187 protein-coding genes (2 of these 187 cut by a window edge) are annotated in these 230,686 nt (G+C 32.1%); 118 read left to right on the forward strand and 69 right to left on the reverse strand.

All coding sequences use genetic code 11. The features are described from left to right. A protein-coding gene (locus OIU80_RS05405; protein ID WP_264286030.1) for an Ig-like domain-containing protein crosses the window boundary here: on the reverse strand, window positions 1–5,417 show its 5' portion. It extends 5,092 nt beyond the left edge of the window; only the first 5,417 of its 10,509 coding nucleotides appear in the window; the start codon lies at window positions 5,415–5,417; its stop codon lies beyond the left edge, outside the window. Between the two features lie 1,405 nt (window positions 5,418–6,822). On the opposite strand from OIU80_RS05405, the gene OIU80_RS05410 reads away from it, so the two are divergent. Then, window positions 6,823–7,461, forward strand: a complete 639-nt coding sequence (locus tag OIU80_RS05410; protein ID WP_264286031.1) for a LexA family transcriptional regulator — start codon at window positions 6,823–6,825, stop codon at window positions 7,459–7,461. Between the two features lie 36 nt (window positions 7,462–7,497). Here the strand turns inward: OIU80_RS05410 and OIU80_RS05415 are convergent, their stop codons facing one another. The 4 genes from OIU80_RS05415 to rpsF all read right to left on the reverse strand — a co-directional run bounded on the left by OIU80_RS05415 (window position 7,498) and on the right by rpsF (window position 9,263). Then, window positions 7,498–7,971 (reverse strand): DUF6495 family protein, encoded by a 474-nt coding sequence (locus OIU80_RS05415; protein ID WP_195738076.1) that lies wholly within the window; start codon window positions 7,969–7,971, stop codon window positions 7,498–7,500. A gap of 143 nt (window positions 7,972–8,114) precedes the next feature. After that, window positions 8,115–8,555 carry a 50S ribosomal protein L9 gene (gene rplI, locus OIU80_RS05420; protein ID WP_035628732.1) on the reverse strand — a complete coding sequence of 147 codons (441 nt, stop codon included), beginning with the start codon at window positions 8,553–8,555 and terminating at the stop codon, window positions 8,115–8,117. Window positions 8,556–8,619: 64 nt separating this feature from the next. After that, on the reverse strand, window positions 8,620–8,916 hold the full coding sequence (gene rpsR, locus OIU80_RS05425) for a 30S ribosomal protein S18 (RefSeq protein WP_002987043.1): 297 nt from the start codon (window positions 8,914–8,916) through the stop codon (window positions 8,620–8,622). A gap of 5 nt (window positions 8,917–8,921) precedes the next feature. After that, window positions 8,922–9,263 (reverse strand): 30S ribosomal protein S6, encoded by a 342-nt coding sequence (rpsF, locus tag OIU80_RS05430; protein ID WP_035628733.1) that lies wholly within the window; start codon window positions 9,261–9,263, stop codon window positions 8,922–8,924. A gap of 167 nt (window positions 9,264–9,430) precedes the next feature. Between rpsF and OIU80_RS05435 the strand changes: the two genes are divergently transcribed. Then, window positions 9,431–10,129 carry a LytR/AlgR family response regulator transcription factor gene (locus OIU80_RS05435; protein ID WP_035628734.1) on the forward strand — a complete coding sequence of 233 codons (699 nt, stop codon included), beginning with the start codon at window positions 9,431–9,433 and terminating at the stop codon, window positions 10,127–10,129. 3 nt (window positions 10,130–10,132) lie between these two features. On the opposite strand, the gene priA is transcribed toward OIU80_RS05435, so the two are convergent. From priA to nadC, 5 genes are all read right to left on the reverse strand, one after another. Then, window positions 10,133–12,583, reverse strand: a complete 2,451-nt coding sequence (priA, locus tag OIU80_RS05440; RefSeq protein ID WP_264286032.1) for a replication restart helicase PriA — start codon at window positions 12,581–12,583, stop codon at window positions 10,133–10,135. A gap of 88 nt (window positions 12,584–12,671) precedes the next feature. Further along, window positions 12,672–13,427: a subclass B1 metallo-beta-lactamase gene (bla-B1-FLAV, locus tag OIU80_RS05445; protein ID WP_264286033.1), complete on the reverse strand. Its 756-nt coding sequence runs from the start codon at window positions 13,425–13,427 to the stop codon at window positions 12,672–12,674. 18 nt (window positions 13,428–13,445) lie between these two features. Beyond that, entirely contained in the window at window positions 13,446–13,871 is a 426-nt protein-coding gene (locus tag OIU80_RS05450) for a DUF2147 domain-containing protein (RefSeq protein ID WP_264286034.1), read from the reverse strand. A gap of 92 nt (window positions 13,872–13,963) precedes the next feature. Further along, window positions 13,964–14,893, reverse strand: coding sequence for a YihY/virulence factor BrkB family protein (locus OIU80_RS05455; protein ID WP_264286035.1), 930 nt, complete (start codon window positions 14,891–14,893; stop codon window positions 13,964–13,966). A 29-nt stretch (window positions 14,894–14,922) separates the two neighbouring features. Then, window positions 14,923–15,780 carry a carboxylating nicotinate-nucleotide diphosphorylase gene (gene nadC / locus OIU80_RS05460; protein WP_264286036.1) on the reverse strand — a complete coding sequence of 286 codons (858 nt, stop codon included), beginning with the start codon at window positions 15,778–15,780 and terminating at the stop codon, window positions 14,923–14,925. A gap of 282 nt (window positions 15,781–16,062) precedes the next feature. Here nadC and OIU80_RS05465 point away from each other — a divergent pair, with 282 nt between their 5' ends. The 5 genes from OIU80_RS05465 (at window position 16,063) to OIU80_RS05480 (ending at window position 25,573) form a co-directional block, all read left to right on the forward strand. After that, window positions 16,063–17,160 carry a DNA alkylation repair protein gene (locus OIU80_RS05465; protein WP_264286037.1) on the forward strand — a complete coding sequence of 366 codons (1,098 nt, stop codon included), beginning with the start codon at window positions 16,063–16,065 and terminating at the stop codon, window positions 17,158–17,160. A 426-nt stretch (window positions 17,161–17,586) separates the two neighbouring features. Further along, window positions 17,587–17,913 carry a DUF6660 family protein gene (locus OIU80_RS20855; RefSeq protein WP_319004956.1) on the forward strand — a complete coding sequence of 109 codons (327 nt, stop codon included), beginning with the start codon at window positions 17,587–17,589 and terminating at the stop codon, window positions 17,911–17,913. A 94-nt stretch (window positions 17,914–18,007) separates the two neighbouring features. Continuing rightward, on the forward strand, window positions 18,008–22,324 hold the full coding sequence (locus OIU80_RS05470; protein WP_264286038.1) for a CusA/CzcA family heavy metal efflux RND transporter: 4,317 nt from the start codon (window positions 18,008–18,010) through the stop codon (window positions 22,322–22,324). A 10-nt stretch (window positions 22,325–22,334) separates the two neighbouring features. Then, the gene (locus tag OIU80_RS05475) at window positions 22,335–23,564 is read left to right on the forward strand and encodes an efflux RND transporter periplasmic adaptor subunit (RefSeq protein WP_264286039.1); all 1,230 of its coding nucleotides are present in this window, start codon (window positions 22,335–22,337) and stop codon (window positions 23,562–23,564) included. 8 nt (window positions 23,565–23,572) lie between these two features. Continuing rightward, the gene (locus OIU80_RS05480; protein WP_264286040.1) at window positions 23,573–25,573 is read left to right on the forward strand and encodes a heavy metal translocating P-type ATPase; all 2,001 of its coding nucleotides are present in this window, start codon (window positions 23,573–23,575) and stop codon (window positions 25,571–25,573) included. Between the two features lie 308 nt (window positions 25,574–25,881). Here the strand turns inward: OIU80_RS05480 and OIU80_RS05485 are convergent, their stop codons facing one another. After that, window positions 25,882–26,676 carry a LexA family transcriptional regulator gene (locus tag OIU80_RS05485; RefSeq protein ID WP_264286041.1) on the reverse strand — a complete coding sequence of 265 codons (795 nt, stop codon included), beginning with the start codon at window positions 26,674–26,676 and terminating at the stop codon, window positions 25,882–25,884. 115 nt (window positions 26,677–26,791) lie between these two features. On the opposite strand from OIU80_RS05485, the gene OIU80_RS05490 reads away from it, so the two are divergent. The 36 genes from OIU80_RS05490 (at window position 26,792) to rlmH (ending at window position 74,953) form a co-directional block, all read left to right on the forward strand. Further along, window positions 26,792–26,986, forward strand: coding sequence for a hypothetical protein (locus OIU80_RS05490; RefSeq protein WP_264286042.1), 195 nt, complete (start codon window positions 26,792–26,794; stop codon window positions 26,984–26,986). A 198-nt stretch (window positions 26,987–27,184) separates the two neighbouring features. Beyond that, complete coding sequence (locus OIU80_RS05495; protein ID WP_264286043.1) at window positions 27,185–28,030, forward strand: ATP-binding protein; 846 nt, start codon at window positions 27,185–27,187, stop codon at window positions 28,028–28,030. A gap of 33 nt (window positions 28,031–28,063) precedes the next feature. Then, on the forward strand, window positions 28,064–28,438 hold the full coding sequence (locus OIU80_RS05500; RefSeq protein WP_264286044.1) for a hypothetical protein: 375 nt from the start codon (window positions 28,064–28,066) through the stop codon (window positions 28,436–28,438). 2 nt (window positions 28,439–28,440) lie between these two features. Further along, window positions 28,441–28,581, forward strand: a complete 141-nt coding sequence (locus OIU80_RS05505) for a hypothetical protein (RefSeq protein ID WP_264286045.1) — start codon at window positions 28,441–28,443, stop codon at window positions 28,579–28,581. Continuing rightward, a complete protein-coding gene (locus tag OIU80_RS05510) occupies window positions 28,574–28,852 on the forward strand; it encodes a hypothetical protein (protein ID WP_264286046.1) in 279 nt (92 codons plus the stop codon). Before OIU80_RS05505 ends, OIU80_RS05510 begins: the two co-directional genes overlap by 8 nt. Before the next feature lie 2 nt (window positions 28,853–28,854). Beyond that, complete coding sequence (locus tag OIU80_RS05515; RefSeq protein WP_264286047.1) at window positions 28,855–29,553, forward strand: DUF3164 family protein; 699 nt, start codon at window positions 28,855–28,857, stop codon at window positions 29,551–29,553. Window positions 29,554–29,690: 137 nt separating this feature from the next. Continuing rightward, on the forward strand, window positions 29,691–29,891 hold the full coding sequence (locus OIU80_RS05520; protein ID WP_195738051.1) for a hypothetical protein: 201 nt from the start codon (window positions 29,691–29,693) through the stop codon (window positions 29,889–29,891). 407 nt (window positions 29,892–30,298) lie between these two features. After that, window positions 30,299–30,544 (forward strand): hypothetical protein, encoded by a 246-nt coding sequence (locus OIU80_RS05525; RefSeq protein ID WP_264286048.1) that lies wholly within the window; start codon window positions 30,299–30,301, stop codon window positions 30,542–30,544. Window positions 30,545–30,816: 272 nt separating this feature from the next. After that, window positions 30,817–31,104 carry a hypothetical protein gene (locus tag OIU80_RS05530; RefSeq protein WP_264286049.1) on the forward strand — a complete coding sequence of 96 codons (288 nt, stop codon included), beginning with the start codon at window positions 30,817–30,819 and terminating at the stop codon, window positions 31,102–31,104. Further along, entirely contained in the window at window positions 31,101–31,553 is a 453-nt protein-coding gene (locus tag OIU80_RS05535; RefSeq protein WP_264286050.1) for a CHAP domain-containing protein, read from the forward strand. The genes OIU80_RS05530 and OIU80_RS05535 overlap by 4 nt, the downstream gene beginning before the upstream one ends. Window positions 31,554–31,568: 15 nt before the next feature. Continuing rightward, window positions 31,569–32,060 (forward strand): hypothetical protein, encoded by a 492-nt coding sequence (locus tag OIU80_RS05540; protein WP_264286051.1) that lies wholly within the window; start codon window positions 31,569–31,571, stop codon window positions 32,058–32,060. 158 nt (window positions 32,061–32,218) lie between these two features. Next, complete coding sequence (locus tag OIU80_RS05545) at window positions 32,219–33,415, forward strand: hypothetical protein (RefSeq protein WP_264286052.1); 1,197 nt, start codon at window positions 32,219–32,221, stop codon at window positions 33,413–33,415. Between the two features lie 26 nt (window positions 33,416–33,441). Continuing rightward, a complete protein-coding gene (locus OIU80_RS05550) occupies window positions 33,442–36,537 on the forward strand; it encodes a S8 family serine peptidase (RefSeq protein WP_264286053.1) in 3,096 nt (1,031 codons plus the stop codon). 2 nt (window positions 36,538–36,539) lie between these two features. After that, a complete protein-coding gene (locus OIU80_RS05555; RefSeq protein ID WP_264286054.1) occupies window positions 36,540–40,343 on the forward strand; it encodes a hypothetical protein in 3,804 nt (1,267 codons plus the stop codon). A gap of 10 nt (window positions 40,344–40,353) precedes the next feature. After that, on the forward strand, window positions 40,354–41,028 hold the full coding sequence (locus OIU80_RS05560) for a toxin-antitoxin system YwqK family antitoxin (RefSeq protein ID WP_264286055.1): 675 nt from the start codon (window positions 40,354–40,356) through the stop codon (window positions 41,026–41,028). A 962-nt stretch (window positions 41,029–41,990) separates the two neighbouring features. Continuing rightward, window positions 41,991–49,349: a hypothetical protein gene (locus tag OIU80_RS05565; protein ID WP_264286056.1), complete on the forward strand. Its 7,359-nt coding sequence runs from the start codon at window positions 41,991–41,993 to the stop codon at window positions 49,347–49,349. 28 nt (window positions 49,350–49,377) lie between these two features. Then, on the forward strand, window positions 49,378–55,215 hold the full coding sequence (locus tag OIU80_RS05570) for a VWA domain-containing protein (protein ID WP_264286057.1): 5,838 nt from the start codon (window positions 49,378–49,380) through the stop codon (window positions 55,213–55,215). Between the two features lie 91 nt (window positions 55,216–55,306). Beyond that, window positions 55,307–58,033: a hypothetical protein gene (locus tag OIU80_RS05575; RefSeq protein WP_264286058.1), complete on the forward strand. Its 2,727-nt coding sequence runs from the start codon at window positions 55,307–55,309 to the stop codon at window positions 58,031–58,033. A gap of 2 nt (window positions 58,034–58,035) precedes the next feature. After that, on the forward strand, window positions 58,036–59,664 hold the full coding sequence (locus OIU80_RS05580) for a BspA family leucine-rich repeat surface protein (RefSeq protein ID WP_264286059.1): 1,629 nt from the start codon (window positions 58,036–58,038) through the stop codon (window positions 59,662–59,664). A gap of 84 nt (window positions 59,665–59,748) precedes the next feature. Beyond that, window positions 59,749–60,021, forward strand: a complete 273-nt coding sequence (locus OIU80_RS05585) for a hypothetical protein (RefSeq protein ID WP_264286060.1) — start codon at window positions 59,749–59,751, stop codon at window positions 60,019–60,021. A 4-nt stretch (window positions 60,022–60,025) separates the two neighbouring features. Further along, entirely contained in the window at window positions 60,026–60,367 is a 342-nt protein-coding gene (locus OIU80_RS05590; protein ID WP_264286061.1) for a hypothetical protein, read from the forward strand. Between the two features lie 142 nt (window positions 60,368–60,509). Next, window positions 60,510–61,307, forward strand: a complete 798-nt coding sequence (locus tag OIU80_RS05595) for a DUF5977 domain-containing protein (protein ID WP_264286062.1) — start codon at window positions 60,510–60,512, stop codon at window positions 61,305–61,307. A gap of 11 nt (window positions 61,308–61,318) precedes the next feature. After that, window positions 61,319–62,176 carry a Hint domain-containing protein gene (locus tag OIU80_RS05600; protein WP_264286063.1) on the forward strand — a complete coding sequence of 286 codons (858 nt, stop codon included), beginning with the start codon at window positions 61,319–61,321 and terminating at the stop codon, window positions 62,174–62,176. Window positions 62,177–62,433: 257 nt separating this feature from the next. Further along, window positions 62,434–65,145 carry a tail fiber domain-containing protein gene (locus OIU80_RS05605; RefSeq protein WP_264286064.1) on the forward strand — a complete coding sequence of 904 codons (2,712 nt, stop codon included), beginning with the start codon at window positions 62,434–62,436 and terminating at the stop codon, window positions 65,143–65,145. Further along, a complete protein-coding gene (locus OIU80_RS05610) occupies window positions 65,145–66,131 on the forward strand; it encodes a Hint domain-containing protein (RefSeq protein WP_264286065.1) in 987 nt (328 codons plus the stop codon). The genes OIU80_RS05605 and OIU80_RS05610 overlap by 1 nt, the downstream gene beginning before the upstream one ends. Next, a complete protein-coding gene (locus OIU80_RS05615) occupies window positions 66,121–66,459 on the forward strand; it encodes an SET domain-containing protein-lysine N-methyltransferase (RefSeq protein WP_264286066.1) in 339 nt (112 codons plus the stop codon). Before OIU80_RS05610 ends, OIU80_RS05615 begins: the two co-directional genes overlap by 11 nt. Before the next feature lie 12 nt (window positions 66,460–66,471). Beyond that, window positions 66,472–68,439, forward strand: a complete 1,968-nt coding sequence (locus OIU80_RS05620; RefSeq protein ID WP_264286067.1) for a tail fiber domain-containing protein — start codon at window positions 66,472–66,474, stop codon at window positions 68,437–68,439. Between the two features lie 2 nt (window positions 68,440–68,441). Then, window positions 68,442–69,152, forward strand: a complete 711-nt coding sequence (locus tag OIU80_RS05625) for a hypothetical protein (RefSeq protein ID WP_264286068.1) — start codon at window positions 68,442–68,444, stop codon at window positions 69,150–69,152. 41 nt (window positions 69,153–69,193) lie between these two features. Continuing rightward, window positions 69,194–69,565, forward strand: coding sequence for a hypothetical protein (locus tag OIU80_RS05630; RefSeq protein ID WP_264286069.1), 372 nt, complete (start codon window positions 69,194–69,196; stop codon window positions 69,563–69,565). Window positions 69,566–70,040: 475 nt separating this feature from the next. Continuing rightward, entirely contained in the window at window positions 70,041–70,919 is an 879-nt protein-coding gene (locus OIU80_RS05635; RefSeq protein WP_264286070.1) for a pirin family protein, read from the forward strand. Between the two features lie 16 nt (window positions 70,920–70,935). Further along, window positions 70,936–71,817 carry a pirin family protein gene (locus OIU80_RS05640; RefSeq protein WP_264286071.1) on the forward strand — a complete coding sequence of 294 codons (882 nt, stop codon included), beginning with the start codon at window positions 70,936–70,938 and terminating at the stop codon, window positions 71,815–71,817. A gap of 4 nt (window positions 71,818–71,821) precedes the next feature. Continuing rightward, window positions 71,822–72,217 (forward strand): OsmC family protein, encoded by a 396-nt coding sequence (locus tag OIU80_RS05645; RefSeq protein WP_264286072.1) that lies wholly within the window; start codon window positions 71,822–71,824, stop codon window positions 72,215–72,217. A 5-nt stretch (window positions 72,218–72,222) separates the two neighbouring features. Next, window positions 72,223–72,507, forward strand: a complete 285-nt coding sequence (locus tag OIU80_RS05650) for a GNAT family N-acetyltransferase (protein WP_264286073.1) — start codon at window positions 72,223–72,225, stop codon at window positions 72,505–72,507. 239 nt (window positions 72,508–72,746) lie between these two features. Beyond that, window positions 72,747–74,165 (forward strand): amidohydrolase family protein, encoded by a 1,419-nt coding sequence (locus tag OIU80_RS05655; RefSeq protein ID WP_264286074.1) that lies wholly within the window; start codon window positions 72,747–72,749, stop codon window positions 74,163–74,165. A 3-nt stretch (window positions 74,166–74,168) separates the two neighbouring features. Next, window positions 74,169–74,471 carry an antibiotic biosynthesis monooxygenase family protein gene (locus OIU80_RS05660; RefSeq protein WP_264286075.1) on the forward strand — a complete coding sequence of 101 codons (303 nt, stop codon included), beginning with the start codon at window positions 74,169–74,171 and terminating at the stop codon, window positions 74,469–74,471. An 8-nt stretch (window positions 74,472–74,479) separates the two neighbouring features. Next, window positions 74,480–74,953, forward strand: a complete 474-nt coding sequence (gene rlmH, locus OIU80_RS05665; RefSeq protein WP_264286076.1) for a 23S rRNA (pseudouridine(1915)-N(3))-methyltransferase RlmH — start codon at window positions 74,480–74,482, stop codon at window positions 74,951–74,953. A gap of 48 nt (window positions 74,954–75,001) precedes the next feature. On the opposite strand, the gene OIU80_RS05670 is transcribed toward rlmH, so the two are convergent. Together OIU80_RS05670 and folP are read right to left on the reverse strand one after the other, a co-directional pair. Next, window positions 75,002–75,652 (reverse strand): hypothetical protein, encoded by a 651-nt coding sequence (locus OIU80_RS05670; RefSeq protein ID WP_264286077.1) that lies wholly within the window; start codon window positions 75,650–75,652, stop codon window positions 75,002–75,004. Between the two features lie 36 nt (window positions 75,653–75,688). Next, a complete protein-coding gene (gene folP, locus OIU80_RS05675) occupies window positions 75,689–76,513 on the reverse strand; it encodes a dihydropteroate synthase (protein WP_264286078.1) in 825 nt (274 codons plus the stop codon). Between the two features lie 149 nt (window positions 76,514–76,662). On the opposite strand from folP, the gene OIU80_RS05680 reads away from it, so the two are divergent. The 9 genes from OIU80_RS05680 (at window position 76,663) to OIU80_RS05720 (ending at window position 86,454) form a co-directional block, all read left to right on the forward strand. Continuing rightward, window positions 76,663–77,211 (forward strand): DUF1599 domain-containing protein, encoded by a 549-nt coding sequence (locus OIU80_RS05680; protein ID WP_264286079.1) that lies wholly within the window; start codon window positions 76,663–76,665, stop codon window positions 77,209–77,211. A gap of 45 nt (window positions 77,212–77,256) precedes the next feature. Next, window positions 77,257–78,357, forward strand: coding sequence for a BT_3928 family protein (locus OIU80_RS05685; RefSeq protein WP_264286080.1), 1,101 nt, complete (start codon window positions 77,257–77,259; stop codon window positions 78,355–78,357). A 166-nt stretch (window positions 78,358–78,523) separates the two neighbouring features. Continuing rightward, window positions 78,524–79,189, forward strand: coding sequence for a dienelactone hydrolase family protein (locus OIU80_RS05690; protein WP_404827356.1), 666 nt, complete (start codon window positions 78,524–78,526; stop codon window positions 79,187–79,189). A gap of 306 nt (window positions 79,190–79,495) precedes the next feature. Further along, the gene (locus tag OIU80_RS05695) at window positions 79,496–79,990 is read left to right on the forward strand and encodes a TlpA family protein disulfide reductase (RefSeq protein WP_264286081.1); all 495 of its coding nucleotides are present in this window, start codon (window positions 79,496–79,498) and stop codon (window positions 79,988–79,990) included. 41 nt (window positions 79,991–80,031) lie between these two features. Continuing rightward, a complete protein-coding gene (tpiA, locus tag OIU80_RS05700; RefSeq protein ID WP_264286082.1) occupies window positions 80,032–80,784 on the forward strand; it encodes a triose-phosphate isomerase in 753 nt (250 codons plus the stop codon). A gap of 212 nt (window positions 80,785–80,996) precedes the next feature. Beyond that, a complete protein-coding gene (locus OIU80_RS05705) occupies window positions 80,997–84,032 on the forward strand; it encodes a choice-of-anchor I family protein (RefSeq protein ID WP_264286083.1) in 3,036 nt (1,011 codons plus the stop codon). A gap of 350 nt (window positions 84,033–84,382) precedes the next feature. Further along, the gene (gene mddA / locus OIU80_RS05710; RefSeq protein WP_264286084.1) at window positions 84,383–85,126 is read left to right on the forward strand and encodes a methanethiol S-methyltransferase; all 744 of its coding nucleotides are present in this window, start codon (window positions 84,383–84,385) and stop codon (window positions 85,124–85,126) included. Between the two features lie 98 nt (window positions 85,127–85,224). Continuing rightward, entirely contained in the window at window positions 85,225–85,641 is a 417-nt protein-coding gene (locus OIU80_RS05715; protein ID WP_264286085.1) for an OsmC family protein, read from the forward strand. A gap of 273 nt (window positions 85,642–85,914) precedes the next feature. Then, window positions 85,915–86,454 (forward strand): ExbD/TolR family protein, encoded by a 540-nt coding sequence (locus tag OIU80_RS05720; RefSeq protein WP_264286086.1) that lies wholly within the window; start codon window positions 85,915–85,917, stop codon window positions 86,452–86,454. A gap of 358 nt (window positions 86,455–86,812) precedes the next feature. Here OIU80_RS05720 and rpsA read toward each other — a convergent pair whose 3' ends face one another. Further along, complete coding sequence (rpsA, locus tag OIU80_RS05725; protein WP_129537932.1) at window positions 86,813–88,591, reverse strand: 30S ribosomal protein S1; 1,779 nt, start codon at window positions 88,589–88,591, stop codon at window positions 86,813–86,815. A gap of 471 nt (window positions 88,592–89,062) precedes the next feature. On the opposite strand from rpsA, the gene OIU80_RS05730 reads away from it, so the two are divergent. Next, on the forward strand, window positions 89,063–89,578 hold the full coding sequence (locus tag OIU80_RS05730) for a hypothetical protein (protein ID WP_264286087.1): 516 nt from the start codon (window positions 89,063–89,065) through the stop codon (window positions 89,576–89,578). Between the two features lie 17 nt (window positions 89,579–89,595). Here OIU80_RS05730 and OIU80_RS05735 read toward each other — a convergent pair whose 3' ends face one another. The 6 genes from OIU80_RS05735 to lon form a co-directional block, all read right to left on the reverse strand. Beyond that, window positions 89,596–90,102, reverse strand: coding sequence for a hypothetical protein (locus OIU80_RS05735; RefSeq protein WP_264286088.1), 507 nt, complete (start codon window positions 90,100–90,102; stop codon window positions 89,596–89,598). Window positions 90,103–90,255: 153 nt separating this feature from the next. After that, window positions 90,256–91,632: a nucleoside permease gene (locus OIU80_RS05740; protein WP_264286089.1), complete on the reverse strand. Its 1,377-nt coding sequence runs from the start codon at window positions 91,630–91,632 to the stop codon at window positions 90,256–90,258. Between the two features lie 67 nt (window positions 91,633–91,699). Then, window positions 91,700–92,392 carry a (d)CMP kinase gene (cmk, locus tag OIU80_RS05745; RefSeq protein WP_264286090.1) on the reverse strand — a complete coding sequence of 231 codons (693 nt, stop codon included), beginning with the start codon at window positions 92,390–92,392 and terminating at the stop codon, window positions 91,700–91,702. 37 nt (window positions 92,393–92,429) lie between these two features. Beyond that, a complete protein-coding gene (locus OIU80_RS05750; RefSeq protein ID WP_264286091.1) occupies window positions 92,430–93,029 on the reverse strand; it encodes a murein L,D-transpeptidase catalytic domain family protein in 600 nt (199 codons plus the stop codon). Window positions 93,030–93,033: 4 nt separating this feature from the next. Next, entirely contained in the window at window positions 93,034–94,056 is a 1,023-nt protein-coding gene (gene porQ, locus OIU80_RS05755) for a type IX secretion system protein PorQ (protein WP_264286092.1), read from the reverse strand. A 188-nt stretch (window positions 94,057–94,244) separates the two neighbouring features. Continuing rightward, window positions 94,245–96,698 carry an endopeptidase La gene (gene lon, locus OIU80_RS05760; RefSeq protein WP_264286093.1) on the reverse strand — a complete coding sequence of 818 codons (2,454 nt, stop codon included), beginning with the start codon at window positions 96,696–96,698 and terminating at the stop codon, window positions 94,245–94,247. Between the two features lie 305 nt (window positions 96,699–97,003). Between lon and OIU80_RS05765 the strand changes: the two genes are divergently transcribed. From OIU80_RS05765 to OIU80_RS05790, 6 genes are all read left to right on the forward strand, one after another. Then, window positions 97,004–97,585 carry an RNA polymerase sigma factor gene (locus OIU80_RS05765; RefSeq protein WP_264286094.1) on the forward strand — a complete coding sequence of 194 codons (582 nt, stop codon included), beginning with the start codon at window positions 97,004–97,006 and terminating at the stop codon, window positions 97,583–97,585. 115 nt (window positions 97,586–97,700) lie between these two features. Beyond that, a complete protein-coding gene (locus tag OIU80_RS05770; RefSeq protein ID WP_264286095.1) occupies window positions 97,701–98,237 on the forward strand; it encodes an anti-sigma factor in 537 nt (178 codons plus the stop codon). Further along, entirely contained in the window at window positions 98,221–99,282 is a 1,062-nt protein-coding gene (locus tag OIU80_RS05775; protein WP_264286096.1) for a DUF4097 family beta strand repeat-containing protein, read from the forward strand. The genes OIU80_RS05770 and OIU80_RS05775 overlap by 17 nt, the downstream gene beginning before the upstream one ends. A gap of 18 nt (window positions 99,283–99,300) precedes the next feature. Next, window positions 99,301–100,032 carry a head GIN domain-containing protein gene (locus tag OIU80_RS05780; protein ID WP_264286097.1) on the forward strand — a complete coding sequence of 244 codons (732 nt, stop codon included), beginning with the start codon at window positions 99,301–99,303 and terminating at the stop codon, window positions 100,030–100,032. A gap of 48 nt (window positions 100,033–100,080) precedes the next feature. Further along, window positions 100,081–101,193 carry a serine hydrolase domain-containing protein gene (locus tag OIU80_RS05785; RefSeq protein WP_264286098.1) on the forward strand — a complete coding sequence of 371 codons (1,113 nt, stop codon included), beginning with the start codon at window positions 100,081–100,083 and terminating at the stop codon, window positions 101,191–101,193. A 240-nt stretch (window positions 101,194–101,433) separates the two neighbouring features. Beyond that, a complete protein-coding gene (locus OIU80_RS05790) occupies window positions 101,434–102,819 on the forward strand; it encodes a serine hydrolase (RefSeq protein ID WP_264286099.1) in 1,386 nt (461 codons plus the stop codon). Window positions 102,820–102,875: 56 nt separating this feature from the next. On the opposite strand, the gene OIU80_RS05795 is transcribed toward OIU80_RS05790, so the two are convergent. Both OIU80_RS05795 and OIU80_RS05800 read right to left on the reverse strand, forming a co-directional pair. Continuing rightward, on the reverse strand, window positions 102,876–104,207 hold the full coding sequence (locus OIU80_RS05795; RefSeq protein ID WP_264286100.1) for an MFS transporter: 1,332 nt from the start codon (window positions 104,205–104,207) through the stop codon (window positions 102,876–102,878). Between the two features lie 194 nt (window positions 104,208–104,401). Beyond that, window positions 104,402–105,211 (reverse strand): M48 family metallopeptidase, encoded by an 810-nt coding sequence (locus OIU80_RS05800; protein ID WP_264286101.1) that lies wholly within the window; start codon window positions 105,209–105,211, stop codon window positions 104,402–104,404. A gap of 201 nt (window positions 105,212–105,412) precedes the next feature. Between OIU80_RS05800 and OIU80_RS05805 the strand changes: the two genes are divergently transcribed. From OIU80_RS05805 to OIU80_RS05815, 3 genes are read left to right on the forward strand one after another with little or no spacing between them, the layout of a single operon-like run. After that, a complete protein-coding gene (locus OIU80_RS05805; RefSeq protein WP_264286102.1) occupies window positions 105,413–106,279 on the forward strand; it encodes an alpha/beta hydrolase in 867 nt (288 codons plus the stop codon). A gap of 42 nt (window positions 106,280–106,321) precedes the next feature. Then, window positions 106,322–106,714 carry a peptide-methionine (R)-S-oxide reductase MsrB gene (msrB, locus tag OIU80_RS05810; protein WP_264286103.1) on the forward strand — a complete coding sequence of 131 codons (393 nt, stop codon included), beginning with the start codon at window positions 106,322–106,324 and terminating at the stop codon, window positions 106,712–106,714. Between the two features lie 2 nt (window positions 106,715–106,716). Continuing rightward, on the forward strand, window positions 106,717–107,358 hold the full coding sequence (locus tag OIU80_RS05815; RefSeq protein ID WP_264286104.1) for an endonuclease III domain-containing protein: 642 nt from the start codon (window positions 106,717–106,719) through the stop codon (window positions 107,356–107,358). A gap of 115 nt (window positions 107,359–107,473) precedes the next feature. On the opposite strand, the gene OIU80_RS05820 is transcribed toward OIU80_RS05815, so the two are convergent. Both OIU80_RS05820 and gyrA read right to left on the reverse strand, forming a co-directional pair. Next, entirely contained in the window at window positions 107,474–108,742 is a 1,269-nt protein-coding gene (locus OIU80_RS05820) for a tetratricopeptide repeat protein (protein WP_264286105.1), read from the reverse strand. Window positions 108,743–108,788: 46 nt separating this feature from the next. After that, window positions 108,789–111,434 carry a DNA gyrase subunit A gene (gene gyrA, locus OIU80_RS05825; protein WP_264286106.1) on the reverse strand — a complete coding sequence of 882 codons (2,646 nt, stop codon included), beginning with the start codon at window positions 111,432–111,434 and terminating at the stop codon, window positions 108,789–108,791. A 258-nt stretch (window positions 111,435–111,692) separates the two neighbouring features. Here gyrA and OIU80_RS05830 point away from each other — a divergent pair, with 258 nt between their 5' ends. From OIU80_RS05830 to OIU80_RS05845, 4 genes are all read left to right on the forward strand, one after another. Further along, on the forward strand, window positions 111,693–114,239 hold the full coding sequence (locus OIU80_RS05830; RefSeq protein ID WP_264286107.1) for an ATP-dependent Clp protease ATP-binding subunit: 2,547 nt from the start codon (window positions 111,693–111,695) through the stop codon (window positions 114,237–114,239). A gap of 132 nt (window positions 114,240–114,371) precedes the next feature. Then, on the forward strand, window positions 114,372–115,742 hold the full coding sequence (rimK, locus tag OIU80_RS05835; protein ID WP_264286108.1) for a 30S ribosomal protein S6--L-glutamate ligase: 1,371 nt from the start codon (window positions 114,372–114,374) through the stop codon (window positions 115,740–115,742). Window positions 115,743–116,030: 288 nt separating this feature from the next. Next, window positions 116,031–116,543, forward strand: a complete 513-nt coding sequence (locus tag OIU80_RS05840) for a DUF421 domain-containing protein (RefSeq protein WP_264286109.1) — start codon at window positions 116,031–116,033, stop codon at window positions 116,541–116,543. A gap of 248 nt (window positions 116,544–116,791) precedes the next feature. Beyond that, window positions 116,792–117,214: an XRE family transcriptional regulator gene (locus OIU80_RS05845; protein WP_264286110.1), complete on the forward strand. Its 423-nt coding sequence runs from the start codon at window positions 116,792–116,794 to the stop codon at window positions 117,212–117,214. 50 nt (window positions 117,215–117,264) lie between these two features. Here the strand turns inward: OIU80_RS05845 and OIU80_RS05850 are convergent, their stop codons facing one another. Then, entirely contained in the window at window positions 117,265–117,801 is a 537-nt protein-coding gene (locus OIU80_RS05850; protein WP_264286111.1) for an alpha-ketoglutarate-dependent dioxygenase AlkB, read from the reverse strand. 51 nt (window positions 117,802–117,852) lie between these two features. On the opposite strand from OIU80_RS05850, the gene OIU80_RS05855 reads away from it, so the two are divergent. After that, the gene (locus OIU80_RS05855) at window positions 117,853–118,449 is read left to right on the forward strand and encodes a methyltransferase (protein WP_264286112.1); all 597 of its coding nucleotides are present in this window, start codon (window positions 117,853–117,855) and stop codon (window positions 118,447–118,449) included. Window positions 118,450–118,454: 5 nt separating this feature from the next. Further along, complete coding sequence (locus OIU80_RS05860; RefSeq protein WP_264286113.1) at window positions 118,455–119,408, forward strand: hypothetical protein; 954 nt, start codon at window positions 118,455–118,457, stop codon at window positions 119,406–119,408. A gap of 205 nt (window positions 119,409–119,613) precedes the next feature. Here the strand turns inward: OIU80_RS05860 and OIU80_RS05865 are convergent, their stop codons facing one another. From OIU80_RS05865 to hutH, 4 genes are all read right to left on the reverse strand, one after another. Then, window positions 119,614–120,990: an SMI1/KNR4 family protein gene (locus OIU80_RS05865; protein ID WP_264286114.1), complete on the reverse strand. Its 1,377-nt coding sequence runs from the start codon at window positions 120,988–120,990 to the stop codon at window positions 119,614–119,616. Between the two features lie 173 nt (window positions 120,991–121,163). Next, on the reverse strand, window positions 121,164–122,504 hold the full coding sequence (locus OIU80_RS05870) for an inorganic phosphate transporter (protein WP_264286115.1): 1,341 nt from the start codon (window positions 122,502–122,504) through the stop codon (window positions 121,164–121,166). A 34-nt stretch (window positions 122,505–122,538) separates the two neighbouring features. Then, complete coding sequence (locus tag OIU80_RS05875) at window positions 122,539–123,183, reverse strand: DUF47 domain-containing protein (protein WP_173966668.1); 645 nt, start codon at window positions 123,181–123,183, stop codon at window positions 122,539–122,541. 48 nt (window positions 123,184–123,231) lie between these two features. Beyond that, a complete protein-coding gene (hutH, locus tag OIU80_RS05880) occupies window positions 123,232–124,746 on the reverse strand; it encodes a histidine ammonia-lyase (protein WP_264286116.1) in 1,515 nt (504 codons plus the stop codon). 686 nt (window positions 124,747–125,432) lie between these two features. Here hutH and thrA point away from each other — a divergent pair. The 4 genes from thrA to OIU80_RS05900 all read left to right on the forward strand — a co-directional run bounded on the left by thrA (window position 125,433) and on the right by OIU80_RS05900 (window position 131,532). After that, window positions 125,433–127,880 (forward strand): bifunctional aspartate kinase/homoserine dehydrogenase I, encoded by a 2,448-nt coding sequence (gene thrA, locus OIU80_RS05885; protein ID WP_264286117.1) that lies wholly within the window; start codon window positions 125,433–125,435, stop codon window positions 127,878–127,880. 171 nt (window positions 127,881–128,051) lie between these two features. After that, entirely contained in the window at window positions 128,052–128,987 is a 936-nt protein-coding gene (locus tag OIU80_RS05890; RefSeq protein WP_264286118.1) for a homoserine kinase, read from the forward strand. Between the two features lie 295 nt (window positions 128,988–129,282). Then, a complete protein-coding gene (gene thrC / locus OIU80_RS05895) occupies window positions 129,283–130,572 on the forward strand; it encodes a threonine synthase (RefSeq protein ID WP_264286119.1) in 1,290 nt (429 codons plus the stop codon). A gap of 348 nt (window positions 130,573–130,920) precedes the next feature. Further along, window positions 130,921–131,532 (forward strand): hypothetical protein, encoded by a 612-nt coding sequence (locus tag OIU80_RS05900; RefSeq protein WP_264286120.1) that lies wholly within the window; start codon window positions 130,921–130,923, stop codon window positions 131,530–131,532. Between the two features lie 135 nt (window positions 131,533–131,667). Here the strand turns inward: OIU80_RS05900 and OIU80_RS05905 are convergent, their stop codons facing one another. From OIU80_RS05905 to OIU80_RS05920, 4 genes are all read right to left on the reverse strand, one after another. Then, complete coding sequence (locus OIU80_RS05905) at window positions 131,668–132,123, reverse strand: hypothetical protein (protein WP_264286121.1); 456 nt, start codon at window positions 132,121–132,123, stop codon at window positions 131,668–131,670. Continuing rightward, window positions 132,120–133,046: a DUF6731 family protein gene (locus OIU80_RS05910; RefSeq protein WP_264286122.1), complete on the reverse strand. Its 927-nt coding sequence runs from the start codon at window positions 133,044–133,046 to the stop codon at window positions 132,120–132,122. Before OIU80_RS05910 ends, OIU80_RS05905 begins: the two co-directional genes overlap by 4 nt. Window positions 133,047–133,093: 47 nt before the next feature. Then, window positions 133,094–133,321 carry a helix-turn-helix domain-containing protein gene (locus tag OIU80_RS05915; protein WP_264286123.1) on the reverse strand — a complete coding sequence of 76 codons (228 nt, stop codon included), beginning with the start codon at window positions 133,319–133,321 and terminating at the stop codon, window positions 133,094–133,096. 87 nt (window positions 133,322–133,408) lie between these two features. Continuing rightward, on the reverse strand, window positions 133,409–133,813 hold the full coding sequence (locus OIU80_RS05920; RefSeq protein ID WP_264286124.1) for a helix-turn-helix domain-containing protein: 405 nt from the start codon (window positions 133,811–133,813) through the stop codon (window positions 133,409–133,411). A 230-nt stretch (window positions 133,814–134,043) separates the two neighbouring features. Between OIU80_RS05920 and OIU80_RS05925 the strand changes: the two genes are divergently transcribed. The 3 genes from OIU80_RS05925 to OIU80_RS05935 all read left to right on the forward strand — a co-directional run bounded on the left by OIU80_RS05925 (window position 134,044) and on the right by OIU80_RS05935 (window position 136,421). Beyond that, a complete protein-coding gene (locus tag OIU80_RS05925) occupies window positions 134,044–135,099 on the forward strand; it encodes a serine hydrolase domain-containing protein (protein WP_264286125.1) in 1,056 nt (351 codons plus the stop codon). A gap of 52 nt (window positions 135,100–135,151) precedes the next feature. Continuing rightward, the gene (locus OIU80_RS05930) at window positions 135,152–135,658 is read left to right on the forward strand and encodes a GNAT family N-acetyltransferase (protein WP_264286126.1); all 507 of its coding nucleotides are present in this window, start codon (window positions 135,152–135,154) and stop codon (window positions 135,656–135,658) included. Window positions 135,659–135,872: 214 nt separating this feature from the next. Further along, complete coding sequence (locus OIU80_RS05935; RefSeq protein WP_264286127.1) at window positions 135,873–136,421, forward strand: HutD family protein; 549 nt, start codon at window positions 135,873–135,875, stop codon at window positions 136,419–136,421. A gap of 183 nt (window positions 136,422–136,604) precedes the next feature. Here the strand turns inward: OIU80_RS05935 and OIU80_RS05940 are convergent, their stop codons facing one another. Further along, window positions 136,605–137,174: a Crp/Fnr family transcriptional regulator gene (locus tag OIU80_RS05940; protein WP_264286128.1), complete on the reverse strand. Its 570-nt coding sequence runs from the start codon at window positions 137,172–137,174 to the stop codon at window positions 136,605–136,607. Between the two features lie 180 nt (window positions 137,175–137,354). On the opposite strand from OIU80_RS05940, the gene OIU80_RS05945 reads away from it, so the two are divergent. Beyond that, window positions 137,355–138,464: a pectate lyase family protein gene (locus tag OIU80_RS05945; protein WP_264286129.1), complete on the forward strand. Its 1,110-nt coding sequence runs from the start codon at window positions 137,355–137,357 to the stop codon at window positions 138,462–138,464. Window positions 138,465–138,730: 266 nt separating this feature from the next. Here OIU80_RS05945 and OIU80_RS05950 read toward each other — a convergent pair whose 3' ends face one another. From OIU80_RS05950 to OIU80_RS05960, 3 genes are all read right to left on the reverse strand, one after another. Then, window positions 138,731–139,114 carry a DUF3037 domain-containing protein gene (locus OIU80_RS05950; RefSeq protein WP_264286130.1) on the reverse strand — a complete coding sequence of 128 codons (384 nt, stop codon included), beginning with the start codon at window positions 139,112–139,114 and terminating at the stop codon, window positions 138,731–138,733. Beyond that, window positions 139,104–139,886: a HipA family kinase gene (locus OIU80_RS05955; protein ID WP_264286131.1), complete on the reverse strand. Its 783-nt coding sequence runs from the start codon at window positions 139,884–139,886 to the stop codon at window positions 139,104–139,106. Before OIU80_RS05955 ends, OIU80_RS05950 begins: the two co-directional genes overlap by 11 nt. 531 nt (window positions 139,887–140,417) lie before the next feature. Then, entirely contained in the window at window positions 140,418–141,263 is an 846-nt protein-coding gene (locus tag OIU80_RS05960) for an NAD(P)H-hydrate dehydratase (protein ID WP_264286132.1), read from the reverse strand. Between the two features lie 280 nt (window positions 141,264–141,543). Between OIU80_RS05960 and gcvT the strand changes: the two genes are divergently transcribed. From gcvT to OIU80_RS06060, 20 genes are all read left to right on the forward strand, one after another. Then, the gene (gcvT, locus tag OIU80_RS05965) at window positions 141,544–142,626 is read left to right on the forward strand and encodes a glycine cleavage system aminomethyltransferase GcvT (RefSeq protein ID WP_264286133.1); all 1,083 of its coding nucleotides are present in this window, start codon (window positions 141,544–141,546) and stop codon (window positions 142,624–142,626) included. A gap of 189 nt (window positions 142,627–142,815) precedes the next feature. Beyond that, entirely contained in the window at window positions 142,816–144,846 is a 2,031-nt protein-coding gene (locus tag OIU80_RS05970; RefSeq protein ID WP_264286134.1) for a S41 family peptidase, read from the forward strand. Window positions 144,847–145,117: 271 nt separating this feature from the next. Continuing rightward, window positions 145,118–145,831, forward strand: coding sequence for a YebC/PmpR family DNA-binding transcriptional regulator (locus OIU80_RS05975; protein ID WP_264286135.1), 714 nt, complete (start codon window positions 145,118–145,120; stop codon window positions 145,829–145,831). Between the two features lie 281 nt (window positions 145,832–146,112). Beyond that, on the forward strand, window positions 146,113–146,871 hold the full coding sequence (locus OIU80_RS05980; RefSeq protein ID WP_264286136.1) for a hypothetical protein: 759 nt from the start codon (window positions 146,113–146,115) through the stop codon (window positions 146,869–146,871). Between the two features lie 475 nt (window positions 146,872–147,346). Then, the gene (locus OIU80_RS05985) at window positions 147,347–149,413 is read left to right on the forward strand and encodes a fibronectin type III domain-containing protein (protein WP_264286137.1); all 2,067 of its coding nucleotides are present in this window, start codon (window positions 147,347–147,349) and stop codon (window positions 149,411–149,413) included. Between the two features lie 4 nt (window positions 149,414–149,417). Then, window positions 149,418–154,721: a T9SS type A sorting domain-containing protein gene (locus OIU80_RS05990; RefSeq protein ID WP_264286138.1), complete on the forward strand. Its 5,304-nt coding sequence runs from the start codon at window positions 149,418–149,420 to the stop codon at window positions 154,719–154,721. Between the two features lie 2 nt (window positions 154,722–154,723). Beyond that, window positions 154,724–158,443, forward strand: a complete 3,720-nt coding sequence (locus OIU80_RS05995) for an AHH domain-containing protein (RefSeq protein ID WP_264286139.1) — start codon at window positions 154,724–154,726, stop codon at window positions 158,441–158,443. A 2-nt stretch (window positions 158,444–158,445) separates the two neighbouring features. Further along, window positions 158,446–159,096 (forward strand): hypothetical protein, encoded by a 651-nt coding sequence (locus tag OIU80_RS06000; protein WP_264286140.1) that lies wholly within the window; start codon window positions 158,446–158,448, stop codon window positions 159,094–159,096. Between the two features lie 167 nt (window positions 159,097–159,263). After that, window positions 159,264–159,632: an SMI1/KNR4 family protein gene (locus tag OIU80_RS06005; RefSeq protein ID WP_404827359.1), complete on the forward strand. Its 369-nt coding sequence runs from the start codon at window positions 159,264–159,266 to the stop codon at window positions 159,630–159,632. 211 nt (window positions 159,633–159,843) lie between these two features. After that, window positions 159,844–160,176 (forward strand): hypothetical protein, encoded by a 333-nt coding sequence (locus OIU80_RS06010; RefSeq protein WP_264286141.1) that lies wholly within the window; start codon window positions 159,844–159,846, stop codon window positions 160,174–160,176. Between the two features lie 320 nt (window positions 160,177–160,496). Next, complete coding sequence (locus OIU80_RS06015) at window positions 160,497–160,934, forward strand: SMI1/KNR4 family protein (protein ID WP_264286142.1); 438 nt, start codon at window positions 160,497–160,499, stop codon at window positions 160,932–160,934. Window positions 160,935–160,998: 64 nt separating this feature from the next. After that, window positions 160,999–162,330, forward strand: coding sequence for an IPT/TIG domain-containing protein (locus OIU80_RS06020; RefSeq protein ID WP_264286143.1), 1,332 nt, complete (start codon window positions 160,999–161,001; stop codon window positions 162,328–162,330). A 78-nt stretch (window positions 162,331–162,408) separates the two neighbouring features. Beyond that, a complete protein-coding gene (locus tag OIU80_RS06025; protein WP_264286144.1) occupies window positions 162,409–163,749 on the forward strand; it encodes a PKD domain-containing protein in 1,341 nt (446 codons plus the stop codon). After that, entirely contained in the window at window positions 163,749–165,458 is a 1,710-nt protein-coding gene (locus OIU80_RS06030) for a hypothetical protein (protein ID WP_264286145.1), read from the forward strand. The genes OIU80_RS06025 and OIU80_RS06030 overlap by 1 nt, the downstream gene beginning before the upstream one ends. A gap of 2 nt (window positions 165,459–165,460) precedes the next feature. Then, the gene (locus tag OIU80_RS06035; RefSeq protein WP_264286146.1) at window positions 165,461–170,182 is read left to right on the forward strand and encodes a hypothetical protein; all 4,722 of its coding nucleotides are present in this window, start codon (window positions 165,461–165,463) and stop codon (window positions 170,180–170,182) included. 192 nt (window positions 170,183–170,374) lie between these two features. Continuing rightward, window positions 170,375–171,685, forward strand: a complete 1,311-nt coding sequence (locus tag OIU80_RS06040; RefSeq protein WP_264286147.1) for an endonuclease V — start codon at window positions 170,375–170,377, stop codon at window positions 171,683–171,685. Window position 171,686: 1 nt separating this feature from the next. Further along, window positions 171,687–172,367, forward strand: a complete 681-nt coding sequence (gene nfi, locus OIU80_RS06045; RefSeq protein ID WP_264286148.1) for a deoxyribonuclease V — start codon at window positions 171,687–171,689, stop codon at window positions 172,365–172,367. A 231-nt stretch (window positions 172,368–172,598) separates the two neighbouring features. Beyond that, window positions 172,599–172,877: a hypothetical protein gene (locus tag OIU80_RS06050; protein WP_264286149.1), complete on the forward strand. Its 279-nt coding sequence runs from the start codon at window positions 172,599–172,601 to the stop codon at window positions 172,875–172,877. A 14-nt stretch (window positions 172,878–172,891) separates the two neighbouring features. Further along, complete coding sequence (locus tag OIU80_RS06055) at window positions 172,892–173,392, forward strand: hypothetical protein (RefSeq protein ID WP_264286150.1); 501 nt, start codon at window positions 172,892–172,894, stop codon at window positions 173,390–173,392. A 2-nt stretch (window positions 173,393–173,394) separates the two neighbouring features. Further along, window positions 173,395–174,600 (forward strand): hypothetical protein, encoded by a 1,206-nt coding sequence (locus tag OIU80_RS06060; RefSeq protein ID WP_264286151.1) that lies wholly within the window; start codon window positions 173,395–173,397, stop codon window positions 174,598–174,600. Between the two features lie 376 nt (window positions 174,601–174,976). Here OIU80_RS06060 and OIU80_RS06065 read toward each other — a convergent pair whose 3' ends face one another. Beyond that, window positions 174,977–176,017, reverse strand: a complete 1,041-nt coding sequence (locus tag OIU80_RS06065) for a PLP-dependent cysteine synthase family protein (RefSeq protein ID WP_264286152.1) — start codon at window positions 176,015–176,017, stop codon at window positions 174,977–174,979. A gap of 71 nt (window positions 176,018–176,088) precedes the next feature. Beyond that, window positions 176,089–178,149: a S9 family peptidase gene (locus OIU80_RS06070; protein ID WP_264286153.1), complete on the reverse strand. Its 2,061-nt coding sequence runs from the start codon at window positions 178,147–178,149 to the stop codon at window positions 176,089–176,091. Between the two features lie 138 nt (window positions 178,150–178,287). Between OIU80_RS06070 and OIU80_RS06075 the strand changes: the two genes are divergently transcribed. Next, a complete protein-coding gene (locus OIU80_RS06075) occupies window positions 178,288–178,608 on the forward strand; it encodes a YbaB/EbfC family nucleoid-associated protein (RefSeq protein WP_195737991.1) in 321 nt (106 codons plus the stop codon). A gap of 198 nt (window positions 178,609–178,806) precedes the next feature. Here the strand turns inward: OIU80_RS06075 and OIU80_RS06080 are convergent, their stop codons facing one another. Next, on the reverse strand, window positions 178,807–179,826 hold the full coding sequence (locus OIU80_RS06080; RefSeq protein WP_264286154.1) for a threonine aldolase family protein: 1,020 nt from the start codon (window positions 179,824–179,826) through the stop codon (window positions 178,807–178,809). Window positions 179,827–179,977: 151 nt separating this feature from the next. Here OIU80_RS06080 and prfB point away from each other — a divergent pair. Beyond that, a protein-coding gene (prfB, locus tag OIU80_RS06085; RefSeq protein WP_264286155.1) for a peptide chain release factor 2 occupies window positions 179,978–181,079 on the forward strand; the annotation gives its coding sequence in 2 pieces (ribosomal slippage) (window positions 179,978–180,040 and window positions 180,042–181,079; 1,101 coding nt in all). 38 nt (window positions 181,080–181,117) lie between these two features. Here prfB and OIU80_RS06090 read toward each other — a convergent pair. Continuing rightward, window positions 181,118–182,026 carry a phospholipase A gene (locus tag OIU80_RS06090; RefSeq protein WP_264286156.1) on the reverse strand — a complete coding sequence of 303 codons (909 nt, stop codon included), beginning with the start codon at window positions 182,024–182,026 and terminating at the stop codon, window positions 181,118–181,120. Window positions 182,027–182,344: 318 nt separating this feature from the next. On the opposite strand from OIU80_RS06090, the gene lpxD reads away from it, so the two are divergent. The 6 genes from lpxD (at window position 182,345) to hemN (ending at window position 188,201) form a co-directional block, all read left to right on the forward strand. After that, entirely contained in the window at window positions 182,345–183,343 is a 999-nt protein-coding gene (lpxD, locus tag OIU80_RS06095; RefSeq protein ID WP_264286157.1) for a UDP-3-O-(3-hydroxymyristoyl)glucosamine N-acyltransferase, read from the forward strand. Between the two features lie 171 nt (window positions 183,344–183,514). After that, a complete protein-coding gene (locus OIU80_RS06100) occupies window positions 183,515–185,143 on the forward strand; it encodes an acyl-CoA carboxylase subunit beta (RefSeq protein WP_264286158.1) in 1,629 nt (542 codons plus the stop codon). Between the two features lie 106 nt (window positions 185,144–185,249). Continuing rightward, a complete protein-coding gene (locus OIU80_RS06105; RefSeq protein WP_035621274.1) occupies window positions 185,250–185,672 on the forward strand; it encodes a DoxX family protein in 423 nt (140 codons plus the stop codon). A 99-nt stretch (window positions 185,673–185,771) separates the two neighbouring features. After that, a complete protein-coding gene (locus OIU80_RS06110; protein WP_264286159.1) occupies window positions 185,772–186,125 on the forward strand; it encodes a hypothetical protein in 354 nt (117 codons plus the stop codon). A 115-nt stretch (window positions 186,126–186,240) separates the two neighbouring features. Continuing rightward, complete coding sequence (locus OIU80_RS06115; protein ID WP_264286160.1) at window positions 186,241–186,717, forward strand: hypothetical protein; 477 nt, start codon at window positions 186,241–186,243, stop codon at window positions 186,715–186,717. Window positions 186,718–186,836: 119 nt separating this feature from the next. Beyond that, a complete protein-coding gene (hemN, locus tag OIU80_RS06120; RefSeq protein ID WP_264286161.1) occupies window positions 186,837–188,201 on the forward strand; it encodes an oxygen-independent coproporphyrinogen III oxidase in 1,365 nt (454 codons plus the stop codon). Window positions 188,202–188,209: 8 nt separating this feature from the next. Here hemN and OIU80_RS06125 read toward each other — a convergent pair whose 3' ends face one another. The 8 genes from OIU80_RS06125 to OIU80_RS06160 form a co-directional block, all read right to left on the reverse strand. Then, window positions 188,210–188,911, reverse strand: a complete 702-nt coding sequence (locus OIU80_RS06125) for a sulfite exporter TauE/SafE family protein (protein WP_264286162.1) — start codon at window positions 188,909–188,911, stop codon at window positions 188,210–188,212. A 77-nt stretch (window positions 188,912–188,988) separates the two neighbouring features. Beyond that, window positions 188,989–189,438, reverse strand: coding sequence for a FixH family protein (locus OIU80_RS06130; protein WP_264286163.1), 450 nt, complete (start codon window positions 189,436–189,438; stop codon window positions 188,989–188,991). 11 nt (window positions 189,439–189,449) lie between these two features. Further along, on the reverse strand, window positions 189,450–190,868 hold the full coding sequence (gene ccoG / locus OIU80_RS06135; protein WP_264286164.1) for a cytochrome c oxidase accessory protein CcoG: 1,419 nt from the start codon (window positions 190,866–190,868) through the stop codon (window positions 189,450–189,452). Window positions 190,869–190,872: 4 nt separating this feature from the next. Beyond that, entirely contained in the window at window positions 190,873–191,814 is a 942-nt protein-coding gene (locus tag OIU80_RS06140) for a cbb3-type cytochrome c oxidase N-terminal domain-containing protein (protein WP_264286165.1), read from the reverse strand. Window positions 191,815–191,841: 27 nt separating this feature from the next. Next, window positions 191,842–192,012: a cbb3-type cytochrome c oxidase subunit 3 gene (locus OIU80_RS06145; protein ID WP_264286166.1), complete on the reverse strand. Its 171-nt coding sequence runs from the start codon at window positions 192,010–192,012 to the stop codon at window positions 191,842–191,844. 7 nt (window positions 192,013–192,019) lie between these two features. Beyond that, on the reverse strand, window positions 192,020–194,206 hold the full coding sequence (gene ccoN, locus OIU80_RS06150; protein ID WP_264286167.1) for a cytochrome-c oxidase, cbb3-type subunit I: 2,187 nt from the start codon (window positions 194,204–194,206) through the stop codon (window positions 192,020–192,022). Window positions 194,207–194,209: 3 nt separating this feature from the next. Continuing rightward, window positions 194,210–194,422, reverse strand: a complete 213-nt coding sequence (gene ccoS, locus OIU80_RS06155) for a cbb3-type cytochrome oxidase assembly protein CcoS (protein WP_195737975.1) — start codon at window positions 194,420–194,422, stop codon at window positions 194,210–194,212. A gap of 120 nt (window positions 194,423–194,542) precedes the next feature. Next, window positions 194,543–196,924, reverse strand: coding sequence for a heavy metal translocating P-type ATPase (locus OIU80_RS06160; protein WP_264286168.1), 2,382 nt, complete (start codon window positions 196,922–196,924; stop codon window positions 194,543–194,545). Window positions 196,925–197,132: 208 nt separating this feature from the next. Here OIU80_RS06160 and OIU80_RS06165 point away from each other — a divergent pair, with 208 nt between their 5' ends. After that, entirely contained in the window at window positions 197,133–197,813 is a 681-nt protein-coding gene (locus OIU80_RS06165; RefSeq protein WP_264286169.1) for a Crp/Fnr family transcriptional regulator, read from the forward strand. Here OIU80_RS06165 and mazG read toward each other — a convergent pair whose 3' ends face one another. From mazG to def, 3 genes are all read right to left on the reverse strand, one after another. Then, window positions 197,814–198,584, reverse strand: coding sequence for a nucleoside triphosphate pyrophosphohydrolase (mazG, locus tag OIU80_RS06170; protein ID WP_264286170.1), 771 nt, complete (start codon window positions 198,582–198,584; stop codon window positions 197,814–197,816). It abuts the gene before it with no gap. Between the two features lie 99 nt (window positions 198,585–198,683). After that, window positions 198,684–199,166, reverse strand: coding sequence for a DUF5606 family protein (locus OIU80_RS06175; RefSeq protein ID WP_264286171.1), 483 nt, complete (start codon window positions 199,164–199,166; stop codon window positions 198,684–198,686). Between the two features lie 65 nt (window positions 199,167–199,231). Further along, the gene (gene def / locus OIU80_RS06180) at window positions 199,232–199,822 is read right to left on the reverse strand and encodes a peptide deformylase (protein ID WP_264286172.1); all 591 of its coding nucleotides are present in this window, start codon (window positions 199,820–199,822) and stop codon (window positions 199,232–199,234) included. A 197-nt stretch (window positions 199,823–200,019) separates the two neighbouring features. Here def and OIU80_RS06185 point away from each other — a divergent pair, with 197 nt between their 5' ends. Then, complete coding sequence (locus OIU80_RS06185; RefSeq protein WP_264286173.1) at window positions 200,020–202,248, forward strand: FUSC family protein; 2,229 nt, start codon at window positions 200,020–200,022, stop codon at window positions 202,246–202,248. Between the two features lie 44 nt (window positions 202,249–202,292). On the opposite strand, the gene OIU80_RS06190 is transcribed toward OIU80_RS06185, so the two are convergent. Beyond that, entirely contained in the window at window positions 202,293–203,786 is a 1,494-nt protein-coding gene (locus tag OIU80_RS06190) for a malate:quinone oxidoreductase (RefSeq protein ID WP_264286174.1), read from the reverse strand. A gap of 115 nt (window positions 203,787–203,901) precedes the next feature. Continuing rightward, window positions 203,902–204,318 (reverse strand): Holliday junction resolvase RuvX, encoded by a 417-nt coding sequence (gene ruvX / locus OIU80_RS06195; protein WP_039115109.1) that lies wholly within the window; start codon window positions 204,316–204,318, stop codon window positions 203,902–203,904. A gap of 668 nt (window positions 204,319–204,986) precedes the next feature. On the opposite strand from ruvX, the gene OIU80_RS06200 reads away from it, so the two are divergent. Next, window positions 204,987–206,762 carry an LTA synthase family protein gene (locus OIU80_RS06200; RefSeq protein ID WP_264286175.1) on the forward strand — a complete coding sequence of 592 codons (1,776 nt, stop codon included), beginning with the start codon at window positions 204,987–204,989 and terminating at the stop codon, window positions 206,760–206,762. A gap of 215 nt (window positions 206,763–206,977) precedes the next feature. Here OIU80_RS06200 and OIU80_RS06205 read toward each other — a convergent pair whose 3' ends face one another. Next, on the reverse strand, window positions 206,978–207,613 hold the full coding sequence (locus OIU80_RS06205) for a PAS domain-containing protein (protein ID WP_264286176.1): 636 nt from the start codon (window positions 207,611–207,613) through the stop codon (window positions 206,978–206,980). A 304-nt stretch (window positions 207,614–207,917) separates the two neighbouring features. Between OIU80_RS06205 and OIU80_RS06210 the strand changes: the two genes are divergently transcribed. After that, window positions 207,918–208,733: a 2,3,4,5-tetrahydropyridine-2,6-dicarboxylate N-succinyltransferase gene (locus tag OIU80_RS06210; RefSeq protein ID WP_264286177.1), complete on the forward strand. Its 816-nt coding sequence runs from the start codon at window positions 207,918–207,920 to the stop codon at window positions 208,731–208,733. A gap of 117 nt (window positions 208,734–208,850) precedes the next feature. After that, window positions 208,851–209,915 (forward strand): glycosyltransferase family 9 protein, encoded by a 1,065-nt coding sequence (locus OIU80_RS06215; protein ID WP_264286178.1) that lies wholly within the window; start codon window positions 208,851–208,853, stop codon window positions 209,913–209,915. A 202-nt stretch (window positions 209,916–210,117) separates the two neighbouring features. Here OIU80_RS06215 and OIU80_RS06220 read toward each other — a convergent pair whose 3' ends face one another. Together OIU80_RS06220 and OIU80_RS06225 are read right to left on the reverse strand one after the other, a co-directional pair. Next, window positions 210,118–210,885: a lipopolysaccharide kinase InaA family protein gene (locus OIU80_RS06220; protein ID WP_264286179.1), complete on the reverse strand. Its 768-nt coding sequence runs from the start codon at window positions 210,883–210,885 to the stop codon at window positions 210,118–210,120. 41 nt (window positions 210,886–210,926) lie between these two features. Continuing rightward, complete coding sequence (locus OIU80_RS06225; protein ID WP_264286180.1) at window positions 210,927–212,033, reverse strand: glycosyltransferase family 4 protein; 1,107 nt, start codon at window positions 212,031–212,033, stop codon at window positions 210,927–210,929. A gap of 493 nt (window positions 212,034–212,526) precedes the next feature. Here OIU80_RS06225 and OIU80_RS06230 point away from each other — a divergent pair, with 493 nt between their 5' ends. Continuing rightward, window positions 212,527–213,561, forward strand: coding sequence for a glycosyltransferase family 2 protein (locus tag OIU80_RS06230; RefSeq protein ID WP_264286181.1), 1,035 nt, complete (start codon window positions 212,527–212,529; stop codon window positions 213,559–213,561). Here OIU80_RS06230 and OIU80_RS06235 read toward each other — a convergent pair. From OIU80_RS06235 to OIU80_RS06265, 7 genes are all read right to left on the reverse strand, one after another. After that, the gene (locus OIU80_RS06235; protein WP_264286182.1) at window positions 213,551–214,513 is read right to left on the reverse strand and encodes a glycosyltransferase; all 963 of its coding nucleotides are present in this window, start codon (window positions 214,511–214,513) and stop codon (window positions 213,551–213,553) included. The genes OIU80_RS06230 and OIU80_RS06235 overlap by 11 nt on opposite strands. Window positions 214,514–214,589: 76 nt before the next feature. Beyond that, window positions 214,590–215,225 carry an acetyltransferase gene (locus tag OIU80_RS06240; RefSeq protein WP_264286183.1) on the reverse strand — a complete coding sequence of 212 codons (636 nt, stop codon included), beginning with the start codon at window positions 215,223–215,225 and terminating at the stop codon, window positions 214,590–214,592. Next, window positions 215,225–216,235 (reverse strand): ketoacyl-ACP synthase III, encoded by a 1,011-nt coding sequence (locus OIU80_RS06245; protein ID WP_264286184.1) that lies wholly within the window; start codon window positions 216,233–216,235, stop codon window positions 215,225–215,227. Before OIU80_RS06245 ends, OIU80_RS06240 begins: the two co-directional genes overlap by 1 nt. 8 nt (window positions 216,236–216,243) lie before the next feature. Further along, window positions 216,244–216,987: an SDR family NAD(P)-dependent oxidoreductase gene (locus OIU80_RS06250; RefSeq protein ID WP_264286185.1), complete on the reverse strand. Its 744-nt coding sequence runs from the start codon at window positions 216,985–216,987 to the stop codon at window positions 216,244–216,246. Then, the gene (locus OIU80_RS06255; RefSeq protein ID WP_264286186.1) at window positions 216,987–218,075 is read right to left on the reverse strand and encodes an aromatic ring-hydroxylating oxygenase subunit alpha; all 1,089 of its coding nucleotides are present in this window, start codon (window positions 218,073–218,075) and stop codon (window positions 216,987–216,989) included. The genes OIU80_RS06250 and OIU80_RS06255 overlap by 1 nt, the downstream gene beginning before the upstream one ends. Further along, entirely contained in the window at window positions 218,072–219,127 is a 1,056-nt protein-coding gene (locus tag OIU80_RS06260; RefSeq protein WP_264286187.1) for a 3-oxoacyl-ACP synthase III family protein, read from the reverse strand. The genes OIU80_RS06255 and OIU80_RS06260 overlap by 4 nt, the downstream gene beginning before the upstream one ends. Window positions 219,128–219,133: 6 nt before the next feature. Beyond that, window positions 219,134–219,364 carry a phosphopantetheine-binding protein gene (locus OIU80_RS06265; RefSeq protein ID WP_264286188.1) on the reverse strand — a complete coding sequence of 77 codons (231 nt, stop codon included), beginning with the start codon at window positions 219,362–219,364 and terminating at the stop codon, window positions 219,134–219,136. A 256-nt stretch (window positions 219,365–219,620) separates the two neighbouring features. Between OIU80_RS06265 and OIU80_RS06270 the strand changes: the two genes are divergently transcribed. Beyond that, window positions 219,621–220,697, forward strand: a complete 1,077-nt coding sequence (locus OIU80_RS06270; RefSeq protein WP_264286189.1) for a DegT/DnrJ/EryC1/StrS family aminotransferase — start codon at window positions 219,621–219,623, stop codon at window positions 220,695–220,697. 53 nt (window positions 220,698–220,750) lie between these two features. After that, entirely contained in the window at window positions 220,751–221,323 is a 573-nt protein-coding gene (locus OIU80_RS06275; RefSeq protein WP_264286190.1) for an L-threonylcarbamoyladenylate synthase, read from the forward strand. 72 nt (window positions 221,324–221,395) lie between these two features. Here OIU80_RS06275 and OIU80_RS06280 read toward each other — a convergent pair whose 3' ends face one another. Beyond that, entirely contained in the window at window positions 221,396–222,520 is a 1,125-nt protein-coding gene (locus OIU80_RS06280; RefSeq protein ID WP_264286191.1) for a cysteine desulfurase family protein, read from the reverse strand. A gap of 86 nt (window positions 222,521–222,606) precedes the next feature. Between OIU80_RS06280 and OIU80_RS06285 the strand changes: the two genes are divergently transcribed. After that, window positions 222,607–223,596 carry a hypothetical protein gene (locus tag OIU80_RS06285; RefSeq protein WP_264286192.1) on the forward strand — a complete coding sequence of 330 codons (990 nt, stop codon included), beginning with the start codon at window positions 222,607–222,609 and terminating at the stop codon, window positions 223,594–223,596. Between the two features lie 185 nt (window positions 223,597–223,781). On the opposite strand, the gene OIU80_RS06290 is transcribed toward OIU80_RS06285, so the two are convergent. Then, window positions 223,782–224,333 carry a Smr/MutS family protein gene (locus OIU80_RS06290; RefSeq protein ID WP_264286193.1) on the reverse strand — a complete coding sequence of 184 codons (552 nt, stop codon included), beginning with the start codon at window positions 224,331–224,333 and terminating at the stop codon, window positions 223,782–223,784. Further along, window positions 224,323–224,508, reverse strand: coding sequence for a hypothetical protein (locus OIU80_RS06295; protein ID WP_129537829.1), 186 nt, complete (start codon window positions 224,506–224,508; stop codon window positions 224,323–224,325). Before OIU80_RS06295 ends, OIU80_RS06290 begins: the two co-directional genes overlap by 11 nt. A gap of 106 nt (window positions 224,509–224,614) precedes the next feature. On the opposite strand from OIU80_RS06295, the gene OIU80_RS06300 reads away from it, so the two are divergent. Continuing rightward, window positions 224,615–224,896, forward strand: a complete 282-nt coding sequence (locus OIU80_RS06300) for a DUF2752 domain-containing protein (RefSeq protein ID WP_264286194.1) — start codon at window positions 224,615–224,617, stop codon at window positions 224,894–224,896. A gap of 20 nt (window positions 224,897–224,916) precedes the next feature. On the opposite strand, the gene OIU80_RS06305 is transcribed toward OIU80_RS06300, so the two are convergent. Continuing rightward, window positions 224,917–225,618, reverse strand: coding sequence for a DUF1003 domain-containing protein (locus OIU80_RS06305; RefSeq protein ID WP_264286195.1), 702 nt, complete (start codon window positions 225,616–225,618; stop codon window positions 224,917–224,919). Between the two features lie 190 nt (window positions 225,619–225,808). Between OIU80_RS06305 and epsC the strand changes: the two genes are divergently transcribed. Then, window positions 225,809–226,600, forward strand: coding sequence for a serine O-acetyltransferase EpsC (gene epsC, locus OIU80_RS06310; protein WP_264286196.1), 792 nt, complete (start codon window positions 225,809–225,811; stop codon window positions 226,598–226,600). 1 nt (window position 226,601) lies between these two features. Next, window positions 226,602–227,489 (forward strand): cysteine synthase CysM, encoded by an 888-nt coding sequence (gene cysM / locus OIU80_RS06315; RefSeq protein WP_264286197.1) that lies wholly within the window; start codon window positions 226,602–226,604, stop codon window positions 227,487–227,489. A 65-nt stretch (window positions 227,490–227,554) separates the two neighbouring features. Here the strand turns inward: cysM and OIU80_RS06320 are convergent, their stop codons facing one another. Continuing rightward, a complete protein-coding gene (locus OIU80_RS06320; protein WP_264286198.1) occupies window positions 227,555–228,592 on the reverse strand; it encodes a sensor histidine kinase in 1,038 nt (345 codons plus the stop codon). Between the two features lie 194 nt (window positions 228,593–228,786). On the opposite strand from OIU80_RS06320, the gene rlmD reads away from it, so the two are divergent. Both rlmD and OIU80_RS06330 read left to right on the forward strand, forming a co-directional pair. After that, on the forward strand, window positions 228,787–230,199 hold the full coding sequence (rlmD, locus tag OIU80_RS06325; protein WP_264286199.1) for a 23S rRNA (uracil(1939)-C(5))-methyltransferase RlmD: 1,413 nt from the start codon (window positions 228,787–228,789) through the stop codon (window positions 230,197–230,199). 45 nt (window positions 230,200–230,244) lie between these two features. After that, a protein-coding gene (locus OIU80_RS06330; protein WP_264286200.1) for a DUF6452 family protein crosses the window boundary here: on the forward strand, window positions 230,245–230,686 show its 5' portion. It continues 98 nt past the right edge of the window; 442 of the gene's 540 nt are visible here — the first part of the coding sequence; its start codon is at window positions 230,245–230,247; the stop codon falls past the right edge of the window.

Below are 230,686 nucleotides of genomic sequence, written 5' to 3' on the forward strand. Positions count from 1 at the left end.
GAACTAACTCCTAAATAATAGGTATAAGTTCCAGCTGTTAATCCAGTTAGATTTAATACTGAAGCTGTTTCTCCTACAATTAAATTACTATTTGTTCCATCAAAACTATACCAGTGATATACCACACTAGTAAGTACTGGAGTAGCAGCTAAAACTGCCTCTAACTTAACTTTACCATCTCCGGCACAAATGATAGTTTCAGTTCCACCATTAATTTTCACATCTTCTATTATGTTTACAGGAGTTGTTGGTCTAACGATTACAGTTACTACACCTCTTGCTAGAGCTGGACAACCGTAACGAATTGGCTGAATATAATATTTATATGTACCAGCAGCCAATGTAGCTGGAATTGTATATGTTTGTCCATCGGCGAGGAAATTTCCTCCTGTTGGTGAATCATACCATTTATAGGTTGAACAATTTGCCGGAGGTACTTGTAATGTTATAGTGCTACCGGGGCAGACCGTGACGTTATTATCATCATCTCCTCCAATGACTTTGGTATTTGTTACACGATCGATATTATGAACTCTAAGTTGATCTAATACACTTACAACACCTCCAAAAGATATTGTAACTCTATCATATGGTTGAGTTTGAGGAGCTAAAATTGTCATTGCCATTGTATCTCCCGAAAGTAATTTTAAAGTCAATAAACTACTATTGTTTAGGATAGGAGCTCCAACAGCAGTATTTCCTAAATAAAGCTGGATATTAAATCCAGTAAGTAAATTAAGATTTAAGACTGTTCCTGGTTTAGAAATTATTATTCTAAGACTATCTCCAACCATAGATGGCGTTCTAAAAGTTGCTGTAAGCTGTGCTGCAGCAAGAACCCCTACTCCACTAAACATTGTAGCATAAGTTGCTACATCATTATCAGCTATGTTCCATGCATTCGAAACTCCAACAGTAGCTGTCAATGCTCCAACACCTATTTCTTTTACACCAAAGAAAACATCTTCGATATCTCCTTGTCCACAAGTTATCTGAGTAACAGTTTTATCATAATAAGCATCATACACATTAATATTTTGTGCTATACCTAAGATTGATCCCATTTGTACACGAATACCGTCATAAGCTTTAGGCCCTGAAATATCTGATGGAACAAATGTATATTCAAATGAGTTTTGACCAGATAATAAATTCAATAATGATCCAGATACCGATTGTAAAGTTCCAATATCAATTGGGTTCCCTAGACCATCACGTTTAGTTCCTATCACTGTAACGCCTTGTCCTAATGCTACCCCGCTATACTCCGCACCTAACTTAACTGTAACTGGAGTTCCTTTTGCAATAGTTGTAGGCCATTGTAAATTTTGCCATGTAGTTCCAATACCCAAAAGTCCTATGCCAGTTGTTATTGTTGAATATGTTTTAGGGTTACCATCTGCACCATTAGCTGCATTTGTAACACCTCCGGTAATAATAGTTGACCATTGTTGTGTCGTAGCATATTCTCTTTCTAATAACGGATCACAACTAGCAGGATCTATAACAGTAATTGTAATAGTCTGAGTAGCTGTACAAGTTCCGTTACTCGCAATTACTGTATAAGTAAAAACACCAACAGTATTTAGCGCGCCTGTATTATTTGATGGTATAGGATTTCCTGCTGGATCATACCAAGTTATAGTTCCATTAGACGTTGCAACTAATGCTACTGAATCTCCTTTATTAACAACTTGAGAATTTGTTGTTACTGTTAAAGTTGGTAATGGATTAATTGTAACTGTTACTTTTTCTTTCACAGATGGACAATCAACGCCAGCTGTTTGGGCTTGAATCCAGTAATCACCACCTATAGTGATATTAGTCGCCGCTTGATCTGTAATCGGCGCATTTAAAAAATCATAGAAAGTATATGTTGTATTTCCTGATGTATCAAAATTTGTGATAGCATCTTTTAAATTCACTTTGGCACAACCAGCTAGAGTTGCTGTAACTGTTAAAGCTGAACCTACAGGATAATTTACTACAACTTCTTTTAAAGTTCCGTTTACATTTTCGCAAGTACCTCCATTAAGTACTGAAATATAATATTTATAAGGAGAGTTAGAAGCAATAAGTCCGCTAATCGTTAACGCTCCCGTTGTAGCATCTTTTAAGTACGTTACTCCCGCTACTGTTCCTGACACTATTTCTAAACTTTTATTTTGATCTATATAATATTTAAATGTTGCTCCCGCTAATGTAGCTGTTGGAGTCAATACAGCAACTCCTGCACAAGAAGCAGTTAAAGGAGTTGTTATTGCAATATCAGCATCTGTAGGTAATGGCAACACTGTTACTGTAATAGCCTGACGATTAGTATTCAGACACGGTGTAACTCCACGACTGGCTTCTAAATAAAATATTTTAGTTCCTGTTAATGCTCCTGTTGCATAAGTATTCGTATTAGTTGCTAAAGCAGTACCTCCAGTTGGTACATCATACCAAGAAAATGTTTGTGTACCTGTAGCCGTAGCCGTTAATGTAGTAGATTGTCCTTCACAAATTGGAGTTGCTGCTCCATTTATTGTAGCATTTGGATATCTATAAGAAGCTTCATAAATATCTACCCCTGCTAATAAAGTCGCTAATCCTTCTAACTTAATCTGAACACTTGTAAATGCTCCAGCTGCTACGAAACTCGCTCTAAAACGATTTCCTCCTAAGATCTGAACATTTAAAAGAGAGCTAATATTAGATTGATCAGAATTAGGTAAACCTGAATTAAAACTTTGCAAACTAATATTAGAAAGAGCACTTATGTCAAGAAGCCCAACAGGAATCCCTAGTTCAACATCTATAATATCTCCAGCCTGACCTACAGTAGGAAAGCTTAATACTTGTTGCATATAATCACCTAGCAAACCAACAGGTATTGAAAGATGAGCTGCAGTTGAATTATTACCATCAACAGAATCACCATCATTTGATGAGCCACATAATAAACAATTCGTTGTTCCCCCTCTGGAAGTTACTTGTGAATTAGCCAATAAACAAGAATTAATAGAATTACTTATAATTACATTAATAACAGCTCTTGTATCACTTATACAACCTGTTGCTGTACTTTTAGCAGTTATATAAAAGCTTTTATTTACTGTTAAAGATGGTGATGGCGTGTATGAAGTTGTAGCAGACGCTAGTAGATTTCCATTCGTAGGAGCATCATACCAATCATAATCTATGCCACCCACAGGATTTGAAACCTCCAGAGTAACACTTTGACCACCTTGGATAAAAACATTAGATAATGCTACAGTTGGCACTGCTGGTCGAGGGTTAACATTAACTGTAACTTGCGTACGGGTTGCACTCAAACAACTTCCAATCGCAGCCTCTACATGATAACTAGTAGTCGCTGTTAAACTTGGTGTTGTAAATGAAGTGCCTGTAAATAACGAAGTCCCGCCAGAAGCTGTGCTGTACCACTTATAATCTGTACCCGCAACTGGAGATTGAACCGTTAATGTTGCAGTTTGTCCACTACATATATTTACAGGGCTAGCTACCACCGTTGTTGGAGCAACAGGATTATTTACTGTTACAACAACAGGAAATCTCTCGCTATTTACACAACCATTACGAGTAACTTCAATATAATAAGTAGTATTTGCTGTTAGAACTGGTGTAGTGTAAGCAGTAGTACTACTTAATAGAGTACCTCCAGTTAAAGCATCATACCATTTAATTGTTTCATCTAAAGATGCACTAGAGGTTAAGGTTGTCCCTTGTCCGTTACAAATTGTCGTATTTCCAGTTATAGTTCTTGCTTTAAATTTATACGAAGCACCATAAATGTCAAGACTAGTTAATAAAGTAGCTAAACCTCCTAGTCTAATCTCAACACGATCAAAAGCAGAACCTGCTGTAAGACTTGCTTTAAAACGATTGCCTGTTAATAATTGGATATTTAAAAGAGAACTGTTTACAGCTATTCGGTCATTATTATAAGTAGCACCGTTATAAGTCGCTAATGAAATATAACTTAAGGCGCTTATGTCTAAAAGTCCGGTTGGAATTTCTAAATCAACCGTAATAACATCTCCAGCTTGACCTGGATTATTAAATTGTAACGTTTGCTGAATCCAACCATTAATCAAACCAACAGGTACAGATAATCTGGCAGCAGTGCTACTACTACCATCAACCGAATTGTTAGGGTTACTTGAAGAACATAACAAACAAAGTCCATTTTGGTTCGTTTGTTGACTATTGGCATCCAAACAACCTCCTAATGGATTAGCTAAAACAGTAACATTTATCGCAACTCTAGTTGCACTTACACATCCTCCTGCTGCACTAACAGCCTCAACATAATAGGTTTTATTTGCAGTTAATATAGGAGTAGTATATGTAGGAGAGTTTGTGAATAACTTAGTTCCTCCCGTAGCTGCATCATACCAATCAAAAGTAACACTTGGATCCGTTGATGAGGCACTTAAAGTTGCATTTTGACCAGATAGTATCGATACACTTTGTGTTAATACTATTGGATCTGCAGGAACCGGATTCGAAGTAACACTAACAGGAGTTCTTGTAGGTGTTTTACAGGCTCCAATAGCTGCTTCTACAAAAAAGTTAGAAACTCCAATAGGTACTGTCCTAGTCAAGGTATTACCAGAAGCTATGAAAGCACCTACCGAACTATACCAAGAATAAATTGTCCCTGGTATTGGGTTTATTACCGATAAAGTAGTCGACCGCGTTGGCCCTGTAGAACAAATTACAGTGCCACTAGTATCTATAGTCGGTAATACTGGGTTTGTAATATTTATAGTTACAGGAACTCGTTCATCGCTCTCGCAACCTGCGTTTCTTGAACTACTTACATAATAAGTTTTTGCAACTGTTAAAGCAGGTGTTGTAAAAGTATTCGTATTAGAAAGTGCTGTAGTCGATGTAGGAGAATCGTACCAAGCAAGTGTAGTACCAGCCGCAGCAGTAGCAGTAAGTGATATCGATTGTCCAGAACATACTGCTTGTGTATTTCCTCCAACAATTGTAGGCTTAGCAAATTGCAAACGTACCTCGTATATTCTTAAACTTAAAAATGCATTTAAAAGTCCTCCACTCTGAATTTGTACACTATTTGCATCTCCAGGTAATGTATATTTTATAACGCCTATGTTGTTTACTGGATCTAAGATTTGGAGATTTAATATTCCGTTGCTTAACGCTACTTCTGGCCCAACATTAGCCACTCCATTTTTTGCCTGAATAGTTCCATTTGATAGTACCTCAGCGTCCAAAACTCCATTTCCAGTATTAAAATAAACGACAATTTGGTCACCCGCTTTAGCCGTTTGGTTAAAATGTAAGGTCTCCTGCGCAAAACAAGCTAAACCTAAAACATTTGATATAGAAGCAAAAGTAGACATGTTTCCATCAAATGCATCATCTGGGGTAGTTACACTCATACCTACACATAATAGCCCACCTACACTATTAGTCTGTGAGTCAGGTCTGCAAAAATTTTGTGAGAATGAGCTCGAAAAGGGAATTAATATCAAAAACAACCACAAATAATTTTGCAGAAATGCCCCCTTTTTTATTGTTAAGAAAAATGTTTTCATATTCCTGAGAGATTAATAAAGTGATAAATAAATTCCAATTATGGTAAATAAGCGATATCGTCCATAATCTCATAGCTAAAAAAAAGAGATTATTAAATATAGCTGTACTAACAAACCATCAGATAAACATTCTAATGCTCTGAAAATAAATTAATTTTAAAGTCTATAAAAATTACTCCGAATTTGTTGCAAACTCAATTCGCGAAGAAGTATAAGATTCCCTAATTCGACAAAAAACAAAAGTCAAATAGATCTTAAAAAAAGAAAGTTGCTTGCAATAGTCGTTTAAAGTAGGTTTTAATTTCATAAAAATATTTTTTAGGAGATTAATGTATTTATTTGGAATTCTACTTTCATTATTTTAGTTAGCATAAGGCAATAAAAACCTGTATGTGATGTATTTATATACATCCATAAAATAAAAACTAGAAAATTTAATTCGACGATTTTAAGTATTAAGAATAAATCCACACAAATAATTATAAGAAATAAATCCTACAGAAATGTGAAAATTAAAATCTATTATAAATTCAATCAAAAATAGATTTGATAACCAATACTTGAGCAGTCGAAATGTGCTTTAGGGGGATTAAAGACTCAATTAATAATACTATTATGTATTGTTATAGAATAAATAGCATCGATAATTATTGCTACATTGACCAAACTGATTATTTATCTTAAAAACAAGAAGAGTCAGTTGATTTATAAAATTATCAAACAGGGAAAGATCTTTCTTGCTTGTGGAAGCAAAAAATGATATAACATTAATTTTTTGATTGAACGATAATGAAACAAGAAATAAATAAGGGAAGAATCTATTTCTTCTGAAAAAAGTAATTATATATTCCATAAGCATCCATATTAAATAATAATTGACAAAAACGTACAAAAATTTTTTTATTTAAAGACCCATTTTAAAAGTCTTCATGCTACTATGTGGTATTATATTATTTTATGACAGAAAAACAAATTAGAATAATAATAAATAATCATTTTTTTTTATATATTGCTCCACATTTGATATTAGAATACCCTGATTCTATATAAAATAACCTATCTATACTTAATCAGAATTATATCTGAGTTTCGGCGTTATGTGATTTGAGCAATGAATTTAAATTTTAAGATATTAACTTAAAATTTAAAGTAATTAGCCTTTTTCAACTATTTAATTGATAGTATTAAAGATTAATTAACAATCGTTCAATGATTAATATTTCATAAATGTAAAAATCTTTTTTTGAATATGCAAGCTAAAAAATCACTAAATGCGAATTTAATCTTAAAAAGGTTAAAAAAGGCTTTACAAATAAACACCGACATAGAGCTATCTAAACTATTGGATATCAAACCAAATACTATCTCTACATGGAAAAAAAGAGATACATTAGATTATAGTGCAATAATCTCAATTTGCAATCTTTACGAAATTGACCTAAATAAAATACTTTCAGAAAAAACCTACAGCGAAAAAACAGATAATATAACCCTTAACAATACCCCTTTAATAAAAAGAGAGATTCAGTTTGAATATTGTCTTGGAAATGAAGATTTATTAAACAGTTTACCCCAATACCATTTTCCTTTTATTCAAAGCAAAATTTCCAGAGCATTTGAAATAGTTAGCAACAACATGAAGCCAACTATAAATGCAAATTCATTTGTAGTTTGTGAAATTACAGATATAAAGTCTATTGAAGAGAATGCTATTGTAGTAATAATAAGTAAAACTAAAGGACTAATTATTAATAGAGTAATTAATGATAGTCCTCTAGAAAATAATTTTACTTTAAGCAATGATAATGCTTTCTTCAGAAATACAACTATTGATTCTGAAGATATCAAAGAAATATGGACCGTAAAAAATATACTAATTAGAATATAAATCAGTCCTATTTATTCAATAAAGCAAACGAACAAATTACGACTCAATAATCGTATTTATTTGTTTAAATAATTGCCCATCGCTCAAAAATGCACCTTGTTGAATCAATTCAAAAATAGAAGTATTACGGTCATCAGTAAAAACTTTTTTACCAACTTTCATTTCAATAGTTTCAGTAAACATATTATCACTAAGCCATTGCAAACCTTCTTTTGTCAAGAAATCAGTTTCAGGAACTAATGATTTCAAAACTATCGACTGAACATGTGTATCAAAACATTGAAACAGAAAGATATGATTTTTAGAAAAGTGCTCTAGAAATTCAGCTCTGGAAAGAACACCTTCCCAAATTAAATCAGAAAACACATCTAGCTCTTGTTCAGCCACCTCAGGCTTGTTTATTTTGATCGAATCCCATTCAGCCTTGTCTATTGCTTGCGTTCCTAAAAAGCTTGCAAATTCAGCGTTTAATTCATCAAATTGTTCTTTTGTTAATCTTGCGTATTTCATTTTTTTTTTAGGCTTTATGCCTTACGCTATAAGCTTTAAGCAAGATGCTTTGTGCAAATAACTTTAAGTCTAATTAATTATTATTTCTTTTAAACAAAAAAATCCCGATTTACATCGGGATTTCATATTATAAATTAAAACTATTACTTTTCAGCAACAATTTCGTATGGTAATTCAACTACAACATCTCTGTGTAATCTAATGCTTGCAGCATATTTACCAGTACGTTTTACGATACCGCTAGTAATAAATTTTCTTTCGATAGAGTTACCAGCTTTTTCCAAAGCTTCAGCAATATCTATGTTAGTGATAGAACCAAAAAGTTTCTCTCCACCAGCTTTTGCGAAAATTTTAATTTCAAGTGCTTTCAATGCTTCAGCTATTTTCTTAGCGTCATCAACAATTTTAGCCTCTTTATGTGCTCTTTGTTTTAGGTTTTCAGCCAATACTTTTTTTGCAGAAGGAGTTGCTAAAGTAGCAAAACCTTGAGGAATTAAAAAGTTACGACCGTAACCAGCTTTTACAGATACTACGTCATCTTTAAATCCTAGATTCTGTACGTCTTGTTTTAAAATAAGTTCCATGTTGTTGTCCTTATATTTGAGAAGTTAGGTTCGTTTAACGGAAACCAACAACTTTAGTTTAATATTATTTTAATAAATCGGCCACGTATGGCATTAAAGCTAAGTGACGAGCTCTCTTAACTGCTACAGACACTTTTCTTTGGTATTTTAATGAAGTTCCAGTTAAACGACGAGGAAGAATTTTTCCTTGCTCATTAACGAATTTCAATAAGAAATCTGCATCTTTATAATCGATGTATTTGATTCCTGATTTTTTGAAACGACAATACTTTTTAGTTTTGTTAGTTTCTATGTTTAAAGGCGTTAAATATCTGATATCTCCGTCTTTTTTTCCTTTTGCTGATTGCTCTATTGTAGACATAATAATTAAGCTTTTGTAGATTTTAATTTTGTTCTTCTTCTCTCAGCCCAAGAAATAGCGTGTTTATCTAAACTTACAGTTAAGAAACGCATAACTCTCTCGTCACGTCTAAATTCAGTTTCAAAAGCAATTAGAACTTCTCCTGCTACTTTGAACTCAAATAAGTGATAAAAACCACTTTTTTTGTTTTGGATTTCGTAAGCCATTTTCTTTAGGCCCCAATCCTCTTTTGATACCATTTCAGCTCCTCTACTAGTAAGAAATTCTTCAAATTTCGTTACTGTTTCCTTCACCTGAACCTCAGATAAAACGGGATTTAAAATGAAAACAGTTTCATAATGATTCATAAATCTAATATTTATTTGTTAAAATTGGGTGCAAAAGTAACCATTTATTTTATATATACAACACTTTTTTGCTTTTATTCGACGTATGGTAAAAAATAAGCCCAAAATCTAGTTTTTAAAGAAAAATAAATTTATATTTACTATTACATTCCCTAAATTTAAATGTTATGAAACTAAATTGTGTTGTAGTAGACGATAGTTCTATCCAAAGAACTATTATCTCAAAGTTAGTCAATAATCATCCGAATTTACACTTGATTGGAGATTTTTCAAATGCAATCGAAGCTCGAAGCTGTATCTCTTTAAATAATATTGATTTGATATTTTTAGATATCGAAATGCCCGTTATAAATGGTTTTGATTTTTTAGATGGTCTAAAAACAAAACCTCAAATAATCTTCATTACCTCTAAGGCAGAATATGCTTTAAAGGCTTTTGACTATGATGCTACCGACTATCTCCAAAAACCAATAGCTATAGATCGCTTTAACGCCTCTGTTAAAAGAGCGCTAGATTTATACGCATTACGCACAGATGTAAAAGAAGATGAAGGCGAACATATTTTCATTAAAAGCAATCTTAAAAAACTTAAAATTTTCACAGCAAAAATTAAGTGGATTGAAGCTTTTGGCGACTACGTAAGAGTCGTAACCGAAGATGATAGTAATCTAGTCCTTTCGACCATGAAATCTTTTGAAAATGATTTATCAAAAGAAAAATTTATTCGCGTACATAAATCGTATATCATTAATATCGACAAAGTAGAACGCTTTAATAGCAAATTTGCAGAAATCGGAATCACAAAAATTCCATTAAGTCGAAATAAGAAGGAAGACTTAGTTCGTGCACTATCAATAACTCATTAAGCACTAATAAAAGTCTACATTTATCACCACTTTTATTGCTCTGTATTGCCCAACAGCCTCAAAACTATTCAGTATTTTCTGAATAGTTTTTTTTGTGCTCCCCAATGGTATCTCTTGCGGAATTTTAATTAAAATAGTTCGAATATATTCATTCCTGATTCGGCTAATTGCAGGTTCCTCCGGACCCAACACTGGCATATTTAAGTTCTGACTCAAAACATTATACAGCCACATCGAACCTTCTTTTAATTTATCAAAATCACGGTGTTTAAGCGTTAACTTAATTATCCTAAAATAAGGCGGATATCTATAAATCAGTCTGTCATACAATTGCTCTTTGTACATTCCTGCATAGTCATTATTAGTAACCTGCTGTATTGTGTTATGATTAGGATTATACGTCTGAATCACTACTTTACCTTGTTTCTCTGAACGTCCTGCACGCCCCGAAACCTGCATCATCATTTGAAAACTACGCTCAAAGGCGCGAAAATCTGGATGAAACAACATATTATCAGCATTCATAATCCCTACCAAACTTACATTATCAAAATCCAATCCTTTGGCAAGCATTTGTGTTCCAACCAAAATATCAATCTCACGATTTTTAAAACTATCGATAATTTTCTCAAATCCAAACTTGCCTCGTGTTGTATCTTGATCCATTCTACCTGTTTTGGCATTTGGAAAAAGCGCAAGCAACTCCTGCTCTATTTGTTCTGTACCAAATCCTTTAGTGGTTAAATCAACACTAGAGCAACTATGACAATTTGTTGGCTTAGCCATGTTATATCCGCAATAATGGCACCGTAGTTGATTTTTATGTTTATGAAAAGTAAGACTTACATCGCATTGCTGGCATTGTGGCACATGCCCACAAGTGATACACTCTATAATAGGCGAGTATCCACGTCTGTTTTGAAACAATATAACTTGTTCGCCTAATGTTATCGCTTCCGAAATTGCTTCAGTTAAAACATCACTAAAATGCCCCGTCATGCGTTTTCTAAAATACTTATCTTTTAAATCAACCAATGCAATATCTGGCATCCGAACATTATTATAGCGCTCAGTAACCGTTACCAATCCATATTTCTGTGATTGTGCATTAAAATAAGTTTCTAAACTTGGTGTTGCTGATCCCAAAAGCACCTTGGCTTTATGAAAATTTGCTAGTACAATTGCCGCGTCGCGTGCATGATAGCGTGGAGCTGGATCTACTTGTTTAAAAGTCTGTTCATGTTCCTCATCAACAATAAGTAAACCTAAATTCGTAAATGGCAAAAACAAAGCCGACCTCGCTCCTATTATTATTTGAGCATTTTCCACATTCGATAAAGTCTGTTTCCAAACCTCAACTCGTTCATTATTGCTGTATTTAGAATGAAAAACAGCTACTTTATTCCCAAAATGAACTCGTAATCTTGCAACCAATTGTGTCGTTAGTGCAATTTCAGGCAACAAATATAAAATTTGCCTTCCTGTTGCTAAATACTCTTCAATAAGTTTAATGTAAATTTCGGTCTTACCACTAGAAGTTACTCCATGAAGCAAACAAACCTCTTTTTCAATAAAACTATTTTTAATTTCTTCGAAAGCAGTTTGTTGAACCGAACTTAATTGCAGTTCTTTTTCTGTACTTTTTCCTGTAAAATTAATTCGATCATGCTGTAAAAAATATTCTTCAAAAATCTCTTTTTCTATTAACGCTTTTACAACTGCCGATGATGATTGTGAAGCTTCTACAAGTTGTTTAACTGTAATTGGTTTCTTTTCTACAGCACTTAGCTGAAAATATGCCAAAACAATTTCTTTTTGTTTAGCTGCATTTTTAAGTACCTCCAACAACTCATTTAATCCTTGATTTGAATCGTATTTGCTATGTAACTTAACATAACGAACTAACTTTGGCTTATAACTTTCTTGTATTTCCTGTTCAAGAATAACAATATCTTTATCTATTAATTTTTGAAGAATAGGGAAAACATTTTTCTTATTTAAAATTGCAACTATATCCTGAACCTTAAGCGAACTCTGATGTTGCAATGCCTCATAAACCAAATATTCTTCATCAGTTAAAATAGTTTGATCTACAAAAATACCTGTCTTATGCGAAATCACCGTTTCACTTTCTAATAATAAACCACTTGGAAATGCTCCTCGATATACATCGCCAATAGCACACATATAATAGGATGCGATCCAAAGCCAATGTTTTATTTGAATTTCGGTAGCAATTGGTCTTTCGTCAAGAATTTGATGAATCTCTTTGGCTTCATACAAAGTTGGTTCATTTTGATGCGTTTCGAGCACCAATGCTGTGTACATTTTACTTTTACCAAAAGGCACAGCAACCCGCATTCCTTTTTGGATAAAATTAAACTCAGCTTCGGAGATTCGATACGTAAACGTTTTGGCTAATGAAAGTGGTAAAATGACTTCTACAAAATGCATTTTAAATATTGGTATGTTTTAAAATAATAGTATTCAAAATAGTATTATTTTGGTTATATTTTTTTTTTAGTAAGACCTTAAAACAAGCTTACTTTTTATCTAATTTATCTGAAGTATTTTTAGCATTATACTCCTTAACTAATTTATAAGTATTATTAAGGGATCCTATATTAGTCCAATCCTCATGACCTGGTATAATATATAGTGGTTTTTTAAATTTAGCTTGTACTCTTTTAATAGATGGCTCCCATTCTTTAACGTCTGAATCCCCCATATTACCTAAATTAGTAGAAGCTGCTCCTTTTATAAAACAACCTCCATAAAGTACTTTCTCTTTATTAAACCAAACTACAATATTATCTGGCGCATGTCCTTTACCTGGATAGAAAACCTCAAAACGATGTTGACCAACTGTAAACGTAGTATCATTTGGCATTATAAACTCCGCTCTTGGTTCCTTGTTTTTATTTAAAATTTCATCCGTAAGCTTTATAGTATATGTTTTAATTCCTTTTTGCTTATAAAATTCCAAACCTCCCGATCTATCTTCATGCGAATGTGTTGCAATTTGCATAATAACATCTTTATGATGCTTTGCTTTTATACTATCAAGTAAAGGCTGAAACTGTGTCTTATCCCAAGGAGCATCAAACATTACAACACCTTTATCTGTAACCAGATACAGGGCATTAGCAGGAATCAGATTTCCTTTGTATTCATTAAACGTTTTATAAACATAAAAGTCACCTGTAAGATGACTTATTTGTAATTTATTATTTTCTGTTTGCCCAAAAGATTTTGTAAATCCTATGAACAACAACAGCAATATTAATTTATTTTTCATTTTTAAAATTCTTTAACCTTACATTCTTGTCCAATATTGTGTTCTCCCTAAAAGAGAAATCCCAATAAACCCACGTAATTTTAGTTTATTTGCAGAGTCTAATGTAATGTAGCATTTATATACTTTTCCGGTTGTTGGATCCAAAATTGTTCCCGAATTGTACTCATCTCCATCTTTCTTTAAACCATTAATAATTACCATTCCTAAGATTGGTTTGTTTTTTAATACTCCAGAGCATTTTGTGCATACATCTTTTTTATGGTCTGCACGAAGAATCTCAACTACTTTACCATAAATTTTTCCTGATTGTTCATACACTTCTACAATCGATTTTGCTTCTCCTGTTTCATCATCAACGGTTTTCCATTTTCCGATTACAGTTTGACTTTGTACATTGCCTATTACTAAAAATAATAAGCCCATTGTTAAGATCCAGTTTTTCATGATGTTGATTTTTTTTTTAGCCCTGATTATAGCGACATCCTTTATCCCGATTCTTTAAGGGATAAAGATATAGCGGAAAGCAGGAACAGCTTCTAAATGTTATTATTATTTTTTTGTCTTAACTTTCTGATTGTGGCATTCAATTCAAATCCCAAAAGCAAAATCATACAGTTTATCCAAATATAAAACATTAGTATTAATAATGTACCAATCGAACCGTAAAGTTCATTATATTTTGAAAATTTTATAACCCAAATCCCAAAAAAGTACGAAGATATCACAATTAAGATTGTTGTAAACACTGAACCAATACTTATAAATGGTACTTTATTATATTGCTTTGTACCGTAACGCAACAATATAGAAGATGTTATTAGAATCATTAGAATTACAAACAAATAACGCCCCATAATGATTAGCGGAATACTATCATTTAATACATCTTGGATCATTGTCTTCTGGATAAGCACCTCAAAAACTACAATTGTAGCAACGGTTACTAATAATAATATAGACATTGTAATTGAGATTGCCAATGCTACTAGATATTGACTAAAAAAACCTCGTTTATCTAACACATGTCGGGATGATTCGAAACCACCTAAAATTCCGTTAACACCATTTGACATTAAAAAAACTGATAAAAAGAATCCCGAAGAAAGTAATCCCGAATGACTATTATTTAATATATCGCTAATAATTTTATAAATCGCATCGTAGGTATTTGGCGGAACTCCCTGTTGAACAAACTGCAGAAAATCCTGTTGAAACCCTTCGATAGGAATAAACGGAATTAAATTAAGTATAAACAGTGCAAATGGAAACAATGCCATAAAAAAGCTAAACGCAACTGCGCTTGCATGATATGAAAACGCTCCCTCTATAATACCTATAGTATATAATTCGAGTAAGTCATACAACGAAAAGCCATCAAGCCAAGGCAGCTTTATACTTTTTAAGAAACGAACGAGATAACGTACTACTGGCACTCTATCTAGCCGGTTTTCTATTTCTATAGACATATACTTACTGGATTATTGTTTATATTTTTTTAAAGTGCTTTTAAACTTAAATCCATATTATAAACCGAATGCGTTAATGCTCCCGAAGAAATATAATCGACACCACATAAAGCATATTCTCGAATTGTTTTTTCGTTGATATTTCCTGAAGATTCTGTTTGGCATTTATCTCCAATTAACGCAACTGCTTTTTTAGTGTCTTCATAATTGAAGTTGTCTATTAAAATACGAAAAACGCCGTCACTTTGTAAAATTTCTCTAATCTCATCTAAGCTTCTAGCTTCGACTATTATTTTTAAATCTAGTTTATTTTCTTTTAAGTAAGCTTGGGTTTTGGCTATAGCCAAGGTAATTCCTCCTGCAAAATCAATATGATTATCTTTAAGCATTATCATATCATAAAGTGCAAATCGGTGGTTTTCACCTCCCCCAATTTTTACTGCCCATTTTTCGGCAACACGAAAATTAGGTGTTGTTTTTCGAGTATCTAATATCTTAGTGTTTGTACCTTCTAAGAGCTGTACATATTGATTTGTTTTAGTTGCGATTGCCGACATACGCTGCATAGAATTCAGTACCACACGCTCAGATTTTAAAATCGATTGTGAACTTCCTGAAACATGAAATACAACATCTCCATATTTTACTGGAGTTCCGTCTTCTATAAATGTTTCAATTTTTAAACTTGGATCAACATAATTAAAAATCATTTTAGCAAATGCAACCCCTCCAATTATTCCATCTTCCTTTACCAACAATTTGGCTTTTCCTTGCGCATCGGCAGGAATACAAGCTAAGGAACTATAATCTCCTGTGCCTACATCTTCGCGAATTGCATTAAAAATAAGCAATTGTAACTCGTTCTGAAATTGTACTTCGTTAATCATTTTGTATGAATTTTAATAGAATGCTAAAGTAGCACATATTTTGTGGATTTGAAAATTTAGACGATTTGAAAATCTAAAACAGTATAACTTTTATCATTAACCTCTAAAATTAAATCACGAATTTCACGAATTAACACCAATAAAAATCTTTTTAATCTTTTTATCCCGATTGCTATCGAAAAAAACAAGCCTTACTTTTAATAAAACTAATGTCTTAATGATTAAAAAAAATCCCATTTATTACAAACATTAAATACCTTTGAACTTCAATATTACTATCAAATGGGATTAATTAAAGATATTTACTCGGTTGCTTTTTACGAAAATTTCACTAATTGTGTAGCCAAAGTCATTCCTGACTTTGATAAACAGCAATTTTTGAATTTGATTTTTGACGCAGATTTCACCAATAAAGAATGGAAAGAACGTATGCAGCATACTACCGTTATCTTGCATCAATTTATGCCTGCTGATTTTGGAAAAGCAGTTTTAACCATTGAAAATATTATCGAGAATTTAAAGAAAAACAAATTTACTGATGGTAATTTGGCTTTTATATTTTTTGCCGATTATATTGAAAAATACGGTATTGATGATTTTAAAACAAGCGCAAAAGCTTTTGTAATGATTACGCAATTTATAAGTTGCGAGTTTGCAGTTCGTCCGTTTATCATTAAATACCCTCAGGATATGATTAATGAAATGATAAAATGGTCTTTGCATGAAAATCACCATGTAAGACGATTAGCAAGTGAGGGCTCACGCTCTCGATTACCTTGGGCAATGGCAATTCCCGCTTTAAAGAAAGACCCAACTCCTATTTTACCCATTTTAGAGAATTTAAAAACCGATTCATCCGAATACGTCCGTCGCAGCGTTGCCAATAACCTCAATGATATCGTAAAAGATAACCCTGAAATTGTACTGAATATTGCTAACAAATGGCAAAATATAAGTCCCGAAACCGATGCCATTATTAAACATGGTTCTCGTACTTTACTAAAACAAGGCAATCCTGATATTTTAAAACATTATGGTTTAGAAAGCACCAATATCCAATTATCGGAGTTTGAAATTATCACTCCTAAAGTAAAAATTGGAGAATACTTAGAATTTCAGTTTTCACTAAACAATACTAATCCCGAAAATAAAACCGTTCGATTGGAATATGCTATTTATTACCAAAAATCAAAAGGACATTTAGCTAAAAAAGTATTCAAAATTAGTGAACGCATGTATCAACCTAATCAGTTGGTTAAAATTAAAAGAAATCAATCCTTTAAAGTAATTACAACACGTGTATTTCATCTAGGAAAACATCAATTGTCTATAATTATCAATGGAACGGAAAGCGAATTGCTAGATTTTGAATTGATTTAATCGAGTTAACACATAAAAATAAAACAGCAGTATCTTATAAAACATAATAAGTAAAATAAGTTTTTCTTAAATGAACTTACATAACTTATATGGTTCATTTAAGTCTAAAAAACTATACTTATTAAGCGTAAATAATTTCAACACATAGAAACATAGATTTTGTATTCTATAAAAGACGTTTTACTTATTCTAAAAAACACAAAGCAAGCTATGTAAAAGAAATGTATTTCTTTTACATTCTTTTTTTAGATAGAATCTATGTTTCTATGTGTTAAATAAAATTTCATAAATCATAGTAACATCCTAAATTATTCAGGTAAGACCTAACCTATGACTCAATGTTTTATATTAAAACTATGTTATTATTCTGCTAAAAAGTATAATTATTTTTTTTAACATCAGATTTTTATCCTTAATTTTACCACCGTGAAATGGATTAACCTCATATTATCAATTTACTTAGTCGTACTATCGTGTTTGCCTTGTGCAGATACGTTGGAAAACGAAAGCATTGCACATACAAGCGAAATAGTAAGTAAGTCAGCTAATCAATCTCACAAAAAAGGATTGGATCTTTGTGCTCCATTTTGCAGTTGCAATTGTTGTGCTGCCCAAGTTCTAACTACAGCTCCGGCTATTACATGGGTTTTTAATGAAGAAACTGCTCTCATTAAAAAACCTTTATCATCTTATCATTCAATTCTTGCTTCCAATTTCTACGGAAGTATTTGGCAACCGCCCCAAATAGTATAATGTAACCCGAGTAATTTCGGGTATATGTGTTGTGGTATACCACAAAAAAACAGGCGATTTCTCGTCTTGATTTCTCATTCATTATATCCAAAAAATGTTAGATAAGATTATACAATTTAGTATAAAGAACAAATTCATTATACTATTACTTACCTTGGTTCTTATAGCCTGGGGAAGTTTTTCACTTAAAAATTTACCGCTCGATGCATTACCTGATATTACTAATAATCAGGTGCAAATTATTACTACAGCTCCTACTCTTGCCAGTCAGGAAGTAGAACAATTAATAACCTATCCACTTGAACAGTCATTAAAAACGATTCCAAAAGTAATTGAACTCCGTAGTATTTCTCGTTTTGGGTTATCTGTTGTTACAGTTGTTTTTGAAGAAAATGCTGATACCTATTGGGCGCGTGAGCAAGTCTTTCAGAGACTAAAACAAGCCGAGGAAATTATTCCTAAATATGCTGGAACCCCAGAATTAGCCCCAATTACAACAGGATTGGGTGAAATTTACCAATATGATGTATATGCCAAAAAGGGATACGAAGACAAATACGATGCAACTAGCTTAAGAACCATTCAGGATTGGATTATCGTACCGCAATTACAAGGTGTAAAAGGTGTTGCTGAAGTAAGTACGTGGGGAGGAAGCGTGAAGCAATATGAAATTGCCGTTGATCCAAACCGATTAAATAGTTCTGGTGTAACGATTACAGAAATTTTTGATGCACTAGAAAAAAACAATCAAAATACAGGTGGTGCTTATATCGAAAAAGATGAATTTGCCTATTTTATTCGTGGTGTCGGAATGGCATCTGGAATAAAAGACATTGGAAACATTGTTATTAAAAACCGAAATGCTACTCCTATCTTAGTTCGTGATGTCGCAAAAGTACAATTAGGAAATGCTATCCGTTTTGGAGCTACAACCAAAGACGGAAAAGGTGAAATCGTAGGTGGTTTAACACTAATGCTAAAAGGAGAAAATTCTAAAGCAGTTGTAGAACGTGTTAAAGAAAAAATGATTGAGGTAAACAAAATGTTACCTGAAGGGGTGGTTGCCGAAGCATTTATTGACAGAAGTAAATTAGTAGATAATGCAATTGGAACTGTTACCAAAAACTTACTTGAAGGAGCATTAATTGTAATTTTTGTACTGATATTATTCTTAGGAAATCTTCGTGCTGGATTAATTGTCGCTTCAGTAATTCCGCTAGCCATGCTCTTTGCAGTAATCTTAATGAATGCATTTGGCGTAAGCGGGAATTTAATGAGTTTAGGAGCAATCGACTTTGGAATTATAGTTGATGGTGCCGTGATTATTGTAGAAGCCACAATGCACCATTTGCAAAAACTCAAGAAGAAAAAAGAGTTAACCCAATCTGAAATGGATGAAGAAGTATATGCATCGGCTTCTAAAATCAGAAATAGTGCTGCTTTTGGAGAAATAATCATCTTAATTGTTTACCTACCAATATTAGCTTTGGTTGGAACTGAAGGTAAAATGTTTAAACCAATGGCAATGACAGTTGGTTTTGCAGTTATTGGTGCCTTTATATTATCGCTTACTTATGTCCCGATGATGAGTGCGTTATTTTTATCTAAAAATACGGAACATAAACCGAACTTTAGTGACCGCATGATGGCTTGGTTCGAAAAAATATATGCTCCGTTTTTAGCGAAAGCATTACGTTTTAAGAAGGCTGTTTTGGGTATTGCTGTGGCTTTATTTGTCTTTGCTCTTGTTATTTTTCAGAATATGGGAGGAGAATTTATTCCTACAATCGAAGAAGGAGATTTAGCCATTAATGCTACTATTATGACAGGAAGCTCTTTATCGCAAATGATAAAAACAACAACCGAATATGAAAAAATGCTTAAAGCAAAATTTCCTGAGATCAAAACCATTGTGACCAAAATTGGAAGTGGAGAAATCCCAACTGACCCAATGCCGATAGAAAGTGGTGATTTAATTATTGTTCTAAAGGACAAAAAAGACTGGACCAGCGCAGACAATTGGCAAGATTTAGCCCATTTAATGAAAGAAGAAATGGAAAAAATTCCCGGAGCCAATATCGAAGTTTCACAACCTATACAAATGCGTTTTAATGAATTAATGACTGGTAGCCGAAGTGATATTGCCATCAAAATATTTGGTGACAACCTAGATGTTCTAGAAAGAAAAGCCAACGAACTAATTCAGAAAATCAATAAAATTGAAGGTATTGGTGATCTTAAAGCCGATAAAGTAAGTGGGCTACCCCAGATTACTATTAAATACGATTATGACAAAATTGCATTATATGGTTTAAATATCGAAGATCTAAATAAGATACTCCGTTCCTCTTTTGCTGGAGAAACTGCAGGTATAATTTATGAAGAAAACAAACGATTTGATATCGTAGTTCGAATGAACAAAGACAATCGTAATGATATTAGCGATGTAAGTAATTTATTTATTCCGTTGCCAAATGGCCAGCAAGTTCCCTTATCGCAAGTTGCAACTGTCGATTACGAGCAGGGTCCTGTTCAGGTAATTCGTGAAGATGGTAAACGTAGAATCACAATAGGACTGAACGTTCGTGGTCGTGATGTAAAAAGCGTTGTAGAAGAAATTCAGCAAAAACTAGACAAAAACTTCAAACTTCCTGCTGGATATTATGTTACTTACGGAGGACAATTTGAAAACCTAATCGAAGCCAATAAGCGCCTTTCTATTGCGCTACCAATTGCATTGAGTTTAATTTTGGTTCTACTCTATTTTACTTTTAAAAGTACCAAACAGGCTGCATTAATTTTTACTGCAATTCCACTTTCAGCTATTGGAGGTGTATTTGCTTTATGGTTGCGCGGAATGCCTTTTAGTATTTCGGCTGGAATTGGTTTTATTGCTTTATTTGGAATTGCAGTTTTAAATGGGATTGTATTGATATCCTATTTTAATCAGCTTAAATCCGAAGGAATTACAGATCCTTTACAACGTGTTTTAATTGGAACTAAAACAAGATTACGTCCTGTTTTAATGACTGCCGCTGTAGCTTCTTTAGGCTTCTTACCAATGGCATTATCTACAAGTGGTGGTGCCGAAGTGCAAAAACCATTAGCAACAGTTGTAATAGGCGGATTATTCTCAGCGACATTACTAACACTTATCGTTTTACCGATACTTTACTTATTATTTGAAACGAAAATTAAAAGAAAAATAACAATGATAAAGCCTATAGTAACAATACTTTTATTACTAGTTAGCAGTTTTTCTTTTGCACAAAACAGTAAACCTATCGCGTTGGATAAAGCTCTCGAAATGGCTAAAGCCAATAGTATTAACTTGAAAATTGCTGATAAAGAAATAGAAAAGCAAACGGTTCTTAAAAAAACAGCGTTTCAGCCCGACCCATTGCAAATAGAATATCAGGGTGGGCAATCTAATAGTAACGTATACGATAATAATGTTTCGATTCAGCAATATTTTCCTATTGGAAAAATCACTAAAGCCAACCGACAATTGCAGGAAGAACTGGTAAAACTTGCCGAAAAACAAAAAGCTTTGTCTGAGTATGAAATTGAAAAAGCAGTAACATTAGCCTATTATCAGTATCTATATGGTGTTTCTGTACAAAAACTGAATACCGAATTATTTAATGTATATGCTTTGTTTTTAAAAAATGCTGAACTTCGTTTTAAAACTGGAGAAAGTGGCAACATCGAAGTAATTAGTGCAAAAGCCAAGTCTAAAGAAATTGAAACCCAAAAAGGACAATTAGAAAATGACTTGATTATTTACCAAAAGCAATTACAATTTTTTATTCAAACTAGAGAAAATATTGTACCCGATAGCAGTACGCCACTTCAATTTGCTTCTTTTAGCGAATCAAATAAATCAAAAGCAGAAGGTTTGATGAATGATTATTATCAACAACAAATTTCCGTTTTTCAAAAAGAAGTCAATACGTTTAAAGCACAGCGCACACCAAAACTAGGCTTGGGTTATTTTGCTCAAACAATTGATACTAAATCTACATTTCAGGGATTTACAGCTGGTTTACAAATTCCATTATTTGGAGGTGTAAATACAGCTAAAGCCAAAGCAGCTTCGATAAGCATTGCACAATCACAATTGGAATTAGAGAAAAATCAATTTTCACTGGAACTACAAATGCAAGAACTAAAAAATGAGTTTGAAAAACAGGAAAAAGGATTGTCTTATTATCAAACAGAAGGTTTGCTGTATGCCGAACAAATTATTACAACAGCTCAAAAAAGTTATGCCAACGGAGATATGAGTTATTGGACATACATCAGTTTTTTAAATCAAGCGATTGATATCAAAAAACAGTATGCTGAAACTTTGAACACATACAATCAAAGTGCTATCCGATTACAATTTCCTTCAATTTCCAATAACTAATATCATTACAATGAAAAATATAACGAACATAATAAGCCGTACTTCTACTCTACTTTCAATTGCTTTTTTAATGCTGATTTTGACCTCATGCAACGAGAAGAAAGCCGAAGAAGCTCACGAAGAAGAAAAACCAGAAAATGAAGTTGCATTAACTCAAGCACAATTCAAAACAGTTGGAATTCAATTCGGAAAAGTTGAAAATCGCAACCTAAAGACTATTATTAAAGCCAATGGATACACAACCGTTCCTCCTCAAAACTCAGCGAAAATTGCTACATTACTAGGTGGTACAGTCAAAGATATCTTTGTTTTAGAAGGTACTTTTGTAAATAAAGGAAAAGTTCTGGCAACTATTCAAAATCTAGAAGTTGTAGGAATGCTTGAAGATTATAAATCGGCTACAGCCAATATCGAATACTTACAATTGGAATACAATCGTCAGAAAACATTAGCTGATGAAAATGTAAATCCTCGAAAAACTTTTCAGGAAGTAAAAGCAAAACTGGCCGTAGAAAAAGCTAGAGCGCAGGCGGCAAAAAACAAATTACAAGCATTAAATGTAAGCCCATCAAGCAACAGTGCTTTAATTCCAATCATATCGCCTATAAACGGTTATGTAGGTGAAATAAACATTGCCAAAGGCGCATTTGCAGAAACTGGAATTACTTTATTTGAAGTTTTCGATAATAGCCAAATGCACTTAGATTTAAATGTATATGAAAAAGATTTAGGTGATATTTCGATTGGTCAGGAAGTAGATTTTATCCTAACCAATCAATCGAATAAATCGATAAAAGGAAAAATATTTGGTATCAATAAATCGTTCTCTAACGAAAGTAAAACAGTAGCTGTTCATGCCAAAATAAATCCAGATGACGCCAAAGATTTAATATCTGGAATGTATGTTTCTGCTAATATTAATCTTAACAATGCAACTGTTCCTGCTTTGCCTAAAGGGGCTATTGTAAAAAATGGAGACAAATTTTTTATCTACATAAAAGAGGATTCTCACCCTAAAAAAGATACAAAACACGATCATGGAGATGAATCTAAAGAAGCACATGAAGATGGACATGATGAAATACACTTTAAAGCTATAGAAGTTATTCCTGGTACTACCGATATGGGATATACCGAAATAAAATTTGTAACTTCAATCCCTGAAAATAGTCAAATTGTTACACAAGGAGCTTTTTACTTATTAGCAGCCCAAAAAGGCGGTGGAGAGCATACACATTAATCTAAATTATGGCACCTAATAACGATACAAATTGCTGTGAGAAGGAACAAAAAATTCCTATCAAAAAGAATGCACACTCAGGATGCTGTTCACATGATGAGTCAGAAACTCATGATGACCATGACGGACACGACCATTCAGGAGGAGATCAAACTACATTTCAAATGTTTGCTCCTGCTATAATTAGTTTTGTTTTATTGATTATTGCTATCGTTTTTGATAATTATTTACCGCAAAGCTGGTTTACAGGCTGGACACGTACAATTTGGTATATAATCGCTTATTTACCTGTTGGTTTCCCTGTACTTAAAGAAGCATTAGAAAGCGCCCGAAAGGGTTCTTTCTTTTCGGAGTTTTTACTCATGAGTATTGCTACAATCGGAGCTTTTGCTATTAGCGAATACCCTGAAGGAGTTGCAGTAATGTTGTTTTATGCCATTGGTGAAACTTTCCAGACATTAGCAGTTACCAGAGCAAAAGCAAATATTAAAACATTATTAGACCAACGCCCTGATGAAGTTACTATTTTAGAAAACAATCAGCCAAAAATCATCAAGGCAAAAAGCGCTCAAATCGGATCTATAATTCAGCTTAAGCCTGGAGAAAAATTAGGTTTGGATGGCGAATTACTTTCAGATACTGCTTCGTTTAATACAGCTGCTTTAACTGGCGAAAGCAAACCTGATACCAAGAGTAAAGGCGAAAGTGTTTTGGCCGGAATGATCAATCTAAATTCGGTTGCTCAAGTACGAGTTACAGCCTTATATACCGATAGTAAATTATCTAAGATTCTCGAAATGGTTCAGGATGCAACTGCAAAAAAAGCACCTACTGAACTATTCATTCGCAAATTTGCTAAAATCTATACTCCCATTGTAGTATATTCAGCTATTGCAATTTGCTTATTGCCTTACTTCATAGTAGATGATTATATCTTCCGAGATTGGTTGTACAGAGCATTGGTGTTCTTAGTTATCTCTTGTCCTTGTGCCTTGGTTATTTCAATTCCACTGGGTTATTTTGGAGGAATTGGAGCAGCCAGTAAAAACGGAATCCTATTTAAAGGTTCTAGTTTTCTAGACATCATGGCAGCTATAGAGGTTGTTGTAATGGATAAAACAGGAACATTGACTAAAGGTGTTTTTAATGTTCAAAAAGTAGTCGCAATAGGCATTCCTGAAGCTGATTTAGTAAAATACACTGCAGCACTCGAAACCAAATCAACGCATCCTGTGGGAACTGCTATTATCGACTATGCAAAAGGTTCTGAAAAAAGTGTTTCGGTTACTGATGTAGAAGAAATTGCAGGTCATGGCTTAAAAGGTAAAGTTGATGGAAACGATATCTTAGCTGGTAATGTGAAACTGATGAAAAAATTCAACATTGCTTATGATGCCGAGATTGACACTACTCCATTTACTATAATAGTTATTGCCATCAACCAGAAATATGCTGGTTACTTTTTAATCGCCGATGAAATTAAGGAAGATGCTAAACAAGCAATTCAAAGTTTGCATAGTATAAATGTGAAAACAGTTATGCTTTCGGGCGATAAAACTGCTGTTGTTAATGCTGTTGCAAAAGAACTGAATATCGATGAAGCTTACGGAGATTTATTACCAGAGAACAAAGTCGAGAAAGTAACAGCTCTAAAAGACAAAAACCTAAAAATTGCTTTTGTTGGCGATGGTGTAAATGATGCTCCAGTTGTTGCACTCGCACATGCAGGAATTGCAATGGGTGGTTTAGGAAGTGATGCAACGATAGAAACTGCTGATATTGTTATCCAAAACGATCAACCAACAAAAATTTATACTGCTATAAACATTGGTAAAAAAACCAAACAAATCGTTTGGCAAAACATCACTTTAGCATTTGTTGTAAAAGCCGTTGTATTGGTACTTGGTGCCGGAGGTTTAGCAACGATGTGGGAAGCCGTTTTTGCTGATGTTGGTGTTTCTTTACTTGCTATATTAAATGCAGTACGAATTCAGAGAATGAAATTTTAAACAGCTTATTCTATATTATTAAAAGGGCGTTTATACGATTTTGTATAAACGCCCTTTTAATTTTAAGTGTAACTGTTCCTTAGATTTGATCTAATAAACTCAATTAAAATATCTTTTTAAGAATTACATATTTTTTTAAAACAACTCTATTCTTAATCTAGATTATATAATATAGACTTAAAAATTATAATCACATAAACCCATACTTTCGTAATCGTTATAAATCCTTTTCAGGATTTATAACATACTCTATTTCTCATAGATTTACTTTAAAACCTTATAATCTATTTACTATCTGAAATGCCTCCTTATTTTTTTACTCTGCTTTCTAAAAACATAATTTTAGCTTCCAAATCATTAACTCTTTCGTATAGATCAGCAGGGTTTGGCAATTCAAAAGATAAGTGCATTTTATACTCCCAGACCTCTATAATATCTTTTGGATTGATTTGAAAACTTGGATATTCTCTTCTATTATCACTTTTACAATAAAGACTACCATATTTTTCAATACGATTTAAAACTCGTTTAACTACTATTCCGTCAGTTATAGAAACAATAACATAAACTCTATCATCTTTAATATCACGTGCCCAATTCTCTACCCATTCACCAACTACAAAAGACTTATCATGTAAGGTAGGATACATACTATGTCCTGAAATTTGAAACATCCTGTATGTACCATGACTAAGATTAGGAAAATTATAGGATGGCAATTTCTGTATAAATTTTGAATCACCATACCCCGTTAAATATCCTGCAGCTGCTTTTACAGGTACTAGAACAATATTATCGCTACCAGACTTATCAACAGTAACAACTTTTGGCATTTTACCCTGATCTTTTTGTTCAAGTGTATAATCTGAATCTATACTCTCAGAATTTTGCCTATTCTTCTGACCTTTATCTAACAAAAGCCACTCGAAGTTTATTTCGAGTTTTTCTGATAATTTGATTAAAAAATCTATTTTAGGTAATGTTCCGTTGCGATAATTTCTAATATTAGCTTCGCTAGTACCCATTGTCTTTGCGAATTTAGAATTATTATCAGAAAAATATTCTATAGCTATTTCATTGATTTTTAGTGTTATATCCCCCATACTCATTTCTGTAACATATTATTCGAAAAAAAATTCGAAATTTCCTTTTTAAAATCGAAACATTATTCGATATTTGCATCATCAAATAGAAAAAACCATTTATAAAATCAAAGATATGAAAAATATTCTCCTACACCCGAAACACAAAAGGAAAATAGCAGAGGACTTAGGAGTAAGCAAGCAAACTGTGGATATGAGTCTAAATTATGTCTTTAATTCTTTTAATGCTAAAAAAATCAGACTAAAAGCTAAAGTACTATTACTCCAAGAAGCAAGTGAAATTCATGATGAATCTTTCATAAACCTATAGATAAAACGATCTAAACTATGTTCAGATACTGTGATAATTCCTTGCATACAACCAAACACACCATTATTAAAGGAAAAACATTTCCAATATCAAAAAACAGACCAGGTTATCTTAAATACAAATACTGATACAATTTATGATTTAATGTAAATGGAATAAAAAACTAGATTACCCCCTAAAACTATAAAAAAACTATTTATGACAACAGAATTTAAAAATCAGATTAAAGAAAAATTATCAGTATACATTGCTCAAAAAGGGAGTCAGAATAAAGCAGCCAATTCATTAAATGGTATTTCTGCGACATTACTTTCTCAAATTATAAATGGCAATCATAAAACTATATCCGCTGTAATGTGGCGAAACATAGCCACCCAAATAAAATGTTTCTCTAAAAAATGGCTTTGTGTAGAAACCACCGATTTTAAAATAATTTCAAAAGTATTGGCTGATGCACAACAACATGCTCATGTTTTTGCCTTAACAGGCGATGCCGGTTCTGGAAAATCAATGTCTTTTGAAATCTATACAAAAAACAATAAAAATTCTTATCTGTTGAGTTGTGCTGAATACTGGAATCGCAAAGAATTCCTAACTCAATTACTTTCAACAATGGGAGTTGATTATAGTGGTTTTTCTGTTGTAGAAATGATGAATGAAATTGTAAAAAAATTAAAATCTCAAGAAACCCCTCTTATTATATTAGACGAAGCTGACAAATTACCTGATACTGTATTATATTTTTTTATCACATTATACAACAGATTAGAAGATCACTGTGGAATTGCACTTTGCGCCACTGATCATTTATCAAAACGCATCAATAAAGGGATCAAACTAAACCGCAAAGGATATAAAGAAATCAACTCTCGAATTGGTCGTCATTTTATAGAATTAAAAGGAGTTAGTTTCATAGATATAACACAAATATGTATTGCCAATGGTATCGATGACGTAAAATCAATAAAGTCCATATTCGCTGATTCTGAAGGTGATCTTAGAAGAGTAAAACGAAAAATTCAGGCAGTTCAAAACAAAATTTAGTGTTATACAATTTGACCTTAAAACAAGATAATCATGCCTACAACAAATCAAAAACTACAAATGAGTACTCAGGATTACGAAAACATGCTCTTAGGGTCTTATGTAAGATGGTGCGAAAGCGTAACTGTTGATGCCCGTGAATATCAAAAAGTCTTTGCTAATGCAAAAATTAATAAATGGTACATCGCAGAATATGCAAAATGTGAAACTGAATTTAACTTGTTGACTCAACGCTATGAAAAGTCGATTACAACCGACGATTTAAAAAGATGCTACAACAACTGTACGTATAAAATGTTCAATCAAAAACCATCAATATTAATACAGGAAATTACAACAACATCAACAATAGATTCCTTAAAATTTTATGGCACAAAAAACTCATCCCTAACCTTTAATCTAAATTAACAATGACAATTTCTCAAATAGAAGCAAAAATACAAGAATTAGAAACTTGGTTAATCGATAACCCACACAACCCCCAACGTAATTTGATAGAATCAGATTTAAAAAATTTAAAAACCCTTTTAGAACAAAAAAATTATGAATAATGATCAAATAACCAATCGTATCGCATTACTATATCTAGCACTACAGTTTTGCTCTGAACAAATGAAAATGTTTACCGCTGGCGAAAGAATTTGTATTAACCAAGAACGGTTTCAATGGTTACACATTCTATCGGAGCCAGAAGCTGAACCTCGTCCTGTTTCGATAGCTATTGAAGCCAAAATAAGTAATGTTATTAAACTCATTGAGACACATAAATTCAAGCCATCTTATGAAGATCCTTTTAACAACGAAATAGTAAATACTCTATAATTATGAACATAGTAACAACAGATATAAATAAATCATTTGCTCTAACAGGATACTCAGCTCAAGAATTAAAAGATGCATTAGCAATTGTAGAGGGCAAAAAAAATGCAGACAGAGAAGCTTATAAAAAACTTGTGGCTGAGACTGTTCCAAAAGCTATGTTTAAGTTATATGCTACATCAGAAATGATTAGCAATGCCAAGACTGAAACCTTCCGATTTTTTGAGACTATTTTGGATTTAAAAAATCAGGTGTATGGCCTAAAAGAGAAACAAATGTCGCACACTTTCTCTATTAATAAAGAAGAAATTACTATTGGATATCGCATAAATGATGGCTGGGATGATACGGTTAGTGCTGGAATTGAGAAAGTTCAAAATTATATTTCTTCTCTATCTACAAGTCCAGAAACCGCTGCCTTGGTTAAAATTGTTTTTAACCTCTTAAAAAAAGATGCTAAAGGAAACTTAAAAGGATCTCGTGTTTTAGAATTACAAAAATTAACTAGAGATTTTAATAATGAAGAGTTTACTGATGGTGTCGAAATTATTGCTGCCGCTTTTAAACCAGTACGTTCTAGCTGGTATATCGAAGCAAATTTAATTAAAGATGACGGCTCTAAAAAAAATGTTCCGCTATCTATGTCATCCGCAAATTTTTTAGGTGACTATTCATTCGACTTTTTTAAACAACCAATAGAATAATCAAATGCAATCGGGTAATAATATCAGTACAATAATCCTGTTGGGGATTTTATTAATAATTTCCAACCTTAAGCCAATCCTGTTGTTTCAGGAATGGCTCTATTTTAAGATAAATACAACTTTTAAACAATATAAAAATGAGCGTAAAGATAAAACCAATTACAGACCATGAAAGTTATGAAGTAAATAATCATACTGTTTTTAAAGATAGTAACGGAAACTGGAGATCTAAAAATGACTTATCCCATAAGGAACGTCAGGCTTTTATTCAATATGAAAACATTGTAATTAAAAACCCCAAGTTTAAAAAGCATACTAAAGCTTTATATAAAGGCTAATTTACAATCTTTCTGAAGCTTACAAGTTCTTACAGAATATTTTACGTAGCCCTACTCGTACTACAAAAAGTATAAAAAAAAGTTCCTGTTTTCTTTTTAAGAAAGCAGGAACCCAAAAACAGGCATTTCTGCCTAAATAAATAACACAAAACCATTCTTTTTCCTGGTCGTTCCCATGTCATAATTGTCATTGGAACAGGATTGTCATGCGGGGTTTGCTGACTTATTGCATTAAGGATTTTTTGACTGATAATTTGTTCATCACAAAAAGTCTTTAGCAGAATCACTTCAGAATGAAGTGCAACAATCTTGGCATTAAAAGAAGTAAAACCATTGTTGATTAAAAGGATCAAATGGCTTTGGTTATTAAAAAAAATTATAAATCATTCATCTTATCTTTTACTATTATGTCAATATCAAACAACAGAAGTCTCGGAATTCAAAAAAACAAACTATTACGCTATAAGCTTATCAAAGAATTATATCAAAAGCACAAAACTGAAGATATTCCTACTACAGTGGTCTGGCGTAAATATGTTTATCCTGTTTACCCTATTTCAAGAACTACTTTGTACGAAATTCTATGTACTCCTATCACTTCTGAGTTAAAAAAAATAGAAGAATTAATCAACAGTAAAAATAAATCCTCCTAGTAGTTTTCTGCTGCAAAGATGTATCATTAAAACCGAAAAAACATTGACTTGTTCAGTATCCGTACACAACTGTAAATCAACAGAACACAACCGTAAAAGCACCTTGCATTCGTTTTTTTAAGAGCTATTTTAGGCTAACCTTTGTAATCTCAAAAGGAAACAACTATAGCAATTACTTATAGAAAAATCAGGCCAAATTTCTTCAAAAAACAATACTAAAGCAGTTCCTTAAAACAAAAAACTAACCTAATCCCTCTTTTAAAAACCATTGAATGGAACAATTTTTATACCCAACTTTTACTGCATTTTTTGCTGCATTGCTTACCTGGTTCTTCTCAAAAAGAAAATCATTAGCAGAAGACAGAGCCGCCGAACTCGATAATGCTGTAAATGCAGTTAGGTATTATCGGGAATTACTAGATGACATTACAATTCGGCTAACTGCTGCTACTGAAACAATTAAGAATATGGAAATACAACATAGAGAATTGATGCTAATAAATCAACAATTGGTCGATGAATTGCAAAAATTCAAACAATTAAACGGAAAACAGATATGACACTTGCACAAAAAACACTCGAAATTGCCATTGCTCAAATTGGTGTAGAGGAAATTCCAAAAAACACTAATTCTGGTCCAGAAGTCGAAATTTATTTAAGAAGCGTAGGGCTTACCAAAGGATATTCTTGGTGCATGGCTTTTATTTATTGGTGTACTCAAAAAGCCGCTCTTCAAATAGCCACCAAAAATCCTTTAAAAAAAACAGGTGGCGTACTGGATCAATACAATTCAAGACCACTTTTAATAAAAACCCTACCTCAGCCAGGAGACGTTTTTATACTCGATTTAGGAAAAGGCTTAGGACACACCGGAATAGTCGAAAAAGTAGTAGGGAACATAATTCATACTATCGAAGGAAACACCAATGATAATGGAAGCCGCGAAGGCTACAAAGTATGCCGAAGAAAAAGAGAAATAAAAACTATTAAAGGATTTTTAAGATTATAAAATCAACTATATCATATGAGCAAAAATTTAAGCCGCATTGTTTTTTTGTTTTTTTCTGTCTTAGTACTGGTTTCGTGTAGTAGCCCGAAACCGGTTCTAAGCGAAGACAAAACGAAGACCATTACTATCAAAGAAACATTACATGACACTGTTTTTAAAATAGAAAAAGACAGTAGTTCCTTCAAGGCATTATTAGAATGTCAAAACGGAAAAGTAGTCCTTAAAAATGTTACTCGAGCCGAACCAGGGCGTACATTAAAAAGCCCAAGGGTTCGCCTTGAGAACAATAAACTTAGCGTGGATTGTGAATTAAAAGAACAAGAACTCTACGCCTTTTGGAAATCCCAACAAGTAAAAGAGGTCGAAATAAAAACAGTTCGAACAACAGAATTCACGAATGTTTTAACCTTTTGGCAAAAAGTACAAATCTGGTTAGGGCGCATCTTTCTTCTGGTGTTGTTTTATTACTGTTTTAAAATTTATAGCAAGTTTCATAGATTAATTTAACAAGAGACTAATTGTGAAAAATTAAATATATAATTACTTTTTGTTGTTAAATTAGCACTAACAAGCTTTTATTCAATTGATCCAATGCAGTAATTTGATCGTAAAATTGATATTGCTTTGTGTAAAAGCTTTTTTAACCAAAATTTAATCTACTTACTATGAAACGTCTATCAATACTTTATTTTACATTATTATCATTTTGCGACTCAGCTCAGGAAAAAGCAACTCATGCAATAAAAATATATGTAGAAGATGCTGAGACTGGAAAAAATATTAATGATACTAAAGTAACTCTTGAAGGCTTTGAAATCCCAGCAATTACAGGTCAATACGACAAGAAAGGTAAGTATTATTATTTTGATAAAATACCTGCTGGGTATAATACGATTATGGCTTACCACAAAAAATATAATGAAAAAGGGTTTCAAAATGTTGATGGGTTGCCTGAGGAGTTGAAGTTACGACTTTATGATCCTCTTTATGTTTCTTATAGATTTGAGAAACCTAAATTAACAGAATTTAAAAAGAATTATTCTGAGCAAGATAATTTTTTAAAAACAATACAAAACAAAATTTTAAAAGGGTATTCAATAGAAAATAAAAATTTTAAATATCTCTACAATGAAGATTTATTTCACATAGCAATCATTACAAAGTATAATTATAAAGACTTTTTTTCTAATGACAGTATTAAAAACTTACTAAACAAACTATCCCTCGAATACACTAAATACAAATCTGGAACTGAAGAGAGATATACCTTAAATATTTATCAATTTAATGACGCCAGACTTTCTAAATATCAATATTTAGAAAATGACATTGAGCAAAGTGAAAATCAACGATATTTTAATCCTAGTAACTATAATGTCTTTTTTTTTCATAAGAAAAACACAACCAAATTCGATAGATTTAACTGTAAAGAAATTCAAGAATTAAGAAACTTTAATTTAACCGTTGCTACTATTTCAAACAGAGTTATTGAGTATTATGCTAATTCACGATTCAATAAAGAATCGTTCGAAGAATTCTATAATCATAATATTGAAAATAATATTTATCAAAACAGCATTGACAATTATGACTTTGGTAAGCTTAAAATTCCTGAAAAAATATTCTTTAAAAATTCTAAAAAAGAATCGAAAATGTATTTCGGAAATGAAAAATACAAAAAAATAGAAACTCTTTATAGTGATTCTTCAATAGAGACATTATTTTTTGTAATTCCAAAAAATAAAAACTCTAGTACTGGTTTAGGTGCATTAGATGATGATTCTGCAAATGAGACAAATTTCAAAGACAGATTCTTTTTTTTTAATACTCTATCTGGTAATAATTTAAAAATTATAAAATAATATATAACAATATAAACAATGCGATTATGAGAGATTGGCATCATGAAATAATTAAATTAGATGAAGCATTAACAGCTTTATCTACAAATAATAACAAGGTCGTTATAGGTGTTTTTGAATCTCAAATAGAATTCGAAAATTTATCAACATCTTTAGAAGGTTTGAATTATCGAGCTAAAAATAGAGGTCTTTTTAAGATTACGGATCATGTTCAGAAATCTTCTCTTATTGGACTTGATGCCACTAATAAAAATATTACACCAAACATTCTTATTAGTGATTCAAGCTCACATACAACAAGTGTGGCAGGGATTATTTTAGGAAATGAATATGATAGTAATGGTAATATATTACCTATCAGAGGAATAATTGAAGATGCCAAATTAATAAACATACCAAATAGGGTTAACAATTTACTATTTAGCACTGTTGACAACTTTAATTATTTTATGAATAAAGGAGGTGCCATTATAAATCCAAATTTTGTTTTTTATGAAGCTCCATACGTGTATAATAACAATCCTTATATTCCGAAAAATAAGCAAGCCAAAATTATAAATGCAAGTGTTAGTTTAGCAATCAATACTCCTTCAGCAATTGCAACATTTGATGTTTTATTTAAAACATGGAAAGCATATGCTAATGATGGTAGAGGAGTTCTCTTTATAGCAGCAGCAGGTAATTCAGGAAATGATACAGCTCTTACACAAGATTTTGGAAAGTTTAAAGACCCTCTAATTATTTCTGCTGTTACAATTGATAATGACCAAATATTAGCTAATACTAAAGAATTAAAAGCATCTTATAGCTGTTATGGAGATAGAATTGATATGTGCGGACCATCGAATGGAATGAAACATGGAATATATACTACAACTAACCTTAAATGTGGAGAAATCGGTTATCATGATGAAGTAATAACTAAAAAAATTACGAATCAATCAAGTAATGGAAATTTAACACTCAATAATGTTCATCTAATATTTCCTGGAAATTGTGTAGAAATTGGAGTCCAAGATAGCTTTAATCATGAAGTTTTAATTGTAAAAGATGTTGATAGGTCATCTAATAAAATAACATTTGTTAATGATAGATATTATACAGCTAAACCTTTTCCCATTAATCCAGCGACAGTTAGAATTCCAATCTTAAAAACAAATGCAACAATTACATCTAGTAATACTTTTTCAGTTATAGACAATAAAGGATTAGGGTATAAAGGTCAAGAAATATGCATTTTTAATGGGACTGTTCACCATTATACTACAATAGATATTGTAAGAAGTCCCAATCTTTTCACATTTACATCACCATTACCTGTAAACTATGACTATACTACTACAAATATAGAAATAATTCCAGGTCAGGCTATCTGTACAGCAACTTCATATAATATTAGTGGCGAAAATACCGATTTTACATTTTCTCCTAGTGATAATAATATTTTGAGTTCATTTTTCGTAGGAGAAACCGTTGCAGTTTATGACATTACTAATAGTATTACTAATCCTGATTTTCTTTCAGTTGCAAATATTGATAAAATTAACTTAACAGGTACTAGAACAATTACCCTGGGAAAATACAATTTAAAACAAAATAATACTCCTACTACTATACAGTTAAGAAGTGTTGGTTATGGCAGCTATACTTCAAGTTTTGGTGGTACATCTGCAGCAACTCCTGTAGTTTCAGGAGTAGCAGGACTAATTGCAAAAGCAAATCCAAATCTAAATAGTATAGAAATAAAACACATTTTAAAATCTACAAGTGATAAAATTTCATTAACTGAAACAGATAGTAATGGAAGATGGAAAGATGAAAACGGAAATAATATTAGGTATTCATCTGCATCAAGCTTGTCAAGACCAACAGCTATAGGAGATACTGAAATTTTTGTTAACAATCTTTCATTATATAACAAAAATGATCTTATTAAAATTGATGGTGATTTTACTAGTGCAATAGAGGAAATAAAGAACGATCATCTAGTACTACAATTTCCAGTAAAAAAAGTCTACAATTCAAATAAGAATGTTGAAAAATGTTCTACTTTTCCTTTTCACAGTAACTTTTATGGTGTAGGTAGAGTAAATGCAAAAAGAGCTGTTCAACTCGCTTTAGACTGGAATAATACTCAAAAACCAAAACTAGAAATTGCTGATAAATTAGAGGCTGACACCTCAGGAACTTTACAAATTACACAAGTACCTAATGACGTAGATGTAATGAGTCCAGATATATGGGTAAAACCATTAAGCGATAGTTCTGGCTCCCTACCAACAGAAACCCAAATTTTCAATACAATTGATACAGCAGTTGAGCAAAAAATTCATATCAAAATACGTAATACTGGTGATAAAGATAGCTTCACGGGATGTGAATTAAGAGTTTTTGTAGCCTTTACCAATGATGCGACTCAGGCATTCCCTTTTCCTAACAGTTGGTATGATCAAGAATTTGTAAAACTTTTATCTGTTAAAGAAATTCCGATAATTACAGCTGGTGGTTATGCAACAATAGAAATAGAATGGACATCTATAGCTTCTTTTTGGGACAAATATAACCCTCTACCTTCTGTAGATGGCGTATTAACACCTGGAGGTCGTAGGAAAAATGCGTATATTCTTGCTCATATCGCTCCTTTTGATGGATTATTTGAAATTGATAATTCAGATCCGGAAGCCCCTCGTAATCTTTCATTATTAAATATTAGAAATAATAAACAATTATCCTGCAAAAAACTTATTGTAACTCACAACCTAATGAGCGATCGTTCGGCTTACATACCTGGCAAAAAATTAAACATTACAGTAGGGACAGATATTATTGAAAAATATTTTGATTTAAGTATGGAAAATACCTTGGCTTCAGGGGTAGATACATTACAAATTAAAGCTACAAGAAGGAACAGACAAGATCAAGCAACAGAAGAAGTCATATTTCAAAAAACAGGAATAGATTGGGCATTAACAAATAGTAGTACTGATTGGATTGAATTCCAAACACCGAGAGAAACAGCATCTTCAGATGAGGGGTATAAAAATGTGATCTTTCCTCATAAGTTAACAATAAATGAGGACGAAGACGAAATTAAATTAGAAATCATAAATATAAATGCCTAACTATGTCAACAGTATTCGATTTTACATATACATTAAATAGCGAAACCACTCAAAATGAAGTTTTGTATAACTCCACTACAACTGCAGCGAAAGTAGAATATGGACCAACTTCTCACTTCTTTGTTGATGAATCTAAGTTATCAAGTACAGTTGCTGCAAATTACACTACAGATGCTTTTGGTCCTGTAACAGGTAGTTTAACTACAAAGTATAGAACAACTTCTAAAATTAGAGCTACTGGTACAGATCCTGTAAAAGTTATGGCTATTTGTAATGGTCAAGTATTAATACAACCACAAACAGGAGATGCTACAAAAGTAAACTTGATTTTAAAACCATCAGATACTTACGCCCCGCTTAAAATTAAATACTTCATTTACAGAGGCGTTAATAAAGCAGATTTAATTGGTAATAATATATTAAAACCTGTAGTAAATAACGACCCTAATCAGCCTATATTTTTAAATAAATTATGGACACAATATATCGCATTTAATACATCTTTAAAAGATCCAGGTACAGGACAAAATTTCCCCCTTCCTAATGAATTCCCTTCTTTTCTAATTGGTTATGACGAGACCCAATCTGACAATACGCTTATCGAAAATTATTTTACAAAAAAAGATATTAATATTTCTTACCAAATCCCATTATGTAAAGCTGGAGAACATTTAGGGAATTTTACTGGAGAAATAGGACTTGATATTGTGCTTGATCATGGAGACTATCAATTGCAAAATCAAGAAGAATTATTTAAACTTGATTTGAAGTTTGCCCGCGAAAAAGAACATGTTTTTGATACTGCAACAATTCCTTCTTCTACTCCTGTAAAAGTAAAAAGATACAAAGAATACATTCATCAGTTTATGGATGCAGCTGCTTTTTGGGGTTCACACATGGAGTGCGGGAATATTAAAACAATTGCTACTGAAATTGCTAAAACTGCAGGGCTTACAAAAAATGACGATATTTTTAGTAAAATCGTCAATAAATATCAAACCCAAAATAAAATATATCTTTACATACAGGCTGAAAACAATAGAAGTTATAACTATTATGATACCACTCGAAAAGTATATGGTTTTTCGACAGCAGGACAGTTAAACACTTCCTCTGGTTGGCCAATTATTATTGAAGAATTAACAGTTACTGTTAGTAATCCTCCTAAATATAGAAAAGCATTAGCTTTTAATTTAGAATATAACATCCATGTTTGTGATGGAACATTTACTACTGATACTTCGGTCTCTCCAAACAAGCATATTGCTAATATTGTTATTCCAGAATATGAAAGACATGTTTCAATTGACATCATTTCTCCGAAAAATAATACTTCATTGTATCCTTACATAGAGAGACCCATCAGTCAAGAAGGATTTATTAGTGAGAAAATGCAATTTGAAATTCCTGATAACGCCACAATATCAGGGGCATTACCTTCTGGATTGAATCATCAATTAAAACCGGGATTTATATTTGGAACTCCAACCGTAGCAGGGCTATCAAGTATAAAAGTAGTAGCAAATTCTAAAGTTCAAAATATTAATTTTATTATAAATTCAACTTCAGCACCACTAATTGAATATTTAACTGGTAAAACTAAACAAATTGATATAACATTTCAGATAAATGGGACAAAATCTTGCGCATCCTTCTTGATGTTATATGGTAATTTAAAACAAGAATTTCCTTTAAAAAATTATTACAATGATCTATTCCCAGTAAATCTCACTACTAATTTTTTATTGCCTACGACAGAAACAGAAAATATGAGTTCATGGGTAACTTACGACAAGAGTAGAATGGTCAATCTTGATGATATCCTGAGTGTCGGAGCCTCTATTCAGAATAAGTTAGTTTTCGATAATGGAAAAGGAGCTGCAGTCTCTGGAGTCGCACCTAGAAAGACTCGTAGACTATATATGGCTATCTTAAAGCGAAACAGTGACCATAACACTGAATACAATAATTTAAACATTGATACCATTACATCTGGTATTGCAAAAACAACGACAACCCAAGATCAATATGCTTTAAATCTATATAACGATCTTGATTTTTCAGTTTATAAAGGAACATTCAATGATGGTAGCAACATTCTCAATTCATTAACATTGATTCATAACAATGATTTGTCCAAAAAAAATAGTTACTTTCATTTTGGCATTACAAATGAAGAATATAATAAATTAGTTCATGGTCAAACAACAATACCAGTTGTAACACCTCCAGCAATTGTTCCTCAATTTTTGCCTACTGACGCAGATAATGTATATTTCCATCTCGAAGAGATTTCTACCTTTACTACCCAGAATGTTCAAAAATTTAAAGTAGGAATGCGTTTTGAAGACAATACAGGGGCAATAGTAACACTATTTCCTTTACCAGCTAACGATGTTTTTGTTTACACTATTGATGGAAACTATTTTTTCTCTAAAGAATATGCAGAATTTCACGAATTTTTTGAAGAATATCCAAAGGCGAAAGCAGATTTCAGAGTAAAACTACCATATGCCGGTGAGTTTGGATTTGATTGGATGAGAGTTGGTGATACGATAGCTGCCGGAGATGTCGATTATAAAAATCACGTTGGAAAGCTATATAAAGATCCAGCTTATAAAATTATTGAAAATGATATAAATAAAGATACAGGAAATTTTGTTAAAATTTCCAAAATGTATAAGAAATTTGAATTGGAATATAAGCCAATTCCAATTCAATGGGAAGTAAACAACAATGTAGATAAATACTATGTTCCTATGTTAACTATCTATCCTCCTTATATTCCTTCTATTGCTCCAGCCATTGATCTAGATCGACAACCTATTTATGTAGCGCCATATAATGACGATTTAAATAGAGTAGCTAAACTTACATTAAATCTTAAAATCACTGTAGTACCCACGAAAATAGAATTGGTCTATGATCAGACCCTTCTTGAAATTACTTCTTCAACAACTCCAATTGTCATACCTACTTCTTTAGGTAATAGCACATTAGACATTTATATCAAATGTTTAAAGGAAATTGGAGTAGAGCAACAAATTAAAGTAGTAGGATATTATGGAACAAGTGGAAAGCCTCAAACACTTGGTATATTAAAAGTTAATCCAAATGTCAAATCAAAGAGATTTTCTAAAAAAGTGGCTTTAATAACGGTTAAAACAAATTTAAATGGTACTATCAAAGTTCCTGTAGCTAATGATAAAGCTCTATTTCTGAAACAGTTCTTAAGACAAATTTTAATCACTCCTGTTATAAAATCAGTTGAACTAGATATGACAGTAGGGCCTGCAAGTGCGACATTGAATTCTAACTACATGCATTTTGACAATGTATCACATCCTTTAAACCCTCAAAATGTGCTTGTAACAAGTAATGCTACAATACCAAACTTCATACCTCTTTATGACTTTTTATTATCTCAAAATGCACCTGGAACGACAATCCCTATAAGTACATTTTACAATGGTTATTATATACTTTTCTTTTTTAGTGATGATGGTGGATCTTTAAATACTAGTCATGTTTATCATGGTTTAAACGGTTTATCGCAACCTACTAAAAATACTATGTTAGTATTTGCTTCTGCAAATGATGCCACTGCAACTCATGAGTTCATACATACTGCAAACTTGCCGCATAGTTTTTCTGCTTATGAAGCCTCAAAATTTGCTAAATTTACATACGAACCTCATTTCACAGATAACATATTAGATTATTCCCATAAGGTTAGCATTAATCGAGTGTCATTATGGAATTGGCAAGGAAAAATAGCTAAGCAAGCTTCAGAAATAGAACCTTAAATCATATTATATGAAATATTTAATACATACAACTCTAGGATTATTAATTATCCTAGGATGCAATACTAATAAAAATATAAAAATGAAAAAACCAGTAATAAATAATTCAATCGAAAAATTAGAACTCTCAGATCTTCCAAATGAAATTGGAACAAGTAAAACAAATAAAAATGAGGCAATTTATATAAGTAAAACAGATAATTCATACAATGTTAGAAATAAGGATGGAAAAACCGTTGTATATTATTCTAAAGGTTCTGAGGTGGGTAGTGCATTTTCTGGATACGATTATTCAGAAAATCCAATAATAGGAGTTTATAAAGAATTTTATCCTAACAATAATATAAAGATAAAAGGAATCTATTGTTGGTTTGGATTTAAAATAGGCAAATGGTATAATTATTCAGATAACGGAGATCTAATCTCTACTGAAGATTTTGATAATGGCTTTATATATAGTATGGACCAAGTGTTTTCATACTGTCAAGAAAATGGAATTTCATTAGAAAAAAAAGAGAGCGGTTATACAACTACAATATCTAAATATAAGTCCGTTTCAGATAATAAAAATTATTGGGTTATTCGATATCCTAATTATGAAAAACAAGTTTATATAAATATTCAAATAGATGGTTTAAATGGAAATATTGTTAAAACAGTTGAGTCACCTTTCCCTGCAGATTAATAAGTATAAAAATCTCATATTATACATTTTAAAATAAAAACCAAAAAGTAAAAACAACTTTGAAAGACTAGCAGAAGAAGAATTCTAATATTGATATTAGTACAAATATAACTTTCAAAAATGATTTGATGATAATTAAAAAAGTCTTCCTATTAAAAAACTTACTAAAAAATAAATGAGGAATATTTACTATCTGTTCTCTATTGTTTTTATTATCTAAACATAGAATAAAATATAGATTTCTAAAGGATATTCTACGTCGAAGATATTAATGCAAAGAATATTCAAGAAGCCTGAATCGACCGCATAGTAATGTAAGCCGCAAGATTCTTTGATTATTTGTTGTATTCTTTCGTAACATCAATAAATATCACATGATTTACGTTGTGTTTTTCTCTTCAAATAAAGTGCTATAAATTCACTAAGGTAACAAAGTTTAGCCTGTTTTATTACAAAAATCTCAGTTATCTGCTAAAACAAACAACTCAAATCTCGTCGATTTAAACTGCAGTACTCGTGATACTTCTACTCTTTACGAAGTTGGTAAAGCAAAACCAAACCACAACCTAATTTACAATTCAAAAAATAATTCTGTGTTTATAGACTGTACACTTTTGTATAGTCTATAAACACATGAGTTAAGCAACCTTGCATTCCATTTTTTAAGAGCAAATTTCAACTAATATTTGCTTAACGAAGGTTGAAAAAACAATTAGTAAACCATCAAAACATAGATTTTAAAGCTCACATAAGCTAATTCAAAGTAGGTTTAGTTGGTATTTAATTGCCTTGTTAGTGTCTTTAATAATTAGACTCTACTAATCTCTAAAAACTACAAAATTAAATTATAAGGAAAGAATAATGGAAGATTATAGAAACCAACAACTGCTCCGTAAAGTGTTCTACTAAGCAGCCACCAAAAAAATAGAATACAAATAATAACATAAATAGTATTAAAAACTATGCCAACAACGCCAACAGATTATAAATACTATCCCGCTTTATCAGATTTGATAAAGCCAGAGGACTTACCCGATTTTTTAAGTTTTATTAAAGATGGACTTCGAGGAGTTTTTGATAAAATGTATTATAAAGATTATCAAACTTCTAAGAGTACTACTGGTAGTAGCGCTTTTTATAGTCTAGATATTGTAAGCAGAAAAAAGTTAGAATTCGAATTACCAGGAACTGGTGCTTTCTTTGTATTAAACCCTGATTACGAAGATCGTACCATATCCTCCTTTCCCATTACACTTTTCTGGGAATGGGAAGTTATGCGTTACATAAGATATTTTAATGCAAATGGCTTTTCATTTTCTGTAGAAGATTTTTATGATCTTGGTTTAACTGTTCTAAAAATATCCGAAGAGCAAATAATCCAGTTGGCTATAAACACATTTGTAGTTCAAAGTAATCCTGCACTTTCAAAATTCGGTCAGCTTGTTCAGGATATAAATACCTTATACGGTACTGCAATAGCTATCGATGAAACTTCTAGCAATAGTTTACAAGAATTAATAGTTCAAGTTAGCCTTCTAGATAAAAAAATTGCTCCTGCAATATTTTCATTGTATTTACTATCGACCGATTTATCAGAGACAAAAGCAAAAATTAAAACCTTTTTCTCATCTTTTATTCCAGATGATATTGAAGAATACATTAAAAAAATTATTACTCCAAAAGCCAGAGTAACGCTTGAATTATCTGCTGCAATTGAATTTCCAAGAAAAATTTTATTGCCTTGGAAAAACAATGGTACTGAAAGAGATGAAGACGAAACACATCTTGCCAAATTTCAATTTGCTAAGGCTATTTTATACGCCGATACGCAAGCAGGAATAGGTTACAGCTTAGAACTTGCAGGTACTTTGAGTCCAAAATTTTGTGAAATTGGAAGATCTGGTATGCTTATTCAAATAGAAAGTTTAAAACTTGATTTAAGCAAGAAAACCAATATTCTAGAAGCTGATGCAGATGGCAGACCTAATGACTTTGTTGGGGTATACGCCCGTGCCATATCGGTAACATTGCCGTCCAGATGGTTTAATGATGACAAAAAAGAAATAGGAAATACTGTGCCAACATTAAAAATTGGTGCCTCTGATCTATTAATTGGTACAGGAGGTTTATCCGGTAATATTTATCTGGAAACAGTTCCTGTCCCTACTGGTAATGGCTTGAGTTATTTTAATGACAAGTTCGACTTTCTTTATCCGATCACTATGTTCGAGACGGGTAAAGAAGATAAGGTGGTTAAGGAAAAAGAAATTGTTAATTATACTGCTTTAATCCAGCATTTAGAAGAATTAGATACTTTAAAACTACCTTGTGCCTTTAAATATCCATTGGTACTAAAGACCAATGCCGACTTACTATCTGCATTAGTAAGGCCTAATACGATTTACAGCTTTAATACCGCTAAGGAATATCAAGATTTTTTATCAAAACTTATCGAAAATACGTTATGGAAAACTATAGGTTCTCCTAGTAATGGTTTTAAAATAGGTTTTAACAAATTTGACATTTCTTTCAAACAAAATAAGGTTATTGGTTCTAATATTAAGGGACAATTAATTCTAAATAAGTTAAAAAAACCAGATGGCAGAACTCCTTTTAGCGCTGTCCTCGAGGGGCATTTATACGATGACGGTGATTTTAATCTTACCGCTTCTTTTGAAAAAGAAAGTGCTCCAACAGCCACTTTATTTAATCTTGTACAATTTGACTTCTTTAGTTTCGAATTAGGGAAGCAAGATGAAGATTTTTATGTAGGAACTTCGTGTTATGTTTCGTTTCCAAACCCAATAATGAATAAGATCATGCAGGGTCAAGGAATTGACATCGAAAAACTTCGTATTTACAGTGATGGTAATATCGAGGTTGAAGGTGGCTCTATTCCAATACCATTGAATCGAACTTTAGACCTTGGGGCAGTTAAAATGACTATTTCTAACGTTAATTTTGGATCTACTCAAATTAATGGCCGTAAATATAACTTTTGGGGATTTGATGGTGCTATTAGTATCAATCCATTAGGTGTAGATGCTCGTGGAGAAGGTGTTAAATATTACTATTGCACTGAAGAAGGTCATAAGGACGACTTTTTAAGAATTCAAACCATCGAAGTCGATTTAATAATTCCTGGATCAGCCTCTAAATCATCTGCGATGGCTATTATCAACGGAATGATTTCTCTACCTCAACCTGGTGTATCACAAGAATTTACGGGAGAAGTTTCTTTAAAATTACCAAAAGCAAAAATATCTGGTGGTGTAGGAATGCGTTTTATGCCTAAATACCCTGCCTTTTTGGTAGATGCTCATGTTGATCTTCCTACTCCTATTCCGTTAGGATTCCTTTCTATTTCTGCTTTTAGAGGTTTATTAGGCTATAGATATGTCGCAACTAAAGAAGCAGCAGGATTAACTAAAGATAAATCTTGGTACGAATATTACAAACATCCAAAACCTGGAATAAATTTAAAAAAATTCACTGGACCGCCTGATTCATTAGAGTATGACTCTCCATTTTCTATTGGAGCTGGGGCTACCTTTGGGACTGTTGCAGATGGCGGACACGTCTTGTCATTGCGTGCAATGATGTTATTGTCTCTTCCTACCTTATTTTATATTGAAGCAGGATTAAACGTTATTGCTGGACGATTAGGACTTATTGAAGATGATCCTAGCAACCCTCCGTTTTTTGCTATGGTTGCCTTTGGTGATGATTCATTAGAGTTGGCTGCTGGAGCAGACTTTAGTATTCCTAAAGATGGTGGAGAAATTTTTAAATTACATGCTTTATTAGAGGCTGGATTTTTCTTCAAAAATCAAAAACCCTGGTATGTTAATATTGGATCCAGAAAAGATCCAATTGAGGCTAGAATATTAACTTTATTCTCTGCCAAGGCCTTTATTATGCTTTCTGCTCAGGGAATTGAAGCTGGTGCCAGATTAGAGTATAAAGTAGACAAAAGTTTTGGACCTGCCAGAGTAAAAATGTGGGCTTATCTTGAATTAGGAGGGAAAATTTCGTTCAAGCGTCCACAAATGGGTGGTTACATTGCTGCTGGTGGAGGAATTCAGATTAAAATTTGGATTGTAAAAGTAGAAATTGGATTAGATACTATGTTCTCTATCGAGTCATTTAAACCATTTTTAATTTATGCTGAAATACAATTAAGTGTACGTGTAAAAATTGGTTTTATTAAGGTACGCAAAAAGTTTACAATTGAGCTTAAATGGGATATAAACAGAATAATTGACCGTACTCCTTATAGCCCACTTCCTATGGGAACGCATGGAGATGCACAGGATAACAGAACTTCTGAATCGGTTAAAGGGGTACATATGCTAACAAATCAGGCATTTCCTCTTAATTATTTTAGCACAATTCCTAATGGAAATGATATTACCGAAATAATTCCTTTAGATACTTTCATTGACATTAAAATGGCTAAAGGGTTATTGCCTAATCCAGATTTAAAGACCAAAATTGGAGGTTTTACTGGTGATGCAAAAAATTATACCGATTTGATGCCTCCAGAAAGTACCAGTCGTTCAGGTAAACCATTACGTCAGGTAAAGCATCAATATTCGATTAAATCAATTGGGTTAAAATCATGGAATAGCACTTCTAATAAATGGGAGGATTATCATCCTTTTGAAGCTGTTGTAGAACAAAAAGACAGGGAAAAAGTTGGGAAATTACCATGGGCACAATGGCAAAAAGTAATTGATCAATATGATAGTATCCGAGTTTTAGCAACCAATCCATTTTCATTTTTAAGTGCTGGAGAACCTGGTTGGTATGTTCCGGAACAATACGGAATTACTCCATCTAAATTGTTTTGTAAATCAGATGAGATAAAAAGAGAGCATATCGATTTCTTTAATAAAAGAATTGGAAAACGCTTTTATACACCTATGCAATATGAAGCAGAAAAAATCAATGGCCTCTTTTTTAAACTCATAGGAGATCTTTCGGATGTTGTAGAAAAGAATAAACTTGAGGGTGGCGATTTCATGACTATTACTGGAGAAAACAATCCTTTTGGTTATAGAAAGTCTTTATCGTTTAAAAACTACAATCAGTTAGAAATTATATTCCCAAAATCGGCTATTGAACCTACTTTGCAACTTACCACTCGAGCAAAAGATGTAAAAATAGTAGCCTACACTGCTATTATCGATGAAAAGACAAACCTCATTAAATATGAAAAAATTTCGTTGAAAAAAAGTCCTTTTGAAACAACGATTTCCGAGGAATTAACATATTCTAAAGAGGAACTCCGAATTGGTATAACTCTATATGATGCAAATAGTGATCCTATTTCAAAAACTAAAATTGATAAAATAGTAATCATTCCTTTATCTGCAAATACAGAACGCATTTTAGAAATTAGAAATGAACTTGCAGCACTATTTGATAAAACCTATACTGACGCTGAGGGAGTAATCTCTATTTCTTTTCCAAGTGATATGCCAAAATACAATTCGTTACTTGCAGAATTAACACAATTACGAATAAATGCTGGTAATAGTACTCCTATTGGTACTCCTACTACACGTTCTTTCACTCGTTTTTATGGATATAAAGGAAAAGCCGTTTATGCATTTGATAAAGTCTTTAAATTTAATAACACCTACCTTATTTCATTCCATCCACAACCAAATACAACAGTTATTGTTCAAATTGACATTAATGGAAGAGTATTAAGAGAGCGTTTGTTAAATGGTGTGGTAACTTCAATGCAAGTAGTCAATGGCAATTTGTTCCTTACCCAAGGCATGGATGCCAAACAATGTAAAGGAATTGGAGAAGCTATTATTGACTATGATTTTGTTGTAGGCTGCCAAAATCCGATTGCTTCAACAGCCATTATTGAACTTGATTCTGAATTGAATCAGAATTTCGGGATGCAATACCTAAACACCTATTCTATAGGTTTTAACAAATTATTACCTCTGGATAACGACGAACTGCTTTGGATTAACACAGTAACTGATGGAACTCAAATTAACTGGATTAACGGAAGTGATCGTACTATTATTCATCGTACAAAAATCAGTGAAATAGCAATTAAAATACTTCAGCATAGTGGTACTGAATTTAGCTTAATTACAAAAAATAAAAAAATTATTAGTATTAGCATTAACACAGCTACTAAAGCTATAACTGTAACTGATACAAAAGTTGTTTCTGATGCCTCTGTTACCGAAATTACCGATGCAATCATTGCAAATGATAAAATTCTGATGTCGGTTAAATTAACAGATGGGAAATTTGGTTTAGCTCAAATTAGCGGAACCGCTATTAAGGTAGTTAAAAACGATACAATTTTTGACTCGCCTATTTATTTATCAAATAATACCTTAACTGATAACTCAATTCTGGCTTATAATGAACATTATTTGTTTGTATTTAATTCCACATTAGAACTTACAAAATTAATCAAAAGAGATAGTACAACAGATCAAGCGTCTATAATTACTATCCAAAACGATCCAGTAGCTAATGAAATTCTAATGCTTTCTTCTAGACCGAATGAAAAAGGAATTTATTTCTCTCTATTTAATGACCTATTCGATAACTGCGCGTTATATCCAATAAAGAAAGTTGAAGTAACATCATCAAGCTTAGTCTTAACAAACGGAACTACTAGTTTAATTGAGCTTAATACAGATACAAACTTAAGCTATACAAGAGGAACTAGAACTTCAAAATTAATTACTGTAAATAGTGTAATCTGCTCGAGAGGAAGTAACACCGAAAATGAAGAATTAGAGTACACTACTTTTATACAGAGCATCGATTGGTTAACTAAAGAAAGTTACTTTCATAATACAACCATACCACCTTTTAAAGCTGTAGAAGAAGACAATATAGCTATGAAGGATGCTATTCAAAATACTGTTCAGCCTATTTGGAGAGCAAATACAACTTATTGTTTAGACTTTGAATTACTAGATACTGTAGATGACAAAAATGAAACATCGTTTAAATACTATTATGGATTTAAAACTTTAGGCCCTATAGGTCACTTTCCTGTTGCTGATCCTGTAACACCTGCTGGACAAGATCCTGCTCCAAAAAACGAATTAACCGATTTGGCAAAATCACCATTAACATCTTTAAGACAGTATATCGATTACAACCGTTCTTACCCTAATGCCGATGGAAGTTTATTACAATCTAAACCTGTTTTTTATGGAAATGAGCAATGTGAGGTTTCGTTATTTTTTACAAATCCTTATGCGTATCATATGTTCAAAGATTGGGAAAACTATGAGACTTCCAGACCAAGGATGGCAGGCGCTTTAAACCTTATTATTAAAGATCCTCTTAATGACGTGCTTATTCCATATCCGTTACAAGACGAAATAACCAAATATCCTAAAGTCGAAAAAAAGGAAAAAGGAGAGGAATGGGTAAGTGATACCGACCCTAGATTGCCTTTAGGTATAAAATTGTTAAATAATTTTATCAATTCAAAACCTGAAATGAAATGTACACTAACGCTTGGAGATCCTTTGCTGCCAAAATCATACGGTTATAGTGTAAAGCTAACAAATTTAAAACCTTCAAAATTGTATACGATTTTAGCAAATAATTATTTTGATACTAGCCAAAATCTAGACGAAAATAAAGGTAAAAATGTTCTTGTACATCAATTTGGGTTCCAAACCTCACGTTACAGAAACTTTGAAGAACAAGTACAAAGCTATGAGATTGGAGAAAAAGATAATACTGGACTTGTCGTTAAGTCACGTAAAGCATTATTTGATATAAAACTAAATTTAAGTGATGATCAAATTGCAGCTTTAAACAACGTAATTATTGGTCAAGAAGATGCGTTAAGTGATTCAATGGCATTAAAATACCAGCATTCATTTGATCGTGCTATTGAGGGAATTTTAAAATTATCTCCTCTTGATCCGGCACAAAGCACTGAAATCAATCGCATTATCGATACCAATACTGGAGATATCGTAGCGCTTTTAGTTCGTAATCCTGAACCTTTTAACATTCCTAAAATGCCATTAGAAGAAATTAAGGATACAATTATTGTAGGTGTTCCTAGCATAGAAATGATTGATAATAAAGAAGTTAAGAAATTCACCAAAAACATTGAGTTCGAAGCATTGTATTCAAAAGATTATTCTCAGGTTCTGATTATGCATAAGAATAAAAAAATTACTGACAACAGTCTAGACATCCAATTTGAATACAGAATGTGGAATAATAAGGCTAAAATTGAAAAAGGACTAATTCCATTAACACTATCAATTGATAAGCAGTCATTACACCTAGAATTATAAAATATAAATCTTTAAAAACAAGAAAAAAATGAGTTCTATAAATCTTCAATCAAGTCAGCCCTCTGGTTGCGAAACATATATAGCCATTGTCGTCGATGAATCGGGTTCGATTAACCAAAATGAAGCAAAGCAAATACGTGAAGAGTTAACTTCATTTATCAATTCTCAAGCTCAGAGTAATATTACACTGTCGTTAATTGGAATGTCGAATAACGATACTGATTCCAGATCTGGTCATGTTATTCAGAAAAGAATCTCAGGCAATCAATCAGAATTTTTAAATTGGATCAATTCATTTGGCTCAAGATCAATCAATGCCCAATCAGATTATTGGGCATCTGGTCTGGATGTTGTAAATAACTTAACCGTAATTCCGGATATCATTGTTATTGTTACTGACGGTTTACAAGTTAATGATCCCAATAAACTGAAAGCTTTATACAATGATCTAAACGAAAAATCTCACATTTTTGTTTATGGCGTAACAAGTACTGAGAGTAATGCTACTGAATTAGTAACGCCGCTTACTACCTTTTTAGGAAAAACACCTGTTGCAAAAACTAATGGACTTTCTATTCTCAACACAGATTACATCAGAGTTCCTGATTTTAGTACTTTAGGAGAGGTATTAAGACAGCTTAATAATGATTTATCTACCGAACAAATAGGCTGTCTTCCCAATGTGAGCCTCATTCAAAATAAATTGGTTTATCCTGTTTTAAGAAAAGGCCTTAGCACTCGTCAGGACGCAGGAACTTTAATTCTTAAAAATAAAAGCCGCGTTGCCCTTACTCTAGCTGCTGGAACAAAAATTCACAGTGCCAGTAATTTAAACGGATTGGTTTTTAAACTCAGAGATACTGTTACTATTCCTGGATTATCTCAAATAGGGGTTTCTATTCGTATTGAAGGAACACCAATACTACTTGGCAATAATTCTGCACTAATTGTTTTAAAGAACGTTACTAATCCTAATGCTTTCAAAATCAATTTTAATGTTACAAAAGAGGTTTATATTGTTGGAACTACTTCTGGTAAAACAGCTTTACAATCGTCTGACTTACAAATTGCAGCTTCTGGTTCAAAAGGAATTGACAGTACTAGAGGTATTCACCTTCGTTGGCTCTTCGCTGGCGAATTAGGAGATAAGCATCTTCCGAAAGGAGATTTATTTACAGGTACAAAATCTAAATTCAACAAACCAGATGATTTCGTAAAACTATACAGAGCGCCATACACTAAAGTTAGTACTAATTTAGACTTAAGTAAGGCACCAAAATCTGTAGATTCTAAAAATGCAATATGGATATATAAAACAGCTAATTCTGAAAGATCATTTTATGTTCGATTTATAGAAACAGAAAAATATTCATTAGTAAGTAAAAGTATTAATCCATTAATGAACCCTTCTGGTTTTATTCAGGCGTATGGAAATAACATTATCGAAATTGAAAATAAAAATGAATTATTCTTTGCTGCCGAATTAAACTTTGGCTCGGTAAACAACTCTAGTATTGTAAGATTAGAATCTTTATCTGTTGAAGAAAATAATATCGGAGCTGCAAAAAAAATAAGTAATCGTAAAACATATACTTCAACGCAAGTAAATACAATACGTGTAGTAGCAGAAAATGGCAGAAGCATCCGTTTTAGAGCTAATAATTGTTTATTAACTGAGATAAATTTTGAGTTTTATTCCGATTTTATTCAGCATGCAAACGATAATGGAGAGTGGGATTTAAAAGGAAAATATGCGTTAAGCAAAAATGATACAACCGTATTTGAACAATTAGAGCCAAAACTAAATTGTGTACATGGAAAATGGTTAAAGTTTAATGATGATGAATATGTAAACATCAACAACTACAAAGACAAATGGGGGAAAACAACAGTTCCAGATGATAAAAACATTAAACAAGTTGTTCAAAGTTATTTAGACCTAAGCTTAGATAGTAATAATCAAAAGGCTAACGAAACCGTATCTTTTAAAGACAAAGTTCCTACGAATGAACCTAAAGATGGTGAAGCTGCTGAATTTGCTGAAAATTCAACTGATATATCCAATCTAGATTTGTTAAACATTGCTGCAAATGATTATCATATAGCACGTATGTTGGGTCTGGGTTGCATTGACATTGATGATGTTGTTCTTTCTGGAGAGTTTATTTATTTAACAGAATATACCACATTTGGAGATCTAAAAGTGGGTAAGGTATCAGGTGAGGTACTGCATCTTTCTATGAGTATTCCAACCTCTATAGCGACTGAGCGTCTTCCGTTACCAGTGCAACTAAGCAAGATTGTACCAGGATTAAATGTTGATTCAGAAGAAAATGAACCTGTTAAAATCACAGATTCAAACGGATATAGCTTTGATGGAAAGAAAAGGTACGCAAGTTTATTCATGGACGATATCATGGATTATGATAGCTATACTGATACTAATTTCTTTCTTTCTTCATTAGAATTTGATGGAAGTACTTTTACTTTTCCTGTTTATGTGGGTATAGAACATAAAATTAAAGATGATGACCAGACTTGGGTAAAACCCGAATTAGCATCGGATACAGAGTACTATAATGTTACCAAAGAATTGGCCAAAGGATCTTATGAACCAGCTCCAATCATTATTCCAGATTCAGGAAAATCATTTTTAAATGTTCTTCAGGAAAAAACGGGTAAACACACATACATATACAAAGGATATGGAATTAATATCTTCTCAAGAGCTAGTTCTGGAAGACAAATAGAGATTACGTCTGATATAAAACCTGCCAATAGTTTAATGCCTCCTAATGGTATTAATACGCTTTTAATCACTTCTGAAAATCCTTTGATGTTTACATCAAGAGCAGAACAGGATCACTTAGATAAGATAACCGGATCTGACAAAACCTATATTAGGCTTCTTTTTGATTATTATTCTATTCAGGAATTATTAAGTTATAGTATTCCTGATAATATGACACTCGAAAATGCTTTGCTTCCTGATACAATCTATCCTGATAATGAAGAGTTATATGCCGATTATTTTAAACTTTATTACAAAGATGGACTTCCACAAGTAGAATATGCACAAATTATTGACATTAATAACAATACCGAAGACATTCTTACTTCTATTATAAAAATTAAAGACTATACTGTTCTTAGTACTGGTGAAAAAATTAATGTTACATTAAATAGCACAAATAGCAAAAGATTTATTGGAGGAATTTTAACCATTGGAGATCAAAATTATATCATCAATAAAGTTGAAGTTTCTAACGATTTACAAGGTCAATTTAGCTATGCAAATGTACATGTCCTTAAAAAAGAAGTCGCTGAAAGTTCACTTGCAGACGGAGATGCTACTTTAGATTCAGAGCAAATACAAAACATTCAGGCATCAGGAAACGGCTTATGTACATTGGTCGAAAATATGCTAACAAAAGATAACTGGCATAAATCTAAACCTCTTGATTTTAATGTTCTGTTACCACAAGTCTTAAAAAAGGTTAATAGAGAAATTATACAGTTCATAGATAGTGAAGGTGTTATTGATAGAAGAATAGAAAAAACAAGAGGAATTTGGTGTAAAGATGTAACCATTAAAGAGATTAAGGAAAAGGCATACCAAGTAGATGAAAATGGTCAATATGTATTAGATCCAAAAGGTAATGTAATTGAATTACCTGAAGAAGAAAACAAACATTTTGGTCTATATCAGCTTACTTTCAATGGGTATAAACTGGCTCAGCATCCACAATACAAAGAAAACATTGAAAATTCTGTCGAATGGTTTAATGGTAGTGTACGTTTATTTACTGATAGCTGCTTCGAAAAAGGAAATCCAATTCCTGTAAAACCTAGAAAAGAGTTTAAAGTTGTTCAGACAAAAAATATTGGAACAACAGACGACTTAATACTAATTGTAAATGATCCTAATTTTAAAATAAAAATGGATGGCAAACAAGAAGTAGATCCTGCTTATGATAAAATTATTATTGAAAAAACGGAAGTAAACTATTATCCAAGCTATAAAGTATCGCTTTTTGCTGATCCTGCATTTGGTTTAACAGCAGCTAATATTCTGCCGAGAGAAGATGAAAGCACTCATTATTCAATTTTCGGAATCAGTACTTATGGTCGTTATCATTTATTAGATTATGATTCAAAAATTAGTGTACCAAGCCCTATGTATGCCGTAAAAATTGAAGAACCGGTTAGACCAGAAGAAGTAAAAGGAGGTTTGTATGCCACCCGTCCGGACTTCTTTAATCGTTCTACCTATACATTTACTACCAAATACAGTCATAGACCATACGGAGCCCTACATTATAGAGCTAACGATGAAGGATTATTAAGTGTATTATATGAAAGAAGTACGATTGATACCATTCGTAAGAAGTTAAAAGAACTTGGTGGAAATAATGAAACTTTTTTTACAAACAGATGGGAAAATTTATTAGACTTTGATGCCCTTTTATATCAAAATAAGCTATTGAATCCTAGTGATGAATTAGAGCATGATAAGAAACCTAATCCTCTTCCTCCAAGAAAAGAATTAAACTATAACGAGTATCCGCCTGAAGGTGATCCTTTGCTTAAATTTAGATTGCCTTCACCAGATAACAAGCAATTAATAGCTGCTATAAATGATTTTATAGATTGGCATAATCAATCGCTGCCAAAATCAATACCGGCGGCACCAAAGATCACTTTATTATCTGCTCTTAATGATATTATAATTTCTACAGAACATGGAATTGAAAAGAACTTATTGGCTCTCCATTTTATCGAGCAAGCCATACACACAGCATTTGTGCCTCTTACCGAAGTGCCGGTTATCTATGATCATATTAATGATAATAAATACGTACCTATCAATAAAAAACAAACAATCAAGGATAAAAATGGGCATATTTTAAAGACTACAGATACTGATTTTGATATCGCACCAATGATGAAAGTCATAGATGCTGTTGAAAACATAACTCAGTTTACCGATTTTAATCTAGATGGGAATTCACAAAACTTTTACTTCTATGGCGTTCGTGAAATGGATATTAAAATGAATTTTAGTGAATTTGGTCCCTATCTAGGCCCAGTAAAATTAGTGCCTTCAAATCCGCCTCAAACTCCTGAAATTAAGCGTATCATGCCAATTTTAGAAAATCGAGTATTGGGAATCAAACCAGCTATTCAAATAGAATTAAATGACTATCAGCCTGAGTACAATATTAAGAAGATAAACATTTATCGTGCAGCTTCAATGCTTGATGCACAATCCATAAGAACGATGACTCCTGTTAAGGAAGTTTTAATTGGAGAAGATACTCTATCTGCTAGTTTTGATAATGTATGGACTGTATATGATGAGTTTGAAGATTTGGAGAATATTCCTTTTGGAGATGGACTTTTTTATAGAATTACTGTTTCGCGCGAAATTGAATATGCAGATCCTAGCTCAACTGAATTGAATCCTATTGTTAATATTGATTATACACCGTCTCAACCATCAAAAATTACTGCAACAGTGATTGCTGATTCCGTTTCGCCACAATCGCCAGTATTAAAAGCAACTGGAGCTCCAACTGGAGCAAATGAATCGATCTTAAAACCAGTTATTTTTAATTGGGAAAAGACCGTTCATAATGGCAAATACCATCTGTACAAGATGAATAATCAAGGAAATTGGGATAAGATTCACGAAGTTACTTCCAACTATGATACAGTATCTCAGCCTTTACTGGAAACCAAACTAGCAACTGATGAATTAATCATTAAAACTGAAGATGGTAATAGAATCTATCATCATTTCAAAATGATTTCTGAGAATTCTTCTGGTATGTTTAGCAACGAAGAAAAAATTCTAACGCTTTAAATCTAAAAAATCCCAATGAATAATTTCATTGGGATTTAAAACTGACTCATTAAATAAAATACTTATAGCACTCAAATAAAATTAAAACAACATGGTAACAAACAGATTTAACATTAGCACCAAATTTGAAAACGGTGACGTCCCGTCACAGAGCGACTTCGTAGAAATTTTCAATAGTTTCGTTCATAAAGACGAAGACAAGGCTAATATACAAATGGTCGAAGCTGGAATCGACAACGAACGTTACATAACACCTGCACTTTTGAATGCTGGTTTAAAGAATATTGGTATCATTACAGGCAATTGTTATATGCCTCATAAAGAAACTTTTGAAAGTACGTTTAGCGGTACTACATTACCTCTTGAAAAAGCCCCTATCCAGTATAGTGTTAAAGTCTTTAAAAATGGACAACTATTGCAAGAAGGACCTGATTACACAGTAAATTACAATACTGCAATAATTACATTTTCTGGTGAAGTAAAAGATAGAAATCTTGAAATAAACTATTGGTATAAAAACTTCAGTTCAGATCCTGGTAATGGTGGTGAAGCCATCGATTTTACTAATTTTTTGCATACTACTGGAAATGAAACTAAAAAAGGCATCTTAACCTTTAATAACACCACCCCTACTTCAACCAGCGGTATCGTATTAACAAATAGCGGAGTAGGCACTACTGCCACAGCTCTCGATATTTCTGTTAGTGGTACAGGAAAAGGAATTGCTCTGCAAAATTCATCAACAGGTACTGGAGTCAAAGTATCAAATACTGGAACTGGAACCGGATTACACTTAAACTCCTCTTCAGCATCAACTGGTGATCCTTTAAAAGTAACTAAGGATGATATCGTTAAAGCTAAAATTGATGTAGATGGAAATGTAACAGCTAAAAGATTTATCTCTTCTAATGGTGTTGCTACAGAATTTGTTAAAGGGGATGGATCTCTTGATCCTATAACTTATGCTGATAATACAAAAGTAATTCATAACGCAGGAAATGAAGAAAGAGATGGAGCCTTACTCTTGACTCACAAGGAATCTCCACAAGATGTTTTAACTATTACTAAAAATAATAGTGCCAATTGTTTAAAACTGGTGCAAACCTCTAATTCTAATGCAACAACTGCTACTTGGGATACAAGTACTCCCAATGTTAACAGAAAAGCAATTAGTATTCAGAAACAAACACAAGAAAATGCATTTATCACCCATGAAGGAAATGTAACTGCAACCTCTTTTACATCTTCAACTTTAAGAGCCGATATTACCGATGGATTATTAACCATCGCTAGTTCAGATTCTCCTACTCCATCGCAAGGTCAAGCAAAATTATACGCCAAAACAAATGGTACTACCGATATGTACGTAATGGGAAGTGATGGAGTTGAAAAGAAAATTGGTGCTGGTAGTGGTGGTGATTTAGATAACGTATTACATAAAACTGGATTTGCTACAGAAACTAAAACTGGAGAGTTAGTTATTGATAGTGAGACTGCAAATGTAAGTGGGTTAAAGCTCAATCGAATTCTTACTTCCCCATCAATAACAACCACCCCTTTTGCAACTGGATTAAATAATCCTTGCAGCATATGTGATGGCGGTGATGGATACTATTATGTTGTTAATAATGGAAATTCAACAATATCAAAAATTGACAAAGTAACTGGAGTACTAATTAACGCTTCTTTTGCAACTGGAATACCTAAACCTTATGGTATATGCAAAGCAAATGATGGTAATTTCTATGTGACAAGTAATACAGCTAACATTGGCACAAATGGCTCAACTGGTACAATATACAAAATAACTCTTACAGGAGTTGTTACTAGTTTTGTTACTGGTCTAGGCCATTTATTTGACTTAACCCAAGCAAATGATGGAAATCTATATGTTGCAAGCCCAGGCAATGTTTTGAAAGTAACTTTAGCAGGAACAATTACAACTCTTGCTTCAGGTTTTAATGATCCTAGAGGAATAGTACAAGGAAAAGATAATAATTTATATGTAACTGCTCAACATAGTATTTATAAAATAACGCTTTTAGGTGCTTCAACTTTATTCGCGACATATCCAGGTATAACTGATGGGATTTGCCAAAGTGCTACAGGAGATTTTTATACAATAAGTTATGGAGGGAATTACATTGTAAAAACAACTCCAGCGGGTATAGTTTCTATATTTAAATCTATAAATATACAACCTAAAGGTATTTTAGTTGGAAATGATAACTATCTATATACAACTTCAGACTATGCAGATAGTATAGAAAAAACTAATATTATTAGCAACGATAAAGTACTTAGAACAGACGCTACTGGTTTAGTTGTTAAAACAACTTATTTAGAAGATGTTCCATATCTAAAAGCTTCAGATGTTGATTTATCAAGTTATGCAAAATTAGATTCTCCTACATTTACAGGAGCACCAACGGCTCCTACTGCGACAGTAGGAACCAATACAACTCAAATTGCTACAACAGCTTTTGTAATGGCAACCATAGCAGAATCAACACAAATTACCATTACTACAACTGTAAATATTACTACCGATACCGTTGATACAAATAACAAAAAACAAATTGGTAAAAATGTTATCATTAATAATGGAGTAAGTGCAATAAGCATTACAGTAAATGGCGGGACTGATTTTTCTGCCTCATACTTAAAGCATGGCACTGGAGCAATAACTTTTGTACAAGCAGGAGGCAGAACCTTAGTAGTAGCTAATGGAACTGCTATATTAAATGGAGCAGCTGGAAGCACAGCAACAATTTCAAGTATAGGCACTACCGATTATTTAAGAATTTCAAACGTATAAATATGAATCCAATATTATTTTATGAATATGGAATAGGCGAAACTGCTGGTCTTCCATTTGTCTCGACTTGGAAGACCGATAATATTTCATCAGGTTCTAGCGCTGGTAATCAAATAAAATTGCCCTTGATTGCTTCAGGCACCTATGCTTTTAATGTAGATTGGGGGGATGGCACGTCAAGTTATATAACGTCATATTATTCTCAAGATATTACACATACCTACTCTTCTTCGGGTATCTACACTATTACAATTTCAGGAACTTGTAAAGGGTGGACTTTTACTAATAGAGGTGATAAATTGAAAATATTATTCATAACCTCTTGGGGAGGATTAAACCTTGGAACCAATCAAGGGAGTTATTTTTCTGGATGCGCAAATTTAGATCTATCTGACGTATCTGATGTATTAAATTTGGCTAAGACTACTTCATTGGCTAATTGTTTTAGTTTATGCACATCGCTAGTTACAGTGAATAAAATTAACGAATGGAATACTTCGGCCGTGTCAGATATGAGCCTTATGTTTTATAATGTACCACTATTCAACCAACCAATTGATTCTTGGAATACTTCAGCTGTGACAAATATGGGAGGCATGTTTAATGGTGCTTCGGCATTCAACCAAAACATCGGCTCTTGGAATACTTCAGCTGTGACAAATATGGGAGCCATGTTTAATGGTGCTTCGGCATTCAACCAAAACATCGGCTCTTGGAATACTTCAGCTGTGACAGATATGGGAAGCATGTTTAATGATGCTTCGGCATTCAACCAAAACATCAGCTCTTGGAATACTTCGGTTGTGTCAAATATGAGCGTTATGTTTAGTGATGCTGTAGCGTTCAACCAACCTCTAAATAACTGGAATACAAATACTGTAACATCTATGGATCATATGTTTAGTGGTGCTGTAGCATTCAATCAACCTCTAAACAACTGGAACACATCTGCTGTAACATTTATGAATAATATGTTTGCTTCAGCTACTGTATTCAACCAAAACATTGGTTCTTGGAATACTTCGGCTGTGACAAATATGCGTATGATGTTTGCTTCAGCTACTGCATTCAACCAAAACATTGGCTCTTGGAAAACTTCGGCTGTGACAAATATGGAAGCTATGTTTGCTCAAACTAAAGTATTTAATCAAAATATAGGCGCTTGGTCTATATCCAAGGTAACATATATGGAGAGTATGTTTTATTATGCTACAGCATTTAATAACGGAGGAAGTTCAACTATTAATAATTGGGTTACTTCTGCTGTAATAGATATGCCACAAATGTTTTACGGTGCTTCGGTATTCAACCAAAACATTAGCTCTTGGAATACTTCAGCTGTGAGGGATATGCGTATGATGTTTTATTCAGCTACTGCATTCAACCAAAACATTGGCTCTTGGAACATTAGTAATGTAACGAGTTTTTCAAATTTTATGTATGGAAAAACATCCACAACATTCTCAGCAGCCAATTTAGACGCTATCTATAATGGATGGAGCTCAAGACCTGTAAAAACACCTATCACAATATCATTTGGCACTGCAAAATATACTGTAGCAAGTGCTGCTGGCAGAGCAATTTTAACAGGAGCACCAAACAATTGGGTAATTGAAGATGGAGGGATCTAATGCAAAGTATACTAGCTACCAAAACCAAATAATCCCCTTTAAAAAAATAGTAAACATCATTAAAAATACATTAAAACAATAAAAATGGAAAACGTAACAATCAACAAAGAAGAAGTAAAAACAATCAGTATAGAACAATTAAAGAAATTAAAAGACTTTAATGTGTTCATGGATAAAGCAAGATTATCGCTAGGTGAATTGTCTATTCAATATGAATTTCAGAAAGCCGATATTCTAACTCAAATTGCTGTTCAACAGCAAAACTTTAATGAATTAGAAAAAGCCATTAAAGAAGAATACGGGGATATTCGAGTGAACATTGAAACAGGTGAAATTGTAAAACAAGAAGAGCAATAAATACTTGAAAACAGTTTTAGAACAGCTTTTAGGAACCACAGATGTAACAACCTATTTTGCATGGTTCCTATTAGCTTTTATCGGGGCTTTTACAGCCATAGTAATCCGAGCAAAATTTAAGTATAAATATAGTGACGATACTCCTTATCGATGGTCTTGGTCATTTTTGCTTCGCGATAATCTGATTAATCTTATAGTCAGTTTTTTTATCTCTCTTATCTTCTTCAGGTTTACAAATCAAGTATTAAAAATAGAACCTAATTTTTTACTTGCGATTTTATTCGGAGGAACTTCAAACGAATTAGCCTTACAATTCATAAAATATAACCTTGAGGCTAGAAAATAACATAATGTCCGATAGAGGAGATAAATAATTCTCCTTTAAAACGAATACATAGAATTTTACTCAATGATCTTTTACTACACTCATTGATACTAAATCATTCAAACTAGATTAGGACAAATCATAATCACTTATTAAATAACGTATGGAATATTATAATATAGAAAAGTCATTGACTGCTGCAAAAAATGACTGCGCTGCAGGAGTTATTGGAACTTCCGTCACGCTTACTGCAACCGCAAATCAATTTGTATCGACAGTAAGTGTTGCAGATGCAAATGCAAAAGCCGAAGCATGGCTAGCTGCAAATGCGCAAGCCTATGCAAATAATGCGGGAACATGTAGAGCTACAGCCTGGAGAGGAGCAAATCCTTCTTGTGTAATTGAGCCTACAACAACTCTATCTGCATTTAATTATATGGTAGTTCGGTATAAATGGGCATTAGGAGCCGGAGTAGATTTTGATACTTATACAGGAATCATAAATACAGGAACTTCACTAGATAAAAAATGGATGGGCTGGAATCACGACTTTGACAATGAAATTCCAAAAAATACCTCGGCAGAAAACTCCTATATCATGTGGGCAGGAGATAATCGAAATGCAAACGGTGTAGAAAGCTGTATGGTAAATTTTAGTAAAATAACCAACGACTACCCTACTCTAAATACAATACAAGTAAGAATGGCAGGCTCATGGTACACATCTTTGGGTACAGGAAATATAGATGTTGAGATAACGACCTATAAAGATGGGAAAATGGTTAAATCAGGATATGACATTATAAACGTCGGAGGAACTCAGGTAGATCAAAAAACATTCTCTAAAAGTGTGCGCATACAAGGTCAAAATCTCCATAAAAACATTGAATCTGTTACTAACATAGGATACATAACATACACAAAAGATTCCTCTACAGGAAAAATTGTAATACAATATTAAAAAATTAAAGTATGGGAAATACAGGATATAAATCTTTTGAGAAACTAGAATTATACTTTACAGATGATGGTAGTTACGCAGGAGTAAGAAAACCAAATGTAGTCACTGATCCTGATTACATTGCACCACTTCTAGATACCGCAACTTGTGCACCTAGCATAAGATTTTATAATTCGGAAAGGAAACAGAGTACAACAAAAAAAAATTGCTCGGCTGGTTATAGCGGAAACTATGTAACACTTACTGCTTTTCCAAATCAATTTGTCTCTACTATTGATGAAGCAGATGCTAATACTCAGGCTGAAATATGGTTAGCTGCAAATGTGCAAACATATGCAAATAATCACGGAACATGCGAACCTACCTGGACATCCCCAGGAGGTGGAGCTGGTGGCTGCTTTGTTGAAGGTACATTAATCACATTACCAGATGGTTCTAAAAAAGCAATCGAAGAATTACATCTTGATCAATTACTGCTCTCTGCTAAAATTGAAACATTGATCGATACAAATAATGTCAGTGAATTATACAAATGGTCCTCTGACTATTTATTGGAAAGTAGAATTACATCACCAATAACCAAAATAACGCAGAAAATTACCCATAAAACTATCATTATCAATGAAGGATTATTAGAAGCAACTCCAAGTCACTCCCAATTAATTCAACGCAATGGAATTTGGAAATTTATTCCTCTGGGAGATATTAGTGTTGGTGATAATTTATATACTATCGCCAAAGAAATTATACCAGTTACATCTGTATCTATTAATTCAGAAAAAAGAAAGATCTATCCATTGACATTGAATCCGTTTCATACCTATTTTGCTAATGGAATCTTAACTCATAATTTTAAGGCTCCAATATAAAATTCCTAAATTAAAAATTGGAATTTACCCAACAAGCTTATAAAGTATAAAGTAATTCACTTATTAAAAAACGGCCCGATTACTTAACCCAAATTCAGCTTTAGAATTTTTTAAAACCTAAACAAAAAATAATCTCTGTTTTAAGATAGCGCTTATTCTTTACTCTTAAGTTTAATCTAAATGCAGAATTTGGGTTTACTAATTAATTTCTAAACTAAATCACAAGGATAATAATCTAAAGAATAAAAAATAAAAAAATGAGTACAAATCATAATAGAATAAGAGTAGCCGATTTAGAAACAAATCAGCAAAACAAAATCTTAACTACAAATAGCGCTGGAGAATTAGAATTCACTGATATCAATACTATTCAAGTAGATAACTATAATGCCCTAGATTACAACTCGGAAGGTAAAGCCCTAGATGCCAGACAAGGTAAAGTATTAAAAGATCTAACTGACAATAAAGTTGATAAGGTCAATGGGAAGAGTTTACTTTCAGATGCCGAAATCACACGTCTTGGAACGCTTTCTAATTATAACCATCCAACAAACCACGCACCAAGCATAATTACTCAGGATACAAATAATAGATTTGTAACTGATGCTGAAAAAGCAACATGGAATTCAAAACAATCTTCATTGCCATTCGTTCCTGAAAATGCTACTAATAAAAATATTGCTGGCGGCTATGCAGGACTTGGTTCTGACGGAAAATTGATTTCTTCTCAACTTCCTGCTATAACTATAAACGACACTTTTGTAATTGCCTCACAAGCTGCCATGCTAGCACAAACTGCACAAACTGGAGATCTGGCCGTTAGAACTGATTTAAATAAATCTTTCATTCTAAAAGGAACAAACCCAGCTGTATTAGCAGATTGGCAGGAATTACTCTCTCCAACTAGTGCTGTAACAACTGTCTTCGGACGTAATGGAACTATCACTTCTCAAACAGGAGATTATACTGCCGATAAAATTAGTGAAACAGCTTCAAGAAAATTTCAATCTGCAAACCAACAGGCATTTAATGATGCTACAAGCTCTATTCAAACTCAATTAAACGCTAAACAATCTTCATTGACATTCGTTCCTGAAAATGTTACTAATAAAAATGTTGCTGGTGGCTATGCGGGACTTGGTTCTGACGGAAAATTGATTTCTTCTCAACTTCCTGCGATAACTATAAACGACACTTTTGTAATCGCTTCTCAGGCTGCTATGCTTGCACAAACTGCACAAACTGGAGATTTGGCTGTTAGAACTGATTTAAACAAATCTTTCATTCTAAAAGGAACAAACCCAGCTGTATTAGCAGATTGGCAGGAATTACTCTCACCAACTAGTGCCGTAACAACGGTATTTGGGCGTAATGGAGCTATCACTTCTCAAACAGGAGATTATACTGCTGATCAAATTAGTGAAACAGCTTCAAGAAAATTTCAATCTGCAAACCAACAGGCATTTAATGATGCTACAAGCTCTATTCAAACTCAATTGAATACTAAACAATCTTCATTGACATTCGTTCCTGAAAATGTTACTAATAAAAATATTGCTGGCGGCTATGCAGGACTTGGTTCTGACGGAAAATTGATTTCTTCTCAACTTCCTGCTATAACTATAAACGACACTTTTGTAATTGCCTCACAAGCTGCCATGCTAGCACAAACTGCACAAACTGGAGATCTGGCCGTTAGAACTGATTTAAATAAATCTTTCATTCTAAAAGGAACAAACCCAGCTGTATTAGCAGATTGGCAGGAATTACTCTCTCCAACTAGTGCTGTAACAACTGTCTTCGGACGTAATGGAACTATCACTTCTCAAACAGGAGATTATACTGCCGATAAAATTAGTGAAACAGCTTCAAGAAAATTTCAATCTGCAAACCAACAGGCATTTAATGATGCTACAAGCTCTATTCAAACTCAACTAAATACTAAAGCTTCGACTACTGGTTCTGGAGCATCTGGTACTTGGGGAATTAATATAACTGGGAATGCAAATACAGCTACTAACTCTTCTCAAATTGGTGGAATTTCGTCTAATCGATTATTGATGAAAAGAAGGGCAAAAATCGCCTCGGCAGAATCAACTTCCTTAAATTCTTCCATAACTCAGCCAGAAATGGGCTTTACGTATGGAGGTTCAGGTGAACCTAGAGGTCCGTATATTGCATTTGGTGGTTTAAATGGGGATATCGATTATTCCTGTCAATTAGCAGGAGCTTATATTGAGGGAAATGAATTCAAAATTAGAACTAAAAATGATGATGCAGCTATTTGGAATCCTTGGAGAACACTTATAACTGATGGTAATTATGCAACATACTCAACCTTTTCTGGAGTTGTTTCCTCGGGCAATGGATTTCAAACAGCTTCTATTCCTGGCAATGGCTATGGTTTTTGGGGAGGACATCCAAATACATATGGTATTTTGATGGCAGATGCTGGAAATAGTAGTTATGGTGGTAGGATTCCTGGTGAAACAACATCTGATTATAATATGTATTTTTCAATGGCTCAAGGAGTAAATCGCGGCTTTGTTTTTAGAAATGCTGTAAATACACCTCTACTTGCTATTCACAATAACGGTATTAGGGCATCAAATGATGTGATTGCATTTTCTTCTTCAGATGAAAGACTTAAGGATAATATCACAAAAATTCAGGATCCGATTGAGAAATTAAACAAAATTAATGGCTATATGTTTGATTGGAACACGAATCAAAATACACATACTGGTCATGATATTGGAGTTATTGCTCAAGAAATAGAATTAATTATTCCAGAAATAGTTACAACACGTAAAAATGGTTACAAGGCTGTAAAATATGACAAGCTTATCCCTTTATTAATAGAAGTTGCAAAAACTCAACAAACACAAATTGAAAAACAGCAACAAATTATTGAAGAGCAAAATGACAAAATAAAATTCATTTTAAAACATTTAAATTTACAATTATAATGGCAACATTACCACCAACAGGTTCTATATCATTGAGCCAAATATATTCTGTCTTTGGTAAAACATTGGGCCCATCTATTTCATTGACAAGTGCTTCTACTGGTGTATATGGAGCTATTACAGCAAGTTCACCGTTTAAACCCGATGGAGTACCACCACATGCAATGTCCGAATTTCGTGGGTATAATCATTCTACAGCAGACACAACCCCTCCAAGCATTCCAAATGGATTATCATGTAATTATGGGACTGGTTCACCAAGAACTTCAATAGCAATTCGATGGGATGCATCAACAGATAATCTTGCAGTAACCGGATATCAATTGCAAAGAAGTGACAGCGGAGGTACAACTTGGTCAACCGTATATAATGGTCCTAATATATCTTATCAAGATAGTGGTAGCCCTAATAGAGAATATCATTATCAGGTTCGGGCATTTGATGCTATTGGAAACTATTCAAACTACTCTGGACCTGCCTATTGGAAGACTGAAGCAGGAACATCATGCTTTGTTGAAGGTACTTTAATTACATTAGCTGATAACATACAAATACCAATTGAAACATTAGTAACTAATCAATTATTAATTTCCGCAGAAATTGATACTTTAAAAGATACCAATAATGTAAATGAATTGTATAAATGGTCTAGTAATTATCTATCAGAGAATCGAATTATATCTCCTGTAGCTAATATTGAACCAAAAGTCGCATCCAAAACAATAATCATAAATAAAGGATTATTAGAAGCCACTCCATATCACTCTCAATTAATTCAGCGTAATGGCATTTGGAAATTCATCCCATTACGAGATGTTATTGTTGGAGATAGATTATATAACATAAACAAAGAAATTATAGCCATTACTTCAGTAATTATTAATTTAGAGAAAAGGACTGTTTACCCACTTACATTAAGTCCTTCCCATACCTATTTCGCAAACGGAATATTAACACACAATATGAAAAAACCTGATGAACTATAAAATAAATGATGCAAATAAATCTAATATAAAAATAACTGCAATTCAAAATATCTCATTAGGACAATATATTGGGATATACATTACTACAGATCCTGTAGATGAAAAATGTAGGTATTTGTATCAAAAACACATGGATAAAAAATGGTGGGAAACTAGTGATTTAGGTAGATACTGCAATCATTCATTAATGCCTAATACAGATATTATTTTCACAGGCAACAGTTTGGAATTAATTAGTAATAAAGAAATTATAACAGGCGAAGAGATATTAGTAAATTATAACAAAGTAACAGAATTTACTGGTTACCTACCAGAAATAAATTTTTAAAAGACATATAAAATGAGTACAAATCATAATAGAATAAAAGTAGCCGATTTAGAAACAAATCAGCAAAACAAAATTTTAACTACAAATAGCGCTGGAGAATTAGAATTCAGTGATATCAATACTATTCAGGTAGATAGCTATAATGCCCTTGATTACACTTCTGAGGGTAAAGCTCTAGATGCCAGACAAGGTAAAGTATTAAAAGATCTAACTGATAACAAAGTGGATAAGGTCAATGGGAAGAGTTTACTTTCAAATGCTGAAATCACACGTCTTGGAACGCTTTCTAATTATAACCATCCAACCAACCACGCACCAAGCATAATTACTCAGGATACAAATAATAGATTTGTAACTGATGCTGAAAAAGCAACATGGAATGCTAAACAATCTTCATTGCCATTCGTTCCTGAAAATGTTACTAATAAAAATGTTGCCGGAGGCTATGCTGGACTTGGTTCTGACGGAAAATTGATTTCTTCTCAACTTCCTGCTATAACTATAAACGACACTTTTGTGATTGCTTCTCAGGCTGCCATGCTAGCACAAACTGCACAAACTGGAGATCTGGCCGTTAGAACTGATTTAAACAAATCTTTCATTCTAAAAGGAACAAACCCAGCTGTATTAGCAGATTGGCAGGAATTACTCTCACCAACTAGTGCCGTAACAACAGTATTTGGGCGTAATGGAGCTATCACTTCTCAAACAGGAGATTATACTGCTGATCAAATTAGTGAAACAGCTTCAAGAAAATTTCAATCTGCAAACCAACAAGCATTTAATGATGCTACAAGCTCTATTCAAACTCAATTGAATACTAAAGTTTCGACTATTGGTTCTGGAGCATCTGGTACCTGGGGAATTAATATAACTGGAAATGCAACTAATCTCTCTACAAATCGAAATAACTGGAATACCAATGGTACAAAAAGTGCAGTTGTAGGCCAGCTTAGTTGGAATAATTATGGAAATGGTCATACCATTTTTGATGCATCTTCAGCATTGTCTCCCGATAACACAGCTGTGAACAATACTAATTCTGGGATAGCTTGGTCTGCAACTTATCCTACTCTTATGGGCTGGAATGGAGTTAACACTTATGGAGTAAGAGTTGATTCTGCGAGAATTTCTGACAAATCTGCACGAGCAAATGGTAATTTTTATATTGATGATGATTATGGCTATGGAATTGTTGGAAAATATTCAGACACTAGATACCAAGGTATCTTTGCAATGGGCGATGCCTATAAATTATCGGGTGATGGTTCTACTACTAACGATTGTTATGGATTAGCTTGGACTCATACTAATATTGGAGGGCAATCAAAACCAGGATTAAGCCATCAATTGTTAGTCATGGAAGCAGGAGTCACTAAAACAGCTATAGGCACTGGTATTTGGACATCAGGAGCGATTAGCGCCTCAAGGTTCGCTGCAGGATATGATGCTGGTGTGCCAAATTCTTTCTCTTGTGATGGATGGTTTAGATCAGGTGCGGCAACTGGTTGGTTTAACTCTACATATGGAGGAGGTATCTGGATGCAAAATACTACCAATGTAGAAATTTATGGAAACAAGCAATTGTTAGTTAATAATAACATCATGGCTACAGGCGATGTAATTGCCTATTATTCTGATGAAAGATTAAAAACTAAAAAAGGCAATATAACTAATGCTTTAGATAAAGTTAAAACATTAAATGGATTTTATTATGAAAACAATGACCTAGCAAAAGAGTTTGGTTATGAATCTGATAACCTACAATTAGGTCTTTCTGCTCAGGAAGTACAAGCCATTTTACCTGAAATTGTTGCAATGGCACCATTTGATAGAGAGGTTTTAGAAGATGGAACAGAAGTATCCAAATCAGGAGAAAACTACTTGACAGTAAATTATGCAAAAATAGTACCTCTTTTAATTGAAGCGATAAAAGAACAACAAGCACAAATAGATATTTTATTAACTAAAATAATTTAATAATGGCTTTAAATTCATCTGGACAAATATCCATAAGCAACATCTGTACTGAAAAAAAAGTACCTTTAAGTGGAGCATCTTTAACGACATTATCTACTATAGATATTAATTCGACCAGTATTGCAAAACCTAATTCGGTTGCACCACATAGTATCAGTGAATTTTATAATTATAATCATACTTTTATAGCTCCCTCAATTACCATCACTAATTACAGTGCAGGAAAACTTTACTTTACATTAAAAGGTACAGGATATTCTACTTCTGCCTTAACAATAAAATCAAGTAGTACTTCCTCTTCAGGTCCCTGGGGTTCAGATACTTCAGGTTCTATTTCTCCTAGATCTGTTATCGTCCCTTCAGTAACGACTTGGTATCAAATACAAGATGCAATTACCCCATCAATACTCTCTAATGTATATCAATATGTAAAAACTGACAATACTCCTCCTCCTGCTCCCTATTTGTCTGGAACGTTTAATAATGCTCTAAGAGAACTTAGATTAACGTGGAATATTGTAACAGATCCATCAAGTCCAGTTACTTATATTGTTTACAATGGTAACTACATTCCAGATAGACCTACAACAAATAGTGCAAATTTCTTTGGAGCTTCAATTTCTCCAGGAAAGAATTCATGGACAGTAAGGTCGATGGATTCCGCAGGTAATATTTCAGACAGTAGCAATGCATATATATTTACAGCAATATAAAAAGTTGCTATTAATTAATTATAATAATAAACACATATAAAATGAGTGTAAATCATAATGAAGTAGAAGTAACAGATTTAGAAAAAAATCAGTCAAACAAAATCCTTATTACTAATACCAGTGAAAAATTAAAATTTGGTAATATTAATACCATTTTACCTTATCTGATAAATCTTCCAACTGAATCAGAGGCGCAAACATCAACCAATATTCATGAAGATCAAAAAACAGTTAACCAGCTAAAACTTTCTAATTGGTGGAAATGGATTAAATCCTTACTATTAAAATGGTATTACACAATTACTACTTTAACAAAAACGGCGACTGCTCCTGCATTAATAATTTCAGATGTAACTTCAGTACCTACATTACAAAACAATACAATCGAACGCGATAGTAATGGTATGTTATAGGGAAATATAGCGATGAAATTTTAAACTTCTATTCAAGCTAAAATTACTTATAAAATCGAATGATCTTGATTTTTTTTAAAATAGTATAAGCTAACCTGTCTTTCATATCGTAAAGTTCATCATAGCCGTCTCAATAATTTGAGACGGTTTTTTTATATTATCTTTTCTAATGTGATTTTAGAAAATCAAATTCAAGGAATAAAATTATGATTGAATTGTAAAATCATCTCCATTTTTTAATCCCTTAAAATAAAGAAAAAACCATCAAAGTATATATTCCATTTTTGATTTATGCCTGTTTTAATTTTCGATTATAAGATGAACATAAAAAAATAAAACTGTCAAAGCCAATTTAAAGCCCTCTTTTAATAATGAAAAATAATCCTTACTTTTATAGTAACTCACTTCTTAATCTACATTAAGTAACATTTTTCATAATGAGAGTAACTTTGTATAACAATTTAAACAAAACGTTATGAAAACTAAAAATATAGAAATAGTAGTAGCTCCAAGGCAACCACATTTTGTTGGCGATGGATTTAGAGTACATAATTTTATTCCAGGTGTACCACAATTAAGTATGAAACGCATGAGTCCATTTATCATGCTCGACTATAATTCAAAATTTTATTTCCCACCTACAAACACTCCAAAAGGAGTTGGTGTGCATCCGCATCGTGGTTTCGAAACCGTAACTATTGCCTACAAAGGTAAAGTAGCCCATCATGATAGTAGCGGAGGTGGCGGAGTAATTGGTGAAGGTGATGTACAATGGATGACCGCAGCTTCGGGAGTTTTGCATAAAGAATATCACGAAGAAAATTTCAGTAAAACTGGAGGTGATTTCCAAATGGTACAACTTTGGGTAAACTTACCTGCAAAAGATAAAATGTCTAAACCTAAATACCAAGGCATCACTAATGATCAAATTAACAAATATGAACTTCCAGAAAATGGCGGTCATATCGAAGTAATTGCTGGAGAATATAAAGAAGTAAAAGGAACAGCATCGACGTTTACACCTTTGCATTTGCTTAACGCAAGATTACTTAAAGGCGGAAAAGCAGCATTTAATTTTCCTGCAACTTACAACACTGCTTTATTGGTTATAGAAGGAAGTATTACAGTAAATGATGATACAAATGTACCAACAAATCATTTAGTTTTATTTAAAAATGAAGGAGAAGATTTTCATATCGAAGCACAAGAAAACAGTATTGTATTAATTTTAAGCGGTGAGCCAATTAACGAACCAATTGCTACCCACGGACCATTTGTAATGAACACGCAAGAAGAATTAGTTCAGGCTGTGAATGACTACAATAATGGTAAATTTGGAACATTAGAAGATTAATTTTTAAAAGTATAATATGTCAAACGTAAATCTAATTATTGAAGAACGCGCTGCAAGTATTGGTAACTTTATGGTCGGAAGATTATTGCCCTTTCGACAAAAAAGAGCCGTTGGACCATTTGTATTTATCGATCACATGGGACCAGCACATTTAAGCGAACATGAAAATTTAGATGTTCCGCCACATCCGCACATAGGATTATCAACGCTAACTTTTTTGTTTGAAGGGAGTATCATGCACAAAGACAGTTTGGGTACCGAAATGGAAATTAAGCCGGGAGCAGTAAACTGGATGACCGCAGGAAAAGGAATTGTACATTCTGAAAGAACACCAGAATACTTACGCAAAACAGATAAAATACTTCATGGTTTACAAATTTGGGTAGCGCTGCCAAAAGAATTAGAACAAATGGAACCCAATTTTGTACATGTTGAGGCTAATGATATCCCAGCTTGGGAAAAAGATGGCGTTACTTATAAGCTAATTGCAGGGGAAGCTTTCGGGCAACAATCGCCAGTTCCAGTATATAGCCCGCTTTATTTTATTGAAATCAAAAGTATAACGGCTCAAAAAATAAACATCGGAAAAGATTTATTTGGCGAAAGCGGATTGTATATTTTAGAAGGAAGTATAAAAAGTGGCGAACATACTTACGATTCAAAACAAATCCTGATTGCAAACGACAGTACATTATGCGAATTTGAAATTGCAGCCAATACTACCGTATATATATTTGGAGGAACTCCATTTCCAGAAGAACATTTTATTTTTTGGAATTTCGTTTCATCTGATAAAGAACTAATAGAAAAAGCAAAACAAGACTGGACAGCACAAACTTTCCCGAAAGTTCATGGCGAAACAGAATTTGTTCCTTTGCCACAACCTCAAATCCGATAAATTTATGAACACGATAACAGCAAGTATTGATACAAGAAAATATCGAACGGAAATAAAATCGGCAAGCGATAATATCCTTATTGCCGATGAACCACAAGAAGTAGGTGGGAAAAATTTAGGCTTCTCCCCTTCTGAGTTATTAGCCTCAGCATTAGCTTCTTGTACATTAATTACATTACGTATGTATATCGACCGTAAAGAATGGGATGTTGCAGAAATTAACATTTCTGTGGATTTTGAGAAAAATGCAGAAAAAACCGTTTCCATATTAAGTCGCAAGATAGAAATAAAAGGAAACGTAGATGAAGCTCAAAAAGAAAGGCTTTTAAAAATTGCTAATAGTTGCCCGATTCACAAAACACTAACAAACACGATACAAATACAAACCACTTTAGACTAAACATCATGGAAATAGAACAAATAAACGAAGACAGAAAAGGATATTATAAAGCAGCCGAAGACGGAAAAGAAGCTGGAAGAATGACCTATACTTGGGCTGGAGATTCTAAATTTATAATTGACCACACCGAAGTAAATCCTGATTTTAACGGAAAAGGTATTGGGAAAAAACTAGTTATGGCAGCAGTAACTTATGCACGCGAAAACAATCTAAAAATCATTCCGCTTTGTCCATTCGCAAAAAGTGTTTTTGATAAAACAGATGATATAAAAGACGTATTGTTTCACTAATTATCTTAAGGTGCTAAGGTTCAGAGGCGCAAAGGGACAAAGGTTTTGAGCCACAATCTTGTCAGACTGAGCCGAGTCGAAGTCCCGAAATATAAAGAACAAAGATTTATAAAGGCGCACAACAGTGCGTCTTTTTTTACATCTATACAAGAAAACAACCTGTTGTTTCACCAATTTTCATCTATATTTTCAAATGTCCTCTTAATCAATTATATTTGCATGTAATTTAAACTTACTATATGACGAGGATAATTACAGTTTTCAGTTTTTTCATAGCACAAATCTGCTTTTCACAATCACCAGCAACTTATTTAGATAAAATTAGAAATAATGAAGCGGCTCTAACTGCTTTCTTTTCTCAAATGCCAAAAGGCGGTGATTTACATCATCATTTTTCAGGCTCAATCTATGCTGAACCTTTACTAGAAAGAGCAATTACAGAAGATTTCTATTTGAATATAGAAACAATGCAAGTTTTAAAAACAAAACCTGCAAATGGAAATTGGGAAACTTTTTCTTCACTTAAAAACAAAGGAAAACTAGAATATTACAAGCAACAAATCATGCAAACTTGGTCTGTTAAAGACTATAATGGAATTTCTGTTCCTTCGGATGATTTGTTTTTTGACTCTTTCGAAAAGTTTTCTCCTACTATCGACGGACATTTTGCCGAAGGTATGCTAGAGCTTAAAAACAGAGCAATTAAAGAAAATGTTAGCTATATTGAAACACAATTAAACACAATTCCTTGTGATATGAATGTCGATGATTTAGCCGATTTTAATACAAAACTAAGACAAGCTGCTGCTCAAAAAGATGAAAAAGCACTTTTCAAATCTCTAGATGTACTTTATAAATCATTACAAGATAAAAATGCTGTAAAATACGCTGACGATTTCAATACTAATTTCATAGCCAAATTGCATAAAGACCTAAAAATCGATGATGCTAATTTTACAATGCGTTATCAAAACTTTGTGTTGCGTTTTATGGAGCCTGTAGATTTATTCAAAAATCTTATGATCGCCTTTATCTCTGCTGACAAAAGTAAACTTGTTGCAGGTGTAAATATTGTTTCTCCAGAACATGGCGAAACTTCTATGAAAGATTATTGGTTACACATGGTAATGTTTAAATACTGCCATTCACGTTTTCCAAATGTAAAATATACGCTTCACGCTGGTGAACTTACATTAGGATTGGTACAACCTGAAGAATTAACATGGCATATTACTTCAGCAATTCATACTGCTGGGGCTAACAGAATCGGTCATGGTGTAGATATCGCTTACGAAGAAAACTCGTATGACTTATTACGCTACATGGCAAAAAACAATATTCCGATTGAGATTAACTTGGTTAGTAATGAATTTATTTTGAAAGTTAAAAATGCTCGTCATCCATTTACATTATACAAAGAATTTAATGTTCCAATTGTTATCAGTACAGATGATGCAGGAATCTTAAGAACAAATATGACGGAGCAATACGTTTTATTAGCCAGCAGATACCAAGATGTTTCTTATGCAACAATTAAACAATATGTATACAATAGTATTAATTATAGTTTCATTCAAGATAATGCAGTTAAAAAACAATTGTTAAAAGACCTTGATGCAAGATTTAAAACTTTTGAAGCTAAATTTTCAGAGAAATAAAATATGATTCAAGAAGCTGCTATTTTATTTGTAAAAAAGGATCAGGAAAAGGATTTCGAGAATGATTTTGCTATAGCAAGTCAATATATTAGTTCAATTGAAGGCTATTTAGGACACAGTCTAAAAAAATGCATGGAACAAGCCAATAAGTATCTTCTATTGGTTGAATGGCGCAATCTCGAAGATCATACAATTGGTTTTCGAGAATCAGCAGCATATCTGGAATGGAAGAAACTATTGCATCATTATTACGAACCGTTTCCTATTGTAGAACATTTTGAAACTGTTTTTGAAAACAAAATATAATTCCTGAGATGAACATCAAACTTATTGCCATTGGCAAAACCGACAATAAATCGCTTCAAACTTTAATTGACGATTATACCAAACGTTTATCTTTCTACATCAAATTTGATTTGGAAATTATTCCTGACATCAAAAATGTAAAAAACTTATCGGAGAGTCAACAGAAAGAAAAAGAAGGAGAGTTGATTTTGGCAAAATTAACACCAACCGATCAATTAATCTTATTGGATGAGAATGGTAAAAACTTCTCAAGTGTAGGTTTTTCAGAAGAACTACAGAAAAAAATGAACTCGGGTATTAAAACGCTAGTATTTGTAATAGGTGGTCCTTACGGATTTTCAGATACCGTTTACAACAAAGCGCAAGGGAAAATTTCACTTTCATTAATGACATTTTCCCATCAAATGGTGCGTTTGTTTTTTATTGAACAATTATATCGTGGTTTTACAATTCTAAGAAATGAGCCTTACCATCACCAGTAAGAAGTATTCTATCCCGATAATTATCGGGATTAGTTACAGTCTTCAATACTAATAAATAATATCCTCATTTTTATTTATAAACACCAACCATGGCTCTTTAATTACTAACTTATTAATAAGCACCTTACATCTAACATACTCTTCATAAGTCATATTTTTATCATACGAAAATGTAATTTGTTCTTTTGGATTTATAACCAAACTATCCAAAAAAGGCGCTAAGTTTTCCTTAGGAAAATCATAAGTCTTATTTCCTCTATATTGTATCAATCCATTTTTCTTAAAGTACAATTGACTTATCTCCTTACTTACTTTGCCTATTTTATAATATACATCCGTAAAAGGTAAAAAGGCCATATTTTTACCAATTGTATCAGCGTAAGTATAATAATTCTCAGCTTCTTCGTTTTTATGAGCTAAATCTGCTCGCTTTTTTTCTTGAAGTTTCATTACTTCAGGAATCACTATTTTTAAAGACAAACGCTTATCTATATTAAAAAGCCAATTAGTCGAAATAATACTATTTTTTCGATTTACTTCTGCCAAAGTATCTTTCTCTTTCGTTCTAAAAAAAATATAAATTGGCGAATGGTCTTTTACATCTTTTACAACAGATACATTTGCTTTTGGCAATAAGACATCCTCTTTATTTCCACAAGAAAAAAGAAGAAAAACGAAAATTAAACTTAAGTATTTCATATTTTGAATCCTATATTTCGATTTATTAAATTATTATTATTTTGCTATTTTATTATACAAAGTAACACATTCTACTGCTTCTTTTACATCGTGAACCCGTAGAATTTTTGCTCCTTTTGTTAAGGAAATAGTATTTAACACTGTTGTCCCGTTCAAGGCTTCTTGCTGACTTGTATTTAATTCCTTGTATATCATTGACTTTCTAGAAAACCCAGCCAAAACTGGTAATTCTAATAAATTAAATAATTCCATTTTTTCTAAGACCTCATAATTTTGATCTAGCGTTTTAGAAAAACCAAAACCAGGATCTAGTATAATATCATTTATCCCGAGATTTCTGGCTTGTGCAACTTTTTCAGAAAAATAAAAAAGCATGTCTTTTACAAGATCATCATAATCGGTCAGACTTTGCATCGTTTGTGGTGTACCTCGCATATGCATCAAGATATATGGAACGTTATATTTAGCTATAACCTCAAACATTTTATCATCTAGATTTCCACCCGAAATATCATTAATAATAGCAGCCCCACTTTCGATACACCCTTTGGCAACTTCGCTTCTAAAAGTATCTATAGAAAGTAAAGCATCTGGAAAATGATTCAAAATTAACTTTACAGCAGGAACAATCCGGTTTAATTCTTCTTCTTCCGAAACAAATTCGGCACTTGGTTTACTCGAATAAGCTCCAAGATCTATAAACGTTGCTCCATCGGCAAGCATTTTTCCTACTTGAGCTACTATAGCTTCATCGCTATCGTATTTTCCGCCATCAAAAAAAGAATTTGGCGTTACATTTAAAATTCCCATCACCTTAGGAACTGACAAATCAATAAGTTGCCCTTTGCAGTTAATCAACATAGTTTCATGTTTTTTAGTTTTAAGTTTTAAGTTGCAAAATGTTTTCGGACAGATTTTAACCTGAAATAAAGAAAACTTGAAACTTGAAACAAAACTTTTAAAAATTTTATCCTTATTTTTGAAGAAATTTAGACAAATATACATCAATAATGAAGAATACTTCTCAAGAATACGATAATGTAATTGCGATTTGTCGTTCGCTTTTTATCAATAAAATGAAAGACTATGGTAGTGCGTGGCGCATATTAAGGTTGCCTTCATTAACCGACCAAATTTTCATAAAAGCACAACGAATTAGAAGTTTACAGGAAAATGATATTCGTAAAGTTGATGAAGATGAAAAAGGAGAATTCATCGGAATCATCAATTATTCTATAATGGCATTAATTCAGTTAGAACTAGGAGTTGTTGATCAGCCTGATTTAGACGTAGAAAAAGCAACTGAATTATACGATGCTAAAGTAAAACTTACCAAAGAATTAATGCTTGCCAAAAATCATGATTATGGCGAGGCTTGGCGTGATATGCGTGTGAGTTCCTTAACTGACATCATTCTTCAAAAATTACTTCGTGTTAAACAAATCGAAGATAATAAAGGCAAAACTTTGGTATCTGAAGGTATTGATGCTAATTATCAGGATATGATTAATTATGCTATTTTCGCACTGATACTAAACCCTTTGGAAACAAAAAAATAATTTCTATTTTCTAAATTTCAAAAAAAATTAAACATAAAACGTAACATGAAAAATATAATTACACAATTTTCAAGATTATTTGTTGGAGTATTATTCATTATTTCTGGATTAATAAAACTAAACGACCCAGTTGGGTTCTCTTATAAATTAGCCGAATATTTCAGTGAACCTGTTTTCAATATCCCCTTTTTAGAGCCATTAGCATTAGGTTTGGCCTTATTTTTAGTAATCCTGGAAGTAGTTTTAGGTGTAATGTTGCTTATTGGTTACAAATCTAAAATTACAATTTGGAGTTTATTGATCCTTATCATACTTTTTACTTTCCTTACTTTTTATTCGGCATACTTTGATGTGGTAAAAGATTGTGGTTGTTTTGGTGATGCTTTGCACTTAACACCATGGCAATCATTCACAAAAGACATCGTTTTACTATTCTTTATATTGATTTTATTCATTAATAAAGAATTAGTTAAACCTTTATTTAGCAATAGTGTTCAAAATATTATTACTTATGTAAGTATCATTTTATGTGTATTTATGGGAGTTTGGGTATTGAATCATTTACCAATAAAAGATTTCCGTCCTTATAAAATAGGTTCAAACATTGAGAAAGGAATGGAAATTCCAGAGGGAGCACCACAATCAGTAGTTGAAATGATTTTTATTTACAATGTAAATGGTGTAAACAAAGAATATACTGAGAAAGATTTAATGGCTATCCCAGAAGGTGCAACTTTTGTTGACCGAAAAGATAAAGTAATTACTGAAGGTTACGTACCTCCAATTCATGATTTCACTATGGAAAAAGATGGTGAAGATCATAAAGACCAATTCCTAAAGGAACCAAAACTTATGATTTTTGTTACTTATGATTTAACTCTTTCTGATCCGGCTGGAATGGAAAAATTAGAAAAATTAAATGAAGAAGCTAAAGCAAAAGGATATAAAGTAATTGCTATGACTGCTTCGGGACAAGATGAAATTGCAGCTGCTAAAAAACAATACAAACTAAATGTTGATTTTTACTTTTGTGATGCTATAACTCTTAAAACAATCGAAAGAGCAAACCCTAGTATCGTAATCCTAAATGATGGAACTATTACTCAAAAAGTACATTATAACGATATCAAGGATTTGAAATTATAAAAATTGAATTACATAGTTTTATTACATAGATATTAGATTGTAATAAAAAGGTTAACCTTATGAGTGATGTAAGTTTTATGTTGATTAGTCATGCATATATTTACATCACTCATTATGGTTTTAAACATCAAAGTCAATAACATTCTTACTTAAAAGGCAAAACATAATGAGCAAAATACATAATACTGCATTTATTTTATTTTTTATGTTTTTTAGCATTTTTAGTTTTGGTCAAGCCAAAACACAGGATACCACTCAGGCCTATATCTTTTTTTTACATAACAAGTTTCTTGAAGAAAATGATTTGAATGCCGAACATCCTGAATATGGAAGAGCCGAATACAATGAAATACTTCAATCGTTTAAAGATGATAATTTCATCGTTTTCAGTGAAAAAAGAAAGAAAAATACTGATTTTGATAAATACGTTAAAAAAATAGTAGGTCAAATTAATAGTCTGATAAAAAAAGGGGTTAAACCAAACAAAATAACAGTAATAGGAACTTCTAAAGGCGGTTATCTTGCGCAATACGTTTCTACATATTTAGCAAATCCCAATGTTAATTTTGTATTTATAGGCTGTTTTACAGAACCTGACATTCAAAATATTCCTATTATAAATTATTGCGGAAATATCTTGACAATCTATGAAAAATCAGACATCTACGGAGTTTCTGCTATAAAAAGAAAAGAAACTTCAAAATTAAAAATCAATCATTTCAAGGAAATTGAATTGAATACAGGTTTAAAACATGGCTTTTTATATAAAGCTTTAAATGATTGGATTGTGCCTTGCAAAAAATGGGCAAATGGCAATTATCAATTAAAATAAAACATAATGTTCAATATAATTCTCACTCCGAATTTATTGAACATTTTTTATAACTCACCTAGACGTTTTTTGACTTCTAAAATTCTTTCAAAAACTAAAATAATATCTCTTTTTTAGTTTAATTATAGTTCCGAAATTTTTTATTTGTTCGAAAAACTAGTTTTCACACTCAACTATTACGATTTCATTTTCCTTTTTGTAACCAAAACTTCTCAATTTGTGACAAAATAAAGACGTCTTCAAATTTTGTTAATCTCTATTTCTGTTTCGATTTGTTTGTTTAACTTTGGTAAAAAATAAACATCTATGAAACAAATAATTCTATTGCTTATTGCTTTTGCTACGTTTTCTTGTACAAATGCACAAAAAACTGCTTTTTCTAAAGAAGCACTATCAGAAAAATTATTATCAACAGATGATAGTCAAGTTGCTTTTAAAGACATATTAAAAAAATACAAAGGAAAAACTTTAGTAATCGAATTTTGGGCTTCATGGTGTGGAGATTGTATAAAAGCAATGCCTAAAGTAAAAGAATTACAAGCTAACAATCCTGATGTATCTTACTTATTCCTTTCGGCTGATAAAACAGCTGATAAATGGAAGGCTGGAATTGAGAAACACGAAATAAAAGGTGATCATTTTATGATGCTTGATGGTATGAAAGGTGTTTTTGGAAAAGCAATAGATTTAGATTGGATTCCTAGATATATTATTGTGGATAAAAAAGGTAAAATTGTTTTATATCGTGCAATCGAAAAGGATTTTGATAAAATCAATCAAACTTTACAAAGCTTAAAATAATAATACAAAATTTCAAAAAAATAAAAATAAAACGAACCGAAATGAGAAAGAAAATTGTTGCAGGAAACTGGAAAATGCATAAGAACGCAGAACAAACTGAAGATTTATTAAACGAATTAATTGCTAAATTACCAACTGTAAGTGAGGCTCAAGTAATTGTAGCTCCTACTTTTGTAAACTTAGCTTCTGCAGTTGCACATTTAGAGTTTACAACTATTGAAGTTGCTGCACAAAATGTACATCAAGCTGAAAGTGGAGCTTTTACAGGTGAAGTTTCTGCAGATATGCTAAAAAGTGTTGGTGTAAACTACGTAATTCTTGGACACTCTGAGCGTAGAGCTATTTTTAAAGAAACAGATGCTCTAATTGCTAATAAAGTAGATACGTCATTGAAACATGAGTTAACAGTTATCTTCTGTTTTGGTGAAGAATTAAAAGACCGTCAAACAGGAAATCATTTTAATGTTGTTGAGAATCAATTAACAGATGGTTTATTTCAAATAGAAAAAGAATCTTGGCCTAATGTTATCCTTGCTTACGAACCAGTTTGGGCTATCGGAACTGGAGAAACTGCTTCGCCAGAACAAGCACAAGAAATGCATGAATTTATTAGAGAAACTGTTCGTAAAGCTTTTGGAAAAGAAATTGCTGAAGAAGTTTCTATTTTATACGGAGGAAGTGTAAAACCAGAAAATGCAAAAGAAATTTTCTCTAAACCAGATGTAGACGGTGGTCTTATTGGTGGAGCTGCATTAAAAGCAGATGATTTTGTTGCTATTGTAACTGCAATTTAATATTTCCTTTATACATATAAAATGGTTTGAGAGCGTAAAAACTTTCAAACCATTTTTTTGTTTTATCATTTTATAATCACCTGAATAACAATCACAAATAATAACCTTTAGTAAACATTTGAAGCTGTCATTTAATCATTCCTTGTTTTTATATTAATCTTATTATAACAGTTTTAAGTGATGTTTGTAGTCTATATACTAAACTACAAACTATGAAAAAACTTTACACAAAAAGATTACTCTACTTTTTCTTACTCCTAACCTCTTCTTACTCTTGGAGTCAAACATTAATTAATTACTGGTCTTTTAATAATCCGGCATCAGTAGCGACTATAACAACTCCAAATATTGCTCTAATTGCTGGAACTAACATAACGGCGATTGCAGGTGGAACTAGTTTTATAGAATTTAATGGTGGAACTGGACAAAATTTTGACCTTTTAAATTTAAACTCTCGTAATAGCGACGCTTCGGGTACTCATTTGCGTTTTAGCAATCCTATAGGTGGTGCACTTATATTTGCCTTACCAACCACAGGTTATAAAGAAATAATCGTAAAATTTGCTACCCGCCGTTCTGCACAAGGAGCGGGAACTCAAAATTGGTTTTATACTCTTGACGGAAATACATATACTTCATTTATTCCTGTTACGCCAAATAATGGTGATCCGGGATTAGCAACTTTAGATTTTACAGCAATTACAGGCGCAAACAACAATCCTAATTTTAAAGTAAAGGTTGAATTTGTTCTAGGTCCTGGTGGAACTGGCGGAAACAATCGTTTTGATAATTTCACAACAGAAGGAACTCCTAATGGTGGCGGAGATACAAATGCTCCCGTAGCTACTATTTTGCCAGCAAACGCAAGTACAGCCATCAGTACTACCGTTAATCCTACCATTACTTTTAACGAAAGTATTCGATTAATCAATGATAATAGTATAGACAACACTAATGTAGCTGCTTTACTAGAATTACGCTTAAATAATGCAACTGGTGCTTTAGTTCCTTTTACTACAACAGTAAATGATAAAATCATTACAATTGTACCAGCACAAATATTAGCAAATAACCAAGCCTATTATCTGGTATTATTACCAAATACTATCGAAGATTTAAGCAACAATGCAATTACTACAATACAATCATCTACGTTTACAACAGCTAGTCCAACTGTTTCATTTGCATCAAACTTTGTTACCGTAAACGAAAATGCAGGAAACTTAAATTTTGTAATCAATTTAGGAAGTCCAATAATCGGTTCTGTAGATTTAGTTGTAAAAGGAGCACCTTTTAGCACCGCTGACGCTAATGATTTCACTCTAAGCACACAAACCTTACATTTCAGCAATTCAAGCGCTTTAACGCAAACTATTACAATTCCTATTATCGATGATAATCTAGAAGAACAACAAGCGGAATATTTTGTACTGAGTTTAGAGAATCCAGTTGGTTTTGCAATTACAGGAACTCCTACAGCTACAATTTATATTAAAGACAATGACCGCTTAGCTCCTGTTCCTAATAAAGAAATCGAACTCAATTATATCGGCAGTTTTGACCCATCTGGAAGCAATACTAGCACCTGCGAGATTGTAGTGCATGATAAAGACTCTCAACGTTTGTTTACTACAAGTGCCGTTGCAGGATTTCTAGATGTAATAAATTTTAGTGATCCTACTGCTCCAAAAGTGATAAAATCTATAGACATGAATGTATACGGTGGCGTAACTAGCGTTGCTGTAAAAAACGGAATTGTAGCTGTTGCTTCTCCAAATACAAATGAAGCGCTTAATGGCTCGGTAGTGTTTTTTGATACCGATGGTGTTTTTCAAAAACAAGTAACCGTAGGTGCTTTGCCTGATATGATTACGTTTTCACCAGACGGAAAAAAGGTTATGACTGCCAATGAAGGACAACCCAATCTTGATTATACAGTTGATCCAGAAGGCTCCGTAAGTATAATCGATATTTCTGGCGGAATTGCAGCTTTAAATCAATCGAATGTTGCCACATTATTATTTACAGCTTATAATACTCAGGAAGCCGCTTTAATTGCATCTGGCGTTCGAAAACTAAAACTAACCAGTACACTATCTCAGGATTTAGAACCAGAATATGTTACTATAAATTCTGACTCTAAAAAGGCATGGGTAACTTTGCAAGAAAACAATGCTATTGCCGAGATTGACTTAACCAATAATACCATAACCGATATTTGGGCATTAGGAACAAAAGATATCAGTATTCCTGGAAACGGATTTGATGTATCCGATAACAACGGTGAAGTTTTAATTGCCAATTGGCCTATGAAAGCTTTTTATCTTCCTGATGGTGTTGCCAATTATACTGTTGGAGCAAATACCTACTTGGTTACTGCAAATGAAGGTGACGAAAAAGAATATACTGGTTTTGTAGAAAGAACAACTGTAAGCGCAACCAATCTTGACCCTGCAATTTTCCCTAATGCAGCTGTTTTAAAACAAACCTATAATTTGGGTCGTTTTAGAACTACAAATCTAAATGGAAATTTAGATGGCGATGCCGATTTTGAAGAGATCAATTGCCTTGGAGCAAGATCCTTCTCTATTTTTAATGCAACTACCAAACAAATCGTTTTTGATAGCGGAGATGACTTCGAAATGTACACCGCAGCAAATTTACCATTACTCTTTAATGCAGATCACGAAAACAATACTGCTAAAACTAGAAGCCGTGCCAAAGGTCCAGAACCTGAAGGTATAACAACAGCAAAAATCGGAAGCGAGACTTTTGCTTTCATATCATTAGAACGTGTTGGTGGTGTTATGGTATATAATGTGACTGACCCAAATAATGCGAAATTTGTTGAATATAAAAATAGTCGTAGCACATCGGCATACGCAGGAGATCACGGACCTGAAGGCATTACCTATATTGCTCCCGAAAATAGCCCTACTGGAAAAGGTTATATTCTTGTAGCCAATGAAATAAGCGGCACAATTACCATCTTTGAAGTAAATGCAAAAAGCTTATCGGCTCCTGATTTTGTTTCGGACAACACTCCTACTTTTGTATTATTTCCAAATCCATCTCAAAAAGGAATTGTATATTTTAACAGAACAGCCGATGTACAAGTATTTGATATAAATGGTAAAAATGTTTTAACTACCAAAAATGCACAAACTATCAATACAACTCAATTCTCTACAGGGATTTATTTTGTAAAAACCTCTGAAGGAATTGTCAAAAAAATGATTGTGAAATAGTCAAAAGAGGCACTTTAGTACACCTTTACATAACAAAATAGAAAGAGCGATACGAATTAACTATCGCTCTTTTTTGTTTATTATAAGATTTAATCCAATCAAAGTACAAATTATTTTTGCTCGAATTTTTAATTCTTGTTTCTACAAATGTGAGTTTGAAACAAACTAAAAAACAATAAATACAACTAACAATCAGCAATTTAAAACAAAAATATCTAGAAAAACTTTTTTTTTATACGATATTTTCTTATAAATTAGTATGTATGTAAAAACTTACCAGTAATGCCCAAAATTGGTAATTTAAAAATGGATTGCTCTTAAATTAATGAACTATCACAAAACCTACAAGTATGACAAAATTAATCACCTTTCTTTATGGTGTAATTGCTTACCTCCTATTTCTTATCGCTTTTCTTTATGCAATAGGATTTGTTGGTAATTTTATCGTTCCGAAATCAATTGACACAGGAACTGAAACAACCTTTACACAAGCGCTTGTTATAAATGTACTTCTGTTAAGCCTATTTGCTTTACAGCACAGTATAATGGCCAGGCCTGCATTCAAAAAATGGTGGACAAGTATTATTAATCCTGTAATTGAGCGTAGTACCTATGTCTTACTCGCAAGCTCAGCATTACTATTAATATACTGGCAATGGCAGCCCATGCGATTCATAATATGGGAAATTGAGAACAAAACTGCTACTATGATTATAAATGGTATTTATTTCTTAGGATGGATTATTGTATTACTCTCTACGTTTATAATTAATCATTTTGAATTATTTGGGTTGAAACAAATCATTCAAAATATGAAAAATAAAGATCCAAAACCCGAATGCACTACATTCAAAATAATTCATTTATACAAAATTGTGAGACACCCTATTATGTTAGGATTCTTAATCGCTTTTTGGGCTACACCTGTAATGACACTTGGGCATTTAGTGTTTACATTAACTACAACCGTTTATATTTTTATTGCAGTAAAATTTTTGGAAGAAAAAGACCTTCAGGAGTTTTATGGAGAAGAATATAAAGATTATCAAAAAAAAGTACCAATGTTAGTTCCGTTTATTCGCAAGAGAAACTAATATATTTCCATTATAATAAGTTAAAAACCAGAAAAATACACAGAAAATAAATTAATTTAGTTGTTACAATTATTATTAAACCCATTAAATTCAAAAAGATGAAATTTACTAGAAAAGCACATGCCAACTGGAAAGGTACCGGAATGGAAGGAAAAGGAACTATTAGTACTCAGAGTACCACACTAGATAATGCCCAACTATCATTCAAGACTCGTTTTGAAAATGGTGTAGGAACAAATCCCGAAGAATTGATTGCTGCGGCTCATTCTGGCTGTTTTACGATGCAATTAAGCTTCTTACTATCAGAAGCAGGTTATGTTCCTGAAGATTTACATACAGAGGCTACAGTTACGTTTGAAGATGGCACGATAACCCAGATTAATTTGGATTTAAAAGGAAAAGTTCCAAATATCACTGAAGACGAGTTTTCTAAAACAGCTTTAAAAGCCAAAGAAATTTGCCCGATATCTAAGTTGTTGAAAACGAATATTACTTTAACTGTTAATTTACTTTAAGAGAAAAGGTACAAAGGTTCAGAGGTACAAAGTACAATCCTTACGTAAAACATTCATAAGGGTTGTGTTTTTCGCTTAATACCCTTGAATAAATTAAGCCTAAAAAAAGTCCTATATTCCTATAGGACTTTTTTCATATATTATTGAAATAGCAATATATAAAAAACAAACCGGCTTATTTCGCAATCATATTCAAAAATTATTATATTTATAACAACCAAACAACACAAATAATTAAACTAATTCACTTCTAACTTAATTAAAAATACAATCATGGAAATCTATAAAAAAGACAAGAAAGTAAGAAGCAAAAAACTAAAAACACGTGTAGATTTAACCGCTATGGTAAGTGTCTCTTTTTTATTGATTGGATTCTTTATGATTACAACTGAATTAGGAAAACCGAAAATCATGAGTTTAAGCTTACCTGAGAAATATTCCACTTGTGGTGGCTATGGTGGCTGTAGCAAAGATGTTGAGGAACGTGTTCTAACAGTTTTACTTGACGATAATGATAGAATAGTATTTTATAGCGGATTTCTAGAGTGGTCAATGGATACTCCTAAAGATCTAAAATATGGTAAAGATGGAATTCGTAAAGAACTAGAAAACAGAAACAAAAAAGTTCATGAATATTCAGCTGCTCTTGGCAAACCTGGAGTTGGAGTTACAGTGATTATAAAACCAAGTAATAAATCTAATTACAAGAATTTAGTAGATATTCTTGATGAAATAAAAATAATAGGTATAAAATCCTATGCAATTGTAAATGATTTTACGCCTGAGGAATCAAAATTATTGGCTGCAAGATAAAATAGAATCCATAGTATCTGCGTTCAATATCAACCACTCGTCTAGCCCTGATAGTAACGGCATCCTTTTTATTTTTTCTTTAAAAATAAAAAGATATAGTGGATAGCAGGAAATAGCTCCTGAAAAATAAAATTCCAAATTTGAAAGTTCTAAATTCCAATTGCTAAGTATTATCTCCAAAATCTCAGTACGCTCAAATTGACAGTATTAATTCCCAATAGAAACGCGCTTCGACTTCGCCTCAGCGTGACAATCTAAAACTTGAAACAAAGAAAAGCTTGAAACCTTAAACAAAAATATAAGGCAAAAAAAAAGTCCCACATTACTGTGGGACTTTCTATATAGAGGAAACTAAGAATTATTTTTTCTCTGTTTTTTCCATTTTAGCTTTCAATGCTGCTAATACATCATTACTATCTCCTAAAGTTGCAGCTGGTGCATTTGTAGAAGAGTTAGATGAAGTATTTTCAGTAGCTGTTTTCACATTTTTCTCTTCTTCTTCACGGAAGATAGCAGTGTGAGATGCAACAACTCTTTTGAATTCTTTGTTAAATTCGATTACTTTGAAATCAGCAGATTCTCCTTTTTTCAATTTCTTTCCGTCTTCTTTTTCAAGGTGACGAGTAGGAATGAAAGCAACGATATCATCTCCGAATTCTACAGTAGCTCCTTTGTCAACGATTTCAGAAATTTCACCATTGTGGATAGTTCCTACAGCGAAAGAATCTTCGTATTGATCCCAAGGATTAGCAGTAGTTTGTTTGTGACCTAAAGATAATTTACGTCCTTCAACATCTAATTCTAATACAACTACATCAAGTTTCTCACCAACATTTACAAATTCAGATGGGTGTTTGATTTTCTTAGTCCAAGATAAGTCAGAGATGTAGATTAATCCATCAATTCCTTCTTCTAATTCTACGAAAATACCAAAGTTTGTAAAGTTTCTAACGATACCTGTATGTTTAGAACCTACTGGGTATTTAGAAGTAATGTCAGTCCATGGATCTTGAGTCAATTGTTTGATACCTAATGACATTTTACGGTCATCTCTATCTAAAGTTAAGATAACAGCCTCAACAACATCTCCAACTTTTACGAAATCTTGTGCAGAACGTAAATGAGTTGACCATGACATTTCAGAAACGTGGATTAAACCTTCAACACCTTCAGCAACTTCGATAAATGCACCGTAATCAGCGATTACAACTACTTTACCTTTTACTTTATCACCAATAGTTAAATTAGCATCTAAAGCATCCCATGGGTGAGCGTTTAATTGTTTCAATCCTAATTGAATTCTTGTTTTCTCATCATCGAAATCAAGGATTACAACGTTTAATTTTTGGTCTAATTCAAGAACTTCACTTGGGTGGTTGATTCTACTCCAAGAAAGGTCAGTAATGTGAATTAATCCATCAACACCACCTAAGTCAATAAACACACCATAAGAAGTAATGTTTTTAACAACACCTTCTAATACTTGTCCTTTTTGTAATTGACCGATGATCTCTTTTTTCTGTACTTCGATATCAGCTTCGATAAGCGCTTTATGAGATACAACAACGTTTTTGAATTCGTGGTTAATTTTTACCACTTTGAATTCCATCATTTTGTTTACATATACATCATAATCTCTAATTGGCTTAACGTCAATTTGAGATCCTGGTAAGAATGCTTCAATTCCGAAAACATCAACGATCATACCACCTTTAGTTCTGCATTTTACAAAACCATTAACGATTTCTCCTGTTTCGTTTGCAGCAATAACTCTATCCCATGATTTGATAGTACGTGCTTTTCTGTGAGATAATACTAATTGACCTGTTTTGTCCTCACGGATGTCGATTAATACTTCTACTTTATCACCTACTTTTAAGTTTGGGTTGTAACGGAATTCGTTTAAAGAAATAACACCTTCCGATTTTGCGTTGATATCAACGATAACGTCTCTATCTGTAATTCTAACAACTACACCTTCTACTACTTCTTCTTGATCTGTAGCGATGAAAGTTTTTGATACTAAGTCTTCGAATTCTTGTAAGTTTTTCTCATCTACTGCATCGATACCTTCTTCGAAGTTATGCCAGTTAAAATTTGCTAAAAACTCTTCTTGTGATTTTAATTGTTCAGACATGCTGATAAAAATTTGTATTCTGTTTCTCTCGAGTTTCTTAAAGCGATAGAAAAAACAGAAGTTGTTTTACATAAATAGTTGATACCTAATGGAAACTCTTCTCCACCAAAAGGTTTGCAAAATTAATACATTTATTTGTACTAGCAAAATAAATCAAGATGATTATCAGCCAATTATTCAGGAGCAGAACTTTTAAGAGTTTTCAAGACCTAAAGTCCCGCTATTCGCTTCAATCTTTTGTACTGAACCCCAGCACAAAAGGATTTTCACTTCTATCGGGGCTAGATTAGAGGTTTTATAGTTTTAAGAAACTCTCATAAAACTCCTGCGAGGTTTACAAAATTGAGTAGGCTACAAAAACTTCCATCAAAAATCCTGTGAAGCTTTTTAAACACCTACAAGGTCAAAAAAAAGACCTTGCAGGATAACCCAAATCTTTACTAGGAATATAATTTTCCTTATTTTTACTTTATGGCTACAACACTCGAAGAAATAAAACTAAAAATTGATGCTTTCCATAAAAACGGACAAGTTATCAACGCTGTTTATTGGCTTTTAAAAAAGTACAACCTAAAGAATTCTAACCTTAAAGGTTTTGAGTTTAGAGAGAAAGCAGAACCTAGTTTTATCTTAATGACCACCGAAGGCGACTTTGGCAAACCACAAATTATCAGGATTCCAGAAAACACTTTCGAATTTCCGTTGGAATTAATGCTAACATTAATCGCTCATGAAATGGTTCATGTTAATCAAAAGACCATAAAACCATATATTTTAGACAAAAACGAACGAGAATGGCAGGCTTATTACGAAATGAATTTTAATATTTTATTTCCGAATCTTCCCGAAATATCCAACTTTCACAAAAAAATTTTCGCCAACAAAGGCCTAGAATACTACAACCGAATGGGAGAAAATTCTGAACTGCAACAAAAATATGCTGAACAGAAAAAACAAGTTGAGGATTTAATTACTTCGTTGAGGTAAACTGTAACAACTTTTTATTAATCCTTTATTTCAAGTATTTCTTTCAAATCTTCTATGTCTTGATTACATTCCTCATTATAATTTATTACACCAAATATCAAGAACAAAATCATAAATAATGCACATACTAATTCCTGAATATCTATATCAAAAAAGAGATTTTTAATTATAATAAAAATGGCTAGAAACGAAAACACGTAAAATACTATCGTAGGAAATAATTCGGATCTAATCTCAATATAAACGACTACTTTAGAATCTTCTTCTTCAATAAATCCATTAATTTCAGGCAATAAGGGATTTCTATAATTTAATACTCGTTGAACAGTAAACTGATTATCGGTAAGATCCCCTTCAAACTTTTGTTCTCTAATTTTAGAAAAAAAACCATACTTAAAAACGGAATCATCAACAGAATCAATATTCTTATCTAGATTATTAAAAACCTCTTTAAAAGTCAAATCTGGCTTTAATAAATATTCCTTATGTGAAAATAATGCCATTTTATAAAATGTAAAAGCCATTTTTAGATAGTTTTAAATATAAAAACAAATATATAAGCATTTAACTATAATAATCTAAATTAATTTAGGTTTACAAAAGTATTCTATGTAATGAATAAAAAATCCCGTTTTCTATAACTAGAAAACGGGATTTTAAATATAATTAAAGAGTTCTTAATGACTCATATTCTCAAATTCTTTTGGATCGTGCTTGTGTTTGAATAAAACCGCAAAAGCAATAGCAATTACCAAAGCATAAACTGCAAATGACAACCAGATGTTATGCCAGTCTTTCATTAATATTTCGCTACCAAAAACACCATCTGCAGAAACAGTATTTCCGTGACTTTTTACAAAATCTAACATTTTAGGATTTGTAGCATCTGTTTGCAAGAATCCAGCTAATTCAGACGAGTTTTTAAATGATTTTGTAAAATATCTATCTATAGCCCATCCTGAAGTCAAACTACCAAGTATAGCCCCTACACCATTAGTCATCATCATGAATAATCCTTGCGCAGAAGAACGTATTTTAGAATCTGTATTACTTTCTACAAATAATGACCCTGAGATATTAAAGAAATCAAATGCCATTCCGTAAACTATACATGACATAATAATCATCCATAAACCGTTTACAGGATCTCCAAAAGCGAATAATCCAAAACGCAATACCCAAGCCAGCATACTAATAAGCATAACTTGCTTGATACCAAATCGTTTTAAGAAAAATGGAATTGCCAAGATAAACAAGGTTTCTGAAACCTGAGAAATCGACATTATAATTGTTGAATACTGAATTACAAATGAATCTGCATATTTTGGAAAATGCTTGAATTCATCTAGAAAAACATCTCCATAAGCATTCGTAAGTTGCAAAGCACCTCCTAAAAACATAGAAAACACAAAGAACAACGCCATTTTATAATTCCCAAATAACTTAAAAGCCTCTAAACCTAATGTTTCTGTTAACGAAGCATTTTCTTTGGTTAAACGCTGTGGCTTACATTTTGGCAATGTAAATGAATATACACCTAATACTAAAGCTGCAAATCCAGCAATGTAAAATTGATATTCTGTTGATTTATTTCCGCTTAGATTGGTAATCCACATTGCAACAATAAAACCTATGGTTCCCCATACACGAATGGGTGGGAAATCTTTTACAATATTTTTATTATTTAATTTTAGCGAAGTATATGAGATTGAGTTACTCAACGCAATTGTTGGCATATAGCAACACATTGCAGCAAGCATAACATATATAAAAAGATCTGGAGTTGTCACTTGAGCTATTCCAAACAGAACTAAGGCATATGCTATATGTAAACCTCCATATAATTTTTCGGCATTTACCCATCTGTCAGCAATAATTCCTGTAAGAGTTGGCATAAATAAAGAAGCAATTCCCATGGTTCCAAAAACTAAACCAAATTGAGTTCCTTCCCAATTCTTAGTTCCAAACCAATAATTTCCGATTGTAATAAGCCACGCTCCCCAAACAAAAAACTGAAGAAAGCTCATTATAATCAATCTGTTTTTAATTCCCATAAGATGAATTGTCTTTAAAATAAAATTAGGCGGTAAAACTACTATTTAAAATGAAATCTGCAAAGAATTAAGCTGTTTTTACAACATCATTCACTAATTCCATTACAGCTGCAAATTGCTCTTCTTTGTTTAGGTATGAATTATCAATTTCTACAGCATCGTCTGCGATCACCAATGGCGAGTCTTCACGGTGTGTATCGATATAATCACGTTCTTCAACATTTTTTAATACTTCTTCATAAGACACATCATCTCCTTTTTGTTGCAGCTCATCAAAACGCCTTTGTGCACGGGTACTGGCACTGGCTGTCATAAATACTTTAAGCTCGGCATCAGGAAAAACTACTGTTCCTATATCTCTGCCGTCCATAACAATACCTTTATTTTTCCCCATTTCCTGTTGTTGTTCTACCAATTTAGAACGCACCTGAGAAACTTCGGCAACTTTACTTACAAAACTAGAAACTTCAATTGTTCTGATTTCTTTTTCTACATTTTCTCCATTCAAATACATCTCTCCAAAACCTAATTCGGCATTATACTGAAAAACCAATTGTATTGAAGGCAAACTAGCAACTAATTTTTCTTTATCAAAAGAATCTGTACTTATATATCCGTTTTGCATCGCATAAAGTGCTACAGCACGATACATAGCTCCTGTATCAACATACACATATTCTAGTTCTTTTGCCAATTGTTTTGCCAAAGTGCTTTTTCCAGTCGATGAAAATCCATCGATTGCTATCGTTATTTTTTTCAAAATAGTATTTTATTATTTTTAATTATTTTTATGTTTTCTAGTAGTAAATATCCATAATGATATTTGACTTAGAAGTATCGATTATTCTTTCGATCCTTTTAAAAAAGTCTTCATTAACCATTGGGCATCCATGGCTATTTGAAATATAATAATCCTGCTCTTCACATGGAACAGCTGAATAATGATGTAAAACTATGGCTCTTTTTAGTGCATTATTATTGGTTTGATCTAAACCTAATAATCTATATGCTTTCCCAAAAACTCCTTTATATGCCTTTTCGATTGAGTATCTACCTAGTGACGTAGCCTTTGAATCGGGTAGGTTACTAAATTTCAAATTTCCTCTAATTCCTGTTTCTGAGCCTGATCCATGTGCTACAAGCCCCTCGTCTAAAATTTTATTATTTACTAAGTCGTAAACAAAAAAGCGATTTTTACCTGATTTTATTTTCATATCAATAAGGAAAGCTATTTTAGTATTGTATTTAGAACTACTACTAATCATTGTCCTTAAATCTCTTACCTGCTCATTAAGTCTTGTGATATCAGTATCACTAATACTTTCTTGTTGATATGTGTTTTTTGAGGTGGTAAATAAACCCGACCAAACAAATAATATTAAATAAAACATTTTCATAAACTCAATCTTGAAAATTAATCGTCAGACCAAAAAGATTTGTATTTGCTCCCAAACTATATCTGGAGTAAGAATAATTAAACTTTAGTTTATTTAATTTTAATCCAAAACCTAGTGACATTCCAGAAAAATTACGTTGCTCTAAAATACGCAATTCCTCACCTCTTCTAAAATTATAACCTACACGAACGTTAAATGCTCTTCTAGGAAAAAGCTCCACTCCTACAATTACGTGTCGCAATGCGTTATTAAAAAAAGATACTTTTTCTTCGTTAGTAGTTCCGTCTATATTTGTCGTACCTCGCACTGGATTTGAGAAAGCGAGATTCCATTGTTGCAAATTCTCTAATGTAAGATGCCATCTAATAGGTACATTTTCTAATTCCTGCGAAACTCCTGCCATTACCTCCAAGGGCAATTTTTCATGAATCCCTGAATAAGTACTAAACTGAGTTCCTATATTTCGAATAACTAAAGCCCAGTTTATATCATTTTTCTCATCAATATAGAGCATTCCTAAATCTACTGCCCCTCCGAAAGAGTGATAACTCTCTAAAGTCGAAGAAATTAATTTAGCATTTGCTCCAATATGTATATCTGTATATGGAATATTATAAGCATAACCAAAAGAGAGAGCCGCTTCACTTCCTGTAAAGTCCGAAGTTGCCTGACCGTTTTCGTCATACCCTTCAAAATTCCCATAATTTACATAAGTAACACCCGCCTGAAAAGTTTGCAAATGCTGATCATACGTATAAGCATAAGAACCGCTTCCATAGGTTACTTCTCCATAATAACTCCCGTAATTTAAAGCAAGATGATTACTCATATCCTGATTTAAAGTTGCAGGATTAAACAAAACCTGATTCACATCATCATCATAAATGGTGATTGTCTTACCTCCTAAGGCTGCTTGCCTTGGCGAAGGCATTAAATTTAAAAACTGATAGGTATACTTACCTCCTATTTGCCCGTAGGAAACAGCGCAAAAAGTAAATAAATAAAAGAATCCCAGTTTTTTCAGCATACTTATATATTGCTTTTCCTTTTACTAAAACGTAGCTGCGAAGATAAAATTATAATATGACAAATAACAAATTGTCGTTTTCAAATTAAAATAAAAAAATCCAAATCCTAAAACCATATACAATCAGGTCAAGGACTTGGATTTTCTCAATTATTATCAGTTACTATCGCAAACTAAAATAGAATCCATTATTTCAATTCTTTAGCATTTTTAACTTTTTGATCTGTTAGGGCCAATGCCAAAACTTCTCCCATCTCTTTTACGTAATGAAAAACCAAACCATCTAAATATTCTGGTTTTATTTCGTCAATATCACTTTTGTTTTCATGACATAAAATAATCTCTTTAATATTAGCTCTTTTGGCTGCTAATATTTTCTCTTTGATTCCACCAACTGGCAATACTTTTCCACGCAAAGTAATTTCACCAGTCATTGCAATATTTTTCTTCACTTTTGTTTGTGTCAATAAAGACACTAATGAAGTTAACATAGCAATACCTGCACTCGGACCATCTTTAGGAGTTGCTCCTTCTGGTACGTGAATATGAATATTATATTTCTGGAACAATTCTGGATTCAATCCTAATTTCTTAGCATTTGCTTTGATATATTCCAATGCAATTGTAGCCGATTCTTTCATTACAGTTCCTAAATTTCCTGTAATAGTCAAAGCACCTTTTCCTTCTGATATCAATGATTCTATAAAAAGAATGTCTCCACCAACACTTGTCCAAGCAAGTCCTGTAACTACACCAGCAACATCATTAGTTTCGTATTTATCTCGTTCTAACCTTGGCACACCTAATATCTTAACAATATCTTCGTCGGTAACTTTTTTATTATATTCTTCTTCCATTGCTACCGATTTAGCAGCATTACGAATTACCTGTGCAATTTTATTTTCAAGATTACGAACACCTGATTCTCTGGTATATCCTTCAACAATTTTTTCTAATTGTTTTTTTCCAATAGCCAAATCTTTAGTAGTTAAACCGTGAGCCAAAAGTTGTTTTGGAAACAAATGCTTACGTGCAATTTCTACTTTTTCTTCTATCGTATATCCTGACATTTTAATCACTTCCATTCTATCTTTTAATGCTGGCTGAATAGCCGACATATTATTAGACGTAGCGATGAACATTACTTTTGATAAGTCATACCCCATTTCCAGGAAGTTATCATAAAAAGCACTGTTTTGTTCTGGATCCAAAACTTCTAATAAAGCAGATGATGGATCACCACTATTACTATTTGATAGTTTATCGATTTCATCTAAAACGAATACCGGATTAGAAGTTCCTGCTTTTTTCAAGCTTTGGATAATTCTACCTGGCATTGCCCCAATATATGTCTTTCTGTGCCCACGAATCTCAGCTTCGTCACGTAAACCACCAAGTGAAATACGCACATACTCTCTTCCTAAAGCTTCAGCAACAGATCTTCCTATTGAAGTTTTTCCAACTCCTGGAGGTCCTGTTAAGCATAAAATTGGCGACTTCATATCATTTCGCAATTTTAAAACTGCCAAATGTTCTATCATTCTTTTCTTTACTTCTTCTAAACCAAAATGATCTCTATCTAATACTTTTTGAGCTTGTTTTAAATCAAAATTATCTTTAGAGAATGTTCCCCAAGGTAATTCTAAAAATAACTCCAAATAGTTTCTTTGAATACCAAAATCTGGTGATTGCGGATTCATTCTTCGCATTTTCGACAATTCCTTCTCGAAATGTTTTTGCGTTTTCTCATCCCAAACTTTTCCTTTGGCTTTCTCGCTCATTTCGTCCATTTCTTCCTCTTGCGAAACCCCACCCAATTCCTCTTGAATGGTTTTCATTTGTTGATGCAAGAAGTATTCGCGTTGTTGCTGATCTAAATCAAAACGAACTTTCGATTGAATATCGTTTTTCAATTCTAATTTTTGCAACTCAACGTTCATGTAACGCAATGTTTCAAGCGCTCGTTCTTTTAAGCCATTTATCGATAATAAATCTTGTTTTTCTTTTACCGATAAGTTCATATTCGATGAAACAAAATTGATTAAAAACGATTGGCTTTCAATATTTTTAATTGCAAATGTGGCTTCTGAAGGTATGCTTGGACTTTCTTTAATGATTTGAATTGCCAATTCTTTTATCGAATCAACAATAGCATTAAATTCAGTATCATTTTTCTCTGGGCGAGCTTCCTCTACATCTTTTACATTTGCAGTGATATATGGTTCTTCTGAAATTACTTCAGCAATTTCGAAACGCTTTTTTCCTTGCAAAATAACGGTAATATTACCGTCAGGCATTTTTAGTACACGAAGGATTCTCGCAACTGTTCCTACCTTATTGATATCATCTTTAGATGGATCTTCGTCTTCTTCATTTATCTGAGAAACTACTCCAATGATTTTATCACCAGCATTTGCATCGTTTATAAGTTTTATAGATTTATCTCTCCCTGCTGAAATCGGAATAACAACTCCTGGAAATAAAACAGTGTTACGCAAAGGCAAAATTGGTAACGAAAAAGGTAACTCTTCGTTATTCATTTCTTCCTCATCTTCGGGAGTCAATAATGGTATTAATTCGGCTTCAGAATCAAATTCCTGAAGTGACATATTGTCAATAGTAAGTATTTTATGATTTGACATAGTATAATATAAGTCGTTTTGTCATTAAAAAATAAATTCATATTGCAAATTACGGGATAAGCCAGCTACGTTCTATATAAAACCGCTACAAGCCCCCTATTTATTTGCACAGCAATAAAAATAGACAATCATTATGCCAAAACAGATTTAAATAATAATTTTCATTTTTATGAAATGCAATATAGAAAGTTTCACTTTAACTTATGGGCTCAAAAAATAAATTATAAAAAAAATACATTTAATTTTATCAAAACTGTAACAAACCAAAAAAAGCAAAGTCATTATTAAAAACCATTAGACGCTACTTGAATATAACCAACCAAAATATCGAAGAATTAATAACATTGTGCAAACAAAAGAATCAAAAAGCACAATTTGAAGTATACAACAGATACTGTAAGGCTATGTATAATGTTGCGTATCGTATTGTAAAAGACGAACACTATGCTCAAGATGTTATGCAAGAAGCTTTTCTTAAAGCATTCACCAAAATTGATGACTATAAGCAAGAAGTTGCTTTTGGTGCCTGGCTCAAGAAAATCGTAATTAATTACAGTATTGATTTTTACAAAAAAAACAATAAGTTTCAAATAGAAGATCTTAGTAAGACTTTATACAAAATAGAAGAAAACGATAGTTTCTTTTTAGAAAATCTAGATCTAGATTCTCTGAAAGTAAAGCAAGTCATGGAAGCTATTTTAAGTTTAAAGGATAACTATCGAATGGTTTTGACCTTATTTTATATTGAAGGGTACGATCAAGAAGAAATAAGTGAAATACTAGCTATTAGCTATGCCAACTGTCGAACGACATTGAATAGAGCCAAAAATAGTTTACGAAAAGCTTTAGAAGGAAATGAAATCGCTACTAAAAAAAATATTATGTAAACAATAGTAAATCATCAAACACAAAATATATATTTTTTTTAAAAAGTTGTGGGATTAACACCGATAAATAAAAAGCAGATACACAATATCTGCTGTAAAGAATAAATTTAGATACATGAAAAAGGAAAATGACGAATTAGACCAATTATTTAAAAAATTTGAGAATCAATGGGATCTTCAGGAAATAAATCCCCAACATGAAGCTGATTTTTTAAATAAATTAAAGAAAACAAAACCCAAAAAAAATTACACAATCACATATGCTATTGCAGCTTCAATAGTACTTATGCTAGGAATTTCTGTATTTTATAATTTGAATGAGAAACCCAGAGAATTAAAATTTGCATCGCAGGAAACAAAAAGAACCGACTCCATTTTTGGGGCATTAATTGCCAATGAATTAGAAAAACTTCATGACAAGAAATCTCCCGAAAACGAACAAATAATTAGCGATGCACTTAAACAGATGAAAGCAATGGATAATGATTATGCAAAAATCATTACCGAATTACAAAAAAATGGCGAAAACAAACAAATCATTTACGCCATGATTAGCAATTTACAAACACGGATTTCATTCTTGCAAAATGTACTGACTCGTATTGATGAAAATGAAAAATTTAAAAATAGCACTCATGAAAAAACATTATAACTTACTTGTTCTATTATTTATAATCCCTTTTCTCGGATTTGCAAACGACGATAGCTATATATCAAAGCAAAAAATTGTCAAAAAAACCTATATCGTTAATTCTGATGCGGGAATAGACATAGACAGTAAATACGGAAACATCTCTGTATCAACATGGGATGAAGACAAAATTGATCTTGAAGTTATCATCAAAGTATCCGGGAATAATGAAAACTGGGTAAACGAAAAATTAAACAGTATTAACATCGACATTACAGCATTAAAATCGATGGTTACTGCTAGTACTAATATTGGAAAATCAACATACAAAAGCAAAGGAAGCAGCAATAGTTTTGAAATTAATTATATCATCAAAATACCTAAAAACGGAACTGCAAAACTAATTAATAAATACGGAAACATTACCACTGGAGATTTAGCTTCGACTGCAAACATCCTTTGTAAATATGGTAAAGTTAACCTTGGGAGACTAAACGGAAATACTAATACAGTTCATATAGAATATTGCCCAAATTCAAGTATTCAATACATTAAAAGCGGAAATATCGAAGCTCGTTATTCTGGTTTAAAAATTAACGATGCTGGTAAGATTAATCTAGATACCAATTATACTGATATTGTTATGGGTGACTCTCAAAATGTAAAATACGATTGTAATTACGGAACTTTCAAATTTCAAAAAACCGGCACAGTTGCAGGAGCAGGAAATTATTTGAATGTTACTATTGGTGAAATCTTAAATAATTTAAGTGTTGATCTTAACTATGGTAATTTAGTAGTAGGAATTATAAATGAGAATGCAAATAATGTAACTGTCAGCTCTGGCTATTCAGATGTATCCCTAAAATATGATAGCAACTATGCATTTGATTTTGACATATCAACAAGGTATTCTGGTATAAAAACAGATTCTTCGATGCAGATTTCTAATAATGAAGAAAAAAGCAACTCTAAAAAAGTTAGTGGCTTTTACAAGAAAAAAAATCAGAATAAAGTAGTTCTCACCTCAAACTATGGAAATATCACATTAATTAAAAAACAATAATCTAAAATCAATCAAAAAATGAAAAAATCAATTCAATTATTAGTTTGCAGTGTATTCTTTTTAAGTACAGTTGCTAATGCACAATGGTCTAAAGAACGTATCAAAGGAAATGGAAAAGTCGTAACTGACAGCCGATCGACTGCCTCTTATGATGATATTAAAGTAATGGGATCATTTGATGTCGATTTAGTTGCAGGAAAAGAAGGTGCTATTACAGTAAAAGCTGAAGAAAACTTACAACCTTACATTAAAGTTGAAGTTGAGGGTAATGTACTTAAAATTTACACCGAAAAAAATAAAAACATCAGTTCTAGTATTGGTAAAAATATTCAGGTTACTATTCCATTCGAAAAGATATCTAGTGTTACACTTTCTGGCTCAGGAGATGTAAAATCTAAGAGTGTAATTAAGTCCGATACTTTTACGGCAGCGCTATCAGGTTCTGGAAATTTAAACCTAGATATCAATACAACAACGTTTGACCTTAAGGTAAGCGGCTCTGGAGATGTTGTTCTAAAAGGAAATACTGAAACTTTCACAACCAAATTGTCTGGTTCTGGCGATATTGATTCAGATACATTAAAAGCTAAAAATGTAGATATAACTATTTCTGGATCTGGTGACAGTAAAGTTTTTTGTAGCGGAAATCTAAAAGCTAGAGTGTCTGGTTCTGGAGATATTCAATATAAAGGAGATCCTAAAACAAAAGATACCAAAGTAAGTGGCTCAGGAAGCATCTCGAAAGCTTAAAAATAACGCCAGTAAAAAAGCAATAATTTTAACCTAAATCTCTTAACGATGAAAAATATAATTATTGCTTTTTTATTAAGCATTAGTTTTTCATGCTCAAGTCAGCAAAAAACAAATACACTTACCGAAAAAGAAATTTTCGCGTCTATAGATAAAAATGCCAATACCTTACTAAAAGACTCAAAGGCTTACTCAGTTTCTATTGGAGTAGTAAAAGATGGCAAAGTTTACACTAGACACTATGGTGAAATAGATAAAGGAAAAGGCAATAAAGCCAACAATGAAACGCTGTTTGAAATCGCATCTACTACAAAAGTCTTTACCGGAACTCTTGTTGCAAATGCAGTCTTAGAGGGAAAATTAAAATTAGATGATGATATTCGAAAGTATCTCAATGAAGGATTTCCTAATTTAGAATTTAAAGGAACTCCAATAAAAATAAAAAATCTAATTACCCACAGAACCGGAATTCTAACTCCTTTTCCTGACACTAAAGAAATAAGACAAAAATTTAGCCCTGATAGCTTTCTTGTTCATAAAAACAGGTTAGATAAATCGTATACCAAAACCGATTTCTTTAATGCTTTAAGAAAAGTAAAAGTCGATTCTCTACCTGGAACAACATTTAAATACGGAGCTTTAGGCCCCGAATTGTGCGCACATATTCTAGAAAATATTTACAAGAAAAATTACGAAGATCTATTACATCAAGTGATTTTTGATAAAGCTGGAATGAAAAACACCAAGGTGAAATTAGCCCCTAATGACATACTTGCCAATGGTTATAATGCAAGCGGGTTGTTAATGACTAATTTATCGAGTAATCTTTGGGGAGCATCAAAAATGTTAAAATCAACAATGAGTGATTTAATCAAATTTATACAATTTGAATTAGATGCAACCAATAAGGTCGTTCTCGAATCACATCGAAAAATTTATGTTAATGGAGATATGGGCTATTTTTGGGAAATTCAAGAAGATAGTAATAAAAACACTTCTTATGCCAAAGATGGAGGCTCAAATGGTACGCAAAATATGCTAAAAATATATCCTGAATATAATTTAGGATTCATAATTATTATGAATCAAAGTGATAACGATTCAGGCACTCATCTGGAAGCTGCGTCTTTAGGTTTACTGACAGACTTAAAACCCTTTTAGCAAAAGTCCAAGGATATAAAATCAAAGGATATAATCAAAAAATATCTCCTTAAAAATTGATACTAAAATGAGACGGATAATTTATATTCTCCTTCTGATGCTCTCTTGTGCCTTAACTTTTGGCTAAAAAAGCAAAATACAGAACAATCAACAAATAAAATCATCGCACTCTATAGTCTTGAACAACTAAGTGATCAATTAGTATCACAAAGCATTTATTAATTTTAAAACACTAAAATTATGAAACCAAAAATATTTTTTCTGATTGCTTTTTTAAATTGCTTTATAAGTATTGGACAACCAAATAATCAAAAGGAATTATGCTATTTAATGAGAGCCGCAAACGAAACCGGAATATTTAATGGAAATATAATCATTTCAAAAAAAAGTGAGATAATTTACCTGTCACAATTGGGATATACCGATTATACAAAAAGTAAAAAACTTAATTATGAATCTTCTATGCCCATTGGATCAATCAGTAAGGAGTTCAATGGTGTTGCTATCCTGTTTTTAAAAGAAAAAGGAAAACTAAAACTTGAGGATAGGATTTCAGATTACTTAACGTATTTACCAGAATGGGCAAATGAAATTCAGATAAAACATCTTTTACAATACACGAGCGGTTTACCCAGAATATCAAAAAACACCAATGATGAATATCTTTCTGAATTAAAGAAAATTAAAAAACTTGAATTTACTCCCGGAAACAGATATCTCTATAGCAATGCTAATATTTTTCTTCAACAAGAAATTATAAAAAAGATATCCTCACTTTCATATCCTGATTTCTTAAAAGAAAATCTCTTTAAACCGTTGGGAATAGAAGGCGGTGAAATTCCAAAAGGGGCTATTTTATCCCTAAACATGGCAGGTTCATTTGATAATGATTATAAAGAAACAAGCTTTATTCATGATGGAGGTGAAATGTATTTTACTAATAGCGATTTATACTATTGGGTTAAAGGTTTACATGAAGGCAAATTAATTAATCAAAATTCTTTAAATATACTTGCGCAAAGTTTCGATCTGAACTCTGAATCTAGCTTAGGAAATGTGGTTCTTAAAAAAGGTAAAATCCTCGAACATTCCCATCAGGGATCTGGAAACAATTATGAGTCGTATATTTTTTATAGCAAAAAGGATGATATAATTATAACGATGATAACCAATAATCAAAATTTTAAACTTCCAGCAATTGCAGAATCAATTATCAATATTCTAAACGATAAAGCTTATACTGTACCAAAAAAATCTATTTATCTGGCCATTAGGGGCAAATTACTTGATAATTACGATTCGGGTATTACATTTTACAATCATATTAAATCAAATGAAAAAGATCAATATGATTTCTCAAATGAAACCTTGGATTTAGTCAATACTGGTAAATATCTCATGAGAAGAGATAAATATGATGATGCAATCAAAATATTAAAGATAAGTGCTACTACTATTGATCTTTCAAATCTGAATAAAAATTCAGATATCTATACCTTAATTGGTGAATGTTATTTGAAAAATAAAAATACGGAGATGGCAACCGTTTTCTATAAAAAAGCCTTAGAATTAGACACTACGAATAAATTAGCGGTAAAAATGCTAAAAGAAATTTTAAACAAATAATAGTACTTCGCCACAAACAAAACGTAGCGAAGTAATTATTAAATATAAGTAATGATTTATTGATCTAAAATTGTTTTTTTTGGTATCCTTCTCAATAAAAAGATAGCCACTACAAAAAATACTCCTAAAATTACAATAGCTGAACGCGGACTCCCTGTTATTTGATCGATAATTCCGTAAACACACATTCCGATTACAATTCCGATTTTTTCAGCAACGTCATAAAAACTAAAAAATGAGGCAGTATCTTCTGTTTCTGGTAATAACTTTGAATAAGTAGAACGTGACAAAGCCTGAATTCCTCCCATTACAAGTCCAGCCACAGTTGCCATTACATAAAAATGTATTGGTAAAGTAACAAAATAAGCTCCAACACTACAAAGTACTGCCCAAACCATATTAATGACAATTAAAGTTGGGATATTCCCCCATTTAGCTGAGGCTCTTGAAGTTAAAACTGCTCCTAAAACCGCGACTAACTGTATTAATAAAATACAAATAATTAAACCAATTGTACCTTCCTCTTTTGATGCCCATTTAACTTCCTGCGCCCCAAAATAAGTAGCTACAAGCATAACGGTTTGTACAGCCATACTCGAAACAAAAAAACCTCCTAAATAACGTTTCAATGGAATGTTTTGTTTTAATAAAGCCCAAACTTTCTTTAACTCTTTAAAACCATTAAATACGATATGTTTAGATAACTTCTGACCCGTTTTTTTACTTCCTTTTGGTAAATAATAATAGGTATATTGACTAAATAATATCCACCAAACTCCAACCATTAAGAACGAATATCGCATGGCTTTCATTGCTGCTTCACCATCAGTTCCTGTGATTCCAAAAAGTTTTGGTTTCATTATCATTGCCAAATTGATTATTAATAAAATCACACTTCCAATATATCCTAAAGAATATCCTTTGGCACTAATTTTATCTTGTTGCTCTACAAAAGCAATATCTGGTAAATAGGAATTATAAAAAACCAAACTTCCCCAATATCCTAGTAAACCAAAAAAGTAGAATGCCAATCCAACATATATATTTTCCAGATTAAACCAATATAACCCCATACAAGACAAGGCTCCTAAATAACAAAAGAATTTCATGAAAGATTTCTTATTCCCTACATAATCAGCAATACCAGACAATAATGGCGAAATAAAAGAAACAACCAAAAAAGCCATTGCCGTTACAAAACTAATTAGAGCCGAATTTTTAAGATTCATTCCGAAAACATGAATATAATGATCACCCTCAGAAAATAAAGCTTCATAAAATATTGGAAATACAGCCGATGCAATAGTAAGGGTATAAACTGAATTTGCCCAGTCATAAAATGCCCATGCATTTAGCAATTTCTTATCTCCTTTTTGTAAGTTTCTCATAGAAATATTTTTGTTAATAGGCTACGAATTTATCTAAATTTTATTATAATCGAATCGTTTTTTAATAAATCATATATTAATAAATCATCAATAAGCATAATCAACTGAACAATAACTACATAAAAACAAAGCTATCTTAAAAAGATAGCTTTGTTAAAAATTAATGATTTTAGAAATAGAATATGTAATCCTATTTATTTGATTATACCTACTTTAAGTGCTGTTGCCTTTGCTTGAGGAATTAACATACTTAAATTAGCAATTCTGGTTGCATCAGATGGGTGTGTACTAAGAAATTCTGGTGTTTGTCCTGATGATTGAGCCGACATTCTTTTCCAAAAAGCAATAGATTCATCTGGATTATATCCTGCAATCGCCATAAGCGTTAGCCCTATTTTATCAGCCTCACTTTCGTTATTTCTACTAAATGGGAGCATTACTCCTACTTGTGACCCTATTCCATAATATTTTTGCCACATTTCTTGCTTGTCGGCACTTTGGCTACCTGTCACCGCAGCTACTCCTACTGCTCCTAGTTGTTGCAATTGAGCAGCACTCATACGTTGCGCACCATGATTAGCTAATGCATGTGAAACCTCATGTCCTAAAACGGTGGCTAAACCTGAATCATCTTTGGTAACTGGCAAAATCCCCGAATAAACAACAATTTTACCTCCTGGCATACACCAAGCATTTACTTCTTTATTATCAACAAGTTTATATTCCCAACGATAATCTTTGAGATATTGTGATTGTCCTAAATAGGTCAAATATTTTTCAGCAGCTGCTTTTATTTTCATCCCAACATGTTCAACTCTTTTGGCATCGGCAGTACCTGTAATAACTTTATTTTCTTTGATAAAAGTATTGTACTGCTGAAACGAAGACGGAAACAGCTCACTATTAGAAACAAAATTAAGACTCTTTTTTCCCGTAACAGGATTTACCGCACATGAATACACCGTTGCTATAGTAAAAATTCCCAATAATAATTTATTTCTCATGACTTTTAGATTTAATAACACACAAAAATACGATTATTCTAAATTCATTTTTTATACAATTCATTTAAAAAATATCATAATTAAATTATTCTCCATACTAAGTGTCTTAATAAATTCTAACATATCAATACATTTTATTAATTGTCTTACTTTTATATTTTTAAATCTATCTAAAATAAAAGCTCTATAAAACGTATTATAATGTCTAAAAAAACATCTAGTCCCACAGAATCATTAAAAGTTCCTCGATTTATTATAGTAACAGGTAAACTTCTTTCTTTTATTTCGCCTAAACTGGCTACTTCATATGCAACAAAACTTTTTACTACTCCAATAAAACATAAGGTTCCTAAAAGAGAACTAGAAATGGACCGCAAAAGCATACAAACTACTATAAAAATACCTGCAATTAACAGCGAAGTTGTTGTTTATAAATTCGGGAAAAGCGATAAAAAAGTGCTCTTAGTTCATGGTTGGTCTGGTCGTGGTACACAATTATTTAAGATTGCCGACGAACTTTTAAAACATGGCTATGAAACCATTAGTTTTGATGCTCCTGCACACGGAAAATCTCCTGGTAAGACTACACACATGGTCGATTTTATTGCTTCAATTTTAGAAATTGAAAAACAATACGGACCTTTTGAAGCAGCTATCGGACATTCATTAGGAGGTATGTCTGTGTTAAATGCTATTAAACAAGGTTTAAATATTAATCGCGCAGTTATTATTGGCAGCGGTGATGTTGTTCAGGACATTATTGATGATTTTGTTTCTAAACTAGAATTAAAACCAGATATTAGTATTCGTTTGCGTGCTTATTTTGAAAACAAGCACAACGTAAAAATGAATGATTTTTCGGCCTATGTGGCCGCTGCAGATGTAAATATTCCCGTTTTAGTTATTCATGATAAAGACGACCCTGAAGTTGCCGTAAAAGCTGGAATTCACATTAACGAGCATTTAAAGAATGGTACATTAGTATTAACTGAAGGATTAGGGCATCGTAAAATTTTGGGCAATACAAATGTTATTAATAAAACAGTGCAATTTATTGAACATAAGTAATTAATTTTGTTAGCCTTACTTTTGACATAAAAATAAAAAACAATGAAATATCCAATCGAAAAAACAGAACAGGAATGGAGAGAGCAACTTGGTAATGAACGTTATCAAGTACTTCGCCAAAAAGGAACCGAACGCCCCCATACCGGAGAATATAATCTTCATTATGAAAAAGGAGTTTATTGTTGTGGAGCTTGTAATGAACCATTATTTGAGAGTAATTCAAAATTTGATGCTCATTGTGGCTGGCCTTCATTTGATGAATCGATTCCCGGAAAAGTCGAATATATCTCGGATGTAAGCCATGGCATGAAACGAACAGAAATTTTATGTGCCAATTGTGGGAGCCACTTAGGTCATGTATTTGATGATGGACCAACTAAAACTGGACAACGTTATTGCGTAAACTCTTTATCGATAGATTTTAAAGACAAATAGTCATGGATTTATTTGGTGAATCTCTAGATTGGAAAGCAATTTTAGAACCACTTCTAACAAAATACAAAGGCAGAAAACATCCTTTAGATTATCAAAATACGTATCAATTACTTGTAATGGTAGTGTTATCAGCTCAAGATTCTGATGCAAATATCAATTCGATAGCCCCTACTTTCTTTGCAAAATACCCAAACATGGAAAGTCTTGCTGCAACTAATACAGAAGAACTGTTTACCTATATTAGTGGAGTTAGAAACTACAGAACTAAAGCGGAATGGTTAATCGAAATTGCAAACACAATTAAAAAGGATGAAAATATCCCGATGACTATGAAAGATTTGGTTGCATTAAAAGGTATTGGTCGAAAATCTGCGAATGTAATCTTAAAGGAATCAAATAAACCTGCTGAAGGTATTATTGCAGATTTACATGTTATACGTGTTGCTCCCAGAATTGGGCTAACAAAAGAGTCTAAAGATGGTAATAAAGTAGAAAAAGAATTGATGCAGGTGCTGCCAAAAGACATTTGGGGAGAAATAGGAATGGCTATTTCTTTTTTAGGAAGAGAAACATGTCGCCCAAAACCAAAATGCAATGAATGTTTGATTAATGCACATTGCAATTATTTCCTTAGCTTAGAATAATTACTTTTTAAAATAACAAAGAAGACACACTGTGGTGCGTCTCTACAATACGTCACTACAAAGCATAAAAAAACCGAGATATAAATCTCGGTTTTTTTATGCGTACAAAATAATTTTACATTTTTGCTTTCAATGCTTTGTATTCAGCAGTCATTTCAAGTGCGCTGTAAACGTTTAAAAGAGTCTTAGAAATATCCTCGTTTTTAGGATCTAACTCAGAAGCTTTTTTAAGATAAGGAATTGTGCTTTTGAAAAGGTTATTTCTTTTAGCTTTCAATTCATCGTAACGTTTCATGTCTTTTGCAGATGTTCCAAGCTTATTCATTTCATCAATTATAGGTTTTTCGTCCTCTAATTTTAATGCAGCCAGGTTAATATAAGCATTAGTATAATCAGGTTTAATTTCGATTACTTTAGTATAATATTTCTCAGCATCAGCAGTGTTTTTAGCATTTCCGCTAATTACTCCTAAATTAAAAAGCAAATCAGCGTCGTTTGGATTGTTTTTCAAAACCTCACCGATTAGTTTTTTATAAGTCTCATAATCTTTCGTTTCCAAATATAAATTTGCTTCTGTTAAAATCAAAGAAGTATCCTCTGGATTTGCAGCTCTAGCTTCTGTTATAGCTTTTTTAGCTTCTTCTGTTTTACCATTTTGAACTAAGATAAGAGAGATATTTTTATAAATCTCACCTCTTTTAGAAGGAGAAACTTCTACTCTTGGTTTTTCATGAGTTCCAATCTTAACAGCTAAATCTCTTTCATTTGCAGTAGCAAAAGCATTATCTTCTCCTGAAAGTTTATTTGTAGCTAAGTACGTAGTTCCTTTTCCTGAATAGTTAAGTCTTTTTAACTCTTCATAAAGTGGCAAAGCTGCAGTAAAATCTCCAGCATTTACATAAGTTGAAGCTGCATAATACAAGTTAATAGTATCTTTTTTATCTAGCTGGTAAGCATCATAGATCTTTTTTGCACCATCAGCATGTTTGTTTGCTTTTGAATCAGCGATAGCTCCATTAATCAATCTTCCTTTGATATCAGTAATTGAAGCAGCAGCCTGAGTTGAAAATTTAGTTTTTCCAGATGCTTTTTCAGTTTCAATTAACTTCTTATATGCTTCTGCAGCAAGTAAAAGGTTTTTACCTTCTTCTACTCCTTTTTTTGCGATATCTAAATAAGCATTTCCTTTTACAAAATAATATTGAGCTTGCTCAGTATCTTTTGCATTTGTAATCAGATAATCTGCCGCATCAAGAATAGAAATAGCCGATTTAGCATCCCCATTTTTCAATGCTTTTTCAGCGTCTTTAATTTGATCTTTTTGAGCAAAAGTAGCTACCGATATCAATAATGCTGACGCTAGTATTACATATTTACTTTTCATAATATTTTATTTATTTGTTTAGATTGTTTGTTTGATTTCCTATTAATTATTCTTCAGACTCTTCTTCTTCTTCCGAATCATCATCTTCTTCTTCGTCCTCAACATCATCGTCTTCGTCCTCGTCTTCAATAACACCATCATCTTCTAGAACTTCTAAGTCTGGTTTTACTCTTTCGATAACACTTTCGATAACATTTCCGTCCTCATCAACAACAACTTCTGCAACATCATCTTTCATTACTTTAGTAACAGCTGCAATAGAATCTTTACCTTTTAGATTAATTAATCTAACTCCCTGAGTTGCACGACCCATTACACGTAAATCTTCGATAGCCATTCTAATTGTCAATCCAGACTTATTGATAATCATCAAATCATCAGCATCTGTTACTGCATTAATCGAAATAAGTTTTCCGGTTTTTTCAGTAATATTAAGAGTTTTTACTCCTTTTCCTCCACGATTAGTAATTCTATAAACGTCTTCTCCGTCGTCATCAACTAATTTGGTACGTTTTCCGTATCCATTTTCAGTTACAACTAAAATTTGCGAATCGTTAACATTATCTTTATCAACCGTAACCATACCAATTACTTCATCAGTATCATCTTTTAAAGTAATTCCACGAACTCCTGAAGCTGTTCTTCCCATCGGACGGGTTTTAGTTTCTTCAAAACGAACTAATTTACCAGATTTAACAGCCAAAATAATCTGACTTTCTCCATTGGTTAATTTAGCTTCTAATAATTCGTCACCATCTTTAATAGTAATTGCAGCAACACCATTTACTCTTGGTTTAGAATATTTCTCTAAAGAAGTTTTCTTAACCTGTCCTTTTTTGGTTACCATAACTAAATTATGGCTATTGATGTAATCCTTATCTTTTAAATCCTGAGTACAGATAAACGCTTTAACTTTATCGTCGCTTTCTATATTTACCAAGTTTTGGATAGCTCTACCTTTTGCAGTTTTACTTCCTTCTGGAATTTCGTACACACGCATCCAGAAACATTTACCTTTTTGGGTAAAGAACATCATATATTGGTGATTGGTTGCAACGAACATATGCTCAAGGAAATCCTGATCTCTTGTTCCTGCACTTTTTTGTCCAACTCCACCTCTATTTTGTGTTTTGTACTCGGTAAGATTTGTACGCTTGATATAACCTGCATGCGAAATTGTAATTACTACATTCTCATCTGCAATTAAATCTTCGATACTTACATCTCCACCTGAATATTCTATTCTAGAACGACGCTCATCACCGTATTTCTCACGGATCTCGATAAGTTCTTCTTTAATTAAATTAGTTCTTAAATCTACATCTGCTAATAACGCTTTCAAATGCTCGATTAATTTCATCAATTCTTCGTATTCAGCTCTTAACTTGTCTTGTTCCAGACCTGTTAATTGACGTAAACGCATCTCTACAATAGCACGTGCTTGAATATCTGATAATTTAAATCTTTCGATTAATTTTTCACGAGCTTCCTCCGTATTTTTCGAACCTCTTATTAAAGCAATTACTTCATCAATATTATCTGATGCGATAATTAAACCTTCTAAAATATGTGCTCTTTCTTCGGCTTTACGTAATTCAAATCTAGTTCTACGAACTACAACATCATGACGGTGCTCAATAAAATAGTGAATCATATCTTTTAGATTCAACATTTGTGGGCGGCCTTTTACTAATGCAATATTATTTACACTAAAAGAAGATTGTAGTGACGTATATTTATATAAGGTATTTAAAACTACGTTTGGAGTTGCATCACGCTTAAGGATATAAACGATACGCATACCATTTCTATCAGACTCATCACGGATGTTTGCAATTCCATCAATTTTTTTATCATTTACCAAATCAGCAGTACGCTTAATCATTTCTGCCTTATTGACCTGATATGGAATTTCGGTTACAATGATACATTCTCTACCATCTACTTCTTCAAAACCAACTTTTGCACGCATTACAATACGTCCTCTTCCCGTTTTAAATGCTTCACGAACACCTTCGTAACCATATATTATACCTCCTGTTGGAAAATCGGGAGCTTTAATATGTGTTATTAATTCGTCTATTTCAATATCGTTATTATCAAGATAAGCTAGCGTACCATTGATAACTTCTGTAAGGTTGTGAGGTGGCATATTCGTTGCCATACCTACTGCAATACCAGTTGCTCCATTAATTAATAAAGTAGGAACTCTTGTTGGCATTACTTTAGGCTCATATAAGGTATCATCAAAGTTCAATTGAAAATCAACTGTTTCTTTTTCGATATCAGCCATTATTTCTTCTGAAATCTTACGCATTCTAGCCTCAGTATAACGCATTGCTGCCGGGCTATCTCCATCTACAGAACCAAAGTTACCTTGGCCATCCACTAATAAATAACGTAAACTCCATTCTTGAGCCATACGTACCATGGCATCGTAAACTGAAGTATCTCCGTGTGGGTGATACTTACCTAAAACTTCCCCGACAATTCTGGCGGATTTTTTATGGGCAGATTTTGAAGTTACACCTAAATCATACATTCCGTAAAGAACTCTTCGATGCACTGGTTTCAAGCCATCTCTAACATCAGGAAGCGCTCTCGATACAATTACTGACATCGAATAATCGATGTAAGCTGATTTCATTTCATCCTCTATGTTAATAGGAATTAACTTTTCTCCTTCAGACATAAGTTGTTATATTAAAAAATTATATTAGTTTCAAAACGTGCCAATATACGTCTTTTTGAAATTTTTGAAGGTATTTTACGCTACTTATTTCAATGATTTATTAACAACTTTATTTTACATTTTAGTTAATAATTTAAATCTTATTTAACTCATTTATTATTATTTTTTTCGTCCCTTAGCTGACATGACATTTCTAATGGGTATGGTTTTTGTTTTTAACACACTAATTCACTAAATTTACAATACTAATTACATATTATGGATGATAATTTTTCACCAAGAGTAAAAGATGTTATTACCTACAGTAAAGAAGAAGCCTTAAGACTGGGGCACGACTTTATTGGTACTGAACATTTGATGCTAGGCATTTTAAGGGATGGAAACGGAAAAGCCATTCATATATTAAATAACCTAGCAGTCGATTTAGAACATTTACGTAGGAAGGTCGAAATACTGAGCCCTGCCAATCCAAGTGCCGAAATCAATGTAGAAAAAAAGAATCTGCACCTCACGCGTCAAGCAGAGAGGGCATTAAAAACTACATTCCTAGAAGCCAAAGTATTCCAGAGTTCATCTATTAGCACTGCACACTTGCTTTTATGTATCTTACGAAACGAAAACGATCCAACAACCAAGCTATTGAATAAGCTAAAAATAGATTATGATATAGCTAAAGAACAATACTTAAATATGACTCCAAACGAAGAAGAATTTTTAGAAAACTTGCCAAGAAACGAATCATATAATGATGATTCAGGACAAGATGACAGTCTTAAAGAAGGAAGTTTTAATAATCCAGCCAATAAGTCCAATAAAAAATCTAAAACACCTGTTTTGGATAATTTTGGGAGAGATTTAACAGAAATGGCTGAAGAAGGAAAACTAGATCCTGTTGTAGGACGTGAGAAAGAAATTGAACGCGTTTCACAAATTTTAAGCCGTAGAAAAAAGAACAACCCTTTATTAATTGGTGAACCTGGAGTAGGAAAATCTGCTATTGCCGAAGGACTAGCCTTACGTATTGTTCAGAAAAAAGTATCTCGTATCTTATTTCACAAACGTGTGGTAACCCTAGATTTAGCAAGCCTTGTAGCAGGAACTAAATATCGTGGTCAGTTTGAGGAACGAATGAAAGCAGTAATGAATGAATTAGAAAAAAATGATGATATCATCCTTTTTATCGATGAAATTCATACCATTGTTGGTGCTGGAGGTGCAACCGGATCTCTAGATGCTTCTAACATGTTTAAACCTGCCTTATCAAGAGGAGAAATCCAATGTATTGGAGCAACTACACTTGATGAGTACAGACAATATATAGAAAAAGATGGTGCGTTAGAAAGACGTTTCCAGAAAGTAATTGTAGAACCAACTTCGGTTGAAGAAACAATTGCGATCCTAAATAACATTAAAGATAAATACGAAGATCACCACAATGTAACCTATACTCCAGAAGCTATTGAAGCTTGTGTAAAATTAACAAACCGATATATGTCGGAGCGTTTCTTACCAGACAAAGCTATTGATGCTCTTGATGAGGCTGGATCTCGTGTACACATTACCAATATTGATGTTCCAAAACAAATTTTGGATTTAGAACGTCAACTAGAAGAAGTACGCGAAAACAAAAATGTGGTTGTCAAAAAGCAAAAATATGAAGAAGCAGCTAAACTTCGCGATGACGAAAAACGCATTGAAAAAGAACTTGCTGTAGCTCAGGAACAATGGGAAGAAGATTCAAAAAGCAATAGAATCCTTGTAACCGAAGACAATGTTGCCGACGTAGTATCTATGATGACAGGAATTCCTGTAAATAGAATTGCACAAACAGAAAGCAACAAATTGGCTAAATTACCTGAACTGATTCAGAATAAAGTAATAGGTCAAAATGAAGCAGTTTTAAAAATTGCCCGTTCTATACAACGTAACAGAGCAGGTCTTAAAGACCCGAACAGACCTATTGGATCATTTATTTTCTTAGGACAAACTGGTGTTGGTAAAACACAACTAGCAAAAGTTCTGGCAAAAGAATTATTCGATTCTGAAGATGCTTTGGTTCGTATTGACATGAGTGAATACATGGAGAAATTTGCTATTTCTCGTTTAGTAGGAGCGCCTCCGGGATATGTTGGTTACGAAGAAGGTGGACAATTAACTGAAAAAGTTCGTAGAAAACCATATTGCGTAGTACTTTTAGATGAAATCGAAAAAGCGCATCCAGATGTATTCAATATGATGCTTCAGGTACTTGATGATGGGTATTTAACAGATAGTTTAGGTCGAAAAATTGACTTTAAAAACACTATAATTATCATGACTTCAAATGTTGGAGCAAGACAATTAAAAGATTTTGGTCAAGGAGTTGGATTTGGAACTGCTGCTAAAATTGCACAAGCCGATGATAATTCGAAAAGCATTATCGAAAACGCATTGAAGAAAACATTTGCGCCAGAATTCTTAAACAGAATTGATGATGTTATTGTATTCAATAGCTTAGAGAAAAGCGATATTGACTTGATTATTGAGATTGAACTTAAGAAACTATACTTACGTGTAGAAGAATTAGGATACAAACTAAATCTTACTGATAAAGCAAAAGCATTTATTGCTGATAAAGGTTTCGATAAGCAATTTGGAGCAAGACCATTAAAAAGAGCCATTCAAAAATACGTTGAAGATATATTAGCAGAAGAAATAATTACTTCTAAAATTACTTCAGGTGATGAAATTTTGATTGATTTAAATGAAGAATCACAAGAACTTACTGTTGATGTACATAAAGCCGAAGAGCCAACAAATCAATAAAGTAATTTAATTTTTATAACAAAAATACAAACCCGTTACGTTTTTTATAACATAACGGGTTTATTCTTTATATCAAATCGGTAAATTATTAAAAACAAATATTTACTTTTGATAAGTCAAACAAATCAAATTATGCTTCAAAATAAAGTCATCTTAGGTAGCGAAGAATGGTGTTCTTTTCCCGAATTAGGAATCCCTACAATTAAAGCACGTGTCGATTCGGGTGCAAAAACCTCGGCGATGCATGCCATAAACATAGCTCCTTTTATAAAAAATGATGCCAGTTGGGTTAAATTTGATATTAATCCGATACAAAACAATACCAAAACTATAATACATTGCGAAGCTCCTTTGGTAGACAAAAGGGTTGTAAAAAGCTCTAGTGGCTTTAGAGAACAACGCTATGTTATACAAACAAGCTTAAAAATTGGTGATGCCAAATGGCCTATAGAAATGACTTTAACCAATCGGGATTCGATGGGTTTCAGAATGCTTTTAGGTCGCGAAGCCATGAGCGGCAGAGTACTTGTTGATCCTGAAGAAAAATATCTTTTAGGACAACCTACATCTGATACGTTAAAAGAATTATATCAAAACTCAGAAAAAGCAAGTTCTGGATTACGAATTGGGCTTTTAGCAAGTAATCCTGAATTATACAGCAACAAAAGAATCATGGAAGCTGGCGAAATGCGAGGTCATGATATGCAATTTTTGAATATCAAAGAATGCTACATGAAACTCGATGCTAAAACTCCTGAAATTCATTATCGTGGTGGTAAAATATTGAATCAATTTGATGCTATTATCCCACGTATTCGTCCTAGTATTACGTTTTACGGTTGTGCGTTAACACGTCAGTTTGAAGCTTTGAAAGTTTTTTGTTTAAATTCAGCTTCGGCAATAACACAATCACGCGATAAATTGTATTCATTACAATTGTTACTCAACAGCGGAATAGACATTCCAACAACTGGTTTTGCAAATTCACCATTAGATACCGATGATTTAATAAAAATGGTTGGAGGTTCTCCTTTAATCGTAAAACTATTAGAAGGCACTCAAGGTAAAGGCGTTGTATTAGCCGAAACAAAAAAGGCAGCAGAGAGTGTTATCAATGCTTTTAAAAGCTTAAATGCCAACATTCTGGTACAAGAGTTCATAAAAGAAGCAAACGGTAAAGATATTCGTTGTTTTGTAATCGACGGAAAAGTAGTTGCTGCCATACAGCGTGAAGCTATGCCGGGCGAATTTAGAGCAAATATCCATTTAGGTGGAACTGCATCGATATTAAAAATTACCAGCGAAGAAAAAAGAATCGCCATAAAAGCCGCCAAAGCAATGGATTTAAAAGTTGCTGGTGTTGATATTATCCGTTCATCAAAAGGACCTTTATTACTAGAAGTAAACTCATCTCCAGGATTAGAAGGAATTGAAGGTGCAACCAATAAAGATGTTGCAGGAGAAATGATAAAAGCCATTGAAAAGAATTTTAAACTCAAATAAAAACCCGCTAAAAGTAATTATTTCAACACATAGAAGCATAGGCTTACAAAGCCTAGAAAAGACGTTTCTCTTAAAATAAATCACATAAGGCTATGTGAAAAAAATATATTTTTCTTGGATCATCTTTGATTATCAATTCTATTCCGACAGCTATCAGGACTATGTTTCTATGTGTTGAATACCATTTTTACAACCCAAACGAAGCAAACAGACGCAGTAATTGCACTTAACGAGTTTAAATAATGCTCTATTAATCGTATATTCGATTAAATCATTAAACAAAAAAATATGAATCCATATCTTGATATTGTTATCAGAAGTGCTTCGGTTTACTTTTTTATGGTGATTGCATTACGGGTTTTTGGTAAAAAAGAATTATCCCAGCTTAATACTGCCGATGTAATCCTAATTTTATTAATTAGTAATGCTGTTCAGAATGCCATGGTTGGTAGCGACACGAGCCTCTTAGGCGGAATTGCAGCTGCTGCCGTGTTGTTTATCATTAATTACATCCTGAAAAAGCTCACATACAAATTCAAAGGATTGCATAACCTTTTATTAGAAAAACCAGAAGTTCTGATTCATAATGGACATATCGATTTTAAATCGTTAAGTAAATTAAACATCACATCCGATGAACTTGAGGAAGCCATGCGCGAACACGGCGTAGAACACTATAAAGAGGTAAAATTAGCGATGTTGGAAATAGATGGTACAATTAGTATTATCTCACAAAATAAAGAGCATTTAAAGCAAACGATCTACAAACGAAAGCACAATCATAAAAATTTTCAGAAGTAATTTTAAGTAAGTCGAAAGTTTAAAAATCTATTCCGATAGCTCAATATCATTCAGTTAAGAAAAAACAGCTGCAATGCTATCCCGAATAAATCTCTCGTAAAGTCATCAAGCCGCCAAATTTACACTTGCTTATTTTGCGATTTTGCCTGTGTACAAAACATACAAAAATTGTATTTTGCAGAGTCGATTCTATTTTTTACAAGTATTTTGCTACCTTTAACTCATTAGATTATATTAATTTTGAAACCATGACGCACACAAATAGCAATCAAAAAATACACCAAGGCAGAAATATAAAACGTTTCCGTGAAATGTTAGGAATAAAGCAAGAAGTACTTGCATTTGAACTTGGCGAAGACTGGAACCAAAAGAAAATATCTCTACTAGAACAAAAGGAAGCTATAGAAACCAGTATATTACAACAAGTATCTCAAATACTTAAAATACCTGTAGAAGCTATTGAAAACTTTGATGAAGAACAAGCCATAAATATTATAGCTAGTAATTTTCATGGTGATGCAGTTGCATATGCAGAAAACTACAAATGTACAATCAATCCAATCGAAAAAATCATCGAACTTCATGAAGAGAAAATCCTCCTTTATGAGCGTATGCTTAAAGAAAAAGACGAAATGATGTTGAGGTTAGAGAAACTTTTTGAAGGTAAATAAAGCTAGTTTTTTTGAGTAGCTTGAGGAGAATATGCATATCTAAGAAATATTTAATAAGTTTTTTTAATCTTTCTAAAAGTTAAACTAACTCTAGGTTTGTTTTCACTATCATTCCCTTTTAATAATGAATGCACAAAATATTTTTGTACATCAATATTCATAGCAAAGAGACTAGAATCTTTAAGTTCAATATCAAATGTAAAATCTTTATTGGATTTATTTCTAAATCGCAAAATACGATCATTTAAAATAGAAATAATAACTATATAAGATTCATCGCTAAGCTGTTTAATATCATCTGAATGATATCCCATTTTTGAATCATTATCATTATAAAAATTTATTAAACAATTATTTGGTGTAAAACCTAATTCATTTTGAATTGCAACAGCTATTTCATTAATAATTGAAGGGAATTCTCTGAAAATTAAATCCGCATTTTCATAAACATATGGTAAGCCATACGTTATAGTTTTTCTTGAATAAAATGTAGTATTCCATTCTACATTATTTTCTAAAAAGTACACTAACTTATTTCTAATTGAGAAATTTAAAAAATGATATTTAAGTATAAATCTATTGTTCATTTTGATAATTCAAATTTTACTGCTAAATTTACGATATTAATTTAATTAAAAATGGCTATTACTGATTCATCAGGACAAAACTTTTCAACTCATGATTTTAATCAAACGGATGATATTTTAAATATCGAGTTTGGAGCAGGAAGTGGTTTTTTTGGAAAAAAAAATTATCCTAAATGCTATACAACTGATCTTAGTTTTCCAGAAAAAAACCATTTTTCATTAGAAAGTTCTTATGATAAAGATACAAATTGTCATTATATTGATTTTGAGTGTGATTTTTTAAGTTATAATTTTGGGACAAAAAAATTTGAAACAATAATCATATGCAATCCATATGGATATGGGATACGACGACCTACTGAGGGCAAAAATTTTTTTGACCGAATTGGGAATTTGCTTTCTGAAAGTGGAGCTTTATATGTAATTACACAGGAAAATAATGGCTATTTTAATTCTAAAGTAGTTAAAAAGCAATTTAACAAAAATTTAGACAATGAATTTAAATCTAGTTATGCATATGATTGGCATAGTTATGATAACGAAGGAATTAATACGCATTACGCATTTGTTAGGGATTTTGATTTCTTCACATGTACGCAAAGAAAAATCAATCCTAATGTGTTGTTTAAATTTACTAAACAAGCTTAATAGCTATGGAAACACAGAATATAAATAATATCAAGCTGAAAGATAATTATAAAACAAGGTTATTTAAAGATAAAATTAATGACCACATTTCTAATGTCTTTTATTTGGCATCAACATATGATGAAAACATTAAAGACCTTTTTTCAAAAGAATTTAGAATTCTAAATTACCATTACTCATGTGATTTAATTAAAGAGAATTCAAGTGAGTATACAGAATATGTATCAAGCCACACAGATTTTATCAATGAATTAGAAATTAATCTTTTTAATAATATTAAATCATTACTAGGTAAGAATTTCTCTTACGAAGATAAAAACCTATTAACATTAATAGATACTACGATTGAAAATTATAGTGAGAATTATGTTTATCAAAATATACAAAAATTAAATAACAATAATAATATTAACCCTTTTCAGTCATCTGCGAATATTTTAATAGAGGATCAGTTATTATTTGATTTTTGTGAATTCAATGAAGAATACAGCGAATTTAAAAAAATAAAAAAGAATGAAAGTCAATTAATAGCAAATAAAAATATCAGCATACTAACAAAATGTAATAATGAAAATTTCAACTATTCTGAAGTAAGAGATACTTTTTACTATAAAGAACTAATATTAAACGAGTTAGACTCTAAAAAACGTAATAGTTCAAACCCTATAAAATTAACAGATATATTTGATTATTTTAGAGAATTAGGTGTCCCTAAAGAAGAGCTTTCTAATAGTAATATTTTAAATTGGATTGTAAAACCTTTAAAAAGATATTCAAAGTTAGGATCTAATAAAGAAGGGTATTTTATAATTCTAGATGAAAATGACCTGCAAGAATCTTATATTAGTCATCTGAGTAGGTACAATGGATATTTCAATACTTTAGAACGTCATAGATTGTTTTTTTCAAGACTTGAACAAAGTAAAATCGAAAAGTCTGCTTTTGAAAAACATCTTTAACAAACATACTTTAGTACAAAAATCCATATAGTAAATTCATACCTAGAAGCAGAATAAAAACTTATCTGAAATACTGTCTAAAAAAGAACTAGAACAGTATGCCAGTAATTTTATAAAGATCAAAAAAGACCTTACAGGAAAATACAAAACAAAAGAGAGAGAATAATTTCGATGAAATTATCCTCTCTTTTTTTATAAAATCACTTTAAGCATCTAGAACCAAATCTTTAATCGTTGTGTTTGATAATCCAAACGGTTTAAGTCTGTGATTTAAATTCACCAGAATATAATCTTGTTCTACAGGAAATCGTTCTGCAATGCTTTTGTAATGTTTCAACAGTCTTTTATCCTCTACTCCATCCAAGGCCTGCAGCGCTGTATGAACAACTCTATTTGCACTATCATTCAAGCCTACAATAAAAGCATCTAGATAGCTGTTTTTATTACTTAGTTGCCCAAGCATATAATATGCGGTAACTCGTATGCTCTGATTCTTATTTTGAGTACAAGGAACTACAAGATATCCATAATCGATATTCATTTCTTTTAGTAGATACACACAAAAACTAAAAGTTTCGTCATCATTTATCCTGTCTATATTCGACTCAATAACACCCAACCAATCTGCGCTATTCTTTTTTGCGTACCAAAATACAAATTGAAAAACATGCAATAAACTCTCATCTGCAAAATCTACTAAATAAGGATACGCCCGTTCGTAATCAAATTTTGTAAGTATCTGAAGTAACTCTTTTTGAATCTCGTCATTACTGCTTTTATATTCTTCTTCAATTATATCTAATGTCGCAACATCTATCTTTTGTTTTATTAAGATTCCTGTCAAACAATCGCTTTTAACCTCATTATCATTGGTCGAGAAGTACGTTTTTAAAATATCCTGCGTAGCTCCTCCTATTCGATAGCCAAACCAACCTGCATTTTCCTGCATTAAAACACCCGAAATTACTTCGTCAAGCCACCTTTCATACCAATCTAAAAAATTCAACTCAAAAGTAAATTGAGGATTATATCTTTCGCTATTAATATTTACCACTCTTCCTTTAAATTCTCCGTTTAAAACAAGTGCATGGTAGCTTGAGCAGCCTTGTGTACCAATTGGTAATATCCCTCCATATATTTTCCCTAATTCCTTTTCATAATCCTCATCAGTGATTGTGTCTTCTTCAATCTTTTCAGTAAGGTTTTCCCAATGTTCCTCAGTCATTTTGGGATACAATACACAATCTCCTTTTAAGTATTCCTTTGCATTTTCATAGATTAATTCATTTACATTTTCACCCAACGGAAATATTCCATAAAAAGGTCCAGCTGCCGAAGATGAAAATGATACTCCCCCATTTCCTATATTCATTAAAAATGCTTTATAACAATTAGGGAGTACTACATTGTATTCGCTTTCAAATTTTAAAATAGCTTCGCTACTTACCACTTCTCCCAGAACATACTCATGATCCGATGCGCCAAATACTTTTAAATCTTTATCTGTGGCTTTAGCTTTAACTAGCTTGTTTTTAATTCTTTCTATTTGTTCTGATGCGAACTTATTATTCGATTCTTCCATTTTAATCTTTATTCTTTCGTTCTTTTTTAGAATTAAATAAATATACTTTATTTTAGTTTCAAAGCAAATTCATTCCAACAAACAAAAAAGCCAGTTTCAATAAAGAAACTAGCTTTTTTTATAACTTTCAAATGCGATTTTAAATCTCACATTTTACAAATACCTTTTTGCTATTATATAAAAACACTAAGGATATAATACACGATCGCAGCCAAAAGAGCCGAAACCGGAATTGTTAATACCCAAGCCCAAAGTAAACTAACGGTTACTCCCCAACGAACTGCAGATACACGTTTTGTTAATCCAACTCCGATGATAGAACCTGTAATTGTATGTGTTGTACTTACTGGTACTTTAAAATGCTCTGTAAAGTACAATGTTAATGCTCCTGCAGTTTCTGCAGCTACACCTTCAAATGAAGTTACTTTAGTGATTTTAGATCCCATTGTTTTCACAATTTTCCAACCTCCGCTTAATGTTCCTGCAGCAATTGCAGAATAACAAGCTAAAGGAATCCAAGCTGGCATTTTGAACGCTCCATCATCTGACGGAAGAACGACATCTAACCAAGGATCCATGTGAATACCTGGATTTGCATGAATATAAACTGCAACTGCTGCTGCAATAATACCCATTACTTTTTGAGAATCGTTACCACCGTGACCTAAACTAAAAGCCGCTGATGATAGTAATTGCATTTTTTTCAATGCACTATCTGCCTGATGAAGATTTAAGCTACTAAATATCAAAGCAAATGCTGAGATTGAGTAGATAATAAACCCTACTAAAAACCATTTTATATTATGTGATTCTAATACAACGCTCCAAAAAACAGAAGATTTAAAACGTGGTTGCCCACCATTTGCAATAATTGTTTCATAAGGAATCATTTGATAATATATGAAAACACCTGTAAAGATCATTAAAGCAATTGTAAACAATTTTGGCAAAATACTTTTCTTAGAAGAGTTTAATAACCAAATAGAAATCAAATACGAAGCTAGTGCTCCTAATAATGGTGCCAAAACAATGAAAGCAACAATGATAAGGACTCCCGAGGGCATTCCTCCATCTTTTCCTGCCTTATACCAACTGACAATATCGTACCAATATTGTGTTGTACCATCTTCTCCTACATAACCTGAGAAACCATGTACAGCAATTGCATGAGCAATAGCAGCACCAGCAAAACCTCCAATTAATGTATGTGATGAACTTGAAGGGATTCCAAACCACCATGTTAATAAGTTCCAACAAATAGCAGCAATAACTCCTGCTAAGATTACAACTAAATCAATTTGCATGGTATTTGCCGTTTTAGCAACAGTATCTGCTACACCAAAACCGAAAACCCAATAAGCCAAAAAATTAAAAAATGCTGCCCAAAGAACGGCCTGAAAAGGCGTTAATACCTTTGTAGCAACAACTGTAGCTATAGCGTTTGCTGCATCATGAAAACCGTTGATGTAATCAAAAATTAAAGCTAATACTATAATAATTATAAGTAGCGTCATAAAATTATAACTTCAGAATGAAATTGAATTGAATTTAAGAATGTTTTACAGAAATAGATTCTAGTATGTTTGCAACACTCTTACATTTATCTGTAGCAGATTCTAAAACAGATAACACTTCTTTATATTTAATAATATTTTTAGCGTCTGTTTCGTTTTCAAAAATTTCAAAAACTGCTTTGTTATAAACATTATCCGACTTGTTCTCTAGTTTATTAATTCTAGCACATGCGTCTTTAATAACTTTAAAATTTTGCAAATTTCTAAGTTCTTTTACTGCACTATCAATATTCTGACATGCTTCAAGATTGATTTCGGTCATTTTTCTGATCGATTTTGTAATCTTATCAACTTGATACAATCTCATTCTGCTTGCAGCGCCATGCAAATAATCAGCTACGTTATCAATAGATGTAATCAAGGTATGAATATCCTCTCTATCGAATGGAGTAATGAAGTTTCTGCTTAACTCAAGATTTGTCTGACGGGTAATATCCTCGCCTTTTTGTTCCAATTCATCTATCTTCTGAAAAAGTACTTCTCTTTCTTTCAAAGGAAGATTTACTGCTTCGTGCAAGTTAGAAGCTAATTCAATTAGATTGCTTGATGCTTCTTCAAAAAGTGGAAAGAATTTCTTGTCTTTCGGCACTAAAAATTGGAAAATACTGTTTATTGACATTTTTATATTTTTAATACTGCAAAATTACTTCATTATTCTTTCGTTATGTTAAGCCATTGTTAACAAATCATTTTCAATTTGAAAACTATTCAAAAATGAAATTGTCTTTTCGATGTCATAATGTAGGATTCTATCCTCAGTAACCAACGGTACTACTTCACGGTAGCTACTTAAAAACATTTCTATAAAATCACTTGATTTCAACGGTTTTCTATACTCGATTGCTTGTGAGGCATTTAGCAATTCGATTGCCAAAATACGCTCTAAATTATCCATAATACGCAATGCTTTTGTAGCTCCATTTGCTCCCATGCTCACATGATCTTCCTGCCCGTTGCTTGAAACAATACTATCTACACTCGCCGGCGTTGCCAATTGCTTGTTTTGACTTGCAATACTTGCTGCTGTATATTGAGGAATCATTAATCCTGAATTTAATCCTGGATTATCTACCAAAAATGCTGGAAGGTTACGCAATCCCGAAATTAACTGATAGGTTCTTCTTTCTGAAATGCTTCCTAATTCTGCTAAAGCAATTGCCATAAAATCTAAGGCTAATGCCAAAGGCTGTCCGTGGAAATTACCTCCAGAAATAATCTGATCACTTTCTATAAATATATTAGGGTTGTCTGTAACAGAATTTATCTCTGTTTTAAAAACCTTACTTACATAATCTATTGCATCTTTTGAAGCTCCATGAACTTGTGGCATACAACGGAATGAATATGGATCCTGAACATGCGTTTTTACCTGTTCTATGATTTCACTTCCTTCTAAAAGTTCTTTGATACGCTGTGCTGTAACAATTTGTCCTTTATGAGGGCGAATAAAATGAATTAGTTCGTGAAAAGGTTCGATTCTTCCATCAAAACCTTCCAGAGAAATAGTTCCTATTAAATCGGCCAAATAAGAGAATTTATAAGCTTTCATTAAAATATGAGCTCCATAAGCGCTCATAAACTGTGTCCCGTTTAATAATGCAAGCCCTTCTTTTGATTTTAAGATAATTGGCTCCCAGCTAAAATGTTTTAGAACTTCGCTTGAATGCACTTTCTTTCCTTCAAAATATACTTCACCTTCTCCTAGTAAAGGCAATGATAAATGCGCTAATGGTGCTAAATCTCCAGATGCTCCAAGTGATCCTTGTGTATATACAACTGGTAAAACATCATTGTTATAAAAAGAAACCAAACGATCTAAAGTTTGTAATTGTATAGCCGAGTGTCCGTAGCTTAATGATTGTATTTTAAGCAATAACATTAATTTTACAATTTCTTGTGGTACCTCATCACCTGTTCCACAAGCATGCGATTTTACAAGGTTCTCTTGAAGTTTAGATAAATTTTCATTCGATATTTTTACATTACAAAGCGACCCAAATCCAGTATTGATACCATAAATTGGTTCCGAATGTGATGCCATTTTTTTATCTAAGTAATCTCTGCATTTCTGAACATTAACTTTAGCCTCTTCAGACAGTTCTAATGTTTTTTGCTCTACAATAATTTCTTGTAATTGTTCTAAATTCAGTAACTCCGTACTGATATAATGGATATTGCTCATTTTGTGTAGTATTAGAAGGACAAAATTCAACAAATCAATATTAAAAAGCAACCTTTTTTGCTAATAATTAAAAATAAGATCTCAATATGCTCCTATTTGACTACAAATTATCATGTTTTATAAAAGCAACGTCTATCACGCCATACCCAACCTATTGCAGGTAACAAATAAGTGTGTTTTTTTTAATATCTAAAAGATAACCTCCAGAACATCAAAAATGTTTCATCTGAAGTTTATTCAAAAAATCATTATTGATAGCACCCAGACACAATTTATCTCCCAATTATAAAAAACGATCCTTGTTTTAGAAAAATAACGCTCTTAATATGAGATAAATATATGAATAACCCATTTTGAAGCTTTAAATTTTACTAAATAATCAGAATTAGAATATTGTCATACCGATTATTAAAATATTCGTAAAAATCCGATTAAATTTTTTGCTCTTTATAAAAACCTGTACATTTGGAAAATCAAAAATGAAAGATAACAGTATAAAATATCACTCTTCGATAACAACTCAAAACTGGGTTGCAATTACTGCTACAACAACTTCTACGATTACTACTACCCCTTAGGGGTATACATTTTTACATATAATCCAGGCTATCCATACTTTTTTTCTTGAAAGAAGAAAAGCATTGAATACGTATAAACACTTGCATTTATAAAATAAAATACACACAATGAAAATATTAAAATTTGGTGGAACTTCGGTCGCCAATGCAGAAAATATAAAACGAGTTTTAGAAATTGTAAACCAAAAATCAGAACAAGATCAATTAGTAGTTGTAGTTTCGGCTTTAAGTAAAGTAACTGATTTACTTCAGTCTGCTGCCGCAAAAGCTGCCTCTAATGACGAAAGTTATAAAGATATAGTTGCCGAAATAGAGAAAAAACATTTAGACACATTAAAAGCCTTAATTCCTGTTAGCGAACAAAGTAGTTTATTAAGCCACGTAAAAAGAATTATAAATCATCTTGAAACATTACTTGATGGTTGCTTCTTATTAGGTGAATTATCTAATAGAACTGCTGATACCATTCTTAGTTTTGGTGAATTGCTTTCGTCATATATTATTGCCGAAGCTTTAAAGCAAACTAATAAAAATAGTGGTTATAAAGACAGCCGCGAACTTATTAAAACCAATAATCATTTTGGAAAAGCTGCTGTAAATTTTGAAGTTACAAACCAATTAATACGCGAATATTTTGCTGCAAATGATTCTCAAGTAGTTATCATGCCTGGTTTTATTGCTTCCTCTCTTGACGGAATCATTACTACATTAGGTCGTGGTGGTTCTGATTATTCGGCTGCAATTCTGGCTGGCGCTCTTGATGCAAAAGTTTTAGAAATATGGACTGATGTAAACGGAATGTACACTGCCAATCCTAAAATTGTAAAACAAGCACAACCAATTGCAACTATTTCTTATCAGGAAGCGATGGAGTTATCTCATTTTGGTGCTAAAGTGTTGTATCCGCCAACAATTCAGCCTGTTTTAAGAAAAAACATTCCTATTGTAATCAAAAATACTTTTGAACCTGAATCGGCAGGAACTTATATTTCGAATCAAGTTTCATCAAAAGATACTATTGTAAAAGGAATCAGTCATATCGATAACATTTCATTAATCACTCTTGAAGGTCCTGGGATGATTGGTGTTTCGGGTTCATCTAAACGTCTTTTTGAAGTTTTATCTAATGAGAGCATCAATGTTATTTTCATAACACAAGCTTCATCAGAGCATTCTATTTGTATTGGTATTTTAAATTCCGATGCCGAAAATGCAGAGCAAGCAATTAATGGTGCTTTTGAAGTAGAAATTACTCAAAATAAAGTTGATCCTTGTGTCGTTGAAAAAAACCTTTGCATTATTGCTTTGGTTGGAGAAAACATGAAAAACCATCAAGGTTTAAGCGGAAGAATGTTTAGTACTCTAGGTAAAAATAACGTGAACATTCGCGCTATCGCTCAAGGTGCATCCGAAAGAAATATCTCGGTTGTAATTAATGAGCGTGATGTAAAAAAAGCACTGAATACTTTACACGAAAACTTCTTTGAAGAAAACACAAAACAACTCAACTTATTTGTAATGGGAGTTGGAAACGTAGGAGAAAAATTCATTGAACAAATCCATAATCAAAGAAAGTTTTTAAAAGAAAACCTAAAAATAAATGTTCGTGTTATTGCTTTATCCAATTCCAGAAAAATGGTATTTGATGAAGATGGAATTTCTCTTAAAGAATGGCAAGCAGCCCTTGAAAATGGAGAAACTGCTAATAAAGATACTTTTATAGCACGTGCCAAAGATTTGAATTTACGTAACAGTATTTTTGTTGATATTACTGCAAACGCAAGTGTTTCTGAAACTTACGAAGAATTCCTAAAACAAAGTATTGCAGTGGTTACTTGTAATAAAATTGCTTGTTCATCTGAATATGACAATTATAAAAAGCTAAAGAATCTATCACGTCAATTCAATGCTCCATTTTTATTCGAAACCAATGTTGGTGCTGGATTGCCGATCATAGATACTGTTAAGAATTTAATTGCTTCTGGTGATAAAGTGCACAAAATTCAAGCTGTTTTATCTGGAAGCTTAAACTTTATCTTTAATAATTTTGATGAGAATAACTCTTTTCACGATGTTGTAAAAGAAGCTGGAGTGCAAGGATTTACTGAGCCTGATCCTAAAATTGACTTAAGCGGAATTGATGTAGCTCGAAAAATTCTAATTCTAATTCGCGAAAGCGGTTACGAAATGGATATTGACGCTATTGCTAATGAATCTTTCATGCCAGCAGAATCGCTTGCTACAACTAACAATGAAGACTTTTTTGCATCCCTAACTAAGCATGCTCCGCATTTTAAAGCAATCTATGATGAAGCGCTAAGTAAAGATTCTAGATTAAAATATGTAGCACAATTCGAAAACGGAAAAGCTAGCGTAGGATTACAATTCATACCAAAAGATCATCCGTTCTATAATCTGGAAGGAAAAGATAATATCGTATTGTTTTACACCGATCGCTACGTCGATCAGCCATTGCTTATAAAAGGTGCTGGTGCTGGTGCAGCAGTTACTGCTTCAGGGATTTTTGCAGATGTGATTCGAATAGGAAACGTGTAAGAAGGTACAAAGGTACATGGTTGCAAAGGTTCAAAGGTTTTCTCTTTGTCACTTTGAGCCTTTGTCGCTCTGAACCTTTGAAACTCAGAACCTTTGAAACTAAAAATAAAAAAATAATGATTGGCAAAACCTTTGAACCTCTGAGCCTTTGCCTCTCTGAACCTTAAAAAAATGAAAGAAATAAAACTATTTTGTCCAGCAACAATTGCCAATCTCTCGTGTGGATTTGATGTTCTTGGACTTTGTTTAGAAACTGCGGGCGATGAAATGATTGTTCGCAAATCGGATGAAAAAGGGGTTCGTATCACAAAAATTGTTGGTGCCGATTTACCTTTAGAAACTGAAAAAAATGTGGCCGGAGTTGCAGCTTTGGCAATGCTTGAAGCATACGAAAGAGATTTTAATCCGATAACTATAGGATTTGAAATCGAAATTTTTAAAAATATCAAAGCCGGAAGCGGAATTGGTAGTAGTGCTGCAAGTTCTGCTGGAGCCGTTTTTGGAATCAATGAATTATTAGGAAAACCCTATTCGAGAAAAGATTTGGTTCAATTTGCAATGCAGGGCGAAAAGCTTGCTAGCGGAAATGCTCATGCTGATAACGTTGCTCCTGCCCTTTTAGGTGGTTTTACTTTGGTAAGAAGCTACAACCCGCTGGATATTATAAAAATTGACAGCCCAGAAGAATTATATGCTACAGTTGTACATCCTCAAATTGAATTAAAAACATCTGATGCGCGTTCGGTATTAAAACAAAATGTTTCCCTAAAAAGCGCTATTATGCAATGGGGAAATGTAGGCGGATTAATCGCAGGATTATATACTAAAGATTACGATTTAATTGGAAGATCTCTTCATGACGAAATTGTAGAACCTTTACGAAGTGTATTAATACCTGGTTTTGATTTAATCAAGCAAACAGCTCTTGAAAATGGCGCACTTGGTTCTGGAATTTCAGGTTCTGGTCCTTCTATTTTTGCTTTAAGCAGAGGAAAAGAAACTGCCGAAAAAATAGCCAAAGCCATGAGTGAAGTCTATGATAATATGAGTTTACCATACGAAATTCATATCTCACAAATTAATCCTGAAGGAGTTCGGATTCTTTAAAAAGAATTAAAAATTGTAAACCTCTTTTGTCAGACTGAGCGAAGTCGAAGTCCCGCAAAGTATGACACAAAGTATAACACATTATAGTTTGTCATTTCGACGAAGGAGAAATCTCTACAAGAAACTCCTCATAGTATGGAAATACTTCGCGAAGATTTCTCCTTCGTCGAAATGACAAAAAAGTCGAATAATAATTATTGGAATTAAAAAACAGTACCACAAAGCTTTGCGATCTCTGCGTTTTCAAAAGAAACCAATTCCTTGCGCCCTTTGCGGTTAAATAACGAAAACAACCATGAAATACTATAGTTTAAACCATAATGCCCCAAAAGTTTCTTTTCAGGAAGCTGTAATACAAGGATTAGCAAGTGATAAAGGATTGTATTTTCCAGAAATAATCACGCCATTAAACGCTTCCTTTTTTGATACAATCGAAAATCTGAGCAACGAAGAAATTGCTTTTGAAGCCATCAAACAATTTGTTGGGGATGAAATTCCAGAAACCGTTTTAAAAGAAATCATTGCAGAAACGTTATGTTTTGATTTCCCTGTTGTTGAAGTCGAAAAAGGAATTTATTCATTAGAATTATTCCATGGTCCTACAATGGCTTTTAAAGATGTTGGCGCGCGATTTATGTCACGCTGTCTGGCTTATTTTAATAAAGACAAAGCAGAAAGTAAAAATACGGTTCTTGTAGCAACATCGGGTGATACTGGTGGTGCTGTTGCAAGCGGTTTTCTTGGTGTTGACGGAGTAGATGTTGTAATTTTATACCCATCAGGAAAAGTAAGTGACATTCAGGAAAAACAACTGACAACTTTAGGACAAAATATCAAAGCACTGGAAGTCGATGGTGTTTTTGATGATTGCCAGGATATGGTAAAAAAAGCCTTTTTAGATGAGTCTTTAGCGCATAAGAACCTTACCTCTGCAAATTCTATTAATATTGCACGCTGGTTACCGCAAATGTTCTATTTCTTTTTTGCTTACAAAACTTTGAAAAGTCAAAACAAACCGTTGGTATTTTCTTGTCCTAGTGGAAATTTTGGAAATATCTGTGCTGGAATCATGGCAAAGAAATTAGGTTTACCTATTGAACATTTTGTAGCTTCTACTAATGTAAACGATACTGTACCAAGATTCTTAGAAAACGGAAAATACGATCCAAAACCATCTAAAGCGACTATCTCTAACGCAATGGATGTTGGGAATCCGAGTAATTTTATTCGTATTCAGGAAATGTACCAAAATGATTTAAAAGCTTTCAAAAAAGACTTCTCTTCTTATAGTTATACTGATGAAGAAACACTCGAAGCAATGAAACAGATTTATAAAGCTAACGGTTATATTGCTGAACCACACGGCGCAGTTGGATACCTTGGTTTGAAAAAAGAATTACAAAAACATAACAATGCAATTGGTATTTTCTTAGAAACGGCTCATCCCATTAAGTTTCTTGATGTGGTTGAACCTGCATTGGGAATTACTCTTCCAATTCCGACGCAAATTAAAAGTGTTATTAATGAGGAGAAAGTTAGTGTGAAGATTTCTAGTTATGAGGAGTTGAAGGATTTCTTAGGGTAAAAAACATATACAAAGATAATTAAAGCGAGTAAAAAACTTTACTCGCTTTAATTATTGCTTTACATTATAAATCATTTTAAATTGAAATACGGAAATCCGTAAAAATTGGCAAGAAAAAATACATACCTTTGAAAAGGTAAGAAAGCAAAATAAATGAGTTAGTAACAAATTCGAAACACATAATAATTAATGAAAAAAATTGTCGAATATGTACCTATTATAACAGTTTGCTTAATATATTTTGGCTTCTGCAATTTACATTATTACTACAAAGAATTTAATATAGATATTTATCACTACATAAGTAATACCGAGATTTTACTTTCTTTCTTACCAACAATTGTTCTCTTGGCATCAACACTTTATGTGTTTGCTTATAGTCGACTTATTAATCATCCAGATTTTATAAAAAAAGATGAAAAAATAAAGAGCAATCAAGAAATCGTCGAAAATAATAACATTGAAGAAGGGGAAGAAGTTAAACCTCAACAGAAAAGGATATGGCGTATTTTATCAACCTTTCCCGTACCACTATTTTTAGTACTTTTTATTCAAATTATTATTAGTGTAATTTTAACTAGGTGTTTTGGCTTCAAAACTTACGAACTACAAGATATAAATTTAGTTTATGCATTTCTATTTTTATCTGTAATTTACTTTTCCAGCACCCTTTTTAAAAATCAAAAACTTATAAATGATAATATATTATTAATTACTATATTTTCTGTAATTTATCTCGGAAATCAAATTAGCACTTATAGAAAATTAGATGCCGATAAAATTAAAGACGGAATATCTAATAGAAAAATTGTATTTGAATATAGCGGTAAAAAAATATCTACTTCTAATCAAAATATTTATATAGGCCAAACTCAATCTCATCTTTTTCTATACAACATTAAGGATAAAAGTACTAACATTTACAAAACAGAAAATATTGATTTTTTGAATATAAAATAAGAACTGCCATTATCCCTTCTGTCTTACCGCTCGTGAATACAACGAAATTAAAAACCAATTGTGTCGAGATTAGCAAACATGAATGCGAAAATTGGCACGAGCAGGTATAATAAATTTTAATTTTGTTAAAAAAAATTATTGATCTGCAATGACTATCTTATAAAAAATCAATGTAAAAAGTAAAGTATTTACAACTACACTAACAAATATCCCCAAATTTACAGATGCTAAAAAGTTTAACATTTCAGGAAACACAAGATTAATTATTGAAGTACAGAACGATATTAAAAGAGATAATGCACAAGTAATTAGTGCTGAAATTACAGTAGCTTTATTGAAATTTATCAATCTATTATAGCTTCCATGGCGTTTCATTGCTGTTACAGTTGGGCTATTTCCTTGTAATATAAGTGTTAGAATAGCTAATAAAAAACCAAATAATGTAGATGAGATTGAAATAACTTTATCTAAAAAAGTTGCATCTAATGCAAACGAAAAAATATCGTTGTATTTGTAAGATAAAATCATAAAAATTAAACCACAAATATAACCAAGTAATTTTTCTATCCAATATGCAATACTTCTATTCATAAAAACATTCTATCAAAATCCGCTTCACAATTAGTATGAAGTAGCATAATTTCTTGAGCACGCTGGTTTTCCAGTAAATCTGTATGTTCTCTTGGTTCATCTAACGTAATAAATTTAAAATAACGGTCAGCTACTAAATCAATTTTTTTTAATTTTTTCGAGCCGGCTTCATAACCTGAAACAACAACTTTTTTTACATTTTCATTATTACGTCCTAGCATTAGTCTTCCAGCATTATCCAAAATATCCCTAATACTCAAAGTTGCTAATCCTTCACCCCTATTTGGACGTCCTTCAACCTCAAATTTAGCAAAAACTTTTGATGAGTTTAGTTGACGACCACTTTCAATAGCATTAAATAATGCATTATTTTGATGTTCAAAATCTGCAACAATGCGATCTGGCCTTGCTATTTCAACCTCAATGGATTTATGAAACCCAAAATTCATAATCCTATTATATTCATCATGAGTCAGAATAACCTCAAACTTCACACGAAAAGTTTTAAACAAATCTGATTCTTTTTTTTGTAGTGCTAAATAGATAAAATCGACAAAATGATCCAAATAACAACCTGATTTATTAGCTTCATACATTAAAATATTGCGTCGTTTGTCATAAAGAAAAACGTTAGCATACGCTAATCCTTCTTCAACTTCTAACCCAATAGCAGAAAATGTTCTGTTAGCTTTATGCTTCTTAGGAGGAACGTTTACGTCACGATTTGTTTCTAACAAACCGACAATGTGATTTTCTGTATTTCTTAATATTTTAAGTTCAACGTCTTTTCCTTTAACAGGCAAGGATACATTTTGTAAACCTTCAGTCGTTAAAATTTCCGCAAATAAAATTTCACTTGGCAAATCTTCCATAGTCAAAATGTTAACTTTAAAAAATTCAATTTTCTTCTTCTTAACTGCCATACTATAATGATTATATATTTTGAGTTGAGAAATTTACGGAAAATATATTAAAATTTAAGTATTCTTCCTGCAAAGTCTGCAGTATCAATTTTATTTTTTTGTCTTGGTAAAAGACCTTCTATTCCAAATTCATTATAACGACTAATCCAGCATGTAAGGTTACTCTCAGCAATGCTGTTTGCTTTGGCTGTGCCTTTAACCGAGTTATGTCTTTTTAAAACTTCCTCTACACAACGAAGTTTAAATTCATAATTGTATTTGACTTTTCTTTCCATAAAAATGCCCCCAAATAGTGTCTAACTTTTTGGGGGCAATTCATAATTAGGTCTCTTTTTTTTATTAAATGTATATCTTCAAAAACGTTATTTCCCGTTCAATAATTTCTCTAAATATTCAACTTTATCTTTTTCAGCTTGCACCAAACGTTCGTAAAGTTCAACAACTTTATCTAAAGGATTAAAAGTACAGTCGTAATTATTATTTGCTCCTTGTCCAAAACTACTATTTGAAACAGTATCATTAAAAGTATTAAAATAATTAAAAACTGCTTCTTCCGAAAAGTTTTTAATTGCTTCAACAGAAACTCCAAGAGCTTTTGCTATCTCAATTAGTTTTTGTTCTTCTACAATTTCGCTTTTTTCAATAGCCGAGATTGTCTGCTGGCTCATTCCTAAAGCGTGTGCCAGTGCTTCCTGTTTCATATCTTTAAGCTCTCTGATACGGCTTATATTTCTGCCGATATGTTTTGGTTTTATTGCTGTACTCATAATTCAAAGATATTTAAAATTCTTAAACGAAAATAAATTTAGGTAAAAAACAAACCTTTTTTATAAGATACTCTTTTCATAATTGATATAAATTGACAAATTCGGCTTTAGCCAAAAATACAAAAGATTAGGCTAAATATTTATTATTTACCGAAAACAGATTAACAAAGATTCTATTACTTTTGTTTTTTATCCCTTAGCATAAAACACAAAAGTAATTTTCTTAAAAAATGAAAAATAAACTACGTTTTCTCCCAATTAGCTTGCTTCTCTTTTTTGTATCAAATCAAACAATTTTGGCACAAGCTAAAAACAATTACAGCACCAGGATTGATAGTTTGATTCAAACAACTTCAGTTCGTCCTTTTAATGGTAATGTGCTAATAACTCAGAATGGGAAAACTAAGTATTCAAAAGCATACGGCTATTCTGATTATGCAAAAAAAACTCCTCTTAAATTAAGTGATCATTTTGTTATTCTATCCAATAGCAAGCAAATAACTGCTGTTTTAATTCTTCAGGAAGTCGAAAAGGGTAAAATCGTTTTAAATACTCCTATAAAAAAATATCTTCCAAACTTAAAACAGCCTTGGGCAAGCACCGTAACTGTAGAGAATTTGCTAAATCATACCTCTGGTATTGTGGATTTAGAAAAACCAACAGCTTTTCCTGTTGGAACTCAATTTAAATATACCGATTTGAATTATATCTTGCTAGGTCAAATTATAGAAAGAGTGACTAATAAAACGTATGAAGCGGTTGTGAACGAATTGTTCAAAGTGAATAAAATGAAAGATAGCTTTTTTCCAAATGCAACTAATCAAAAAAAGATTGTAAACGGTCGTGAATATTTTAAAAACAATACAACCAAAGAAATTCAAGGCATTGTTGTTCCCAAAGAAAGAATTCCCGCAGCAGGACTTGTAAGTACTGTTAAAGATTTGGCACTTTGGAATAGCTTACTACATAATGGTAAACTTTTAAACGAAGCTACCTATAGCCGAATGACCACTTATTCTATTACCAACCAACATCCTGTTTTTGGCGATACAGCAATTGGATATGGATATGGTATTCGTGTAAACGATAAAACTAAAATTAAAGAATTTGGCCATACCGGAATTGTACCCGATCAAGGATTTACATCGGTTAACTTATATTATCCTGAAACTAAAACTAGCATCATTGTTCTGGAAAACCAAACATTTGAAAATTTTGATATTACTTATTATTTTGAAGCTAAAATTAGAGAGATTGTGTTGAAAAGTGGGTTATTGAAGAAATAATGAACTTTAAAATATCTAATTTTACATATAATAAAAAAGAAAAATTTTACGCATGATTACAAAAGCAACATTACAGGATATCCCAGCATTAAATACATTAATTAATTCAGCTTACCGTGGTGAATCTTCAAAAAAAGGATGGACTACCGAAGCTAACTTATTAGAAGGTAAAAGAACCACTGAGGAAGAATTAACCGAAACTATTCAAAACTCCAAAAATACTATCTTAAAATTCACCGAGAATAACCAGATTATTGGTTGTGTTTTGTTGGTAGAAAAAGAGGATAAACTCTATTTAGGAATGCTTACTGTTTCGCCTGTGTTGCAAAATAGCGGTATTGGTAAAAAACTATTACATCAAGCCGAAATTCACGCTAAAGAATTGGGATTGCCTAAAATTGTAATGACTGTAATATCTGTTAGAGAAGAACTCGTTGCATGGTACAAACGTAATGGTTATGTAGATACTGGCGTAAGAGAACCTTTCCCTGAAAGTGATGTTCATGTTACTGTTTCAGAAGAGCCTTTAGAATTTATTGTATTGGAGAAAAAGATTTAATTGTTTACCACAAAGTTTGTAAGGCACCCAAAAAAATTAACCGCAAAGGTCGCAAAGGGATACGCGAAGTTCGCTAAGATATTAGTGTTATCTTGCTAAGTCGCTAACTTTGATTATCAGCAACTTTACACCTTTCAAATCTTAGTTCCTTTAAACCTTTGCCTCTTTGAACCTTAAAAAAGCACATTTGATTTCTTATTAAAAATAATAAAAAATGAACATAAGCCTTTTGCCTAAAAAAGATAGTGCAGTCTCTATTTGGAGTGGTGGATTGACTTATGAATATATGATATATCCGAAAACAGCAAATTATGCTGATAGAGATTTTATATTCAGAATAAGCAGTGCTACAATAGAGCAAGAACCCTCAATTTTTACAAGATTTAAAGGCTATCACCGATACTTGGTTATGCTGGATAACAGCCTGCATGTTGAGGTTAACAAAGAAAAAAAATTGTATGAGAAGTATGAAATCATGGAATTTAATTCGGATGATGAGGTGACTTCTTATACAAAAGGTATCGATTTTAATTGGATGGTTTCTAAAAAAGCATCCCATCACAAACTAAAAATAACGAGCAGTAATCAGAATTCTAATGCTCCAGTAGTTATTTTATTTTCTTTACGTGCAACCGTTATTAAAATTAATGAGGAGCCATACGATCTAAATCCTTATGATTTGTTAGTCATAGAAAATGAAAAAAGGGAAGATATACTGCTTCATTTTTCTAATGAATGCCTCTTTGGGATATTGGATTTTTAATCCACAGTTAATCCTTTAATCTGACGTATAGAATTTAACCGCAAAGTTCGCGAAGATTTACGCAAAGATTCGCAAAGTTTTTTAATATTGCAAAGTCGCGAAGAAAAATGTTTGGATCTCCAACACCTTTGTACCTTTGAACCTTAGCCTCTCAGAACCTTAAAAGAACCCTTTGAACCTCTTCTAAACCTTTCTTTTGATTTTCGATAAAAATTCGTGTGAAACTCCAAGGTATGAGGATAAATTTTTGTTATTTATTTTCTGTGTTTTGTCGGGATGTATTTTTATAAATTCAAGATACCTTTGTTTCGATGTCTTATTTAAAACATCTAAAAGCCTTTCTTGTATAAGAACATTAGCTCTTTCTATCATTGCTATATGAAACTGGATTAGCTTTGGAACTTCTTTAAATAGTAATGCTTTATTTGTCTTATTGATTACTAATATCTCACTGTCTTCTATTGCTTTAATATTGTATTTGGTTGGTTTTTGGTGATAGAAACTTTCAATATCACACATCCAGTCATTTTCGAAAGCAAAGAAGAGAACTGTTTCGCTTCCGCTTTCGTTTAGGATATAGATTTTAAATGCCCCTTTTAGAATGAATCCTTCATAAGCATTATTAGAATTCTGAATTTGCAAAAACTCGTTTTTCCTCAATTTAACGAATTCTGTTTTTTTAATAATTGCATCCCATTCCGTATCTGTAAGGGCAATTTTTCGCTCGATATTATCCCTTAACATTTTACACATATAGATTATTTTATATTTTTAGCAAAAACAGTATAACTATTTAATTCACAATATATTTATAGATAACAAAAAATAAATGTAATCGATTACTAAATTAATAAAAAAGATAGAACTAGTTCAATTTTTTTAAAATATTTTATAAAGACTTTTGGCATATTAATTAACCCCAAAATATCTATTATGAAGATTAAATCAACATTATCGGTGTTATTACTAACTCTGATTTTCGGCTTTGCAAGTTGCAACAGCGAAGAAATTACTGCTACACAAAATGGTGATAGCAACGCAAGTACTGTTTTATCAACAAGTCAAAATCTTACAGCCAAAGTTGGCAATTGTGCTGAGGTTCCGGGATGGGCATCTCAAAACGGAGGAACTACTGGTGGCGGAAATGCTGCTGAAACGGTTGTTACTACCTACGCTCAATTAAAAGCTGCTATCGAAAATAGTGCTGTAAAAGTGGTAAAGGTTACTGGTACTATCACAATTACAACAAGATTATCTTTTCAGGATCAATCTGGTAAAACAATTTATGGTGCTAGTGGTGCAAAATTAGTTTCTACGGATCAAACTAAAGCAAACTCTGGTATCATCAATATTAAAAGATGTACCAATATTATTATCCGAAATTTAATTTTTGAAGGTCCTGGTGCTTATGATACCGATGGTTGGGACAATGCTATTATAGACGACTGCCAAAACGTTTGGGTTGATCATTGCGAGTTTAGAGATGGTGTAGATGGTAATCTTGATATCAAAAACAAATCGAATTACGTTACTGTTTCTTATACTAAATTTGCCTACTTAAAACCTCCTAAGGCTGGTGGTTCTGGTGGAACTGATGATCATAGATTTTCTAACCTAATTGGTTCTAGCGATAGTGCTACGGCTGATCGCGGAAATTTAAAAATTACTTTTGCTCGTTGCTGGTGGGCTCCTGGCTGTAAAGAAAGAATGCCTAGAGTACGTTTTGGTCAAGTACATATTATAAATAGCTATTTCAATAGTACTGTTAGTAACAAATGTATTGCTGCTGGTTTTGAAGCCAATATCCGTGTAGAAAACAATGTATTCGAAGGGGTAAAAACTCCTATTGATTTAATGACTGGTTATACGGCTGTAACTGCTGTTGGGAATATTTTTACAAGTACAACTGGAAATACGGCAGGAAGCAATACTGCTTTTACTCCGCCATATTCTATTGTAACGCTTGCCGCGTCGGCAGTTAAAGCTGATATTACTGCTAGTGCTGGTGCTACATTTACTGGCAATACTTGCGGATCGTTTTAATTTAATTTAACCATATAAGTCATGTAAGTACATTTAAGTTTTAAGGCTTGGAGTATTTTATATGACTTATATGGTTTCTTTTTTTTAGATAGGAAAGTAAGGAAGAATAGTTAACCGCAAAGGTCGCAATGGGTTACGCGAAGTTCGCTAAGATATTGTTCAGAAAGACAATATTGTAATTTTTTATGTTTAAATCCGGTACTTCATTTACCGTTTTCAACTTACATTTTACCAACCTTTGTACCTCTGCCTCTTTGCTCCTTTTCTTAAAGAACCAATTCCTCAAACAATCTCTTAATGGTTTTATCCAAATCCTGAGATAATCCTGTATGTGGTCTTGAGGTTTGAATTGCCGAACTACGTATGGCTGTTAACCAACGAAATCGCTCAGGAATTTCCATTTGTCCAATTGGTCCGCCATCTTTGGCTCCATTGACTATTTTTTCTAATGAGGTTAAATTACAATGCAATTGTTCGACATCAAAATCAGCTGAAAGGGCTTGAACTCTGGCATCGTTTATATGGTACAATACTTTTATAAATTTGGCTCTTTTGCTAAATAATATGACACCTATATTTAGGAATTCTTCACGCTCTACTCTTGGTACAACACGAATTACGGCATATTCATATAAGTGACTATCTTGCATTTTCGGCTTGTTTTACAAAAATTTCAGAATGGTTTAGTCGTGTTTGCAAAAATTGTAAATATACATTTCGCAATCCTTCAGGCGTTTCATCAGTATCTTCCCAATTGAGCCATTCGTCTGGAATAAGCGCTACAATTTCTTGTAATAATTCGGGAGTTAAAACTGCTTTATATTCTGAATCGACTTCTTTTAAAAGTGATGCTTGTGGCAACAATACGTGATCTTTTATTAATGCAAAAGGACTTTTGGCATGTTGTTCCCAGTTGTTCCATGAATGATGAAAATACAAACAAGCTCCATGATCGATTAACCACAGTTCTTTATGCCATATAAGCATATTAGTGTTTCTGAATGTACGATCTACATTGGTAATAAAAGCATCTAACCAAACAATTTGCGACGCAAGTTTAGGATCAACCACTGTTACAACCGGATCAAAAGTAATTGCTCCTGATAAAAAATGTAATGCCAAATTAAGTCCTTGACTTCCTTGTAGTAAATCCTGAATTTCTTCATCGCCTTCGGTTCTGCCAAAAGCTTCATCTAAATTAGCAAATACCAATTCGGGAATTTGAAGTTTTAATACATTGGCAATTGCGCCACCTACCAATTCGGCAATTAGTGCTTTTACGCCATGTCCGGCTCCTTTAAATTTTAGGACATATTTAAAATCATCATCTGCTTCGGCCAAAGCGGGTAATGAACCGCCTTCGCGCAACGGACTTATATAACGCGTCACATTTACCGTTCTTAAATCGAGTTTGTTTTTCATAGTCAGCTTTTACTGGAATACAAACTTACTAATTTTAGATTTGTTAGTCTTCTTGGATTTTTAGATTATTCGAATTCTTGGGTTTTTAGAGGCAAGAGTATAGGAGCAAGACTTAGAGTTTCATTTAAAGTTTGTTATTCTTTGCGTAATCTAAGCGCAACAGTTATCACATCACGTTTGTAGAGAAGCACCGCAATGCGTCTTCTGCAATATATTCCGTTAAGACAAGACAAATAGTTGCGCTAATTTTGGTTCTCGCAGATTTTGCAGATTCAGCAGATTTTTTTCTCTGGTTTGGTTTTAGGATTCAGTTTGTGGAATGTATTGCGGTCCTTCGGCTCCGCTCAGGAAGACAAACTGAGTAATCTAAAATAAAAAAACATCCTTAAATCTTTTTTTTTTAAATCTTGAATCTCTAAGTCTTTCTTCTATACTCTTGTCTCTATACTCTTGTTTCTATACTCTTGTTTCTATACTCTTGTTTCTATACTCTTATTTCTATACTCTTGTTTCTCTAAGTCTTATCTCTAACTAATCTAATGACAAAAATGCTTTCCCAAGATTTTCAATAATATCTGATGCTATGAATGACTGATATCCTGTTTCGGGTAGGGCAATATCGGCAGTTAAGCCGTGTATGTAAACTCCTAATTGCGCAGCTTGAATTGGCAAATATCCTTGAGCTAACAAACTAGTGATTATTCCCGTTAACACATCACCACTTCCTGCGGTTGCCAGTGCTGCATTTCCTGTTGTATTTTGATAGCTATCTTCTCCATTTATTATATATGTTGGAGCGCCTTTCATGACTATTATTACTTGGTGTTTTTTGGAGAATTCTATGGTTTTTTCAAATTTTTCGCTGTCTGAATTCCAATTTCCTATCAACCGTTCTAATTCTTTGGGATGTGGTGTAAGCACAGTATTTGCTTGTAATAAAGCAAACCATGATTTATTTTGTGATAGGATATTTAGTGCATCAGCATCGATAACTGCTGGTGTTTTATTTGTTTTTAAAAACTCATAAAATGTTTTTTGTGTCTTGGGCTCCTGCCCTATTCCTGGGCCAATTCCTATGGCTTGTGGCTTAATCTCAAAATAGATTTCGGAGATGTAGTCTTCATCAGTTGAGGTTACAACCATTACTTCGGGAATTGTAGATTGGAGAATTTCGTAACCACATTTTGGGATAAGGGTAGTTACTAGTCCGCAACCTGATTTGATACAAGCCTTTGATGCTAAAACTGCCGCTCCTATCTTGCCATAACTTCCTGCAATGATCGCTGCATGTCCTTGTATTCCTTTGTGAGTATGTGGATTTATAGGCTTGTAGATCTTTTTAATCTTGGCTTTTGTTATTGCTATTGTGGCTTTCATTGAATAGTTATTTTAATTAAAATTACAAAAAACCATGATTCTAAAATAATTAATATTTCCTGATTGGCTCTAGCCCTGATTACTTCACTAATATTTTTATTTTAATAAGTGTTCAGTGAACTACGTTTGCAGCGGTATCCTTTATGTTTTTCCTTTAAAAACATAAAGATATAGCGAATAGCAGGAAACAGCTCCTAATTTTTGCGATTTTTATAATTCTGAGTACTTGTTTACAACATTTTTTGAATAAATTTGCGATTAACTTTTATAAACACACACAATGAAAAATACTGCGCTAACGCACATACATGAGGGTTTGGGAGCGAAAATGCTACCTTTTGCTGGTTATAATATGCCTATTTTATACGAAGGTGTAAATGCTGAACACGAAACAGTTCGTACTGGCGTTGGCGTTTTTGATGTTTCGCATATGGGAGAATTTTTATTAACTGGTCCAAATGCTTTGGCTTTAATTCAGAAAGTTACTTCTAATGACGCATCAACGCTAACTATTGGTAAAGCTCAATATTCTTGCTTACCTAATAATGATGGCGGAATTGTAGATGATTTGATTATTTATAAAATGAAAGAGGAAGAGTATTTACTTGTTGTAAATGCTTCGAATATTGATAAAGATTGGAATTGGATTTCTTCTCACAATGATGTAGGTGCTGAAATGAAAAATCTTTCAGATGATTACTCTTTATTGGCAATTCAGGGGCCTAAAGCCGTTGAAGCAATGCAAAGTTTAACTTCTGTAGATTTATCTGCTATTCCATATTACCATTTTGAAGTTGGTACTTTTGCTGGAATTGAGAATGTTATTATTTCAGCTACTGGCTATACTGGTTCGGGTGGTTTTGAAATTTATTGCAAAAATGATGAGGTTGAACACATCTGGAATAAGGTGTTTGAAGCTGGTGCATCTTTTGGTATTAAACCAATTGGATTGGCAGCTCGTGATACTTTACGTTTAGAAATGGGTTTCTGTTTATACGGAAATGATATTAATGATACTACGTCTCCTCTTGAGGCTGGACTGGGGTGGATTACAAAATTCACTAAAGATTTTACTAACTCTGAAAATCTAAAGAAACAAAAAGAAGCTGGAGTTACTAAAAAACTTGTTGGTTTTGAAATGCAAGAACGTGCTGTACCAAGACAAGGCTATGAAATTGTAGATGCGTCTGGAAATGTAATTGGAATTGTAACTTCTGGAACTATGTCTCCGTCTATGACTATTGGTATTGGTTTAGGATACGTTACTGTTGCAAACAGTACTGTAGACAGCGATATCTTTATTAGAATTAGAAAAAATGATGTTCCTGCGAAAGTGGTAAAATTACCTTTCTACAAAAAATAATTCATTTTTAATATACAATACTGAAATACAGCTTATATAGCACAGCCTAAAATGATTAACTGAGTTTTATCTTTGAAATCAATTAAATCTGTGGTTAGATTCTCTTTCGACATTAACATTTTAGTGAGATTATACTCGTTTTATCAAAAAAATTAGCGTAATTTTAGTTTAAATGTTGATATTCGATTTATGAAAAAATTTTCATTAGTATTTCTACTTGTTGGTTTCTCTCTGTTTGGTCAAAATAGTGACTCTACATGTGAAATAGTAACCAAAATAAATACGCTTATTCAAAGCGAACATATTCAACCTAAACCGGTAGATGATAGTCTATCGGTTTTTGTTTTTGATAACTTGATCGATGATCTTGACCCTTCTCGAAATATTTTCCTGAAATCAGAATATGATGCCCTTGCCAAAAAATATCGTCTGAATATTGACAATCTTATTTTAAAAAAAGATTGTACTTTCTTAAATGATATTGTTTCTAAATATCGAAATGGTCTCATACGGAATAAAACGGCTTTGGAGAAAATTTTAACTGAACCTATCGATTATTCTTCAAAAGATACAATTCGGTTCTATAAAAAATCTTTTCCTGTATATATGAAGGAAAACGAAGTTGAGAAAGTATGGCGCAAAAAAATGCGCTACGAGATCTTGGATGAAATAGCTGAGGTGAGCACTAATCTGGATTCGCTTAAAGCAAATTTTAAATATCTTGAAGCTACTCATAAAAAGGCTGTCCTTGATAATGAAATATGTCGAGTTAATACACTTTTGCAAACTGGGAAAAAACCACAGGAAAAGCTATATGATTATTTCTGTACTTACTTTGATCCCCATACTGCCTATTTTAGCAATGACTCTAAATCTAGTTTTGTCGCTTCTTTATCTAAAGAACACCTATCATTGGGATTAAACGTAAACCTAAATGAGAAAAACGAAATTATTGTTGCTGAATTAGATCCAAATGGGCCTGCGTTTCAAACTGGTCAAATAAAAAAAGGAGACCAAATTATCTCTATATCTAACCAAAAAGAAACTTTAAAAGTTTCATGTGCTACTCTTGAATCTATTTCGACTATGATTTTATCTGAATCGAACAAAAGTATTACGCTTACCCTTAAAAGAAATTCTGGAAAAAGTTTTGATGTTTACATCGAAAAACAAATCATGAAAGATGAAGAAAACTCTGTTTTTAGCTTCATAATAGGCAAAGAAAGTAAGATTGGTTATATAAAAATCCCTAGCTTTTATGCCGATTTGGAAGGCAATAGCGGGAAAGGCTGTGCTGATGATACTGCTAAAGAAATTATAAAATTACAGAAAGATAACATCAAAGGTCTTGTTATTGATTTAATCGATAATGGTGGAGGATCAATGGAAGAGGCTATAAAACTAGCCGGAATGTTTATCGATAACGGCCCTATCTCGATTGTTGTAGATAACAAAAACGAACAGTCGGTTATTAATGATCCTTACAAAGGAATGCTCTACAAAGGCATTGTTGTTGTTCTAGTTAATGGTAATACGGCATCGGCGAGCGAGTTTTTTGCATCGATTATGCAAGATTACAATCGTGCTTTACTATTAGGGAGCAATACATTAGGAAAAGCAACTATGCAAACCATACAATCATTAGATGAGAATAAAAATACTGATTTTCTAAAAATAACAATTAATAAATTTTACCGAATAACAGGAAAAAGTCATCAATATATAGGTATAACTCCCGATGTAGTTCTTCCTGAATTTTATGAAAATATTATAGCAAAAGAGAAAAATTTTCCAACTGCTATTAAAAATGATTCTATTATTCCTATCCCAAAATTTAGACCTTACGTAAAAAGAAGTTTAATAAATAGACTTGCCGATGATAGCAGCATCAGAGTGGCAGCCAGTGATTATTTTAATAATATAATTACAATAAACAAAAAAATAGATCAACTGGTTAACACTCCTCGAACTGAGATTCCAATGACTTTAGAATCTGTTTTTGAACAGAAAAAAACAAGAAATCGTTTATGGGAAGAAATCACTTCTTATAACACTAAAAATGACCCGCTGGATGTATACAACTCGACAGTAAACCGATTCCTTTTGGGAATTCATCCTACTGAAAAAACCATGAATCAATATCAAATTGATAATCTTAAAACTAATCCTTACTTAAACGAAGCAGTAAATATTATTAATGATTTTAATGCTGCTAGGTAATGGTTAATTGCAGTATTCAGTTTCAGTTTCAGTCTAAACTTTACGGTTAGATTCTAACAATACACTGCCTTTTTTACTAGAATTACTTAGTCACTGCTGAACTATAAATTAGTTCTAGATACTAAGTCTGTAAACTACTTACCATGTAGTATATAATCTCAATTTACAGTTTAACTGTCACCTATTTACATTTCACCAAAAAAAACATAGTGTTTGTTTTTATAAAATAACTAATAACTGTATTTTTGCAACTCAAAATAAAAAATCAGCAATGGGAAGAGCGTTTGAATTTAGAAAAGGTAGAAAAATGAAGCGTTGGTCAGCAATGGCCAAAACATTTACCCGTATTGGTAAAGATATTGTAATGGCTGTTAAAGAAGGTGGTCCTAATCCAGATGCCAATTCTAGACTTAGAGCTGTTATACAAAATGCAAAAGCTGCCAACATGCCGAAAGACAATGTTGAGCGCGCAATAAAAAATGCCAGCAATAAAGATACTGCCAACTATAAAGAAATTTTATTTGAAGGTTATGCTCCTCACGGAATTGCTATATTAATAGAAACTGCATCAGATAATAATAACCGTACAGTAGCCAACATTCGTAGTTATTTTAATAAATGCAACGGAACTATGGGTACACAAGGTTCTGTTGATTTTATGTTTGACCATACTTGTAATTTCCGAATCCCTAAAGGTGATCTTGATCCTGAGGAATTAGAATTGGAATTAATCGATTTTGGTGCTGAAGAGGTTTTTGAAGATGAAGATGGTATCTTAATCTATGCTCCTTTTGGAAGCTTTGGAGCGCTACAAAAAGAACTTGAAAATAGAGGTATTGAGATTTTATCTTCTGGTTTTGAGCGTATTCCACAAATCACAAAAGAACTTACTGAAGCTCAAATTGCCGATGTAGAAAAACTTATCGAAAAAATTGAAGAGGATGATGACGTTATGAACGTATATCATACGATGAAAGAAGAATAATTTTTCTTTATATTATAAACTAAACTCCAGAGCAATCTGGAGTTTTTTTTTGTTATGATAATGAACTAAAATTAAAAAAGTTTGTCTAAATCATCCTTCATAGAATAACTTCCCAAACACATAGTCATAGTAATTGATTTTTCTTTCAATTTTATCTTTGAAAAATAACCACTTACATATAAATACAATATTGAACTACAAAAACTACAAAACAACATATTTATATTTTTTTATATAGGAATTTTATTATACTTTTGAAGAAATTAATAAATCACAATTTTATGAAAAAAATTTTATGCTTATTTAGTGCTATGAGTTTAGTACTAGCTTCTTGTTCTTCAAATGATGATAATGAATCATCACCGATTTTATTACAAAAAATAGTTTATATAGGGGATGACGGAACTTCCTCAACTTCAGATATTACATATGATGGTAATAAAATAATTAGCATTAAAGCCCAAGACGGTTCTGTTTATAAATATATATATACAGGAAACCTAATTACAAAAATTGAAGAAATCGATGAAGATGGCGCACTTGATATTACTACTGAGTACAGTTATACTAATGGTAAACTTGTTGCTTGTATAGAGAAACAAACTGATGCTATAACTTTTTACAAAACTAAATACACTCATAATGCAGATGCTACAGTTTCTTACGAGGAATTTAGAATAAATGCGGTAACTGGTTTAGAGACTGAGGGAGGTACTATTGGAAAATTTACATTTAATAATGGAAATTTAGTAAAAGATGAGAAATCTTATTATGGCTCGGAAAGAGTAATAACATATGAATATGATACTAAAAACGATCCTTTAAGAAATGTTTTAAATCATAATTTGTTACTCGATGAAGATTCGAACATTAATAATCTAATTAAGGAAACTAGTACTTATAAATCTGGAGACAATACTTACATAAATACAACAACTTACACATACAAGTATGACGTAAACAATTACCCTACAGAGAAAGTAGTAACCTATCAAGCCGGGACTTCAACGTTTACTGAAACATCTCAGTTTTTTTATTAAATAAAGTTATAAATAAAAAGGCAGATAAGTGTTGATAAAACATTTTGAATATACTTATTATTAGTACATATACTATTTAACACCACTTTATAAAAGACGCTGTCCGAAAATTACTTTCTGGACAGCGTCTTTTCTTTTTCAATAATTTTTTTTATTCTTCTGCAAAAACTTCCTATACTCCTTGAATAGTTTGAAAATTAGTGCATCAAATTTAAATGTTTTGTATGCTCCAGATTTGTTTATTTCTTACTATTAAAAAAATAGCCAATTTGCTTAATCTTAAAAATTTATTTTATTAAATAAATAATAGACTTAAAATGTAAAATTGTATTCAACTACTTTGCTTATCCTAGAATCAAAATCTCCCTATCTAAAGGCTGTAAAAACCCTTTATTTCGGAAGATTTTTAGTGTAAAAATATTATTAATTAAATATTAAAAAGCTAGTTTTGTAGATTTTTAAATAAATCTATAGAATGTTGAAGATAAAATTACTTTTATTACTACTTATTTCGTGCTCATTAGGTTATTCCCAAAGTAAAAACGCAGCTCTAATGGTAAATGCCAGAGCTCAAAAAGATAGAATATTGATTCGTTGGGCAATAAGCACACCTAGTGAATGGAAAAAAGCACATAAAAAAGGTTTTACACTTACTCGTTTTACTGTTCTAAGAGATGGTAAAATAATCCCTAAACCAGAAAAAAAAATATTAACACCAACTCCGCTATTGCCAGAGGTTCTTGACTCTTGGATGGATTTGGCTCAAAAAGACAACTATGCAGCTATAATTGCGCAATCTATCTATGGCGAAAGCTTTGAAGTCACTGGTGCAAAAGAAGGTGAACTAGCCAAGATAGTAAGTATGTCCGAAGAACTTAATCAACGTTACACTTTTGGATTGTACGCAGCGGACATGAGTTTTGAAGGCGCACTAAAAGCAGGTTGGGGCTTTGTAGATAACAATGTTAAAGCAAACGAGGTATATGCTTATCAAGTAGTTGTTTTTGAAACACCAAAGATAAAGTCTGCTTCTTATATGATTGGTCTGAAAGATTATGGAGCTTTACCTGCACCTACAGATTTTATAGCTGTACCTGATGATAAAAAAGTACTGCTTTCTTGGGATTATCAAACTTTCAAAAATATATATTCATCTTTTATGGTTGAAAGGTCATCAGATGGAACTACTTATGCTCCAATAGCTACTACTCCATTGGTTAACATGAACGACAAAGATGACCATCCATCTAAAACCATGTACCATATCGATACACTAAGCGTTAATGACAAAACATTTTATTACCGACTTTATGGTATTAGCTCATTTGGAGAAAAGGGAGAAGTCACCAAACCTATCAATACAAAAGGAGTACCAGCATTAACCGTTCCTGCCCGACTACTTGACTATCGTATTACCAATTTAAATACAGCAACTCTAGAATGGGAATTCCCTCCAGAAGAAGAAGGAACAATTCAGGGATTTGAAATTAATTTAGCCGAAAATGATAGAGGTCCTTATAAAGTAGTTTCAAAAGGGCTACTACCTATTACTGAGAGAAAACGAGAGTTAGAAACCCCTTATCCATCTAATTATTTCACTATTACAGCTGTTGGTAAGAACAATCAACGATTGACTTCCCAAAGTATGCTTATACAACCTATCGATTCCATTGCTCCAAACAAACCAATTGGGTTAGAAGGTACAATTGATAGTTTAGGAGTAGTTCACTTAAAATGGAAAGCAAATCTAGAAAAAGATTTATTAGGCTATAGAATCTTAAAAGCCAATAGCAAAGATGAAGAGTTTGTGGATATTTATCATAAATCATATGTAGGCAATGAGTTTGTAGATAATGTGAGCATGAAGATGCTTAACAATAAAGTCTACTACCGAATTGCTGCTGAAGACAAAAGATTTAATATTTCGGAACCATCAGACATACTTGTTCTGGAAAAACCTGATAAAATCCCACCTGCAGCTCCAATTTTTAAAGATTATGATACTAAAGACGGAAAAGTATACCTAAAATGGATTCGTAGTTATAGCGATGATGTTATTGCTTATAGTCTGAGAAGAAGAGAGAAAGGACAGATGAAATGGGAAGAAATCAAACAGATAAATGACACTATACAAGAGTTTGTTGATTCAAGAGTAGAAAACAGAAAAATGTATCAATATGCTATTCTTGCTAAAGATAAAAGCAATCTTTGGTCATCTATAGACCATTCTACCATTACGGTAACAGTACTTGATTTTACTCCTGTAAAAATGATAATTTTCTCTCAAGGATTACCTGACAGAGAAAATAAAAAAATCACACTGACTTGGGATTACATAAAGAACAAAGATAAAGTAGTAGGACTGAGTATCTATAAGAATAAAAAAGGTGAAGCTCCTACCTTATGGAAAGATCTTTTAGGTAATGTACTCACTCTAGAGGATCGTGATTTAAAAATAAACACCGAATACGAATACCATTTTAGTCCAACACTACAAAGCAATAGTCCTGCAAAAGTAGAAACCCTATCTATACTATATTAAGCTTATGAAAAAATTTTACTTATTATTATTTTTATTGGTTTCTGCTTTTAGTTTTGCTCAGATTGATTTAACTGGTGATGCTAATTACAAATTAAATATTATAGGATATCAAGGTCGGGATGGCAATGGATGTGGTGATATTGATGGATTAAAACATATAAAGGCGACTCGACGTGATGGTAGCACTTTTTTTATATTTAATGGAAGAAAACTTTTTGAAAATGTAGACTATGAGTCTATCTACACCAAAAATAACCCCATTGTAAACTTAGAATTTTATAAGGTTGTAAGATGGAAAAATGGGTTTGGTAATTGTGACGGTGGTCCAAATAATAATTATGATAATGTTAAAATAACTAATACTTGCTTTTCTTCCTACCAAGCTAACGCAGGAAGCTCTTTATTTCGGTTAACTGTTACATCCAAACCTAGTGTTGTAATTAATGAGTCTGCTAAAGCTTTATACCTAGACGAAACAGCAACCTTAAAAATTGCATTGCCAGACAACCTTACTACAAATCATTATAATTGGAAGTTTAGAGTAGGCAATGGACCTGCAAAAGATATACCTGCAGCTTTTAATCATAGTTCTGTTCTAAATATTAAAGGCGGAGATTTTTTAGAAGAAGGAGATTTTGGAGAGACTGTTAATGTTTGGTTAAACATGAATTGTAGTGCTGGTGAGGAACAAGCCAAAGGGTATGCTAATAGAGAAGCTTATTCACAAACCCAAGTATGTCTTAGTAAATGCGGTATTTTTCAAAATTCCTGTAAATCAGCATGTTACAGAAACACGACAAACATTTACAATGCAACTTACACCCCTAAGCTACAAGCAGAATATCAAAGTCTTAACTCGAATCCTATTTCATTCGTTTATTTAAAATCAGCTCCTAAAGTAATTTCTAAGGTTCCAACAGATGTGAGTTGTTATGATGAAAAGGATGGATCTGTAAAACTTACATTTAACAAGCCTTTATTAAAAGGAGAGGAGTTAAATTATTCTTTGCTAGTGAATAATACATCTACAATATCCGGTAATGTTACTATGGATGCAAATAATACATTTGTAATTTCAAATTTAATTAAGGGTATCTACGTCTTTCAATTAATAGGGTTTTATGATGGTTCTAATACTCAAACTATTAGTCCTGTCCCTACCACATTCTCAATAGAAAAGCCAACTCCTGTAGATTTTTCTTTATCATTTACAAATGTATCTTGTAATGGTGGTAAAGATGGAACAATAACTATAACAGCCTCTGGTGGGATTAAAGAAGGATATCAATACTCCACCGATGATGGTGCTAATTGGATTCCTTTCGATAATCCTAAAAGCAATACCCAAATTGTTTACGGTTTATATCCTGTCTCAGGTACATCAATTGTTTATAATGTAAAAGTAAGAGATGGAAATTCATGTGTTGCTAAAATTCAATCTATAGTAGCAGAAGAAATCATGTTAGGACGTGAGAAGTCAATACCAACTACAATTACACAACCAACAACTCCAGTAACTTTCCTTAGTAAATCATCAACAGAACCCACTTTCAAAGGTGGTTCTAATGGAAAAATTACAGTTTCTGTTACAGGTGGAACACCAATTAAAGGCAGCTCTTATACCTTTCAATGGAAAGACAATCGAGGTAACGAAATAGATTCAAATAAAAGTACTACTCAATTTAGTAATGGTACTTATGCTATTACATTAAATAATATTCCAGCGGGAACTTATACTTTAAATGTTCAGGATAGTAATTATAATTATGCTACTGCAACGAATAAAACTGGTTGTAATCTCGTGCCAACCCTAAGCATAACGCTAGGCGAACCTGATGCACTTGTTGTGAAAATAAAAGTTGAGAGATCTATTTCATGTAATAGCACAAACCAGTTCGGAAATGATGATGATTTTAATCCTCAAGATGGACAACGAGATGAATCACAAGATGCTACATTAGTTGCAGATGTTGAAGGTGGAGTTCCCTATAAAGGAATCGAAAATGGAGGTTTACCCTATCAATATATCTGGTCTAAACTAAATACTATATCCAATCAATGGGAAGTCTTAAATAATGCAACAGGAATAAAAGCTGAGAACCTTTCAAAAGGAAGCTACTCTTTAAATGTAATTGATAAAAATGGAATAACTCAGGGTACTTATGTCAATAATGCGCTGGAAACAGCCAATCCCGCCATTGAGCAACTCGTAGAACCTACTAAATTAGAACTAACATTTGAGTCCGGAAATGTTTCTTGTCACTCAGGAAATAACGGGTGGGCTACTGCAAAAGTTAGTGGTGGAACCCCAAAAACTGATGGTTCATATACATACGACTGGTATAATGTAGAAGATGGCATCATTGATAAAAACAAACTGACAGGATTAAATCTGGGGACTTATTCTGTGACAGTTACAGATAGTAAAGGATGTATCATACAAGGAAAAATTACAATAGAAGAACCACAAACTGCCGTTGCTTTAAAATATAAAGAAAATGAAACAATCAGCCCTACTTTTCATGGAGCTACCAATGGTAAAATTGTGGCAGAAATAACTGGAGGAACCCCAAATACAACTGGTGAGGCATACTTCTACAAATGGACCAACAAAAAAGGAGATATCCAAACAGCAACTGGTCAACTCATTAACGGTACTTACACCATTACTCTGGATGGCATTCCTGCTGATGATTATTTTTTAACGGTTTGGGATAAAAACTACAATACGATTACAAATCAAGTAATGAATTGTTCTATCATAAATTCCAAAGTTTCATTAAGCGAACCAGATCCACTTGTAGTAACATTCGAAATCAAACAAACCATTTCATGTAATGCGAGCAATGAGTTTGGAAATGATAAAGATACCACTCCAAGTGATGGTCAAAGAGACGAATCGCAAGACGGAATCCTAATCGCACATGTGAAAGGTGGAACACCGCTTACTCCTACTGCTAATAATGGATTATCTTACTATTTTTATTGGAAAAAGCAACAAGCAGATGGGACTTGGATTACTTGGAATGAAAATGATGAAACTGCCGAAAATCTTTCGCATGGAAATTATGCGTTGAATGTAAAAGACAGAAACGGAATCATGTTGGGAACTTACGCAAACAATACATTGGTAACTCCAATAGATGCGACCCAATTTATGCAAGAACCACCAAAACTAATGGTAACATTTACTAAAGGAGATGTTTTTTGTAAAGGCGGAAATGATGGTTGGGCAACAGCCAATGTAACTGGAGGAACTGCTCCATACGACTACGAATGGTCTAATGGAGAAACTATTTCCGAAAATACTATTTTAAGTGTAGGTGCTTATTTAGTTAAAATCATTGATGCAAAAGGATGTACTACTCAAAGAAGTATCAAAATAGGAGAACCTCTTGAGCCAATTACGTTAGATTATACCGAGATTACAAATCCTAGCTTTTATAAAGCTACCAACGGAAGAATTGTAGTAGAGGTTAAAGGCGGAACAATTTTCCCTGATAATACCTATTGGTACCAATGGAAAAACAGCAAAGGAATTACTCAAACGACAACTACAGTACAATTTAACAATGGAATTTATACCATTACCTTAACTGATCTTCCTGAAGACACCTATACATTAACCGTTCGTGATGCAAATTATAATCCAGCCACAAATAAAATTGGTTGCACAGTCATAAACTCAAGTACTACACTTGAACAACCAGCCCCACTAGTTGTAACTTTCGAAGTACAACGTACAATCTCTTGTAATGTATCCAATACTTTTGGAAATGAATCGGATATAAATCCAGCTGATGGGCAACGTGACGAATCACAAGACGGAATTCTTATCGCTCATGTAACTGGTGGAATACCATTAGCCGCTGATAAAAATAATGGATTGCCTTATTTTTATACCTGGAAAAAACAACTTGCTGATGGAAGTTGGATGTTATGGAATGACCAAGATGAAACAGCTGAGAATATTTCGCATGGTACCTATGCTTTAAATATTGAAGATGCCAACGGTACAAAACTGGGAACTTATGTAAATAATATATTGACTAAGGAAATTGATGTTACACAATTTATGCCTGAGCCATCAAAATTAGGGTTGACATTTACAAAACTCGATGTTGGCTGTACTACAGGAAATGATGGATGGGCCGAAGCTATCGTTACAGGAGGAACAGCTCCTTATACCTACCAGTGGACCAATGAGGCTACTACTACAAGAATAGAGAATTTAACATCCAATAATTATTTTGTAATTGTAACCGATGCCAAAGGTTGTATTATACAAGGTAGTGTCTTCGTAGGTGATCCAAATGGTGTGTTTACTACAGAAACAATCAAAAACCCAACCTGTTTTCAAGGTAATGATGGTTCTATTAATCTGGATGTAACTGGAGGAAATTTGCCATATCAATACCACTGGAATACTGGAGCAACAACCAAAGACATTGATAATCTTGTAGCGGGTAATTATGAAGTTACCGTTACCTGTCCATATTGTTGTGTATACAAAAAGAGTTTTACATTAAAAGCCCCTGACCCTATTATTGTAAATATAGGCCCAGACAGAACTTTATGCAATGAACAAAGCTTAGATTTAGATGCGTCTATTGCTGATCTAAATGCACAATACAGCTGGACTGCTACTAATGGATTTAAATCTAATTCCCCTACAGTTAATGTAACCAAAGCAGGAACCTATCATGTAAAAGTGACTTCGTCTTTAGGATGTATTGGAGAAGACTCAATTGAAATCACTACTAATAAAGTAGCTATTGGTTCGGAGTTCTTACTTAGTTCTCAAGCTTACTTAGATGAAGAAGTTATTCTAGTAAATACATCAGAACCTTTTGGAGAAAACACAAAATGGATGATTCCTAATGGTGTTGCAATTGTTGATAAAAAAGAAAAATTCATCACTTTGAAATTTAATGCCATTGGAACTTATACTATAGGTTTGAAACAAACACAAGGTGATTGTTATGCCATGTACTCTAAAAACATTACAGTAGAACAACGAAGTACTTTACCGAATGTAGATACTAAAAACTCCAAATTCATTACCGACTTTATCGTAACTCCAAATCCTAGCGATGGTAATTTTAAAACAATTATCAATATGGAAGATATTGGGCCTGTTAATCTGAGATTGTTCTCATATAACGGACAATATTCACTGATTCAAAAAAAGGAATCTGGTAAGAAAAGCTATAGCATCGATTTTAATGTAAAACTAGCTGCTGGAATTTATGTCATTGTATTGGAAACGGCTCAACAAACCCTTGTTAAAAAAATTATCATCAACTAAAAATGAAAAAACTTTTTAAAAATATATTCCTATTTCTTGCATTTTTACTTTGGAGTTTAGATGGTAGTGCTCAGTTGTACCCTGTACAACTAACCCCTATTTTTAATAGTCCGTATAGTGTCAAGATATCCGATTATGCCACTAGCATGGAAACAAAGATGCAGTTGCTAATTCATCCTACAGATATTTCTATATCACAAAGACAAGTGCGCTTAAAATTGTATATACAAGGTAATGGTATCAACATACAAACTAGCGATTATGTACAAGGACAAAGACCAATTTTTATTAATGGAGGTGAATTACAAACACTGACAAATATCGATATTTCGGCTCTTTTCAGACTGGAAAATATGCAAGGCATTACAGCTTTGCAATATGCAAATCCGTTGCCTGAAGGAATGTATAGTTTTTGCTTTGAAATGTATGATTTTATTACCAATCAAAAAATTTCTCAAAAGAGCTGTGCCAGTTTGTATTTAATCCTAAACGACCCTCCCCTACTTAATACCCCGCAACGTAACGAGCAAATTGCAGCAACCGAGTTCCCAAATATTCTGTTTACTTGGACACCACGCCAAATAAATGCAACGAATGTTTCATATAAATATGAACTGAAACAAATTACAGATCCTAATATAGACCCGCAGTTTGGGTTTATGATGGTGCCGCTTTTACACGAAGAAACGCTATTTGGTACTGCTTTGTTGTACAATCTGGCTATGCCTACTCTTACTCCTGGTATGCGCTATGCTTGGAGAGTAAAGGCTATTTCTACAACGGGACTATCTGAAAATGCAGTATTTAAAAATGATGGATATAGTGAGATATTCTCATTTAAATATACTGGACAATGTTTAGCTCCGACCTTTCCTTTAAGTGAAGCACAAGGACCGCAAAATGTTAGAATAACCTGGCAAGGTGTTCCTCAACATACCCGATACCAAATACAATATAAAAAACAAGGCGTTACCAATGCCCGATGGTTCTCAGCAAATAGCCTTAATACCCAGAGTTTACTTAGTAATCTAGAACCTGGTGTTACCTATGAATTTAGAGTTGGTTCCAGTTGTGACCCTGTGATGGATGGAATACAATCGTTTACATATTCTAGTATCAATACTTTTACAACACCTACTCAAACCAATGGAGTACCTGCCTACAATTGTGGAATTACACCGAACATATCGATAAAAAACCAAAACCCTATTACCAATCTTATTGAGAGCGAAACCTTTACAGCAGGAGACTTTCCTGTGAAAATTGTGGAGCTAAGAGGCAAAAGCCCTTACTCAGGAAAAGGTTATATAATAGTACCATATCTTGGAGAAACAAAAATTGCGGTAACTTTTGATAACATTTTCATTAATACCGATTATCAGTTAATTGGTGGAATTGTAGAAACTAGCTATGACCCTACAGAAAAGAACATTGTTGATCCGAAAGACATTGTTAATGATATAACCGATTTAATAGATAGTTTATCTAATGCAATAGATGGTCTTAAAGATATACTAAGCAAAGACAAAATTGATAATCTAGAAGAGATCAATAAAAACTGGACAGAATATGCTGAGACTATTGACAAAAACACACAATTACTTGTTGAAAGAGGTAATCTTCCGCAAAATATAAAAGACGAGATAACTAAAACATCGGGGAATACATTTTTAGTTTCAAATGATAAAGCAAGACCACCAACTCTTGAAGATTTTCCAGAAGCAAAAAAAGAGGTAGCGACTATAGATAATATTGTAAAAAGCATTAAGGAAACTGAAGACGGTTTAAAAAATTTAGTCGCCATTTTAAAAAATCTAGACACAGATGCTTTTATAAAGTGCAAACAATGTGAAGAACAAAAAACAGAAAAATTAGGAGGTTTTGATGGCTCAAGTGGAGGTATACGTACTTTTTCCTACTACAAAAAAGCATATGTCTGCTTAATAGCATCACTAAAAGAAGGTAAAGAAATAAGTGTTTTAACGGATAACTTATCAGCTGCTGACAAAACGATAAAAGCTACTCCAGAAATTGCTGATTTGGTTGAGGCAACAAAAACAGCTTTTAATAATAAACAGGATATATTGGCTGTTATTGGTATTAACAACGAACTCGTTTCCTGCGAGGTCATTTATCCTTTCAGTAAAGAAGTTTGTGGTGGTAAATATGTCGTAGATAACAAAATGCTTTTAGATGTTAGCAAAGAACTTGAGAAATGTTATTACTCTGATTATGAACCAAAACTTATTGCTGGAGTCTTAAAAGAAATAAGCAAAAGCTCAAGAAACAATCAAGGCATTGAATTCATTAAAGGTGGAAAAGTTTATAAACTAAACGGAAAAGGTGAAGTAGAATTAGTTAAGAATCCTTTAACTGATGAGGACATTAGAAATGGAAAATGGACGGATGGAACGGTTGATGTCAAAATTAGGGTAGCTCAAAGCAAGGATGGAATATTTCAATATCAGGCTGTAGGAATTAGAAATAATCTGGCTGTAACAAATGGTAAAACAGCTAATCTTAAATATCTTTCAGCACATATTGAAAATCAAGGAAATGCCTTTTTTCAAAAGTACAAAGTTAACCAAGCAGATTTAACACCCGCAAAAGCAGGTGTGAATTTGAATAAAGACAATGAAGTTTTTGCTGATGGAAAGAAAATAGCGTTAGATAATAATGCATCGTTTTTTAAAATTTCATCCGAAGGAATTGGGCTTTTAAATACCTTCCTCCAAACTGCTTTAGTAGAAGAACCAACTTATTTAGCTAGTACCGAAAACAGTGCAACTATTCATGCACCTGGACTTGTAACAGGAACTGTAGAAAGCGGAGCAACAGTTGTGACAGATATTACAAGCCTTTGTTCAATGGTTTATGATTTATCTACAGATGAGAAAACGAGGACTGAGATGTATACAGGACTTGTTAAGTTAAAAGATGAAGTAAAAGATGATCCTTCTGGAGTAATACCAATTTTTGTTCAAATCCTAAGTGGGAATACTAATGATGAATGGGCAGAGATGGCAAAAAGCCAAACTGATGATGGTAGAAGAGGCCATTTATACTCTAGAGGTGTCGTAACTTCTGTAAAAAGTGTCATAGTAGGCGGTACACTTATTACAAAACTACCTGAGTTGGCAGATGACTTAGTAGGTAAAATTAAAACCGTTAAAGGTGTTATTCAAAGTCTTAAACATTTTGATATTGCTGGAGAATTTGCCAAAGGAAAAAATGTTGTACTAAATACTATTGAATGGGGGACTAAAAGCTTCAAATTGAAATGGGAGAGAGTAGGTAATAAAATTACTTTTGGGGACAGAAGTGATTTAGCAAAAATTTTAGGAACTACTGATAACATCGAAGCTCATCATATAATGCCCTGGAAAATATGTGAAGGTCATGAAATTGTACAATTGGCTGCCTTAGATGGATTTCATCCTAATTTAGTTGAAAATGGTATTGGATTAGAAAAATATACTAAACTAGTAGGAGAAGGTATGCATGGTAATCATCCAGCATACGATGCTTATATAAAAGATCGATTAACTAAATATGCATCTAGTCACCCAAATCTGACTCCTAATGAAGCTAATGTATTTTTACAAAAAGAATTAATCCCTGAATTAAAGACTTACATTACAAATGCCAAAAACACCGAATTGAACTTGAATCAATATTTTAAACAAATAGTAAATAAAAATGCAAACGTAATAGGTTATTAATTATGAAATATTTCAATTTGACAACGTCTAATGACCTAGACGTTATAGGTTATTACCCTCAGGTATCAAATACAGAAAATAATCTTTTTGGTTCTCCATTTTCTCCGAAAAGAATTAATTATGGAGAAATACCAGAGGAAATCCCTTATTTGGGATTACAATTTAACAAGGATGCAAAAATGACAGATTTACTGGCAACATATAATCCGTATTTTGGATTTCTTGTTAGTGAAAAATTTAAGAATATTGCTTCAAATTTTCACCTGCCTCCACATAAATTCTATCCCATTAAAATAGTTCGAGAGGATTATTTATTGGATTATTTCTGGTTTAATTTTTATGATGATTTATTCAATTTTATTGATTTAAAAAAATCAACAATAGAGATTTATCATAAATTTAATTTCAATGTTTTAGATGCCGTATCTGTTGGCAATAAAGAAAATTTTGAAAAAATCAATTCCAATTTAGACTTTGAAAAAAGTATTCGATTAAAAGAGCTGTTTTTAGATAATAATTTTCCAAAGTATGATATTATGACAAATAATATTATTGGAAGTGGAAGTTTTATCTCTGAAATTTTAATGGACTCTTTAAATAAAAATAACATTACAGGTTTTCTTGCTACTCCATCTGATATTATTAAATGTTAAGAAGTACTTAAGGAACATGCATCCAGCTAAATTCCCAGGCAAACATCAAGGAGGAATACATGGGGCAGGTTCACCCGCAAGAGAATTATTTAAATAAAGGTTTATGAGATATAAAAAAGAAATAGATTATTTGAAAAAAAAATAATCTATTAGAGGACAATAGAGATATTGTTTCTGAAAAAGAAGTTTTAGAGATAAAAAAATTTAGGGATAATATTCCTGAGGAATTCATAGATTTTCTTAAAGAAATTGAAGGAGGACAGTTTAAGAATTCTCAATATGAAATTAAAAATTTTGTATTTGATTTTTATGAAATTGGGTTGGAAAATGATTATGTCGTTGATGAAAACATTGTTTTGTTTGGAAATAGTTTTGGAGGAGATTTTATTGGTTTCGATTTATCCAAATCTAATCCAACAGTTGTTGAAATTGATCATGTTTCAGGAGAAGTTTTTGATACAAACAAGTCATTTGTAGAGTTCTTTAGAGAAGATTTAGGAATAGCATTTTTATACAATTCAAAAAACGTTTTTTAAATTATACAAAAAAAGAATGTTATTCAAATAGCAGTAAATAGAGGAATGATTCATAATGAAATCTTAACAAGTCAGGGTTTCGTAACCGAATTAGAACTTCAATTACTAATGAGAAATAACTCGTGGTATCAAAAATGTAATTTTTCATGAGGCGGGAAAAGTTTTAGATACTCAGGAAATAGGACTAAAAGGAATTAAATATATTAGGACAATGATGAATACAATAGAAAAAATATTAGATAAAAGAGTTATAGGAACTTACTACAATTTCATTGAGAAGACTCTAACAATTTCTTTTGAAAGAGATTTTGTTCTTAAATTTTATGACTGTGCAATTATTTTTGATTTAGGCATAGTCGGTCATATTGTTACTTTTATTTCAAGCAATAGTACACTAGGAATTACTCATGAGCTAAAAAAAATGGACAAAGACCCGGACGACTATAACTTTTTATTAATAAGTCGGGATATAAAAGATTATCATAACAAAAATGAAATCCTTATTGCATATAAAACGTTAGAATTTAAAAATTCTGTCATATAGATGATGTTACTTTTCGAGTATCTCTTTTTTTAAAAAATAGTTTTCTCAAATCTAATTAATCATAGATAATAAAGTAGGAATTCCCCCCTCCTTAATTAATAATAAATTAAATTACGGCTAGATATGTAAGAATTCCAACAATAAATGATTTCAAAATATTTTTTGGAAATGGCAAATTACCAAGACGCATTTTTTCTCAACAATGGCTCAGAAATAATTGATAAAAAAGTTATAACTGACTTAAGGTAATTTTCAATCAAGAAGATGTTTAGAGATGATTATGAATAAGATAGAACTTAAACATTACAAAAAAATGCAATATGAATTTTAAAACTGAAAAAGATTTTCTCAGTAAGCATGAAAAATCAGACGACGTTTCAAATACAAAACAAATGGTTACAAGTCCCCATTTGAATAAGCTTAAAGAAGAATATTCAAATATCCCTGAAGATTATTTGTTTTATTTGTCAGAAATAGGTGCCGGAAGTATTCGAGAATGTCAATTCAAGGTACAATCTTATTTATTTGATTTCAAGGACATCGATTTGGATGACATCTATAATATAAAAGAGGGGATCAAATTCTTTGGTGACAATTTCAGTGGAGATTTTGCTGGTTTTGATTTATCTAAAAATAATGATGAGGTCATAGAATTCTGGCATGATTCGGAACAATTTTATTATACGAAAATGACTTTCAGAGAATACATTAGAGAGAAAATGTTAATGGACATAAATGGTAACGACTTAAAACAATAAAACAAAATACATTCTAGATTAAAACTTAAATACCACAAGAATTAAATCTTAAAATTAAAGAAAAATGAAAAAAAAAATTGCCCTGATCGTTCTATTACAACTTTCGCTATTGTTTACTAATTGCAGCTCAGATTCTGAAGATAAATCTACTACAGTAACACCACCTGTTGTAGAAATCGTTAAGACTGCAAAAATTAACTCTTACTCCAAAGACTATGGAACTACGGGAGAAACAATAACCGTGAAAGGAGAGAATTTTACAGATAAAGTAAGCGATATGAAAATAACTTTTGATGGTACGCCTGCAACAATACTTTCGTCTACTGTCAGCGAGATATCATTTACACTACCATCTACAGAAAAACTAGTACCAACATTAGTTCTAACAATTGTAAACAGAACAGTAATTAATGATGTAAAAAACACATATAATGGCAACATTGGTATTTTACCAATTCCATCAACTACGGGTTGGTTTACCATTCCACTTGATAGAAAGAATGATTCAAAAATTCCACGCATACAAATGTTAAGTGATAAAATTTTATACTACACCCAAAGTGGTTCACGTCTCTCTAGAACTTTAGATGGAGGTATTACTTGGACAGATTGGGCCAATAATGGTTTTGGTGCTGGATTTCATGCAACTATAAATGATGAAGGATGGTGTCATACTGGTTTTGGAATTTCTAAAATAGCAGTAGGTGGATATCTTGGTATTGATGAATTTGGGAATTTTGGAAGTAATTCTGTAGCTACTTCTTATAGTATGTATGTGGATTCCAATATGAAAGATGGAACAATAATTACACAAAGAGGCGTTGTTTTTACAACAGTAAATGGAATTGATTTTAATAAAATTTATGAGATCGAGGTACAAAATTCTAATGAAATCAACATCTTTAACTCAACAGAACTTGATAATGATCATATTTGGGCTATTGGATATAAAAATATAAAAGATGCAAATGGATTTTCTGGAAACCGCCCTTTTATCTTATTCAAAAACAATACCGCAGATGGTTGGAAAGAGTATCCTTTTGTAAAGGAAAATTCAGGTTATTACGCCAGAGAAATTTGCTTTGCTGATTCAGAAAATGGCTTTCTTTTAGTCGATAAATATTTAAGTACTTTATTAGATGTTAAATTATTTAAAACCACTAATGGAGGTGACTCTTGGTCGCAAGTTTACAACGGAGAAAAATTTACGAAATTTACTTTTAAAGATGCAAACACAGGTTGGGCAATCCTAGATAATAAAATTTATAAAACTACAGATGGTGCTAGTACTTGGGTACTTGATTACACTCACGACCAACCTATTCGTAATATCTCTTATAAAAACAATGTCGTTTGGGCATTTTCTACAGATAAGATAATCAAACGCTATTTGTAATTAGCAGATAATTACAAAAAAATCAGATTAAAAAACACTACATCTTTTCACAGATGTAGTGTTCAAAAATACAATTTAATGAAGAAAACTTTACTTTTATTACTCTTATTGATAATTACTTCTTGTTATAAAGAAACGTTCATTGCTATTGAAGGAGATTTTACAACTTCTTATGTAAGTGGGGATCAATCGGTTCCTGTTATCATAAAAATTGACAGTAAAATCACTGGAGCAGACACCTACCACTGGGAATTTGAAGGTGGTAATCCAAGCACTTCTAAGGACAAAAATCCTGGAGAAGTTTTGTACGCTAACCAAGGAACGTATACCATAACGGTAACCATGACCAATGTAGATGGTGAAAGCAAAAAAATCAGCAAAACAGTTGTCATAAAAGAAGGAATAACAATTCAGTTTTCGCATCAAATTGTAACAAGTAATTATTCTCCACTAGAGGTTGCAATAACCAATACCACACCTGGTGAGGGACTTATTTTTAAGTGGGATTTCCAAGGTGGAATACCTGCCAATTTCTCAGGAAAAACACCTCCTAATGTTATTTTCACGGAACCGGGAGATCATACAATCAGCCTAACAGTTTCTAACGGATTTGAAAACCAAACTGAGACGCAAACAGTAACGGTCGCTCCTCATTTGATTTCTTCGTTTACTTATACTCCTAATTTTGAGGATGACGATTACCAATCTCCAGTCACTATTAATTTCAAAAACCAATCTGCAAGTGCTATGCAGTACAATTGGACTTTTCAGGGAGGTAATCCAGCCACCTCAACAGCCGAAAATCCAGTGATCACATTTTCTAATCCAGGACAACATTTGGTTACACTCGTAGCATCTAACGGTAAGGTCAGTCAATCTTTTTCTAGCACTATTACAGTTGATCCAGACACCAATCTAAGAGTACTAAACGATATAAAGATTGGCATAAATTCAGCACATTCTAACAATGTCGGAGCCATGTTCTCTACAATAACAAGACAGGTATATAAGGCAGGTGAGGTCAACAATCAAAACAGTAGTTTAATAGATATTGCTTTTCAAGGTCTGAACAGCAACTTTACATATAATAAGTTTATCTCTCCCGATCAGGTTAGTAATTATGGATTTCTGTCCTTAAACAACGCACAGAAAACCATTTTCATCAATTCACAAGGGGGATGCAACTGTGGGTTGAATTTTACCGAAACACAATTTGATGCAATGACAAATGACGTTCCGCTACAAGCTATGAATATAATCTATAGTGCTGGTGGCGCGCAAGAATTTGGATTTACCTATCCTAAAGTAGTATTATTCAAGACACAAGATGGTCGCAAGGGAGCTATTAAGATTAAGAATATGGTCAAAAATGGAGCCAATTCTTATATTTTATGTGATATAAAAGTACAAAAGCAATAATGGAAGTAGTCAAGAAGAATAATTTATTTGGGATACTGATTATTTTTATTTTATTACTAATAAGTAGTAATGGATATTCACAAGAGGTAGATTTAGAGAGTTTTTACAAACCTAATTTTAAGGTTACTGGAGGGGTTAGTGCTAATACTATCTTTTATGGTTCAAATACAAATAGTTCTCGTGAACCATTTACTTATGTACTTTCGGGGAACCTAAATGTGAGTGCGTTCAATTTTACGATGCCAATATTTTATAGCATTACCAACCAAGGGAAAGACTTGGGGTATACAGCTCCTTTTGATTTCAATCGTTTTTGCCTAATGCCAAAATACAAATGGGTGAAAGCCTATATAGGAAATGTAACTATGACATTCTCCCCTTACACTTTAAATGGATTTCCATTTAGAGGTGTTGGATTAGAACTTACTCCAAGAGGTCCATTTAAAATAAGCGTAATGGGAGGACAACTCTTAAAAGCTGTTAGTGAAACTGAAGGATTAGATGGTATTCCTGTATATCAACGTATGGGATATGGTACAAAAATAGGGTACGAAAAAGAAAGATATAAAATAGGCTGGATTGGTTTTTATGCCAAAGATAATTACAGTTCATTAAACGCCGATTATATAGACAAAGGAGTTACTCCAAAAGAAAACTGGGTCAATAGTTTTACTTTCAATACTTCATTGGTGAAAAACCTAAATTTTAATGTGGAGTATGCCCTATCCGTACTTACAGATGACACAAGAGCTAAAAGCATTTCTAGTGGAAATTATAGAGATAAACTTTTTTCTGCCAAAGAAAATACCAGTTTTCTAAATGCGGTTAATGTTAGTTTTGATTATGCCATACAAAAAAGCAAGATAGGGTTAACATACGAACGCATTGACCCTAATTACAATACTTTAGGAGCTTTGTATTTTACAAATGATTTGGAGAATATTGCACTTCGTTTCTCACGTCCTTTTTATAAAGATAATATTAACGTAGCTGCTAGTCTTGGGTATCAAAGAGATGATTTAGTGAATCAGAAAAAACAAAATACAAAAAGAATAGTAGGTTCTATAAACATGAATTACAAGATAACTGATCAGATTAATTTCACTGGTAGTTATTCTAATTTTTCTACTTACACCAATAGAAAATTAGATCAGTTTGATTTGATCAACAATCCTAATGTGGTAGCAGCCGACACTTTAAATTACAGGCAATTGTCCCAAAACGCCAATCTTAATATGTCCTATGCTTTTGGAAAAAAGAGAAACCAAAACTTAAATTTCAATTATAGTGTTGCAGGCCAAGCCAATGAGCAAGATGGAATAATAAGAAAAGGACAGGCTAGTTTGGTTCAGAATTACAATTTGGCACATTCTATAAATTTTATGTCCACAAAATTCGCATTGAATAGTTCGTTGAATTACACTAACAATACTGTTGGGCAATTTGATAATTCATCCATGGGAGCTTCTGTAGGGGTTTCTAAAAAAGTACTAAAAGAAAAAATGATTGCCAATTTCGGTTTGTTATACAACAATACCCAAAGCCCAACGAATTCAAGTTCTGTATTTGGCGTCAAACTTAATAACAGTTATACCTTAATGAAAAAGCATATTTTTTCATTAAGCGCCATATCTATGTTTAGGAACTCCACAAACGCCCCGAATAACAATGATATTCTAATGAATTTAAATTATAATTATAGTTTCTGAGTATGAAATCATCTATAAAAAAACTGCCAAAAACAGTACTAACATCGATTCCATATTCTACTAAAAATATTTATTGCACCAATATGAAAAAGCCTCTCCAAACCACGCTTTGTTTAATACTCTTGCTACTATCCTCTATTTTTTCTTATGGTCAAGATATTCCGGCTCCTAAAGCATTAGGCATAGCTTCATCATCTATAAGCGAAGTAGAAAAATTAGATCGTTGGGTAAATAAATTTTCTAAAGACGAATTGGTTGAATTACCGATTGGTATAAAACAAAATATAAGTAACATCCAATATACTGTAGCCATATCAAAAGCAACATTCTCTCCAGAATATACAACATTGACTGTATTTTGTAGAGTCGATATTCCCCAAAAAGATAAAAATGGGAAGCCAATGCAACTGTTTTTTGGGGCCGATGATGTAAAACTTTCTCATCAGGGTGGAATCATTGGTGATGCAAAATTAGTACTGCTTGGGAATGTGAACATTCCCTTTAGTGAAAACAAATGGCAGTTGTCTTTATATGGAGGTTTTGATATGGCTACAGGTTATAGTAAAGACTTAACATATGTAACTATAGATTGCGACGGATTTAAAGAAATGAAAATATCAGGGGCAGTGGAATTTTCAAGAGATTTGATTTTACCAATAGAATCATCAGGTCAAGTAAATGAAGCAAAACAAATTGTCACTAAAACATATTACAATGGAAAACCACAATCAATCCCAAATCGTGTTAGAGGAGAGTTTAACTTTACGGCAAGTAATTGGAATGATATATTAGTAAATGTAACACTTCAGCCCTTTGTTTTAAAAGATAAAAGAAATGGTAAAGATTATGATGGTAATTTTGAGTTTTTAGTCAGTAACGCAGTATTGGACTTAAGTGATTTAAAAAATGCCCCTGCTGTAGTTTTTCCTGATTATTATGCTCGCAATAACCTTTTAATGCCAAGTCCGGAAACATGGAAAGGGATATATATCCAGACTTTTGATGTTGGCCTTCCTAAAGAATTCAAAACAACCGAAACTGCATCAAATAAAGGAAGAATCCATGTTGGAGCTTCGAATCTTATTATTGATAAATACGGTGTTTCTGGTACTTTTTATGCAAATAATGTATTTCCACTGGACAGAGGAATTACCAGTGACGAAAAATCATGGGCCTATTCATTAGATTATATAGATGTGACTATTGCCGCCAATACTTTTGCAAAAGCAAACCTGAGAGGTGAAATTCTTTTGCCAATCAGTAAAAATAAAAAAGACAGTAATACTAGTCAGAATACCGCTGGTTCAAGTCCAACTCAAAATAAGAAATTTGGTTTAGCATATAATGGTTTTATCTCTATGCAGGAACAACAATTAACCGTTGTTTCCAAAGATTCCATCTCGTTTGATATCTGGAAAGCCAGAGCAATATTACTTCCAAATAGTTCCATAGAACTTAAATTGATAAATGGAAAATTTCTACCAAAAGCAAATCTTAATGGTACATTATCTCTTGCAACAAACAATGGTGCAACAGATGATGGCGACGTAAAAGGGAAAAAGACAGTCGATTTTAAAGGAATATCATTCCAGGATTTACAATTGCAAACTGTATCCCCTGTTATATCTGTGAGAAACATGGGGTATCAGGGAACCTTTAGTTTTAGTAATTTCCCCGTTTCAATAGGCAATATTGATGTACAAATCAATGGTAACGATTCCAGAATCAATTTTGACCTTGGTCTAAATCTTATGGATGCAGTTGGAGCTGGTGCTACAGCCCGAATAGGCATCAAAGGAAAAATGTATGAATATGGCTTCAGGCAAAGAAGCAAATATGATGGACTAGACCTATCAGCAATCTCAATAAACTGTGAGTTTAGCGGTCTAAAGATTAAAGGTAGTCTAATACTCATGGAAAAAAATCCTTTGTATGGAGATGGATTTAATGCCGAATTGGAAGTAGATGTTGCTGGTCAGGTAAATGTACGAGCCAAAGCTATTTTTGGGCGTTCTTCCTTTAGGTATTGGTATTTTGATGCGGCAGTAAAATGGCCACCTGTCCCCTCTCCTTTTATGATTAATGGTTTTGGAGGTGGAGCATATTATAAAATGCGAAGAAATCAAGATATTGCTATTGGAGATTTTTCACCGTCGGGATTAAGTTATACACCCGATGAAAAAGTAAATCTGGGAGTTAAAGCCTTAATCTATTTTAGCATTGGTAGTGAGACCATATGTGATGGAGAGGGTGGATTTGAAATTTCTTTTAACTCCAAAGGAGGAATAAATACATTGGCCATTTTTGGAAAAGCAGGTGTTCTTGCAAAAATTCCAGGAATGAAAAACATAGGCGGATTGATGGAAAAAGTAGCCTCCAATGTAACTTCAAAGGCAAGTTTCATGGGAATTACCGATTCAAAATTAGAAGGCTCATTTGCAAGCAAATATATTCCAAAAGCAAAAGAAGCTATTCCAGGTGATTTAACGGCACAAGTGGGCATAACAATGGCAGCGGCAATAGAATTTGATTTTCAAAATAATTCTATGCATGCCACAACTGACGTATATATTAATACTCCAGGCAATTTTCTTTCAGGAACAGGACCAGGAGGAAGAGCAGTTTGGGGAGTTTTCCATAAAGACCCTAAAGATTGGTATATGTACATGGGAACTCCAGATGAAAGATGTGGTATAAAAATTGGAATTGCCGGTTTATACCGTACAATAACTGGTTATTTTATGGCAGGTACATTATTACCCGGAAGCCCACCCCCGCCCCCTGTTGTGGCTCAAATTTTGGGTGTCGATATCAAACAATTAGATTATATGCGAGATGAAAATGCATTGGCAAATGGAGGCGGTATGGCCTTTGGTGCAAGTTTGGATTTTGACACTGGAGATTTAAGTTTCCTGCTTTTTTATGCCCGTTTTCAGGCAGGAATGGGATTTGATATTATGCTGAAAGATTATCAGGAAGCCAGATGCTCTAATACAGGAAAAAATGTAGGTATAAACGGTTGGTATGCCAACGGACAAGCATATGCCTATCTACAAGGGGAATTAGGAATTAGAATCAAACTAGCATTTTTGAAACTGAAAGTTCCGATTATATCTGGAGGTGCTGCTGTTTTATTACAAGCTAAATTACCAAATCCAGTTTGGATGCGCGGTTATGTAGGAGGAAAGATGAATATCCTAGGAGGATTAATAAAAGGTAAATTTAGATTTAAATTAGAAATAGGACAAGAGTGTATTTTCGAAAATGCTTCTCCGTTAGGGGGTATCAAACTTATTACCGATGTTACTCCAAAACAAAGTTCAAATGATGTGGATGTATTCGCTATTCCACAAGCTGCTTTTTCAATGAAAGTAAATGAAGCCTTTATAATTCCAGAAGATGATGGTGATGTAACCTACAAAGTTATATTGGAGAAATTTAAAGTATTAGATGGTACAACAGAAATTCCTGGAATCTTAGAATGGAATTCTATGAAAGACAAAGCCAATTTTGTTTCTAGTGACATTTTACCTCCGAATAAACCACTTAAAGTCCAAGTAGAAGTAAGTTTCCAAAAATTAACTAACGGTATTTTTCAACCAATAAAAATTGATGGGCAAATTGCCACAGAATATGAAGAAAGGATCTTCACAACTGGTGGTGCCCCGAATCATATTCCGCTCACAAACATAAAATACTCTTACCCTGTAGTAGAACAAAAATATTTCTTGGAAGAAGAATATCCTAAAGGGTATATTCAGCTAAAACGTGGTCAGGATTATCTGTTTGAAGATAGCAATTGGGAAACGAAAATCAAAATAAATGAGAATGGAACATCTAATGTAAAATCTGCCAACTTTGTTTACAACACAAGTTCAAATGAAGTTTCTTATGATTTACCAAATATTGACCAACAAAAAAATTATAATTTTGCAATTGTAAGTAATTTGAAAGATGGACAGAAAAAAAATTCAATTTCAGGAGTTAAAACGACAACAATTGATAATGAAGGAAATAATATAGAAGTTAGAGAGAATCAGGCTGACGCACTTTATAAGGCTGAAGGCGAAATTGAGCGCTTAACTTATATTTTCAGTACCAGTAAATACAAAACATTTACTTCAAAAATGAACGCTATAAACACACAAAACTATAATTTTGTAGTGTTGTATCCAGATGTAATTTATCTAAGTAATACTATTTCCAGTCAGGAAGCGTTTGATTTAGTTGACTTACAAGGTGCGACCTATAGTGACAATTTGCCAATCATAACAGCGCAATCAGCTTTAAATGACCCATACTATAGCACAGATATTTATCCATATTTATATCGTGATTATCCTCTTAGTAACGTTTATTATATAACCAATAGAGATACAAAGGATTTAGGAATTATTCCAGCAAAAGCAATACCGCTTAATGCCTATTACATGACCAGCATTGAGAATGATGTAAATCATGCATGGACAAAAAGTAATTTCCCCTTTAAATATAATTTACCGTTAGTATATAAGGAAGACTGGATTGATTTAAATAATCAAATTGTAAATGACTATATAAATGGTTTAGTTAGCAGTACATCCATAGCAAAGCGTTTCATGAATAGTGATTATTTATTTATGAAATATGGTTATTATGATGTTCTGATGAAGTATAATTTACCGGGAGGAAAAAAAGCTACAGAGTACACTTATAAGTTCAAAAACATCAATAATTTTAGATAATCTAAATTAAACTCAATAATTAGATAAGTTTAATAATGGAGATGATGTTAAAAACTTAAACATAAAAATAATTGTAAAACAGAAATTAAAAGCTAGCTCAAGCAATAAAGATGATTCAAATTATAATCATATGGCTACATGTCCAAATTGTTTCTATATAACTGAAGGTGTTAATTTTATTTTAAATAAGTAATGAATGAAAAGAAATATTATCCTAATAAAAGTAAACAAGTTTTTATAGACAGATTATCTACTTCAGATTATGGTATGTATAATGATGAACCATTTACTGGGATCATAGAAACTATCTCTCCAGAAGAATATATCAGAGAAACTTTTGTAAACAGAAAATTACATGGAGTAGTATTTAATATAAGTGAAGAATTTTTCTCGATTATTGTTTATATTTATAATCAAAGTAGATACACTTTTCATATATATAAAAATAGTTCCAAAACTTTTCCAGATAAACTTTATACTGTATACGACCTAGATACATTAGATCTAATAATGGATTATAAAATACTAGATGACACAAGCAAAAGACTACATTATGAAGGATATAGTTTTACACGTGAAGATTTAGATTATGATAAGAAAATAAAAGATAATTCTGATGTGGTAAAAAACTACGAAGATACTAAAGATGTTTTTACTCGTTTAGACTTATTCGTCCATACTTATTGGGACAATCCTTTTAATCTTACAAAGGAATTAAACCGAGAAAGAGCAGGAAAGACACTCTATGGATATCTAGTACAGGAAAGCATGAAAGAAACATTAGGATATACAGTTCCAGACGATTTTATGGAAAAATATGTTCTTCAAAATGAACTCGCTGAAAAGATTGTTGAACAAGATGATATTCCGGATTCTATAAAATACATTGGAGGTATTAGTGTAGCATACAACGACATAGATCAGAAAATGGTCTCAGCAATTGTAGTAATGAATATTGAAACACAAGAAATTGTTGATCAGGCATTTTATGAGTCAGAAGATGTTACACTGCATATCCCTGATTTATTTGCTTATAACGAAGTTCCTGTAGTATTGAAAGCTTTTGAAAAACTAAATATAAAACCCCATTTAATTTTTTGTGATGGACATGGTATTGAACATCCTAAAAATATGGGATTAGCTACTCATTTAGGAATTGAGCTAAATATTCCTACTATTGGCTGCCCTAAAAAAAGATTAGTAGGTTATTATGACAAAGCAACTTTAGGAAATTCAAGAGGAGATACACAAGAACTATTATTTGATGACAAAATAGTAGGTAAAGCACTGAGAACCTTAGAAAATAATAACCCTCTTTATGTATCTATTGGGCACAAAATAAGTTTAGAAACAGCAGTTAATTGGGTTTTAAAAATGACAATCAATACTCGAGTTCCTTTTATAGTGCAAGAAGCAATAAATATAACTGAACAACTCATGCCGAAAAGAATTAGATATGATTTCTTAGATGATGAGGAAAACCAATATGGAATTATAATATAAAATGAACAACGAATTATTTAACGAAGAACAAGAATTTAAACAATATTACGATTTACAGAATAATCTGCGTGATAAAGTAATTAAACAAGACCAATTACCAGAAATAATTAAATATATTGCTGGAGTAGATGTTGCATACAATGATGGCTCAGATAAAATGATTGGCGCCATAGTAGTTTTAAATGCACAGACTCATGAAGTAGTTGAAGAGGCTTTCCATGAAATGGAAATTACTTTTCCTTATATTCCAGGTTTATTTTCCTTTAGAGAAATTCCTCCATTAATAGAAGCTTTTAAAAAACTTACAATAAAACCAGATTTGATTGTTTCTGATGCTCAAGGAATAGCTCATCCAAAAGGAGTCGGTATGGCAACCCATCTAGGAATTGAATTAAATATACCAACAATAGGATGTGCTAAAAAAAGATTGGTTGGCAGCTATGATAAAGCTTTGTTAGGATTAAAAAGAGGAGAAACACAAGAGTTAATTTATAATAATGTCCTAGTTGGTAAAACACTCCGAACACAGGATAATACAAATCCAATGTATGTATCTATTGGCCATAAAATTTCTCTTGAAACTGCTATAGATTGGGTATTAAAATTAACCCCTGATTATAGACTTCCAGAAACAACTCGACAAGCTGATCATTTGGTAAATTCTCTTTTAAAGAACAAATAATAAACTCTTTAACATCACATCCACTAAAATAAAGACATATTCCCCGCTACCGCACGAATCCTTTCGCGTGATAAAGCATCGCAAATTTTGCTTACATAATGAAAAAATAATTGAATTTTGGAACAAAAAGAATTAGTTAATAATGTAATTATTTTTAACAATCATCAATGCTCAAATAGAACGTACCGCACGAAAGGATTCGTGCGGTAGCAGGGGAAAAAAGTATCACAAATGGTAAATCCTGCAATAATAATATTAGATGTCGAATTTGGGGCTGGGGCTGATTTCAAATTAATCCGTAAAAACGAATGGTTCTCTATTGGTGGTAATGCCAATGGTACTGCAAAATCTGAAGTAGCAAGTATCGGTTGGATTGATGGAGACTTTCAATATTCAACTTTTAAAGAGGGAGTTTGGCTAAATTGTACAGCCACTGGTTATGTGATTTTTTTAGGAAAAAAAATAGAAATGCCCCCTTATTATAAAAAGATATCAGTAATAAAGCCTTAAGAATAAAAGAAACTATGAAAAAATTATTATGTTACATTATTATTATCTTTTCTACATTAGCGATAACTAGTGAAGTAATACTTAATTTTCCCAAATTAAGATTATTGCATTATTCTTTTAACACAGAAAAATATTTTGAGGAAGATCACTTAATTATACTTAATGAAAATAAATCCTCTACCTCTAAAGGCGTCGGGGGAATGATTATATATGATGGAATATTAAAAAAGAATAAAATAAAAAATAAAATTTCTGTATATCCAGAATCAATGGAAGATAAAATTTTATCAGATGGGAGAAATATCTATTGTAAGGTTTGGTATTGCAAAAACTTAAATTATGTTATCCTAAAAGAGGAAAACAATTTATACCCTTATAGATTTTGGAACGTATGGATAGGATTTATATTTTATATTCTAGCCATCCCTTGTGTGATATTTTTAATCAAAAACAGAAGAAGCGAAAACTTATTCATTTCAGATGTTAAAAATATAATCAATAATATAAAAAAATAAAAATGAAATATAAATTATTAGTAATTGCACTCTTCTTTACATGCAAATTATTTTGTCAAACGCTTAACGAAGGCTACATAGTAGAGCACAACAAATTGATTGATGCAGAATATACCATTTACAATCCCCCATTAAAAATTAATAAAACGTTATCTCAAAGCAAAATAGATTATTCTAAAATTGAAGGACTTATTCAATCTTATTTTTCTGCTTCAAATAAACAATGGGCATTAGACGAATATTTAGATAAAAGCACCAAAATCGTAAGAGATGAAGAACATTTCGAAGCTGTTAAAAAATCAAGTAATCAAGACTTTATACAAATAGAAACAATATATGAATTTGATTATTCAAATCATAAGATGGCTTATGTAAAATATTCTTTTATTTTTGAAAAGATTCCTTTTCCAGTAATAGGAATAATATCTATTGAAAAAGTTAATAATCGATGGTATATCAGTGATTTATTAAATCAAGGTGCACTATTGTTTATTCTTTCAAAAATGGATACCCCATTTTTATTAGATATGTTTAAAGGTAAATCTTTAGACAAAGAAATTAATGACTTTATTAAAAATAATAGCGATAAATCTCAAATAATTGATTTTATTAATTTCTACAAAAATATTGAAAAATTAAAAGTAAATAATCCTACTTTTTTTAAAAAAATAATTGATCAAAGATTAATTAAAGAAAATATAGATTTTAGAAATGCACAAGAAAAATCAACGCCTTCAACAACTAAATTCAAAATCTATCAACCTTTCCTTTATGATAATGTACAATTATTTGAATATAATAAATCCGAAGTTAATTTAACGAAAATAGATAAAGCTTTTGAAAAATATTTGAATACTCCTGAATCAATTATTATTGATGATATTCCCATCAATTTATTATTTAAAGTAAAAATAGTTATAGGAAACGAGCAATATGTACTTATTAAATTTGAAAAAGAGAAAAAAAAATACGTATCTGCCATTAAAACAAATAATGGTATATTTTCGATTGTAAATTTACAAGAATTACAAGTCATAACTGATATATGTCTAATGAGTAAATACTCATTCTTAAAATCTATCTTAGATAATAAAAACTATCAAATGCAAGAAGATATTACAGGGAGTGATGGAGGAATAAATGTCAGTGAAGCATTAAAATATATCAACCTAAACGAAGCGTCACTTTCCAAATATTTAGACGAATAATTTATTTTCAATTGAATACGTGATAAAAAAAGCTACATCCTTGAAAAAGATGTAACTTTTTTTATTAAAATAATCACCTCCAATAAATAATTAGTATTATTACCCATTTTTTTGTACTTCCATTTAAAACCTAATAACACCAACAGCTTTAAGACTATCTTAAAGCCCTCTTGTTCATCTATACGCAAAAAACTTCCAAGCTTCAAATCATAAATAGCAGTGCTTATTTCTGCTTAATATTCTGTTTACATTGTAAAACTGAGATTTAGTCAATTTATCAATTCAATAAAATTTAAAAATAACCACTCCAATAGATTATAAAAACAAAAAACTCCAGATATCTCTGGAGTTTTAAATATATAAGATTGTATTTTCTTTATTTTACAAATTCAATTTTTTGAACTTCTTCTTCATTGACACTGTCAAAGAAACCTTGTTCGTTCATCCAATCATCGCTAAACACTTTACTCATGTAACGTGACCCGTGATCAGGAAATATAGCTATTATATTGCTATCTTTAGTAAACTCACCTTCTTCTGCATATTGTCTAATCGCTTGCATTACTGCTCCAGATGTATATCCTACAAATAAGCCTTCTTTTCTAGTGATTTCTCTAGCTGCATGAGCACTTTCTTCATCGGTAACTTTTATAAACTTATCGATGATATCGAAATCTGTAGCTGATGGAATTAAATTTTTACCTAAACCTTCTATACGGTATGGATAAATTTCTTTATTATCGAATTCTCTTGTTTCGTGGTATTTTTTTAATACCGATCCAAAAGCATCAACTCCTAGAATTCTAACATTGGGATTTTGCTCTTTCAAGAATTTTGCAGTACCTGAGATTGTTCCTCCAGTTCCACTACAAGCAATAAGATGCGTTATCTGACCTTTTGTTTGTTCCCAAATTTCTGGTCCAGTAGTGTTGTAATGTGCATCAACATTTAATTGATTAAAATATTGATTGATATAAACCGAACCTTTGGTTTCTTCATGCAATCTTTTGGCTACATTATAGTAAGAGCGTTCATCATCTGCAGAAACGTGCGCGGGGCAAACATATACTTTGGCTCCTAAGCTACGTAACATGTCAATTTTATCTTTGGATGATTTTGAGCTAACAGCAAGAATACAATTATATCCTTTTATAATGCTAACCATTGCTAAGCTAAAACCTGTATTACCGGAAGTAGTTTCAATAATTGTATCTCCTGGAGATAAAATCCCTCTCTTTTCGGCCTCTTCAATAATATATAATGCAATTCTATCTTTTGAGGAATGTCCTGGATTAAAAGCTTCTACCTTTGCATAGAAATTACCTTCTAACCCTTCTGTGATTTTATTTAGTTTAATAAGCGGTGTATTGCCTATTAATTCTAAAACGTTGTTGTAAGCAGTTATTTCTTCTTTCATAAAAAAATAGTTAATCGAGGGTATTTTTAAATTAACCTCGACAGGATGCAAATTTAACAAAAAAATTCTAATTACATTTTAATTTTCTCTAAATCTAATAAAAAACTAAACTCTTGGGCTAGTTCCTTTAGAGCTTCAAAACGTCCGGAAGCTCCGCCATGCCCCGCATCCATGTTTGTATTTAGGAATAATAAATTATTATTAGTTTTTTTATTTCTTAATTTGGCCACCCACTTGGCTGGCTCCCAATATTGTACCTGAGAATCATGTAACCCAGTAGAAATGTACATATTAGGGTATTTTTGAGCACTTACATTGTCATATGGCGAATAAGACAACATATAGTCATAATATTTCTTTGTATTCGGATTTCCCCACTCATCATACTCTCCTGTAGTTAACGGAATAGTACTATCTAACATTGTGGTCATAACGTCTACAAAAGGAACTTGAGCCATCACTCCATTATATAATTCTGGCGCCCAATTTACGACAACTCCCATTAAAAGCCCTCCTGCAGAGCCCCCTTCGGCATATAAATGCTCTGGAGAAGTGTATTTTTGTTCAATTACATATTTAGAACAATCTATAAAATCTGTAAAAGTATTTTTCTTTTTCAATAATTTCCCATCTTCATACCATTGTCTTCCTAAATCTTCTCCTCCACGAATATGTGCTATTGCAAAAATAAAACCTCTATCTAGCAATGATAATCGGGTAGATGAAAAATAAGTGTCCATTGTAATTCCGTATGAACCATAAGCATAAAGCAATAACGGATTCTTACCGTTTTTTTCTAATCCTTTACGGTAAACCATCGAAATAGGTACTTTTACTCCATCTACAGCTGTAGCCCAAATACGCTCTTCTATATAATTATCTTTATCAAATTGACCTCCCAAAACTTGTTGTTCCTTTAAAACTACTTTAGTTTTCGTTTTCATATTAAAATCGATAACCGAAGATGGCGTTGCCAAAGATTGATAGCTGTAACGCAAAATATCGGTATCAAAATCAACATTAGTAGTGGTAAAAGCACTGTATGTTTCGCTTCCAAAAGGCAAATAATAATCTGGTTCGTCATTCCAAGGCATGATTCGGATGTGATTTAAGCCGTTTGAGCGCTCCTCTACAACCAAATAATTTTTAAAAATCTCAATATCTTCTAATAAAACATCTTCTCTATGTGGAATAAGATCTTTCCAATTTTTCTTCCCAGTAGCGTTTTCAGGCGTTTTCATCAACTTAAAGTTCGTCGCCTTATCTTTATTGGTCAGAATGTAAAAATGGTCTTCAAAATGCGAAATACTGTATTCTAAACCACGAACACGAGGTTGAAAAACAACAAACTCACCATCAGGATTATCAGAGTTCAATGTTCTGTATTCGGTAGTCAATGTACTTCCTGAACTAATTACAATATATTTTCGTGATTTTTCTTTACCCACAGAAACATTAAAAGTGTCGTCTGTTTCTTCAAAAACCAAAACATCATCAGCTGAATCAGTATTTAATTTGTGCTTAAAAACTTTATCAGAGCGCAATGTAACCTCATCTTGCTTGGTATAAAATATAGTCTTATTATCATTTGCCCAAACCGAACCTCCTGTTGTATTTTCTATTTTATCAGAAAAAATTTCTCCAGTTTCTAAGTTTTTAATCTGAATTGTATAGATTCTTCTTCCAACCACATCTTGTGCAAAAGATACAAATTTGTTATCAGGACTTATACTCAAACCTCCTAATTTAAAAAAGTTATGTCCTACCGATAATTCATTACAATTAAATAGAATTTCTTCATCAGCAGTTAAACTTCCTTTTTTTCGGGAATAAATTGGGTAATCTTTTCCGGTTTCAAAACGAGTAATGTAAAAATATCCATTATAAAAATAAGGAACCGACTCATCGTCTTCCTTAATCCTTGCTTTCATTTCCTCATACAATGCTTTCTGTAAATCTTTAGTATGTTCCGTCATACTTTCGTAGTAGGCATTCTCTTGATTTAAATAGTCAATTACTTCAGGGTTTTCTCTATCATTCAGCCAAAAATAATTATCTATTCTAACTTCTTTATGTTTTTTTAATGACTTAGGAATTTCTTTAGCTATTGGAGCAGCAATTTTATTTGGCATTTTCTGAATTTTAATTTTAAAATGAATTTACAAAAATAACATAAACGAACGCGTAACTAAATTCTTTTTTATCTAAATTAACACTTGATTTTAAAATTGAATTAGTAATTTCGTTCCATAATTTAAAAACAACCGAAAATGGATTTAATGGGAATGATGGGAAAACTTAAAGAAACCCAACAAAAAATAGAGGATACAAAGAAACGATTAGACACGGTTTTAATAGATGAACAAAGCGCTGACGGATTATTAAAAGTTACTTTGACAGCTAACCGAAAAATAAAATCAATTACAATAGCCGATTCTTTACTAGAAGATAAGGAACAATTAGAAGATTATCTAATTGTAACATTAAATAAAGCAATAGAAAAAGCTACCGATGTTAACCAAACTGAACTTGATGCTGTCACAAAAATGGACATGCCAATGATTCCTGGAATGGATGAGTTGTTTAAATAAGATTCCAAAAAGGTTCAAAAGTTAAAGAAAGGTTCAAAGGTTTTACGACATCCGTAAACTTTGAACCTTTTATATTTAATAAGGCTTTTAAAATTTAACACTATTGCAAAATAGATAAAAAAAAGCTCAAAGACTCAAATATTTCACACTAATTAGTAAACTTTAAACCTCTGAACCTTTGCGCCTTTAACCTTTTCTTTAGAATTTCTGCAACGTTTCTAAAACATAAGTATGCATTACTTGTCTGTAATCAAGATGAGTTACAATTCGGAGCTTACCATGCCCCATTGAGCTTATTGAAATATTTTTCTGTTTCAATTTCTCTATCAAAAGTTGCTCACTAAAATTAGGTTGCAAAGAAAAAATTAAAATATTCGTTTCTACAGGCTCTATCGAAGCAACCCAATGCTTTGTACTTAAAACTGCGGCAATCTCTTTGGCTCTGCGGTGATCCTCTGCTAATCTTTCCAAATTATTCTCTAAGGCAAAAATTGCAGCAGCAGCCAAATAACCAACCTGTCGCATTCCTCCCCCCAATATCTTCCTAATTCTCAATGCTCTTTTAATATCAGCTTTGGTTCCTAATAACATCGAGCCTATTGGAGCTCCCAATCCTTTGGAGAAACAAACCGAAATAGTATCGAATAGTTTACCAAATTCTTTAGGATCTTGTCTTTTAGCGACTAAAGCATTCCAAATTCTCGCTCCATCTAAGTGGAATTTCAAATTATTGGCATCACAAACTTGTTTTATTTTTTTTAATTCATCAAGTTCGTAACATGCTCCCCCACCTTTGTTAGTAGTATTCTCAACACATACTAAGCTTGTAAGCGGACTATGATAAAATTCTGGATCATTAATTGCTCCTGCAACCTGCTCGGCGGTAATCATACCTCGATTTCCATCCAATAAGCAACAAGAAACACCACTATTAAACGAAGCGCCTCCTCCTTCATAATGAAAAACGTGTGCATATTTATCAGCAATTAATTGCTCTCCTGGTTGTGTATGTAATTTTATTGCGGTTTGATTTGCCATGGTTCCTGATGGAAAAAATAACCCTGCTTCCATACCAAACATTGCAGCTACTCCAGCTTCAAGTTCAATAACCGTTGGGTCTTGCTTGTAAACATCATCTCCTACTTGAGCATTGAACATGTATTGCAACATATCAATACTAGGTTTGGTGATTGTATCGCTAATTAAATTTATTTCCATATTCTAAAAACTATATCTTATTTTTGTCCAACAAAATTACGTATTTCGTGTTTTCTAATACAATGAAGTCATATAAAATTTAACCCATTACAAAACAGTTAAGCACTAAAACGAGTTATTTATAAAAATCTTACTAAACTACTAATAATTTATGACAACTACCGAACAAATAAAAGGTATTGTAGAGCGCCTTGGTGCGTTGAGGAGGTATCTTTGACGTTGATGCCAAATTAATTGAAATTGCAAACGAGGAAGAAAAGACTTTTGCACCCGATTTTTGGAACAATGCAAAAGAAGCCGAAGTCATTGTAAAAAATCTGAGAAACAAGAAAAAATGGATCGAAGATTACAACAAAGCTATTGAACTTACTGATGAGTTGCAAATTGCCTATGATTTCTATAAAGAAGGAGCAATTTCTGCAGAAGAATTAGATGAGCATTACAAAGCCGCACAATCGCATATTGAAAACATTGAATTTAAAAACATGCTTTCTGATGAAGGAGATAGCTTAAGTGCCGTAGTTCAAATAACTGCTGGTGCCGGCGGAACCGAAAGTTGCGATTGGGCAGGAATGCTTATGCGTATGTACATGATGTGGGGCGAAAGTTATGGGTATAAAATAAAAGAACTTAACTTTCAGGCTGGTGAGGTAGCGGGTATAAAAACCGTTACTCTAGAGTTTGAAGGTGATTATTCTTTTGGTTATTTAAAAGGAGAAAATGGTGTACACCGCTTAGTTCGAATCTCCCCTTTTGATAGTAATGCCAAACGCCATACCTCATTCGCATCAGTTTATGTTTATCCACTTGTTGATGATAGTATTGAAATTGATATTAATCCTGCCGACATTGAAATTACAACTTCTCGCTCTAGTGGTGCAGGAGGACAGAATGTCAATAAAGTAGAAACAAAAGTTCAATTGGTTCACAAACCAACTGGAATTCAAATTCAATGTTCAGAAACAAGATCACAGCAAGACAATAGACAGCGTGCTATGCAAATGTTACGATCTCAGTTATATGAAATCGAATTAAAAAAACAACAAGCACAACGTGCCGATATTGAAGCAGGGAAAATGAAAATCGAATGGGGATCACAAATTCGAAATTATGTGATGCAACCCTACAAATTAGTCAAAGATGTACGTACAGGTTATGAAACTAGCGATGTCGACGGAGTAATGAACGGTGAAATTGACCCTTTCCTAAAAGCATTCTTAATGATGATGGGACAAAAAGAAGATGAATCTTAAATTATTAACCCAGCTTTTACGCTGGGTTTTTTATTATTCTAAAGTGGCCCAATTAAAGAAACCCCTACACCTATTGTCGTTTGCAGATTATTATAATCTATTAAGGTTTCACCATAACCATGTGTTGCTAAAAGAAATCCTTTCAAATTTCCAACAATTGGATACGACCATGAAAATGCTGCATTCCCCCTATTCTTATTAAAGCTTAAATTATTACTTCCTGTAAAAGTAAACACGCTTTTACTATTGGTATAAATTATATTTATATCACCACGCCCAATATATTGAGCAATATCAGGGTTATCATCTTTTTTAGAGCGAAGCCTAAGCCAAGGTCTCACATATACACTCCAATTATCACGATCAAATCCTAAATGAAAAATAATCCTATTCCAACTTCTAGAAAAGGGTAATCCTTTCCCATTTGATTCATGATTAAACGCAACACCAGCCATTCGCATGTTAAAACCTAAAACATTAAAATTAAGTGGATAATTAAAAATAATTTCAGGCTCATAATTAATCTCCCTGAATGGCCTTGATAAACTTTCATTATAAATCTGCCATTGTGATTCTTGTGTATATCCTACCCATAAATCTCCTTTTCCAAAAAGAGCATTGTGAAGAATTTTTGTTTTAAAACTAAGCTGAAACTTTGTTTCAATATTATTATAATTCGTACCTGGAGGTGCAACATACTCTGGTTTACCATTTCCAGAGTAAGGATGCTCGTTTGGCGAACTATACCAATTAGCAGGCAAGACATAAATAGACTTATATGGTGTTATTAAAAATGTCCCGTTTGATGATTCTGGAGTTAATTCCCATCGTTCAGATATTGTATGAAGTTCAGTAGGTTTACTAAACATGTCCTTAACTTGTGAATAAGTCAGTGCAGAATTAAACAATAGGAAAAAAAATACTTTTTTAGCAGAAAACAATTTCATAAAATTTTCATTAATTTTTGTGATAAAAATACATCATAAAGAATTATTACTGTTACACATTTACATTAAAATGTTATACCTCTCACAACCTCATTTATTTACCACTTTCTATGTAGCGCTATTAACATCCAAAAAAATATCTTTTTTAACAAATTAAAAACTATCAACAATTTAATAGATTTAATAACGTTTATATAATAATCAGATTATTATTTTATCTTTTTATTAAAATCCATCAAAATATAATTAGGTAATTAAATACTAATTGATTTTATTTGGCAAAAAATACCACGCAACCCTAAAACTAATCAATACTAAATGAAATCCTATTCTATTCAAGAGCTTAATGAAGTAATTAATGGTGTTATTTATGGTGATACTTCACAGAATATTACCGCTACAGAACAATTAGACAAAGCCACCAATACCGAAATTTCGTTCATTGGAAACAAGAAGTATGAAAAACATTGGCAAGACTCTAAAGCCAGTATCGCCATTGTTAATGAAGATATTTCGATAGAACCAGGAGAAAATCGAGCTTTTATAAAAGTAAAAAATGCCGATTTAGCAATGTCGCAAATATTAGCTCTTTTTGCACCACCTACACCAGTTTTCCATAACAATATACACGTTAGAGCAGTTGTAGATGAATCTGCAATTATTGGCGAAGGCGTTCGAATTGGAGCTGGATGTTACATTGGACCTAAAGTAAAACTAGCCGATAATGTTACTATTTATCCAAATGTTACTATCCTTGATGAATGTACAATCGGAAAAAATACTACTATTTGGTCAGGAGCTGTAATTCGCGAACGTTGTCATATTGGTAATGATTGTATCATACATCCTAATGCAACTATTGGAGCAGATGGCTTCGGATTTCGTCCGTGTAGCGAAAAAGGATTAGTAAAAATTCCTCAAATCGGGAATGTAATCATAGGAAACGGAGTAGAAATAGGAGCAAATTCTTGTGTTGATCGTGGAAAATTTAGCTCTACTATTCTTGGTGATGGATGCAAAATTGATAATTTAGTTCAAATAGGCCACAACAGCAAACTAGGTAAGTTTTGTATCATGGCTGGAAATAGTGGTTTAGCTGGTTCTGTAACGCTAGGTAACGGAGTTATCATTGGAGGTAGTGCTTCGATAAAAGACCATACAACTATTGGAGATGGCGCTATTGTTGGTGCAGGATCTGGAGTTACCGGAGATATTCCTGCCGGCAAAACCATGTTAGGATATCCTGCTGTAGAAGCTCGTGATGCCTTAAAACAATGGGCAATCTTAAAACGATTAGTTTGTGATTCTAAAAAATAAAAACAATACTCCTCAATATAAGAAAAACAGAAGTTCGCTTCTGTTTTTTTTTGTTTATAATTGTTTCTGAACACTTTACAGTTTCAATTTTTAAAACAAATTAATTATACTGTTTATTTCGATCGATTTCGTAAATTAGCAGACACTATTTTGTTAAAACACTATATTATTATGGATTTAAACTTCAATAAAAACGAAGATCACAATAAACTCTTACTTTCTGAACTAAAACAAAAATTTGCCAAAGTAAAATTAGGCGGTGGCGAAAAACGTATCGCAAAACTTCATGCCGAAGGCAAAATGACTGCAAGAGAACGAATTGATTATTTACTTGATGAAAATTCAAAAAATATAGAAATCGGAGGTTTTGTAGGAGAAGGAATGTATGCAGAACATGGCGGTTGCCCATCTGGCGGCGTTGTTGTAAAAATAGGATACGTACGAGGAAAACAATGTGTAGTTGTTGCCAATGACGCTACTGTAAAAGCGGGTGCTTGGTTTCCTATTACTGCCAAAAAAAATCTACGTGCTCAGGAAATTGCAATGGAAAATAGATTGCCAATAATTTATCTTGTAGATAGTGCAGGTGTTTATTTGCCGTTGCAAGATGAAATTTTTCCGGATAAAGAACATTTTGGACGTATTTTTAGAAATAACGCTCAAATGAGTAGCATGGGAATTACTCAAATTGCCGCTGTAATGGGTAGTTGTGTTGCTGGTGGTGCCTATTTACCAATCATGAGCGATGAAGCCTTAATTGTAGATAAAACTGGAAGTATTTTTCTTGCTGGAAGCTATTTAGTAAAAGCCGCTATTGGAGAAACAATCGATAACGAAACATTAGGTGGTGCAACTACTCATTGCGAAATTTCGGGTGTTACTGATTATAAAGCCAAAGATGATAAAGATGCATTAGATAAAATAAAAAACATTGTAGATAAAATTGGTGATTACGATAAAGCAGGTTACAACCGTATTAAAGCCGAAAAACCAGCTTTAGATCCAACAGAAATTTATGGTATTTTGCCAAAAGCACGAAATGAACAATACGATATGATGGAAATCATTAAGCGTATGGTTGATAATTCGGAATTTGAAGCCTATAAAGAAGGATATGGCCAGTCTTTAATTACTGGTTATGCACGAATTGACGGTTGGGCGGTAGGAATTGTAGCCAATCAAAGAAAAGTAGTTAAGACTGCCAAAGGTGAAATGCAATTTGGTGGAGTTATTTACTCAGACAGTGCAGATAAAGCAACCCGTTTTATTGCCAATTGCAATCAGAAAAAAATCCCTTTGGTATTTGTACAAGATGTTACGGGGTTCATGGTGGGCTCTAAATCAGAGCATGGCGGAATCATAAAAGACGGTGCTAAAATGGTTAATGCTGTAAGCAATTCGGTAGTACCAAAATTTACCGTTATCGTAGGAAATTCGTACGGAGCAGGAAACTATGCTATGTGTGGCAAAGCTTATGATCCTAGATTAATCTTTGCTTGGCCAAGCGCCGAATTAGCTGTAATGGGAGGAACACAAGCAGCAAAAGTATTGGCACAAATAGAGGCATCTTCTTTAAAATCAAAAGGAGAAATAGTAGATGAAGCAAAAGAGGCAGAATTATTTGCAAAAATAAAGGCTCGCTATGATGAACAAGTTTCTCCATACTATGCAGCTTCCCGATTGTGGACCGACGCTATCATAGACCCATTAGATACACGCACATGGATTTCTATGGGAATCGAAGCAGCGAATCACTCTCCTATTACAAAACCTTTTAATCTTGGTGTCATTCAGGTATAATTATTAAAAATAAATAAAATTTACAGAATTATTTTTACAGCTAAAAAACAACTATATAGCTAAAAATTAGTAACTTAGCACTATTATTTCAAATAATTATAGTATCATGGAAAATGTAAAAAATTTAAATAAATGGGCAAATGCGCACACTTATTTACCTGTAGATTTATTACGTATTGCTTTAGGGGTATTTTTGTTTATGAAAGGAGTTTTCTTTGTAACTAATATCCAGTATTTACATGATTTAATATCTCCAATTGACAAGTTTGGTGGCGGAATGTTTCTTTTACATTACATAGCCCCTGCTCATATGATTGGAGGTATCATGATTGTTTTTGGGCTGCTTACCCGATGGGCAATCGGTGCGCAATTACCAATCTTATTAGGTGCAATCTTAGTAAATTTTATGGGCGAAATGCATTCTCAAAATTTACTATTGGCTATTTGTGTCTTTATTGTATGCTTATTTTTCTTTTTTTATGGCAGTGGAAAGCATTCAGCCGATTATTATTTTAAAATGCAACAATAACAAATCTAAAAATATTTAGAGACCAACATTTCCACTTATATTATGCTATTTTTTTCTTAAAAGGTACCTAAATTACATTTTATCAATTAGATTTGCAATATGACTTGGATTCGTAAAACAATCATCTTTGTTGGGCTCTTAATGCTCTTTTTATCTGCTTATAATGCAGACAAAGTTGTTATTGATATAATTCAACCTCAAAAAACGGATTCAAACATTACCCCTGATAGTATCAAAACTTCGGCTTTTATACAACCTCAGGCAAGTTTTCATGTTGTTGCCGATTTAAAAACAAATTATCCGAGTCCTTCTCTATCTAAATGGTTTGATACTTTTTTAATTGTAATTCCAGATTACAAAATCCAAAGAATTACATTCAATTTTGCAGACCAAATTATAAATCAGAGAAAGAAAATCTCGATATTACTCTATCCTTTCCATTATTTCTGGTAATTAAATCTCATGATTTTATCTATTGAAGATTAATTTCTTCTTAAAACAAACAGTTTGCAAAAAGCATTCTGTTCATTATTTCATGTTATATAATTAAATTTAAAATAAAACAATAATGGATAACTCAGTAACTATAATGGGCATTGTACTTGCCATAATAACAATATTACCTCTTTACTTTTCTTACCGTTCAAACTCACTAAACAAGGCCAAAATCAAAGCTATAAAAGAAAAATATAGTCAAAATGGAAAATTTGACTTTGATTTTACTGAATCACAAAACAAAAAAATTCTAGCTATTGATAAAAAAAACAAAGGTTTTATAGCAATGAACTTTAATAAAGGAAAAGAAGAAAGCTCATTTATAGATTTGAATCTTGTTAAATCTTGTCGATTAATCCCCACAACTGAAGCGAACTCAGACACTATTATAAAAATTGATTTTGAGTTTCAAGATAAAGCAACAGCACAAAAAATTGTAATTCCATTTTACAACATTGAAGACGATCAAATAAATCAAGCTTGCTTGCATGAAGATCAACAATTAGGTAAAAAATGGGTACAAATCATACAGGATTGTATTTCAGATTAGTTTTTAATTCATTAAAGAGGCTCGAAAGTGAGCCTCTTTTTTTTGTATTACATTATGATAATTATCATTTTAATATTTTAGGTTTCTAATTAATTTTGATGTCTATTAAATATTCTACTATGAAAAATTCGTTGATACAAAAATACAATGTTCCAGGGCCTAGATACACAAGCTATCCTACTGTTCCTTACTGGAATGAGAATGATTTTACCTATCAACTTTGGATTGAATCTTTACAGAAATCTTTCGCTGAAAGCAATCAAAAAGACGGAATTAGTTTATACATCCATTTGCCTTTTTGCGAAAGCATGTGTACTTTTTGTGGTTGCAACAAGCGAATTACAAAAAACCATGATGTAGAGAATCCATACATAGAAGCAGTAATTAAAGAATGGAGTTTATACTGTAAACTTCTTAACGAAAGACCAATAATTAAAGAGATTCACTTGGGGGGCGGAACACCTACTTTTTTCTCCCCTAAAAATCTTGAAGATTTAATCAATGGGATTTTTTCATATGCTGACAAAGCCAAAGAACATGAATTTAGTTTTGAAGGACACCCTAATAACACGACCTATGAACATTTACAAAAACTATATAAATTAGGTTTTAGAAGAGTTAGTTACGGTGTTCAGGATTATTCTAAAAAAGTACAAAAAGCTATTCACCGTGAGCAGTCTTTTCATAATGTAGCCAAAGTAACATTTTGGGCTAAAGAAATTGGCTATACCTCTATCAGTCATGATTTAATTTTTGGCTTGCCTTTTCAGGGAGTTGAAGACATTATCGATACAATAGAGAAAACAAACTCATTACAACCTGATCGTCTGGCTTTTTATAGCTATGCTCACGTGCCTTGGATTAAAGGGAACGGACAAAGAGGTTTTAACGATGAGAATGTTCCTAAAGATGCTGAAAAAAGAAAATTATACGAAATTGGAAAACAATTATTGTATAAAAATGAATATTATGAAATTGGTATGGATCATTTTGCTTTAAAATCTGACCATCTATATACTGCATTTAAAGACGGTAAATTACATCGTAATTTCATGGGCTATAGTGCTTCTAAAACGCAATTAATGATTGGACTAGGTGTTTCGTCAATTAGTGACAGTTGGTATAGTTTTGCTCAAAACGTAAAGACTATAGAAGATTACTATCAATTATTAGAATGGGATAAAATTCCTGTTGTAAAAGGACACATATTAACCGAAGAAGATCTTATTATTAGAAAGCACATACTAAACTTGATGTGTAATTTTGAAACTACCTGGAGCGAAGAAAGCGACTATTTTAAAGAGATACCTGAAATTTTAGTTCAGTTAAAAGAAATGGAAAATGATGGATTACTTACCATCGAGAATAAAAAAATAAACGTTACAGAAGCGGGTAAACCCTTTGTACGTAATATTTGCATGGCTTTTGATTTACACTTAAAGAGAAAAGCTCCGGAAACAAGTTTGTTTTCGATGACTATATAACTCCTAATTTAATGACAATTAGGTGTTTCCTGAACAAATAAACTCATGTTTGATGGAGATAAATACGGAATTCCAAGACCTAAACCTCTCAATATAAAGAGTACCCCAATAAGAACAGCAACATAAGGAATTGCCTTTTGAAACTTATTGCGAGTTGATTGGGTTAAAAACGAATTGAAGTACACTACACTTGTCATTAAAGGAACTGTTCCTAAACCAAACAAAATCATATATAAAACACCAAATTTGGCGCTTTGCATTGCAATTGAACCAAACAAAGCTACATATACCATTCCGCAAGGTAAAAATCCATTAAGTATTCCGATGATAAAAAGTGACTTATAACTTTTGTTTCTAAAGTGCTTCCCCAGATTGGTTTTTATTCTTGAAATTAGCTTATAAACAGGTTTTGAGAAATTATATTGTGCAAATATTTTCTCAGGTGTTAAAACTACAATTATCATGATTATTCCAATGATAATAGAGATTTTTTGTTGAATCCCAGCAAAGAAAAAACCTTTTCCTAATAACCCAAAAATCAACCCAATTGTTCCATATGCGGTCAATCTACCTAAGTGATAGACTGTAACTTGTATTGCTTTTTTTACCTTATTATTCCTATCAACAGGTAACATCATGGCAATTGGGCCACACATACCAATACAGTGAAAACTACTGATTAAACCGAATATAAAAGCTGAATAAAGCATTGTTTTTTATATTAGATATACGCCAAATACCTTTTACACATTGTATTCAATTGCATAGATATTAAGAAAGTATCATTTTAGTTAATGTAAACAACTTCTTTAGTTAAATACTGTTGACCATTATACTGCCATTCCATATTAACATCCCAACGTCCTTTTATTAATTTCTTTTGAGGAATCAATAATTCAGAATTCGTTAGACTAATTGCTGTATTAAAATCTAATTTTTTATTTGATGGGCGATACATCAATACCTCGCCTTTTATATTTTTACTTTCGAAAGTATTTGGAAAAGTAATTTTAACTCCATCTTTCATAGTAACAATCGTAGGCTTTAACTTTAAGTCATGAGCATTTTGAACACGTGTCATTTCATCTCCAAAATGAGAATCATGTTTATAATATTCTTCAACAACCAAATCATTGCTATATTTACTATCAGATTGTACTTTAAAAACAAAGTACAAAATGAACGTCATAAACAATCCAAATGCAATTACAATTGCTGTTCCCCAGTTAATTTTCATAATATTACCTTTTAATTAAAACTTCTCGGTCCTAAAAAGTTTGTTGATGTCTTTTCGATTAACTTATCACCGTTAAATACACCTATTTCTACCTTCGTTTTATCACTCTCTAAAAGTGCCTGATCTATTTCTATAAATAGTGTTCCTTGCGAGATTCCTTGTTTTGGAACTTTAAACTTTTGAGTTCCTACATTTTTTATAGTCCCTTTTTGATCAATCAACTCAAAATGAATATCGTTAAAATCATTTATCGTTTTATTGACAATCTTATAGGTATAAATATTACTTATTTTATCTCCTTTATGTTGAAAAAGCTGTCCTGGTAAACGTAAAATTATTGCCTGAACATCATTTCTTAAAAATAGCATTCCAACAAAAATACCTAGTAAGATAATCAATACTGCTGTATATCCTTTCATTCTAGCTGTAAATCGGAAAGGCTCTTTTTTCTCTATTTCATCCTCTGAAGCATATCGGATAAGCCCTTTTGGTAAACCAACATTTTCCATGATGGTATCACATTCGTCAATACAAGCTGTGCAATTTGTACATTCTAATTGAGTTCCGTTTCTTATATCAATTCCCATTGGGCAAACATGAACACATTGCTTGCAATCGATACAATCTCCTTTTCCTGTTGCTGCTCTATCTTCTTGTTTATTATATTTAGCTCTACCTAATTCTTTTTCACCTCGAACAAAATCATAAGCCACATTAATAGATTTATTATCTAAAAGTACACCTTGTAATCTCCCGTATGGACAAGCTATAATACATACTTGCTCACGAAACCAAACAAATATAAAGTAGAAAACTGCCGTAAATAACAATAATGCTATAAAGTTACTCGATTGTTTGATTGGTCCCTCTTCAATCATTAAAAATAATTGATCACTTCCTACCAAATAGGCCAAGAAAATATTGGCTATAAGAAAAGAGATTACAAAAAAGATAAACCATTTTGTTAACCGTTTTCTAATTTTTTCTCCGTTCCACTCTTGTCTAGCTAATCGAGATTGCGCTCCTCTGTCTCCATCAATCCAATATTCGATTCGACGAAAAACAAGTTCTAGAAATATTGTTTGCGGACAAATCCATCCACAAAAAATACGACCATACACTACTGTAAATAAGATTATAAATACAATACCAACGAGCATTGATATTACAAAAAGATAAAAATCCTGAGGCCAAAAAGGGAATCCAAAAATATTAAAACGACGTTCTAATATATTGAACATCATAAATTGATTTCCATTTACTTTTATAAACGGATTTGCAACTAAAATGGCTAATAAAACATAACTAACCCATTTTCTGTATTCATAAAATTTACCAGACGGTTTCTTAGGGAAAATAAATTTTCTATTACCCCCTTCATCTATCGTTCCGATGGTATCTCTAAAAGCTTCGTCTGGTAAATTTGACATTGTATTATTTTTTAACTTGTGTAGAATCTGTTTGTGTGGCTACTGCTCCTGCATCGGTTTTTGGCGCATCTTTATCTGTCCAAATTTCTCCTTCTGGATCTTTTGGATCTTTTGGATTACTTCCTTGCAGAGACAAAATATAACTAGCTACTTTTTGTATCTCCTTTGGCTTTAATGTTCCTTTCCACGCTATCATCCCTTTTCCGTCTCGTCCTCCATTGGTAATCGTATGGAATATTTCTTTTATTCCTCCGCCTAAAATCCAATGATTATCTGTTAAGTTTGGACCAATTTGTCCTCCTCCATCAGCTCGGTGACAAGCAGCACAATCTGTTGTAAAAATTTCCTTTCCAGCAGCAAGATCAGCAGGATCTGTTAATAGCGTAACCGTTTTTTCATCCATTAAATCTGGAGCAGTTTTAAGATATTCTTCAACCTCTATCTTAGCTTGTGCCATTTCCTTTTTTAGTTCCATTTCTTGGTCATCTCCACCAAACACATCGTAACGCGCTACATAAACTACAGCAAAGATAATAGTGATATAGAATAAATAAATCCACCATGGCGGTAAGTTATTATCTAGCTCTTTAATACCATCATAATCATGATGCAATAATAAACTTGCCTCTGTTTCTATCGGCTCGGTTTTCGTTAACTTTTGCATTAAGTTTTTATACCAAGCACTTTCTTTTAAACTTAAATTACTATCAACTTCAAGTTTTGCTTTCTGTTCATCAGTTAGCAAATTATAAGTAATACGGTCTATTGCACTTATCGTAATCTCTATTGCTATTAAAAGGAAAAGAAATACGAATAAAAATACAGAAACCATTGGGTATTTTATAAATGCTGGTTTATCTCCTGAGTCTATAAAATATTCCATTGCACCAAAAACGATGAAGAAAATTAGTGGTAATCGTATATATACTGGAATTAATTTTTTCATTTTATATATTATTTTTAATTCTACTATTTAATTTTCGTCCAATGGAATTTGACTCATTTCTTCAATTTTTTCTTTTCCGTATGAAAATACCCAGATCCCCAGGCAAACAAAAAAGATGAAAAATATTAGCAAGGAAAGTATTGGGAATATCTCTACTCCTGCAATTGTCTCTAAGTTGTATTTTACTTGTTCGAACATAATTTCTCTATTTTGAAGTCTCTTTTACTTTAATATCTGTTCCTAATCTTTGCATATAAGCAATAAGCGCTACAATTTCTCTTTCATTCATAGGAATGAATTTCTCTCCTTTTGCTTCAGCTTTTTTCTTACTATCTGCATAACTCGCAACATAATCAGGATCGTTTTCTAAATTCTTTTCAATTTTAAGGGCTTGAGCTCTCAATAATTTTTGCGCATTTGCTACTTCTTCAGGTGAGTATGGAACTCCAAGCTGAACCATTACTTCCATTTTCTTTTGTGTTAATGAAATGTCCATCGGCTTATTATCGAATAGCCATTTGTACCCTGGCATGATTGAACCCGCTGATATACTTTGTGGATTCCAAAAATGGTTAAAATGCCAGTTATCATTGTACTTACCTCCTACTCTTAATAAGTCTGGCCCTGTACGTTTTGATCCCCATAAGAATGGATGGTCATATACAAACTCTCCTGCTTTTGATTGTGGTCCATAACGTTCAACTTCACTTCTAAATGGTCGTACTGATTGTGAGTGGCATCCAACACAACCTTCACGGATATATAAATCACGTCCTTCAAGCTCTAATGGTGAATATGGTTTTACACTTGTTATTGTAGGTATATTTGATTTTACCATAATCGTTGGAACGATTTGAATAATTCCTCCAATTAAAATAGCAATTGTAGCCAAAATAGTCAACTGAATAGGTTTTCTTTCTAACCATGAATGGAATTTCTCTCCACGAACTCTACCACTACTAATTCTTTCTAATGCTGGTGCCTCTGCCAACTCATCTTCAATTGGGCTACCAACACGTATAGTTTGAATTATATTATAAACTAACACAAACATTCCAACAAGGTATAAAGTACCTCCAATAGCTCTCATCCAATACAATGGCATAATTGCTGTAACTGTTTCTAGGAAATTTCCGTAAGTTAAAGTACCGTCTGGGTTAAATTGTTTCCACATAGAAGCTTGTTGAAAACCAGCAACATACATTGGCAACGTATATAATATAATTCCTAAAGTACCAATCCAGAAATGGAAATTTGCTAATTTTTTAGAGAACAAAGTACTTTTTGTCATTCTTGGTATTAACCAATAAATCATACCAAAGGCCATAAAACCATTCCAAGCTAATGCACCAACGTGCACGTGAGCAATAATCCAGTCTGTATAATGCGCAATAGCATTTACATTTTTAAAAGAAAGCATTGGCCCTTCAAAAGTTGCCATACCGTAACCTGTAATTGCTACAACGAAGAATTTTAAAACTGGTTCTTCACGAACTTTATCCCAAGCACCTCTTAGTGTTAAAAGTCCATTTATCATCCCTCCCCAAGATGGAGCAAGCAACATAATAGAAAAAGCAACTCCTAAATTTTGTGCCCAGTTTGGCAATGCTGAATATAATAAATGATGAGGACCAGCCCAGATATATATAAAAATCAATGACCAAAAATGTATAATCGATAATCGATAAGAATACACTGGACGATTAGCAATTTTAGGTACAAAATAATACATCAACCCTAAAAATGGAGTTGTTAAGAAAAAAGCAACTGCATTGTGACCGTACCACCATTGCACCAAAGCATCCTGAACTCCTGCGTAAACAGAATAACTTTTCATTGCTGAAACTGGTATTTCTATATTATTAAAAATATGTAATACTGCAACAGTAACAAATGTGGCCAAATAAAACCAAATAGCAACATACAAATGACGCTCTCTACGGCGTAAAATAGTACCAATCATATTGATACCCATTACTACCCAAATTAAAGCGATAGCAATATCAATTGGCCATTCTAATTCGGCATATTCTTTTGATGAGGTATATCCTAAAGGTAAGGTAATAGCTGCCGCAACAATAATTAATTGCCATCCCCAGAAATGTAGTCCACTTAAAAAGTCACTAAACATTCTGGCTTTTAAGAGTCGCTGCAAAGAATAATACATCCCTGCAAAGAATGCGTTTCCTACAAAGGCAAAAATAACTGCATTGGTATGTAAAGGTCTTAACCGTCCGTAGCTTAACCATGAGATTCCGTCGGTAATATTAGGAAAGAGATACATAATAGCCAATGTAAGGCCGACTAGCATTCCTACTACACCAAAAAGAATGGTCGCATAGATGAATTTCTTTACAATTTTGTTGTCGTAATAAAATTGTTGCATTTCCATAATCTAGATTTGTTTTTCTGTGGTTATTTTTATTTTATTGTTGGGAGTTTTTATTTTATCGTTGGGAACTTTTTTGATTTCGTCATCAAAAAGCATCCTAACTGAAGGGGTATAATCATCGTCGTACTGCCCTGTTTTTACAGCAACTACGAAGGCTATAAAAAAGCCAATCGCAATAATAATACTAACGGAAATTAATAAGTAAATAACACTCATACCTTATGACATTTAAGTTCTACAAAATTACTTTTAAGCATTCTTTTAAAATATGACATTTATCATGCTCCGTCAGTATATGTTAAAATTATGAAAAAATAATACTTGAATTATTTATAATCATTTTAAACTGCTCCTGCTGAAATAGTTAGACGCTAAGGTTACAAAACTTACTATTGTAATTGTACTCAAAGGCATTATGATAGCTGCAACCAGAGGAAGTAGGTTTCCGGTAATAGCAAAAGACAACCCTACTATATTGTAAAGTAGCGACAAAACAAAACTCATTTTAATGATCTTGATGGCATTTTTAGAAAGTTTTAAGAAATAGCTCAGGTGCTTAAACTCAGTTGCATCCAAAATAGCATCACAAGCTGGTGAAAAAACATTGACATTCTCCGAAATAGAAACTCCAACATTACTTTGCGCCAATGCACCCGCATCATTTAATCCATCACCAATCATCATTACATTATGCCCCTGCTCTTGTAACTGCTTAATAAATATCAACTTTTGCTCTGGTTTTTGATTAAAAACAAGCTCAGTCCCTTTAGGTAAAAGTTTTTCTAAAGTCTCTCGTTCTCCATCGTTATCACCAGAGAGTACTTTAATCTTATACTTCAAGCTCAATTCTTTGAATAAATCCTCTAAGCCTTCTCTATATTGATTATTGAATATATATTTCCCATAATAAACCTCATCTATTTTTATATGAAGTGATGTTTGCTGAATTAAATTTTCTTCTTGACCTGCAACGAAAGTAAATGATCCTATTTGAAACTGGTGATTTTGGATTACTGCCAAAATCCCCTTTCCAGTTATTTCTTTAAAATCGTCTAATTTTATTCGGGCAGATTCTGGTAATGAATCATATAACATTCGGCTCAAAGGGTGATTTGAAGCTCGAAGTACATTTTTTAACATAACAAGATTATCATCAGAAAGAGATTTTCCTTCGTATGCAATATTCGATTTTTTATTGGTCGTAATAGTCCCTGTCTTATCAAAAACCAAAGTATCAACTTTAGCAAGTTGTTCTATAACCAAAGCATTTTTTAAATAAAACTTCTGCTTTCCTAAAATCCTCAAAATATTACCAAATGTAAATGGTGCTGTTAATGCTAAAGCACACGGACAAGCTACAATGAGTACTGCTGTAAAGACATTGAAAGCCGTATTGGCATCAATAAATATCCAATAACCAAAACCTGCAAAAGCAATTAACAATAAAATTGGTGTAAAATAACGGCTTATTGCATCGGTTATCGTTTTATGTTTTTGCTGAACATCTTTCTGGAAAATATCATTCCCCCACAACTGCGTTAAGTAACTTTGAGAAACAGTATGAAGTACCTCCATTTCTATCACTTTACCTATTTGCTTGCCTCCAGCAAAAACTTTATCTCCTGATTTTTTGGTAATAGGAACTGCTTCACCAGTTACAAAACTATAATCAATTTCAGCTTGATCGCTTATCAAAATCCCATCTACAGGTATTAATTCCTGATTTCTAATCAATAGCCGATCTCCTTTATCAATATCGTAAATAGGAATACTTTCCTCTGGAGTATTGGGATTTATTCGAGTAACTGCAATTGGAAAATAGGATTTAAAATCTCTCTCGAAACTTAAAAAACTATAGGTTTTAATTTGAAACATTTTCCCTAACAACATAAAGAAAATTAACCCTGTCAAGCTGTCAAAAAAACCAGGCCCATAATCCATGACAATATCAAAAGTACTTCGTATAAACATAACGATGATTCCTAGAGCAATAGGAATATCAATATTCAGCATTTTGCTTTTAATGCTCTTATAAGCTGAAACATAATAACCACTTGCCGAGTATATAAAACTTGGCATAGCCAGAATTAATATCAGCCAACGAAAAAATGGTTTATAATTGTCCAACCAAAATTCTTTTACTTCAAAATATTCGGGAAAAGAAAGCAGCATGATATTTCCAAAACAAAAGAAAGCAACTCCTAGTTTGTATGTCAAACTTCTGTCTACATTATTCTTGCCAGCCTCGTAATTCTCTAAACTTATATAAGGTTCATACCCTATCGAGCTTAATGTATAAGCAATATCTTTAAGAGTAATTTTTTCTGAGTTATAGGTAATTCTAACTTTCTTTTCTGGAAAATTAACCTGTGAAGCACTAATTCCTGGTTTAAGACGATTTAAATTTTCTAAAATCCAAATACAAGAACTACAATGAATATGCGGAATATTCAATGAAACTATTGCTGTGGTATCTTCCTGAAATTCTAATAATTTAAGTTGAATACTTTCATTATCCAGAAAATCATATTTACCTTGAATATCTTGAGGTGTTGCTCCTGGAGATTTCTCAAAATCATAATAACAAGTCAGGTCATTTAGACTAAAAATCTCATAAACTGTTTTACAGCCACTACAACAAAATTCTTTTTCATCAAAAACGATTATTTCATTTTTGGGAATAATTAAACCGCAATGAAAACAATTTTGAACACTCATATATTTAACTATTTTAAGCTTTTACAAAGATCACAAACCATCTAACCAAAAAATATGACATTTATCATAGCTCTTAAAATACATTTTTTAAATTTAATAAAACAAATTGGGAATAAAGCTATAGAAATTGCATTTCTGCCATTATTTAAAAAATTTAAGAGTATAAAATCATAATAATACTTAATTTTGTAAACAAATAACTTCCCCTATGAATAAATGTGACCAATGTATTGTAAGACAACTTACTTCGTTAAAAGCTTTAAACAAAGATGAAGTTATAAAACTAGCTAATAGTAAAACTACCTATACTATTAAGAAAGGTGATTCTATCTTTGAAGAAGGCGAAGTTACCAATGGTGTTTTTTGTGTAAAAGATGGTGTTGGTAAACTTTCTAAACTAAGTGCCAACGGTAAAGACCAAATTGTTAAACTTGTAAAATCTGGAGAACTTTTAGGTCAGCGATCTATGATTAGTAACGAACCTGCTAATTTGAGTGCTAAAGCATTAGACGATATGGAGGTATGTTTTATTCCAAAAACAGAAATCATCGGTTTCTTTAATCAAAATAATCAGTTTTCTATGAATGTCATGAAAACAATTTGCGATGATTTAAAAGATTCTGATAATCATACTGTTTCCTTAGCTCAAAAAACTGTTAAATCACGTTTAGCCGAAACATTATTATACTTACATGGTACTTTTGGCGAAAATGAGGATAATACTCTAAAAATACAACTTTCTAGAGATGAACTGGCTAGCATGATTGGTACCGCTACAGAAAGTTGTATCCGATTATTATCTGATTTTAAAAAACTAGACGTAATTGAATTAATTGGTAAAAAAATTATTTTAAAAAATATTAACGCCTTAAAGAAAATGGCTGAATAATTACAGTTTTTTTGCTTCGTTCCAAAAAACATCCATTTCTGCCAAAGTCATATCCATTAATGGTTTTCCTAATTCTCCTGCTTTACTCTCAAGGTATTGAAATCGTTTTATGAATTTTTTATTAGTACGTTCCAAAGCATCTTCGGGATTTACATTTAAAAATCTTGCATAATTAATCATAGAGAATAAAACATCTCCAAACTCTGCTTCTATTTTATCCTGATCACCAGCTTTTACTTCAACCTGTAACTCCTGCAATTCTTCTTGTACCTTATCCCAAACCTGATGTGGCTCCTCCCAATCAAAGCCAACTCCTTTTACTTTATCTTGTATCCTGCTGGCTTTAACCAATGCGGGCAAACTTCTTGGAACTCCTTCTAAAACGGACTTCTTCCCTTCTTTCAATTTCAGTTTTTCCCAATTTTGTTTTACTTCTTCTTCATCTTTCACAACAGTATCACTGTAAATATGAGGATGACGGTAAATAAGTTTTTCGCAAATTTCATTGCACACATCAGCAATATCAAAATCATTTGTTTCACTGCCAATTTTCGCGTAAAAAACAATATGCAATAATACATCTCCTAACTCTTTTTTTACTTCATTAAGATCGTTATCTAAAATTGCATCACCCAATTCATAAGTTTCTTCAATAGTAAGATGACGTAAACTTTGCATGGTTTGTTTCATGTCCCAAGGGCATTTTTCACGTAAATCATCCATTATATTTAATAATCTTTCGAAGGCCTGTAATTGCAGTTCTTTACTCATTTTTGAAGTCTTTTTAAGTTGGCAAGCGTTTGTGTAAATGTAAAAAATCCTGTTAAGAAATCATCTCAACAGGATTAAATATCGTTCATTAAAATGAAACTATTTTTTTTCAGCAGCAGCTTTAGCTTTTTTTGCTGGCGCTTTTTTTGTCTCTTCTAAAACTGGAGTTTCTTCTTTAGATTCTGCAGGTGCAGGCGCTAAATCTGTAACCAATCCTTTTGCTTGTAGCATGTTGTACCAGTTCAATACTTTTTTAATATCTGAAGGATAAACTCTTTCTTCATCATATTGTGGCAAAACTTCTTTAAAATAAGCTGTTAAAGTAGCATTGTCTTCTTTATGAGAAATTGCTGGTCCTTTGTCTTCCTTTATTGCAATTAATTGCATTACTTCTGATAAAGGTTTTTCTCCTTCGTAAGTATAAATTGAAATTTCAGACAACAAACTTACATTACTCTTTAAGCTAACAGTGATTTTTTTTCCATCAATTAATGATTCAGCTACAAATCCTGTACGCGTTTGTACTTTTAATGCGTATAAACCTGGTTTCCCAGAAATAGCTAATATTTTTTCTAAATTCATGTTTATTATAATTAGTATTAAGAATTCGGTTATTTTATTTTTTTAGCAAAAAGACAATCAAAAAGTTATCTCCCTTTTTTAGCAGCAGCAAATTTCATTCTGTATTCCTGAAATGTTTTGCCTTCGGTAATATTTTTTAATTTCTTCTGAATTAAGCGTTTCTTTAATGATGAGATTTTATCTGTAAACAAAACTCCTTCGATGTGATCATACTCATGCTGAATTACTCTCGCAATTAAACCATCAAATACTTCCGTTTTTACAACAAAATCTTCTTCACAATATTCAATTGTAATTCTTTCGTGTCTGTAAACATCCTCACGAACATCTGGAATACTTAAGCAACCTTCATTAAAACTCCACTCTTCACCATCTTCTTTTAGAATTTTGGCATTAATAAAAGTTCTTTTAAATCCTTTCAATTCTTTTTGTTCATCAGCTGGCAAATCCTCGTCATCGCTAAAAGGAGTTGTGTCAATTACAAATAAACGCAAGGCCAGGCCAACTTGTGGCGCAGCAAGACCTACTCCATAAGCATTGTACATTGTTTCGTACATGTTAGCTATTGTTTCTTTCAAATTTGGATGTTCTGGCGAAACTGCCTCTCCAACTTTTCTTAAAACAGGATCACCATATCCTATAATTGGTAAAATCATTCTTGTTGTATTATGTATTAACGACTATTAATCCAGAATTTCATTATTCTGAATTAGGTTGGCAAAAATAGTAAAAAATAGTCAATGAATAATTCTATAAGTCATATTATATGCTTTTTGATTTCTATTTAAATCAAAGCCACTATTATTGCTAAATAATTCATACAATTCTTATCTTTGCTAGTAAACCTATTTATATGTTCGATCGCATCGTTAAATTCACAAACAGTACATCTTTTATCAACGCTTCAAAAGTTACACTTGCATCTGTTGTTCCTGTCTTGTTTTTTAACTTTTTAGGGTATTTCGAAATCGGCTTTACAATTGCACTTGGTGCTTTTTATACCTATCCGAGTGATATTCCTAGTAATCTTAAACATAAAATAAAAGGAATTGTAGTTACAGCTCTAATTGTTTCATGCGTTAACCTATTAGTTAATCTTGTTTACCCATTTCCTTGGTTGTTCTATCCATTTTTAGGAATATTACTTTTCCTATCGTCTATGATTTCTGTTTATGGACAAAGAGCAACTATGGCATCATTCTCGGCTTTACTCTCTATTTCGCTATCATTTGCTCACTTACATGAAGGTTGGGAAGCTGTATTGCATTCTAGCTATATTTTTGCAGGAGGGTTATTCTATTTAATCGTTTCTCTTATTTTTCATTATGTTAAACCACATCGCTATGTCGAATTACAAATTGCAGATGGAATTCGATTAACTGCAAAATACTTAAAACTTAGAGGTGATTTATGGAATCCTGATGCCGACAGAAAAAAGATCATCGAGAAACAATTACATCTTCAGGTTGAATTAAACCAAATTCATGAGAATTTAAGGCAAGTACTTATTGGCAATAGAGCCACATCTGGAGACTCCAGCCAAAACCGAAAAATGCTTATTGTTTTTATAACATTAGTCGAAATTCAGGAGTTGGCACTATCCACTTCATTTGACCATAATAAATTACACAAAAAATTTAGCGACCATCCAGAAGCCCTGCGTTCTTATCAGAATCTAGCATATAAACTCGCCTCTACTTTAAAAAAACTATCTAAAAGTGTCCATAAAGCCTCTAAATATATCTCTGTAAACGATTTAAAGAAGGAATTAGATGGGTTACAATCTGCAATTGATGCATATAAAAATAATCTAGGCAAAATTGAAGCTTCTGAAGGAGTTTGGATGCTCACCAATATGTTGAAATATGCTCAAAAGCAAGTCGAAAAAATAAAAATCGTAGAAATGGCATTTTCATCGGCTATTCATTCTTTTGATTTTAAAGAAAAGAACAAAGAACTTGAAAAATTCCTGACTCCACAATATTATCCTATACGTACATTAATTGAAAATTTCAGTTTCTCATCTACTTTTTTTAGACATTCACTACGACTTACCATAACCATTATGTTAGGTTTTATAATTGGGAAATTACTTCCATTTCAAAACGTATATTGGATTTTATTAACCATTGTAGTAATTATGCGCCCTGGCTATGGATTAACCAAAGAACGCTCTTATAATCGTGTTTTTGGCACTATCTTAGGCGGACTAATTGCTTTTGGAATTGTATCTTTAGTACACAATCACATTGCAATAAGCATATTTGCCATTGTTTGTATGCTAATCGGTATTTCTTTTACACAAAGCAATTACAAAATAAGTACCACACTCGTTACTATGTATGTAGTATTTGTTTATGGAATTCTAACTCCTAATATTCTCGAAGTAATTCAGTTTAGAATATTAGACTCTCTTGTTGGTGCTACATTGGCCTTTTTAGCAAATTATTATTTATGGCCAGCTTGGGAGTTTTTGAATGCTGCCTCATTTTTAGAAAAATCTATTGAAGCCAATAAAAACTATTTACAAGAAATTGCTGAATATTATAATAAAAAAGGAACATTACCTACATCTTATCGTTTAGCTAGAAAAAATGCCTTTATAGAAATTGGAAATCTTATGACCTCTTTCCAGAGAATGGTTCAAGAACCTAAGTCGAAGCAAAAGCAGCTTCCACAAATAAATAAGCTTGCTGTACTAAATCATTCCTTACTTTCATCTTCGGCTTCTTTAGGTACCTATATTCAATCCCACAAAACGACTTCGGCATCCGAATCTTTTAATTTTGTTATTGATATTGTTATTTCTAATTTAAATCATTCAATTACTATTCTAAGACATGAAAAAACATCTATATACAAGAATAAAGACATTAATAAAGAAAAATTGACTTTCCATTTTGAAGAATTAAAAAGAAAAAACTTCAGTCGATTAGAAAATGATAATGAACTTGACGAAAACGCAAGAGAATCCAAAATGCAAGAAGCGCAACTAGTAATCGAACAATTAATATGGATGACTGATCTATCTGACAAAATACTAACAATTACAAAAGAGTTTATAGCAAAAAATCCAGATTAAAATTAATCTGGATTTTTTATTTAAAATATATTTTCAGTACTACGTTAATTATTTAACTTTAAAGCAGCAGCAGTATTTTTTCTTATCTCGGCCAATAACTCTGGTTTATCATTTAAGGTTTGACCATAAGAAGGAATCATTGCCTTGAACTTTTCATTCCATTCTGGCGTTTTAACTTTACCTTTAAAACACTTATTAATCAACCCTACCATAATCGAAACAGCTGTTGAAGCTCCTGGAGAAGCTCCTAATAAGACAGCCAATGTTCCATCTTCGGTATTAATTACTTCTGTTCCAAATTCAAGAATTCCACCTTCTTTTTCATCTTTTTTAATAACCTGAACACGCTGTCCTGCTCGTTCTAACTTCCAATCTTTAGATTTTGCATTTGGCAAGTATTCACGTAAAGCATTCATTCTATCTTTAGGTGATTGTCTCACTTGCTCAATTAAATATTTTGTAAGTGGGATATTGTGATAACCAGCAGCCAACATAGGCATTATATTATCTGTTTTTATTGACATAGGTAAATCCATGTAGGATCCGTTCTTTAAAAATCGAGTTGAAAAACCTGCAAATGGCCCAAAAAGTAAAGCTCTTTCGCCATCTATCATTCGGGTGTCTATGTGAGGAACCGACATAGGTGGTGCACCTACACTCGCTTTTCCATAAACTTTAGCCTGATGTTGAAGAATAACTTCTGGATTGGTACATTTTAACCATTGTCCGCTCACGGGAAAACCTCCAAATCCTTTTCCTTCAGCAACATTTGCTTTTTCTAATAAAGGCAAAGAACCTCCTCCAGCACCAATAAATACAAATTTAGTATATACTTTTCTGGTTTGACCTGTTGCTAAATCTGTGATTTTAATTCTCCATGATTTGTCTTCACGTTGTTTTAATTTTTTCACTTCGTGATTAAAATGAATTGTCACACCATCTAATTTTCCTAGATAATTAAACATGCTTCTTGTTAATTCTCCAAAATTCACATCTGTTCCTATTGCCATAGAAGTTGCAGCAAATTTATCTGAAGCATCTCTCCCCTCCATCACTAAAGGCATCCACTCTTTTAATTGAGAAAAATCAGTACTAAAAACCATCTCTTTAAAGATTGGGTTTTTCTGCAATGCTTCAAATCTTTTTTTAAGATAATCTACATTTTTTTCTCCCCAAACAAAACTCATGTGGGGAACACTTTTTATAAAATTATCAGGAGATGTTATTTTGTTTTGCTGTACTAAGTAAGACCAAAACTGACGAGAAACTTCAAAAGATTCAGCAATACTAATTGCTTTTTTAGGATCAATACTACCATTTTTTTCTGGTGTATAATTTAATTCACAAAAGGCAGAATGTCCCGTTCCTGCATTATTCCAAGCATCAGAGCTTTCGGCTGCAGCAACATCTAATCTTTCGTAAATTTCAATTTTTAAATCTGGCTGTAATTCTTTTAAGATTAACCCAAGAGTTGCACTCATAATTCCAGCACCAATAAGTACTACTTCGGTATTTGAACGTATGGTTTTGTCGGACATAGCAAGAAAATTTTAAAGTGCAAAGGTACTTCATATAATTGCAAAAAAAAACTATAAATTTTACCTTAAAAGTTATAGTTTTCTAAAACGTTTTCGAAGTAAAACCTCTTAAATCTTAAAACATTTTTCGAGATAAATAATCCTGAAGCATTATAGTTGCTGAGATTTCATCAATCAAACCTTTATTCTGACGCTGTTTTTTGCTAAGACCGCTATCAATCATTGTTTGAAATGCCATTTTAGAAGTAAATCTTTCGTCAACCCGAACCACTTTCATATCAGGGAAAATATTAGAAAAATGAGTTACAAATCCTTTTATAATTGAAGCACTTTGTGAAGGCTCTCCATTCATTTGTTTTGGTTCACCTATTAAGACCGCTTCGACTTTTTCTTTTGCAAAATAATCTTTTAAAAAATCGATTGTTGTATTGGATGGAATAGTAGTTAAACCCGAGGCAATAATTTGTAATTCATCAGTAACAGCTATTCCTGTTCTTTTCTGTCCGTAATCTATAGCGAGAATTCTTGGCATCTTATTAAAATTATAGTACAAAGATACATAAAGTAAAAACCTCATACCTTTAGTGCCAGCCTAAATTTCAAACAAGCTCCAAAAAAAAATCCGTTCTAGAATTTAAAACGGATTAATTAAATTTTTTCTCCAAAAAAAATTAAAACAATATTAAAAAATTCACATAAAGAGCCTACCACTCAACTCTATTTATACTAATTCAAAGATTTAAACAATCTTAAATGGAATTTTACTCTTAAAAATTTCTTATATATAATTTCATTTCAAAAGTAATACCTATTATGATTTTAATTCATGATAATTATCATTGAACAAAAGAAAGAATTAACTTGTTTTTAAATAATTTTACCTAGCAAATCCCCTTCAAAAACAACATATAAAACACTAAAAAACAACACTATTAAACAATTAACAATGTTCAAAAACTTTTAAAACTATATCATGCTTTTAAAAATTAGATTAATTAAGTAAGTATAATTTAAAAAAAAATAGTTCTTTTGCCCAAAATTTCTTTTTCTTCTCATAGAAAAACCAAAAAATAAAAGCAAATATTTCAAAAAAATACTAAAACCCAAATGAATAACTATAAAAATAGTATTGTTTTATTCCTAAAAAGATTCTTTTTAATTGTAATAATCTACCAATTCGTTCGAATTTTATTTTATCTCATGAATTTGAAATTATTTGAAGCCTTTACATTTCCAACCTTTTTAGGAGGCCTTCTCTTTGATTTTGCTGCCATTGCTTATATTAATATAATTTTTATGGTTGCGCATTTGATTCCTGGTAATTTCAAATACAAACCAAGATATCAAGCTGTTTTAAAGTTCACTTTTTACTTGGTAAATCTTATCTTTATCGCTACTAATTTCATCGACATTATCTACTACCGTTTTACTGGTAGAAGAAGTACTTTTGGAATGATTACTGCCAAAGGGATGGAACAAGAAGCTTTAGGATTAATTCCCTCGTTTTTAAAAGAGTTTTGGTACATCTTTGTTTTATTTCTTATTGTAAGTATTCTGTTCTGGAAATTAATCCCGAATTTAAGAACACATTTAATACACGAAAAATCAACTAAAAAAGATTACTACAGACAATTTGCTTATTTTATTACTTCTTTAGTTATAATTTTATTGATGGGTCGTGGTGGATTCCAAAAAAAACCAATTAGAATCGTAGATGCTGCTGAATATGGAGCATTAAACAATTCTGCATTAGTCTTAAATACTCCTTTTTGCATCCTAAAATCTGCTGTTAAAAAAGAAGATATTGAGAAAGTAAACTATTTTAATGAGAAAGAATTAATTTCTATTTACAATCCTATTATCTCTTTAAAACCAATCGAACCAACTATTAAAAAAAATGTAGTCATTTTAATTTTGGAAAGTTTCGGTAATGAAAATATAAGACGCGGACAAACTCCTTTCTTAGATTCACTAATAACAAAATCATACTACTTTAAGAATGGATTTGCAAACGGAAAAGTTTCAATAGATGCTGTTCCATCCATCCTTTCTAGTATTCCAAGCTTAATGAATAATTCTTTCATATCATCTAGTTATGCTTTAAATAAAATAAATGGTCTCCCAAAAATTTTCAAAAAAGAAGGCTACAATACATCATTTTTTCACGGTGCTTTTAATGGCAGCCAGAACTTTGACCAATATGCTGAAGTAGCTGGATTCGACCAATACTATGGAAAAGATCAATATACTGGCAAAGAAGCTTTTGATGGTAAATGGGGAGTCTTTGATGAAGAATTCCTTCAATTCTATGCTTCTAAATTAACTTCTTTTAAACAACCCTTTTTTAGTTCAATATTTACTATTTCTTCACACAATCCATATATTATTCCCGAAAGATATAAAGGAAAATTCCCTAAAGGAACCACTGAGATCCAAGAAAGTATAGCATATACCGATTTTGCCTTACGAAAGTTTTTTAATACCGCTAAAAAAGAAGGATGGTACAAGAATACATTATTTGTTATCTCTTCGGATCATACTTCCTCTGGAGGAGATAAAGATATTGATAAAACAAATATTGGAAAGTTTAACATTCCTATTTTATTTTTCGACCCATCAAATCCTCAATTAATAGGTGTCAGTGACAAAAACTTTCAGCAAATCGATATCATGCCAAGTATTTTAGATTACTTAAATATAAAAACTGATATGGTAAGTTTTGGTAAAAGCTACAAATCTAAAGAAAACTTCGTAGTATATTACCTGCAGGGAACTTATCACTATATTAAAGACGATTACTATCTGGCTTTTGCAAATAATAAAACAATAGGACTATATAAGTGGAAAGAAGATGTTTTATTAAAAAACAACTTAATGTCACAAAATAAACCTAAAGTCAAAGAATATGAGAAATTCTTAAAAGCATATATACAATCTTTTAGTCAAAGAGTTATCAATAATAAACTAGCTATTTAACTCATTCTAAAAAACAAACCAACTCGATCTGAGGACTTAAAATATATTTACAAAAGACAATGGAGGTTTGAAACCTCCATTGTCTTTTTATATAAATAAACTCTATTAATCATCGATTATTCCATAAAACTAATACAAACTTAAATAGGGTTTGACTTTAATTAAAAAGTCAAACCCTATCTTTAAACTTAGCTCTTTTAGAGAGCTATTTATCTCTATCTATTAAAAAAACGACTAAAGAAACCTCTTTCCTCCTCTTCCTCTATTTCATAAGTCTCTGGTTGATGATTTTGTGCCTTTAATTGCGTTCTCTCATGCTCATACATTAAGTCTTTAATATACTCGACATATGTTCTATTTTTCTCTTCTAAAAATCCAATCAGATATTTCTCACTGAACTCCATTCCGCTAGCTGATTCTATCTGCAATAATTTTTTATACAAAGGCTCAATATGCATTGCGATTACTTCTTGTGGAACAGCACGTCTTCTTCCAAAATAGTTTACTATCACTCCATTTGAATCTCTTGCTATTTCAAAATCAGTAATAACCCAATAAAACCTACCAGATTTAGCTAGATTTTTTACAATTGCATGAAAGTTATTCCCTTCTTTAAGATTTTCCCATAATACCTTAAATAGTACTCGTGGCATATCAGGATGCCTTATGATACTGTGCGGCTGTCCCATTAGTTCATAATCTTCATATCCGCAAACATCTACAAAAGTTTCATTTGCGTATTCGATAATCCCAAACGGATTTGTTTTACTCATGATTACTTGGGTTTTATCCCAAGAAACTTCTTTATCAATTGGTGTTGGTCTGTTAAACAATTCTTTTTCTTGATTCATTTTTAAAAATTAAGATTAGATTTTAAATTAAATTTTTGAGGGGGGCAAAAAGAGATTTAAAAAAACAATTTATTTTGTCGTGAAATTGTCTTACAAAAATACTTTCATAAGAAATAATAAAAATTGACATTTATCAGGAAATAAGACAAAAAAAGGTTTTAAGTAAGAAAAATTATTCAAAAAGGAGTTCTTGGTTTTAAAACCACAAAATAAATTGTTCTTTTTTTATAAAAATGTTACTATAAAGTAATGAGGGTTGTTTTAAAAAAAAATCGAATTATATTTGTCTAAAATATTTACTATTATGAATTCATTACAAACTATTATAGAACAAGCTTGGGAAAACAGAGCTTTACTACAAGAAACTACAACAACTGATGCCATCAGAGAAGTTATTGAGCTTTTGGACACAGGAAAATTACGTGTTGCTGAACCAGTTGGGGATGCTTGGCAAGTTAACGAATGGGTAAAAAAAGCAGTGGTTATGTATTTCCCTATTCAAAAAATGGAAACTCTAGAATCTGGTATTTTCGAATATCACGATAAAATGTTACTAAAAAGAGGATATGCCGAAAAAGGAATTCGTGTAGTACCTAATGCTGTGGCACGTTATGGAGCATATATCTCTAGCGGAGTAATCTTAATGCCTAGCTATGTAAATATTGGGGCATATGTTGATGAAGGAACTATGGTAGATACATGGGCAACCGTAGGAAGCTGTGCTCAAATTGGTAAGAATGTACATTTAAGTGGTGGTGTAGGAATTGGTGGCGTATTAGAGCCATTACAAGCTGCTCCAGTAATTGTCGAAGACGGAGCATTTATAGGTTCACGTTGTATTGTTGTAGAAGGTGTTCATGTTGGTAAAGAAGCAGTTTTAGGAGCAAACGTATGTTTAACTGCTTCAACTAAAATAATTGACGTAACTGGTGACACTCCTGTAGAAATGAAAGGGTATGTTCCTGCACGTTCTGTAGTGATTCCTGGAAGTTACACCAAAAAATTTGCCGCTGGAGAGTTTCAAGTTCCATGTGCTTTAATTATTGGTACTCGTAAACCTTCTACAGACTTAAAAACTTCATTAAACAATGCACTTCGAGAATACGATGTTGCTGTATAAAGCTTTCCATTAGAAAAATTAAGTTAAAAAAAATCCAAATTCCATTCAATAATAATGATTGGAATTTGGATTTTTTTACTTCAATTTGTAACCTCTTTAATATTATTCAAATTTTACATGAAAATACTTGTAATCCAACAAAAAATGATTGGAGATGTTTTGATTAGCAGCATAATATGCAACAATCTGCGCAATGCTTATCCTGACGCTCAAATTGACTATTTAGTTTATAGTTCAACAACTCCTGTTTTGGAAGGCAACTCAAGTATTGACAATATAATTTTATTTGAAGAAAAGCATCGAAAAAGCAAAAGAGAATTATTAAAGCTTGGATTTCAGATTCGCAATGAAAAATATGACTTATTAATTGATGCATATTCAAAATTAGAAAGTTGGATATTAGTTTTTCTTAGTAATGCAAAACAAAAGATATCTTACAAAAAACCTGGAAGAAATTTTTTATATACAGATAATGTAGCATTTGAACCTTTTCCTAAAACCAATTTAGGTCTAGCAATCGAGAGAAGACTTTCTCTATTAGAACCTCTTAATCTAAAAATAAAAATTGATCCTATTCCGAAATTATTCGTCTCTGATAAAGAAGATAAAGAAGCCAAAGATCTATTTTACAAACATAATGTTCAGAATAACAGAAAAACGGTTATGATTAGTCTTTTAGGAAGTGAAAAATTAAAAACATATCCTTTAGATTTTATGGCTAAAATCGTAGATCATATTGCCGATAATGCAAATGTAAATATTCTCTTTAATTATTTCCCAAAACAGCTTGAAGAGGCTAAAATAGTTTTTAATAAGTGCAAGCCATCAACTCAGCAAAAAATTTATTTTGATTTATTGGGTAGTGATTTACGCTCATTTATTGGTATAGTAAATCAATGTGCTTTAATTATCGGAAATGATGGTGGTGCCATAAATATGGCAAAAGCACTTAACAAACCTTCATTTATTATTTTTTCCCCTTGGATTGAAAAGAAAATATGGGCTACTTTTGAGGATGAGATTCATCATGTATCAGTACATTTAAAAGATTATCGTTCTGATTTATTTGAGCATAAAACTGAGAAAATGCTCAAAAAAGAATCACTGTCGTTATATCAGGAATTTAAACCTGATTTTTTTAATGATAAATTAAAATTGTTTTTAGAACAAAATCTAAGTTAAATCCAATTAAATCTAGCAAAAAAGCATACTAACGGCAATAACCATAACCTAAATTTAGGCATTTGTTTATACCTAATAGCTACACGTTTAAAACTCAAAAAACCATATAATAAGTAAACTTATATATTACCCTTAGTAATTAAATGTTTTTTTTGCAATAAACTTGAAAGTTCTCGAAGAGTTTCAAAATAAAAACTTCTAATTAAGATTTCCAAAATTTAAGTTTCTTTTTTAGTCTTTTCTTTTTTGCAAATTCATCTTGAAAATGTGTCGTTGCTCCCCACATTTTCTCAAAAATTTCAGTTTCAGTCTTACTTGTATAAAATTTTGAATATTCGTTACTCATTACAGCAATCATTTCTTTTAGTGGTGTTAGACGTCTAAAATTGTTCATACGCTGCTCAAAGCTCATATTTTCATAAAAGTTCATTCGATTCAAGTCGACTAGAAAGAACTCGTATTGGTTTTCTAATTTCTTTTTGATTAATGTATTTCCAGGTGAATGATCTAAAAATTCTATTCCTTTTTCGTGTAAATCAAAAGTAAATTTAGTGAACTGTCTTAAAATATTTTCACGATCAGAATAATCAGGAATTTCTACCAATTCTCTGTATGTTAAATCAGCTTCCAAATGTTCGCTAACATAATAACTATCTCGTAATCCTATGCCATTAAAATTTTCAAAAAAAGCAATTGGCTCAGGAGTTCCTATTCCTTTCTCAAGTAATAGTTCTGCATATTCAAACGAGCGTCTGGCTTTAGATTTTCTAAAATACTTGTAGGCTATTTTATTAACAATATTCGGAATCTTAAAGGATTTAATGTTGATTTTTTTTCCATTTAAATTAAACAGCTTAATCTTATTGCGATCTCCATTTCCAAAAAGTTCACCTGAACTATGAAAATTTCCAATACAATTTTTCACTTCATTTTCTTCTGACAAGTACCTATTACTAATTTTTGATTTCATAAATGATCAATTATAAATTCATAAATCAATTAAGCTGATTATTATGAATTTATTATTTTTTTATATTCTTCAGAATATTTTTTTGCAATTACACTAGCTGCAAAATTATCATTAATTATTGAATTACCATTTTTAATAATCTTTTTTCGCAAATTTTCATCATCTAACAACAGATTAATCTTAGATGCCAAACTCACATAATCTTTAATTGGTGCAACATATCCGTTAACTCCATCTATAATCACTTCTGGAACGATTCCAACACTAGTTGTAACTACAGGAACTCCAACCAGCATAGCCTCTAAAACAGATGTAGGCCCACCTTCTCTTTGGGATGTCATTAAAAAAACATCAAACTGAACATTCAAAGTAGAAGCATCTTCAATTTTATCAGTAAAGATTATAAACTTTTCAAGCTCTTTTTCTTTGATAATATTCAGGTATTCATCTGTTAATTTTGAGAACTCCCCTATTTGAAGAAAAACTACATCATCTCTTTTTAGCTCATTTATCAAATAATCAGCAACTTTAATAAACGTTTTTAGATCTTTTGCATCTGTATGATTAGCAATATTACCTATTATAAAATTATTTTTATTTATGGCATATTTTTGTCTTAAATCTACTTTTGCTATTTTATTTAAAATATCTAAAGAAACACAATCTGGAATAACGATTAATTTCTTTTTATTCTCATCTGAAAGAACCTGCGAAAAATTATTTTCAACAGATTTAGATACACAAAATATTGCGTCGATACCTTTATAGTTATATTTAAATTTACTTACATAACTACTACTTGCACTAATAGCTTTTTTTGAAAAAACAGTTTTTATCTTCAATCTCAGAAAAAAATCACTTAAGACATAAAATGTCAAAGAATTACTTGTATGAAGATGTAATAAATCTGGTTTTTCTTTATCTAGTAACTCTTTAATGTATTTAAAATTTGAAAATTTGCTTAATTTTTTGTCTTTAATTTGTATAAAAGGAAAACCATTTATCAAACATTGTTTTTCAAGAACTGAATCTTTAATTCCAAAAACCACATTTTCAATTCCTATCTTATTTAGTTCAGGAATGCAATAAATCAATTGTTGCTCATTTCCTCCCCATGCTTTAGCAGCTGATATATGTAATATTTTCATTGGATTATTGGTTGTATTTTGCAAATATGCAGTTCTAAATTAAAAATTAAATTTATTTTAATTTTATTGAGTTATTCTTATAAACTAACAAAAATACACATAGAATTTAACACTTCAAATTACAAATGGCTTAAAATTAAAAAAATCACCTCATCTAGTTAAATTACCAATTTCTATTTTCCGAATTTTTATTTTATACATCCACAACCTACTTAATATAATTCTTTTTCTTAAACTTCAATTAAAAAGAACTTCACTCCACAATTTACCTTTCTTTAATAAATTAACAAAAATCCTTATTAAATTATTCCTTATACCTACAATAGAGCAATTTTAACAATATAGATAATCATAAAAAGAAACAAAGATGATTTTATTTCTTTTTAATTATGGCAAAAAACACACTAATATTAATTAAATTATTTTTTCGAGGTTATCAACAATTGAAAAGGAATATTATATATTTGTCCTTTTTTTGTTAAGTACAAATATCATGCAAACTCCTGAAATTTCTGTTATAATGCCCGTTTACAATGCTGAGCCTTTCTTAAAAGAAAGCATAGAAAGCATTTTAAATCAAACACATACAGATTTCGAACTACTTCTTTTAAACGACAAATCTACTGACAACAGTTTAGAAATAATCTTAGAATATAAACAAAAAGATTCCCGAATTATTGTAATCAATAAGGAATCTAATGTTGGTCCTGCCAACATTAGAAACGAAGGAATTTTCGCATCAAAAGGAAGGTTCATTGCTTTAATGGATGCTGACGATATCTCCTTACCAAATCGTTTTGAAAGACAAGTAGATATCCTCAAGAAGAATCCTGAAATTGGAGTATGTGGAAGTGGATTTACTTTTTTTGGATTAAAAAAAAATGTAGTTACTCATAGTGAAAAACATGACGAAATAAAAGTATCCTTTTTACATAGCTGCAGTATAGGGAACCCTACTGTTATGTTAAGAAAAGACGCCTTGTCTGGTTTAATTTTTGATAATTCATATATAATTTCAGAAGATTATGATTTATGGACTCGATTGATAACCAAAACAAAATTTTACAACATACCTGAATCATTACTTCTATACAGATGGCATACTAATAACATTAGTAAAACCCGAATATCTAATGAGGCACAAGCCATTCGAAGAATAAAAATTAACCAGCTAAAAGAATTTGAAATAGAATTCACAAATCCCAAAATAGACTCTTATTTAAATGCTATTTCTGTAAAAAGAGGTCTCATGCCTTCCGAAATTATTGAAGCAATAAAAGCTTCTAAATTTTTGTTTTCACAAAATGAAAAACTAAAAAAATTCGATCATGATTTACTTGAAAAACACATAAATAGAACTCTAATACGTACAATTAGAAATGCTGACAAATACAACATTTCATATTACAACTATTTAAAGAAAAACGAAAGTGAACTCTTTCAAAAAATAAATAAATTAGATAAAATAATTTTATTTTTAAAGTCTATATTTAGATGGAAAAAACAGTATTTTTTTTCTATATCCTAGATTTAATATAACGCCAAAGAAATTTTATCTTAGCAAAAAAACTTGCATGCGCTAAAAATTCTTTAATTGCTTTTTTAGGTTCACTTTGATCTTGATTTTTATCTTTCAGCAGTTTTAAAGCTTCCAAAGCGGAATATTTTAATAATAATCTCTTTATCCTTTTAATATTCTTTGTCCTTGCTTCTGGAATACATTCATATATTTCTTTTACATTAAGATATGATGAATAGCGTTGAAAGAAAGGAGATCTTAGTGAATATACTCCTCCAGGATGCCATCTATAAACTGCACTTTGAAAATTCATATAAGCTCCTTTTCCGTGACACAATGCCAAAGAATAGAGGGTATTGTCCTTACCATAAACAAACTTCTTATAATCTAAAGGATCTACAGCTGATTTTCTAAATACACATGTAAGTGTATTTGTGCAATATGGTACAAAAAGATTATCAAAATCAATTGTATAGACCAATGGTAAAGTAGTTCTAAACTCATTAGGAAGTAATTCTTCTCCTTTTTTAGTGTAATAATCTGTCCATGTAATTGCGTAATCATCGTTACTTTCTAGAAAATCAACTTGTTTTTGTAATTTTAAAACATCAACCCAATAATCATCTCCTTCACACAAAGCTATATATTTTCCTTGTGCCATTGGAAAAGTAACGTCACTCCAAAAATTTATCTTTTTAGAATATTGATTTTCTTTTTGAAAAACTGGTTTAATTATTAATGGATATCGATCTACAAATTCCTTTACAATCTCTGCCGTTTTATCTGTAGATGCATCATCATGTATGATTATTTCAAAAGGAAAATTAGTTTCTTGATTTAAAAACCCCTCTAAAGCTTCACGAATAAAATTCTCATGATTATAAGTGTCACATAAAACACTTACCAATGGTTGTTCTGAATTACCTTGCCAATTTAAAATAATATTATGTTGATCTCTCATGAAATTATATCTATGATGTAGTTAATTACCTGCTCAATATAACTATTGAAAGGACTACATGTTTTTTATATTTAACTTAAAATTCTAATTTTTTCGCTGGGACTCCAAAAACCGTAGTATTCTCTTTTACGTTCCTAATAACTAAGCTTGCCGCACCAACTGTAGCCCCTTTTCGAACAACAACGTTTGGCAATATTGTAGCTCTTGTGTTTAAACAAACTTCTTCTTCTAATACAACGAATCCTCCCGTAAAGCAATAAGCGTTTAAATGAGACCATTTACCCAACTTTGTATCATGTCCTAATCCTACGAAGCCTTGTATTGTAACAAAATCATCGATAACACAATCATTACTAATATTGGAGTTCATAAAAACTATTAATCCATTACCTAGAATAGCATTTGTATTTAAAATTGTAGAAGGATGAATTAAATTAATAAACTTCCCTCCTTTGTCTAGAATTAGCTCTACATAATGCTTTTTCCATTTTACACTTCCTAAAGCACAAACAAAAACATCATTCTCTTGAATTTCATAACTTTCGACTGATGAGATGATTTCTGGGTAATTTCCAAAACCTTCTAGTGCATCTGATTTATCATCCAAAAAACCTTTCAAGACATATTCAGTATTATATCCCGAACATTGCTTTGCTAGATCATGAACCTCACGGCCATATCCTCTGGCTCCTATTATTATTAAATTCTTCATTACTCAATTATTAAATTACATGCCGCCCAAGAATATCCTACTCCAAAACCAGCTAATATCAAATTATGACAATTTACTAGCCTATTCTCTTTTTGAGCCTCATACAATGCAATCGGAATTGTAGACGAAACTGTATTACCACAATGTTGCATGGCTATGAAGAATTTTTCTTCAGGGATTTTGATTTTTTTTCTCAAATGATTAAGCATGTATTTATTTGCTTGATGAAAAATAAATAAGTCTATATCTTCTTTAGTCAAATTAGATTTTTCTAAAATGGCTTCTGTAAGTTTTGGAACAAATTCTCCTGTAAAATTGAAGATTTCTGTTCCATTCATAAATAGATTCTTATCATTTCTAACATTCCCAAACTCATCAGAAATATCTTCGTTATTATTTGAAACCGGAAAACGCATCCCTCCTTGTTTTACAATTAAATTTTCGGCTCCTTTCCCATCCGTCCCAAAAACAAAATCACCAATTGAACAAAACCCTGCTTTACTACTTATTAATGTCGCAGCAGCAGCATCACCAAAAATAGTTTTGTTACTTTTATCTTTTGGGTGAATAAATTTTGAATAGGTTTCTGAAGTAATCAACAAAACATTATTTGCCATTCCTCCAGCAATCAGTCCTTTTGCTAAACTCAAACCATATACAAATCCTGAACATCCTAAATTAAAATCTAAGGCTCCTATGGTGGTATTTAATCCTAATTTCTCCTGTATAATACAAGCTGTAGTTGGCAAAAAATAATCTGGACTCTGTGTACAAAACAATAAAAAATCAATAGTCGATTTATCTATATTATGCTCTGAAAATAATTTCTCAGCAGCTTTAACAGCCATATCTGATGAAAATTCATCATCTGCACTTATATGACGAGAATTGATCCCCGTTTTTGAACTGATTTTTTCAATATCCCATTCTGGAAATTCCTGATTAATTAAATCATTAGATAAAATAGCTTCGGGTAAATAATACGAAATGGCTTTTATATTAGCTTTCATTGTCAGAATTATATCGTTGATGTTCTTCCTCCGTCTAAAACTATATTTTGCCCCGTAATCCAGCTACTTGCATCAGATAGTAAAAAAACGATTGGATTTGCAACCTGAATTGGGTCTCCGTAACCTAAAGGGTATTTCTTTTCATCTTGCTGAATTACTTCTAAAGATAAATCTTCTATAGACTTGGATGTTATTTCAGTTTTAACCATTCCTGGCGAAACACAATTTACACGGGTTTTACTTGTCGCAAATTCGCTAGCCCAAACTTTCGAAATCGCAATTAATGCGCCTTTGCTTGCTGCATAAATTCCATTTCCTTTCATTCCAAACAAACCTGCAATTGATGAAACCAAAACAATAGAGCTTCCTTTATTTATTTTTTTCTTTTTAAAAATTAAATTGATTAGATATACAATTGAATCAAAATTTATCGCTCGCATTTCATTCATTAATTCTTCTGAATAAAACTTAACTGGTGCTAAGGATACAACTCCTGCCGAATGCACAATTCCATCTACATTTTCGATGGTATCAACAATAGCTTTAATATCATCCATTTTAGATAAATCGGCAACTATAAAGCTATTTTCATTTCCACATTCCTCTATTAAGTTTTCGAGAAAATCTTTACGCCTTGCTATAGCTATAAAAGTACCGCCTTGTCTAGTTATAGCTAAACAAGTTTCGTAACCAATACCCGAAGATGCTCCAGTTACTATTATTTTTTTTCCTGATAAATCAAATGGATTCATTATATATCTTTTAATTCTTTTTTATCATTAAAATATTCGTAAAACTTTAAAATTCTAAATTCTTCATCACCAAATATTGGTGAGCTGTCCTTAAAATTCACTAAGTTCGATTGGATATTTTCTGTAATTTTTTTATCTTCTTTTAAAACTAAATCTAAAGATTCATTAGAACTATTATTAATAAAATCAATAATATTTTGCTCTGACTCGCTTAGGTCTTTATCAAATTTAGGAGAGAAATAGCGTACTCTTAAATTTGTTTTAGAAGGCGACTCAGGAAGCATAAAACCAAAATAAAATCCTTTTCCTTCTACTGAACTTATAAATGCATTAGGATAGCTATAAAAATGCAAGTAACCTTGTGTTTTAAAAGTTCTACTTGATAATGCCTTTTCTATAATTTTACTTTGTTTTGCACTTTCTCCCTTTGGAAATTCACACCAGCTGTGTGCATTGTAAAAATCAAATTTTTCGGGAGAAACGGAACCAAATCCCATTTTTGCAAATGAATTTTCATGCACGGAAGTACAATGGTAGCACTCCAAAACATTTTCGACCAAAAGTTTCCAATTTACATTGTGTTCAATTGTATAATCAATTGTTTTTGTTCCAAAGTGTTTACTTATATCTTCTAGCGAAGTAAATATGTTTCCTAAATACTGTTCTAAACTTTTATCTAGCTGATTATTTAATTTTATAAAAACAAAATCTCCGCAATAACCAACTTCGTACTCTTTAAGCCTTAATTCATTAATATCATCTTTCTCGAATGAGTTTCGGCACATAAGACCTATTACATTACCTTTTTTTCCATAAGTCCAATTATGGTATAAACAAGAAGAAACTCTATTTCCATAAGGTTCCTGATGTATTGTATTAAATCTGTGCAAACACACATTTTGAAAGGACTTTATTGTACCATTAAAGTTTTGGACAAAAATTTTATCTCCATAGTACTCAAAAGTTACAAAATCATTATTGTTTAATAATTCATTTTTATGAGCAACTAATATCCAAGATTCATCAAAAAATAAAGATTTCTCTTTTTGATAAACCGCTTCGTCTACGTAATTTAAATTTGTTGTCATATTTCTAATAAATCTGAAATTATAACGTTATCCAGCCTGATTTTGGCCGTTCCCCAAGATAAACCAACTCCAAATCCACATAAAATTAAATCCTGAGTAGCATTAGTAAGGCTATCTTTTAATTCCGTTACTATTGTTAATGGAATTGTTGTAGATGATGTATTTCCAAATTCTTTCAATGAATAAGGTACTTTCTCAACGGGTAGTTTTAGTTTTTTAACAATCATTTTATTCATCATCAAATTTGCCTGATGAAATACAAAATGATCTATGGCTTCTTTATCAATTTCAAATTTTTCGATAAGTTTATTTACTGTCTTAGGTGCTTGAGAAATTCCGAAACTAAAAACATCCATTCCATCTAAAATTAGCTGACAGGCGTTTCTTTCGATTCCTGGAGAAATAGTATGATAGGTTAAGGAATCAGAATTTGCTCTGTTTCTCGAACCTCCATCATTTACAATTATCGTTTTATAACCGGAACCGTCTGTACCCAAATCAAAAAGCAAGCGCTCTGCTTTTTCATCAAGCTCAAATGCTGTAGCACTACCTCCATCTCCAAAAAGTGGAACTGTACTTTTATCTGATTTTGAAAGCAATTTACTACTGGTATCTCCTGCTAAAAGCAATCCTTTTTTGATTCCAGTTGAATTCATCATACTAGCAATTATCGACATACCATAAACGTATCCTGAACATCCTAATGGCACATCAAAAGCAATACAATTTGTAGATAATCCTAATCTGTCCTGAAGTATCGCTGCAGAAACGGGTAAAATATAATCGGCAGTTTGAGAAACAAAAACTAAAATTTCTATTTCTTCTTTCTGCCAATTTAAATCTTTGATTAATTTTTCAGCAGCCTCGCAGCATAAATCAGAAGTACAAATTTCTTTGGTTGCGACACGACGCTCTTCAACTCCGGTTGCATCAATGAATTTTTGAATTTCTTCTTGTGTCAATATATCTAAATCAATGTTGCGTTCCGTGTATTTTGGAACGCAACATGAAATACCTTTTATTGCAATATTATTTACTGAAAAAGTAGCCATCTTATATTACCCTTTATTTTTTATTATTTCGAAGATATCGTTTAATGTTGCCGAAGATTTAATATCATCTCCCGTTAATTTTACTGAATATTCTTCATCTGCCATAGCTATTAATGATAAGGCTGTTAACGAATCCCATTCTTCTAAATCTCTAAAAACAGTTTCTTGTTTTATTAATATTGCATCTGTATCATCTAAAATATCTGCAAAATTTTGCAAAAAAGTGTTGATTTCCATAGTATTCTTAATTTTATTTTGGGTTTATTATGTCTCTAAATTCTGTAATAAGCCTATAAAAAGTATTTTCCCTATACAGGGAAAACTTCTCTTAAATTATTGTTCTTCAAAGAAGTCTGACATTAAGATTTTTTCTTCTCCTTTTATAATATTGACTTATACTAATAAATTAGGTTTCTTTTCCTATTTTTACCCCGCAAATATAACAATAGTTTTACCCTTAACGGTTAATTAAACTCACTAAATCCATAATTAAATGATTCCTGTAACCAAAACTTTTTTACCTCCACAAGAAGAATACAATTCTTATGTAAAACGTGCGTGGGATAAAGCTTGGCTCACAAACCGTGGGGAACTTACATTAGAATTAGAACATAAACTTAAAGATTATCTTAATGTTTCTAACTTAACGATTACTAATAACGGTACAATTCCCATTCAAATAGCCTTGAAACTATTTGGTAAAGGAGGCGAAATAATAACAACTCCTTTCTCTTACGTAGCTACTTCTGCTGCAATTGTATGGGAAAATTGCAAACCTGTTTTTGTAGATATACATCCTGACTATTTAACTATAGACGAAACCAAAATTGAAGCGGCAATAACGAATAAAACCACTGCAATATTAGCAACACATGTTTTTGGGAATCCATGCCACGTAACCGCCATAGAGGCCATTGCAAAAAAGCACAATCTAAAAGTAATTTATGATGCTGCACATTGTTTTGGTGTTAAATACAATAACCAATCTCTTTTTAATTTTGGAGATGTAAGCACTTGTAGTTTTCATGCAACAAAGTTATTTCATACTGGTGAAGGTGGGGCTATGTTTTGTAACGACGAAAAAACGCATCATCAATTATTTTATAGCCATAATTTTGGACATAATGGTCCTTTAGAATTTCATGGTCTTGGGATTAATGCAAAAATTTCTGAATTGCAATCGGCTATGGGATTGGCAATTTTTCCATATATGAAACATATCATTTCTGAAAGAAAAAAAGTAACTGATTTTTACAATGAAAATCTAAATTTCAGCAACTTAAAAAGCATAAAAATAAGAGAGAATACAGACTGGAATCATAGTTATTATCCTTTGTTATTTGATTCTGAAACTACATTATTGAGAGTTCAAGAAGAATTACAAAAAGAAAATATAATTCCTAGACGTTATTTCTACCCATCTCTAAACACCATTAATTATACAAACGGAACAGAAATGCCAATATCAGAATCTATTGCTTCACGAATAGTTTGCTTACCCCTTTATGTGGGACTTACTCGTGAAAATTTAGAAAAGATTGTTCAAATTATAAACAAACTAACATCCTAACATCAGTTAGGTACTGTTATTATCAAAAATATTTCTCATTTAAAATCAAACTTATGAGTCAAGACATAAACACAGAAATTCAAAACGCGTACGAAGTCATCAAAGATGGCGGAATAATACTTTACCCAACCGATACTGTTTGGGGAATTGGTTGTGACGCAACAAACCCTGAAGCCGTTGCTAAAATATACAAACTCAAGCAAAGAGCCGAAACTCAAAGTATGATTTGCCTGATGAATGGCGAAAAAATGATGTACAATGTATTCAAAGATATTCCTGAAGTAGCTTGGCAAATTTTGGATTTATCCGAAAAACCAACTACGATTATCTTAGACAAACCTCGAAATGTAGCTCCTAATATTATTGCACCAGATAATTCTTTGGGCATCAGAATAGTTAAAGAACCTTTTTGTTTTAAACTTTTAGAGCGAATGAAAAAGCCTTTAGTATCAACTTCGGCTAATATTTCTGGTCAACCTACTCCTATAGCTTTCAAAGATATTAATCCTGAAATTATCAAAGGGGTAGATTATGTAGTAAATTTATATCGTGATAAAATAGCTGGAAAACCATCCACAATTATAAAACTAACAAACGACTCTCAGGTAAAAGTAATACGTAAATAGTCTTTTTGTATAAAATGTAAAAAGTGATTTATTGTAACACTTTTTACATTTTAATCTTTTAAGCTTCAGATTTTATATAGTCTTCAGGCTATCAATAAGCCAATCAATATCCTCTTTGGTATTGTAATGACTCAATGAAATTCGCAAATTCGGAAGTTTTAGATCTGCTTCTGATAGCATTTCTTTTAAAACATGAGATGGACGTACACTCCCCGATTGGCAAGCGCTTCCTCTAGAAACTGCAATTCCTTTCATATCTAAACTAAAAAGCAACATTGAGGTTTTATCTGCTGAAAAAGGCAATATTACATTCAGGATTGTATAAAAATCATCTCTTTTTCCATTAATTCTGAAATCTGGAAATTCAATTTCTAAACGATTAATCAAATATGATTTCAATTCTCTAACATATTTCTCTTCACTTTCTAAGTTTTCGTATGAAAGCGTCAAGGCTTTTGCCATTCCAGCAATTTGATGTACTGCTTCTGTACCTGCTCTCAGTCCTTTTTCTTGTTCTCCGCCAAAAAGCAATGGCTGCAATCCAGAGTTTTTTCGAACAAAAGCAAAACCAATTCCTTTAGGTCCATGAAATTTATGAGCACTTGCAACTATAAAATCCAAAGGGCTATTTTGTAAATCTATTTTAGTTTTGCCTACAGATTGTACCGTATCTGAATGAAACAACACATCATATTGTTTACATATCACACCAACTCTATCTAAATCTAAAACTGTCCCTGTTTCATTATTAACATGCATCAAACTCACCAGTGTTTTCTTCTCTTCTGATAATAAATTTGACAAGTGAGTTAGATCAATCGATCCATCAGAGTTAATATTGACATAATCAATCGTAATATTATATTCTGATTCTAAGACCAAAGTAGTATGCAAAACAGCATGATGCTCAATTCTAGTCGTTATTATACGTTCGATTTTTAAATCCTTTACAACTGAACGAAGTATCCAATTATTAGCTTCGGTACCTCCAGAAGTAAAAATAATTTCTTGTGCTGAACAATTTAACTGTTTCGCAATGCTTTTCCTTGAAAGTTCCAAAATTGTCTTAGCATTTCGCCCAAAACTATGTGGAGAGGATGCATTTCCGTAATCTTCTGTCATTACTTTGGTCATTTCTTGGATGACTTCTGGTCGAATGGCAGTTGTAGAGGCGTTATCGAGATATACTTTTTTCATTGTGGCAAAGTTATGAAATATCAATTGTCTATTCTTAAATATCAATTATCATTTTTTTCACTATTTTTGACCCAAATAAAAACATAATGAAAAAAATCATAAGCATAGCATTATTTGCCCTTCTATTAAACGGTTGTGACGATGGAGATATATCTGTTGACTCTATTGAATTTCAAAACATACTACCTTCAATTTGTCCTGATAATAATTCTTCAAACAGTCTTATTTTTAAACTAAAAGAACAAGAATCATTATTACTTTATCTTCCTAAAAGTGTTTTTGCAGGAGAACCTTCTGTAGGCACCCCACTAGAGCCAAAACGCTACAATATCGACCTTACTACAAATCGTGTTATTTATCGCGCTTATAATGGTAAAGTTACTATAAACAATATGTGTGATGTTATTCCACCTGCAACTCCAAATGTAATTGAAGAGTGGATAGCCACCTCTGGAGTAATCGAAATAACAACAAGAGTAAATAAAACCCCTCCAGATGAAACCAACGGTAGCACTAGAATAAAAGGATATACATATAGTATTATTTTTAAAGATATAACATTTAACAAACCTAGCGGACCACAAACATATGAAAGCTTCCCATTCGGAGATTATGTGACTACGATAACAGACATGCCATTAACTTTCGTCCCATCAAATGCAAAGCAATGTACAGTTTCAAAACAGATATACAATTTTAATGAAACCGCATCACTTACTATTGATAATATCGACTCTTCTTTAATTGCAAATGAATCTACTCCTTTAAATAAACCAAGAACTGGATTAATCAATGACACGACAAATAAAGTATTTTATCGTGTATTTGCCTCTCCTTTATCTCCAGATTATTTCTGTCAAACAAGCCCTCCTTCTATACCTGCAATCACTCAAATATGGGCTGGTAAAAACGGAGTTGCTGAAGATAGTGGTATCATAGAAGTTTCAACAACAACAAATGGAAATAACTTTGTACACACCATAACTCTTAAAAATGTTTCATTACAAAAAGGAAATAATGATTTCAATTTAGGTAATAATTTTGTCTTAGGAACAATAATAACTACTCCGAATTAGAACAAACTCAAACACTCAAGAAGAACCTTTTCGCATTTCTTTTTGAGTGTTTTTTCTTGATATTAAAAAAACATATTCTTACAAAAACGTCTGTTTTTAAAATGAGTTTCTTAATGAAATTTATTTTAAAAACAGACGTTTTTTTTACACTTACACTTAGTTTATTTCACACCTTAAAATAGGCTTTATTTAGTGTTTTGTTTAAAATAAACTTCGGTTGCCCCTAAACCATATTTCTGATAATTGGCATCTTGAAAATCAATTCCGTCATAACGACCTAACAAAAAATCAAGTTCCGCTTTTAAAATCCCTTCACCAACACCGTGGATAAAAACAATTTTAGGAATGCGATTTCTGATAGCAAATTCAATGTGTCGTTTAGCCGTTTCTGTCTGTAAAGTCAAAATATCGTAATTAGACATTCCGCGTTTATTTGGCACTAACTTTTCGATATGCAAATCAAATTCTGGAGCTGGAATTTCACGTTTATCCTTACGCTCTTTCACAAAACTCCTTGCTTTTGGCTCTTCTTTTTCTTTTGAAACCTCATTTAAATCAATTCTTTTAATAGAATTCATTAAATTACTGGTATCTTGCATTTTAATTAACTCGTTGACAAAAAATGTCATCATGAATCCGTCTTCTGTTTCTATAGTTACCTCGTTGTTTTTAACAGATAACACTACTCCATTTATGGCTTCATCCAGTACTGAAACCTTATCACCTTTATTCAACATCTTGCTCCTCTTTATCTTGGTTCTTACTTGGCGTTTTTGCACTTAACTGCATCATCCCTATCATGAAAATTACAATCGCTACAATTGTAATGTATACATTTTTATCAGTAGATGACTGCTCATATAATGCAATCAAAATTGCAATTATCATTATTGGGATTCTTAACTTTTTCATTTTTATAAATTATCAGATTTCAAAAGTAATCAACTTTAAAATAGCATTTAATTATTCTTGAAACAGATTGAACTATTTTTCGTAAAATTGTAAAAAAACAAATCTCTTGAATCTAGAAAAATATATGCTACCCTGCCTAAGCAAAACCCTCTTTGGAATAGAGTGTTTAGGATGTGGATTTCAACGTGCTTTATTCTTACTTTTTAAAGGCGATTTTAAAGGCGCATTTGAAATGTATCCAGCACTATATACTAGTCTTTTATTTTTAGGAATTGTTGCTTTATATTTTTTTGATAAAAGCCGGAATTACAAAAAACCACTTTGGTTTTTTGGCATCCTTAATAGTCTAATTATGATATTGGGTTATGCATACAAACACTACTACTAAAGTTTCATAAATCCGAAAATCTATTTCTTAATCTGATTCAAAATATCATTTATCATTTCGATTTGAACTTTCTGAATTTCTATTAATTCTTGTTGTTGATGCATAATTAAATGATCTAATTTTTCGTGCATCATTCTTATTTCTAATTCTGATTTAAGATTAATCATATAATCTTTTTTTGCCCTATCGCGATCTTTTTCTTCCTGACGATTTTGACTCATCATAATTACTGGAGCCTGCAAAGCAGCAACGCATGACAAAATCAAATTAAGTAAAATAAACGGATAGGGATCAAAACCTTTATTTACCAAAATGTAAATATTAATGGAAATCCAGAGTATTATAAAAGCAATAAATAATATAATAAAAGTCCAGCTCCCACCGAAATCAGCTACTTTATCTGCTATTTTTTGACCAAAACTCCTTACCTCTACTTCATCTTCAACAGCACTCACTAATAATTTTTCGTCCGCCAGCGATCCCATTACACTTTTTTCAAGACTAGAAAGTACTCCTAACTCCGAAGATAAATAATTCGAAATATATTTTTCACGAAATACATTCAGTTCCTTTATAGAAATATAACCTTCTCTGGTAAATTCTGGATGAGCAGCAACAATTAATGCCAAAATAGGGCTTTGAATAGATTTTCCTGAAACTTTTTCACTTTCGGGATAAGAAATATGAGAAAGAGCACTTTTAAACATTCCGTTTGTTTTCATTTTAATAATTTTACATAAGCTAATTTACTCTTTTAAATTATTATATAACAGATACTTTCAAGCTGATTAAATATTTTTAATTATTGCAAATAGAATGTTAACGGTTAAATTTCTTTAACTAATTACTACTTCTATTTATAAAAAACACATTACTTTTAGCGTTTCAAACTAACAATTCAATTAAATAATTGTGACAAAAAATATGATTATCCAGAACATAAATGCTTTAAAGAGTCACTCTTCTATAAACTATGGAATCAAAACCAAAACAGAAGATTTTACAGAAAAGCTTTTTTACACTTTATTCGATTCTAATGCTCCTTTAGACAAAAGTATCAATGAACTTGAAAAATGTTTTAAAGAAATAGCCATAATAGCCTGCAAAAAGCCAGAAAAAACATGTGAATCTATTTGGGAGCAATTTCTGGAAAAACTACCTATTGTTTTAGAAAAACTAATTCAGGATGCAACATACATTTTAGAAAATGATCCTGCCTCAAATAGTCTGGAAGAAGTATACCTTGCTTACCCTGGCTTTTACGCTATCGCTATATACCGATTAAGCCATGAATTATATAAATTGGACCTATTGCTCTTTTCAAGATTAATGAGCGAATATGCGCATCGAATTACAGGAACAGATATTCATGCAGGTGCAACAATTGCCTCACCATTTTTTATTGATCATGCGACAGGGATTGTAATTGGAGAAACAACTGTTATAAAAAAACATGTAAAAATATACCAAGGAGTAACTTTAGGCGCATTAAGTATTACCAAAGAAATGAAAAATGCAAAAAGACATCCTACTGTTGAAGAAAATGTCTGCATCTATGCCAACGCTACAATTTTAGGAGGCGAAACGACTATTGGCAAAGACAGTATTATTGGGGGAAATGCATGGATTACCAAATCAATTCCAGAAAAGTCAATTGTAACCAATACTACCACAACCGAAGTTAAAGTAAAAGAAAAAAAATAATATGAACACTCATACATTAGTAAACCTGATAGGAAACACTCCCTTAATGGAGACCGTGAATTTAGTAAAAAACAAAAATGTAAAACTTTTATTAAAGCTTGAAGGGAACAATCCTGGGGGCAGCGTAAAAGATAGAGCTGCATATAATATGATTTTTTCGGCTCTGGAGAGAGGTGATATCAAAAAAGGCGATAAACTTATTGAACCCACAAGTGGTAATACAGGGATAGCTTTGGCAATGATTGCACAATTGATGGGAATTAATATCGAATTAATTCTTCCTGAAGATTCTACCAAAGAACGAGTACAAACTATGCGTGCCTATGGTGCTACAGTCATTTTAACGCCTGCTAGCGAAGGAATAATTGGTTCGAGAGATTATGCTGAAAGAAAAGTTGCCGAAGGCGGTTATATCATGCTTAATCAGTTTGCTAACGATGACAACTGGAAAGCACATTACAAAACCACTGGTCCAGAAATTTGGAATGATACTGATGGAAAAGTAACTCATTTTGTCTCAGCAATGGGAACCACAGGAACTATTATTGGCACATCAACTTATCTTAAAGAGAAAAATACTGATATTCAAATCATTGGAGCACAACCAAGCGATGGTTCTCAAATTCCAGGGATAAGAAAATGGCCAAAAGAATATTTACCAAAAATATTTGATGCAAAAAAAGTAGATACTGTTGTAGATGTGAGCGAACAAGAAGCTCGTGAAATGACGAAACGATTAGCTCTTGAAGAAGGAGTTTTCGCAGGAATGAGCAGCGGAGGTTCTGTAGCCGTGGCTTTAAAAATTGCCAATCAAATAGAATCGGGAGTAATTGTAGCTATAATTTGCGATCGAGGTGATCGTTATTTATCTTCTGATCTATTTGACTAATCGAAAAAGGTTCAAAGTTGCAAAGGTTCTGAGGTACTAAGTTTTTTTACATTTATCTCAGAACCTCAAAAACTTAATTTCTCCGCATTATTACAAGGAAAGACGATTGTAAAAGTCGCTCCTTTATTTATCCCAAGGCTCATTGCACTTAATTCACCTCCGTTTTTATCAATTATCTTTTTGCATAAATACAATCCAATACCTGTAGAAGTTTCGTTGGCAGTTCCTAATTTACCCATTTTAGTAAACTTTTTAAACAACTCTTCAATTTGAGTTTGATCAAATCCAATTCCTTTATCCGAAACGGTAAAAACGAATTTTTCATTGTCTCTGAAAATTTGCAATGAAATTTCACTTCCTGCATAAGAAAATTTAATTGCATTACTAATCAAATTCACCAGAACCTGAATCAATAATTCTGCATCAATTTTAAGCACGGCTTCATCAACAGTGATATCTGAAACTAACTTAATGTTTTTTTGAGCTAGAAGTTGAGATACTTGCTCATTTACAGCAGGAAGAATTGGTGCTATTTGAATTGTTTTTGCTATTGAGCTAGATTTAGCAATTTCATCTTGTTGCTTTAATAATTTAATAAAATTTTCAATATATCGAAACTGTAAATCTGTTGATTCACAGATCAACTCTGCCATGTTCTTAACTGAATCTGATGGATTTTCTTCAATAATTAATTTTGCTAATCCTTGTGGGTTTCCAGCAAAATTTCTTAAATCATGAGAAATCATATAAATTAAATCTTGTTTCTCATTGATAAAACTTTCTGCCTCATCAATAGATTCCTGAATATTACGCATTAATAATCCTGCTTCATCCTCGTACTGAAATGGTAAAACAGGCAGTTTCCGATTTGTTCTGTATTCATTCAACGCTTTTGATGCCACAACAATTGGCTTCATTAATCGATTAATAATCAATAATGTAACTACAGTAGCTAGTAAAGTCATTATTAATGAAAAAATCAAAATTGAATTAGCCGAAATTGAATGGTTACTATATAGTACAAAAAACAAAATTCCGATTAACGGAATATGAATGCCTATAAAAGCAATAAAGAGAAATTTAAAGGCATAGCTTTTCTTCAAAAAACTAATCTTCGACAACATGTGATACAACTTCATAAAAATAGTATAAGTTCCTGATTAAGCCGTAGAATTTGGGGTATCTAGATAAAAACAAAGTTAACTTTTAAACACAAAAGAAATGTTAAATAAAAGAATTTGATAAAATATTTTCAAATTTAAATTTATAAAAGTTTACAAACCCTTATTTTTGCGCTATGGGAAGAAAAAATACAGACAAAGTTGTCTTTCATCAAATACAAGTCCTTGATGCTGGAGCAAAAGGCGTATCAGTAGCAAAAGCTCCTGACGGAAAAGTAATCTTTATCCCGAACGTAGTTCCGGGAGATGTGATAGATGTGCAAACTTTTAAAAAACGCAAAGCGTATTACGAAGGGAAAGCAGTAAAATTTCATGAACTATCAGAACATCGCATAGAACCAATTTGCGAACATTTTGGTGTTTGTGGAGGTTGTAAATGGCAAAACATGAAATACAGCCAACAGTTGTATTACAAACAAAATGAAGTTAAGAATCACTTACAACGCATAGGTAAAATTGAACTTCCTGAATTTGAAAACATTTTAGGTTCAGAGAAACAGTTTTTCTACAGAAACAAAATGGAATTTTCATTTTCGAATAGCCGTTGGTTAACCGAAAAAGAAATTGATAGTACCGAAGATTTAGGAAATCGTAATGCATTAGGATTTCATATTCCTAAAATGTGGGATAAAATTCTTGACATTAATAAATGTCATCTCCAAGAAGATCCTTCAAATGCAATTAGAAATGAAATCAGAGCTTTTGCTAATGAACATAACTTAGCCTTCTTTAACCCAAGAGAACATTCTGGATTATTAAGAACATTTATGATTCGTACTGCTTCTACTGGAGAAATCATGGTATTGATTCAGTTTTTTGAAGAAGATAAAGCCAACAGAGAATTACTTTTGGATCATCTTTATGATAAATTTCCAGAAATAACATCGCTACAATATGTTGTAAACGGAAAAGCTAACGATACAATTTACGATCAGGATGTAAAGCTATATAAAGGTAGAAATTACATTCTGGAAGAAATGGAAGGGTTAAAATTTAGCATCAATGCAAAATCATTTTACCAAACCAATTCTGATCAAGCTTATGAGTTATACAAAATAACACGTGAATTTGCAGGTCTTTCTGGCAACGAAACAGTTTATGATCTTTATACAGGAACTGGAACAATAGCTCAATTCGTCTCTAAAAAGGCTAAAAAAGTAATTGGTGTAGAAAGTGTTCCTGAAGCAATTATAGATGCAAAAGCAAATGCTGAGCGCAATAACATTACCAATTGTGAGTTTTTTGTTGGAGACATGAAAGTGGTATTCAACGAAAGTTTTATTGCTACACATGGTAAACCAGACGTTATTATCACCGACCCGCCTCGTGATGGAATGCACAAAGATGTAATTGAACAAATTATGAAAATTGCACCTCAAAAGGTTGTTTACGTAAGTTGTAACTCAGCTACACAAGCTCGTGATCTAGCATTAATGGACGAAAAATACAAAGTTACACGTGTACGCCCAGTAGATATGTTCCCACAGACACATCACGTAGAAAATGTTGTACTTTTGGAACTACGATAAGTTTTATTGAATAAAAACGTGTGAAGTATAAATCACAAACAGTAAATGAAAAAAATACTTTTTATAATAATCGTAATTGCCTTCACTTTTTCAGGATGTGAGAAAGATGATATTTGTGATCCCAATACTCCAACAACACCTCGATTGGTAATTTCCTTTTTTGATCGTACAAATTCAACTCCTAAGAATGTAACAAACTTAAAGGTAATTGGAGAAAAAATGACAGAAGGTATTATCTTTAATGAGAATGCTCTTGTTGAGTCGGATAAATATATTACTAATGGAAATAAAATTTCTATTCCACTTAAAACAAATGCTGAAAGCACTACTTATCGTTTTATATTAAATTATAATGATCCAAACCCAGCTTTAGTAAATGAGGATGTAATAAAATTTAACTATACGCATCTAAATACTTTTGTATCAAGAGCATGTGGTTACAAAACTACATTTACTTTAGATCGAAATTCTCCATTTATCCTAACCG

It is taken from the genome of Flavobacterium frigoritolerans (assembly GCF_025847275.1).
Lineage (GTDB): Bacteria > Bacteroidota > Bacteroidia > Flavobacteriales > Flavobacteriaceae > Flavobacterium > Flavobacterium frigoritolerans.

What these genes read in the sequence shown, in the direction of transcription:
- OIU80_RS06090 (WP_264286156.1), bottom strand. Translation starts at nt 182,026, where the DNA reads ATGAAATTGTTTTCTGCTAAAAAAGTATTTTTTTTCCTATTGTTTAAT.
- OIU80_RS05940 (WP_264286128.1), bottom strand. Translation starts at nt 137,174, where the DNA reads ATGTGTAAAATGTTAAGGGATAATATCGAGCGAAAAATTGCCCTTACA.
- OIU80_RS05945 (WP_264286129.1), top strand. Translation starts at nt 137,355, where the DNA reads ATGAAGATTAAATCAACATTATCGGTGTTATTACTAACTCTGATTTTC.
- tpiA (WP_264286082.1), top strand. Translation starts at nt 80,032, where the DNA reads ATGAGAAAGAAAATTGTTGCAGGAAACTGGAAAATGCATAAGAACGCA.
- OIU80_RS05780 (WP_264286097.1), top strand. Translation starts at nt 99,301, where the DNA reads ATGAAAAAATCAATTCAATTATTAGTTTGCAGTGTATTCTTTTTAAGT.
- OIU80_RS06115 (WP_264286160.1), top strand. Translation starts at nt 186,241, where the DNA reads ATGGATAACTCAGTAACTATAATGGGCATTGTACTTGCCATAATAACA.
- OIU80_RS05610 (WP_264286065.1), top strand. Translation starts at nt 65,145, where the DNA reads ATGGCAACATTACCACCAACAGGTTCTATATCATTGAGCCAAATATAT.
- OIU80_RS05565 (WP_264286056.1), top strand. Translation starts at nt 41,991, where the DNA reads ATGCCAACAACGCCAACAGATTATAAATACTATCCCGCTTTATCAGAT.
- OIU80_RS05560 (WP_264286055.1), top strand. Translation starts at nt 40,354, where the DNA reads ATGAAATATTTAATACATACAACTCTAGGATTATTAATTATCCTAGGA.
- OIU80_RS05730 (WP_264286087.1), top strand. Translation starts at nt 89,063, where the DNA reads ATGGCTACAACACTCGAAGAAATAAAACTAAAAATTGATGCTTTCCAT.
- mazG (WP_264286170.1), bottom strand. Translation starts at nt 198,584, where the DNA reads ATGAGTAAAGAACTGCAATTACAGGCCTTCGAAAGATTATTAAATATA.
- OIU80_RS06055 (WP_264286150.1), top strand. Translation starts at nt 172,892, where the DNA reads ATGAAAAAATTATTATGTTACATTATTATTATCTTTTCTACATTAGCG.
- OIU80_RS05705 (WP_264286083.1), top strand. Translation starts at nt 80,997, where the DNA reads ATGAAAAAACTTTACACAAAAAGATTACTCTACTTTTTCTTACTCCTA.
- OIU80_RS05800 (WP_264286101.1), bottom strand. Translation starts at nt 105,211, where the DNA reads ATGAGAAATAAATTATTATTGGGAATTTTTACTATAGCAACGGTGTAT.
- nadC (WP_264286036.1), bottom strand. Translation starts at nt 15,780, where the DNA reads ATGATTAACGAAGTACAATTTCAGAACGAGTTACAATTGCTTATTTTT.
- OIU80_RS05860 (WP_264286113.1), top strand. Translation starts at nt 118,455, where the DNA reads ATGGAAACACAGAATATAAATAATATCAAGCTGAAAGATAATTATAAA.
- OIU80_RS05500 (WP_264286044.1), top strand. Translation starts at nt 28,064, where the DNA reads ATGCCTACAACAAATCAAAAACTACAAATGAGTACTCAGGATTACGAA.
- OIU80_RS06060 (WP_264286151.1), top strand. Translation starts at nt 173,395, where the DNA reads ATGAAATATAAATTATTAGTAATTGCACTCTTCTTTACATGCAAATTA.
- OIU80_RS06275 (WP_264286190.1), top strand. Translation starts at nt 220,751, where the DNA reads ATGAGTCAAGACATAAACACAGAAATTCAAAACGCGTACGAAGTCATC.
- OIU80_RS05775 (WP_264286096.1), top strand. Translation starts at nt 98,221, where the DNA reads ATGAAAAAACATTATAACTTACTTGTTCTATTATTTATAATCCCTTTT.
- OIU80_RS05570 (WP_264286057.1), top strand. Translation starts at nt 49,378, where the DNA reads ATGAGTTCTATAAATCTTCAATCAAGTCAGCCCTCTGGTTGCGAAACA.
- OIU80_RS06245 (WP_264286184.1), bottom strand. Translation starts at nt 216,235, where the DNA reads ATGAAAGCTAATATAAAAGCCATTTCGTATTATTTACCCGAAGCTATT.
- OIU80_RS05920 (WP_264286124.1), bottom strand. Translation starts at nt 133,813, where the DNA reads ATGAGTACAGCAATAAAACCAAAACATATCGGCAGAAATATAAGCCGT.
- OIU80_RS05625 (WP_264286068.1), top strand. Translation starts at nt 68,442, where the DNA reads ATGGCTTTAAATTCATCTGGACAAATATCCATAAGCAACATCTGTACT.
- thrC (WP_264286119.1), top strand. Translation starts at nt 129,283, where the DNA reads ATGAAATACTATAGTTTAAACCATAATGCCCCAAAAGTTTCTTTTCAG.
- OIU80_RS06210 (WP_264286177.1), top strand. Translation starts at nt 207,918, where the DNA reads ATGAATTCATTACAAACTATTATAGAACAAGCTTGGGAAAACAGAGCT.
- cysM (WP_264286197.1), top strand. Translation starts at nt 226,602, where the DNA reads ATGAACACTCATACATTAGTAAACCTGATAGGAAACACTCCCTTAATG.
- OIU80_RS05435 (WP_035628734.1), top strand. Translation starts at nt 9,431, where the DNA reads ATGAAACTAAATTGTGTTGTAGTAGACGATAGTTCTATCCAAAGAACT.
- OIU80_RS05630 (WP_264286069.1), top strand. Translation starts at nt 69,194, where the DNA reads ATGAGTGTAAATCATAATGAAGTAGAAGTAACAGATTTAGAAAAAAAT.
- OIU80_RS05995 (WP_264286139.1), top strand. Translation starts at nt 154,724, where the DNA reads ATGAAAAAACTTTTTAAAAATATATTCCTATTTCTTGCATTTTTACTT.
- OIU80_RS05455 (WP_264286035.1), bottom strand. Translation starts at nt 14,893, where the DNA reads ATGTCTATAGAAATAGAAAACCGGCTAGATAGAGTGCCAGTAGTACGT.
- OIU80_RS05485 (WP_264286041.1), bottom strand. Translation starts at nt 26,676, where the DNA reads ATGGGGGATATAACACTAAAAATCAATGAAATAGCTATAGAATATTTT.
- OIU80_RS06105 (WP_035621274.1), top strand. Translation starts at nt 185,250, where the DNA reads ATGGAAAATGTAAAAAATTTAAATAAATGGGCAAATGCGCACACTTAT.
- rlmD (WP_264286199.1), top strand. Translation starts at nt 228,787, where the DNA reads ATGGGAAGAAAAAATACAGACAAAGTTGTCTTTCATCAAATACAAGTC.
- OIU80_RS06190 (WP_264286174.1), bottom strand. Translation starts at nt 203,786, where the DNA reads ATGTCCGACAAAACCATACGTTCAAATACCGAAGTAGTACTTATTGGT.
- OIU80_RS06040 (WP_264286147.1), top strand. Translation starts at nt 170,375, where the DNA reads ATGAATGAAAAGAAATATTATCCTAATAAAAGTAAACAAGTTTTTATA.
- OIU80_RS06290 (WP_264286193.1), bottom strand. Translation starts at nt 224,333, where the DNA reads ATGTTGAATAAAGGTGATAAGGTTTCAGTACTGGATGAAGCCATAAAT.
- OIU80_RS05990 (WP_264286138.1), top strand. Translation starts at nt 149,418, where the DNA reads ATGAAAAAATTTTACTTATTATTATTTTTATTGGTTTCTGCTTTTAGT.
- hemN (WP_264286161.1), top strand. Translation starts at nt 186,837, where the DNA reads ATGAAAAATTCGTTGATACAAAAATACAATGTTCCAGGGCCTAGATAC.
- OIU80_RS05670 (WP_264286077.1), bottom strand. Translation starts at nt 75,652, where the DNA reads ATGAAATACTTAAGTTTAATTTTCGTTTTTCTTCTTTTTTCTTGTGGA.
- OIU80_RS05750 (WP_264286091.1), bottom strand. Translation starts at nt 93,029, where the DNA reads ATGAAAATGTTTTATTTAATATTATTTGTTTGGTCGGGTTTATTTACC.
- OIU80_RS05640 (WP_264286071.1), top strand. Translation starts at nt 70,936, where the DNA reads ATGTCAAACGTAAATCTAATTATTGAAGAACGCGCTGCAAGTATTGGT.
- ruvX (WP_039115109.1), bottom strand. Translation starts at nt 204,318, where the DNA reads ATGCCAAGAATTCTCGCTATAGATTACGGACAGAAAAGAACAGGAATA.
- OIU80_RS05795 (WP_264286100.1), bottom strand. Translation starts at nt 104,207, where the DNA reads ATGAGAAACTTACAAAAAGGAGATAAGAAATTGCTAAATGCATGGGCA.
- OIU80_RS05805 (WP_264286102.1), top strand. Translation starts at nt 105,413, where the DNA reads ATGTCTAAAAAAACATCTAGTCCCACAGAATCATTAAAAGTTCCTCGA.
- OIU80_RS05510 (WP_264286046.1), top strand. Translation starts at nt 28,574, where the DNA reads ATGAATAATGATCAAATAACCAATCGTATCGCATTACTATATCTAGCA.
- OIU80_RS06270 (WP_264286189.1), top strand. Translation starts at nt 219,621, where the DNA reads ATGATTCCTGTAACCAAAACTTTTTTACCTCCACAAGAAGAATACAAT.
- OIU80_RS05615 (WP_264286066.1), top strand. Translation starts at nt 66,121, where the DNA reads ATGAACTATAAAATAAATGATGCAAATAAATCTAATATAAAAATAACT.
- OIU80_RS05480 (WP_264286040.1), top strand. Translation starts at nt 23,573, where the DNA reads ATGGCACCTAATAACGATACAAATTGCTGTGAGAAGGAACAAAAAATT.
- OIU80_RS06145 (WP_264286166.1), bottom strand. Translation starts at nt 192,012, where the DNA reads ATGTTCGAACAAGTAAAATACAACTTAGAGACAATTGCAGGAGTAGAG.
- OIU80_RS06010 (WP_264286141.1), top strand. Translation starts at nt 159,844, where the DNA reads ATGATGAATACAATAGAAAAAATATTAGATAAAAGAGTTATAGGAACT.
- thrA (WP_264286117.1), top strand. Translation starts at nt 125,433, where the DNA reads ATGAAAATATTAAAATTTGGTGGAACTTCGGTCGCCAATGCAGAAAAT.
- msrB (WP_264286103.1), top strand. Translation starts at nt 106,322, where the DNA reads ATGAAATATCCAATCGAAAAAACAGAACAGGAATGGAGAGAGCAACTT.
- OIU80_RS05490 (WP_264286042.1), top strand. Translation starts at nt 26,792, where the DNA reads ATGAAAAATATTCTCCTACACCCGAAACACAAAAGGAAAATAGCAGAG.
- OIU80_RS05910 (WP_264286122.1), bottom strand. Translation starts at nt 133,046, where the DNA reads ATGGCAGTTAAGAAGAAGAAAATTGAATTTTTTAAAGTTAACATTTTG.
- OIU80_RS06075 (WP_195737991.1), top strand. Translation starts at nt 178,288, where the DNA reads ATGGATTTAATGGGAATGATGGGAAAACTTAAAGAAACCCAACAAAAA.
- OIU80_RS05595 (WP_264286062.1), top strand. Translation starts at nt 60,510, where the DNA reads ATGGAATATTATAATATAGAAAAGTCATTGACTGCTGCAAAAAATGAC.
- OIU80_RS06015 (WP_264286142.1), top strand. Translation starts at nt 160,497, where the DNA reads ATGAATTTTAAAACTGAAAAAGATTTTCTCAGTAAGCATGAAAAATCA.
- OIU80_RS05520 (WP_195738051.1), top strand. Translation starts at nt 29,691, where the DNA reads ATGAGCGTAAAGATAAAACCAATTACAGACCATGAAAGTTATGAAGTA.
- OIU80_RS06130 (WP_264286163.1), bottom strand. Translation starts at nt 189,438, where the DNA reads ATGAAAATTAACTGGGGAACAGCAATTGTAATTGCATTTGGATTGTTT.
- nfi (WP_264286148.1), top strand. Translation starts at nt 171,687, where the DNA reads ATGAACAACGAATTATTTAACGAAGAACAAGAATTTAAACAATATTAC.
- porQ (WP_264286092.1), bottom strand. Translation starts at nt 94,056, where the DNA reads ATGCTGAAAAAACTGGGATTCTTTTATTTATTTACTTTTTGCGCTGTT.
- OIU80_RS05850 (WP_264286111.1), bottom strand. Translation starts at nt 117,801, where the DNA reads ATGAACAATAGATTTATACTTAAATATCATTTTTTAAATTTCTCAATT.
- OIU80_RS05600 (WP_264286063.1), top strand. Translation starts at nt 61,319, where the DNA reads ATGGGAAATACAGGATATAAATCTTTTGAGAAACTAGAATTATACTTT.
- OIU80_RS05635 (WP_264286070.1), top strand. Translation starts at nt 70,041, where the DNA reads ATGAAAACTAAAAATATAGAAATAGTAGTAGCTCCAAGGCAACCACAT.
- OIU80_RS05985 (WP_264286137.1), top strand. Translation starts at nt 147,347, where the DNA reads ATGTTGAAGATAAAATTACTTTTATTACTACTTATTTCGTGCTCATTA.
- OIU80_RS05770 (WP_264286095.1), top strand. Translation starts at nt 97,701, where the DNA reads ATGAAAAAGGAAAATGACGAATTAGACCAATTATTTAAAAAATTTGAG.
- hutH (WP_264286116.1), bottom strand. Translation starts at nt 124,746, where the DNA reads ATGAGCAATATCCATTATATCAGTACGGAGTTACTGAATTTAGAACAA.
- OIU80_RS06165 (WP_264286169.1), top strand. Translation starts at nt 197,133, where the DNA reads ATGAATAAATGTGACCAATGTATTGTAAGACAACTTACTTCGTTAAAA.
- OIU80_RS05870 (WP_264286115.1), bottom strand. Translation starts at nt 122,504, where the DNA reads ATGACGCTACTTATAATTATTATAGTATTAGCTTTAATTTTTGATTAC.
- OIU80_RS05540 (WP_264286051.1), top strand. Translation starts at nt 31,569, where the DNA reads ATGAGCAAAAATTTAAGCCGCATTGTTTTTTTGTTTTTTTCTGTCTTA.
- OIU80_RS05550 (WP_264286053.1), top strand. Translation starts at nt 33,442, where the DNA reads ATGAGAGATTGGCATCATGAAATAATTAAATTAGATGAAGCATTAACA.
- OIU80_RS06140 (WP_264286165.1), bottom strand. Translation starts at nt 191,814, where the DNA reads ATGAAAAAATTAATTCCAGTATATATACGATTACCACTAATTTTCTTC.
- OIU80_RS05585 (WP_264286060.1), top strand. Translation starts at nt 59,749, where the DNA reads ATGGAAAACGTAACAATCAACAAAGAAGAAGTAAAAACAATCAGTATA.
- OIU80_RS05545 (WP_264286052.1), top strand. Translation starts at nt 32,219, where the DNA reads ATGAAACGTCTATCAATACTTTATTTTACATTATTATCATTTTGCGAC.
- gyrA (WP_264286106.1), bottom strand. Translation starts at nt 111,434, where the DNA reads ATGTCTGAAGGAGAAAAGTTAATTCCTATTAACATAGAGGATGAAATG.
- ccoG (WP_264286164.1), bottom strand. Translation starts at nt 190,868, where the DNA reads ATGTCAAATTTACCAGACGAAGCTTTTAGAGATACCATCGGAACGATA.
- OIU80_RS05655 (WP_264286074.1), top strand. Translation starts at nt 72,747, where the DNA reads ATGACGAGGATAATTACAGTTTTCAGTTTTTTCATAGCACAAATCTGC.
- OIU80_RS06220 (WP_264286179.1), bottom strand. Translation starts at nt 210,885, where the DNA reads ATGAAATCAAAAATTAGTAATAGGTACTTGTCAGAAGAAAATGAAGTG.
- OIU80_RS05820 (WP_264286105.1), bottom strand. Translation starts at nt 108,742, where the DNA reads ATGAAAAGTAAATATGTAATACTAGCGTCAGCATTATTGATATCGGTA.
- OIU80_RS06285 (WP_264286192.1), top strand. Translation starts at nt 222,607, where the DNA reads ATGAAAAAAATCATAAGCATAGCATTATTTGCCCTTCTATTAAACGGT.
- OIU80_RS05970 (WP_264286134.1), top strand. Translation starts at nt 142,816, where the DNA reads ATGAAAAAATTTTCATTAGTATTTCTACTTGTTGGTTTCTCTCTGTTT.
- OIU80_RS05410 (WP_264286031.1), top strand. Translation starts at nt 6,823, where the DNA reads ATGCAAGCTAAAAAATCACTAAATGCGAATTTAATCTTAAAAAGGTTA.
- OIU80_RS05845 (WP_264286110.1), top strand. Translation starts at nt 116,792, where the DNA reads ATGACGCACACAAATAGCAATCAAAAAATACACCAAGGCAGAAATATA.
- OIU80_RS05875 (WP_173966668.1), bottom strand. Translation starts at nt 123,183, where the DNA reads ATGTCAATAAACAGTATTTTCCAATTTTTAGTGCCGAAAGACAAGAAA.
- OIU80_RS06305 (WP_264286195.1), bottom strand. Translation starts at nt 225,618, where the DNA reads ATGAAAACAAACGGAATGTTTAAAAGTGCTCTTTCTCATATTTCTTAT.
- rpsF (WP_035628733.1), bottom strand. Translation starts at nt 9,263, where the DNA reads ATGAATCATTATGAAACTGTTTTCATTTTAAATCCCGTTTTATCTGAG.
- OIU80_RS05865 (WP_264286114.1), bottom strand. Translation starts at nt 120,990, where the DNA reads ATGGAAGAATCGAATAATAAGTTCGCATCAGAACAAATAGAAAGAATT.
- OIU80_RS06230 (WP_264286181.1), top strand. Translation starts at nt 212,527, where the DNA reads ATGCAAACTCCTGAAATTTCTGTTATAATGCCCGTTTACAATGCTGAG.
- OIU80_RS05555 (WP_264286054.1), top strand. Translation starts at nt 36,540, where the DNA reads ATGTCAACAGTATTCGATTTTACATATACATTAAATAGCGAAACCACT.
- OIU80_RS06295 (WP_129537829.1), bottom strand. Translation starts at nt 224,508, where the DNA reads ATGAAAAAGTTAAGAATCCCAATAATGATAATTGCAATTTTGATTGCA.
- priA (WP_264286032.1), bottom strand. Translation starts at nt 12,583, where the DNA reads ATGCATTTTGTAGAAGTCATTTTACCACTTTCATTAGCCAAAACGTTT.
- OIU80_RS05575 (WP_264286058.1), top strand. Translation starts at nt 55,307, where the DNA reads ATGGTAACAAACAGATTTAACATTAGCACCAAATTTGAAAACGGTGAC.
- OIU80_RS06175 (WP_264286171.1), bottom strand. Translation starts at nt 199,166, where the DNA reads ATGAATTTAGAAAAAATATTAGCTATTTCTGGGAAACCAGGTTTATAC.
- OIU80_RS05955 (WP_264286131.1), bottom strand. Translation starts at nt 139,886, where the DNA reads ATGAAAAACAAACTCGATTTAAGAACGGTAAATGTGACGCGTTATATA.
- OIU80_RS05890 (WP_264286118.1), top strand. Translation starts at nt 128,052, where the DNA reads ATGAAAGAAATAAAACTATTTTGTCCAGCAACAATTGCCAATCTCTCG.
- def (WP_264286172.1), bottom strand. Translation starts at nt 199,822, where the DNA reads ATGATTTTACCAATTATAGGATATGGTGATCCTGTTTTAAGAAAAGTT.
- OIU80_RS06225 (WP_264286180.1), bottom strand. Translation starts at nt 212,033, where the DNA reads ATGAAAATATTACATATATCAGCTGCTAAAGCATGGGGAGGAAATGAG.
- OIU80_RS05960 (WP_264286132.1), bottom strand. Translation starts at nt 141,263, where the DNA reads ATGAAAGCCACAATAGCAATAACAAAAGCCAAGATTAAAAAGATCTAC.
- OIU80_RS05415 (WP_195738076.1), bottom strand. Translation starts at nt 7,971, where the DNA reads ATGAAATACGCAAGATTAACAAAAGAACAATTTGATGAATTAAACGCT.
- ccoN (WP_264286167.1), bottom strand. Translation starts at nt 194,206, where the DNA reads ATGGAAATGCAACAATTTTATTACGACAACAAAATTGTAAAGAAATTC.
- OIU80_RS06205 (WP_264286176.1), bottom strand. Translation starts at nt 207,613, where the DNA reads ATGAATCAAGAAAAAGAATTGTTTAACAGACCAACACCAATTGATAAA.
- lpxD (WP_264286157.1), top strand. Translation starts at nt 182,345, where the DNA reads ATGAAATCCTATTCTATTCAAGAGCTTAATGAAGTAATTAATGGTGTT.
- ccoS (WP_195737975.1), bottom strand. Translation starts at nt 194,422, where the DNA reads ATGAGTGTTATTTACTTATTAATTTCCGTTAGTATTATTATTGCGATT.
- gcvT (WP_264286133.1), top strand. Translation starts at nt 141,544, where the DNA reads ATGAAAAATACTGCGCTAACGCACATACATGAGGGTTTGGGAGCGAAA.
- OIU80_RS05660 (WP_264286075.1), top strand. Translation starts at nt 74,169, where the DNA reads ATGATTCAAGAAGCTGCTATTTTATTTGTAAAAAAGGATCAGGAAAAG.
- OIU80_RS05535 (WP_264286050.1), top strand. Translation starts at nt 31,101, where the DNA reads ATGACACTTGCACAAAAAACACTCGAAATTGCCATTGCTCAAATTGGT.
- OIU80_RS06110 (WP_264286159.1), top strand. Translation starts at nt 185,772, where the DNA reads ATGACTTGGATTCGTAAAACAATCATCTTTGTTGGGCTCTTAATGCTC.
- mddA (WP_264286084.1), top strand. Translation starts at nt 84,383, where the DNA reads ATGACAAAATTAATCACCTTTCTTTATGGTGTAATTGCTTACCTCCTA.
- OIU80_RS05470 (WP_264286038.1), top strand. Translation starts at nt 18,008, where the DNA reads ATGTTAGATAAGATTATACAATTTAGTATAAAGAACAAATTCATTATA.
- OIU80_RS05475 (WP_264286039.1), top strand. Translation starts at nt 22,335, where the DNA reads ATGAAAAATATAACGAACATAATAAGCCGTACTTCTACTCTACTTTCA.
- OIU80_RS06280 (WP_264286191.1), bottom strand. Translation starts at nt 222,520, where the DNA reads ATGAAAAAAGTATATCTCGATAACGCCTCTACAACTGCCATTCGACCA.
- OIU80_RS05905 (WP_264286121.1), bottom strand. Translation starts at nt 132,123, where the DNA reads ATGAATAGAAGTATTGCATATTGGATAGAAAAATTACTTGGTTATATT.
- OIU80_RS05740 (WP_264286089.1), bottom strand. Translation starts at nt 91,632, where the DNA reads ATGGGAATTAAAAACAGATTGATTATAATGAGCTTTCTTCAGTTTTTT.
- OIU80_RS06025 (WP_264286144.1), top strand. Translation starts at nt 162,409, where the DNA reads ATGAAGAAAACTTTACTTTTATTACTCTTATTGATAATTACTTCTTGT.
- OIU80_RS06030 (WP_264286145.1), top strand. Translation starts at nt 163,749, where the DNA reads ATGGAAGTAGTCAAGAAGAATAATTTATTTGGGATACTGATTATTTTT.
- OIU80_RS06215 (WP_264286178.1), top strand. Translation starts at nt 208,851, where the DNA reads ATGAAAATACTTGTAATCCAACAAAAAATGATTGGAGATGTTTTGATT.
- OIU80_RS05950 (WP_264286130.1), bottom strand. Translation starts at nt 139,114, where the DNA reads ATGCAAGATAGTCACTTATATGAATATGCCGTAATTCGTGTTGTACCA.
- OIU80_RS05715 (WP_264286085.1), top strand. Translation starts at nt 85,225, where the DNA reads ATGAAATTTACTAGAAAAGCACATGCCAACTGGAAAGGTACCGGAATG.
- OIU80_RS05645 (WP_264286072.1), top strand. Translation starts at nt 71,822, where the DNA reads ATGAACACGATAACAGCAAGTATTGATACAAGAAAATATCGAACGGAA.
- rpsR (WP_002987043.1), bottom strand. Translation starts at nt 8,916, where the DNA reads ATGTCTACAATAGAGCAATCAGCAAAAGGAAAAAAAGACGGAGATATC.
- folP (WP_264286078.1), bottom strand. Translation starts at nt 76,513, where the DNA reads ATGTTGATTAACTGCAAAGGGCAACTTATTGATTTGTCAGTTCCTAAG.
- OIU80_RS06000 (WP_264286140.1), top strand. Translation starts at nt 158,446, where the DNA reads ATGAAATATTTCAATTTGACAACGTCTAATGACCTAGACGTTATAGGT.
- OIU80_RS05465 (WP_264286037.1), top strand. Translation starts at nt 16,063, where the DNA reads ATGGGATTAATTAAAGATATTTACTCGGTTGCTTTTTACGAAAATTTC.
- rlmH (WP_264286076.1), top strand. Translation starts at nt 74,480, where the DNA reads ATGAACATCAAACTTATTGCCATTGGCAAAACCGACAATAAATCGCTT.
- OIU80_RS05530 (WP_264286049.1), top strand. Translation starts at nt 30,817, where the DNA reads ATGGAACAATTTTTATACCCAACTTTTACTGCATTTTTTGCTGCATTG.
- OIU80_RS06255 (WP_264286186.1), bottom strand. Translation starts at nt 218,075, where the DNA reads ATGACAACAAATTTAAATTACGTAGACGAAGCGGTTTATCAAAAAGAG.
- OIU80_RS05620 (WP_264286067.1), top strand. Translation starts at nt 66,472, where the DNA reads ATGAGTACAAATCATAATAGAATAAAAGTAGCCGATTTAGAAACAAAT.
- OIU80_RS06020 (WP_264286143.1), top strand. Translation starts at nt 160,999, where the DNA reads ATGAAAAAAAAAATTGCCCTGATCGTTCTATTACAACTTTCGCTATTG.
- OIU80_RS06265 (WP_264286188.1), bottom strand. Translation starts at nt 219,364, where the DNA reads ATGGAAATCAACACTTTTTTGCAAAATTTTGCAGATATTTTAGATGAT.
- OIU80_RS05690 (WP_404827356.1), top strand. Translation starts at nt 78,524, where the DNA reads ATGAGCAAAATACATAATACTGCATTTATTTTATTTTTTATGTTTTTT.
- OIU80_RS05855 (WP_264286112.1), top strand. Translation starts at nt 117,853, where the DNA reads ATGGCTATTACTGATTCATCAGGACAAAACTTTTCAACTCATGATTTT.
- OIU80_RS05680 (WP_264286079.1), top strand. Translation starts at nt 76,663, where the DNA reads ATGAAGAATACTTCTCAAGAATACGATAATGTAATTGCGATTTGTCGT.
- OIU80_RS06200 (WP_264286175.1), top strand. Translation starts at nt 204,987, where the DNA reads ATGAATTTGAAATTATTTGAAGCCTTTACATTTCCAACCTTTTTAGGA.
- OIU80_RS06260 (WP_264286187.1), bottom strand. Translation starts at nt 219,127, where the DNA reads ATGGCTACTTTTTCAGTAAATAATATTGCAATAAAAGGTATTTCATGT.
- OIU80_RS06065 (WP_264286152.1), bottom strand. Translation starts at nt 176,017, where the DNA reads ATGAAAGAAGAAATAACTGCTTACAACAACGTTTTAGAATTAATAGGC.
- lon (WP_264286093.1), bottom strand. Translation starts at nt 96,698, where the DNA reads ATGTCAAATCATAAAATACTTACTATTGACAATATGTCACTTCAGGAA.
- OIU80_RS05815 (WP_264286104.1), top strand. Translation starts at nt 106,717, where the DNA reads ATGGATTTATTTGGTGAATCTCTAGATTGGAAAGCAATTTTAGAACCA.
- OIU80_RS05525 (WP_264286048.1), top strand. Translation starts at nt 30,299, where the DNA reads ATGTCAATATCAAACAACAGAAGTCTCGGAATTCAAAAAAACAAACTA.
- OIU80_RS05505 (WP_264286045.1), top strand. Translation starts at nt 28,441, where the DNA reads ATGACAATTTCTCAAATAGAAGCAAAAATACAAGAATTAGAAACTTGG.
- OIU80_RS05975 (WP_264286135.1), top strand. Translation starts at nt 145,118, where the DNA reads ATGGGAAGAGCGTTTGAATTTAGAAAAGGTAGAAAAATGAAGCGTTGG.
- OIU80_RS06235 (WP_264286182.1), bottom strand. Translation starts at nt 214,513, where the DNA reads ATGAGAGATCAACATAATATTATTTTAAATTGGCAAGGTAATTCAGAA.
- bla-B1-FLAV (WP_264286033.1), bottom strand. Translation starts at nt 13,427, where the DNA reads ATGAAAAATAAATTAATATTGCTGTTGTTGTTCATAGGATTTACAAAA.
- OIU80_RS05915 (WP_264286123.1), bottom strand. Translation starts at nt 133,321, where the DNA reads ATGGAAAGAAAAGTCAAATACAATTATGAATTTAAACTTCGTTGTGTA.
- OIU80_RS05605 (WP_264286064.1), top strand. Translation starts at nt 62,434, where the DNA reads ATGAGTACAAATCATAATAGAATAAGAGTAGCCGATTTAGAAACAAAT.
- OIU80_RS05925 (WP_264286125.1), top strand. Translation starts at nt 134,044, where the DNA reads ATGAAAAATAAACTACGTTTTCTCCCAATTAGCTTGCTTCTCTTTTTT.
- OIU80_RS05650 (WP_264286073.1), top strand. Translation starts at nt 72,223, where the DNA reads ATGGAAATAGAACAAATAAACGAAGACAGAAAAGGATATTATAAAGCA.
- OIU80_RS06080 (WP_264286154.1), bottom strand. Translation starts at nt 179,826, where the DNA reads ATGGAAATAAATTTAATTAGCGATACAATCACCAAACCTAGTATTGAT.
- OIU80_RS05785 (WP_264286098.1), top strand. Translation starts at nt 100,081, where the DNA reads ATGAAAAATATAATTATTGCTTTTTTATTAAGCATTAGTTTTTCATGC.
- OIU80_RS06100 (WP_264286158.1), top strand. Translation starts at nt 183,515, where the DNA reads ATGGATTTAAACTTCAATAAAAACGAAGATCACAATAAACTCTTACTT.
- OIU80_RS05935 (WP_264286127.1), top strand. Translation starts at nt 135,873, where the DNA reads ATGAACATAAGCCTTTTGCCTAAAAAAGATAGTGCAGTCTCTATTTGG.
- OIU80_RS05685 (WP_264286080.1), top strand. Translation starts at nt 77,257, where the DNA reads ATGAAAAATATAATTACACAATTTTCAAGATTATTTGTTGGAGTATTA.
- rpsA (WP_129537932.1), bottom strand. Translation starts at nt 88,591, where the DNA reads ATGTCTGAACAATTAAAATCACAAGAAGAGTTTTTAGCAAATTTTAAC.
- OIU80_RS06250 (WP_264286185.1), bottom strand. Translation starts at nt 216,987, where the DNA reads ATGAATCCATTTGATTTATCAGGAAAAAAAATAATAGTAACTGGAGCA.
- rplI (WP_035628732.1), bottom strand. Translation starts at nt 8,555, where the DNA reads ATGGAACTTATTTTAAAACAAGACGTACAGAATCTAGGATTTAAAGAT.
- OIU80_RS05695 (WP_264286081.1), top strand. Translation starts at nt 79,496, where the DNA reads ATGAAACAAATAATTCTATTGCTTATTGCTTTTGCTACGTTTTCTTGT.
- OIU80_RS05720 (WP_264286086.1), top strand. Translation starts at nt 85,915, where the DNA reads ATGGAAATCTATAAAAAAGACAAGAAAGTAAGAAGCAAAAAACTAAAA.
- OIU80_RS05840 (WP_264286109.1), top strand. Translation starts at nt 116,031, where the DNA reads ATGAATCCATATCTTGATATTGTTATCAGAAGTGCTTCGGTTTACTTT.
- OIU80_RS05830 (WP_264286107.1), top strand. Translation starts at nt 111,693, where the DNA reads ATGGATGATAATTTTTCACCAAGAGTAAAAGATGTTATTACCTACAGT.
- rimK (WP_264286108.1), top strand. Translation starts at nt 114,372, where the DNA reads ATGCTTCAAAATAAAGTCATCTTAGGTAGCGAAGAATGGTGTTCTTTT.
- OIU80_RS06050 (WP_264286149.1), top strand. Translation starts at nt 172,599, where the DNA reads ATGGTAAATCCTGCAATAATAATATTAGATGTCGAATTTGGGGCTGGG.
- OIU80_RS06240 (WP_264286183.1), bottom strand. Translation starts at nt 215,225, where the DNA reads ATGAAGAATTTAATAATAATAGGAGCCAGAGGATATGGCCGTGAGGTT.
- OIU80_RS06125 (WP_264286162.1), bottom strand. Translation starts at nt 188,911, where the DNA reads ATGCTTTATTCAGCTTTTATATTCGGTTTAATCAGTAGTTTTCACTGT.
- OIU80_RS05450 (WP_264286034.1), bottom strand. Translation starts at nt 13,871, where the DNA reads ATGAAAAACTGGATCTTAACAATGGGCTTATTATTTTTAGTAATAGGC.
- OIU80_RS05495 (WP_264286043.1), top strand. Translation starts at nt 27,185, where the DNA reads ATGACAACAGAATTTAAAAATCAGATTAAAGAAAAATTATCAGTATAC.
- OIU80_RS05930 (WP_264286126.1), top strand. Translation starts at nt 135,152, where the DNA reads ATGATTACAAAAGCAACATTACAGGATATCCCAGCATTAAATACATTA.
- OIU80_RS05515 (WP_264286047.1), top strand. Translation starts at nt 28,855, where the DNA reads ATGAACATAGTAACAACAGATATAAATAAATCATTTGCTCTAACAGGA.
- OIU80_RS05580 (WP_264286059.1), top strand. Translation starts at nt 58,036, where the DNA reads ATGAATCCAATATTATTTTATGAATATGGAATAGGCGAAACTGCTGGT.
- OIU80_RS06185 (WP_264286173.1), top strand. Translation starts at nt 200,020, where the DNA reads ATGTTCGATCGCATCGTTAAATTCACAAACAGTACATCTTTTATCAAC.
- OIU80_RS06160 (WP_264286168.1), bottom strand. Translation starts at nt 196,924, where the DNA reads ATGAGTGTTCAAAATTGTTTTCATTGCGGTTTAATTATTCCCAAAAAT.
- OIU80_RS06035 (WP_264286146.1), top strand. Translation starts at nt 165,461, where the DNA reads ATGAAATCATCTATAAAAAAACTGCCAAAAACAGTACTAACATCGATT.
- OIU80_RS05790 (WP_264286099.1), top strand. Translation starts at nt 101,434, where the DNA reads ATGAAACCAAAAATATTTTTTCTGATTGCTTTTTTAAATTGCTTTATA.
- OIU80_RS05980 (WP_264286136.1), top strand. Translation starts at nt 146,113, where the DNA reads ATGAAAAAAATTTTATGCTTATTTAGTGCTATGAGTTTAGTACTAGCT.
- OIU80_RS06070 (WP_264286153.1), bottom strand. Translation starts at nt 178,149, where the DNA reads ATGCCAAATAAAATTGCTGCTCCAATAGCTAAAGAAATTCCTAAGTCA.
- OIU80_RS05735 (WP_264286088.1), bottom strand. Translation starts at nt 90,102, where the DNA reads ATGGCTTTTACATTTTATAAAATGGCATTATTTTCACATAAGGAATAT.